Source organism: Microbacterium sp. Cr-K32 (assembly GCF_000708345.1).
In the GTDB taxonomy this organism is placed as follows: Bacteria; Actinomycetota; Actinomycetes; order Actinomycetales; family Microbacteriaceae; genus Microbacterium; species Microbacterium maritypicum_A.
In genome coordinates this window covers 57672-257463 of record NZ_JARD01000029.1, presented here as the reverse complement: position 1 = coordinate 257463, position 199792 = coordinate 57672, and the positions used below count along the sequence as shown (strand labels likewise).

206 protein-coding genes, 3 tRNA genes and 2 pseudogenes (1 of these 211 running past the window's edge) are annotated in these 199792 nt (G+C 68.1%); 115 read left to right on the top strand and 96 right to left on the bottom strand.

From position 1 onward, the window contains the following. Positions 1 to 188, bottom strand: a pseudogene (locus tag GZ64_RS0118540) (response regulator); the annotation flags it as partial. Between the two features lie 156 nt (positions 189 to 344). On the opposite strand from GZ64_RS0118540, the gene GZ64_RS0118535 reads away from it, so the two are divergent. After that, positions 345 to 1010, top strand: a complete 666-nt coding sequence (locus tag GZ64_RS0118535) for an HAD hydrolase-like protein (RefSeq protein ID WP_029259501.1) — start codon at positions 345 to 347, stop codon at positions 1008 to 1010. A 92-nt stretch (positions 1011 to 1102) separates the two neighbouring features. Here the strand turns inward: GZ64_RS0118535 and GZ64_RS0118530 are convergent, their stop codons facing one another. Beyond that, positions 1103 to 1309, bottom strand: coding sequence for a cold-shock protein (locus tag GZ64_RS0118530; protein ID WP_017203899.1), 207 nt, complete (start codon positions 1307 to 1309; stop codon positions 1103 to 1105). Positions 1310 to 1829: 520 nt separating this feature from the next. Here GZ64_RS0118530 and GZ64_RS0118525 point away from each other — a divergent pair. Continuing rightward, positions 1830 to 2654, top strand: a complete 825-nt coding sequence (locus GZ64_RS0118525) for a shikimate 5-dehydrogenase (protein WP_269320250.1) — start codon at positions 1830 to 1832, stop codon at positions 2652 to 2654. 236 nt (positions 2655 to 2890) lie between these two features. Here the strand turns inward: GZ64_RS0118525 and GZ64_RS20295 are convergent, their stop codons facing one another. After that, positions 2891 to 3025, bottom strand: coding sequence for a hypothetical protein (locus tag GZ64_RS20295; RefSeq protein ID WP_017829963.1), 135 nt, complete (start codon positions 3023 to 3025; stop codon positions 2891 to 2893). 317 nt (positions 3026 to 3342) lie between these two features. On the opposite strand from GZ64_RS20295, the gene GZ64_RS0118515 reads away from it, so the two are divergent. From GZ64_RS0118515 to GZ64_RS0118495, 5 genes are all read left to right on the top strand, one after another. Then, positions 3343 to 3627, top strand: a complete 285-nt coding sequence (locus tag GZ64_RS0118515; protein WP_029259499.1) for a hypothetical protein — start codon at positions 3343 to 3345, stop codon at positions 3625 to 3627. 139 nt (positions 3628 to 3766) lie between these two features. Next, complete coding sequence (locus GZ64_RS0118510; protein ID WP_029268188.1) at positions 3767 to 4918, top strand: calcium:proton antiporter; 1152 nt, start codon at positions 3767 to 3769, stop codon at positions 4916 to 4918. Between the two features lie 115 nt (positions 4919 to 5033). Beyond that, positions 5034 to 6065, top strand: a complete 1032-nt coding sequence (gene gap / locus GZ64_RS0118505) for a type I glyceraldehyde-3-phosphate dehydrogenase (protein WP_029268186.1) — start codon at positions 5034 to 5036, stop codon at positions 6063 to 6065. Further along, positions 6058 to 6612: a peroxiredoxin family protein gene (locus GZ64_RS0118500; protein ID WP_197020549.1), complete on the top strand. Its 555-nt coding sequence runs from the start codon at positions 6058 to 6060 to the stop codon at positions 6610 to 6612. Before gap ends, GZ64_RS0118500 begins: the two co-directional genes overlap by 8 nt. A gap of 177 nt (positions 6613 to 6789) precedes the next feature. After that, positions 6790 to 8217 carry an MFS transporter gene (locus tag GZ64_RS0118495; RefSeq protein WP_029268182.1) on the top strand — a complete coding sequence of 476 codons (1428 nt, stop codon included), beginning with the start codon at positions 6790 to 6792 and terminating at the stop codon, positions 8215 to 8217. Positions 8218 to 8301: 84 nt separating this feature from the next. Here GZ64_RS0118495 and GZ64_RS0118490 read toward each other — a convergent pair whose 3' ends face one another. Continuing rightward, positions 8302 to 9255 (bottom strand): GlxA family transcriptional regulator, encoded by a 954-nt coding sequence (locus tag GZ64_RS0118490; protein WP_081859812.1) that lies wholly within the window; start codon positions 9253 to 9255, stop codon positions 8302 to 8304. A 114-nt stretch (positions 9256 to 9369) separates the two neighbouring features. On the opposite strand from GZ64_RS0118490, the gene GZ64_RS0118485 reads away from it, so the two are divergent. The 5 genes from GZ64_RS0118485 to GZ64_RS0118465 all read left to right on the top strand — a co-directional run bounded on the left by GZ64_RS0118485 (position 9370) and on the right by GZ64_RS0118465 (position 12187). Beyond that, complete coding sequence (locus GZ64_RS0118485) at positions 9370 to 9963, top strand: isochorismatase family protein (protein ID WP_029268178.1); 594 nt, start codon at positions 9370 to 9372, stop codon at positions 9961 to 9963. 55 nt (positions 9964 to 10018) lie between these two features. Beyond that, positions 10019 to 10519 (top strand): MarR family winged helix-turn-helix transcriptional regulator, encoded by a 501-nt coding sequence (locus GZ64_RS0118480; protein ID WP_021201335.1) that lies wholly within the window; start codon positions 10019 to 10021, stop codon positions 10517 to 10519. Continuing rightward, entirely contained in the window at positions 10516 to 11319 is an 804-nt protein-coding gene (locus tag GZ64_RS0118475) for an SDR family oxidoreductase (protein ID WP_029268176.1), read from the top strand. The genes GZ64_RS0118480 and GZ64_RS0118475 overlap by 4 nt, the downstream gene beginning before the upstream one ends. Positions 11320 to 11621: 302 nt before the next feature. Then, on the top strand, positions 11622 to 11888 hold the full coding sequence (locus tag GZ64_RS0118470; RefSeq protein ID WP_029268174.1) for a hypothetical protein: 267 nt from the start codon (positions 11622 to 11624) through the stop codon (positions 11886 to 11888). Then, on the top strand, positions 11885 to 12187 hold the full coding sequence (locus GZ64_RS0118465) for a hypothetical protein (RefSeq protein ID WP_029268172.1): 303 nt from the start codon (positions 11885 to 11887) through the stop codon (positions 12185 to 12187). Before GZ64_RS0118470 ends, GZ64_RS0118465 begins: the two co-directional genes overlap by 4 nt. A 55-nt stretch (positions 12188 to 12242) precedes the next feature. On the opposite strand, the gene GZ64_RS0118460 is transcribed toward GZ64_RS0118465, so the two are convergent. Further along, positions 12243 to 12881, bottom strand: a complete 639-nt coding sequence (locus GZ64_RS0118460) for a hypothetical protein (protein WP_136025426.1) — start codon at positions 12879 to 12881, stop codon at positions 12243 to 12245. A gap of 150 nt (positions 12882 to 13031) precedes the next feature. Here GZ64_RS0118460 and GZ64_RS0118455 point away from each other — a divergent pair, with 150 nt between their 5' ends. After that, entirely contained in the window at positions 13032 to 14000 is a 969-nt protein-coding gene (locus GZ64_RS0118455; protein WP_029268168.1) for a GNAT family N-acetyltransferase, read from the top strand. A 257-nt stretch (positions 14001 to 14257) separates the two neighbouring features. Here the strand turns inward: GZ64_RS0118455 and GZ64_RS19570 are convergent, their stop codons facing one another. From GZ64_RS19570 to uriT, 3 genes are all read right to left on the bottom strand, one after another. Then, a complete protein-coding gene (locus GZ64_RS19570) occupies positions 14258 to 14989 on the bottom strand; it encodes a GntR family transcriptional regulator (RefSeq protein WP_136025425.1) in 732 nt (243 codons plus the stop codon). Then, a complete protein-coding gene (locus tag GZ64_RS19565) occupies positions 14982 to 15686 on the bottom strand; it encodes a GntR family transcriptional regulator (RefSeq protein ID WP_051668240.1) in 705 nt (234 codons plus the stop codon). Before GZ64_RS19565 ends, GZ64_RS19570 begins: the two co-directional genes overlap by 8 nt. 360 nt (positions 15687 to 16046) lie before the next feature. Continuing rightward, the gene (uriT, locus tag GZ64_RS0118440) at positions 16047 to 17465 is read right to left on the bottom strand and encodes a uridine transporter UriT (RefSeq protein ID WP_029259486.1); all 1419 of its coding nucleotides are present in this window, start codon (positions 17463 to 17465) and stop codon (positions 16047 to 16049) included. Between the two features lie 112 nt (positions 17466 to 17577). Between uriT and GZ64_RS0118435 the strand changes: the two genes are divergently transcribed. Then, on the top strand, positions 17578 to 18594 hold the full coding sequence (locus GZ64_RS0118435; protein WP_029259485.1) for a LacI family DNA-binding transcriptional regulator: 1017 nt from the start codon (positions 17578 to 17580) through the stop codon (positions 18592 to 18594). Between the two features lie 3 nt (positions 18595 to 18597). Here the strand turns inward: GZ64_RS0118435 and GZ64_RS0118430 are convergent, their stop codons facing one another. Continuing rightward, positions 18598 to 19530 carry a nucleoside hydrolase gene (locus GZ64_RS0118430; protein ID WP_029268164.1) on the bottom strand — a complete coding sequence of 311 codons (933 nt, stop codon included), beginning with the start codon at positions 19528 to 19530 and terminating at the stop codon, positions 18598 to 18600. Between the two features lie 115 nt (positions 19531 to 19645). Between GZ64_RS0118430 and GZ64_RS0118425 the strand changes: the two genes are divergently transcribed. After that, a complete protein-coding gene (locus tag GZ64_RS0118425; protein WP_029268162.1) occupies positions 19646 to 20494 on the top strand; it encodes a ribokinase in 849 nt (282 codons plus the stop codon). 140 nt (positions 20495 to 20634) lie between these two features. On the opposite strand, the gene GZ64_RS0118420 is transcribed toward GZ64_RS0118425, so the two are convergent. Next, positions 20635 to 20717 (bottom strand) — tRNA-Leu (locus GZ64_RS0118420). A 144-nt stretch (positions 20718 to 20861) separates the two neighbouring features. On the opposite strand from GZ64_RS0118420, the gene GZ64_RS0118415 reads away from it, so the two are divergent. From GZ64_RS0118415 to pknB, 7 genes are read left to right on the top strand one after another with little or no spacing between them, the layout of a single operon-like run. Next, complete coding sequence (locus GZ64_RS0118415; RefSeq protein ID WP_029259482.1) at positions 20862 to 21587, top strand: FhaA domain-containing protein; 726 nt, start codon at positions 20862 to 20864, stop codon at positions 21585 to 21587. Further along, a complete protein-coding gene (locus GZ64_RS0118410; protein ID WP_029268160.1) occupies positions 21584 to 22105 on the top strand; it encodes an FHA domain-containing protein FhaB/FipA in 522 nt (173 codons plus the stop codon). Before GZ64_RS0118415 ends, GZ64_RS0118410 begins: the two co-directional genes overlap by 4 nt. 7 nt (positions 22106 to 22112) lie before the next feature. Continuing rightward, positions 22113 to 23414 (top strand): PP2C family protein-serine/threonine phosphatase, encoded by a 1302-nt coding sequence (locus GZ64_RS0118405; protein ID WP_021201357.1) that lies wholly within the window; start codon positions 22113 to 22115, stop codon positions 23412 to 23414. Continuing rightward, a complete protein-coding gene (locus tag GZ64_RS0118400; RefSeq protein ID WP_021201358.1) occupies positions 23411 to 24796 on the top strand; it encodes an FtsW/RodA/SpoVE family cell cycle protein in 1386 nt (461 codons plus the stop codon). Before GZ64_RS0118405 ends, GZ64_RS0118400 begins: the two co-directional genes overlap by 4 nt. Before the next feature lies 1 nt (position 24797). After that, positions 24798 to 26252, top strand: coding sequence for a peptidoglycan D,D-transpeptidase FtsI family protein (locus GZ64_RS0118395; RefSeq protein WP_029268158.1), 1455 nt, complete (start codon positions 24798 to 24800; stop codon positions 26250 to 26252). Further along, positions 26249 to 27985 (top strand): protein kinase domain-containing protein, encoded by a 1737-nt coding sequence (locus GZ64_RS0118390; protein WP_036331819.1) that lies wholly within the window; start codon positions 26249 to 26251, stop codon positions 27983 to 27985. The genes GZ64_RS0118395 and GZ64_RS0118390 overlap by 4 nt, the downstream gene beginning before the upstream one ends. 45 nt (positions 27986 to 28030) lie before the next feature. Next, positions 28031 to 29719 (top strand): Stk1 family PASTA domain-containing Ser/Thr kinase, encoded by a 1689-nt coding sequence (gene pknB / locus GZ64_RS0118385; RefSeq protein WP_029259479.1) that lies wholly within the window; start codon positions 28031 to 28033, stop codon positions 29717 to 29719. A 33-nt stretch (positions 29720 to 29752) separates the two neighbouring features. Here the strand turns inward: pknB and GZ64_RS0118380 are convergent, their stop codons facing one another. From GZ64_RS0118380 to GZ64_RS0118370, 3 genes are read right to left on the bottom strand one after another with little or no spacing between them, the layout of a single operon-like run. Then, positions 29753 to 30385, bottom strand: coding sequence for an anthranilate synthase component II (locus GZ64_RS0118380; protein ID WP_029259478.1), 633 nt, complete (start codon positions 30383 to 30385; stop codon positions 29753 to 29755). Beyond that, a complete protein-coding gene (locus tag GZ64_RS20110; RefSeq protein ID WP_021201363.1) occupies positions 30382 to 30537 on the bottom strand; it encodes a hypothetical protein in 156 nt (51 codons plus the stop codon). Before GZ64_RS20110 ends, GZ64_RS0118380 begins: the two co-directional genes overlap by 4 nt. Positions 30538 to 30565: 28 nt before the next feature. Next, positions 30566 to 31360 carry a class E sortase gene (locus GZ64_RS0118370; RefSeq protein ID WP_029268154.1) on the bottom strand — a complete coding sequence of 265 codons (795 nt, stop codon included), beginning with the start codon at positions 31358 to 31360 and terminating at the stop codon, positions 30566 to 30568. 113 nt (positions 31361 to 31473) lie between these two features. Between GZ64_RS0118370 and GZ64_RS0118365 the strand changes: the two genes are divergently transcribed. Beyond that, entirely contained in the window at positions 31474 to 31713 is a 240-nt protein-coding gene (locus tag GZ64_RS0118365; protein WP_021201365.1) for a cell division protein CrgA, read from the top strand. 210 nt (positions 31714 to 31923) lie between these two features. On the opposite strand, the gene GZ64_RS0118360 is transcribed toward GZ64_RS0118365, so the two are convergent. Beyond that, on the bottom strand, positions 31924 to 32823 hold the full coding sequence (locus tag GZ64_RS0118360) for a rhomboid family intramembrane serine protease (RefSeq protein ID WP_021201366.1): 900 nt from the start codon (positions 32821 to 32823) through the stop codon (positions 31924 to 31926). A gap of 21 nt (positions 32824 to 32844) precedes the next feature. Beyond that, positions 32845 to 33402 carry a peptidylprolyl isomerase gene (locus GZ64_RS0118355; RefSeq protein WP_021201367.1) on the bottom strand — a complete coding sequence of 186 codons (558 nt, stop codon included), beginning with the start codon at positions 33400 to 33402 and terminating at the stop codon, positions 32845 to 32847. Between the two features lie 147 nt (positions 33403 to 33549). On the opposite strand from GZ64_RS0118355, the gene GZ64_RS0118350 reads away from it, so the two are divergent. Continuing rightward, positions 33550 to 34050, top strand: coding sequence for a hypothetical protein (locus tag GZ64_RS0118350; protein WP_029259475.1), 501 nt, complete (start codon positions 33550 to 33552; stop codon positions 34048 to 34050). Positions 34051 to 34106: 56 nt separating this feature from the next. Next, a complete protein-coding gene (locus GZ64_RS0118345; protein WP_029268152.1) occupies positions 34107 to 34562 on the top strand; it encodes an aminoacyl-tRNA deacylase in 456 nt (151 codons plus the stop codon). A gap of 24 nt (positions 34563 to 34586) precedes the next feature. On the opposite strand, the gene GZ64_RS0118340 is transcribed toward GZ64_RS0118345, so the two are convergent. Beyond that, on the bottom strand, positions 34587 to 35009 hold the full coding sequence (locus tag GZ64_RS0118340) for an NUDIX hydrolase (protein ID WP_021201370.1): 423 nt from the start codon (positions 35007 to 35009) through the stop codon (positions 34587 to 34589). A gap of 137 nt (positions 35010 to 35146) precedes the next feature. Here GZ64_RS0118340 and GZ64_RS0118335 point away from each other — a divergent pair, with 137 nt between their 5' ends. The 4 genes from GZ64_RS0118335 to GZ64_RS0118320 all read left to right on the top strand — a co-directional run bounded on the left by GZ64_RS0118335 (position 35147) and on the right by GZ64_RS0118320 (position 37786). Further along, entirely contained in the window at positions 35147 to 35593 is a 447-nt protein-coding gene (locus tag GZ64_RS0118335) for a hypothetical protein (protein WP_021201371.1), read from the top strand. Positions 35594 to 35759: 166 nt separating this feature from the next. Then, positions 35760 to 36884, top strand: coding sequence for a M24 family metallopeptidase (locus GZ64_RS0118330; RefSeq protein WP_029268150.1), 1125 nt, complete (start codon positions 35760 to 35762; stop codon positions 36882 to 36884). 35 nt (positions 36885 to 36919) lie between these two features. Continuing rightward, positions 36920 to 37294: an HNH endonuclease gene (locus GZ64_RS0118325; protein WP_029268148.1), complete on the top strand. Its 375-nt coding sequence runs from the start codon at positions 36920 to 36922 to the stop codon at positions 37292 to 37294. Between the two features lie 30 nt (positions 37295 to 37324). After that, positions 37325 to 37786, top strand: coding sequence for a GNAT family N-acetyltransferase (locus GZ64_RS0118320; RefSeq protein ID WP_029268147.1), 462 nt, complete (start codon positions 37325 to 37327; stop codon positions 37784 to 37786). 6 nt (positions 37787 to 37792) lie between these two features. Here the strand turns inward: GZ64_RS0118320 and GZ64_RS19915 are convergent, their stop codons facing one another. The 6 genes from GZ64_RS19915 to GZ64_RS0118290 all read right to left on the bottom strand — a co-directional run bounded on the left by GZ64_RS19915 (position 37793) and on the right by GZ64_RS0118290 (position 42458). Further along, positions 37793 to 39046, bottom strand: a complete 1254-nt coding sequence (locus GZ64_RS19915) for a CDP-alcohol phosphatidyltransferase family protein (protein WP_168441074.1) — start codon at positions 39044 to 39046, stop codon at positions 37793 to 37795. Between the two features lie 255 nt (positions 39047 to 39301). Next, positions 39302 to 39374, bottom strand: a tRNA-Ala gene (locus tag GZ64_RS0118310). Positions 39375 to 39400: 26 nt separating this feature from the next. Beyond that, positions 39401 to 39474 (bottom strand) — tRNA-Ile (locus GZ64_RS0118305). 85 nt (positions 39475 to 39559) lie between these two features. Continuing rightward, positions 39560 to 40516, bottom strand: coding sequence for a hypothetical protein (locus GZ64_RS0118300; protein ID WP_029268144.1), 957 nt, complete (start codon positions 40514 to 40516; stop codon positions 39560 to 39562). Next, the gene (locus GZ64_RS0118295; protein WP_029268141.1) at positions 40513 to 41202 is read right to left on the bottom strand and encodes a LuxR C-terminal-related transcriptional regulator; all 690 of its coding nucleotides are present in this window, start codon (positions 41200 to 41202) and stop codon (positions 40513 to 40515) included. The genes GZ64_RS0118300 and GZ64_RS0118295 overlap by 4 nt, the downstream gene beginning before the upstream one ends. After that, on the bottom strand, positions 41190 to 42458 hold the full coding sequence (locus GZ64_RS0118290) for a sensor histidine kinase (protein WP_029268140.1): 1269 nt from the start codon (positions 42456 to 42458) through the stop codon (positions 41190 to 41192). The genes GZ64_RS0118295 and GZ64_RS0118290 overlap by 13 nt, the downstream gene beginning before the upstream one ends. 125 nt (positions 42459 to 42583) lie before the next feature. On the opposite strand from GZ64_RS0118290, the gene GZ64_RS0118285 reads away from it, so the two are divergent. Beyond that, entirely contained in the window at positions 42584 to 43294 is a 711-nt protein-coding gene (locus tag GZ64_RS0118285; protein WP_021201379.1) for a VIT1/CCC1 transporter family protein, read from the top strand. A 69-nt stretch (positions 43295 to 43363) separates the two neighbouring features. On the opposite strand, the gene GZ64_RS0118280 is transcribed toward GZ64_RS0118285, so the two are convergent. The 7 genes from GZ64_RS0118280 to dnaA all read right to left on the bottom strand — a co-directional run bounded on the left by GZ64_RS0118280 (position 43364) and on the right by dnaA (position 53270). Next, the gene (locus GZ64_RS0118280; RefSeq protein WP_017829919.1) at positions 43364 to 43768 is read right to left on the bottom strand and encodes a DUF3566 domain-containing protein; all 405 of its coding nucleotides are present in this window, start codon (positions 43766 to 43768) and stop codon (positions 43364 to 43366) included. Further along, positions 43765 to 46320, bottom strand: a complete 2556-nt coding sequence (gene gyrA, locus GZ64_RS0118275; protein WP_021201380.1) for a DNA gyrase subunit A — start codon at positions 46318 to 46320, stop codon at positions 43765 to 43767. Before gyrA ends, GZ64_RS0118280 begins: the two co-directional genes overlap by 4 nt. 43 nt (positions 46321 to 46363) lie before the next feature. Beyond that, on the bottom strand, positions 46364 to 48433 hold the full coding sequence (gene gyrB / locus GZ64_RS0118270) for a DNA topoisomerase (ATP-hydrolyzing) subunit B (RefSeq protein ID WP_021201381.1): 2070 nt from the start codon (positions 48431 to 48433) through the stop codon (positions 46364 to 46366). Positions 48434 to 48551: 118 nt separating this feature from the next. Further along, positions 48552 to 49100, bottom strand: a complete 549-nt coding sequence (locus tag GZ64_RS0118265) for a DUF721 domain-containing protein (RefSeq protein ID WP_197020548.1) — start codon at positions 49098 to 49100, stop codon at positions 48552 to 48554. Next, the gene (gene recF, locus GZ64_RS0118260; RefSeq protein WP_029268138.1) at positions 49093 to 50286 is read right to left on the bottom strand and encodes a DNA replication/repair protein RecF; all 1194 of its coding nucleotides are present in this window, start codon (positions 50284 to 50286) and stop codon (positions 49093 to 49095) included. Before recF ends, GZ64_RS0118265 begins: the two co-directional genes overlap by 8 nt. A 76-nt stretch (positions 50287 to 50362) precedes the next feature. Beyond that, positions 50363 to 51505, bottom strand: a complete 1143-nt coding sequence (dnaN, locus tag GZ64_RS0118255; protein WP_029268136.1) for a DNA polymerase III subunit beta — start codon at positions 51503 to 51505, stop codon at positions 50363 to 50365. A 496-nt stretch (positions 51506 to 52001) separates the two neighbouring features. Beyond that, positions 52002 to 53270 (bottom strand): chromosomal replication initiator protein DnaA, encoded by a 1269-nt coding sequence (gene dnaA, locus GZ64_RS0118250; RefSeq protein ID WP_372446043.1) that lies wholly within the window; start codon positions 53268 to 53270, stop codon positions 52002 to 52004. Positions 53271 to 53709: 439 nt separating this feature from the next. Here dnaA and rpmH point away from each other — a divergent pair, with 439 nt between their 5' ends. The 10 genes and pseudogenes from rpmH to GZ64_RS0118200 all read left to right on the top strand — a co-directional run bounded on the left by rpmH (position 53710) and on the right by GZ64_RS0118200 (position 62405). After that, positions 53710 to 53847: a 50S ribosomal protein L34 gene (rpmH, locus tag GZ64_RS0118245; protein WP_013584598.1), complete on the top strand. Its 138-nt coding sequence runs from the start codon at positions 53710 to 53712 to the stop codon at positions 53845 to 53847. 6 nt (positions 53848 to 53853) lie between these two features. Next, a complete protein-coding gene (rnpA, locus tag GZ64_RS0118240; protein WP_021201385.1) occupies positions 53854 to 54210 on the top strand; it encodes a ribonuclease P protein component in 357 nt (118 codons plus the stop codon). Continuing rightward, entirely contained in the window at positions 54207 to 54557 is a 351-nt protein-coding gene (yidD, locus tag GZ64_RS0118235; RefSeq protein WP_029268134.1) for a membrane protein insertion efficiency factor YidD, read from the top strand. Before rnpA ends, yidD begins: the two co-directional genes overlap by 4 nt. A gap of 3 nt (positions 54558 to 54560) precedes the next feature. Next, positions 54561 to 55631 (top strand): membrane protein insertase YidC, encoded by a 1071-nt coding sequence (yidC, locus tag GZ64_RS0118230; RefSeq protein WP_021201387.1) that lies wholly within the window; start codon positions 54561 to 54563, stop codon positions 55629 to 55631. Then, positions 55628 to 56119, top strand: a complete 492-nt coding sequence (locus GZ64_RS0118225) for a Jag family protein (protein WP_021201388.1) — start codon at positions 55628 to 55630, stop codon at positions 56117 to 56119. Before yidC ends, GZ64_RS0118225 begins: the two co-directional genes overlap by 4 nt. Further along, a pseudogene (gene rsmG / locus GZ64_RS0118220) lies at positions 56085 to 56776 on the top strand (16S rRNA (guanine(527)-N(7))-methyltransferase RsmG). The gene GZ64_RS0118225 and the pseudogene rsmG overlap by 35 nt, the downstream one beginning before the upstream one ends. Positions 56777 to 58653: 1877 nt before the next feature. Beyond that, the gene (locus tag GZ64_RS0118215; RefSeq protein ID WP_029268132.1) at positions 58654 to 59580 is read left to right on the top strand and encodes a ParA family protein; all 927 of its coding nucleotides are present in this window, start codon (positions 58654 to 58656) and stop codon (positions 59578 to 59580) included. Then, the gene (locus GZ64_RS0118210; protein WP_029268130.1) at positions 59580 to 60551 is read left to right on the top strand and encodes a ParB/RepB/Spo0J family partition protein; all 972 of its coding nucleotides are present in this window, start codon (positions 59580 to 59582) and stop codon (positions 60549 to 60551) included. The genes GZ64_RS0118215 and GZ64_RS0118210 overlap by 1 nt, the downstream gene beginning before the upstream one ends. Positions 60552 to 60611: 60 nt before the next feature. Beyond that, positions 60612 to 62060, top strand: coding sequence for a sugar porter family MFS transporter (locus tag GZ64_RS0118205; RefSeq protein ID WP_231479931.1), 1449 nt, complete (start codon positions 60612 to 60614; stop codon positions 62058 to 62060). A 9-nt stretch (positions 62061 to 62069) separates the two neighbouring features. Then, the gene (locus GZ64_RS0118200; protein ID WP_021201393.1) at positions 62070 to 62405 is read left to right on the top strand and encodes a hypothetical protein; all 336 of its coding nucleotides are present in this window, start codon (positions 62070 to 62072) and stop codon (positions 62403 to 62405) included. A gap of 166 nt (positions 62406 to 62571) precedes the next feature. Here GZ64_RS0118200 and trxA read toward each other — a convergent pair whose 3' ends face one another. The 4 genes from trxA to GZ64_RS0118180 all read right to left on the bottom strand — a co-directional run bounded on the left by trxA (position 62572) and on the right by GZ64_RS0118180 (position 67915). Beyond that, complete coding sequence (gene trxA, locus GZ64_RS0118195; protein ID WP_021201395.1) at positions 62572 to 62895, bottom strand: thioredoxin; 324 nt, start codon at positions 62893 to 62895, stop codon at positions 62572 to 62574. A 64-nt stretch (positions 62896 to 62959) separates the two neighbouring features. After that, the gene (trxB, locus tag GZ64_RS0118190; protein WP_021201396.1) at positions 62960 to 63940 is read right to left on the bottom strand and encodes a thioredoxin-disulfide reductase; all 981 of its coding nucleotides are present in this window, start codon (positions 63938 to 63940) and stop codon (positions 62960 to 62962) included. 119 nt (positions 63941 to 64059) lie between these two features. After that, positions 64060 to 65676, bottom strand: a complete 1617-nt coding sequence (gene murJ, locus GZ64_RS0118185) for a murein biosynthesis integral membrane protein MurJ (RefSeq protein WP_029268128.1) — start codon at positions 65674 to 65676, stop codon at positions 64060 to 64062. Next, positions 65669 to 67915: a DUF6049 family protein gene (locus GZ64_RS0118180; protein WP_081859808.1), complete on the bottom strand. Its 2247-nt coding sequence runs from the start codon at positions 67913 to 67915 to the stop codon at positions 65669 to 65671. The genes murJ and GZ64_RS0118180 overlap by 8 nt, the downstream gene beginning before the upstream one ends. Before the next feature lie 97 nt (positions 67916 to 68012). Between GZ64_RS0118180 and GZ64_RS0118175 the strand changes: the two genes are divergently transcribed. The 4 genes from GZ64_RS0118175 to GZ64_RS0118160 all read left to right on the top strand — a co-directional run bounded on the left by GZ64_RS0118175 (position 68013) and on the right by GZ64_RS0118160 (position 71814). Beyond that, positions 68013 to 69521 carry a DUF7059 domain-containing protein gene (locus tag GZ64_RS0118175; protein ID WP_197020547.1) on the top strand — a complete coding sequence of 503 codons (1509 nt, stop codon included), beginning with the start codon at positions 68013 to 68015 and terminating at the stop codon, positions 69519 to 69521. A gap of 28 nt (positions 69522 to 69549) precedes the next feature. After that, entirely contained in the window at positions 69550 to 70605 is a 1056-nt protein-coding gene (locus GZ64_RS0118170; protein WP_021201400.1) for an LLM class flavin-dependent oxidoreductase, read from the top strand. A gap of 99 nt (positions 70606 to 70704) precedes the next feature. Then, positions 70705 to 71355: a dihydrofolate reductase family protein gene (locus GZ64_RS0118165; RefSeq protein WP_021201401.1), complete on the top strand. Its 651-nt coding sequence runs from the start codon at positions 70705 to 70707 to the stop codon at positions 71353 to 71355. 36 nt (positions 71356 to 71391) lie between these two features. Next, positions 71392 to 71814 (top strand): GNAT family acetyltransferase, encoded by a 423-nt coding sequence (locus tag GZ64_RS0118160; protein WP_029259454.1) that lies wholly within the window; start codon positions 71392 to 71394, stop codon positions 71812 to 71814. A gap of 51 nt (positions 71815 to 71865) precedes the next feature. On the opposite strand, the gene GZ64_RS0118155 is transcribed toward GZ64_RS0118160, so the two are convergent. The 11 genes from GZ64_RS0118155 to GZ64_RS0118105 form a co-directional block, all read right to left on the bottom strand. Then, complete coding sequence (locus GZ64_RS0118155) at positions 71866 to 73632, bottom strand: alkaline phosphatase family protein (RefSeq protein ID WP_029268121.1); 1767 nt, start codon at positions 73630 to 73632, stop codon at positions 71866 to 71868. Between the two features lie 67 nt (positions 73633 to 73699). After that, positions 73700 to 74743 (bottom strand): ABC transporter ATP-binding protein, encoded by a 1044-nt coding sequence (locus GZ64_RS0118150; protein ID WP_029268119.1) that lies wholly within the window; start codon positions 74741 to 74743, stop codon positions 73700 to 73702. After that, on the bottom strand, positions 74743 to 75543 hold the full coding sequence (locus GZ64_RS0118145; protein ID WP_029268117.1) for an ABC transporter permease: 801 nt from the start codon (positions 75541 to 75543) through the stop codon (positions 74743 to 74745). The genes GZ64_RS0118150 and GZ64_RS0118145 overlap by 1 nt, the downstream gene beginning before the upstream one ends. A 2-nt stretch (positions 75544 to 75545) precedes the next feature. Next, positions 75546 to 76373 carry an ABC transporter permease gene (locus GZ64_RS0118140; RefSeq protein ID WP_021201407.1) on the bottom strand — a complete coding sequence of 276 codons (828 nt, stop codon included), beginning with the start codon at positions 76371 to 76373 and terminating at the stop codon, positions 75546 to 75548. Next, entirely contained in the window at positions 76370 to 77449 is a 1080-nt protein-coding gene (locus GZ64_RS0118135; protein ID WP_021201408.1) for an extracellular solute-binding protein, read from the bottom strand. Before GZ64_RS0118135 ends, GZ64_RS0118140 begins: the two co-directional genes overlap by 4 nt. A gap of 41 nt (positions 77450 to 77490) precedes the next feature. Beyond that, positions 77491 to 77961 carry a DUF3830 family protein gene (locus GZ64_RS0118130; protein ID WP_017829890.1) on the bottom strand — a complete coding sequence of 157 codons (471 nt, stop codon included), beginning with the start codon at positions 77959 to 77961 and terminating at the stop codon, positions 77491 to 77493. Continuing rightward, positions 77958 to 78716 carry a gamma-glutamyl-gamma-aminobutyrate hydrolase family protein gene (locus tag GZ64_RS19295; protein WP_051668235.1) on the bottom strand — a complete coding sequence of 253 codons (759 nt, stop codon included), beginning with the start codon at positions 78714 to 78716 and terminating at the stop codon, positions 77958 to 77960. Before GZ64_RS19295 ends, GZ64_RS0118130 begins: the two co-directional genes overlap by 4 nt. Then, positions 78713 to 80203, bottom strand: a complete 1491-nt coding sequence (locus GZ64_RS0118120) for an aldehyde dehydrogenase family protein (protein WP_029268116.1) — start codon at positions 80201 to 80203, stop codon at positions 78713 to 78715. Before GZ64_RS0118120 ends, GZ64_RS19295 begins: the two co-directional genes overlap by 4 nt. Before the next feature lie 115 nt (positions 80204 to 80318). Beyond that, a complete protein-coding gene (locus GZ64_RS0118115) occupies positions 80319 to 81344 on the bottom strand; it encodes an Lrp/AsnC family transcriptional regulator (RefSeq protein WP_021201411.1) in 1026 nt (341 codons plus the stop codon). Positions 81345 to 81442: 98 nt separating this feature from the next. Beyond that, positions 81443 to 82084 carry a hypothetical protein gene (locus tag GZ64_RS0118110; RefSeq protein WP_029268114.1) on the bottom strand — a complete coding sequence of 214 codons (642 nt, stop codon included), beginning with the start codon at positions 82082 to 82084 and terminating at the stop codon, positions 81443 to 81445. A gap of 137 nt (positions 82085 to 82221) precedes the next feature. Continuing rightward, positions 82222 to 84768 carry a purple acid phosphatase family protein gene (locus GZ64_RS0118105; RefSeq protein ID WP_029268113.1) on the bottom strand — a complete coding sequence of 849 codons (2547 nt, stop codon included), beginning with the start codon at positions 84766 to 84768 and terminating at the stop codon, positions 82222 to 82224. 285 nt (positions 84769 to 85053) lie between these two features. Here GZ64_RS0118105 and GZ64_RS0118100 point away from each other — a divergent pair, with 285 nt between their 5' ends. After that, complete coding sequence (locus GZ64_RS0118100; RefSeq protein WP_029268111.1) at positions 85054 to 86481, top strand: CCA tRNA nucleotidyltransferase; 1428 nt, start codon at positions 85054 to 85056, stop codon at positions 86479 to 86481. A 6-nt stretch (positions 86482 to 86487) separates the two neighbouring features. Here the strand turns inward: GZ64_RS0118100 and GZ64_RS20105 are convergent, their stop codons facing one another. The 3 genes from GZ64_RS20105 to GZ64_RS0118085 are packed head-to-tail and all read right to left on the bottom strand — an operon-like array spanning position 86488 to position 87831. Continuing rightward, positions 86488 to 86880, bottom strand: a complete 393-nt coding sequence (locus GZ64_RS20105) for a PIN domain-containing protein (RefSeq protein ID WP_046399039.1) — start codon at positions 86878 to 86880, stop codon at positions 86488 to 86490. After that, positions 86867 to 87214 (bottom strand): FitA-like ribbon-helix-helix domain-containing protein, encoded by a 348-nt coding sequence (locus GZ64_RS20100; RefSeq protein WP_036331813.1) that lies wholly within the window; start codon positions 87212 to 87214, stop codon positions 86867 to 86869. Before GZ64_RS20100 ends, GZ64_RS20105 begins: the two co-directional genes overlap by 14 nt. A 47-nt stretch (positions 87215 to 87261) precedes the next feature. Further along, positions 87262 to 87831, bottom strand: coding sequence for a dihydrofolate reductase family protein (locus tag GZ64_RS0118085; protein ID WP_029268106.1), 570 nt, complete (start codon positions 87829 to 87831; stop codon positions 87262 to 87264). A 70-nt stretch (positions 87832 to 87901) separates the two neighbouring features. Between GZ64_RS0118085 and GZ64_RS0118080 the strand changes: the two genes are divergently transcribed. From GZ64_RS0118080 to GZ64_RS0118060, 5 genes are all read left to right on the top strand, one after another. Further along, positions 87902 to 88468, top strand: coding sequence for a TetR/AcrR family transcriptional regulator (locus GZ64_RS0118080; protein WP_029268104.1), 567 nt, complete (start codon positions 87902 to 87904; stop codon positions 88466 to 88468). A 76-nt stretch (positions 88469 to 88544) separates the two neighbouring features. Then, a complete protein-coding gene (locus tag GZ64_RS0118075) occupies positions 88545 to 89873 on the top strand; it encodes a GAF domain-containing protein (RefSeq protein ID WP_021201419.1) in 1329 nt (442 codons plus the stop codon). Positions 89874 to 89982: 109 nt separating this feature from the next. Next, positions 89983 to 91533 carry an acetaldehyde dehydrogenase ExaC gene (exaC, locus tag GZ64_RS0118070; protein ID WP_021201420.1) on the top strand — a complete coding sequence of 517 codons (1551 nt, stop codon included), beginning with the start codon at positions 89983 to 89985 and terminating at the stop codon, positions 91531 to 91533. A 66-nt stretch (positions 91534 to 91599) separates the two neighbouring features. After that, positions 91600 to 92001, top strand: a complete 402-nt coding sequence (locus tag GZ64_RS0118065; protein ID WP_029268103.1) for a DUF779 domain-containing protein — start codon at positions 91600 to 91602, stop codon at positions 91999 to 92001. Next, positions 91998 to 92501 (top strand): HIT family protein, encoded by a 504-nt coding sequence (locus GZ64_RS0118060; protein WP_136025393.1) that lies wholly within the window; start codon positions 91998 to 92000, stop codon positions 92499 to 92501. Before GZ64_RS0118065 ends, GZ64_RS0118060 begins: the two co-directional genes overlap by 4 nt. Positions 92502 to 92514: 13 nt before the next feature. On the opposite strand, the gene GZ64_RS0118055 is transcribed toward GZ64_RS0118060, so the two are convergent. From GZ64_RS0118055 to GZ64_RS0118025, 7 genes are all read right to left on the bottom strand, one after another. Next, the gene (locus GZ64_RS0118055) at positions 92515 to 93270 is read right to left on the bottom strand and encodes an ABC transporter ATP-binding protein (protein ID WP_029268099.1); all 756 of its coding nucleotides are present in this window, start codon (positions 93268 to 93270) and stop codon (positions 92515 to 92517) included. Then, positions 93267 to 94064, bottom strand: coding sequence for an ABC transporter ATP-binding protein (locus tag GZ64_RS0118050; RefSeq protein WP_029268097.1), 798 nt, complete (start codon positions 94062 to 94064; stop codon positions 93267 to 93269). Before GZ64_RS0118050 ends, GZ64_RS0118055 begins: the two co-directional genes overlap by 4 nt. Continuing rightward, positions 94061 to 94921: an ABC transporter permease gene (locus GZ64_RS0118045; protein WP_021201425.1), complete on the bottom strand. Its 861-nt coding sequence runs from the start codon at positions 94919 to 94921 to the stop codon at positions 94061 to 94063. The genes GZ64_RS0118050 and GZ64_RS0118045 overlap by 4 nt, the downstream gene beginning before the upstream one ends. Beyond that, a complete protein-coding gene (locus tag GZ64_RS0118040; protein ID WP_029268095.1) occupies positions 94918 to 95880 on the bottom strand; it encodes an ABC transporter permease in 963 nt (320 codons plus the stop codon). Before GZ64_RS0118040 ends, GZ64_RS0118045 begins: the two co-directional genes overlap by 4 nt. Before the next feature lie 52 nt (positions 95881 to 95932). Beyond that, a complete protein-coding gene (locus GZ64_RS0118035; RefSeq protein ID WP_029260794.1) occupies positions 95933 to 97429 on the bottom strand; it encodes an ABC transporter substrate-binding protein in 1497 nt (498 codons plus the stop codon). A 28-nt stretch (positions 97430 to 97457) separates the two neighbouring features. After that, positions 97458 to 98153, bottom strand: a complete 696-nt coding sequence (locus GZ64_RS0118030; RefSeq protein ID WP_051668233.1) for a DUF1684 domain-containing protein — start codon at positions 98151 to 98153, stop codon at positions 97458 to 97460. Between the two features lie 70 nt (positions 98154 to 98223). Then, positions 98224 to 99135, bottom strand: a complete 912-nt coding sequence (locus tag GZ64_RS0118025; RefSeq protein ID WP_029260792.1) for a LysR family transcriptional regulator — start codon at positions 99133 to 99135, stop codon at positions 98224 to 98226. 106 nt (positions 99136 to 99241) lie between these two features. Between GZ64_RS0118025 and GZ64_RS0118015 the strand changes: the two genes are divergently transcribed. Both GZ64_RS0118015 and GZ64_RS0118010 read left to right on the top strand, forming a co-directional pair. Then, positions 99242 to 100603: an MFS transporter gene (locus GZ64_RS0118015; RefSeq protein WP_036271975.1), complete on the top strand. Its 1362-nt coding sequence runs from the start codon at positions 99242 to 99244 to the stop codon at positions 100601 to 100603. An 18-nt stretch (positions 100604 to 100621) separates the two neighbouring features. Beyond that, a complete protein-coding gene (locus tag GZ64_RS0118010; protein WP_029268091.1) occupies positions 100622 to 101368 on the top strand; it encodes a 3-hydroxybutyrate dehydrogenase in 747 nt (248 codons plus the stop codon). A 9-nt stretch (positions 101369 to 101377) separates the two neighbouring features. On the opposite strand, the gene GZ64_RS0118005 is transcribed toward GZ64_RS0118010, so the two are convergent. Both GZ64_RS0118005 and GZ64_RS0118000 read right to left on the bottom strand, forming a co-directional pair. Next, entirely contained in the window at positions 101378 to 101659 is a 282-nt protein-coding gene (locus GZ64_RS0118005; protein ID WP_021201433.1) for a DUF1905 domain-containing protein, read from the bottom strand. 16 nt (positions 101660 to 101675) lie between these two features. Beyond that, entirely contained in the window at positions 101676 to 102056 is a 381-nt protein-coding gene (locus GZ64_RS0118000; protein WP_029268089.1) for a DUF1761 domain-containing protein, read from the bottom strand. 76 nt (positions 102057 to 102132) lie between these two features. Between GZ64_RS0118000 and GZ64_RS0117995 the strand changes: the two genes are divergently transcribed. After that, the gene (locus tag GZ64_RS0117995) at positions 102133 to 102762 is read left to right on the top strand and encodes a TetR/AcrR family transcriptional regulator (protein ID WP_021201435.1); all 630 of its coding nucleotides are present in this window, start codon (positions 102133 to 102135) and stop codon (positions 102760 to 102762) included. 307 nt (positions 102763 to 103069) lie between these two features. Here GZ64_RS0117995 and GZ64_RS0117990 read toward each other — a convergent pair whose 3' ends face one another. Together GZ64_RS0117990 and GZ64_RS0117985 are read right to left on the bottom strand one after the other, a co-directional pair. After that, entirely contained in the window at positions 103070 to 104170 is a 1101-nt protein-coding gene (locus tag GZ64_RS0117990; RefSeq protein ID WP_029268087.1) for a hypothetical protein, read from the bottom strand. Further along, positions 104167 to 105135, bottom strand: coding sequence for a hypothetical protein (locus GZ64_RS0117985; protein ID WP_029268085.1), 969 nt, complete (start codon positions 105133 to 105135; stop codon positions 104167 to 104169). Before GZ64_RS0117985 ends, GZ64_RS0117990 begins: the two co-directional genes overlap by 4 nt. Positions 105136 to 105214: 79 nt before the next feature. Between GZ64_RS0117985 and GZ64_RS0117980 the strand changes: the two genes are divergently transcribed. From GZ64_RS0117980 to GZ64_RS0117970, 3 genes are all read left to right on the top strand, one after another. Then, positions 105215 to 105892 carry a Pr6Pr family membrane protein gene (locus GZ64_RS0117980; protein ID WP_036331811.1) on the top strand — a complete coding sequence of 226 codons (678 nt, stop codon included), beginning with the start codon at positions 105215 to 105217 and terminating at the stop codon, positions 105890 to 105892. Between the two features lie 86 nt (positions 105893 to 105978). Further along, entirely contained in the window at positions 105979 to 106992 is a 1014-nt protein-coding gene (locus GZ64_RS0117975; RefSeq protein ID WP_021201439.1) for a hypothetical protein, read from the top strand. Then, positions 106989 to 107621: a GNAT family N-acetyltransferase gene (locus tag GZ64_RS0117970; RefSeq protein ID WP_231479930.1), complete on the top strand. Its 633-nt coding sequence runs from the start codon at positions 106989 to 106991 to the stop codon at positions 107619 to 107621. Before GZ64_RS0117975 ends, GZ64_RS0117970 begins: the two co-directional genes overlap by 4 nt. Before the next feature lie 75 nt (positions 107622 to 107696). On the opposite strand, the gene GZ64_RS0117965 is transcribed toward GZ64_RS0117970, so the two are convergent. After that, on the bottom strand, positions 107697 to 110048 hold the full coding sequence (locus GZ64_RS0117965) for an arylsulfatase (protein ID WP_021201441.1): 2352 nt from the start codon (positions 110046 to 110048) through the stop codon (positions 107697 to 107699). Between the two features lie 128 nt (positions 110049 to 110176). Between GZ64_RS0117965 and GZ64_RS0117960 the strand changes: the two genes are divergently transcribed. After that, positions 110177 to 110533, top strand: coding sequence for a hypothetical protein (locus GZ64_RS0117960; protein ID WP_231479929.1), 357 nt, complete (start codon positions 110177 to 110179; stop codon positions 110531 to 110533). A gap of 24 nt (positions 110534 to 110557) precedes the next feature. Here GZ64_RS0117960 and GZ64_RS0117955 read toward each other — a convergent pair whose 3' ends face one another. Then, positions 110558 to 111091 carry an Lrp/AsnC family transcriptional regulator gene (locus GZ64_RS0117955; protein WP_021201443.1) on the bottom strand — a complete coding sequence of 178 codons (534 nt, stop codon included), beginning with the start codon at positions 111089 to 111091 and terminating at the stop codon, positions 110558 to 110560. Positions 111092 to 111295: 204 nt separating this feature from the next. On the opposite strand from GZ64_RS0117955, the gene GZ64_RS0117950 reads away from it, so the two are divergent. Genes GZ64_RS0117950 through GZ64_RS0117930 form a run of 5 tightly spaced genes read left to right on the top strand, consistent with a single transcriptional unit; the run spans position 111296 to position 116522 of the window. After that, the gene (locus GZ64_RS0117950) at positions 111296 to 112879 is read left to right on the top strand and encodes an ABC transporter substrate-binding protein (RefSeq protein ID WP_021201444.1); all 1584 of its coding nucleotides are present in this window, start codon (positions 111296 to 111298) and stop codon (positions 112877 to 112879) included. A gap of 11 nt (positions 112880 to 112890) precedes the next feature. Then, positions 112891 to 113952, top strand: a complete 1062-nt coding sequence (locus tag GZ64_RS0117945; protein WP_029260780.1) for an ABC transporter permease — start codon at positions 112891 to 112893, stop codon at positions 113950 to 113952. Continuing rightward, on the top strand, positions 113949 to 114860 hold the full coding sequence (locus GZ64_RS0117940) for an ABC transporter permease (RefSeq protein ID WP_021201446.1): 912 nt from the start codon (positions 113949 to 113951) through the stop codon (positions 114858 to 114860). The genes GZ64_RS0117945 and GZ64_RS0117940 overlap by 4 nt, the downstream gene beginning before the upstream one ends. Then, positions 114857 to 115690 (top strand): ABC transporter ATP-binding protein, encoded by an 834-nt coding sequence (locus GZ64_RS0117935; RefSeq protein WP_029268079.1) that lies wholly within the window; start codon positions 114857 to 114859, stop codon positions 115688 to 115690. Before GZ64_RS0117940 ends, GZ64_RS0117935 begins: the two co-directional genes overlap by 4 nt. Beyond that, the gene (locus GZ64_RS0117930) at positions 115683 to 116522 is read left to right on the top strand and encodes an ABC transporter ATP-binding protein (protein ID WP_029268077.1); all 840 of its coding nucleotides are present in this window, start codon (positions 115683 to 115685) and stop codon (positions 116520 to 116522) included. The genes GZ64_RS0117935 and GZ64_RS0117930 overlap by 8 nt, the downstream gene beginning before the upstream one ends. A gap of 113 nt (positions 116523 to 116635) precedes the next feature. Here the strand turns inward: GZ64_RS0117930 and GZ64_RS0117925 are convergent, their stop codons facing one another. Further along, a complete protein-coding gene (locus GZ64_RS0117925) occupies positions 116636 to 117379 on the bottom strand; it encodes a hypothetical protein (RefSeq protein ID WP_029268075.1) in 744 nt (247 codons plus the stop codon). 216 nt (positions 117380 to 117595) lie between these two features. Between GZ64_RS0117925 and rpsF the strand changes: the two genes are divergently transcribed. The 4 genes from rpsF to rplI are packed head-to-tail and all read left to right on the top strand — an operon-like array spanning position 117596 to position 119260. After that, on the top strand, positions 117596 to 117964 hold the full coding sequence (gene rpsF, locus GZ64_RS0117920; RefSeq protein WP_021201450.1) for a 30S ribosomal protein S6: 369 nt from the start codon (positions 117596 to 117598) through the stop codon (positions 117962 to 117964). 5 nt (positions 117965 to 117969) lie between these two features. Then, positions 117970 to 118485, top strand: a complete 516-nt coding sequence (locus GZ64_RS0117915; RefSeq protein WP_021201451.1) for a single-stranded DNA-binding protein — start codon at positions 117970 to 117972, stop codon at positions 118483 to 118485. 56 nt (positions 118486 to 118541) lie between these two features. After that, positions 118542 to 118796: a 30S ribosomal protein S18 gene (gene rpsR / locus GZ64_RS0117910; protein WP_017829850.1), complete on the top strand. Its 255-nt coding sequence runs from the start codon at positions 118542 to 118544 to the stop codon at positions 118794 to 118796. 11 nt (positions 118797 to 118807) lie between these two features. Next, on the top strand, positions 118808 to 119260 hold the full coding sequence (gene rplI, locus GZ64_RS0117905; protein ID WP_021201452.1) for a 50S ribosomal protein L9: 453 nt from the start codon (positions 118808 to 118810) through the stop codon (positions 119258 to 119260). A 71-nt stretch (positions 119261 to 119331) separates the two neighbouring features. On the opposite strand, the gene GZ64_RS0117900 is transcribed toward rplI, so the two are convergent. After that, positions 119332 to 120030, bottom strand: a complete 699-nt coding sequence (locus GZ64_RS0117900) for a helix-turn-helix transcriptional regulator (RefSeq protein ID WP_029268073.1) — start codon at positions 120028 to 120030, stop codon at positions 119332 to 119334. 73 nt (positions 120031 to 120103) lie between these two features. Here GZ64_RS0117900 and GZ64_RS0117895 point away from each other — a divergent pair, with 73 nt between their 5' ends. Then, a complete protein-coding gene (locus GZ64_RS0117895; protein ID WP_029268071.1) occupies positions 120104 to 120844 on the top strand; it encodes an alpha/beta fold hydrolase in 741 nt (246 codons plus the stop codon). A 141-nt stretch (positions 120845 to 120985) separates the two neighbouring features. On the opposite strand, the gene GZ64_RS0117890 is transcribed toward GZ64_RS0117895, so the two are convergent. After that, positions 120986 to 124672 (bottom strand): efflux RND transporter permease subunit, encoded by a 3687-nt coding sequence (locus tag GZ64_RS0117890; RefSeq protein ID WP_029268069.1) that lies wholly within the window; start codon positions 124670 to 124672, stop codon positions 120986 to 120988. A 372-nt stretch (positions 124673 to 125044) separates the two neighbouring features. On the opposite strand from GZ64_RS0117890, the gene GZ64_RS19560 reads away from it, so the two are divergent. Continuing rightward, positions 125045 to 125776 (top strand): GntR family transcriptional regulator, encoded by a 732-nt coding sequence (locus GZ64_RS19560; RefSeq protein ID WP_051668230.1) that lies wholly within the window; start codon positions 125045 to 125047, stop codon positions 125774 to 125776. Positions 125777 to 125931: 155 nt separating this feature from the next. Here the strand turns inward: GZ64_RS19560 and kynU are convergent, their stop codons facing one another. Genes kynU through GZ64_RS0117835 form a run of 9 tightly spaced genes read right to left on the bottom strand, consistent with a single transcriptional unit; the run spans position 125932 to position 134368 of the window. After that, a complete protein-coding gene (gene kynU, locus GZ64_RS0117875; RefSeq protein WP_029268066.1) occupies positions 125932 to 127206 on the bottom strand; it encodes a kynureninase in 1275 nt (424 codons plus the stop codon). A gap of 28 nt (positions 127207 to 127234) precedes the next feature. Further along, positions 127235 to 128227 (bottom strand): amidohydrolase family protein, encoded by a 993-nt coding sequence (locus tag GZ64_RS0117870; RefSeq protein WP_029268064.1) that lies wholly within the window; start codon positions 128225 to 128227, stop codon positions 127235 to 127237. Between the two features lie 6 nt (positions 128228 to 128233). After that, entirely contained in the window at positions 128234 to 128770 is a 537-nt protein-coding gene (locus GZ64_RS0117865) for a 3-hydroxyanthranilate 3,4-dioxygenase (RefSeq protein WP_029268062.1), read from the bottom strand. Continuing rightward, on the bottom strand, positions 128767 to 129261 hold the full coding sequence (locus GZ64_RS0117860) for a RidA family protein (protein WP_081859807.1): 495 nt from the start codon (positions 129259 to 129261) through the stop codon (positions 128767 to 128769). Before GZ64_RS0117860 ends, GZ64_RS0117865 begins: the two co-directional genes overlap by 4 nt. After that, positions 129258 to 130061, bottom strand: a complete 804-nt coding sequence (locus GZ64_RS0117855; protein ID WP_036331809.1) for a 2-keto-4-pentenoate hydratase — start codon at positions 130059 to 130061, stop codon at positions 129258 to 129260. Before GZ64_RS0117855 ends, GZ64_RS0117860 begins: the two co-directional genes overlap by 4 nt. Next, entirely contained in the window at positions 130058 to 131089 is a 1032-nt protein-coding gene (gene dmpG / locus GZ64_RS0117850; RefSeq protein ID WP_029268056.1) for a 4-hydroxy-2-oxovalerate aldolase, read from the bottom strand. Before dmpG ends, GZ64_RS0117855 begins: the two co-directional genes overlap by 4 nt. After that, complete coding sequence (locus tag GZ64_RS0117845; RefSeq protein WP_029260767.1) at positions 131086 to 132024, bottom strand: acetaldehyde dehydrogenase (acetylating); 939 nt, start codon at positions 132022 to 132024, stop codon at positions 131086 to 131088. Before GZ64_RS0117845 ends, dmpG begins: the two co-directional genes overlap by 4 nt. Further along, complete coding sequence (locus tag GZ64_RS0117840; protein ID WP_197020546.1) at positions 132021 to 132863, bottom strand: 2-keto-4-pentenoate hydratase; 843 nt, start codon at positions 132861 to 132863, stop codon at positions 132021 to 132023. The genes GZ64_RS0117845 and GZ64_RS0117840 overlap by 4 nt, the downstream gene beginning before the upstream one ends. Then, positions 132860 to 134368, bottom strand: a complete 1509-nt coding sequence (locus GZ64_RS0117835; RefSeq protein WP_231479928.1) for a 2-hydroxymuconic semialdehyde dehydrogenase — start codon at positions 134366 to 134368, stop codon at positions 132860 to 132862. Before GZ64_RS0117835 ends, GZ64_RS0117840 begins: the two co-directional genes overlap by 4 nt. 83 nt (positions 134369 to 134451) lie before the next feature. Here GZ64_RS0117835 and GZ64_RS0117830 point away from each other — a divergent pair, with 83 nt between their 5' ends. The 13 genes from GZ64_RS0117830 to GZ64_RS0117770 all read left to right on the top strand — a co-directional run bounded on the left by GZ64_RS0117830 (position 134452) and on the right by GZ64_RS0117770 (position 148952). Further along, entirely contained in the window at positions 134452 to 135420 is a 969-nt protein-coding gene (locus GZ64_RS0117830) for a LysR substrate-binding domain-containing protein (protein WP_029260764.1), read from the top strand. 124 nt (positions 135421 to 135544) lie between these two features. Beyond that, complete coding sequence (locus GZ64_RS0117825; protein ID WP_051668226.1) at positions 135545 to 137158, top strand: LVIVD repeat-containing protein; 1614 nt, start codon at positions 135545 to 135547, stop codon at positions 137156 to 137158. A 97-nt stretch (positions 137159 to 137255) separates the two neighbouring features. Then, positions 137256 to 138746, top strand: a complete 1491-nt coding sequence (locus GZ64_RS0117820; protein ID WP_029268049.1) for a DHA2 family efflux MFS transporter permease subunit — start codon at positions 137256 to 137258, stop codon at positions 138744 to 138746. Positions 138747 to 138817: 71 nt separating this feature from the next. After that, entirely contained in the window at positions 138818 to 139942 is a 1125-nt protein-coding gene (locus GZ64_RS0117815; protein ID WP_051668225.1) for an ABC transporter ATP-binding protein, read from the top strand. A 57-nt stretch (positions 139943 to 139999) separates the two neighbouring features. Next, positions 140000 to 141160: an ABC transporter substrate-binding protein gene (locus tag GZ64_RS0117810; protein ID WP_029268045.1), complete on the top strand. Its 1161-nt coding sequence runs from the start codon at positions 140000 to 140002 to the stop codon at positions 141158 to 141160. A 47-nt stretch (positions 141161 to 141207) separates the two neighbouring features. Beyond that, positions 141208 to 143031 carry an ABC transporter permease gene (locus GZ64_RS0117805; RefSeq protein WP_167540723.1) on the top strand — a complete coding sequence of 608 codons (1824 nt, stop codon included), beginning with the start codon at positions 141208 to 141210 and terminating at the stop codon, positions 143029 to 143031. Between the two features lie 151 nt (positions 143032 to 143182). After that, positions 143183 to 143584, top strand: a complete 402-nt coding sequence (locus tag GZ64_RS0117800; protein ID WP_029268042.1) for a hypothetical protein — start codon at positions 143183 to 143185, stop codon at positions 143582 to 143584. 202 nt (positions 143585 to 143786) lie between these two features. Then, positions 143787 to 144779, top strand: coding sequence for a TIGR03557 family F420-dependent LLM class oxidoreductase (locus tag GZ64_RS0117795; RefSeq protein WP_029268040.1), 993 nt, complete (start codon positions 143787 to 143789; stop codon positions 144777 to 144779). Further along, on the top strand, positions 144776 to 145606 hold the full coding sequence (cofE, locus tag GZ64_RS0117790; RefSeq protein ID WP_051668223.1) for a coenzyme F420-0:L-glutamate ligase: 831 nt from the start codon (positions 144776 to 144778) through the stop codon (positions 145604 to 145606). The genes GZ64_RS0117795 and cofE overlap by 4 nt, the downstream gene beginning before the upstream one ends. Continuing rightward, positions 145603 to 146637, top strand: a complete 1035-nt coding sequence (gene fgd / locus GZ64_RS0117785; protein ID WP_029268036.1) for a glucose-6-phosphate dehydrogenase (coenzyme-F420) — start codon at positions 145603 to 145605, stop codon at positions 146635 to 146637. The genes cofE and fgd overlap by 4 nt, the downstream gene beginning before the upstream one ends. 10 nt (positions 146638 to 146647) lie before the next feature. Then, a complete protein-coding gene (gene cofC / locus GZ64_RS0117780; RefSeq protein ID WP_051668221.1) occupies positions 146648 to 147319 on the top strand; it encodes a 2-phospho-L-lactate guanylyltransferase in 672 nt (223 codons plus the stop codon). After that, on the top strand, positions 147316 to 148344 hold the full coding sequence (cofD, locus tag GZ64_RS0117775) for a 2-phospho-L-lactate transferase (protein WP_036331808.1): 1029 nt from the start codon (positions 147316 to 147318) through the stop codon (positions 148342 to 148344). Before cofC ends, cofD begins: the two co-directional genes overlap by 4 nt. Positions 148345 to 148538: 194 nt before the next feature. Continuing rightward, positions 148539 to 148952, top strand: a complete 414-nt coding sequence (locus tag GZ64_RS0117770; RefSeq protein ID WP_136025495.1) for a hypothetical protein — start codon at positions 148539 to 148541, stop codon at positions 148950 to 148952. 20 nt (positions 148953 to 148972) lie between these two features. Here the strand turns inward: GZ64_RS0117770 and GZ64_RS0117765 are convergent, their stop codons facing one another. From GZ64_RS0117765 to GZ64_RS0117755, 3 genes are read right to left on the bottom strand one after another with little or no spacing between them, the layout of a single operon-like run. Then, positions 148973 to 149782, bottom strand: a complete 810-nt coding sequence (locus tag GZ64_RS0117765) for an ABC transporter ATP-binding protein (protein ID WP_029268030.1) — start codon at positions 149780 to 149782, stop codon at positions 148973 to 148975. After that, positions 149779 to 150849 carry a putative F420-0 ABC transporter permease subunit gene (locus GZ64_RS0117760; protein WP_197020545.1) on the bottom strand — a complete coding sequence of 357 codons (1071 nt, stop codon included), beginning with the start codon at positions 150847 to 150849 and terminating at the stop codon, positions 149779 to 149781. The genes GZ64_RS0117765 and GZ64_RS0117760 overlap by 4 nt, the downstream gene beginning before the upstream one ends. Further along, complete coding sequence (locus GZ64_RS0117755) at positions 150846 to 151850, bottom strand: putative F420-0 ABC transporter substrate-binding protein (protein WP_029268027.1); 1005 nt, start codon at positions 151848 to 151850, stop codon at positions 150846 to 150848. The genes GZ64_RS0117760 and GZ64_RS0117755 overlap by 4 nt, the downstream gene beginning before the upstream one ends. A gap of 230 nt (positions 151851 to 152080) precedes the next feature. Here GZ64_RS0117755 and GZ64_RS0117750 point away from each other — a divergent pair, with 230 nt between their 5' ends. The 8 genes from GZ64_RS0117750 (at position 152081) to GZ64_RS0117715 (ending at position 158613) form a co-directional block, all read left to right on the top strand. After that, positions 152081 to 153061 carry an alpha/beta hydrolase gene (locus GZ64_RS0117750; RefSeq protein ID WP_081859805.1) on the top strand — a complete coding sequence of 327 codons (981 nt, stop codon included), beginning with the start codon at positions 152081 to 152083 and terminating at the stop codon, positions 153059 to 153061. Further along, positions 153058 to 154470 carry a dihydroorotase gene (locus GZ64_RS0117745; RefSeq protein ID WP_029268024.1) on the top strand — a complete coding sequence of 471 codons (1413 nt, stop codon included), beginning with the start codon at positions 153058 to 153060 and terminating at the stop codon, positions 154468 to 154470. The genes GZ64_RS0117750 and GZ64_RS0117745 overlap by 4 nt, the downstream gene beginning before the upstream one ends. Continuing rightward, positions 154467 to 155441 (top strand): LLM class flavin-dependent oxidoreductase, encoded by a 975-nt coding sequence (locus tag GZ64_RS0117740; protein ID WP_029268022.1) that lies wholly within the window; start codon positions 154467 to 154469, stop codon positions 155439 to 155441. Before GZ64_RS0117745 ends, GZ64_RS0117740 begins: the two co-directional genes overlap by 4 nt. 40 nt (positions 155442 to 155481) lie before the next feature. Further along, positions 155482 to 156309, top strand: a complete 828-nt coding sequence (locus tag GZ64_RS0117735; protein ID WP_021201485.1) for an ABC transporter ATP-binding protein — start codon at positions 155482 to 155484, stop codon at positions 156307 to 156309. Next, entirely contained in the window at positions 156306 to 157139 is an 834-nt protein-coding gene (locus tag GZ64_RS0117730; protein ID WP_036271970.1) for an ABC transporter permease, read from the top strand. Before GZ64_RS0117735 ends, GZ64_RS0117730 begins: the two co-directional genes overlap by 4 nt. Beyond that, on the top strand, positions 157136 to 157969 hold the full coding sequence (locus GZ64_RS0117725) for an ABC transporter permease (RefSeq protein ID WP_029260748.1): 834 nt from the start codon (positions 157136 to 157138) through the stop codon (positions 157967 to 157969). Before GZ64_RS0117730 ends, GZ64_RS0117725 begins: the two co-directional genes overlap by 4 nt. A gap of 135 nt (positions 157970 to 158104) precedes the next feature. Continuing rightward, a complete protein-coding gene (locus GZ64_RS0117720) occupies positions 158105 to 158356 on the top strand; it encodes a type II toxin-antitoxin system Phd/YefM family antitoxin (RefSeq protein ID WP_021201488.1) in 252 nt (83 codons plus the stop codon). Positions 158357 to 158364: 8 nt separating this feature from the next. Continuing rightward, on the top strand, positions 158365 to 158613 hold the full coding sequence (locus GZ64_RS0117715) for a Txe/YoeB family addiction module toxin (protein WP_021201489.1): 249 nt from the start codon (positions 158365 to 158367) through the stop codon (positions 158611 to 158613). A 164-nt stretch (positions 158614 to 158777) separates the two neighbouring features. Here the strand turns inward: GZ64_RS0117715 and GZ64_RS0117710 are convergent, their stop codons facing one another. After that, positions 158778 to 159854, bottom strand: a complete 1077-nt coding sequence (locus tag GZ64_RS0117710; RefSeq protein WP_051668219.1) for an ABC transporter substrate-binding protein — start codon at positions 159852 to 159854, stop codon at positions 158778 to 158780. A gap of 193 nt (positions 159855 to 160047) precedes the next feature. Between GZ64_RS0117710 and GZ64_RS19555 the strand changes: the two genes are divergently transcribed. The 5 genes from GZ64_RS19555 to GZ64_RS0117685 are packed head-to-tail and all read left to right on the top strand — an operon-like array spanning position 160048 to position 164344. Then, complete coding sequence (locus GZ64_RS19555; protein WP_136025496.1) at positions 160048 to 161052, top strand: alcohol dehydrogenase catalytic domain-containing protein; 1005 nt, start codon at positions 160048 to 160050, stop codon at positions 161050 to 161052. A gap of 30 nt (positions 161053 to 161082) precedes the next feature. Further along, positions 161083 to 162273, top strand: coding sequence for a CaiB/BaiF CoA transferase family protein (locus GZ64_RS0117700; RefSeq protein ID WP_029268015.1), 1191 nt, complete (start codon positions 161083 to 161085; stop codon positions 162271 to 162273). Further along, the gene (locus GZ64_RS0117695; RefSeq protein ID WP_029260743.1) at positions 162273 to 163136 is read left to right on the top strand and encodes an amidohydrolase family protein; all 864 of its coding nucleotides are present in this window, start codon (positions 162273 to 162275) and stop codon (positions 163134 to 163136) included. The genes GZ64_RS0117700 and GZ64_RS0117695 overlap by 1 nt, the downstream gene beginning before the upstream one ends. A gap of 21 nt (positions 163137 to 163157) precedes the next feature. Continuing rightward, a complete protein-coding gene (locus GZ64_RS0117690) occupies positions 163158 to 164000 on the top strand; it encodes a hypothetical protein (RefSeq protein ID WP_051668215.1) in 843 nt (280 codons plus the stop codon). Continuing rightward, positions 163997 to 164344, top strand: a complete 348-nt coding sequence (locus GZ64_RS0117685) for a hypothetical protein (RefSeq protein ID WP_021199426.1) — start codon at positions 163997 to 163999, stop codon at positions 164342 to 164344. The genes GZ64_RS0117690 and GZ64_RS0117685 overlap by 4 nt, the downstream gene beginning before the upstream one ends. 199 nt (positions 164345 to 164543) lie before the next feature. On the opposite strand, the gene GZ64_RS0117680 is transcribed toward GZ64_RS0117685, so the two are convergent. Beyond that, positions 164544 to 166079, bottom strand: coding sequence for a hypothetical protein (locus tag GZ64_RS0117680; protein WP_029268009.1), 1536 nt, complete (start codon positions 166077 to 166079; stop codon positions 164544 to 164546). Between the two features lie 101 nt (positions 166080 to 166180). Then, positions 166181 to 167167: a hypothetical protein gene (locus GZ64_RS0117675; RefSeq protein WP_029268007.1), complete on the bottom strand. Its 987-nt coding sequence runs from the start codon at positions 167165 to 167167 to the stop codon at positions 166181 to 166183. Positions 167168 to 167698: 531 nt separating this feature from the next. On the opposite strand from GZ64_RS0117675, the gene dnaB reads away from it, so the two are divergent. Beyond that, positions 167699 to 169072 carry a replicative DNA helicase gene (dnaB, locus tag GZ64_RS0117670; RefSeq protein ID WP_017829839.1) on the top strand — a complete coding sequence of 458 codons (1374 nt, stop codon included), beginning with the start codon at positions 167699 to 167701 and terminating at the stop codon, positions 169070 to 169072. Positions 169073 to 169088: 16 nt separating this feature from the next. On the opposite strand, the gene GZ64_RS19550 is transcribed toward dnaB, so the two are convergent. Next, positions 169089 to 169289 (bottom strand): hypothetical protein, encoded by a 201-nt coding sequence (locus tag GZ64_RS19550; RefSeq protein WP_051668214.1) that lies wholly within the window; start codon positions 169287 to 169289, stop codon positions 169089 to 169091. 276 nt (positions 169290 to 169565) lie between these two features. Here GZ64_RS19550 and GZ64_RS0117660 point away from each other — a divergent pair, with 276 nt between their 5' ends. Then, a complete protein-coding gene (locus tag GZ64_RS0117660) occupies positions 169566 to 170009 on the top strand; it encodes a VanZ family protein (protein ID WP_029268006.1) in 444 nt (147 codons plus the stop codon). A gap of 21 nt (positions 170010 to 170030) precedes the next feature. On the opposite strand, the gene GZ64_RS0117655 is transcribed toward GZ64_RS0117660, so the two are convergent. From GZ64_RS0117655 to GZ64_RS0117645, 3 genes are read right to left on the bottom strand one after another with little or no spacing between them, the layout of a single operon-like run. Beyond that, positions 170031 to 170621 carry a DUF2165 domain-containing protein gene (locus tag GZ64_RS0117655; protein ID WP_029268005.1) on the bottom strand — a complete coding sequence of 197 codons (591 nt, stop codon included), beginning with the start codon at positions 170619 to 170621 and terminating at the stop codon, positions 170031 to 170033. A gap of 43 nt (positions 170622 to 170664) precedes the next feature. Continuing rightward, on the bottom strand, positions 170665 to 171861 hold the full coding sequence (locus GZ64_RS0117650) for an MFS transporter (protein WP_029268004.1): 1197 nt from the start codon (positions 171859 to 171861) through the stop codon (positions 170665 to 170667). Continuing rightward, positions 171858 to 172394 carry a Chromate resistance protein ChrB gene (locus GZ64_RS0117645; protein ID WP_021199433.1) on the bottom strand — a complete coding sequence of 179 codons (537 nt, stop codon included), beginning with the start codon at positions 172392 to 172394 and terminating at the stop codon, positions 171858 to 171860. Before GZ64_RS0117645 ends, GZ64_RS0117650 begins: the two co-directional genes overlap by 4 nt. 93 nt (positions 172395 to 172487) lie before the next feature. Here GZ64_RS0117645 and GZ64_RS0117640 point away from each other — a divergent pair, with 93 nt between their 5' ends. Further along, the gene (locus tag GZ64_RS0117640; RefSeq protein WP_029268003.1) at positions 172488 to 173102 is read left to right on the top strand and encodes a class I SAM-dependent methyltransferase; all 615 of its coding nucleotides are present in this window, start codon (positions 172488 to 172490) and stop codon (positions 173100 to 173102) included. A gap of 27 nt (positions 173103 to 173129) precedes the next feature. Here GZ64_RS0117640 and GZ64_RS0117635 read toward each other — a convergent pair whose 3' ends face one another. Then, positions 173130 to 174266 carry an epoxide hydrolase family protein gene (locus GZ64_RS0117635; protein ID WP_029268001.1) on the bottom strand — a complete coding sequence of 379 codons (1137 nt, stop codon included), beginning with the start codon at positions 174264 to 174266 and terminating at the stop codon, positions 173130 to 173132. Positions 174267 to 174327: 61 nt separating this feature from the next. Here GZ64_RS0117635 and GZ64_RS19275 point away from each other — a divergent pair, with 61 nt between their 5' ends. After that, positions 174328 to 175038 (top strand): helix-turn-helix transcriptional regulator, encoded by a 711-nt coding sequence (locus GZ64_RS19275; protein WP_197020544.1) that lies wholly within the window; start codon positions 174328 to 174330, stop codon positions 175036 to 175038. Positions 175039 to 175041: 3 nt separating this feature from the next. On the opposite strand, the gene uxaC is transcribed toward GZ64_RS19275, so the two are convergent. Both uxaC and GZ64_RS0117620 read right to left on the bottom strand, forming a co-directional pair. Next, positions 175042 to 176460: a glucuronate isomerase gene (gene uxaC / locus GZ64_RS0117625; protein ID WP_029267999.1), complete on the bottom strand. Its 1419-nt coding sequence runs from the start codon at positions 176458 to 176460 to the stop codon at positions 175042 to 175044. Next, on the bottom strand, positions 176457 to 177503 hold the full coding sequence (locus GZ64_RS0117620; protein WP_021199438.1) for a LacI family DNA-binding transcriptional regulator: 1047 nt from the start codon (positions 177501 to 177503) through the stop codon (positions 176457 to 176459). Before GZ64_RS0117620 ends, uxaC begins: the two co-directional genes overlap by 4 nt. Before the next feature lie 116 nt (positions 177504 to 177619). Between GZ64_RS0117620 and GZ64_RS0117615 the strand changes: the two genes are divergently transcribed. From GZ64_RS0117615 to GZ64_RS0117575, 9 genes are read left to right on the top strand one after another with little or no spacing between them, the layout of a single operon-like run. After that, positions 177620 to 178978: an ABC transporter substrate-binding protein gene (locus GZ64_RS0117615; protein ID WP_029267997.1), complete on the top strand. Its 1359-nt coding sequence runs from the start codon at positions 177620 to 177622 to the stop codon at positions 178976 to 178978. Between the two features lie 18 nt (positions 178979 to 178996). After that, positions 178997 to 179926 carry a carbohydrate ABC transporter permease gene (locus tag GZ64_RS0117610; RefSeq protein ID WP_231479927.1) on the top strand — a complete coding sequence of 310 codons (930 nt, stop codon included), beginning with the start codon at positions 178997 to 178999 and terminating at the stop codon, positions 179924 to 179926. Next, the gene (locus GZ64_RS0117605) at positions 179923 to 180834 is read left to right on the top strand and encodes a carbohydrate ABC transporter permease (RefSeq protein ID WP_029260728.1); all 912 of its coding nucleotides are present in this window, start codon (positions 179923 to 179925) and stop codon (positions 180832 to 180834) included. The genes GZ64_RS0117610 and GZ64_RS0117605 overlap by 4 nt, the downstream gene beginning before the upstream one ends. Further along, positions 180831 to 181664, top strand: a complete 834-nt coding sequence (locus GZ64_RS0117600; protein ID WP_021199442.1) for a sugar phosphate isomerase/epimerase family protein — start codon at positions 180831 to 180833, stop codon at positions 181662 to 181664. Before GZ64_RS0117605 ends, GZ64_RS0117600 begins: the two co-directional genes overlap by 4 nt. Continuing rightward, entirely contained in the window at positions 181661 to 182779 is a 1119-nt protein-coding gene (locus GZ64_RS0117595) for a Gfo/Idh/MocA family protein (protein WP_021199443.1), read from the top strand. Before GZ64_RS0117600 ends, GZ64_RS0117595 begins: the two co-directional genes overlap by 4 nt. Beyond that, positions 182776 to 183636 carry a sugar phosphate isomerase/epimerase family protein gene (locus tag GZ64_RS0117590; RefSeq protein ID WP_029267994.1) on the top strand — a complete coding sequence of 287 codons (861 nt, stop codon included), beginning with the start codon at positions 182776 to 182778 and terminating at the stop codon, positions 183634 to 183636. Before GZ64_RS0117595 ends, GZ64_RS0117590 begins: the two co-directional genes overlap by 4 nt. Then, positions 183606 to 184859 carry a mannitol dehydrogenase family protein gene (locus GZ64_RS0117585; protein ID WP_322955648.1) on the top strand — a complete coding sequence of 418 codons (1254 nt, stop codon included), beginning with the start codon at positions 183606 to 183608 and terminating at the stop codon, positions 184857 to 184859. The genes GZ64_RS0117590 and GZ64_RS0117585 overlap by 31 nt, the downstream gene beginning before the upstream one ends. Then, positions 184856 to 186094, top strand: coding sequence for a D-mannonate dehydratase ManD (manD, locus tag GZ64_RS0117580; RefSeq protein ID WP_029267990.1), 1239 nt, complete (start codon positions 184856 to 184858; stop codon positions 186092 to 186094). Before GZ64_RS0117585 ends, manD begins: the two co-directional genes overlap by 4 nt. Continuing rightward, positions 186091 to 186585 (top strand): gluconokinase, encoded by a 495-nt coding sequence (locus tag GZ64_RS0117575; RefSeq protein WP_231479926.1) that lies wholly within the window; start codon positions 186091 to 186093, stop codon positions 186583 to 186585. Before manD ends, GZ64_RS0117575 begins: the two co-directional genes overlap by 4 nt. A gap of 11 nt (positions 186586 to 186596) precedes the next feature. On the opposite strand, the gene GZ64_RS0117570 is transcribed toward GZ64_RS0117575, so the two are convergent. Beyond that, positions 186597 to 187052, bottom strand: a complete 456-nt coding sequence (locus GZ64_RS0117570) for an Lrp/AsnC family transcriptional regulator (RefSeq protein WP_021199448.1) — start codon at positions 187050 to 187052, stop codon at positions 186597 to 186599. Positions 187053 to 187150: 98 nt separating this feature from the next. Between GZ64_RS0117570 and GZ64_RS0117565 the strand changes: the two genes are divergently transcribed. From GZ64_RS0117565 to GZ64_RS0117555, 3 genes are all read left to right on the top strand, one after another. Then, positions 187151 to 187774, top strand: a complete 624-nt coding sequence (locus GZ64_RS0117565) for a LysE family translocator (protein WP_029267986.1) — start codon at positions 187151 to 187153, stop codon at positions 187772 to 187774. 118 nt (positions 187775 to 187892) lie between these two features. Further along, positions 187893 to 188354 carry a hypothetical protein gene (locus GZ64_RS0117560; RefSeq protein ID WP_029267984.1) on the top strand — a complete coding sequence of 154 codons (462 nt, stop codon included), beginning with the start codon at positions 187893 to 187895 and terminating at the stop codon, positions 188352 to 188354. A 145-nt stretch (positions 188355 to 188499) separates the two neighbouring features. Next, positions 188500 to 189093 carry a hypothetical protein gene (locus tag GZ64_RS0117555; RefSeq protein ID WP_029260721.1) on the top strand — a complete coding sequence of 198 codons (594 nt, stop codon included), beginning with the start codon at positions 188500 to 188502 and terminating at the stop codon, positions 189091 to 189093. A 57-nt stretch (positions 189094 to 189150) separates the two neighbouring features. Here GZ64_RS0117555 and GZ64_RS0117550 read toward each other — a convergent pair whose 3' ends face one another. The 6 genes from GZ64_RS0117550 to GZ64_RS0117525 form a co-directional block, all read right to left on the bottom strand. After that, a complete protein-coding gene (locus GZ64_RS0117550; protein WP_021199452.1) occupies positions 189151 to 189378 on the bottom strand; it encodes an RNA-binding S4 domain-containing protein in 228 nt (75 codons plus the stop codon). A 151-nt stretch (positions 189379 to 189529) separates the two neighbouring features. Continuing rightward, entirely contained in the window at positions 189530 to 190366 is an 837-nt protein-coding gene (locus tag GZ64_RS0117545) for a hypothetical protein (protein ID WP_029267981.1), read from the bottom strand. A gap of 79 nt (positions 190367 to 190445) precedes the next feature. Beyond that, on the bottom strand, positions 190446 to 191762 hold the full coding sequence (locus tag GZ64_RS0117540) for a sensor histidine kinase (RefSeq protein ID WP_029267979.1): 1317 nt from the start codon (positions 191760 to 191762) through the stop codon (positions 190446 to 190448). Next, the gene (locus tag GZ64_RS0117535) at positions 191755 to 192432 is read right to left on the bottom strand and encodes a response regulator transcription factor (RefSeq protein WP_029267978.1); all 678 of its coding nucleotides are present in this window, start codon (positions 192430 to 192432) and stop codon (positions 191755 to 191757) included. Before GZ64_RS0117535 ends, GZ64_RS0117540 begins: the two co-directional genes overlap by 8 nt. A 72-nt stretch (positions 192433 to 192504) precedes the next feature. Further along, entirely contained in the window at positions 192505 to 193038 is a 534-nt protein-coding gene (locus GZ64_RS0117530) for a putative immunity protein (RefSeq protein ID WP_029267976.1), read from the bottom strand. 2 nt (positions 193039 to 193040) lie between these two features. Beyond that, a complete protein-coding gene (locus tag GZ64_RS0117525; RefSeq protein ID WP_231479925.1) occupies positions 193041 to 193475 on the bottom strand; it encodes a DUF6194 family protein in 435 nt (144 codons plus the stop codon). 67 nt (positions 193476 to 193542) lie between these two features. Between GZ64_RS0117525 and GZ64_RS0117520 the strand changes: the two genes are divergently transcribed. Next, complete coding sequence (locus GZ64_RS0117520) at positions 193543 to 194289, top strand: MerR family transcriptional regulator (RefSeq protein ID WP_081859800.1); 747 nt, start codon at positions 193543 to 193545, stop codon at positions 194287 to 194289. Here GZ64_RS0117520 and GZ64_RS0117515 read toward each other — a convergent pair. Beyond that, a complete protein-coding gene (locus GZ64_RS0117515; RefSeq protein ID WP_029267972.1) occupies positions 194273 to 195022 on the bottom strand; it encodes a DeoR/GlpR family DNA-binding transcription regulator in 750 nt (249 codons plus the stop codon). The genes GZ64_RS0117520 and GZ64_RS0117515 overlap by 17 nt on opposite strands. A 54-nt stretch (positions 195023 to 195076) precedes the next feature. On the opposite strand from GZ64_RS0117515, the gene GZ64_RS0117510 reads away from it, so the two are divergent. Further along, entirely contained in the window at positions 195077 to 195445 is a 369-nt protein-coding gene (locus tag GZ64_RS0117510; RefSeq protein WP_029267969.1) for a hypothetical protein, read from the top strand. A gap of 17 nt (positions 195446 to 195462) precedes the next feature. Beyond that, positions 195463 to 195639 carry a hypothetical protein gene (locus GZ64_RS20095; protein ID WP_021199471.1) on the top strand — a complete coding sequence of 59 codons (177 nt, stop codon included), beginning with the start codon at positions 195463 to 195465 and terminating at the stop codon, positions 195637 to 195639. A gap of 73 nt (positions 195640 to 195712) precedes the next feature. Here the strand turns inward: GZ64_RS20095 and GZ64_RS0117500 are convergent, their stop codons facing one another. From GZ64_RS0117500 to GZ64_RS0117490, 3 genes are all read right to left on the bottom strand, one after another. Next, on the bottom strand, positions 195713 to 197095 hold the full coding sequence (locus GZ64_RS0117500) for an LLM class flavin-dependent oxidoreductase (RefSeq protein WP_029267967.1): 1383 nt from the start codon (positions 197093 to 197095) through the stop codon (positions 195713 to 195715). 71 nt (positions 197096 to 197166) lie between these two features. Further along, complete coding sequence (locus GZ64_RS0117495; RefSeq protein WP_029267965.1) at positions 197167 to 197424, bottom strand: type II toxin-antitoxin system RelE family toxin; 258 nt, start codon at positions 197422 to 197424, stop codon at positions 197167 to 197169. Then, positions 197421 to 197669, bottom strand: coding sequence for a type II toxin-antitoxin system Phd/YefM family antitoxin (locus GZ64_RS0117490; RefSeq protein ID WP_029267963.1), 249 nt, complete (start codon positions 197667 to 197669; stop codon positions 197421 to 197423). The genes GZ64_RS0117495 and GZ64_RS0117490 overlap by 4 nt, the downstream gene beginning before the upstream one ends. A 78-nt stretch (positions 197670 to 197747) precedes the next feature. Between GZ64_RS0117490 and GZ64_RS0117480 the strand changes: the two genes are divergently transcribed. Together GZ64_RS0117480 and GZ64_RS0117475 are read left to right on the top strand one after the other, a co-directional pair. Beyond that, the gene (locus GZ64_RS0117480; protein WP_051668209.1) at positions 197748 to 199190 is read left to right on the top strand and encodes an adenosylhomocysteinase; all 1443 of its coding nucleotides are present in this window, start codon (positions 197748 to 197750) and stop codon (positions 199188 to 199190) included. Next, on the top strand, positions 199187 to 199792 hold the 5' portion of the coding sequence (locus GZ64_RS0117475) for an amidohydrolase family protein (protein ID WP_029267958.1). Its footprint extends 690 nt past the window's final position; the window shows 606 of its 1296 coding nt (coding positions 1-606); it begins with the start codon at positions 199187 to 199189; the stop codon falls past the right edge of the window. Before GZ64_RS0117480 ends, GZ64_RS0117475 begins: the two co-directional genes overlap by 4 nt.

The window sequence follows — 199792 nt, the reverse complement described above, 5'->3', positions numbered from 1 at the left end:
GCATCGATTTTCGCGTCCAGGGCATCGCACCGGGAATCGAACTTCGTCTCCATCGCATCGCACCGCGCATCGAACCTTGCATCCTGCGCCGCGAATCGCGCGTCCATCCGGTTGATCATCCAGCCGAAACCGCTGATGATCGCCACCAGGAGCGTCACTGCTGTCGCCAGCATCGTGATGACTTCCACCGACACGTACATGCCCCCATTCTCGCCCGCGTATCCGTCGATGTCACGACCTTATATGGGGACACACGGTGCCCACATGAGGTGTGCACAAGCTTTTGCGTTGCACACCTGTGCAGGAAGAGCGGACACCCTCCGTTCGGCCCATAGGCTGGAGAGATGCCTCACTCCCCCTACTCCTGCGTGCTGTGGGACGTCGACGGCACCATCGTCGACGCGTCCGTCGGCATCCTCCGCCGGCTCAATGTCGCGCTGACCCACTTCGGCCGACCGGCGCCGACCCGCGAAGAGCTGGTGCACTGGATCGGTCCCCCCATGTTCCAGTCCTTCCAGGATCAGGCCGGCATGACGCCGGAGCAGTCCGCCGAGGCGGTCGCCTTCTACCGCACCCTCGGCAAGGCCGACGGCTATACCACCGACGTCGCGACCTACCCGGGAGTGGTCGACCTCATCCACGAGCTGCACGCCGCCGGAGTGCCCCAGGCGACGGCCAGCTCGAAGCCCGAGAACCAGGTCGACGCACTGGTCGACCACTTCGGTCTGCGCCCTGCATTCCTGACGACCGTCGGGGCGACCCCGGACGAGTCGACCCTCGCCTCGAAGACCGACATCGTGGCAGAGGCTCTTCGTCGGCTGCGCGAGCTCGGCGCCGACACCTCGCGTCCCGTCCTGGTCGGAGACCGGCACCACGACGTCGAGGGTGGCAACGCCAACGGCGTTCCCGTGATCTTCGTCGAGTGGGGGTTCAGTGATTCGCACGAGGGCGACGAGGCCGCGTTCCGTGTCTCCTCGGTCGAAGAGCTGCGTGCGCTGCTGATCTCCTGATCGCCCTCATCATCGCTCAGAAAGCACAGAACTCCCCTCCGGATGACGCATCGGGGACGCGATCCGGTGGGGAGTTCGGTGTCTCGCCCGTCTCAGACGGGGCGAATGTTCTCTGCCTGCAGGCCCTTCGGACCCTGCGCCACATCGAACTCGACTCGCTGGTTCTCTTCGAGAGACCGGTAGCCGGATGACTGGATGGCGGAGTAGTGCGCGAAGACGTCAGCGCCTCCGTCGTCGGGGGAGATGAAGCCGAAGCCCTTCTCCGAGTTGAACCACTTAACCGTGCCCTGGGTGCTCATGTACTGCCTGTTCTGCTGGTGAAGAAGCCGACGCAGGGATGCCCCGACATCGCTAACGCTAGTGGAGGAGGCCCTGAGCGGAATAGCCGCCGCAAGAAGGTAATCCAAATGTTGCACGAGCGGCATCCGGCCGTCATCGGCGCGAGCGCGGGAGCGGACGCACGAGAACGCCCAGAAAATGGTGTGGCCCTCACCGCGGGGGGAGCGATGAGGGCCGAAGACGACCGGAGGGTGCGTCAGAGACAGCTTAGCCCCTTTTCGATGCTCTTGTCCCCCTTTTGGGGGACAAGTCTGAACTTCTCTGCGAGACGAACGACAGCGGCCCCCTCGAGTAGCCCATTGGGGACTGAACTACTCGAGAGGGCCCAATCGCATGCACGGATCGTCTGCCCCTGGGGTGGGCCACCGTCTCCTGGGGAGAGACGTAGACGATCGATCCCCATGTGCACGCACCTTCACCATAGGGGAGGATCCACGTTCTCGCCACGGACCTTCATCGGCGCGCGAGTAGCCTGATCCGGTGACTCTGCTCAACAAAGACATGACGCTCTGCATCTCGCTGTCCGCGCGCCCGAGCAACAACGGAACACGCTTCCACAATCATCTCTACGAGGCGCTCGGCCTGAACTGGATCTACAAGGCGTTCGCGCCGACCGACCTCGCGCAGGCCATCGCAGGTGTCCGGGGTCTCGGCATCCGTGGGTGCGCGATCTCCATGCCGTACAAGGAAGAGGTCATCGCGCTCGTCGACCGGGTGGATCCCTCGGCGAGCGCCATCGACTCCGTCAACACGATCGTCAACGACGACGGCGTGCTCACGGCCTACAACACCGACTACTCCGCGATCGCGCAGCTCATCGCACGCGGAGGTCTCGATCGCACGGCCTCGGTGCTGCTGCGCGGATCGGGAGGCATGGCGAAGGCCACGGCCGCCGCGTTCCGCGACGCCGGCTTCACGCGGGTGACGATCGTCGCCAGGAATGAGGCGAACGGGCGCCCCCTTGCCGACTTGTACGACTTCGCCTGGACCGCTGGGCTCGACGATGCCAGGGCGGACATCCTGGTCAATGTCACGCCGATCGGCATGGCCGGGGGCGCGGAAGAGCACACGCTGTCGTTTTCGGAAGAGGCGATCGGGGCCGCATCCGTCGTCTTCGACGTGGTGGCCCTCCCCGCGGAGACACCTCTCATCGCTGCGGCGCGCAGGGCTGGCAAGACGGTGATCACGGGGGCGGAGGTGGCGACCCTGCAGGCACTGGAGCAGTTCGTGCTCTACACGGGCATCCGTCCGTCGGCGGAGCAGGTGCGCGCGGCGGAGGAATTCATGCGAGCCGGAAACGCCTGACGACTGCCCTCCCGCACGCAACCGGAAGCGACGAGCTGTCGGGCGCACGCTCCATCTTCGTTCCGGCGCCGATCAGCGATGTGTGGGAGCTTGTCACATCGGCAGGCCGCATTCCCGAGTGGGGGCCGAGCCGTGGGCACGACCGATGCCACGCTCGAACGCTCGGCAGATCGCGTTCGGCCGGTGGGCGGGCATCTCGCGCAGCGCGGATGTGCCCACCCACGGGTCGAACCGACTCAGCCCTTCGCGCCCTTACGGGGCTTGATGAACTCGGCCGGTGCGTTCTTCTCCCGCTTGGCAGCTCGCTTCTCCTTGAGCGAGAGCTGCGGCGCCTTCTTGCTGTCGCGACCCTGGATGGACTTTCCGGACATGGTTACTCGCTTCCCCTTCGGTGGCTGGCGTAACCTCCGACCATAGCCCGGAACCAGGGGAAGTCAAATTTCCCGCTGAACGGGAAAAATCTTCGTCGCCAGGCTCATGCCGTTTTCGGAATATTCATTGAAATATCTCATGCGCGACACATTGCGACGGTGCCCGCGACAAGCCCTGGCGACCCCCGGGAATCCGCCGAGGAGGAACCCGAGCAGGCGGCGAGGCGAACGGGTTTGCTACCCTGGGAGCGGAACAACGACGGAGGACGACCTCCGACGGAGAGACTGACCGGGGACGACCCCGACAGGAGTCTCCCGTGAATCACTCGTCCACCTGGCCCCTCTGGGTCGTATCCCGCGAACCTCGGGCCGCACGCGCCACGCTCGTGCTGTGCTTCGTCTCGTTCTCCATGGTCAGCGCGGCAGCACTGTCCGTCGGCGTGCGCGGGATCTGGCTGGAACTCCTCCTCTCGGCGGGATTCCTCGTCTGGGCCACTGCGCAGTGGGTCTGCGTCGAGCGTCGTCGACATCGAGAATCGGCGTTCCGCCGCGACGTCGAGCGGTACATCCACGCGCTCTCCCGCTCCTCCGCTCCGGAGTGACGCCACCGCCGTCGATCGCCGGCCATCCGCCGCGTACGCCGCGTACCATCAGATGCAGTGCGCTGAGACAGCGCTGCGGCCGGGACGACCCGGTCGTGGTCACCACTCGGGGACGGCCCCAGCTCGAAGGAGTCCGGCGATGTCACGCACGGAACGTAAGCAGTTGATCAGCGTCACGGACATCGTCCGCGTCATCCTGGGATGGGGGGCCTTCGCAGCTCTCCTCCTCCTCCACCCGGTGCTGGAACCCCCCGTGCCCACCCCGGTACTCATCATCGCGCTCGGGGCGATCATCGCAGTGATCCTCGTCTGCGCGTTCGGTGTCGTGAAGCAGGCCGAGGCCCTCGCGCACCGGCTCGGCGATCCCTACGGCTCGCTCGTCCTGACCCTGTCGATCGTGCTGATCGAGGTCATCCTGATCTCCGCGGTCATGCTCGGTCCGGGAGAGCACGCGACCATCGCCCGCGACTCGGTCATGGCCGTCTCGATGATCATCCTGAACCTCGTCATCGGACTCGCGCTCCTGCTCGGTGGTCTCCGCCACCGCGGAATGGCCCACAATCGCACCGGCACCTCGGCGTACCTGTCGATGCTGGTCGTGCTCGTCGCGCTCGCGTTCGGCCTCCCCGCCCTCATCGGCACGGACGGCTCGTACACGACCGCGCAGGAGATCCCGATCATCGTGCTCACCCTCGTGCTCTACGCCTTCTTCCTCTACCGGCAGATGGGTGCCCAGGCGAGTGACTTCACCGAAGTCGACCCGCGCATGCTGGAGACCACTCCGCACCGGGCGAAGGCGGAGGCGGGTGGCGGGATCCGCGAGGTTCTCGCGGAGCATCGCACCGAGGTGCTCGTGCGTCTCGCGCTCCTGGTGGTGACCGTGATCCCCATCGTGCTCCTGTCGCATGACATGGCGGCGCTCCTGGACGACGGCCTGGGACGTCTCGGGGCCCCTGTCGCCCTCGCCGGCGTGCTCATCGCGGGCATCGTCTTCCTGCCGGAGTCGATCACCGCGGTGCGTGCCGCGCTCGGGGGAGAAGCCCAGCGCGTCAGCAACCTGTGCCACGGCGCCCTCGTGTCGACCGTGGGGCTGACCATTCCTGCGGTGCTGATCATCGGCATGTCCACCGGTCAGACCGTCGTTCTGGCGGAGTCGCCGGCGAACCTGCTGATGCTGGGCGTGACACTGCTGCTGTCGGTGACGACGTTCGCCGCGAAGCGGGTGACCGCCATGCACGGCGCCGCGCACCTGGTGACGTTCGCGGCCTACCTGGTGGTGCTCTTCAGCTGATCCTGGGTCGGTGGGGCGATGAACCCCCCACCGACCCCACCCCTCTTCTCGCGTGATATTTTTGGCATAGGCCAAAAGTCAATCACCGCCGGAATCCGGCACAGGAGGGAGCATCATGTCCACGAAGATCGCCATCAACGGCTTCGGGCGCATCGGGCGCAACTACTTCCGAGCCCTGCTCGCGAAGCACTCGGATCTCGAGGTGGTCGCGGTCAACGACCTCACCGACACGCGCACGCTCGCCCATCTGCTCAAGTACGACGCGGCGAACGGCACCCTGCCGGGGCCCGTGAAGCACGACGACGCGCACCTGTTCGTCAACGGTCAGGCGATCCGCGTGTTCTCGGAGCGCGATCCGCTCCGCCTTCCCTGGACAGACCTCGACGTCGACATCGTGATCGAGTCGACCGGGCTGTTCACCAAGGCGGAGCTCGCCGCGAAGCACGTCGAGGCCGGGGCGCGGAAGGTGATCATCTCGGCGCCCGCGACCGGAGACGACGGAACGTTCGTGCTCGGCGTGAACGAGCACACCTACGACCCCGATCGACACCACATCATCTCGAACGCCTCCTGCACGACGAACTGCCTCGCCCCGGTGGCCAAGGTGTTCCACGAGGCCTTCGGGATCGAGGCCGGCCTGATGACCACCGTGCACGCGTACACGGCCGACCAGAACCTGCAGGACGGCCCGCATTCGGACCTCCGGCGCGCTCGGGCGGCTGGGGTCAACATCGTCCCGACCAGCACGGGCGCGGCGAAGGCGATCGGGCGCGTCATCCCCGAACTCGACGGGAAGCTCGACGGGTTCGCGCTGCGCGTGCCGGTGCTCACCGGATCCATCACCGACCTCACCGTCACCGCATCGCGCCCCGGGACCGTGGAAGAGGTGAAGGCCGCCTACCGCGCCGCGGCGGAAGGGCCGCTCAAGGGGATCCTCCGCTACACCGAGGACGAGATCGTCTCCGCCGACATCGTCGCCGATCCGCACTCCTCGATCCTCGACGCGGGATTGATCCGTGTGATCGGCGACCAGGTGAAGGTCTCGGCCTGGTACGACAACGAGTGGGGCTACTCGAACCGCCTGGCAGACCTCACCGAGTACGTCGCCGCGCGGCTGCCCGAGCGTGAGGAGGAAGCCCGTGCCTGAGCCGCTGCTCGGGGCCGACGCCTTCGCGCTCGACGTCTCGGAGTGGGTGAACAGTGCCCCGATCAGCCCGGAATCGCTCCGCGGACGCGTCGTGGTCGTCGAAGCGTTCCAGATGCTGTGCCCCGGATGCGTGAGCCACGGCCTCCCCCTTGCCCAGCGTCTCCACGGCATGTTCGACTCCCGCGAGCTCGTCGTGCTCGGGTTGCACACGGTGTTCGAGCATCACGCCGTGATGGGCCGCGAGGCGCTTGAGGCCTTCCTGTCGGAATACCGGATCGAGTTCCCGGTGGCGATCGATCGGCCGCTCGACGGTCAGGCGATTCCGGCGACCATGCACAGATACGGACTCCGGGGAACGCCGTCGACGATCATCGTCGACCGGGAGGGGCGCGTACGTCAGATCGCATTCGGCGCGGTCGATGAACTGGCCCTCGGCACCTACCTCGGGCGTCTTCTCGCCGAACCGACCACACCGTCGATGACGTCGGTCTCCGCCTCGATGTCGGAGGCCGGCGAGGCGTGCAGCATCGACGGCGTGTGCACCTGAGCGTCGACGGACGACCGGCACGCAGGACTCTGTGAAGGCCCGGCCCCTGGAGGCCGGGCCTTTCGTCAGGTCTCGACGCGAACTGACCTCTTTTCGAGATTTTGAATACCCCTACCCCCTATCGGTATATGGTGATCTCTGACCGGACCCACCGGCACGCACCCTCAGGAGGAACCCATGTCCCGCCCGCCCATCTCCCGAGCCCAGCGCTGGCTCGGGCTCGTCCTCATCGCCACGGCGCAGTTCGTCGTCATCATGGACACCTCGATCATCGGAGTGGCTCTGCCCGATATCCAGCGCGACCTGGGCTTCACTCCGGAATCACTGTCGTGGGTGTTCAACGCCTACGTCGTGGCGTTCGGCGGTCTGCTGCTGCTCGGCGGACGACTGGCCGACGCGTTCGGCGCGAGGAAGATCTTCGTGAGCGGGTGGATCGTCCTCATCATCGGCTCGCTCCTCGCCGGCGCCGCCACCGACGTCGGGCTTGAGATCGCCGGTCGTGCCATTCAGGGTGCCGGGTCCGCTCTGATCGCTCCCGCCGCGCTCACCCTGCTCATGATGCTGTTCGGCGGCACCTCCGACCTTCCCAAGGCGTTCGCGGTGTACGGCGCCGCCGCCCCCATCGGCGGCACGGCTGGTGTCTTCCTCGGCGGAGTGCTGACCGAGTACGCGAGCTGGCCGTGGGTGTTCTACGTGACGGTGCCGATCGCGCTGTTCGTGCTCGCCTTCACGGCATCCACCCTCCCTCGCACCGTCCGCACGGCCGCCGGATCGATCGACGTGGCCGGTGCTCTCACCGTCACCCTCGGTCTCGCTGCCGTCGTCTACGGCGTCGTCAATGCCCCCGAGGTCGGATGGCTCACCTGGTCGACCCTGACCTTCGTGGGCGCCGGAATCGTCCTGCTCGCGATCTTCTTCGTGATCCAGGCACGCAGCCGGAACCCCCTGCTGCGCCTCGGGCTGCTGCGTGCACCGCTGTTGGCCGCGGCCAACAGCGCCCAGCTGCTCCTCGGAGCGGCTTGGGTGTCGATGTGGTTCTTCCTGAACCTCTACCTGCAGCAGGTCCTCGGGGCGAGCGCATTCGCCGCGGGTGCCGCACTGCTGCCGATGACGGGCCTGGTCGTCCTGGTGATGGTCGCCCTCGCCCCTCGCCTCCTTGCGCGGTTCGGAGCCAGGTCGATGATCGTCAGCGGCCTGCTGATCCTCGCCGGCGGCCTCCTCTGGCTGTCGTTCGTCCGCCCGGACGGTAACTACGCCGCGGACGTGCTGCCGGCGTCGCTCCTCGCCGCGCTCGGGATGTCGCTCGCCTTCGTCCCGTCGCTGGGCACCGCGATCAACGCCGCACCTCCGATGGAGACGGGCGTCGCCTCCGGACTCGTGAGCACGAGCTACCAGATCGGATCGGCCCTCGGGCTCGCCGTCCTCACCGCGATCGTCTACGGCATCTCGGGCACCGCTCCGACGGCGGTCGACCTGACGCGCGGGTACTCCGCCGCCTTCCTGGGCGCGGCGATCCTCGCCCTTGTCGGCGCGATCGTCACCGCGATCTGGATGACGAAGCCGCGGGCACGGAGCGAGGCGTCCGAGGAGTCCGTCTCCGTGTGACGTCGGCCCCGACACCGACAGCGCCCCGCGGGCGCAGGGGGAGGATGATCCGCCCCCTGCCTCCGCGGGCACGCGTGCATCCACTCAGGTGGTTCGGAACGCCGACCGATACTGGCTCGGAGTCGCACCGAATGCACGACCGAAGTGCTGGCGGAAGAGCGCAGCCCCACCGAACCCGGTCGTCGACGCGACCGTGTCGACCGGGAGCGACGTGGCCTCGAGCAGCTCCCGAGCTGCCGCGAGCCGCTGCGCGAGCACCCACTTCGCCACCGTCGACCCCGTCTGCGCCCGAAAGGCCCGGGTGAACGAACTCCGGCTGAGATGGGCTCGAGCGGCGAGGACGTCGATGGACAGATCGGCATCGAGGTTCGCGGCGCTCCATCGCATCGCCTCGGCGATCGGGTCTCCCCCCGCGTCCGGAACCGGCCGCTCGATGAACTGCGCCTGTCCACCGGAGCGATGGGGCGGTGCGACGATCCTCCGGGCGACCCGGTTCGCGACGAGCTGACCCTCTCTCCGGGCGAGGAGGTGCAAGCAGGCGTCGATCCCGGCCGTGGCGCCCGCTCCCGTGACGATCTGCCCCTGGTCGATGTACAGCTCGTCCGGTTCGAGCGCGACCCGGGGGAACCTGTGCCGGAACACGTCGGCCCACTTCCAGTGCGTGGTCGCGGTGCGCCCCTCCAACACGCCGCTGTCGGCGAGGGGAAAAGCGCCGAGGCAGAGTCCGACCAGTTCGGCTCCCTCGGCATGCGCGTCCCGCAGCGCGCTCGACAGCTCATCCGGCGCCGCCCGGTCGGGCTCGCCCCACCACGGCACCACGACGACGTCGGCACCGCGAACCGCTTCGAGCCCGTGTCGCACGTCGATGTCGAAGTCGGCGGAGGTGCGGAGCGTGCCCGCGCGCAGCGCCGCGACGCGGATGGGCCATGGATCGATCTCGCCGACGGGCGTCTCGCCTCCCCACACGAGTGACGGGACGGACAGGTGGAAGGGGCTGATGCCGTCCATGGCGATCACGGTCACACGCGGTGCGCTCATTGCGCGTCCCTCCATCCCTGGGGCGAGCCGATAACGGCGACGGCTGACCCGAATCCGGCTGTTCAGAGTCGTTCGGGTCAACAAGACTACAGACGACCCGAGAGAGGACACCTCATGACCACGTCATCCACACTCCGCGCCCTGAGCGGCATCGTCGACGCCCCTGCCGCCCTCGCGGCCTCGACCGTCGTCCTCGTCGACTTCCAGAACACCTACACCCGCGGAGAGATGGAGCTCGACGGGTGGGACGCCGCCCTCGACGCCGCGGCCGACCTCCTCATGCGGGCCCGCAGCGCCGGTGCGACGGTGATCCACGTGCAGCACGACGGCGGGGTCGGCTCGGCATACGACATCCGCGAGGACATCGGCGCGATCCACGAACGTGTCGCCCCGGCCGACGGGGAGGCGGTCGTCGTGAAGACCGCTCCGAACTCCTTCGTCGGCACCGAGCTCGGAGACCTCATCGACGCCGCGGGCCACGACGATGTCGTGATCGCCGGGTTCATGACGCACATGTGCGTCACCTACACGACCGAGGGCGCCTTCCTCCGCGGAAACCGTCCGACGGTGGTCGCTGCCGCCACTGCGACGCGAAGCCTCCCCTCGGTCGTCGGCGACGTGTCGGCCGCGCAGCTGCACCGCGCAGCCCTCGCCGGCATCGCCGATCTGTACGCCACGGTCGTCGCGACAGCGGCCGACCTCTCTTGACGGACAGCCCTCCCTTCACAGTTGCCTCACGCAACTGAGCTGATATGATGAACCTGTGGCGATCGAAGGCAGGATCGAAGACATCCGTGAGGCGCTGGTCGGCGTCGTCGCGGAGTGGACGCAGAGCGAGCTGCAGGTAGAGGTCGCCGAAAGCGTCGACAGATCCCTCGATGCCGCAGAGGTGCGCAGCCTGTACCTGGTCGGCATGAGCGGCGGCTCCCTGGGGTTCAGTCAGCTGGCAGATCGAGCCGCGTTGTCGCGCCCGACGACGTCGAAGCTGGTCTCGCGAATGTCGGCGCAGGGCTTCTTCGACCGGGTCCGCTCCGGCCGCACGGTCGATGTGCGCCTGACGGACGCGGGCCGCGAAGCCTACGGACGACTCGTCGCCGCCGGGCAGCAGATGGTCGGCGGCGCCCTCGCCGGCTGGTCGACACAGGAGATCGCCCAGTTCCAGGCTCACCTCAGCCGTTTCGTCGCCGCCCTGCCAGGGGCGACGCAGGCGACCGTATCGCGGTCGCCGTCCGATGCCGTCTCATCACCCCAGGAGGAATCATGACCCGCACCTATGTCGTCACCGGCGCCGCATCCGGCATCGGCGCCGCGACCGCCGAGCTGCTTCGCACACACGGACACACCGTGATCGGTGTCGACCTCGCCGGCGTGGAGGTCACAGGCGACCTCTCGACTCCCGAAGGCCGCGCTGCCGCCGCGGACGCCGTGCTCGCCACCGCCGACGGAGGCATCGACGCGATCATCGCGTGCGCGGGGATCGCGGCGCCGATCGCCAAGACCATGGCGATCAACTACTTCGGTGTGACCGAGTTCCTCACCGCGCTGCTGCCGAACCTGAGCCTGGCGGACCAGCCGCGCGCCGCCGTGGTGTCGTCGATGGCATCGCTGCAGCCCGTCTCGGCCGAGCTCGTCGACGCGGCACTGAGCGGCGACGAGCCCCTCGCCCTCGAGATCGGCGACCAGCTCGCCGCCACGGCTGAGGGAGGGTTCCTCAACTACTCCTCGAGCAAGCGCGCCCTCTCGCGCTGGGTGCGACGCGCGTCGGTCTCCGACGCCTGGGCCGGAGCGGGGATCCCCCTCAACGCCGTCGCGCCCGGCACGGTCACCACGGCCATGACCGCCGGATTGCTGTCGAGCCCTGAGGGCCTGGCGCAGGTCGACGCCGCCGTGCCGATGCCCCTCAACTACCACCAGCCCGCATCGTCGATCGCCGCGCTGCTGGTGTGGCTGACCAGCCCGGCCAACACCCATATGGCAGGTCAGACCATCTACTGCGACGGCGGCGCCGACGCCGTGCTGCGCGGCGACGACATCTGGTCCTGGAACGACGCTCCGCGCGCCTGACACCCACCCCGCGAGAAGGTCCGGTCCCCCGTGGATCGGGCCTTCTCGGCGCTTCCGGCCCATTCGGACCACCTCCTTATTTTGAATGACTAAAAATAAGTGTTACTGTCGTAGGGAACCGGACGGCCAGATCGTCCTTCCCTCCGTCGGCATCCGACAGCTCTGCGGGAAGGCTCCTGGCCGCAGGACAGCGCGCCGTCCGTCGGGGGTCTCTGGCCCCAGGGGGTGTTCGGCGCGCCCACGCGCAAGAACGGATGCACCCGCGTTCGACGGCGCCAGGAGACACAGGAGAGGAATCACTGATGGAGGAGACCCGAACCGGTTGGAAACCGAACCCGGTGTTCAGTTCGATGCCGCATTCGATGGGCCGCGGCTCCCGCGAGGACATCGTCTGGGAGGCGCTCGACCGCGTGAACGGCAAGCCGGCACCCACGATGGGGACGATGCAGGCCGCCATGGGGAACGAGGCGCAGATCCGCATCGTCCACGACACCATCCGCGCCTACCTCGACACGCACGGTCTCCGCGACACCAGCGAGCTGGGCGTCCGAGCCGGTGAACTCGCATGAGACGGCGAGCCGCGCAGGCCGCGCAGACCATGCACATCCGCTCGACCGAGCTCTGCCGTACACCGCCCGCCTCCCTCGACGACGATCAGTTCGTCGCCCAGCTCGGATCCGTCGGCCTCGGTAGCACGTCATACGTGGTCGGACGGCGCGATCCGCACGCTCCCGAATGGATCGTGCTCGACTACGCCGCCGGTGGACACGAGCGAGTGTGGCGGCGGACACGACCGCAGACGGACGGCCTGCTCGCGTACGTCCTCGTCGAGGACGACTCGTCGAACGGATACGTGTCGGCCGCCTGACGGGAGCGTCGGTCGCCCGGCGGGAGTGGGGCGACCGACATGCGCAGAACGAGGGTCAATCCCCGAACACGACCACCGATCGCCTCCGCGAGCGCGCGGCCTGGATGGCCACGGCTCCCATCGCTCCGGTGGCGAGGATTCGTGTCAGCGTCAGCACGTGGGAGACGAGGATCATCGTATTCTGATCGGTCACGCTGCCGGACATCACGGCGACCTCGGTCAACGACCCCAGGATCACCGTGGCGAGCGCGCCCGCGGGGACCACGTTCCAGGGCTTCGCGAGCGGACTGCGGAGGACACCTGCCACGATCGTTCCGCTGAGCCCCAACTCCACGAGGGCGTTCACGTAGATCGGTGCAGCCGACGTGATGTCGAACGATGCCGCCAGCGACGGGGCACCGACCGGCAGCCAGACCGCCAGGAGAAAGAGGGAGATGACCGCGGACCTCGGCAGCCGCAGGGTGCCGTCACGACGTGCAGCTCCGACCCCGGCGGCGGCGAGCGCGAGGCTGAAGGCGACGGTCGCCGCCGTCGAGATGCCGACGAGAGCATTCCCCTCGAGCGACCCGGGGAGACTGCGGAACGCGGTCAGCAGCGCCGAGACGATGAAGAGCACTCCGGAGGCCAGCCACCATGGTGACCACCGCGTCGATGCGCCCTCGACCGCGACCATCGGGGATTCAGGTCCACTCATCGCTCACCGCTCGTCATCGTTCAGGGCAGGTCCTGTCTCCACCCTCTCAGAGGCTCCGCGACAGCGCGAAAAGGGATGAACGGCTCCCTGGCATGGCACCCTGGTCATGCACCCGCCCGTCGTCGAACCCCCGAAAGCGTCGTGACCGCGATGAGCATCCGCGTCGAACCCGTCGATCCGCAGAACGTCACCCTCTTGCTGCGGTGGAACGGCATCCTCCGCGACGGGTGCGCCTTCGGCCGTCAGAAGGCGTGGTCCCGCAGCGACGAGGCCACGCGCCTGCAGTTCCAGAACCCCCATCCCATCCGCCGCTCGGTGCTGCTGCTCGCGGAGATCGACGGAGTGCCGGTCGGCGCGGCCGAGGCGCACGCGCACCCTGGCGAGCCGGCAGACGTCGAGATCGCCGTTCTCGATGCGTTCCGTCGACGCGGAGTCGCCCGTGCGCTGCTCCACGCCGTGCGGGACACCCTGCGCGGCACCGCCACGGTGATGCGCACCGAGACGTACTCCGATGCCGGTGTCTCGTTCGCACGTTCCGAGGGCATGCGGATCGGCGTCCGCGAGAGCCGGCAGGTGGTCGATCTCCCGCTGCCGCAGGGCATCCTCGACAGCCTCCCCGGCCCGCCGTCGAACGTCGAGGTCATCTCGTGGGTGGACGCCTGTCCGGAGGAGCTTCTCGACGACTGGGCTCGGCTGCGCGCGCACATGTCGGACGACGTGCCGATGGGCGACCTCACACGCACTGCCGCGCCCGTCGATGTCGCGGCCGTCCGCCGGAACGAGGAGCGCATGTCCGAACAGGGGTATGCCCTGGTGCGGAGCGTCGCTCGCATCGACGGGCACTCCGTCGGCTACACCGAGATCCTGCTCTCTCGGCCCGATCCGACGATCGCCCTTCAGGACGACACCTTCGTCGAGGAGCGGGTTCGAGGTCGCGGCATCGGGCGTGCGCTGAAGGTCGTCAACCTCCGCCGACTCCTGAGCGTTCCGGAGAGTGCCGGCTCGCGTTTCCTGCAGACGTACACGGCGCTGACGAACGAGCCGATGCTCGCCCTCAACAGGTCGGTCGGGTTCGAGGAGGTTGACGTGCTCACCGTTCTCGAGGGGCCGCTGGGCTGACGGCTGTCCCGGTCGCCGGCCGCGCTCTCCTCACGATCCGGCAGCGGTCGGCTCACACTCTTCATCACCGGATGGACGTCCGCCGGCCGCCGTGGGGAACGGCGGCCAACGAACGAGGCGCAGCACCCCTCGATGGTGATCTTGGGGACGATCACCGTGACGGCGGGGAAGCCAGGGATGCTGTGCGGTCGCCCTCAGAAGGCGACTTCTGAACGGTATCCACTCTCCGACCGGCCCAGTGAAATATCGGTGCGCGGTCAGTTCAGGATGAGGTCATCGAGCACGTAGACGTAGAGGTCGCCGACGATCTCCGCCCCTTCGTGCGCGGCCCCGTCGTCGACCGCTTCGAGAAGATCCGCGACCGCGCCCGTCACCATCGCGGCGTTGCGCTCGCGCCCGAGGTGCGTGAACCCGAGCACGAGGGCGGGACGCTTGGCGGCGTGCATCGCTTCGAGGTACTGATTTCGCGAGTAGGACGCCAGCATCTGGAAGAGGTTCCAGGTCAAGCCGGACGCGACCCGGTGATCGACGGATTGCGCCCGCCATGCCGTGATCGCCTGCTCGGCGGCCACCCGGAACGCCCGGCGCTCGCTCGGGGTCGCGCGCGCGATGCCCAGGGTCGCGGCCAGAGTCGACAGCCCGGAGCATTCCGCGACGACGGCCGCGAGCCACGCGCGTGTGGGGGTCGCCACCACCGACGACTTGTGCGCACGAGCCTCGACCAGATGCTGCACCGTCAGGATCGATATCGCCTCGCGCACGGTGTTCGTGGCGACGTCGAGCTCCTTCGCGAGCGTCGAGACCGTCAACGCGGCTCCCGGGGGCAGCTCGCCGGTCTCCATCTTGCGGGTCAGTGCCTCGACGACCGACTCCAGCCGTGTGGCCACAGGTCTCGGCGCGTCCAGATCCTTCCGATCGACGAGGTCGAGGATCTCGACCGACAGGAACGAGGGAGCACCCGCGCGCCTTTCCGACTCCGGGCTACTCACCGGGATGCCGCCATTCGCCGGTCAGCGCCGCCCGCAGTGGCTCGACCGTGGTGACGCGGAAGAGCTCGAAGACGGCACCCCGTGCGGCCGCGCCGTCTCGCGCTCGAAACGCCACCCGCAGCGGCTCCACGAGTACGCGCTGCTGCTGTCCGAGCCATTCGGGGAGAGGGCGATCCTGTACCGAGCGGCTCAGGTGCAGCACGAGGTTGCGATCGAGGATCTCGGTCACGATCGCGTTGTCGGCGAGTTCGATCACCTCGACCCACAGGGCGAACCAGAGCCGCAGCCCGTCCGGCATCCCTCCGCGAGTGAGGTCGGAGTCCAGGATCGCCTGCACGCGGGCATCGAGGGAGTCGAGCTGGGCGTCGGTGAGGGCGGGCACCACCTTCGCGGCTGCGTAGGCGATCAGCGCGCCAGCGGCCTCGGCGCGATCCGCCTGTGCCCGCAGATCGATGGGGGCCACCCGCGTGAAGCGGTTCGAGCTCATCTCGACCAGGCCCACGTCGGCGAGCCGGATGAGGGCCTCCCTGATCGGTGTGCGGGAGACGCCGTATTCGGCCTGCAGGTCCTGATCGCGGATCTCCTCGAGCGGAGCCAGGCGTCCGGTCACGATCTCCTGAGCCAACCGCGCGTACACCTGATCTCGGATCAGAGTACGAGGACGGGCCTTCGTCGAGGGCTTCGGCTCGTCCGTCATACCGGCCAGACTAACCAGCAGCCTTCGATTTGTCTCCGCCGTGGTGGGCTGGCGCATCTTCTCCCGTGGCGGGGGCGGTGGAGGGGGACGCGGAGGAGGCAGCCGAAGCGCACGCGGCGAGCGCGAGCGCCGAGGTGCTGAGCCCGACGGCGGCCAAAGCGAGAGCGAAACGGGGGTCTGGGGTGCGTGCGGTCACAGAACGTCTTCTCTGGGGAGGGTGGACTTCCATCGTCGCCGGGACGGCACGGGGAAGCATCGGCCGAAGGTAGCGGCGGCGTCGTACTACGGACGGATGTTTCCCGAGTGTTCGATGACGAGGACCCCCGCCCGGGGCGGGCGAGGGGCCCTTTGTGACGAGGACTAGCGCGACAGCTCGGCGGTCACGGGCTTGGGGATGAACATCGAGAAGACGAGGGCGCCGACGAGCACCACCGCCCCGGTGATCAGTGCCGCGACGTATCCCGCCGTCGCATCGCCTGCTCCGGAGGCGAACGAGGTCTGCGCCGCGTAGATGACGACGAAGCTCAGTCCCGCCCCGAGGTTGATGGCGCCCGTGTTCAGGCCGGGAAGCGAGCCAGGGCGGTCCTTCGGCGACAGCACGACGCCCAGGCCGTTGAGCATGATGTTGCCGATCCCCGCATAGGTGACGCCGACCGCGATGGAGAGGAGGAGCAGGACGAACCGGGATGAGGTCTCGACATTGGCGACCATGAGCGCGAGCACCGCGACGGTGCCGCCCAGCCCGATGCGCAGCATCGTGCGGTACCCGACGGTGGCGGCGAGCCTGCCGCTGAGCGGTCCCATCAGGAGGCCGGCGAGCGCGTAGGGCATCAGGATCCACAATGAGACCTCCTCGGCACTCATCGCGAGGTTCATCGCCGTGTCCTGCGCGAGGGCGGGGACCACTCCGTTCATGATCGCGAAGATCCCCGACAGGGTGAGCAGCGAGGTGGCGCTGAGCGCCCAGGTGGCTCGTTGCCTGAGCTGGGCCGTCGAGACGAGCGGATCGTCGATCCTGCCCTCGAGCTTCCAGAAAGAGGTGAACGCCACGACGGCGACGACCGCGAGAACGATCACGAGCACCAGGTTCGCCTCGGCGAGCGCGCCCAGTTCGTTGAGAGCGACGAGCATCGACCCCACCGAGATGACCAGCAGCAGTGATCCCCACCAGTCCATACGCGGGCGGTCGTCGGCCATCGTCTCCGGGGCGAGGAATCGCACGGTGAGCGCAGCGATGATCGCCACACCCGCCATCGTCCAGAAGATGGAGGCGAAGCCGTGGTTCGTCGCCAGGTATCCGCCGAGCAGAGCGTCTCCACCGGCGATCCCTCCGTTGACCGCAGTGACGACACCGAGGAGGGTCCCGTACGCCTTCGGATCCTTGACGGCCGCCCGCAGCATGATGAGGCAGAGCGGCACGACCGGCCCCGACACGCCTTGGATGAGGCGACCGATGAAGAGCATCGGGACGTTGGTGGCCAGCGCCGCGACGACGCAGCCGATCGCCATCACCACGAGCATTCCGACCAGGACGCGTCGGCGCCCGATCAGGTCACCCAGGCGGGGGAGGAACAGGGTGAACAGCGCGGCGGCCGTGAAGAAGACGGTCTGCGTCGCGGCGATCTCGGTCGACGTCGCATCGAGCTCGCGCTCCATCGTCACCAGCGCGGGGCTCAGCATGCTGGCGTTGAGCTGGAAGGCCAGGCACGCGGCGAGGAGGGCGATCATCAGCGACACCACGCTGGTCCGGGTGCGAACCGCATCTACTTGATTGGTCATTGCTCACTTCTTCGTGTCGAATCGTTGGCTGTTCGCGTGCGTAATCCTTTACGCACGCCCTATCTTGGACTGATGGTGTCGACGGCGGCACCGGTCAGGGTGGGAAGTCGTGGTGAAGAAGGCGTCCGTCACGCTGCACGAGGTGGCAGCCGCCGCCGGTGTGTCCATCGCGACCGTCTCGCGAGCCCTCAACGGCAAGGACCGGGTGTCCGGTCGCACCGCGGAGCATGTGGCCGAGGTGGCCGAGCGACTCGGCTATCGGGTGAACCTCATCGGCCGCGGCCTGCGCGCCGGCACCGGCGCCACCATCGGGGTCGTGGTCCCGGTCATCAGCAACCCCTTCTACGGTGAACTCATCCACCGCCTCGAGGACCATCTGCAGCGCCGCGGCTTCGACCTCGTGATCGCGGACTCCCATGGCGAGGTCGACCGCGAACGCGACCGCCTCCGCATGTTGGTCGAGCGTCGCGTCGAGGGCATCTTCGTGGTCCCCTCCGACGCCGAGCTCTCGTTCGACGCCGTCGCTGACACCGCGCGAAGGGTTCCGCTCGTGCAGCTCGACCGTCGCGTGCTCGATCTTCCTGCCGACTTCGTGGGTGTCGACAACGACGCCGGCATCGATCTCGCCGTCGAGCACGTCACCGCCCGGGGCGCACACCGTGTGGTGCTCGTCTCGGGCAACGACGTCACCTCCGTAGGCCGTGAACGACGAGCGGCGTTCGAGGCCACGGTGCGCAGCCGATCGATGCCCCGCGAACAGAACATCTTCGGCGAGTACCTGCTCGCCTTCGGCGAGAGGGCTGCGGAGGAGCTGCTGGCGCGCGGCCCGCTTCCCGATGCGATCATCGCCGGCGACGACCTCGTCGCAGCCGGGGCCATCGCGGCGCTGAAACGCGCCGGAAAGAGCGTGCCCTCCGATGTGCAGGTCACCGGCTTCGACGGCACGATGCTCGCCGACGTATGCGAACCGCGGTTGACGACCGTGGTGCAGCCGTTCGACGAGCTCGCCCGGGAGGCGACCGAGGCGCTGGTGCGTCGAATGGACGATCCCGAGGCCCCGTACGTGCTCAGCCGCCTCGCGCCGAGTCTGCGTGTGGCCGAGTCGACGACGCTCGTCGCGCCGCGCTGAACGTCAGGCCAGTGCCGCGACAGCATCCGTCACCAGGTTCCAGAACTTCGGCACGTCGAGGGTGATCGCGACGTCGGTGTTCGGCTCCTTGCCCAGCATGTCGTGCAGATCGACGCAGGTCGCGCCCGCCGTGAACTCACCCGAGGTCTCGATGTCGACGTGGCAGCGCTGGATCGATGCGACGGCGCGGTCGATCGCGATCGCCACGGTGATGGGATCGTGCAGAGGGCCTTCGGGCATTCCCTCCGCCTTCTCGTAGGTGCTGCAGAAGAAGCGCAGCAGCTCCACGCCGAAGGCCGCTGTCTCGTTGCCGACCGCACCGATCCGCCGGATCACCTCTTCGGTGATCAGCGCCTGATGGGAGATGTTGAGCCCGACCATCGTCAGCGGCAGCCCGGAGGCGAACACGACCGCTGCGGCTTCCGGGTCGGCCCAGGCGTTGAACTCCGGGTACGCGCCGACGTTGCCGCGGCCGGTCGAGCCGCCCATCCAGATGATCTCCTTGATCTGGGGCGCGACCTCCGGGTGCTGCTGCAGCAGGAGCGCGATGTTGGTGAGGGGGCCGGTCGGGATCAGCGTGATCGGCTCCGGTGAGGCGGCGAGAGTGTCGGCGAGGAACTCGACCGCGTGACGGGGGTCCAGCGGCACCGTGGGCTCCGGGAGGGCGGGCCCACCCAGGGCGTTCTCCCCATGGATCCATGCCCCGGGCGTCAACTCACGGGTGAGCGGCTTGTCGGCACCTGCGGCGACCGGCACGTTCTCGACACCGGCAACGGTGAGGGCGATCCGCGCGTTCCGGGTCGTGTGCTCGAGGTAGCCGTTGCCGCCGACAGTGGTCACCCCACGCAGGTCGATGGCGTCGTTTCCGGCTGCGAGCCAGATCGCGAAGACGTCGTCGTGACCCGGATCGCAGTCGAGAAGGACGGGAATGGTCATGGTGCTCCTTTGCAGATGTGCGTGCGTAAACGTTTACACTTTCTCACGGGAACGTCAAGTCGACCACGATGCCGACGTTCCCCGATACCGCCTCCTCGATCCGAAAGCTGCCGCCATGGTCACTCCCGCTCTTCCGTCTCTCGTCGTCGTCGGCAGTGCGAACGTCGACGTCACCGCGTTCGTCGATCGCCTCCCCACCGCAGGTGAGACCGTGGCGGGAGGACGACTCTCCCGCGATCTGGGCGGGAAGGGCGCGAATCAGGCCGTCGCCGCCGCGAAGCTCGGGGGACGGGTGCGCATGATCGGCGCCGTCGGCGATGACGCCGACGGGACCTGGACGCGAGAGGAGATGATCCGGGCCAGAGTGGACGTCGCCGATCTGCGGACCGTGGACGCACCCACCGGAACGGCCCTGATCGTGGTGGATTCCGACGCCGAGAACCAGATCGCGGTCTGCCCGGGAGCAAACGACCACGTGGCCCTCGACGGGGTGACCTTCCGAGAAGACGAGGCGGTGCTCATGCAGTTGGAGATCGCACTCGCCGTCGTCGAGGAGGTGGCCGCCATCGCCACCGGTTTCGTCGCGGTCAACGCCGCCCCCGCCCAGCCGTTGCCCGAGGCCCTGCTGCGTCGCGTTGACCTGTTCATCGTGAACGAGACCGAACGCGAGCTCATGCCCGAGCTCGCCGAAGCCGAGCTCGTCGCCGTCACTTACGGAGCAGCCGGCGCGGCACTGTATCGCCGGGGCAAGGAGATCGCACGGGCCGACGGCGTCCCCACGGAGGCCGTGAACACCGTCGGCGCGGGAGATGCGTTCTGCGCGGCGCTCGTGCTCGCGCTTCGCGCCGGACATTCACCGGCCGACGCGCTCGCAGCCGCCTGTGCGGTCGGATCCGCGGCGGTGTCGCACCTCTCGTCCCAGCCGCCGTTCGCGCACCTGAACCGGTATCTGCCGGTGCCGTGAGGAGGCTGACCGCACCTCCGGCGCCGGCCCCGTGGGCGCGGCGTCCACGGACCTGATCCAAAAGAAGAAGGCCCGGCTCCTCAACGGAACCGGGCCATTCTCACACTCGGATCGGATCAACTTCCGATACGCACCTACTGTGCGCGAGGGGGGACTTGAACCCCCACGTCCTTACGGACACTGGCACCTGAAGCCAGCGCGTCTACCATTCCGCCACTCGCGCGTGTGTCTCGTTCCGAAGAACTCAACTTCCCAAAGATATCATGCGTTTTCGGCCTCGTTGCACATGCCTGGAGGGTCATCGGCGGCGTTCCCCCAGGACACCTGGCTACGATGTGTCTACCAGTCGGCATGCCAGAGGAGCCCAGTGGGACTACTTGACAGCTTTGAGAAGGGTCTCGAACGCGCAGTTAACAGCGCGTTCGCCAAGACCTTCCGCAGCGGCATCCAGCCAGTGGAGATCGCTTCGGCGCTGCGGCGCGAAGCCGACACGAAGGCTGCGGTCGTCAGCCGCGACCGCATCATCGCCCCCAACAGCTTCGTCGTGCGCCTCAGCGCCGACGACGCCGAACGGATGCGCGGGCTCGGTGGCGCCCTCACGGACGAGCTGCACGCTCTTCTCACCGCGCACGCCAAGTCCCAGGGATACAGCTTCTCCGGACCGCTCTCCATCACTCTCGAGGCCGATGAGAAGGTCGCCACCGGCACGGTGCGTGTGAGCTCGGGAACGGTCGAAGGTCGTGTGTCCTGGCAGGCCGTGGTCGACGTCGACGGTCGTCGTCACTCGATCTCCCGCGCCCGCACGGTGATCGGCCGCGGCTCGGATGCCGACATCACGATCGCCGACGCCGGTTCGAGTCGGAAGCACGCCGAGATCCTGTGGGATGGCGAGCGCGCCATGATGCGCGACCTCGGCTCCACCAACGGCACGAAGGTCAACGGCCAGAAGCTGCGCGAAGCCGCGCTCCCGAGCGACACCACCATCACGATCGGACGCACCGATCTGGTGTTCCGCATCGTGCCGGTCGCGTCACCCTCACGTCCTGCACCCCGCGGCGACGACGCCACCCGAGCGTTCGGAGCCCTCGGGTGAGTGAACTGATCCTCCTTCTGCTCCGCATCGGGTTCCTCATCCTGATGTGGTTCTTCGTGTTCGGGGTCGTGTATTCGTTGCGTGCCGACCTGTTCGGCGTGCGAGTGCGCAAGCTCCCCGCAGAGGCGGCGGCAGGGTCGGCCGCCGCGCCGGTCGCAACCCCCGCAGCACCGGTGGCGAAACCGGCATCCGCTCGCCCTTCCACCGGTCCGGCCACGGTCGCGACCGCCAAGCGGCTCGTGATCACCTCCGGCCCCAAAGCGGGCCTCGAGCTGCCGCTCAGCGCCGACTCCCTCACGATCGGCCGCTCCAGCGAGTCCGCTCTCGTGATCCGCGACGACTACACGTCCAGTCACCACGCGCGCCTGATGCTGCGCGGCGACAGCTGGGCGATCCAGGATCTCGACTCCACCAACGGCACCTTCGTCGCGGGCCAGCGCGTCTCCGGCTCGCCCGTCGCCCTCTCGCTCGGCACCCCGATCAAGGTGGGCGCCACGACCTTCGAGCTGCGAGCCTGACGCCGGCATGGTCTTCGAAGGCTCGAGCGTCGCGATCTCCCACACCGGGAAGGTCCGCTCCAACAACCAGGATTCCGGATACTCCGGGGCGAATCTCTTCGTCGTCGCCGACGGCATGGGCGGGCACGCCGGCGGAGACGTCGCCTCCAGCATCGCGATCCAGCGTCTGGAGCCCCTCGACCAGCCCTATGCGTCGACCGAAGACGCGCAGGCCTCGCTGCAGGCCGCCGCGACCACCGCAGCGGGCGACCTGATCCGCGCCGCGAAGGACCGCCCCGAACTCGCCGGCCTCGGCACCACGGTCAGCGCGATCATCATGGTCGATGAATACGCGGTCATCGGCCACATCGGCGACTCGCGCATCTACCTGTACCGCGACGACGCACTGACGCAGATCACCGCCGACCACACCTTCGTGCAGCGTCTGGTCGATTCGGGCCGCATCACGCCGGAGGAGGCGCGCTACCACCCCCGCCGTTCCGTGCTCATGCGCGTGCTCAGCGACATGGACTCCGATCCCGAGCTCGACATGTTCGTGATGCACACGCAACCAGGCGACCGGTGGCTGCTCTGCTCCGACGGCCTCTCGGGCGTGGTCGACGAACCGCACATCCTCAAGGCCATGCAGCTCGGCCTCGCGCCCGGCCGCACTGCCGACAACCTCCTCAAGCAGGCTCTCGACGGCGGCGCGCCCGACAACGTCACGATCGTCCTCGTCGACGTTGGCGGGCAGCATCCGATCCACTCGGGCACGCCCACGATCGTCGGCTCGGCATCGAACCCCGACGGCGTCTACGTGCCTCCGGTCCGACCTCCGCGCGGCAACTGGCTGCACCCGGTGCGCCAGGCCGCGAACGAGCCGAGCCACTTCGAGCCGGCTCCCGAGTACCTCGAGGAGCTGATCGAGGAGGATCGCCGTCGCGCCAAGCGCCGTCGTCTCGGCTGGATCGCCGGTGCCCTCGTGGTGATCGTGATGCTCGGCGTCGCCGCCTTCGCCGCCTACAGCTGGACCCAGACGCGCTACTTCATCGGCGCCGACGAGGACAGCGTCGTGATCTTCCAAGGCGTGCAGCAGAACATCGGTCCGATCACGTTGTCGACTCCGGTCGAAGACACCGACATCCTCCTCGCGAATCTGCCGCCGTATCAGCGCGCCTCGGTCGAGCGCACGATCACCGCACGATCTCTGTCCGATGCGATGGCGATCGTCGACCGGCTCCGCGCCGGGGCCGACGCGAACACGATCGAGACCCCGCTGCCCACCCCCATGCCGACACCTGTCGACACGCCGGCCGGGGGTGAGGGATGAGCACCGACGTCGCCGCCGACACCAGCGTCATCAAGGCGCTCAAGCGCATCCGGATGCCGCAGAACCAGCGCAATCGCGAATTCTGGCTGCTGCTGTTCGCCTGCGCGATCAGCGGAGCCGCCCTCACGCTCGTGCAGCTGGGCGCACTGGGCGTGATCGACCCGATGATCCTGGCGATCGGCGGCGGTCTCGCCGCCCTCGCATTCGCCCTGCATATCGTGCTCCGCTTCGTCGCGTCCGACGCCGACCCGTTCGTCGTGCCCATCGCGACCCTCCTCACCGGCCTCGGCATCGCGATGATCTATCGGATCGACATCGCCTTCGAGAACACCGGCTGGAACGCCTACTCGACCAAGCAGCTCGCGTGGACCGCGATCTCGCTCGCAGGTGCGATCGCGGTCGTCATCCTGTTGCGCAACTACCGCGTGCTGTTCCGCTACACCTACATCTTCGGCCTCGCCGGAATCCTGCTCCTGCTGCTGCCGTTCGTCCCCGGGCTGCGCATCCCCGATGCGAATGCGGCGGTCTGGGTGTCGCTCGGCGGTGCCTTCGCCTTCCAGCCGGGCGAGCTCGCCAAGATCTGCCTGGCGATCTTCTTCGCCGGCTATCTGGTGCGCACCCGCGAGAGTCTGACGTCGGTCGGCAAGCGGGTGCTGGGCATCACCTGGCCCCGTATGCGCGAGCTCGGACCTGTGCTCGTCGTCTGGCTCATCTCGCTGGGGATCATCGTGTTCCAGCGCGACCTCGGAACCGGAACCCTGATCTTCGGGATGTTCGTCGCGATGCTCTACGTCGCGACGGGGAAGACCAGCTGGGTGCTCATCGGCCTGGCCCTCGTGGTCGCCGGCGTGGCACTCGCGACGCAGATCCTCAGTTATGTGCAGGGACGCTTCATCAACTGGCTCTTCCTCTTCGACGCCGACCAGGTCGATCCCGACGGCGCCGGCTACCAGCCCATGCAGGGACTCTTCGGCCTCGCACGCGGCGGACTCATGGGCACCGGGTGGGGTCAGGGCCGTCCCGAGGTCACCCCGCTGGCCCACAGCGACTACATCATCACCAGCCTCGGCGAAGAGCTCGGCCTGATCGGGCTGTTCGCGATCCTCTGCCTCTACATGGTGTTCGTCAGCCGCGGCATGCGCATCGGCCTCGCGGGTCAGGACGATTTCGGAAAGCTGCTCGCCACCGGACTCTCGTTCACGATCGCTCTGCAGGTGTTCATCATGGTCGGCGGCGTGACCCGCCTCATCCCGCTGACGGGTCTGACCACTCCTTTCCTCGCCGCGGGTGGCTCCTCCCTCGTGGCCAACTGGCTCATCGTGGCGCTGTTGCTGCGCATCTCCGACGGTGTGCGCCGTCAGCCCCGGGTGGTGATCGGCTGACATGACCAAGGAACTCCGTCGCCTCAGCATCATCATGCTGTTCATGTTCATCGCACTGTTCGCCGCGACCAGCTGGATCCAGGTCGTCGAGGCGGATGCGCTGGCCCAGAACAGCAACAACAAGCGCACGCGCCTCGACAGCTACGAGATCCAACGCGGATCGATCATCGTCGACGGGGTCGCGATCGCCAACTCGGTGCCGAGCGACGACCGGTACCAGTTCCAGCGCGTCTACACGGATGCGGCGCTGTGGGAACCGGTCACCGGTTACTTCAACCCCGCCTTGGGCTCGAGCACCGGCATCGAGAAGGCCATGAACGCCGAGCTCTCCGGCACGGGGTCGAACGCGTTCCTCGGCGAGGTCGAGCGCATCCTCTCCGGCCAGCCGCAGCGCGGATACAGCGTCGAGCTCTCTCTGAACACCGCGGCGCAGCGGGCTGCCTACGAAGCCCTCGGCGACCTCAAGGGCGCGGTCGTGGCCATGGACCCGAAAACCGGACGCATCCTCGCGATGGTCTCGACTCCCGGCTTCGACACCAACCTGATGGCGACGCATGATGCGAACGCTGCGAACGCGACCTACGATCAGCTGGTCGCCGACGCGAACAAGCCGTTGTCCAACCGGGCGATCGCCGGTGACCTGAACCCTCCCGGCTCGACGTTCAAGGTCGTGGTCGCGGCTGCCGCCTATGCGACCGGCAAATGGACTCCGGATTCCACGCTGCCCAACCCGATCGCGTATACCCTTCCCGGTTCGAGCAACCGCGTCTCCAACGCCTGGGGGGGCACGTGCGGTCCGGGTGAGACCGTCACGATCGCCGAGGCGATCCGTCTGAGCTGCAACATCCCGATGGCCGAGCTGGCCGTCGAGCTCGGTGACGACACCATCCGCGAGATGGCGGACAAGCTGGGCTTCAACCAGTCGTTCGACACGCCGCTCACGTCGACGCCGTCGAGCTACCCGCGCGGCCTCGACGACGCCCAGACCGCGCTGACCGGATTCGGTCAGGGAAAGGTCACGGCGACCCCGCTGCAGATGGCCATGGTCTCGTCCGGATTGGCGAACGACGGCATCGTGATGAACCCGCGGATGGTCGACGCCGTCATCGGCAACGACCTCTCGGTCATCAAGGCTTTCCAGGACAGTGAGTTCGGACGTGCGATGGAGGCCGATGTGGCGAACAACGTGACCGCGGCGATGGTCGCGAGCGTCGCAACGGGCGCGGCCCAGGGTGCAAGAATAGACGGGATCGACGTGGCCGGTAAGACGGGCACCGCAGAGAACGGAAACAGGCCGCACACGTTGTGGTTCACCGGCTTCGCGCCGGCGAACGACCCCGCGGTCGCAGTAGCGGTCGTCGTCGAAGACGGCGGCGGACAGGGACAATCAGGGAGCGGCGACACCATCGCGGCTCCGATTGCGAAGAAGGTCATAGAGGCGGTGCTGGGCAGATGAGGCCGACGCAGGGTGTGTCGTTCGGTGGTCGTTACGAGCTGCAGTCGCGTATCGCGATCGGTGGCATGGGCGAGGTATGGGAGGCGACGGATCACGTCATCGGACGTACCGTCGCCATCAAGATCCTCAAGGACGAGTACATGGGGGACCCCGGGTTCCTCGAGCGTTTCCGTGCCGAGGCGCGGCACGCTGCTCTCGTCAACCATGAGGGCATCGCCAGCGTGTTCGACTACGGCGAGGAGAACGGCAGCGCCTACCTCGTCATGGAACTGGTGCCGGGCGAGGCACTCTCGACCGTGCTCGAGCGCGATGGTGCGCTGAGCGCCGACAAGACTCTCGACATCGTCGCCCAGACGGCTTCCGCGCTGCAGGCAGCCCACGCGGCCGGTCTCGTGCACCGCGACATCAAGCCGGGAAACCTGCTGATCACGCCCGACGGCCGGGTCAAGATCACCGACTTCGGCATCGCCCGCATCGCCGACCAGGTGCCTCTCACCGCGACCGGCCAGGTCATGGGCACGGTGCAGTACCTCTCGCCCGAGCAGGCGTCAGGTCACCCGGCATCGCCAGCGACCGACACCTACTCGCTCGGCATCGTCGCGTACGAGTGCCTGGCGGGCAAGCGTCCTTTCACGGGCGAGTCGCAGGTGGCCATCGCGATGGCGCAGATCAACGAGCAGCCGCCGCCCCTGCCTCCGACCGTCCCGATCCCGGTGCAGAACCTGGTCATGGCGATGATCGCCAAGAAGCCCAGCGATCGTCCCTCGTCGTCGGCGACGGTGGCACGAGCGGCCCAGGCCCTTCGCCGGGGCGATCTGAACTCCGCGGCCATCGCTGTGCCGGCGATCGCGACCGGTGGTATCGCCGGCGGCGACGACGCGACCCGACTCCTGAATGCCTCCGGCGACGACGGCACCACGCGCATCCTTCCCACCACCGCTCAGCTTCCCACGGAGGAAGCCGTGGAAGAGGAGAAGAAGAAGAAGCGCAGCCCCTGGACCTGGCCGCTGATCGCTCTGATCGCGCTGCTGGTGATCGTGCTCGGCGGCACGGTGTGGGCGATGCTCGCGAACCAGGGCGGCGACGCCGACCCCACGGGGTCGCCGAGCAGCAAGCCGACCCAGACGCAGACGACTCCACCGCCGAACACCCCGACGCCGGAGGTGACGCGAGTGGATGTGACCGCCCTGAACCTGAACGGCATGGACTGCGGCGCGGCCACCTCCACGCTCAAGGGCGCCGGCTTCAACAGCGAGATCACCTGTGTCGACGGAGACCCGGCACCCAGCGATGAAGAGGTCGGAAAGGTCTACCGCGTGGCTCCCACCGGCAACGTGGAGACCACCCAGGCGATGACCCTCACGGTCTACACCGCTCGTGCCGGTCTGCCGACCCCGACCGACGCCCCGACCATCACGGGCAACCCTGTCGCCGGCTCGACGGTGACCATCTCCTGGGGCACCGGATTCACCTGCCCCAGCGGAACCACTCTCTCCGGCTACGTCGTGTCGGTCCAGAACGGCACCTTCGTCTCGGGCGGCCCGAACTTCCAGCCGACGCAGCGCAACACGCAGGTGAAGATCGCCGACGCCGCAGGACAGCAGCTCATCGTCAGCTACCAGGGCATGTGCTCCGGCGGCGACCAGCGCACCTCCGCCGCGTCTCCGCCGCTCTCGGTGACGATCACGGCGGCCACCGACCCCGGCGATGGGAACAGCGGCACCGACGGGTAATCTGTAGTTCCAGTTCAGCAAGCGTAGTTTCCAGGGGGGTCTTCCGTGTCCACAGAGCCACAAGTCATCGCGGGTCGGTACCGCGTCGACGAGCTCATCGGGCATGGCGGAATGGCGAAGGTGTACCGCGGGTACGACCTGACGCTCGGACGCGAGGTCGCGATCAAGATCCTCGATGCCGACCTTGCGCGCGACACCACCTTCCGTAACCGGTTCCGCCTCGAGGCCCAGGCGGCGTCGCGCATGTCGCATCCGTCGATCGTCCGCGTGTTCGACGCCGGCGACCCTTCGACGAGCGAGATCGGCTCCACGGAGCCGCCGTACATCGTGATGGAGCTCGTCAAGGGCACCCTCCTCAAGGACATCATCGCCGCCGGCCCGGTGCCGGCCACCGATGCGGTCCGCTACGTCGACGGAATCCTCGAGGCGCTCGACTACTCGCACCGCGCCGGTGTCGTGCATCGCGACATCAAGCCCGGCAACGTGATGGTCACCGACAAGGGTCAGGTCAAGGTGATGGACTTCGGCATCGCCCGAGCCGTCTCCGACTCGTCGTCGACCGTCGCCGAGACCACCCAGATCATCGGGACCGCCGCCTACTTCTCACCGGAGCAGGCGAAGGGCGAACCCGTCGATGCTCGTGCCGACCTCTACTCCACCGGTGTCGTGCTGTACGAGCTGCTCACGGGGCGGCAGCCGTTCCGTGGCGAGTCGCCGGTAGCGGTCGCCTATCAGCACGTCAGCGAGACTCCCGTTCCTCCCACCGAGGTCAACGAGGACGCCCCGCGGAATCTCGACCCGATCGTGCTCCGCGCGCTCGCCAAGGACCCGTACCAGCGCTATCCGGATGCCGCGCACTTCCGCGCGGCGCTCGATTCCGCGATGACGGGAAACGCTCCGACCCGCAAGGAGCTCGGTGCGCTGACCAGCGAGCTGTACGGGGCGAGCCCGCGGCAGGCGCAGGAGACCGCGCGATCGCTTCGCCAGTTGAGCACGGACACGACCATGACCAGAACCCAGTCCGGTCCTCCGGTCGCCTGGATCTGGGCGGGCGTGGCGCTGCTCGCCGTGTTGTTGGCCTCCGTGCTGTTCTGGGTCGTCACGATCAGCATGCGGCCCACTGAGGTGTCGAGCACGTCGCGCACCATCCCCAACCTCGTCAACGTGTCTTCGGAACGGGCACAGGACGACCTCGCCGCACTCGACCTCTCATCGAAGATCGTGATCGAGACGAGCTCCGAGGTGACGGAGGGGAACGTGATCCGCACCGACCCCGAAGCGGGAGTGTCGGTGGAAGAGGGTTCCACGATCACCCTGTACGTCTCCAAGGGCGAGGAGACCGTGGTGATGCCGAAGATCGAGGGGATGGCCCTCGACGATGCCACGAAGGCCCTCACGGCGGCCGGCCTCGAACTCGGGACCGTCATCCAGCGCAACGACAAGGCCCTGGCGACGAACACGGTCATCTCCGCCAGCGAGAAGGCCGATGCGGAGTTGGATCCGGGAACCGTCGTCAATCTCGTCGTGGCCAGCGGCAAGGTCACGCTGACCGACCTCGTCGGCTGGACCGTCGATGCCGCCACGACAAACCTCACGGACCTCGGTCTGGTCGCTGTGCCGACGGAGACCGCGGAGTGCCCCGCGACGGAGCCGACCACGGTCCACTCGATGTCGGTGGCACCGGGTGACGTTCCGGTGGGCTCCTCGGTCCAGATCTTCTTCTGCACCGGATAGCACCGTCGGGCGTATGCCCCCGCCCGACGCTGTTCAGCGAGCCAGCGGGTGAAGTTCCTCAGCGCGCCCGACGGCGTTCTCGTCGCCGCACAGCTCCAGCCAGTTCGCCAGGAGCCGGTAGCCTCCCTCGGTCAGCACGCTCTCCGGATGGAACTGCACGCCCCAGAGGGGCTGATCGCGGTGAGCCAGAGCCATCACGGTTCCGTTCTCGGTCCAGGCGGTCACGACGACTTCGGAGGGCAGATCGGAGGCCGCCAGCGCGAGGGAGTGGTAGCGCCCGGCGTCGAACGGCGAAGGGATCCCGGTGAACAACGCGGAGCCGTCGTGCGTCACCGCCGAGACCATGCCGTGCATGAGCTCGGGCGCTGCGGCGACCGGAGCCCCGAACGCCTCGCCGATCGTCTGATGCCCGAGGCACACCCCGAGCGTCGGCACCCGCAGGCGGGCGGCGATGCGCACCGCGTCGAGCGACGCCCCCGCGTCGACGGGTGCACCGGGGCCCGGAGAGAGCATCAACGCGTCGTACTCGGGAAGGATCCGCTCCAGCTGAGCCGCATCCGTGGCATCGGATTCGATCATCACCGTGTGCGCGCCGAGCTCGCTCAGGTATCCGACCAGTGTGTGCACGAAGCTGTCGTGGTTGTCGACCACGAGAACTCGCGTCATTCGACGTCGACCTCACCGGGGGCGATGATCGGGCTCACCCAGGGGAACACGTACCAGAACAGGCCATAGAGCACGGCGGCGATGACGACCACGAGGATGAGCACACGCAGCCACCACGGTCCGGGCAGCAGGCGCCAGAGTGCGGCGTACATCAGTCTTCTCCCTTATGACGGTCCACGATCACACGGATGGTGCGGCCGGCGGGGGCGGCGGGTCGGTCAGCGCGGTCGGCGGTCCCTCGGCCCGCGGCTGGAAGCTCTCGAACACCCCGTAGGCGACGATGCGCTCCGCCAGCGAGTACAGAGGCGAGCAGGCGGTGAGGGTGATGTACTGCTCGCCGGTCTGCTGCTCCGGCATCTGCGGCACATCGGCGAGCACATCGGTCTGCGAGGGCTTCACGTACTCGAGCGTGCGGAAGCGGTAGGTGTACCAGCCGTCGGGCGTCTCGACGACGATCGCGTCGTTCAGCTGCAGCTTGTCGAGTTGGTTGAACGGCTTGCCCCACGTCGTGCGGTGCCCGGCCAGGGAGAAGTTTCCGACCTCGCCGGGCATCTTGGAGTTCGTATAGATTCCGATGCCCTGTTGATCGAGGGTGCGCGCACGGCTCGTGCCCCCGAAGATCCCGAAGTTGTACTCGGCTCCGAAACGGGGGATGTGCATCTGGCCGAACCACTGCGCGTCGGCCGGGGCTGCGGGCACGGGTGGGATGTAGGTGGAGGTGCCGTCTTCGTCCTCGACGACCGGGGGGAGCGCGGGTGCCTCCGCCTGCGCGAGGGCTTGGGAGACGGCGGCACCCTCGTCGTTCTTCTGTGCACTGATGATGATGTCGCCGATCCACATCTGCCAGGCCACGAAGAGGAGAACGACCACGCCTGCCGTCAGAAGGAGCTCGCCGAGTACGCTCGCGAACGTCGCACGGGAGCGTGGTCGCTGCCGGCGCGGACGTCGCCCCCCAGGCGCGACGGATGCAGTCATGCGGTGATCATATCCGGGAACGCTGGGCGGATGCCGTGGCGTCACCGTCTCGCCCTCTGTCCCAGGGCCTGCTCGACCTCGTCCGAGACAGGTCTCATGGGTACAATGACGGAATGGCACGTGACCGCAAGACTGAAGAACCCGCCGTCGAGCGCGCTGAAGGCGACGCCGCTCCCAACGCCGTGTGGTTCAAGCCGGTGATGATCGGGTTCATGCTCCTGGGTCTCGCCTGGATCCTGGTGTTCTACATCTCCGGCATGCAGTACCCGATCCCGGGTCTCTCCAATTGGAACCTGGCGATCGGACTCGGTATCGCGCTGATCGGATTCCTGATGACCACCCGCTGGCGCTGACGCCTCACTCCTTCTTCCAGAAAGGCCCTCTCGCCATGCGAGAGGGCCTTTCTCATGTCAGCAGCGAAGTACGACTCACGTAAGGGAACGGCCCCGTTCCCGCCCCACAAGCCACCCAGAGCGAAAGTTATCCACAGCCCTCTCCACAGCCTGGGGAGAATTACACCGTTGTTATTCACAGGGGTTAACAACCCTGTTAACAACTCTGGATCAGGACAAAAGGATGAGCGGCGGCACGAACGCCACCACGACGATCAACAGGACGACCAGAGCGGAGAGCAGCACGATCTGCAGGGTGCGCTGGTCTCGTCGCTTCGTCTTGACGTAGATGAACGCCACCAGGGCTCCGATGAGCAGGCCGCCGAGATGTGCCTGCCAGGAGATCCGTCCGCCGCCGAATACCAGGCCGTAGACGAAGTTGATGCCGAGGATCACGAGAAGACCCGTGACGTTGGCACCGAGGTGTCGACCGACGATGAGTAGAGCGGCCATCATGCCGAAGATCGCGCCGGAGGCACCGACGGTCGAGGTCAGCGGCGCGAGCACCGCCACCATGACCGAGCCGCCGAGACCACTGATGAGGTAGAGAGCGAGGAAGCGAACGCGACCGAGCATGGGCTCGAGGCTCTGTCCGAGCATCCACAGGGCCAGCATGTTGAGCGCGAGGTGGATGAAGCCGCCATGGGCGAAGATCGCGGTCAGCAATCGCCAGGGCTCGAAGGGCAGCGGCGACAGGTTCGGATACAGATACGGCGCCGCGAAGAGCAGTTGGCCGGTGATCTGCTCGCCGATACCAGGGATCAGCTGCAGCAGTCCGATGAACGACGTGACCGCGAGCAGCGCGTAGGTCACCACCGGCTTGCCGCTGCGAGCCATCGCCATGCTCGCTCCACCGCTGCCGCCCCAACGACGGGCCGCCTTCTTCTGGGCTGGGGTGCGGTTCTTGCGGTCGGCGTTCATGCACTCCGGGCAGATGACGCCGACGGGCGCCTGCGTCTGGCACTCGGGGCAGATGGTGCGCATGCACCGTTGGCAGAGCACGAAGCTCTGCCGATCCGGATGCCGGTAGCAGAAGTTGTCGCGATTGCTCGTGAACTCAGGCGTGGTCATCCGGATCGGCCGCAGCTGTCGTCAGGCCGCGACGATGTCGATCGACTGCAGCACGACCGGCTCGACGGGACGGTCGCCCGCACCGGTCTGCACGGCGCCGATCGCGTCGACGACGGCCTTGGAAGCGTCATCGGCGACCTCGCCGAAGATCGTGTGCTTGCCCTGCAGCCACGGCGTCGGGTCGGTGGTGATGAAGAACTGCGAACCGTTGGTGCCCTCGGGCTTGCCGGTGATGGCGTTGCGGCGGAGACCGGCGTTGGCCATGGCGAGGATGTAGGGCTCGTTGAAGTTGAGCTCCATGTTGATCTCGTCGTCGAAGTTGTAGCCGGGGCCCCCGACACCCTGTCCGAGCGGGTCGCCGCCCTGGATCATGAAGTTCGGGATGATGCGGTGGAAGATGACGTCCTTGTAGAGGGGTCCCTCGCCGGGCTTGCCGGTGGCGGGATCGGTCCACTCCTGGGTGCCGTCGGCGAGGCCGACGAAGTTCTTGACCGTCTTCGGGGCGTGGTCACCGAAGAGGTTGATGACGATGTCACCGTGGTTGGTGTGCAGGGTTGCGACATGAGAAGCGTGAGCCATGTCCTCATTCTCGCAGAGCTTCCGGTGAGTTGGCCGTGGTATCTACCCCTCATGAGGCGAAGAAGCAAGGGCCGGGCGATTCCCGCCCGGCTTCCAGCCTCTCGTGGCAAGATGGGGAACCCGTACTCCAATGGACAGGAGAGCATCGTGAGCCTCAGCCGCAAGCGGAAGAAGGAACTGCGTCGTCTTCAGAACGACGCGAACCAGCTCTGGGAGAACCAGCAGGTGCTCGTCGGTCACGCCGCCGATGTCGCCCGTGAGGCCGGCCGTCAGCTCGGCAACCTCAATCGTGAGCAGGTCGTGCCGGTCATCCAGGACACGTACAACCGCCGTGTCGCCCCGGTCGTCGATCGTGGCGTGAAGATCGGCAAGCACGTCGTCGACGACAAGTTCGTCCCGATCGTGGGCGGAGTTGTCGGTTCGGCACTCAGCGCGTGGGACGTCGCCAACGCCAAGCGCCACGGCGTCGCCGTGCAGGTGCGCAAGGCGACCAAGCCGCAGAAGTCGGGACCGGGCCTCGGCTCCGTCATCGCGATCATCCTCGGCGCTGCTGCGGCCGTCGGTGTGCTCTACGCCGCGTGGCAGACTCTGCGCGCCGACGATGAGCTCTGGGTCGCGGACGACCCGCTCGCCGCACCCGACGCGTGACCCCGTCTGATCCCGCCTCCGTCGCCTCCGGTGACGGAGGCGATCAGCATGCACGGGTGCGGGACGCGGCGGCCGCTCGAGGGCTCGACATCGAGATCCGTGAACGTCCCGCCGCCGGCAGCCTGTTCGAGGCGGCCGAGCTCCTCGGCATCCCTCCGTCGGGCATCGTGAAGACCCTCGTGGTGAAGCGGTCCGATGACACCTTCCTGTTCGCCCTGGTACCCGGCGGCCGCTCGATCTCCTGGCCGAAGCTGCGCGCGCTGGTCGGGGTGAACAAGTTGCGATTGCCGGAGCCCGCATTGGCGCTCGCGGCCACCGGTTACGAACGCGGAACCATCGTGCCGATCGGCAGCACCACGGACTGGCCGATCTACGCCGACGAGTCGATCGTCGGTCAGCGCATCGCCATGGGCGCAGGAGCCCACGGATACAGCCTGTTCGTCGACGCCGACGACCTGCTCGCGGCCTACGGCGCCACCGTCGCCGACATCTCCGTCCCCGAAGAGCGCTGATCCCGGGCGGCGGCGCAGCTCCTGTCAGAGGATGCCGGCCATCCGCAAGGCGATGTCGACCAGCTTGACGCGCTGCAGCTCGGCAACCGCCTTCAGGGGGAACCACTCCGCCATGTCGGTCGAGCCGCCGGTCTCGAAGCGCAGTTTGCCGCCCGTGACCTCGGCCCGATACAGGATCCGCAGGGTATGCAGCGGATCTGCAGCCTTCTGCACGCGTCGACCGGCGGGGATCACCCGCGAGTGGATGCCGAGGAGTTCACCGACCTTGACCGTGTAACCGGTCTCCTCGCGCAGCTCACGACGCACGGCATCCTCCGGAGACTCTCCCGCTTCGAGTCCGCCGCCCGGCATCGTCCATGCCACCCGGCGACCCTCGGTCCAGCGCGCCAGCAGCAACCGCCCGTCGTCATCGGTGACGACCGCGTACGCCGCCACACGCAGGTCCATGGATCACACACTATCCGTCGGCGACGACAGTCGATGACCGTGCGTCCTGCCGAGATCGATCATGAATCGAGAAGCGCATCGCCACCCGGCGTCCGTAGTGTGATCTGCACACCGGACGCACGTCGAGAGGACCGATCATGGCCGAGAAAGAGAAGAACTTCAGCGCTGAGGAACGCGAGGCCATGCAGGCCGCCGCGAAGGAGGCCCGCACCCGGCGCTCCCGCGCGAAGAAGTCCCCGGAAGAGCTTCGAGCGGCGGGAGAGGCCGACATCAAGGAGGCGATCGAGAAGCTCACTCCCGAAGACCAGGCGCTGTCGAAGAAGCTGCACGCCCTGGTCTCGGAGGTCGCCCCGGAGCTCGTACCGCGCACCTACTACGGAATGCCGGCATGGGGCCGCGACGGCAAGGTGCTCTGCTTCTTCCAGCCGGCCAGTAAATTCAAGGTGCGCTACGGCACGTTCGGGTTCGAGCCCATCTCGAACCTCGACGACGGCACCGTCTGGCCTACTGCCTACGCGGTGACCGACCTCACGAAGGCCGATCTGGAGTTCCTCGCCGAGCGCATCCGCGTCGCCATCAGCTGACCACCGCGGAGGGGGAGCGGCTGAACGACCGCGCCCCCTCCGTTCAGCCGTCGATGATCTGCGGCATTGCGACCGGGGCGAGTCGCTCAGCCCCGACCGTGCGCGCGGAGCGGATCGAACCGCGAATCGGATGCCCTGCGAGCACGCGCGCAGTAGCGTGGAGCCCGTGAGCACATTGCCCTTCCCCGCTTCCGTGTACGCCGCCCGCCTCAGCCGTGCCGCATCCCTCGCTGCCGAGGCCGGGCTCGACGCCATCATCGTGGGCCCGGGTCCCGATCTGCAGTATCTGGTGGGCGTCGAAGGCGACACCATCGAACGACTCACTGCGCTGGTCATCGGCCCCGACGTCGCGCCGACGATCGTGGTCCCGCGGATGGAACTCGCGAAGGTGCGCACCACGGCGGTCGGAGAGCTCGCACTCGCCGTCGCCGACTGGGTCGACGGCGAAGACCCGTACGCACTGATCACCGCATCCGTCGGCACCGTGTCGCGCGTCGGCGTCTCCGATGCCCTCCCCGCCCTGCACGTGATCCCGATCGGTGAGCGACTGGGTGTGCGTCTCGAACTCGCGACGCCCGTGCTCCGCGAGGGCCGCATGGTCAAGGACGCCGAGGAGATCACCGAGCTTCGCCGCGCCGGAGAGGCGATCGATGCGGTGCACCGCCGCGTGCACGAGTGGCTTCGGGCCGGACGCACCGAGCGCGCGGTCGCCGCCGACATCGCCGATGCCATCGTCGCCGAAGGACACCGCACGGTGGAGTTCGTCATCGTAGGATCCGGCCCGAACGGCGCCGATCCGCACCACGAGGTCTCGGACCGCGTGATCGAGGACGGCGACATCGTGGTGGTCGACATCGGAGGGGCAGTGCCGAGCGGTTACAACTCCGACAGCACCAGGACCTACGTCGTCGGCACTCCCGACCCCGCTGCCGCCGAGCGCATCGCGGTGCTCGTACGCGCTCAGCAGGCAGCAGTGGACGCCGTGCGTCCTGGCGCCACCGCGGCGGAGGTGGATGCTGCGGCGCGAAACGTTCTCGCCGACGCCGGGCTGGGTGAGGCGTTCCTGCACCGCACCGGCCATGGCATCGGCGTCTCGGTGCACGAGGAGCCGTACATCGCTCCGGGCAACGACCTGGTGCTTCGCGAGGGCATGGCATTCAGCATCGAGCCGGGTATCTATTTCGCCGGCTCCTGGGGTGCCCGCATCGAGGACATCGTGGTCGTGACCGCGGTCGGAGGCGAGCGGTTGAATCTCGCGCCACATGAGCTGACCTCGGTAGGCCAGGGCTGAGGCGCGTCGAGCGCTCACCGCGATAGCATCGGCCCATGCGCCGCCGCCGCAAGGTCTCTTCCGCCACCGCGTCGCCGGCGACCCGTGCCCGCTATGCCAAGCGCCGACAGAACCGGCTCGCCCGCGTCGACAACGACCTCACCGACGAGCAGTGGTACGACTTGATGGATGCCTGGGGCGGGTGCGCGTACTGCGGTGGGGACGGTGCCGCCCTGCAACGCGACTGCATCCAACCCGTGTCGCGCGGCGGCCGCTACACGCTCGAGAACGTCGTCCCGGCGTGCGCCTCGTGCAACGCGAGCAAGCACAACGACGAGGTCACCGGCTGGCTGCGGCGCAAGAAGCTCGACGAACGCACGTTCCTGGTTCGTCACTCCACGATCCTGCGGAGCCTTCGACCCGTCGAGTGAACCTCCGCACCACTTCGTTACTCTCGAGTCATGACGACGATCGCACCGATCACGACCGAGGACCGTGCCGAGTGGGACGACCTGTGGAGCGGCTATCTGTCCTTCTATGAGGAAGCCCTCGACCCCGCGACCACGGATGCCACCTTCGAACGCCTCATCGACGCCGATTCCGGCGTCCATGGCGCGCTCGCCCGCGACGAGAGCGGCACCGCAGTGGGGATCGTCCACTGGTTGACGCACCCCTCGACGTGGGCGACGACGGACTACTGCTACCTCGAAGACCTGTTCGTCGCACCCGGCGTGCGCGGTGGCGGGGTCGGCCGGGCTCTGATCGCGCACGTCCGCGCATGGGCTGAGCAGCAGGGCGCGGCGAAGGTCTACTGGCTCACGGCCGAGACGAACACCACCGCGCGCGGACTCTACGACCGCCTCGCCACCCGCTCGGGGATGATCCACTACGAGATCGACCTCGAGACGGGCACCGAGGCCTGACGAGCTTCAGCCTTCGCGCACACTCAGCTTCTGCGTGATCATGGCACGGGCGTACTGGGACGCCGCGATGTAGTGACCGACGATCCCGATCAGGAACAGCAGGAACGACATCCCGACGATCCAGCTCAGCGATTCCAGACCCGACTCACTCAGCGCACTGCCGAGGAGGACGCCGAGGAGTCCGACGAAGATCAGAGCCGTCCGGACCTTCCCGACCATCGTGACCGGGACTGCCGGGTTTCCTCGGAAGAAGAGCAGGGCGGCCGATCCGAGCAGGACGTCGGGGATGAGCAGCAGCACGAGCGTCTCCCACGGGATGAGATGCCCGAGCGTGAAGGCGACGGCCGTGACGACCACCGTGATCCGGTCGGCGACCGGATCGAGCCAGGTGCCGAGGGCGGAGACGCTGTTCGTCCGCCGCGCGAGCCAACCGTCGAGCCAATCCGTCAGGAAGACCAGGCCGATGACGACCAGCGCGGCCCACAGCATCCTGGCGGTGATCACCCAGAGGAACACCGGCAGCAGGAGCAGGCGGATCCCGGTGATGAGGTTGGGCCACGTGCGCCATTCGTCTTCACGGAAGAGACGGTCGACGACGGAGGGCTGGATGGGCGCAGCATCATCGGTCGCATCGACGGCGCGTGCGAGCGACCGGGTGCGGATGAATCGCACCACGAAGAAGACGATGACGCCGGCGACCACGACGAGGAGCAGCACGTTGCTGATCGGTCCCAACGCCTTGGTGACGGCGTCGAGGGATGCCCTCAACAGGAACCCGACGCTGACGTAGATCGCAGCCCAGGTCGCTGCACCGGCGAGCGAGGCGAGCAGGAACGACGGGTACCTCACCTTCGCAACGCCCGCAGCAGCCGGGGTCAACGTGCGAACGACAGGGACGAGTCGTGTGAGGAAGACGGCGATCGCACCGCGCCGGTGGAGGATCTCGACGGCCCGATCCCATCGATCCACCCCGAGTCGCTTGACCAGTCTGAGATCACGCATGCCGACGCCGAAGTGTCGCCCGAGGAGATATCCGACGTGGTCTCCCGCGCTTCCCGCGACGATGACCACGAGGAACATCACCACCACCGCCCAGATATCGGAGAGCGAAGCGGAGAGGAAGACGACGATCGTCTCACCGGGCAGGAAGAAGCCGAGGCCCAAGCCGTTCTCGAGGAAGGCGAACAAGCCGCCGAGGGCCCAGACCAGAGGGTCGGGAAGGGCTGATGCGGCCGTCCTCACCCATTCGAGGATGTCCATGTGTGTCTCCTGAGTCTTGCGAGCTGGAGCCGGCCCTGCCATGTGCGGGGGCGACATTGATCTGAAGCAGCTCAGCACGAGGCAAGCTCTACATGGGTAACACGCTACGTGAAGTATTCACTCCCTCGCGTCGTCCACCGGGACGATTCGCGTCCCCCCGTGGGTGGAGATGCGCAACCAGGCGGACGCGATGGGTCGACACCCGCCTCAACAGAAGAAGCCCCGGGCCGGGGGGCCTGGGGCTTCTCGATCCTGTGGAGCCTAGGAGATTCGAACTCCTGACATCCTGCTTGCAAAGCAGGCGCTCTACCAACTGAGCTAAGGCCCCGTGAGGGATTTTCTTGAGTTAAGGGGTGGGGCTACCAGGACTTGAACCTGGGACCTCTTCATTATCAGTGAAGCGCTCTAACCGCCTGAGCTATAGCCCCGTCAACCTCCAAGACTTTACCGGAGAAATACGGAAAATCCGAATCGAGGGGGAGCACCCGGGAGTGTCCTCCCCCTCGAGCGTGTTCAGCGGCCCGGTCGGATGGTCGCGGTGCCGGCCGACAGCGAGACCTCGATCGTCCTCCGCGCGCTCGAAGCCTCGTCGACCTCGGCATTCAGCGTGCCCGCGCTGATCTCCTGAGAGATCGCGTACTCCACGTCGGGAACGGTCAGATCGAGGGTGCCGGCGCTCACGTCGATCGCCGTCCGGGTCGGGGGAGCACCCGTGAGCTCGACCGTGAGATCGCCGGCGGAGACGCCGAGGTCCGCCTGGGAGACGCCGTCGAGGAGGATGTCGGCGCGGCCGGCGCTCATCTGCACATCGAGTTCCTTCGCGGCCCCTTCGACGTCGAGCGCTCCGGCGTTGACGCTGACGTCGAGCACACCGAAGTCGCCGTTCACGTCGAGGCTGCCCGCATCGAGGTTCAGGTCGGCGTCGAGTCCTGCGTCGCGAAGACTTTCCGGGAGCGTGAGCACGGCGATCTCCTCATCACCGAACCAGCCGCCGAGCCACCACCCGAAGACTCCTTGTGGACTCCGGACGACCAGCTCGTCGCCATCGCGCTCGAACGTCCACGGTGTACCGCGCCCGTTCGTGATGGCGAGTGTGGCCTCGTCGACGTCGCCGAACTCGACCCGCATGCTGCTGGCATCGGCGGCGAGGTCGATGCTGTCCAGCCCCTCGACGTCCACGCTCTGCACGGAGTCCGGACGACTCGACGACACGATGGTCCCGGCCGCCGCGGCAGCAGCCGTGCCGCCGGCCCCGAGAAGCGCGATCCCCCCGACCACCGCCGTCACCACCATGACCGCGGTCGCCCCTGGGGTGCGCCCGTTGGTCGGCGCGAAAGGAGTGGACGCGCCTGTAGAAGGCGCGGCAGGAGAGGACGGACCCGCCTGCGGGGCCGTTCCTTGGGGCGGGGAGGGCGGCGGCGGGGTGAGTGGGGCGTGCTCGCCCGGGGTGCCGTTGTTGTCGGTGGTCATCGTGCCACTCCTGTCTGGCCGGTCGGCGGCGTCGGGCCGCCGGTGTTCTCGATGTGTGCGAGGGCGGCGAGCACGCGACGGTTTCCCGCCTCGTCCTGCTCGAAGCCCAACTTCTGGAAGATGGAGGTGATGTGCTTCTCGACACTCGCCTCTGAGAGGAACAGCAGCCCCGCGATCGCCTGGTTCGACTTGCCCTCGGCGATCAGTGCGAGCACGGTGCGCTCGCGTTCCGTGAGCCGCAGCATTCGATCGTCGCGGTTGCGGCGGGTCAGCAGCTGGGCGACGACCTCGGGGTCGAGCACGGTGGCGCCCTCGGAGATCCGCTGCACCGAGGCGAGGAACTCGGAGACGTCGGCGACTCGATCCTTGAGCAGGTAGCCGAGGGGACCACCCTGCGCCGCGATCAGATCCGACGCATACCGCTCTTCGACGTACTGCGAGAGCACCAGGATCGCGAGAGACGGATGCGTCGAGCGCAGACCGAGAGCGGCCCGGATGCCTTCATCGGTGAACGTCGGGGGGAGACGCACGTCCAGGATGCACAGGTCAGGCGTCGTGGTGGCGACGGCCCGGTCGAGACCCTCGATGTCGGGGAGGGCGGCGACCACCTCATGGCCGGCGTCTTCGAGCAGACGGACCAGGCCCTCACGCAGGAGGACCGAGTCCTCGCAGATCAGGATGCGCACGGTACGTTCACCTCCAGGCTGGTCGGTCCGCCCTGCGGACTCTCGAGGCGGAAGGTTCCCCCTGCGGCCAGGATGCGATTCGCGATGCCGTCGAGCCCGCCGCCGGGCTGCACCTGAGCGCCGCCGATGCCGTTGTCCTCGACGCGTGCCCAGAGCGTGTTGCCCTCTCGAAGCCGCACGATCACGCGGGCTTCGCTCGCTCTCGAGTGCTTCGCCGCGTTGGTCAGCGACTCGGCGATCGAGAAGTACACGGCAGCCTCGGCCTCGCGACTGCATCGCCCGTCCATGCGCACATCCAGGTGCACGGGAATGTGCGAGCGTCCAGCGAGTGCCGACAGTGCAGCGTCGAGGCCTCTGTCATCGAGCACCGAGGCGTGGATGCCCCGAGCCAGCTGACGCAGCTCGGTGATGGCCGCCTTGGTCGAGGTGTGCGCCTCGTTGATGAGCTCCTTCGCGGCCTCGGGATCGTTGTCGATCTTCTGCTGCGCGAGGCCGAGCGTCATGCCGACCGACACGAGTCGGGGCTGGACACCGTCGTGCAGGTCGCGCTCGATGCGGGTGCGCTCCACGTCGGCTGCGCGCACGGCGCCCTCCCGCTGCGCGGTCGAGGTGCGCACGCGCTCGGTGAGCTCGGTCTCCTTGCTGCGGATCACGATCGCGAGCGAGAGCGTGCGGTGCAGCAGCGCCAAGCCGATGGTCCCGACGACGCAGGCCGCGATTCCCAAGATGCCGATCAGCGGCGCCCATGCGACAGGGATGCCTCCCCCACCGAACGGTCCCATGACCGAATCCGCCGCGGTGAGGGGAGCGAACGAGATGATGATGGACCACACCAGACCCCAGAACAGGCGGAGCACCAGCCAGCCGAGAAGCGCCGAGATGGCGAAGTTCGCGACCGCGCGCCACATGCGCCCGTCGATGGCCTGGCGGCCGAGAGCTCGCAACCAACCGACGAAGCCGGGACGGTCGCGCGGCTGCAGACGCAGCGGTGCGATCGGCGTGCGGTACAGCGCACCGACACGAGCGACTTCGAACCAGCCCACACCGTAGAGCGCGTAGACCAGTCCCACCAGCATGATGAGCCCGATACCGGCGGCGAAGAGAAGTCCGAGGCCCGTGCCGAGGAGCCCGCCGAGCATGCCGAAGATGGCACCACCGAGGATGCCGACACCTGCCAGATGCAGGATCGTGAGGAAGATGCGCAACGGCGGCTTCACCGCCGTTGCGGGAGTCGGAGTCGCAGTCTGAGTGGTCATGGTTCCAAGGTACGGCGGGCCGGATGGGCTCGATACCGAGTCAACCGGACACTCGACTTCGGGTTTTCCGTAATGCCCGTCGCGGACTTCCTCCTTCTCCGGCCACCGTCTGCTTCACTGGGGGCATGACAGCGCATGAAGGTGAACCGCACGGTGCCGGTCTCGGTCAGCGACTGAACTGGCTGCGTGCGGGAGTTCTCGGAGCGAACGACGGCATCGTCTCGGTCGCCTCCCTCGTGGTCGGGGTCGCCGGTGCCACGACCGACAACGCGGCGCTCCTCACGGCGGGTATCGCCGGCCTGGTCGGCGGAGCGATCTCCATGGCCCTCGGGGAGTACGTCTCGGTGAGCAGTCAGCGAGACAGCGAACGCGCCCTCATCGCGAAAGAGCGCGAGGAACTGCGCACGATGCCCGCTGTGGAGCTCGACGAACTCACGCAGCTCTATCGCGAGAGGGGGCTCTCGGACGAGACGGCGCGACAGGTGGCCGAAGAGCTCACCGCGCACGATGCCCTCGCCGCGCATCTGGAGGTCGAACTCGGCATCGACCAGGACGACCTCGTCAATCCCTGGCATGCGGCGATGTCGTCGGCGATCGCTTTCACCCTCGGCGCGCTGCTGCCCTTGCTCGCCATCCTCCTTCCGCCGCCGGAGTGGCGGGTTCCGGTGACCTTCGTCGCCGTCCTCCTCGCCCTGGCCGTCACGGGAACACTGTCCGCGAAGATCGGAGGTTCGGCGCCCGTGCGGGCATCGGTCCGACTGGTGATCGGTGGCGGGCTCGCCCTGGCGGCGACCTGGCTCATCGGCACGCTTCTCGGCACGACGGGCGTCGTCTAGAGAAAGCGCGAAGAGAAACAGCGAAGGGCGGATGCCGAAGCACCCGCCCTTCGTGAAACGTTCCGAGGATCAGTTCGACATGAAGCCGACGAGCAGTCCGCCCGTGACCTTCACTGCGAGGTTGTAGATTCCCGCGACGACGGCGCCGAGCACCGTGAAGACGATGAGGTTCAGGATCGCGACAACCGCCGCGAACGCCATCACCTGCGGAAGTCCGACGACCTCGGAGAGCACGAACGTGTTGTCGGTGATGCCGAGCAGGAAGCTCTCCGCCGTGGTCATGATCCCCGTCGCCTGGAACACCAGGAAGATGAGGAAGAACGAGACCATCGTGACGACCGCGAGGGCCACCGCTCCGAGGAACGAGAGCTTCACGGCCGACCAGAAGTCCACGTAGACCAGTCGGAGGCGTACCTGCTTGCCGCTGGTCTTGCGGGTCGACTTCTTCGCCAGCTTGTCGGCCACTGTGCTCATGCGTCTGTATCCTCGGGGGTCGGTGTCGTCTCGGGGGCCTGGGTCTCGGCATCCTCCGCATCCGCCTCGTCTTCGGCGAGGCCACGCTCACCGTTACGGGCGATGGCGAGGATGCGATCGGCCTCCGTCGTCCGGGCGAACACCACTCCCATGGTGTCTCGACCCTTGGCGGGGACCTCGGCCACGGCAGAGCGTACCACCTTGCCGCTGGAGAGAACCACCAAGACCTCGTCGTCCTCGGAGACGATCAGACCACCCGCGAGAGTGCCCCGATCGTCGTTGAGCTTGGCGACCTTGATGCCTGTTCCGCCGCGTCCCTGCACCCGATACTCCTCCACCGCGGTGCGCTTCGCGTAGCCTCCGTCGGTCACGACGAAGACGAACTTGCCCGGCGCTGCGACGGATGCCGAGAGCAGGCAGTCCTCGTCGATCTTGAACTTCATGCCGCGGACACCGGCCGTCGCCCGACCCATCGGCCGCAGGGCCTCATCGGTCGCCTCGAAGCGCACCGACATGCCGCGGCGGCTGATGAGGAGGATGTCGTCCTCGGCGTTCACGAGCAATGCGCTGACGAGCTCGTCCTCGTCGTTCAGACGGATCGCGATGACGCCGCCCTGGCGGTTGGTGTCGTACGCCTCGAGTCGCGTCTTCTTGACGAGGCCCTCACGGGTCGCCAGCACCAGGTAGTCGGCCACCTGGTAGTCGCGGATGTCGAGCACCTGGGCGATGTTCTCGTCCGGCTGCAGGGCGAGCAGGTTCGCGACGTGCATGCCCTTCGCGTCGCGTCCGGCCTCGGGCACCTCGTAGGTCTTCGCGCGGTAGACGCGCCCCTTGTCGGTGAAGAACAGCAGCCAGTGGTGCGTGGTCGTCACGAAGAAGTGCTCGACGATGTCGTTCGCGCGCAGCTGCGCACCCTTGACGCCCTTGCCGCCACGGTGCTGAGAACGGTAGTTGTCGCTGCGCGTGCGCTTGATGTACCCCTCGCGCGTGACGGTGACGACCATCTCCTCTTCGGCGATGAGGTCTTCCATCGAGACATCGCCGTCGAAGCCGTGCAGGATGTGCGTGCGACGCTCGTCGCCGAAGCGGTCGACGATGCCCGTCAGTTCTTCGCGGATGATCGTGCGCTGACGACCCTCGTCGGCCAGGATCGCCTTGTAATCGGTGATCTGCGCTTCGAGCTCGTTCGCCTGATCGATGATCTTCTGACGCTCGAGAGCCGCAAGACGGCGCAGCTGCATCTGCAGGATCGCGTCGGCCTGGATCTCGTCGATGTCGAGGAGCTTCTGGAGTCCCTCGTTCGCATCCGCCGTGGTCTGCGAGCGGCGGATGAGCGCGATGACCTCGTCGAGGGCGTCGAGCGCCTTCAGATATCCGCGCAGGATGTGCATGCGCTTCTCGGCCTCGCGCAGACGGAACTCGGTGCGGCGGACGATCACGTCGATCTGGTGGGAGATCCAGTGCGTGATGAAACCGTCGATCGCGAGGGTGCGCGGCACGCCGTCGACGATCGCGAGCATGTTCGCGCCGAAGTTCTCCTGCAGCTGCGTGTGCTTGTAGAGGTTGTTCAGCACGACCTTCGCGACCGCGTCGCGCTTGAGCACGACGACCAGACGCTGACCCGTGCGGTCCGAGGACTCATCGCGGATGTCGGCGATGCCGGTGATCTTGCCGTCACGGGCGAGGTCGCCGATCTTCACCGCCACGTTGTCGGGGTTCACCTGGTACGGCAGCTCGGTGATGACGAGGCAGGTGCGACCCTGGATCTCCTCGACGTTGACGACCGCGCGCATCGTGATCGACCCGCGACCCGTGCGGTACGCCTCGTGGATGCCCTTGGTGCCGAGGATCTGCGCACCGGTCGGGAAGTCGGGACCGGGGACGCGCTGGATGAGACCTTCGAGCAGCTCCTCACGGGAGATGCCGGGGTTGTCGAGTGCCCAGAGCGCCGCATCGGACACCTCGCGCAGGTTGTGCGGCGGGATGTTGGTGGCCATTCCGACCGCGATGCCGACCGAGCCGTTGACGAGCAGGTTCGGGAAACGGGCGGGCAGGACCGTCGGCTCCTGCGTCTGTCCGTCGTAGTTGTCGGTGAAGTCGACGGTGTCTTCTTCGATGTCGCGCACCATCTCGAGCGCGAGCGGAGCCATCTTGGTCTCGGTGTATCGCGGAGCCGCAGCACCCATGTTGCCGGGGGAGCCGAAGTTGCCCTGCCCGAGGGCCAGCGGATACCGCAGCGACCACGGCTGCACCAGTCGCACGAGGGCGTCGTAGATCGCCGAGTCACCGTGCGGGTGGTACTGACCCATGACCTCGCCGACCACACGGGCGCACTTCGAGAACGACTTGTCAGGACGGAATCCGCCGTCGTACATTCCGTAGATGACACGGCGGTGCACGGGCTTGAGCCCGTCGCGCACGTCGGGGAGCGCGCGCCCCACGATGACGGCCATCGCGTAGTCGAGGTAGCTGCGCTGCATCTCCGACTGCAGGTCGACCTGATCGATCTTGCCGTGATCGTGTTCCGGCTCGGTGCGTTCTTCGTCAGTCATGAATCAATCTCTCTGTCACACATCTGGTCTGAGCCCGCGGGCATCAGATGTCGAGGAAGCGGACGTCTTTGGCGTTGCGCTGGATGAAGCTGCGTCGGGACTCGACGTCCTCGCCCATCAGCACGCTGAAGATCTCGTCGGCCGCGGCGGCATCCTCGATGGTGATCTGCTGCAGGGTGCGCGTGGTGTGATCCATCGTCGTCTCCCACAGCTCCTTCGGGTTCATCTCACCGAGACCCTTGTACCGCTGGATGCCGGCGTCCTTCGGGATCCGCTTGCCGTTGTCGATGCCGTGCTTGAGCAAGGCATCGCGCTCGGCGTCGCTGAACACGTACTCGTGCGCGGAGTTGGACCACTTCAGGCGGTACAGCGGCGGCATGGCGAGGTACACGAAGCCGGCCTCGATCAGACCGCGCATGTAGCGGAAGAGCAACGTCAGCAGCAGCGTCGTGATGTGCTGGCCATCGACGTCGGCATCGGCCATCAGCACGATCTTGTGATAGCGCGCCTTCTCGATGTCGAACTCTTCGCCGATGCCCGTGCCGAAGGCCTGGATCATCGCCTGGACTTCCTTGTTGCCCAGGGCCTTGTCGAGACGCGCGCGCTCGACGTTGAGGATCTTCCCTCGCAGCGCCAGGATCGCCTGCGTGTGCGGGTCGCGACCCTGCACCGCGGAGCCACCGGCCGAGTCACCCTCCACCAGGAAGATCTCGCTGATGGACGGGTCCTTGCTCGTGCAGTCCTTGAGCTTGTCCGGCATGGCGGCCGACTCGAAGACGCTCTTGCGGCGGGCGGTCTCGCGCGCCTTGCGGGCGGCGAGGCGAGCGGTCGCGGCGTCGATCGCCTTGCGGATGACGTTCTTCGCCTGGTTCGGGTTGCGCTCGAACCAGTCCCCGAGCTGATCGCCGACGACCTTCTGCACGAACGCCTTCGCCTCGGTGTTGCCGAGCTTGGTCTTCGTCTGGCCCTCGAACTGCGGTTCGCCGAGCTTGATCGAGATGACCGCCGTCAGGCCCTCGCGCACGTCGTCGCCGGAGAGGTTGTCGTCCTTCTCCTTGAGCAGGTTGTTCGCGCGGGCGTACTTGTTGACCAGGGTGGTCAGCGCCGCGCGGAAGCCCTCCTCATGCGTTCCACCCTCGTGGGTGTTGATCGTGTTCGCATAGGTGAACACGTTCTCGGTGTACGACGTGGTCCACTGCATCGCGACTTCGAGCGAGATCTTGCGCTCGGTGTCCTCCGATTCGAACGCGATGATCTCGTCGTTGACGACTTCGGCGTGACGCACCTTGTTGAGGTACTCGACGTAGTCGACGAGACCCCGTTCGTAGAAGAACACGTCGCCGGGCTGCTTGGTGACGGTGGCCCCGTCTTCCTCCACCTCGTAGGCGGAGGACTCCCGCTCGTCGCGCAGCTCGATGCGAAGGCCCTTGTTGAGGAATGCCATCTGCTGGAACCGCGTGCGGAGGGTGTCGTACTCGAACTCGATCGTCTCGGTGAAGATCGAGGCGTCCGGCCAGAACGTGATGCTCGTTCCGGTCTCTTCGGTCGCTTCGCCCTTCTCGAGCTTCTGCTGGGGGATACCGCCGTCGGCGAAGCTGTGCCGCCAGACGAAGCCCTTCTGCTTGACCTCGACGTCGAAGCGCGTCGACAGCGCGTTCACGACGGAGGAGCCGACACCGTGCAGGCCACCGGAGACGGCGTAGGCGCCACCGCCGAACTTTCCACCGGCGTGCAGGATGGTGAGCACGACCTCGACCGTCGACTTGTTGGGGTCGGACGAGTGCGGGTCGACCGGGATGCCGCGACCGTTGTCGACGACTCGCACACCGCCGTCGGCGAGCATCGTCACGAAGATCGTGTCGGCGTAACCGGCCAGTGCCTCATCGACGGAGTTGTCGACGATCTCGTAGACCAGGTGGTGGAGTCCTCGAGGCCCGGTGGACCCGATGTACATACCGGGGCGCTTGCGCACGGCTTCGAGGCCTTCGAGGATCTGGATCGAATCCGCACCGTACTCACCAGGCTGCTTCGCCTTGGGTGCGATGGTGCCCTCGGTTGCGGGGGTTCCCCCGGTGTTCGATTCCGTCTCGTCAGCAGGGGATTCAGGCGTCATCAGAGGGCATTCTCCACATCGATATCACGAACTCCCATTCTAGCGGAGTTTCATCGGGAAATGCCGCTCAACGGCCGTGTGTGGGCCTCTGAGCCTTTCGACCCCCTCGCGTGGTGCCCTACCCGTAGGTATCGCGCGGGCCCCGTCCTGGAACGGCTCTGGGACCCCATTTCCACGAGGGAACGTCCGGTCCGATGAAGCGGAGGTTCTCGACGCCCGCATCGGGATACCGTCGGCCGATCTCGGTGAGAATCGTCGCCCGCATGAACTGCAGGTTCTTCGCCCACGCGGTCGAGTCGCACTTCACGGTGAGCAGGCCGCGCTCCAGGGAGACGGGTTCGGAGTGCTTCGCGGTGTCTGCGCCGGCGAGATCAGCCCATTGGCGCACGAGATCTTCTCGCGCGAGGGTGATCTGCCAGCCCGAGTCACGACTCAGCTTGTCGAGCACCGCACCGAGCGCGCCGGGGTCTCGCCCGGGCGTGAAGGGCGCGTTGTCGTCGTCGGTCGCGATGCGTCGCTTGCGTTTCCAGCTCTTGGAACTCGGCTGCAGCCCGCGCAGCCGCAGATAGGTGCCGATCGTCTCGGGAACATCGGCCACCGGAGGGGGAGTGTCCGGAGTCGATGCCGAGGGGCTCGAAGCGGACGGATGGCGTGCCGCGTCAGTCATCTGCCGCCTCCCGCTCGTCGCTGATGGTTCCGGCGCTGATCCGCACCACGTGGGCGTGCAGCACCTCGGGGATATCCTCCTCCACCGCTGCCGTGACCACCACTTGCTCATAGCCCGCCGTCAAGGCCGCCAGCCGCTGACGCCGATCGGCGTCGAGTTCTGCGAAGACGTCGTCGAGGATGAGCACCGGATCGCCGGCGGGAGATTCGCTGCGGAGCAGCTCGGCCGACGCGAGCCGCAGGGCGAGAGCCACCGACCACGACTCCCCGTGGGATGCGTATCCCTTGACCGGGAGGTCGCGGACCCGCAGCACCAGGTCGTCTCGGTGCGGCCCGGTGAGGGTCAGTCCGCGATCGAGCTCTTTCGATCGCTTCGCCGCGAGGGATGCGCGGAACACCTCGGCGATACGAATCGGATCGGTGAGTCTGTCTGCGGACGGACCTGTCTCGGCACCTTCCGCTCCCTCTTCCCCCTCTTCGGGGTCACCGCCGCCCACCGAGAGCGCCCATTCCAGCTGGGGACGATGATCTGCACCGGCAATCGCCTCGTAGGCATCGGCCACGGGCTGCTGCAGATCCGCCGCCAGGCGCTGGCGGGCGGTGATGATCTCCGATCCGAGGGAGACCAGCTTGTCGTCCCAGACGTCCAGAGTGCTCAGACCTTCGCCGCGAACGCCGCGGGCACGCGCCGACTTCAGCAGCGCATTGCGCTGCTTCAGGACGCGGTCGTAGTCGGCGAGCACTGCGGCGAGCCTCGGCGTGCGCTGGATGAGGAGCTGATCGGTGAAGCGGCGCCGAGCGGAGGGGTCCCCCCTCACGATCTGCAGGTCTTCCGGAGCGAACAGCACGACGTGCGCGTAGCGGGGGAGTTCGTTCGGCTTCGACGGCGATCCGTTGATGCGAGCCTTGTTGGATCCCTGCCTGTTCACCTGGATCTCGGCGAGCACACGACGCTCTCCGTGCGACAGTCGTGCGCGGATCACCGCGAACTCCTGGCCATCGCGGACCATCGGCGCATCAGATGACACCCGGTGCGAACCGAGCGTGGCGAGGAACACCACGGCTTCGGCCAGATTCGTCTTTCCCTGACCGTTGCGCCCGACGAGCACGTTCGGTCCGCGGTGGAGGGTGAGTTCAGCGGTCGCGTAATTGCGGAAATCGACCAGACTCAGGTGCTCCACAATCACGGAGTCAGCCTACCTTCGGGGTCTGACAGTCCGTACTTCCCGGGGAACGTTCCGGGTATGGAGGAAGTGGAGAAGATCAGCGCAGGAGGAGGTTCGGCTGGAGCAGGTACTTGAACGAGTCGAGACCCGCCTGGTCGACCGAGGTCTGGCTCGTGATGAGCACGGGGCTCAGCTTGTTGGCGTTGTCGCTCGACGTGAACGTGACGCGCACGAACTCGCTCTTGACGGCGCCGAGAGCCTCGATCAGGTACTGCGGGTTCAGGCCCAGCGTGACCTCATCGCCACCGGAGAGGATCGCGTCGACCGACTCGGATGCCCGTGCGTGATCTCCGCCGGAGGCGTCCATCGTCACACTGTCGTTCGAGAACGTGAAACGCAGGGGAGCAGCACGATCGAGCACGAGTGAGACTCGGCGAACGGCCTCGACGAGGTCTGCGGTGTTCACGACCGCGTAATGGTCGGTCTGCTCGGGGAACAGTCGGCGTACAGGCGGGAAGTTGCCCTTGATCAGGAGAGAAGTGACGGTCTTGTTGCCCGCGGTGAAAGCGATGATCTCTCGGTCGCCCGCTCCGGAGAACGCCACCTGGATCGTGCCGGCGTGTCCGAAGGTCTTGCCGACCTCGAGCAGAGTGCGGGCAGGGACCAGGGCGGTGGCTTCGACGGCCTCGCCGTCCCACGGCACATCCCGCAGCGAGACGCGGTAGCGGTCTGTCGCGACGAGGCTCAGGGTGTGTCCCGAGACCTCGAGCTGCACACCCGTGAGCACAGGAGTCACGTCGTCACGCGACGCGGCGAATCCGACCTGGGCGATCGCCGTGCCGAAGTCGTCGGCCGGGACCACACCGGACGAACCGGTCACCTCGGGGATCGAGGGGTATTCCTCGACGGGCATGGCTGCGAGGGTGAATCGTGCGGAGCCGCAGGTGACCGCGATGCCCCCGTCTTCCTCGACGGCGATCTCGATCGGAGCGTTCGGAAGTCGGCTGGCGATGTCCGAGAGAAGCCGGCCGTGCACCAGGATCGTCCCCGCGGTCTCGACCGTCGCCTCGATGGTGGTGCGGGCGGAAGCCTCGTAGTCGAATGCCGAGAGCGTCAGACCGGAACCATCGGCTTCGATCAGGACGCCGGCGAGGATCGGCTGAGGATTGCGCTGCGGCAGAAGCTTGACGACGAACGAGACAGCCTCGCTGAAGACATCGCGGTTGACCTGAAACCTCACGGGTGCTCCCTTGTCGTCGAACTGTGACGCGTTGTCGTCGGCCCTGCCGGTGCAGGGCTTCCCATGCTAGCCCCACAGTCCGGCGTATCCCTACGCCGAGGTTCCTGTCATTCGGTCGACCGGTTGTCCCCACCGTCTGGTGATCGGATCGCGCCTTGAATGACTTAACTCCTTAACGGTGTTAACAGCTGTGGATACTGTGGATAACTCGGTGGATAGCAGTGGCGAGTAGGGAACTACACAGTTGTCAGTTGTGGAAACCCTGAGGAATCCGCGGGTTCCGGGCTTTCCGGTCGGTGATGGCCCTCCCCGAGTTATCCACAGGTTTGGGTGATCAGCCCACATTCGTCCCGATGGAATCCACGGTCATCCACAAGTTATCCACATGTGCATAGAGGCATCTATCCGACGATCAGAATCCCTGTCGGGCTCACAAAAAAGGGAGGACGGCACCGGTTCAGGTGCTGTCCTCCCCTTTTCTCGGAGACGCGGCGTGTCAGCGTCGTCCGAGCTGCGTGGTGATCTCGGTGACCTGGTTGTAGATGGAGCGGCGCTCCTTCATGAGCTCGCTGATCTTCTTGTACGCGTACATGACCGTGGTGTGGTCGCGGTTGCCGAACAGCTGTCCGATCTTCGGCAGGGAGAGACTGGTCCGCTCGCGACACAGGTACATCGCGATCTGGCGGGCGGTCGCGATCTGCTGCGACCGGCTGGAGCCGTAGAGGTCGTCGACCGTGAGCTTGAAGTACTGTGCAGTCGCCGTGATGATGTCGGTCGGCGAGATGATGTTGTCCTCAGCCGTGTCGATGATGTCGCGGAGCACGGTCTGCGCCAGGGAGATGTCGAGAGCGGAGCGGTTCAGGCTCGCGAAGGCCGACACCCGGATGAGTGCGCCCTCCAGTTCGCGGATGTTCGATGACACCACGGTCGCGATGTACTCGAGTACCTCGTCGGGAATATGGAGGGCCTCGCTCTGCGCCTTCTTCCGGAGGATCGCGATACGCGTCTCGAGGTCGGGCGCCTGCACGTCGGTGATCAGACCCCACTCGAAGCGGCTGCGCATCCGGTCTTCGAACCCGGTCAGGTGCTTCGGGGCCACGTCACTGGTGATCACGACCTGCTTGTTGTGATCGTGCAGTGTGTTGAAGGTGTGGAAGAAGGCTTCCTGCGTCTCGGCGCGTCCCTGCAGGAACTGGATGTCGTCGATCAGGAGGATGTCGACGTCGCGGTAGCGCGCCTGGAACGCGGCGCCGCGGTTGTTCGCGATCGAGTTGATGAAGTCGTTCGTGAACTCCTCGCTCGAGACGTAGCGGACCTTGACCCCTGCGTAGAGGGATTGCGCGTAGTCGCCGATGGCGTGAAGGAGGTGGGTCTTCCCGAGACCGGAGTCTCCGTAGATGAAGAGGGGGTTGTAGGCCTTGGCCGGCGCTTCGGCGACCGCGACGGCCGCGGCGTGCGCGAAGCGGTTGGACTGTCCGATCACGAAGTTGTCGAAGGTGTACTTCGGATTCAGCCGCGATTCGTGGCGCAGCTGGGTCGGCTGTTCCATGGGGGATTCGACACGCACCTGCTCGTGGCGCCCGAAGTCGCCGACCGCGATCGGCGCCGTCTGCTGCTCTGCCAGCTCGTGGTTGACGACGACGCGGTAGGACGTGACCTCTTCGCCGATGTGCGAGAGGGCCTCCATGATCGGCAGGCGCAGGCGCTTGTTGATCTGCGCCGCGGTGAGGTCGTTCGGCACTTCCAGATACAGCGTCGCTGACATCACCCCTGCCGGGACGGCGAGACTGAGGAAGCCCTGCAGCTGAGGTGTGACCCGATCGTCGTCGACCAGAAGCTCCTGCACCGTGGTCCAGATGGGGACGTCGGGCTGGGCAGGTGATGACATGACGCTCCGGACGAGTGATCGAGGCGGGGTCGACGTGCCGTGTCCCCTGTGGATAACTTAGGATGCCACGGTAGTCATCCCGGCTGTGAACGGCAACCTGCCCTTGAAAACACGCGTGCGTGTTGCAGCTGCCGGCCGACCCGGGGTTGTGGATAATGGCTGTGCGGTTCGTACCGGAAGACCACCAGAGGAGCGCGCAGATTTGCTCTGCGCGCCGGTAAGACGTACCCTTACTTGGTTGACTTATGCCATTTTTGGCAGTACCCCATGTCTCCGGTCGAAGTGAACCCGGTGGCAGCATTCCCGGAGTGATTCCATGAGCAAGCGCACCTTCCAGCCCAACAACCGTCGTCGCGCCAAGAAGCACGGCTTCCGTGCCCGCATGCGTACGCGTGCAGGCCGCGGCATCCTCGCTGCACGCCGCGCGAAGGGCCGCACCGAGCTCTCTGCGTAGTCCGCTGTGCTCGCCCGCCCGTATCGGCTGACCCGCGGGAGCGACTATCGTCTGGTCGTTCGTCGCGGTTCCCGTTGTGGCGGGGCGCGCGTCATCACCTCGATGCTGACGACGGGCGAGAGCAGAGCCGCAAGGTTCGGATTCATCATCAGCAAGCAGGTAGGCACCGCTGTGGTGCGCAACACCGTGCGTCGTCGGCTCAAAGCCGTGTGCGCGGAGGCGCTCCCGGGTGTTCCCGAGGGCACGGATGTCGTCATCCGTGCCCTCCCTGCGTCTGCCACGGCCTCCTTCGCGGAGCTTCGAGCCGATGTCGAACGCTGCTTGGGCAGACTGACGCCGGCTCCTGCCGCGGTGTCGGCATGACCGCGCTTCCAGCCTCGTCTGTCGGGACCGCGCAGTTGCACGCGCGGGACCTGATCCGCAGCATCCCGGTGATCCCGCGCAATCTCGTGCTGGGATTCCTCACCGCGTATCGCAAGGTCATCTCCCCGATGTACGGAGATGTCTGTGCGTACTATCCCAGCTGTTCCGCCTACGCTGTAGGTGCGGTGCAGCAGCACGGTGCAGTGAAGGGAGCGGCGCTCTCGGCATGGCGCATCCTCCGCTGCAACCCCTGGACTACCGGCGGCGTCGATGATGTCCGTCCGCACGACCACTTCCGTTACGACCTGACTGCACACGGTTTCGTCGTCCCTTCCCGAAAGGACTGATCGGTGGGTCTTGACCTTCTGCTCGCCAGTGCGACTCCCAGCCCCGAACCCGCGGCAGGTGGGTTCGATCTGATCGGCACCATCCTGTGGCCGCTCAAGTGGGTCGTCGAGCTCATCCTCGTCGCCTGGCACTGGCTGTTCACCGCCGTCGGGCTTCCTGCGGCATCCGGCATCACCTGGGTGCTGTCGATCGTCGGACTCGTCGTCGTGGTCCGTGCCGCTCTGATCCCGCTTTTCGTGAAGCAGATCAAGAGTCAGCGAAAGATGATGGAAATTGCTCCTGAACTGCGAAAAGTTCAGGAGAAGTACCGCGGCAAGAAGGATCAGCTCTCTCGCGAGGCCATGAGCCGCGAGACCATGGCGCTGTACAAGAAGCACGGCACGACACCGATGTCGAGCTGCCTGCCTCTGCTGGTGCAGATGCCGATCTTCTTCTCGCTGTACAGCGTGCTGAGCGATGTGAGCAAGCATGCGAAGGCAGGTGGTGGTGGCGTCGGGCTCCTGAGCCCGGAGCTGACGAAGGAGTTCTACGACGCCAAGCTGTTCGGCGTCGCCTCGCTGCACGAGAACCTCGGCAATGCGATCGATGCGAAGAACACCACGGCGATCGTCATCCTGGTCACGCTCGTCGTCCTCATGATCGCTTCGCAGTTCTTCACACAGCTGCAGATCATCTCGAAGAACCTGTCGCCCGAGGCCAAGACCGGCCAGGCGTACCAGATGCAGAAGATCATGCTCTACGTGCTGCCGCTGGGCTTCATCTTCTCCGGTGTCTTCTTCCCGCTGGGCGTCGTCGTGTACTGGTTCATCTCGAACCTCTGGACCATGGGCCAGCAGTTCCTCGTCATCCGCGAGATGCCGACACCCGGTTCAGAAGCCGCCAAAGCTCGCGAGGAGCGTCTCGCCCGCAAGGGCAAGGCCATCGATTCCTCGGGCAAGGTCGTCCCGATGGCCGCTTATGAGGCGGAGCAGCAGCGTCTGCTCGAAGAGGCCGAGAAGGCCAAGGCGGAAGCACCGAAGCGTCAGCAGCCGGTCGGCAAGAAGCGCGCGAAGAAGAAGGGGAGCGGTTCATGAGCGAGACCATGACCGACAGCACCGAGCCCACCGTGGCTCAGCTCGAGAACGAAGGCGACGTCGCCGCGGACTATCTCGAGGAACTTCTCGACATCGCGGACATCGATGGCGACTTGAACCTCGACGTTCGTCAGGGCCGCGCTTATGTCTCGGTCGAGGCCGAGGGAGATGCATTGGCGTTGCTCTCCGCCCCGGATACGGTGCAGGCGCTGCAGGAACTGACGCGTCTCGCGGTGCAGAGCAAGACCGGGTCGTTCTCTCGACTGATCCTCGACATCGCCGGCTCCCGCGACACCCGTCGCCGTCAGTTGGAGACGTTGGTCGATGCCGCCGCCGCGAAGCTCGACGAGGGCTCATCCCAGGCGTCTCTGCCTTCGATGTCGAGTTACGAGCGCAAGCTGGTGCACGACATCGCTGCCGAACGGGGTCTGGTCTCCGAGTCCTACGGTGAGGGTGCCGACCGCCACACGGTTCTTCGCCGTCGTTGATGTTTCACGTGAAACATCGTTTCGGGGGCAGGTATGAGTGAGCTGGAGCAGGAACCCTCGGTCGCTTCCGATCTCTTCGGAGACCGCATCGATGTGGCACGTTCGTTCACCTCAGCTCTCGCTCGCGAGGGGGAAGAGCGGGGCCTCATCGGTCCACTCGAGCTCCCACGGCTATGGACGCGTCACATCCTCAACAGCGTGATCGCTGCTCCCCTCTTTCACGGTTCCGTCGCTGATATCGGCTCTGGTGCCGGACTTCCTGGCCTGGTGCTCGCGATAGCCCGCCCGGACGTGCAATGGACTCTTGTTGAACCGATGGAGCGACGCGTCACCTGGCTCAACGAGCAGGTCGATGGACTGGAGCTCTCGAACGTGACCGTTCTTCGATCGCGTGCGGAGGATGTACGTCCTGCGGAAGGCTTTGATGTCGTGACTGCTCGCGCCGTCAGCGCACTGCGCACCCTGGTTCCGTTGACTGCTCCGCTGGTTCGAGATGGCGGCGAACTCGCTCTCCTCAAGGGAATGAACGCACCGAATGAGATCGAGGCGGCCCAGAAGCAGATCAAGAAGTTCCGTCTGACGGATGTGAGGGTCGAGGTCTTGGGGGAGGGTATCCTCCCCGAGACCACCCGGGTGGTTCGCGCGCGCGTTCGCTAGGGCCGTCCAGTTCCACAGATAGGCGGGGTGTTTNAAACACCCCGCCTATCTGTGTAGTGCTGTCGGGGCCAGTTTGCCTCGCGCCGGAGTGATGTCGGCTTTGGACGTGATGAATTGTCGGGCGCCTGTCTTCTGTAGAGGCCAGACGACCCGGGGATGCGGTTGGGCTCCCGACGGAAGATCCTGGTGGGAGCGGGCCAAGCATGCCGGTGCTCCGTCCTCGCTATGTCTGTCTGGGGGAAAGCGGGGCTTGGGCGCCGCTCGACGCGGAGATCGCTGAAGTGCCGTCGATTACGCGGCCCACCTCTTCGTCGCGCAGACTAGAGGAGATGTTTCACGTGAAACACGGTGGATAGACGTATCTCGTGGCGCAGCCTCTCGTAATGGTCCTGTGTCTCTGGGTGCTCGAATGGGCGCAATGACGACGTTGTGGGGAATAGCCATCTCGGATTGTCGTCGGTGGAGTTGTCGCGGGCGGCCAGCGTGATGGCTTGTGGGTGTGGGCGTGGGAGTGGCAGATGCGCACCAAGGAATGTGGTGCGCAGGCTTGCTGCCGGCGCGGACCCGGTGATGCCGATCACGCTTGCTGCCTGGTTTCACGTGAAACGCTGACTTTGCGTACAGGCGCGAGATCGACGGCTCAAGCTCCACCGAGTCCCCCTTGACGGAGCGAGCACTATGTCGACCCCACCTTCGTGGATGCCCATCTGCCACGCTCACGGTTCTCGATGGCTTTGGAAGGGTGTTTCACGTGAAACGTTCCCGCCCGTTCGTCGGCTATCGCGCGTGAAAACGGTTCTGCCGTGGAGAACCGCACGAGCGACATTGATCTGGAGAGGCGCGGATAGTGGGGTGGGGGAGGGAGGTGGCCACTGTCTTTTGCTTGCGAGACGTATCCCCCCAAGGGTCGACGTCTTCCATGTGCGCCTCATCTCTCTGCGTTTCGCCTATGTGTGCCTGACCTTTTGGGCACCGATCGCCGGTGTTGCGGATTGCGGTCTCTCTTGTGAAGGGGGACTCCCTGTAGATCTGCAACTCGCCGCAAGACTGGGACTACCTGTGGAGAGTGGCCTTCGCGGCGGAGCGCGATCTGGTCGCCGCTTCGCACTCCGGGGCGCGGGGATTCGCGTGGTTGTCCTCCCAGCGCATGGTCACATGTGGATGCACTTCCTCCAGGAATCACTGCGCTGGTATTGGTGTCCGATCTCGTCCGTGCAGCCCTTCTTCACTCATGTTTCACGTGAAACGGCTCGAGGTACCGTGGTTGCGCCGCGGGCGGTCATCTCGAGGTAGGTCCTTACGAGGCTGATCGGCAGCAGCGGGGCTCGCGCGGTGTGCGTGAGTCCCGCGCTCCGGCGCAAGCGGCTTTCTCCGTGAGCGCAGTACGGACGAGTTGATGTGAGGAAGAACGCCGCTCTGCGCACGGCCTTGTAAACCTTCGGTTCAGGCGCGTAGCTCGGTCAGCGCGGCTAGGAGAGTGCGGCTCAGGTAGTGCGGCCAGGGGATGCGGCTAGGGGGTGCGGTCAAGGGAATGTAGTTCAGGGAGTGCGCTTCGGTTGGGGTGCACGGGCTAGGGAGCACATTTCAGGAGACGCGGCTCGGCACGAAAGTCCATGGCGCCCCAAAACTGACATACCCAGGCTATGCCCCGCCGTCGTTCTGCCGGGGAGGAAGCGGCTCCCAGGGTGCACGCGCCTCGCGAACGCCCCCGTTTCACGTGAAACAACGGCCTCGACCGCCAAAAGGGGCCCTCAGACCTCCTGAGATCTCGGATCCCTTTCCGCCCGCAACGTACCCTCGAAGGGCCCACGGCGTACGCTCCGTCATCGAAGGTCAGTCCCAGCGATTAGAGTGGAACGCGGCCCCGAAAGGAGTGGATGTTTCACGTGAAACAGTCCGAGAAGACGTCATCGAACGGATCGTTCGGGATGGATACGCCGCTCGCGCGGGAACTCGCTGACCTCTCCGCGCGTCGGCGCGCACTCGAGGCCACCACCGTGGAGTTCACCGGGGACACCCGTGTACTGACGGTGTCGAATCAGAAGGGCGGTGTGGGTAAGACCACTACCGCCGTGAACATCGCCTCCGCCCTGGCGGGAATGGGGGCGAAGGTTCTGGTCATCGACCTCGACCCCCAAGGCAATGCGTCCACGGCCTTGGGTGTGCCGCACAGCGCTGAGATTCCCAGCGTCTACGACGTACTGATCGATGAGCTCCCACTGGCGGACATCGTGCAGGAGAGCCCCGAGGATTCGAACCTCTTCTGTGCGCCGAGCACCATCCATCTCGCGGGTGCAGAGATCGAACTCGTTGCACAGGTCGCCCGAGAGCATCGCCTGCGTCGCGCGCTCGAGGCGTACCTGGCCGACCACCCCATGGATTTCGTCATCATCGACTGCCCCCCTTCGCTGGGGCTGCTCACGATCAACGCCTTCACGGCCGCCACCGAGGTCTTCATCCCGATCCAGTGCGAGTACTACGCCCTCGAGGGATTGAGTCAACTGCTCGGGAGCATTCAGATGATCCAGAAGCACCTGAATCCGGTCCTTCACCTCTCCACGATCCTGCTCACGATGTTCGATGGTCGTACGCGCCTGGCGCAGCAGGTCGCCGAAGAGGTGCGTACGCACTTCCCGGAGCAGGTACTCGAGACGGTCATCCCGCGTTCCGTCCGGGTATCGGAGGCCCCCAGCTTCGGTCAGACCGTGATCGCATACGACGGTCAGTCCGCCGGCGCGATCGCGTACCGTGAGGCCGCTGTTGAAATCGCGTCGCGCACAGCGACGCAGAGCAAGGAGAAATGATGGCGAAGCGCACTGGGCTGGGTCGGGGTATCGGCGCCCTCATCCCCACAGCTGATCAGTCGGAACGTCCCGTCGACGTGTTCTTCCCTGGTGCGAGCCTGCGACAGGCGAACGCGGAGACCGCGCCGGAGGTGGAGGCCGACGCACCCGATCTCGAGATCGTCCCCGGCATCCACCTGATCCAGGTCGACCCGAACACGATCGTCGCCAACCCCCGCCAGCCTCGAACACACTTCAACCCCGAAGATCTGGCAGAACTGGTGCACAGCGTGCGTGAGTTCGGTGTGCTGCAGCCCGTCGTGGTTCGCAAGAACACCGAGGGACAGTACGAGCTCATCATGGGCGAGCGGCGCACTCGTGCCGCTCGCGAGGCAGGTCTCGACGTCATCCCCGCGATCGTCCGCGACACCGCCGACGAAGACCTCCTGCGGGACGCGCTGCTCGAGAACCTTCACCGCTCCGAGCTGAACCCGCTGGAAGAGGCCTCGGCCTATCAGCAGCTGCTCGAAGACTTTGGTATCACCCAGGAAGAGCTGGCCACTCGTATCGGACGCTCTCGTCCGCAGATCAGCAACACGATCCGTCTGCTGAAACTGCCGGTGCCGGTGCAGCAGCGGGTGGCGGCGGGAGTCCTGACCGCGGGCCACGCACGCGCGATCCTCAGCCTCGACAATCCCGAGTCCATGCAGCGCCTCGCGGACAAGGTCGTGAACGAAGACCTCTCGGTGCGCGCCACGGAGGAAGCGGCCAAGTCGCAGCCCAGCGCCGGCAAGACCGTGAAGCCGACTCCTGGTGCGCGACGTGCGTACCTCGATGAGGTCGCCGGCAAGCTCGGTGACCGGTTGAACACCCGGGTGAAGATCGCTCTAGGTGCACGAAAAGGCCAGGTCACGATCGACTTCGCTTCGATCCAGGATCTCAACCGCATTCTCGAAGAACTGGGAGAGGGCGGCTACGGCTCGTCGAAGTGATCTCCCGACAGGAGCAGCGCTAGCCTAGACTCGCGTCATCGTGACGACGAGGGGGATGTCATGTCGAGAACAGCCGGTCCAGCAGCCATCAAGCGCCGTGTGATCGCCGTCAGTATCGCGGCCGCGTTGGGTGGTTTCCTCTTCGGATTCGACACCGCCGTGATCAACGGTGCCGTCGACGCGCTGGCGGGCGACGTCTCGGGGTTCGATCTCGGGACTGCCCTGAAGGGCTTCGCCGTGTCTTCGGCCCTCATCGGCTGCGCCGTCGGTGCCTGGTTCGCGGGTCCGGTCTCCAACAAATACGGCCGCATCCCGGTCATGGTCGTCGCCGCCGCGATGTTCTTCATCTCCGCCATCGGTTCCGGTCTCGCCTTCAGCGTCGTCGATCTCATCATCTGGCGAGTCATCGGGGGCCTCGGCGTCGGTGCGGCCTCGGTGATCGCACCGGCCTACATCGCCGAGGTATCGCCGGCTGCCATCCGCGGGCGCCTCGGCTCCCTGCAGCAGCTCGCCATCGTCACCGGTATCTTCGCGGCACTGCTCTCCGACGCACTGCTCGCCGGTATCGCCGGTGCCGCGGACCAGCCGCTGTGGGGTCTCACCGCGTGGCGCTGGATGTTCATGGTGGCCGCGATCCCTGCCCTGGTCTACGGGCTCATGTCGCTACGGCTGCCGGAATCTCCGCGATATCTGGTGCGCAAGGGTGAGCTGAAGAGAGCTGCCGACGTTCTCGAGACCGTCACCGGGACCGTCGATGTGCAGGGGAAGATCGACGAGATCACCGGAACCATCGACACGGAGCGCTCGGAGTCGCTGCGTGACCTGCGCGGCAACCGTCTCGGCCTGAAGCCGATCGTCTGGATCGGCATCCTGCTGTCGGTGTTCCAGCAGTTCGTCGGCATCAACGTGATCTTCTACTACTCGACGACCCTCTGGCAGTCGGTGGGCTTCGACGAATCCAGCGCTCTGCTCACCTCCGTCATCACCTCGGTCACGAACATCGTCGTCACGATCGTGGCGATTCTGCTGGTGGACAAGATCGGTCGCCGGATCATGCTGCTGGTGGGGTCCGTCGGGATGACCGTGACGCTGGGCCTCATGGCGGTGGCATTCTCGTTCGGCACGCTGGACGCGCAGGGGACGGCGACGCTTCCCGACCCGTGGGCCACCATCGCCCTGATCTGCGCGAACGGTTTCGTCGTGTTCTTCGGCGCGAGCTGGGGTCCGTTGGTGTGGGTCCTGCTGGGCGAGATCTTCCCGAACTCGATCAGAGCCGGTGCTCTCGCCGTCGCGGCTGCAGCGCAGTGGGTCGCCAACTTCTTCATCTCCACGACGTTCCCGGCGTTCGCTGAGATCGGCCTCACGTTCGCCTACGGGTTCTACGCGTTCTTCGCGCTCCTGTCGTTCTTCTTCGTGTTCTTCAAGGTGCCGGAGACCAAGGGCAGGGAGCTCGAAGACATGACCGAGAACATGAAGGTGGAGCGCCGGAGGGGCCCGCAGCCGACGTAGGCTGGAAGTATGACCGAGTCCGTACAGCGTCGCGCCAGCCTGGAAGTGCTGCGTGCCGAAGCGGCGGACGAACTCGCGGTCCTCATCCAGGAGCGCCTTCTCGGGGGAGAGGACCCCTGGGAGTTCATGGAAGAGCTCCCCAGCGTCGATGAGCTCGTCGTCTACCTGCTGCGCGCGGACAACATCAATGCGAACGACGGCGTGCGTCCCAATGCGGCCCGACACTATCGCGTGCTCCGGCAGATCGCCCTGGAGTACCCGGAGCTGACATCGGCCGTCTGGGGCCTGCTGGACGAGAAGCAGCGGCACCGCCGCTGGGATCCGACCGTCGCCGACGCCTCCTGAGGTGGGCGTGGTTCTCGTTCCCCACGATCCGAGCTGGGCAGCGGTCTTCGAGGACGTCGCGATGCACGACAAGCACTGAGAAGGACGGCGTCGTCTCCGCGACGCGACGCGGAGACGACGAAGGGCCGTACCTCCCCGGGAGGTACGGCCCCTTCTTGTCAGAGGATCAGCCGATGAATGCGGCAAGGTCCTTCTCGAGCGCGAACTTGGGCTTGGCGCCGATGATGGTCGTCTTGACCTCACCACCGTGGAAGACCTTCATCGCCGGGATCGACGTGATCTGATACTTCATCGCCAGCTCGGGGTTCTCGTCGACGTTGAGCTTGAGGATGGTGATCTTGTCGGGGTTGTCGGCCTGGATCTCGTCCAGAACCGGCGCGACCATACGACACGGACCGCACCACTCAGCCCAGAAGTCCACCAGCACCGGACCGTCGGCCTGCAGAACGTCCTGCTCCCAGGTCGCCTGGCTCGTAGCCTTTGCACTCATCAGAGTTCTCCTTGATTCGAGGTTCGCCTGCTACAACAGCCGACGAGGGGAAAGTGTTCCCGGGCTATGCCGAGGCGGTGAGGATCTCAGCGGCCTCGGCCGCCGGGACCTCGACGGAGGCGTCTTCGAAGTCTGCGAGGAAGTGCTCCGCGTCGAGAGCGGCGACCGTCCCCGTGCCGGCAGCCGTGATGGCCTGACGATAGGTGGGGTCGATGACGTCGCCGGCAGCGAAGACTCCGGGAACCGAGGTCTTCGACGAACGGCCGTCGACCCAGATGGTGCCCTCCGACGTCAGCTCGAGCTTGTCGTGCACGAGGTGCGTGCGCGGGTCGTTGCCGATGGCGATGAAGAGTCCGTCGAGCGGGAGGTCGCTGAGGGTGCCGTCAACGGTCGAGCGCAGCTGCACGCCGGTCACGGAGTCACCACCGAGCACTTCGGCGACCTCACTGTTCCAGACGAACTCGATCTTCTCGTTCGCGAAGGCGCGCTCCTGCATGATCTTCGACGCTCGCAGGGTGTCCTTGCGGTGGATGACGTAGACCTTGTCGGCGAAACGGGTGAGGAACGTGGCCTCTTCCATCGCGGAATCGCCGCCTCCGACGACCGCGATCGTCTTCTCGCGGAAGAAGAACCCGTCGCACGTGGCACACCAGGAGACGCCGTAGCCCGAGAGGCGCTCTTCACCTTCGATGCCGAGCTTGCGGTAGGCGGAACCGGTCGCGTAGATCAGGGACTGCGTCTCGTGCTCCGCACCGCTGCCGAGGATGACCTTCTTGACGGGACCGTCGAGCTGCAGCTCGGTGACGTCGTCGTAGACGACCTCGGTGCCGAACTTCTCCGCCTGCTCCTGGAACTTGGCCATGAGTTCGGGGCCCTGGATGCCTTCGGGGAAGCCCGGGTAGTTCTCGACCTCGGTGGTGTTCATCAGCTCGCCGCCGACCTCGACGGAGCTCGCGATGAGCAGCGGCTTGAGGTTCGCCCTGGCCGCGTAGATGGCAGCCGTGAATCCGGCGGGGCCGGAGCCGATGATGATGACCTGACGCATGTGCTCTCCGTCTTAGAAACTGCAGTCGAATGACCTTCGAATGCTTCAACCCATGGTAACCGCGAGGCATTCCCCGCACAGTCTGCGCCGCTGCGCTGGGAGAAGCCTTTGGGGTGGGATCAGCGACCGGGCAGGAAGCGACGGATGAGGGCGCTGCCGGCCTTGAGCTCAGGGGCACGCAGGAGAGCGAGAATCGCGATGTAGACGATCACCACGACGAGCCCGATGATCGCAGTGCCGAGGGCGCCCTGGATCTTGTCATCCATCGTCCAGCCTGCGGTTCCTCCCAGCAGGGCGAACGCTCCCCAGCCAGCGAGACCCGCGGGGACGCCGGCGATCGCGAAGCGAACGATGGCGGACATCCAGGAACGGATCTGCAGGCCGCCGATCTTGCGATGCAGCAGCCACGTGGCGACGATCGTCTGCAGGACGCTCGCGATGGACTGACCGAGCGCGACCGCCGCGGCGAGGGACGTGAGGGGGATGATTCCCGCTTCGCGCATGCCCAGCGCGATGAGCGCCGTCACCACGATGAGCACGCACTGGAAGATCGTGAACCAGAACGGGGTGCGCGTGTCGTCGTACGCGTAGAACGTGCGCTGCACGATGAACAGGACCGTGAGCGGGATGAGCCCGACGAGATAGGCGAGCAGCACCAGGGCGGCTGCCTGGGCGTCGTCGGCGGAGGCGGTGAACACCCGAGAAGCAGGGATGGCTGCGGCCGCGACGGCTGCTGTTGCCGCGACGATGAAGAAGAGCAGTGTGCGGATGCTCTGCGCGATGTCGGCACGGACTTCATCGTCGCGGCCGGCGGCGGCGTGACCGCTGATCTGGGTGAAGTAGGGAGTGCCGATCGAGAGCACGATCACCGAGTACGGGAGCATGAAGATGAGCCAGGCATTCGCCGTCACGGTGGCGGAAGCACCGAAACCGGCGACCTCGCTGACGATGTAGCCCTGGAGGACTCCGGCCGAGAGACTCGCGAACGCCATGAGGAAGGTCCAGCCCGCCAGCCGTCCGACATTCCCGAGTCCGACACCCCGCCAGCGGAAGTCGGGTTTCAATGCGAGCCCCGTGCGGCGCCAGAAGAGAAGCAGGACGACGGCCTGGAGTGCGATGCCGAGAGTCGCCGTGCCACCCAGCAGCGTGATCATCTGCGGCGTCCAGTCGGCGGCCTTCGTGGACACCGGCCCGAACAGGGCACCGAGGGCGAGGAAACCGGCGATCGACACGATGTTGTTGACGACGGGCGCCCAGGTGAACGGACCGAAGATCTTCCGCGCGTTGAGAGCCTCGCCGAGCATCGCGTAGAGGCCGTAGAGGAGGATCTGGGGGAGACACCAGTACGCGAGTGCCGTCGCGAGCGCGAGAGTGGCCTCGTTCGCCTTGCCGGCGACCAGGTGGACGAGCCAGGGCGCCGCGGCGGTCGCGATCCCCGTCACCACCACGAGCACCACGGTACCGAGGGTGAAGAGCTTCGAGATGAACGCGTTGCCGCCGTCGGCATCCGCTGTCGCCTTCACGATCTGCGGAACGATGACGGCGGTGAGGATTCCGACCGAGATGAGGGAGAAGACGCTGTTCGGCAACTGGTTCGCATAGGTGAACGCGTCTGCTGCTTGGGATGCGACCGAGCCGAGGACGCCGACGAGCACGATGCTGCGGAGCAGGCCGGTCAGTCGAGAGACGAGGGTGCCGGCGCCGATGATGGCGCTCGCGCGGCCGAGACTACTCAATCTGTCTCCCGTCGACGGTCTTGTCTCCGGTCGTCGGTGCAGGAGCATCGGATTCGGCTTCCACGACCACCTCGTGTTCCGCGGCCACCTCCGCCTCCGCGGCCACCTCGTCGAGTTTCTCGAGCTCGGCCTCCGCCTCGGCCTCTTCAGCAGCCTCGTGGCGCTTGCGGCGGACCGTCCGGATCACACCGAGGGTGATCAGGAGGACGGCGAGACCTCCGAAGATGACCAGACCGATGGTCTCCCACTCGGCGCGAACGGCGACTCGGATCTCCTGCTGACCCTGGATCTGCACGCCGGTGGGGCTGTAGAGGCTGAGCCGCAGGTCGACCTCACCGCTGCCGACGCGTGCCGATACCGGGACCTTGACGCGCTTCGTCGAGTTCGCCTCGACGACGGTCTCGGTCATCGGGGTGACTTCGAGGCGCGGGTCGGTCGGTGAGACGAACAGCTGCACCGTCACCGGCCACGGAAGGTCGTTGCGCACGGCGATCGGCAGGTCGGCGTTGGCGGTGAGCAGCTGGATGGTGCTGGACGGCGGGATGCTCACGGCCGCGAGCGTCTCCGTGGTGCGCTTCCGGTGCTTCTCGACACCGTCGGCGAAGGACTTCGCCGACGATCCGACGGCCAGCGTGCGGAGGATCCTGATGCGCTCGGGGCTCAGCAGCACCTGGGGGTCGGTGAGGATCGAGGAGAAGGCGGTGAGAGTGCCCTCATCGGCGAGGAGCTCGTTGACCGCGGTGGCGCGAGCGGGATCGGCCTGGGAGGTGAGGGCGGCCGGAACCGGCGGTGTCGCGCGGAGCGCGGACAGCTCGAATCCGATCGAATCGGCGGCCGAGATCGCGTCGCGCAACGCGTCGGCGTCGCGGTTCTCGTCGCGGTCGAGTCCGACGAGCAGGGGGGCACCGGCGACGCGATCCTCGGCGAGCAGGAGCAGAGCAGCGGCCTCGGCGAGGAGGCGCTGGCGATCGAGCGGGTCCGCTTCGGCCGCGACCTCGGACAAGGACTCGGACAGGCCCGTGTCTGTGACCAGGAGGTCGTTTCCGCCGAGCGTGGCGTGCGCCGCACTCTGTCCGCCGAGCGCTGCCGAGGAGACGACCGTGGTCGTGCCCTCGCCGAGGTAGCGCGTGAACGAGGAGAGGTCGTCGGGTCCGAGGTCGTCGTCCGGCCACAGGATTCGAGGAAGGGCACCCTCGACGGCCGTGAGCTCCTGGTCGTCAGGAAGCTGCGGCGTGTTGGTCGGGCTGGGGGACGGGCCCGGCGTCGCGCTCGGTCCGTCCGTCGGGGAGACGCTGGCAGGTGCCTGCGGGAAGTTCGCGGGATCGAGGAACGGAGCCAGAGTCGTCGGCTGCAGGAGTGCGGGCAGCCCCGCCTGTGCCTGAGCGGTGGCATCCGCATCACCGAACTGCAGCGCGAACCGTGCGTTGGGCAGAGCTTCGAGACGGGTGAGCCAGTCCTGGGCCGACCGCGGCGCTGAGGAGCCGAGCACGCGGATGGCCGTGAGGATCGACGGGTCGATCGCGAGCACCGCGGTGGTTCCCGCGACACCGTCGAGCTGAGCGGTGAGAGCACCGTCCGGCGCGGTGAGCGCGGCGAGTTCGTCGGAACTGAGCAGCGCCCCACCCTCCGGCGTCGCGGTGACCGGGACCAGGACACCGACCTGCGTCGTCTGGGAGTCCGCCACGACCAGCACGCTCGTGGCGGTGGCCGCGACGGCTGTCGCGCGATCGTCGGTGGCGCTCGCCGTCTTCGCGCCGGTGAGCTCTGCGCGCAGCGGGTACACACCAGGGGTGAGATCGGAGAGGGTGTCGGCGGGCACGAAGACCGTCGCCGTGGCCGACGTGTCGGCCTCGAGTGGCGCCGTCGTCTCGGAACCGATCGTCGCGAAGTCGCCAGGAGCCTCACCCTCGTCGAGCCAGCTCGTGACCGAAGCCTCATCCGTCAGGGGAGTCTTGCTGAGCTCCACCTGTACCTGACCGCCGGAGAGCTTCGAATCCGTGTCGTTCTGCAGCGTAACCATCGCGGTGGTCGCGGAACCGGGGGCGACGAGCCCCCGCAGACCCGCGGAGACGTGGAACCCGATGCTCTGCTCGTCGTCTGAGGAGGATCCGCCGGCGGCGATGGCGGTGCTCGGGAGGGCGACCGTGTAGGCGCCCAAAGCGATCGCGAGTACAGCGGTCCCGCCTGCGAGCCTTCGCAGGCGCGCACGGAAGCCGTGCTCGGGGGTGATCGCGGTCATGAAGGTCTTCCTCGAACGCCCGGAAAAGGGCTGATCGTGAGTACTGACCCCCTGATTCTAGGAGGCCTGGGGAAGGAGAACCCTGAAGACGCGTAGAGTGACGGCCGTGTCCGACACCCCCGCACCCCACACCGACCCGCTTCTCGTCGCCGCACTCGCTTCTGATCTCGACGCCGCCGACCTGCGTTCCGCGCCCCTTCGCCGACTGTGGGGCGAGGAGGCCGACGATGCCCTCGCCCGCGGGATGAGAGAGCCTATCCTGCGCGCGATCGCCGGTGACGGGGGCGTGCTGGCGACCCTGGGACGCCTCCTGGTGCTCGGCATGCCGCAGCCGCGGGTGGCGGTCGCCACCGCATTGCCGCAGCTCGGCGTGGACGGGCTCGTGGCGCTCGCACTCGCGACAGCCGATGCCGATACCGTGACCCCGACCGTCCTGCTGCGTCCACAGTCGTTCGTAGACGCCGACGGCGTCGGGGAGTGGTGGATCGCCAGCGACCTCGATGAGGTCGCGCTCGACGGCCCTCTTCCTCTCGACCACGTGCTCGGGGTCGGCGGGGCGTCGCGCACTCTCGCCGAGACGATCGTTCCCATCCAGGTCGATCGCGCGCTCGATCTGGGGACCGGGTGCGGGATCCAGGCGCTCCTCGTCGCCCGTCGGGCCGGCACCGTGATCGCGACCGACATCTCGGAGCGCGCCCTGGCCTTCGCGGAACTCAACGCCCGCCTCAACGGCGTGGCCAACATCGAGTTCCGACACGGCAGCATGTTCGAGCCCGTCGCGGGCGAGGCCTTCGACCTGATCGTCTCCAACCCGCCGTTCGTCATCACCCCCCGGATGGACGGCGTCCCGGCGTACGAATACCGCGACGGCGGACTGGTGGGAGACGCGCTCGTCGAGCAGTTCGTGCGGAGCGCACCCGCGTATCTGACGCAGCACGGCATCGCCCAGCTGCTCGGCAATTGGGAGTCGCGGGCCGGGATCACGGGCCTCGCACGTCTCGACGCGTGGGTGCCGAGCGACATCGACCTCTGGGTGATCGAACGCGAGGAGCTGTCGCCGCTCGGCTACGCGGAGTTGTGGATCCGTGACGGCGGCACCACACCCCGCGACCCTGCATTCACCCCGCTGCTGACCGCCTGGCTCGACGACTTCGCCGCGCGAGGCGTGACGTCGGTCGGATTCGGGTACGTACTGATGCGGCGAGGCTCGACGCCTCCGCTTCGCCGTACGGAGCGCATCGCCCAGCCGGTCTCCAACGTCGGCGCCGCTCTCGGTACCGGGCTGGCCGCGCACGACGCCCTCGCCGACGGGCTTCCTGCAACGCTGGTGACGGCACCCGATGTCACCGAGGCCCGGCACCTGCTTCCGGGCAACGACGACCCGAGCGTCATCGAGCTGCGACAGGGCGGCGGCTTCGCCCGGACGGTGAACGTGGATCCCGCGCTCGCCGGGTTCGTGGGCGCGTGCGACGGCGAGCTCACCGTGGTGCAGATCGTCTCGGCGCTGGCCGACCTCTTCGAGGTTCCGCTCCCGGATCTGTGGGCCGAGATCGAGCCCCGCATCCGGTCACTCGTGCTCGACGGCATCCTGGTACCGGGGGAATAGACGGCGTTTCCATGCGTTGGAATAGATCATGAAGGCTTTCGGATTCCTCTCCTTCGGGCACTATGCGGATGTGCCCGGCTCAGCGACCCGCACCGCGGGGGACATGCTGAAGCAGACCATCGCGATCGCCGAGGGCGCAGACGAGATCGGTGTGAACGGCGCATACGTTCGTGTGCACCACTGGGCGCGTCAGGCGGCTTCGCCGATGCCCCTGTTGACGGCCATGGCCGCGCGCACGAAGCGCATCGAGGTCGGCACCGGGGTGATCGACATGCGCTACGAGAACCCGTTCCAGTTCGCGGAAGAAGCGGCTGCGCTGGATCTGATCTCCGACGGACGCATCGCGCTCGGGGTGAGCCGCGGTTCACCCGAGACGGCTCTGCGCGGCTATGAGACCTTCGGCTACGTCGATGAGGAGGACACCGAGCGCGGGAGCGTCATCGCCCGGGAGAAGTTCGACCTGTTCCTGCGCGCGATCGACGGCGAGGGAATCGCCCCCGGTGATCCCCGCATGGTGGGCGCCGGACGCTACCTCGCGATCGAGCCGCAGTCGCCGACGCTTCGCGATCACGTCTGGTGGGGATCGGGTTCGCGTCCCACCGCGATCGAGACGGGTCGCAAGGGCCTGAACATGATGAGCTCGACGCTCGTCACCGAGGCCACAGGGCAGCCGTTCCACGAGTTGCAGCGTGAGCAGATCGACCTCTTCCGCTCGGCGTACAAGGAGGCCGGTCACACCGGCACACCGCGCGTCTCGGTCAGTCGCAGCGTGTTCCCGCTGGTGTCCGATATGGACCGGGCCTACTTCGGCCTTCGCAGCGAGGAGAACGCCGACCAGATCGGCATCATCGACGGCTTCCGTTCCACGTTCGGCAAGACCTATGCGGCGGAGCCCGACGTGCTGATCGAACAGCTGAAGCAGGACGAGGCGGTGATGGCCGCTGACACCCTGATGCTGACGATCCCGAACCAGCTCGGGCCGGAGTACAACCTGCACGTGTTGGAGTCGTTCGCGAAGCATGTGGCACCTGCACTCGGATGGAAGCCGAACACGGAAGGGCCCGTTCAGGGCGACGCCGTCTGAACACTACCCTCGTCCTTGACAAGGCGTCGCTGAACGCTGACGCTGGGTGACGGCGCGTCGATGGACGCGTCGTCACCCCGTGCAGGTCCGGAGGCAGTCATGACCCGTGTTCGCGTCGATCTCAACATCTCGCTCGACGGCTTCGCCACGACGACGGATCAGACTCCCGAGAACCCGTTCGGCGAGGACTGGGGGCGGTTGACGGCGGCATATACGGCAACCCGCACTTTCCACGAACGCGTCTTCCATGACACCAGCGGGGCGGGCACCACCGGCGTGGACGAGAAGTACGCCTCGCACTACTTCGAGAACATCGGCGCCGAGATCATGGGGGCCGGGATGTTCGGGCTCCACGCGAACCCGGACGACCCCGACTGGCGCGGATGGTGGGGAGAGGAGCCGCCGTTCCAGGCTCCGGTGTTCGTGCTCACGCACACCCCGCGTCCGTCGATCGAGTTCGCCAACGGCACGAGCTTCCACTTCCTGTCTGCCGAGCCCGAGGAGGCGCTCCGGAAGGCGGTCGCCGCTGCGGATGGACGCGACGTGCGCGTCGGAGGCGGGGCGACGACCGTGCGCGAGTACCTTCGCGCCGGACTCGTCGACGACCTGCATGTGGGGATCACGCCGATCCTAATCGGCAGCGGGATCCGCCTGTGGGACGACCTGCGCGGGTTCGAGTCGGGCTACCGCGTGACCTCGGAGGTCGCCGAGTCCGGTGTCACGCACATCACGTTCTCCCGCGAGGGCTGACCCGGGCAGGCGGGGTCGATCTGGAAAGCTGGACCGGTGCGCATCCGACCGTTCCAGCCCGAAGACACCGATGCCGTCGTGGCCCTGTGGGAGACCGCAGGTCTCACGAGACCGTGGAACGACCCGCTTCAGGACATCGCCCGCAAGGCGACAGTGCAGCCGCATCTCTTCGTGGTGGCGGAGGACGAGACAGGGCGGATCCTCGGTTCGGTCATGGCCGGCTACGACGGACATCGCGGGTGGATGAACTATCTCGCCACGAATCTCGATGCACGAGGGCTCGGGGTGGGCAGGGCACTCGTCGCCCACGTCGAGGCCGGTCTGCGCGATCTGGGCTGCCCCAAGGTGAACCTGCAGGTGCGGACGGGGAACGCCCAGGTCGTCGAGTTCTACCGACGCCTCGGCTACGAGATCGACGACACGGTCGACCTGGGCAAGAGGCTCATCGCCGACGTGTAGTCGGGAGGAGGTTCTGCTCACTGAGCGCCGACCGTACGAGTAGAGCCACGATCAGTTCCCGCTCGGCGGACCGAACAGCTCCTCGCCGTGCTCGTGCAGCAGCTTGTAGGCGTCGGCGAAGGTCTCCGGCTCCTGCTCACCAGGCTTCCCGTAGCGCGCGAGGAGCAGGCCGAGCAGACCGCGTGCGGGCGGCGTGAGAGGCTTCAGCTGATCCTTCTCTCCGGGCTGTGGTGCCGTGTCCTCCGGGTTGGGCGGCGTGTAGGCCGGGGTGGTCACCGGCCAGTCGGACGGATGCCGCGGCTTGTCGAGGTTGACGACGTTCAGCAGCGTGTTCGCCGACTCATCCCGGTCGTTGAGGGGCGTCAGGCCGTGCAGGCGCGAGAGGGTCGCGGTCACGGATCCGTGATGCATCTCGTCATGGATGATGCTGCCGCGCTTGGTATAGGCCGAGACGGCGATGGCCGGCACCCGGCACCCGAGCCGATCGAAGGTGAAGCCCATCTCACCCGGACCGGTCTCGGGCGTCGGCTTCGTCACGGCGGGCGGCGGCACGTGGTCGTAGCACCCGCCGTGCTCGTCGAAGGTGATGAGCAGCAGGGTGTTGACGGCGTTGGAGCCCTTCGGGGAAGCGCTCGTGCGCACCGCCTCGTAGATGTCGTGGATGAGGCGGTCTCCGGCACGCACGTCAGAGATCGCACTGTCGAACACGGCCTCACCGTCGACCTCGCTCTCGCGGGGGGAACCGAAAGGAGGGTGGAAGTCGTTGTGGTCGTAAACCATCCGCGGCTCGATGAAGGCGTATGCGGGGAGCGTGCCGTCCTTCGCCTCGGCGTAGAAGTCCTCCATCGTTCCGAAATGATCGGTGCGCCAGTACTTCTCCAGCACCGCCGCATGCAGCATGCCGGTGAACGAGACGAGCTGGAGCTTGTCGATGTAGATCTTCCAGCTCACCTTCTTGTCTTCGAGCCGGTTGAACACCGTGGGCGCTGCCGGCGCATCCAACCACTTCCGGTAGCCGCCTCCGGCCTGGTTGGTCACGAAACCGTGAGACGTGGAGGCGTGGAAGAACGAACGGTTGCAGAAGGTCTGCGAGGGCACTCCGGCGTACCAGTGGTCGAACACCGCGAATTCCGAGGCGAGCGTCGACAGCACCGGCAGCATCTCGGGAGAGAACGAGCCCATGATGTGCGCGGCTTCGTCGGGCCGGGGATCCACACCCTTGCGCAGGCGTCGGAAGTTGATGATGTAGTCCTCGAGGAAACCCGACATCGTGGCCTTCTCGCCGCGCGTCGGGGCGTTGAAGGGCGCGGTCATCTCGTCGACGAAGAGGTCGGCGTTCGTCGGAGGATCGACCGTGCCGAAGATCTGCGTGTTGACGTGCGGGTACTCCTCGCCCGGGTCCGGGTCGGGAAGACTCATGATCCGGTCGGTGTCGCCCTCGTACACGTGCGCGTCGACGACCGTGCCGTCGGAGGCGGTGTTGCTGTAGGAGCCGAATTCCAGACCCTCGAACGTCTCGCCCGCCGGGAGGTTCTCCTTCGAGTACAGGTACCCGAGCAGGTTGTCGAAGGAGCGGTTCTCGCCCATCACGACGACGAGGTGATCGAAACCGGGTTCGCTGCGCGGCGTGAGGGCGGCGAACGGATCAGGATCCGCCGCGAAACCGTCGCGACCGTTACCGGCGATGGAGGCTCCGATGGCCGCGCCGCCGACACCGCCGACCACCGCGCCGGCGAGGGCGGCGCCGCCCACCTTGAAGAAGCCTCGGCGGGAGGCATCGCGGGGGGCGTCGGGGGAGGGGGAGTCTTCGTCGGCCATGCCGCGATCCTACGACGGTGCCGCTCCTCGTCGGAGGGCGCCCTCCGACGAGGAGCGGATCTGTCCGTCAGGCCGCGGCGATCCAGAGCACGGCACCCTCTCGCCAGCCGAGACCGGCCGCACCCTCGGGGATCGGCGCCTCGTGCCGCGGACGCACGACGCGCATCCGCTTTCCCGCGAGCTCGACGATGTAGACGACGTCGGCGCCTCGGTAGACATGGGTGACGACCTCGACACGTACCGGAGCGTCGCCTCCGATCGTCGGGGAGAGCCGCAGATCCTCCTGGCGGAGCACCACCTCGCCGGCGCCATCGGGGCCCGCGCCGGTCATCGGCACCTGGATCGCGGTGCCATCCAATGTCGCCACGGCGCCGGAACGGGTCGCAGGCAGCAGGTTCGCCGCACCGATGAAGTCGGCGGCGAAGGGAGTGCGCGGTGCTCCGTAGAGCTCGGCCGGTGCACCCTCCTGCTCGATCACACCTGCGTTCATGAGGACGATGCGGTCCGAGAGGCTCATCGCCTCCTCCTGGTCGTGGGTGACGAACACGGTGGTCAGGCCGAGCGTGCGGTGCAGTTCCTTCAGCTCGACCTGCATGTCCTCCCGTAGGCGGGCATCGAGGTTCGACAGCGGCTCGTCGAGCAGCAGTACGCGCGGCTCGAACGCGATGGCACGGGCCAGGGCGACGCGCTGCTGCTGTCCGCCCGACAGCTGTGCCGGCACCCGATCGGCCAGGTGGCCCATCTGCACGCGCTCGAGCGCACGGACGGCGAGTTCCTTCTGCTCGGCCTTGGTCTTCTCGCCCGACATGCGCAGACCGAAGCGCACGTTCTCGACGACGCTCATGTGCGGGAACAGCGCATAGCTCTGGAACATCATGCCGAGGTGGCGCTTCTCGGGCGGGAGCCCGGTCACATCCTGGCCGGCGATCTCGATCGTGCCGCCGCTGGGCGACTCGAGGCCCGCGATGCAGCGCAGGAGCGTGGTCTTGCCGCACCCCGAGGGCCCGAGCAAGGAGACGAACTCCCCCGAACGCATCGAGATGTCGATGCCCTTGAGCACCTTCGTCCCTTTGAAGTCCTTGGTGAGAGCAGTGATGGTGAGTGTTGTCATCAGACGAACAACCTTCCCAGGCCGATGATGCGTTCGAGCACGATCATGAGGACGACGGTGAGCAGGACCATGAGAGTCGAGACGGCGGCCACGGTGGGCGACGTGCTGAACTCCAGCTGGCCGTAGATGGCGATGGGCAGGGTCTCGAGCTGCGGAGTACGCAGGAAGAGGGCGATGACCGCATCGTCGAACGAGATGTTGAAGGCGAAGAACGCGCCGGCGGCGATGCCGGGGCGGGCGATGGGGAGCACCACCAGGCGGTAGCGGTTCCAGGTGCTGGCGCCCAGGGTGCGTGCCGCCTCTTCCGTGAAGTGGTCGGCCCTGGTCATGACACCTGTGACGGTGCGCATGACATAGGGGATCGCGATCACGACGTGGATCGCGATCAGGACACCCACATTCGGCGACCCGATCGTGAGTGAGGAGATGGACAGTGCGCCGATGGCGAGGATGATCGTGGGGATCGTCAGCGGCGACATCAGCAGCCCCTGGATGGCGGCACCGCCGGGGACCTTGAAGCGGGTGAGGGCGAGAGCGGCTGCGGTGCCGATGGCTGCGGCGACGATCGCGACCGTGATGCCGACCAGCAGACTCAGCCGAAACGGCTCCAGATACGTGTCGGAGGTGAGCGCCTCGACGTACCACTCGAACGTGAAGCCCTGACCGGGAAAGGTCAGGAAGCGGTTCTCGCCGATCGAGGCTCCGGCGACGACCATGAGCGGCACGAGCATGTAGAGCGTCACCACGACGCCGAGGACGATGGCGAGGACCCTGCCGAGGATCGGAACGGAACGGACCATGGTCACACCTTCTGCTTCCCGAGTCGGGACGTCGCTGCGAGCACGAGCATGACCCCGGCGAACAGCAGCACGGCCTGCGCGGCCGCGAACGACCAGTCGAGGTTGGTGGTCGCATCGATGTAGATCGTCTGCGCGAACACCGGGATCTGCGCGCCGCCGATGAAGCGCGGGGTGATGAACGAGCTCACCGACAGGACGAAGACGAGCGAGGCTCCGGCGACGATGCCGGGGATCGCGAGGGGGAGGACGACGTGCCACAGTGTGCGCCAGAATCCGGCGCCGAGGGTGCGTGCGGCCTCCTCCAGTTGCGGCCGGATGCCCGAGATCACGCCGAGGATGCTCAGCACCGCGAACGGGAGGAGAACCTGCACCATCGCGATCACGACACCGGTCTCGGTTCCGAGGAAGCCTTGGGTGCCGCTCACGAGGAACTCGGCACCGGGGATCTTCATGAGGAGCCCTGACGGTCCCATCAGGACCACCCACCCGAACGTGCGGACGACGACGCTCGTCATGAGCGGGAGGATCACGACGATCAGCAGGAACGAGCGCACCTTGGATCCGGCGCGCGCCATCACGTAGGACAGCGGGATGGCGATGAGCAGGGTGATCACCGTCTGGATCACCCCCAGGCGGAGCGAGCGCAGCGCCGCCTGGAGGTGATACTCACTCGTGAACAACCGGGTGAAGTTGTCGAGGGTGAACCCGCCTGCCGACGATTGCACGCTCATGAGGAGCATGCCAGCCACCGGGGTGATGAAGGCGAGCGCGAGCAGCACGATCGCCGGCAGGAGCAGGAGCCAGGGCTCCCTACGGGTTCGCACACTCATTTGGTGATCAGCGCATTCCACTCATCGGTCCAGGCCGGTCGCGAAGCCGCGACATCGCCCGGAGCGTAGACGACGACCGTCTCGAGCTCGTCACCCGTCAGCACCGCGTCCGCAGCCTCGTCGGAGAGCTCGGTCTTGGTGTTGACCGGCGAGTACCGCATGTTCTCCGCGAAGACGGCCTGTGCTTCGGGGCGCAGTTCGAAATCGATGAAGAGCTTCGCGAGGTCGGGGTTGTCCCGGCCCTCGACCACGTTCGCCGTGATGAGGGAGGCGGTGACGCCTTCTTCCGGGACGATGAACTCTACCGGAAGGCCGGCGTCCTGCAGCGTCCCGGCGTAGTCCATCGCGTACGGTGCGAGCCACGTGTCGCGCTGGGCGAAGGCGGTCTGCAGATCGGGCGAGGTCGGGACGACGATCGCGTCGCCCGAGGAAGCCAGGGCCCCGAGATCGCTGATCGCCTGCGACGGGTCGTCGATGCCACCACCGAGCGCGTCGGCGACCCGGAGCATCGAGAGCACGCCGTACGTGTTCGAGAAGTCCGTGAGGGCGACGTGCCCTGCGTAGGCCTCGTCGAACAGATCCAACCACGAGGTGGGTGCCGGCGCATCCGCCTCGGTGTTGTACACGAGCCCGATCGGCGCGAGCTGGATGACCGGGCCTTCGCCCCGTTCGAGTCCGGCCGTGGCCAGGTCGATCAGGTCGCCGGTCTCGGAGAGTTCGTCGGCGGCGATCGGCGCGATGAGACCGTCTGCGGCCGCGGTGAACTCCTGCCCTCCGGAGAAATGCACGACGTCGATCTGCGGGCTCGCCTTCTGGGCGGTGACCTGCGCGAGGGCGTCGGCGCTGTACAGCGTGATCAGCTCGACCTTCGCCCCGGTCTCCTCCTCGAAGGGATCGACGACGGCCTCGATGAAGGCCTTCTCCCAGTCGCCGCCGAATGACGTGACGACGATGGTCTCGCCGGCGAACTCCTTGTCGCCGGACGATGCGCTGTCGTCACCGGCAGCACAGCCGGCGAGGACGAGGGCTCCGGTGGCGACGAGCGCTCCGGTGGTGAGGATTCTTCGGGTATTCATGCACTGCTCCTTCGGGATGGGTCCAGCACTGAGTCGACGCCTTAGACCAGGCGTCCGATGGTGAGCTGCTTGGCTCCGTCGATGCGGATCGCCGCGCTCTCCTTGGCGAACTCCGCGAGTCCTTCGGTGATGCCGCCCCAGATGTTGACGGGTGTCCATCCGAGCGGGCCGAGAGTACGGGCACCACGATCGTAGAAGACGCCGATCTCGTACCACTCGAACGGCAGCCCACCCATCTGCATGGGTCGCTGCCAGTACCACTGCAGATCACCCGGTGCGGGCACGACCTGCTGGTTCTCGAACGGCACCTTCTCGGGGTCGAAGTTCTGAGCCTCTTCGGGGAGCCCGACCATGACCTCCGGTCCGGCATACATCGCGTGCATCGCCTGCATGGTGACCGGCTTCTCCAGCGCACCCCACATGGCCTCGCACGTGCGAGGGGCGAGGTCCTCGAACAGGGTGGCGACGGCGCGGACGCCGTTCTCGTACTCGAGGAAGACCTGCTTGGTCATCGTGTTCCTTTCTCCGCAGCGGGGTGTTCCGCTGCTCGTTCGCGGGCGGCCGAGACGAACGCCGTGAACAGCGGCATCTCCTCTGCGGCCTCATCGGGGTCGATCATCTTCTCGGGGTGCCACTGCACTGCCCAGAAGGGCCAGTCGTCGTCGGACTCGACGGCTTCGACGATCCCGTCCGGCGCCCAGGCGACGGAGTGGACACCGGGGGCGGGAACGTCGATCGACTGGTGATGGATGGTGTTCACGATCCGCTCCCGCGTGCCGTAGAGGGCGGCGAGCCGGCTCCCGTCCGCGAGGACGATCGGATGCCGGGCGGCGAGCTGCTGGTCGGCGGCGCGCACCGGCTGGTGGTGTTCCGTGGTCGGGATATCGATCACGAGGGACCCGCCGAAGGCGATGTTGCTCACCTGCAGTCCGCGACAGATCGCGAGTACGGGGATACCGCGCCGGCGTGCCCCGAGGGCGAGTTCGATCTCGAAGCCGTCGCGCGAGGGGTCGTAGTTCTTCCCCTCCTGCGGTTCGGCGCCGTAGCGCGAGGGGTGCACGTCTTCGCCGCCGGAGAGCACCAGCCCGTCGAGGCGGTCGAGCACCTCGTCCACGCTCGCCGTCGGAGGGAGGAGAACGACGGCACCGCCGGCCGCTTCGATGGGGGCGGCGTACTCCGTGCCCAGGGTGTGCGCCGCGCGGCCGGCCCCGAGATCGGTGTCGATGAACCGGCGCCAGGTGGTGATGCCGATGAACGGGCGCGTCATGAGAGCTCGATCCAGGTCGTCTTCAGATCGGTGAACTTCTCCAGGGCGTGCAGGCTCTTGTCGCGGCCGAAGCCGGAACCCTTCACCCCGCCGAAGGGGATCGTCATGTCGCCCTCCTCGAAGCAGTTGACCCAGACGATGCCCGCGCGCAGGCGCCGAGACAGGGTGTGCACGGCGTTGAGGTCGGTGCTCCAGAGCGCGGCGGCGAGTCCGAACTCGGTGCCGTTCGCGATCTCGAGGGCGTCTTCGACGTCGTCGTAGGCGATGACCGAGAGCACGGGGCCGAACACCTCGCGCTGCGCGACCTCGTGCTGGGAAGTGACGCCGAGCACGACCGGGGCGAAGTAGCTGCCACCATCGACGGCGTGGAACCGCTCGGGGCTGCCGGCCGCGAGTTCGCCGCCTTCCGTCTGGGCGCGCTCGACGAAGCCGGCGATGCCCGCGAGCTGCCTCTCGCTGACGATCGCGCCCATCGAGGTCGTGACCTCGAAGGGGTCGGCGGGAAGGGTCGTGCGTGCGACGTCGGCGGCGATCTCGAGGGCACGGTCCCGCTGGGCGCGGGGAACCAGCAGACGCGACGAGGCCGTGCACATCTGGCCCTGGTTGTAGAAGCAGCCGTCGGCGGTGGCCCGCACCGCGCGCTCGAGGTCGGCATCCGGCAGCACCAGGCTGGCGGTCTTGCCACCGAGCTCCGGCCAGACGCGCTTGCCGTTCGACGCCGCCGAATAGCCGAGGAACTTGCGGCCGACCTCGGGCGAGCCCGTGAAGGTGACGACGTCGACGTCATGGTGCTCGCCGAGAGCACGGCCGGCGACCTGGCCGGTGCCGGGTGTGACGTTGAGGACGCCGGAGGGGATCCCGGCCTCGTGTGCGAGCTCGGCCAGACGGAGCGCCGAGAAGGTGGTGTGCTCGGCGGGCTTGAGCACCACGCTGTTGCCGACCGCGAGAGCGGGGGCGAGCTTCCAGGCGGTCATGGTCAGGGGGAAGTTCCAGGGCACGACGGCCGCGACCACTCCCGCCGGTTCGCGGGTGACGAGCGCGAGGCTGCCCGGGGCGGTGACCGGCATCTCGTCGAGGACCTTGTCCGCAGCCTCGCCGTACCAGCGGAAGCAGTTCACGACGGCGCGGAGCTCGGTCTGCAGCGCCTCGCGCAGGGGCTTGCCCATCTCGAGCGAGATGGTGAGGGCGAGCTCTTCGGCGTTGTCGTGGATCCTCTGGGCGAACGCGATCAGCAGCTGTCCACGCTCGCGGGGAGCGATCCGCGACCAGATCCCGGAGTCGAATGCCGCGCGCGCCGAGCGCACAGCACGGTCCACATCGCCCACCGAGGCTGCGCTGATCGGCGGGAGCGTCCGTCCGTCGCGCGGGCTCACCGGCGTCAGTGGCTCGGCCGAGCCCTCCTCCCACGCACCGTCGATGAACAAGCGCGTGCGCAGGGGCAGCGTCGCCGCGCGATCCGCCCAGTTGTCTCCCGTTGCCGTGAACACGGTCGTCCTCTCCAGGGGTGATGGCCCTGGAGAGGATACTTGCCCTATTTCGCCACTAGGTCAAGCTTTGAAGAACGATCTCGCCATTTCGTTACATGTCAGTAACAGAATCAGACTATAGGCGGATGGCGCCGGTGGGCATGTCGTTCGCCAGTGCTTCGGGTGCCTCATCCACGATCAGCGACCCACGCAGCACCGGCGTGATGACGACCAGCGACTCCACGACCTCGAGGCCTTCGTGGCCCGCCACGGCCGGCCCGGTGAGGAACTCGTAGAACTCGTCGGCGTCTTTCACGAGCACGTTGGCGAGCAGTTGCGAGGTGCCGGTGGTCGCGGCGATGAACTTCACCTCGGGCGCTGCCGCCAGGGCGGTTCCCACTCTCTCGAGGCGCGCCATCGGCACCCGGAGCCAGACGAGCGCCTCCAGTCCCAACCCGAACAGACTCGGCACGACCTCGGTCCGCGGATGCATCAGACCGCGACGGCTCAGGGACTCCATCCGGCGCCGGGTGGTCGTGACGTTCAGTCCCAGCGATCGGGCAAGCTGAGCGACCGGCATCCGTCCGTCCTTCAGCAGCAGCCGGATGAGCGCCTCTTCGTCCGTGCTCAGAGAATCGGCGGGGTCGACCTCGGATCCGGACGACTCGTCGAGCATGCGCGCCTGCTCGTCGGTGAGCACTCCCGCGCGCCAGTCGTGCCCCGAGCGGAAGAACTTCAGCACTGTCGTGACATTGATCGAGTCAATGCCGTCGAGCTCGGGGAAGTCGGTGAAGAGCAGCTCGCGGATGGAGGCGTCATCGTGGGGGAGCAGCATTCCGGCGATGTCGCTGCTGCCCTCGAGCACCGAGACCGAGGACGCGTCCGCCCGCCGCGCGAGCGTGCGTGCCACGTGCCACAGCGCATGGGGCTCGGTCGTGATGCGGAACAGCACCGCGCGGGCGTGTAGGACGCGGGCCGGGTCGACGTAGGTGGAGACGCGGACCAGTCCTCGATCCAGCAGCCGTTGGCCTCGACGGGCGACCGTGCGCTCGGGCAGATCGACCACGCGAGCGATCTCGCCCCATGACGCGCGGCCGTTCACCTGCAGGGCCGCGGCGACGATCCGATCGGTCTCGTCGGCGATCACATCATTCGCGGACACTTGCTCTCCTTCACCGGGGACGGACTCGGGTGAAGGCTATCTCAGTCGGCGGTTCCGTCAGGCGATGGGGAGTCTTGTCGACAGCGTCCGGATTCGCGTCAGATGTCGCTGAAGTCGTTGCCTCCGCTGCTGAGGCGGGTCACGACATCGCCGGTGATCTTGAGGTCGATGTACTCCACGCCGACTTCTCCGGGATTCACGAGGGATGACGTGCCGGGAACCTCTCGCACGCCGATGCTCAGGTAGTCGGCGACGCCGTCGCCGTCTTCATCCCAGCCGTCCACCGCTCCTGCGGCCATCGCCTCGGCGCGCGTGGAACCGATGCCGATGCCCTCCGGGGTGCGGAATATCACACCGGGGGCATCCGCCGACACGACCAGGTCGATACGGGTCTCGCGGACCGTCGCCTTCGTGCCCTGCCAGTCGTATCCGGAGTACACGGCGCCGTAGGGGCCCTCGACGGTTCCTTCCGTCGGAGCCGATCCGAAGGCGTCGGTGAGGGCGGCGACAGCGCCGTCAGGGTCGTCGTACGCGATCACGGCGCCGTCGTCGACCGAGAGGCCGTCGACCGAGATCTCGACGACCCGGTCCGCAGGCGTGGGGGACGGAGAGGCGACCGGCGACGATGACGATGACGGCGTCACCGAGCCGTCTGTGCTCGCCGGGGCGCAGGCGGTGAGCGAGAGGCCCAGGAGTGCGGCTGTGGCCGAAGCGAGGATGAGGCGAGAGTGAGGGCGCATGTCCAGAGCGTAGGGGTGTGTGGAGGAGGGGATGGCTCCCCGTGAGCAGCGGATCCGCATCGTTATCGATGGGATATCTGTGCAGGGAAAGAGGGTGCCGGCCTGTCCGAAGACGGCACGGCACCCTCTCGTGCGGACTACTCCGCCTCGGTCGTCTCCACCGCGGCGTGACGGCGACGACGGCGCATCGCGAACAGGCCGAGGCCGGCGGCGAGGAGCACGACGGCTGCGACGATGTACGGCGCACTGTCGGCACCTGTGGTGGCGAGGTCGCCGCCTGTCGAGCCGCCGTTGCCCGGTGCCACCGCTCCGCCACCGGCTGCCGCTGCGACGGTGAGGGCCGCGGTGACTTCGGTGCCGTCGGGCAGGATCACCGCGAGCGTGTGCCCGCCGGCCGGGGTGTTCGCCGGGACCGTGACCGTGCGCTGGAAGGATCCGTCCGCACCGGCGGTGGCGGTGCCCAGCTGCACCGGGTCGGACCGCAGCTCGAGTCGCAGCTGCGCGCCCTCCGCGAAGCCGCTGCCCGATACCGTGACCGTGCCGCCGGCCTTCACGGATGCCGCGCCGAGCTCGACCTTGGCCGGAACTTCGGGCTCCGGCGTGACCGGAGGCGTGACGCCGGCCTCGGTGACCCACTTCTCCCCGGCATTCGACTTCGTCACGGTGAACGTGTCGTAGACGGCGCCGACGGGGAGGTCGGTGGTCGCGCCCGGCTGCTTCTCGGCGAGGTACGAACGGTAGACCAGCTGATTCTTCGACACGTCGATGACCTGGTACGTGGTGACACCCTGGCCACGCAGCACCTGGGTGGCGCCGTTGTTGGTCCAGACGTTCTTCTCGGGGGTCTCGAGGTCGTAGTGCTTCGCGCCCGAGTTCGACACGACGTAGACCGGGCCGGTGGTGAGGCCGGTGGTCTCGGTGGCATCGGTGTTCACGTAGCCGCGAGCGTAGGTGTGGTCGTGGCCCATGAGCACCAGGTCGATGTCGTTGCGCTGGAAGACCGGGAGCCACTCGGCGCGCAACACCGGCTCGTCGCGACCCTCGGATGCCGAGAACACCGGCTGGTGGAACGTGACGACGTTCCACTTCGACGGGCTGTTCTGCAGCAGCAGGTCGAGCCAGGCGCCCTGGAAGCGGGTCCACAGCGTGCCGATCTGGGACGACGGGCACTCCGTGCCCGTGCAGGACGGGAGTCCGGCCGGGGTGAGGAAGGTCGTGTCGCGGGTGGCGTTCAGCGTGATGAAACGCACGCCCTGGTAGTCGGTGTAGTACGCGGTCTCGGCGGCGAACGAGCTCCAGTGGTCGAAGAACGCGCGGTACTGCTGCGCCACGGCGGAGTCGCCCTTGGCGAGGTCGGCCAGCTCGCCGATCGAGCTCGTCGACGGGTTGTTGCGCGGGTATTCGAACGCGGCCTTCCACGCCGTGAGCAGCTTGTCGCCCGAGTATTCGTGGTTGCCGGGGGCGGCCATCACGTTGGTGCGGACGGCCGAGTCCTTCATGCCCTTGAACCAGTTGACCCACTCGTTCTCGTTGCTCGACGTGTTGATGAGGTCACCCGCGTGCACCGAGCCGATCGACCGGGGCGCAGCGGCTTCCGCCTGCTTCACGACGCTCGGCCACGTGGTGTCGAGGCCGATCTGCGCGTCGCCGTAGTAGATGAACTGGAAGTCGGTCGCGGACGGATCCGCGGTGCGGAAAGTGAACCAGTCGCTCCAGCTGCCCGGGAGGCCGACGCGATAGCGGTACTCGGTGGCGGCGGTGAGGCCGGTCACGGTGGCCGAGAAGTGCTTGTTCGGGTTGCCGTTCACGACACCCGCGTCATACGCGTCGACGGTGCGGGTCTCGCCGCCCGCCGAGGGCGCGATCTCGACCTGTCCGACCGTGTGCGAGGCGTCGCCGGCGAGCCAGGAGAACGACTGCGAGACGGCAGGCTGCTCGGTCGGGGTGAGGATGACGCGGGTCGGCGGTGCGACGATCGGGGTGCCGGGGGCGGATGCCTTGACCAGGGTCAGCGACGACATGTCGAAGAAGATGTCGGAGCTGGTCTCCCGGTCCTGGAACAGCGAGACGGCGATCGTGTTGGTGCCGTCGTGCAGCAGGTCGCCTTCGGCGCTGAACGTGCTGGTGAGCGGGTCGCCGTTGCCGTCTCCCGCGTACTCGACGTTGGTGGTGTCGGTGATGCGGCCGTCGACGTAGCGGGCGACCTCTTCGCCGTTGATCCAGACGATGATCGCGTCGTCGTACGTGATAGTGCTCTGGAGGGCCGCGACCTGCTCGGCGACGCCCGCTTCGAGCTCGAAGGTGGTGCGGAAGAAGTAGGTCGGGACGGTCGGGGCCGCCGTGCCGTCGAGGTAGTGGTTCAGAAGGGTCTTCGGCGTCTGCGGACCGACCGGTGCGAGCTTCCCGCCCTTCGCGCCGAACGAGCCGGCAGCGGTCTTCCATGCACTGTCGTCATAGGCGGGCAGCGTCCAGTCGCGGAGCGCCGCCGGTGCGGGAGACGGGTCGGAGCCGTCGTCGAGGTAGTGCCAGGAGGTGTCGCCGGTGATCAGCGATCCCGTCGGCACCTCGGGGTCGGGTGCGGCGAGAGCCGCGGGGGCGACGACGGCGCCGCCGAGCAGGGCGAGGAGCGCGACGGACGTCAGTCCGCGACGCCGCCACCGCACCGCAGGGGTGGGGGAGGTCATGTCAGTCCTTCGAGGTGGGGTTTCCGTGCTCAGCCGCACGAGGCCCCTCCACCCCATCGAAGATGGATGACCGGCGTCTGACCCCGAAGGGAAGGGCGGGTGAACTCCGCGACCGACGCTCCTTCGGCCGAAACGGAGACCGACGTCGCGGGGACCGGCGTGTCGAGGGGTGGCGCGCCGGCGCGCGGGCGGATGGTCTGGGTTTCGCAGAACGGCTCGGAGACGAGGAAGGAGGAGCAGCAGACGGCCCCGGCACGAACGGCTCACCCCGGTACGCTGGAACCCATGCTCAATATGGCTGACGGCCTCGCCCGTCTCGGTGCGCTCGCCGAGAATCCGGTCGTCCGCACCCTCGCGACGGCGTTCGAGGAGGCCGGCTTCGATCTGGCCGTCGTCGGTGGTCCGGTGCGCGACGCGCTGCTCGGACGCGCGACCCATGACCTCGACTTCACGACCAATGCCTCGCCCGACGAGATCCTGACCATCGTCACGCCGATCTCGACCGCCCAGTGGGACATCGGCCGGGCGTTCGGCACGATCGGCGCGCGCGTGCAGCGCGAACAGGTCGAGATCACGACCTATCGCGCCGACAGCTACGACGGTGTGACCCGCAAGCCCACGGTGGAGTTCGGCGACACGATCGACGGCGACCTCGTGCGCCGCGACTTCACCGTCAACTCCATGGCCCTGCAGGTGCCGTCGGTCAAGCTCATCGACCCGACCGGTGGCGTGGAAGATCTGATCGCGGGTGTTCTGCGCACCCCGGCGGACCCCCGGATCTCGTTCGGCGACGACCCCTTGCGCATGCTGCGCGCCGCGCGCTTCAGCGCCCAGCTCGGCTTCCGCGTCGAAGAGGCCACGGCCGAGGCGATCGCCGAGCTCCGCGAGACGCTGAAGATCGTGAGTCCGGAGCGCATCCAGTCCGAGCTCGTGCGCCTCATGCAGACCGACGACCCGGTGCGCGGGATCCGCGTGCTGGTCGACACCGGGCTGATCGACGAGTTCCTGCCCGAGGTCACCGAACTGCGCCTCGAGGTCGACGAGCACCACCACCACAAGGACGTCTACGAGCACTCGCTCACCGTGCTCGCCCAGGCGATCGAGCTCGAGCACTCCCGGCACCCCGGCGCCGCGCCCGACGTGCCCCTGCGCATCGCGGCACTCCTGCACGACATCGGCAAGCCGCGCACCCGCAAGCTCGAGGCCGGGGGAGTGGTCACGTTCCACCACCACGATGTCGTCGGGGCGCGCATGGCGCGCAAGCGGCTGCAGGCGCTGCGCTTCGACACCGAGACCACGAACGCCGTCGCCACGCTCATCGAGCTGCACCTGCGCTTCTTCGGCTACGCCGAGGGCGCCTGGACGGATGCGGCCGTGCGTCGCTACGTGCGCGATGCCGGCGATCTGCTGGAGCGCCTGCACATCCTCACCCGCGCCGACGTGACCACGCGGAACAAGCGCAAGGCCGGTCGTCTCGCGAGCGCCTACGACGACATCGAGTCGCGCATCGCCGCACTCCGCGAGCAGGAGGAGCTCGACGCGATCCGTCCGGAGCTCGACGGCAACCGCATCCAGCAGGTGCTCGGCATCAGCCCCGGACGCGAGGTCGGCGAGGCGTACCGGTTCCTCCTCGACCTGCGCCTGGACGAGGGCGTGCTCGGCCCCGATGTCGCCGAGCAGCGGCTTCGGGAGTGGTGGGCCGCCCGCGGCTGACCTGTCTCAGCGCAGTTCGGGGACGATGATCTCGACGTCGCCGGACACGAGCTCGAAGTCCTTCGGGTTGAAGGTGAGGAGGGCGGCGCCGAGTGCGTAGGCGTGCCCGGCCAGCATGAGGTCCTTGCTCCGGGCATGTGCGGGACGGGTCAGGATCACCTCCGACGCAAGGCGGGCGTATCCCTCCGCGGCTGCCCGATCGAACGGGAGCCAGTCGGCTTCGAGGAGTGAGGAGAGGCGCATCAGTTCGTTGCGGCGGCTGCGGCGAAGAACCGGATCCGTCGCACGCTCGACTCCGAGCTGAAGTTCGGCGTAGACGATGGCGCTCAGAGCCACGTCGTCCGGGGGCAACTGCACGCTGTCGAGCTGGATCAGCACGTTCGTGTCAAGAAGAATCACGACTCTCCCACGGGTCCCGGAGCGGTTCGAGGAAGAAGGGATTCTGCCTGTCCGCCTCCAGCTCCGCCGCCCATTCCCGACGCATCCTGTCTTGTTCCGGGGTCGACGGGTTCGCTTCCACCCTCGCCGTGATCTCGCTTGATGGGACCGACCACCGGCGCGGACGGGCCATCCGCTGCGCCAGGTCGGCTTCGAGCCCGCTCGCGCTGTTCTTCGCCAATCGCGTGAGCACGTCGCGCACCTCGGCCTCCATCGAGCGGGAGTTCTGTCGGGCACGCTCCTTCAGCGCGTCGACGACATCGTCGCTGAGATTCCGGATGGTCACGGTCGCCATATTCCGCCTCCTGACAGCAGAATGCTAGCAGGAAGATCTCTCTCGCATCACCCCTCGCGCCGACGCTCCAGCTCGGTGAACACCACGCCGCTTTCGTAGGCGACCGTCTGCACGGCATCGAACCTCTCGGGGTGATACGGGCGCTCACCGAACAGGGGAATGCCCGAGCCGAACAGCAAGGGCTGTCGTTTGAGGACGAGTCGGTCGATCTCGTCGGCGAGTGTCGCCGCCAGGGCGCCTCCGCCGCAGAGCCAGATGGCGGCGCCGTCTTCCTGTTTCAGTCGCCGCGCGACGTCGATCGGATCCTCGGCCGTGACGACGAGGCTCTCGCCCTCGGCCGTCTTCGAACGACTGAAGACGATCTGTCGCAGGTGACGGTAGGGGCTGGAGACCCCGCCGACGGCGTAGGTGTTCCATCCCATCAGCACCGTGTCGAAGACGTCGCGGTTCTGTGCGATCCCGAGCGCTGCGGCCGCGGCGGTCGGGAGGGTGTCGGCGAAGCGCCGGTTGATGCCGTCCATGTGGTCGCCTTCGACGAGGAACGCGTCGAACTCGCCGTTCGGGCCGGCGATGTAGCCGTCGAGGGTGACGGCGGCGTAGTACACGAGTTCTCGCATGATGCTCCAATCACTACATTTGTCGCAGTTACAGTACAACAGGCGTAGTGATTGCGCTAGTCTTCTACCCATGGTCAAGAACGACTGCCGGCGGCGGGCGATCGCGGATGCGGGACTCACGGTGCTCGCACGGGAAGGGTCGAGAGGTCTCACGCACCGCGCGGTCGACGTCGCCGCGCGGGTTCCGACCGGCACCACATCGAACTACTTCCGCAGTCGGGACGCCCTGATCGAGGGACTCGTCGAGCGAATCGGAGAGCGACTCGCTCCTACGCCCGAGGATCTCGAGCGCCGCGCGAACGTGCCACCCGGCCCCGCGCTGTTCGCCGACTACATCCGCGACATCGTGCGAAGGCTGACCGAGGATCGAGACGTGACGCTCGCCCTGTTCGAGCTGCGACTCGAAGGCGGCCGACGCCCCGAGGTCGCCGCCGTGCTGGGCGCCTGGCAACGTGCCGGCTTCGACGGCGACATCGCCTTCAACACCGCGGCAGGGCTCCCGGGCGGACGGCGCGAGATCGCGCTTTTCCACTACGCGATCGACGGACTGCTGCTCGACCGGCTCACCACGCCGATCGATCCGGACACCTCGACGGACGAGGTGATCGACGACCTCGTCGCCGGCCTCCTCCGTTGACGCGGTGAGGTGTTCCCTCGGGGCCGCGCTGCTCGTACACTGAGGCAACGCACGCTCTCGACGATCGGAGACCGCTGTGTCTGCGCCGTGGCAGGTATCCCGCGAGTCCCTCCCCCCGACATCGCGACTGCTCATCGAGCGTGCGCACGAAGAGCTGCTCGCCGGCAATCTCGACGACCGGCGCCTGCAAGAGGTGCGCCCCCTCGTCCGCGAGTCGTGGGAGAGGTCGTGGCGCGGTCGGGTCGGACCCGAAGGCGCTCCTCCGCTCGAACTGGTCAGCGACGAGCTCGAGGCCTACCGCCTCGCCCACCCTCTCGCCTCGGTGATGGACATGATCCGTGCGCTGCTGCTGCCCGGCGAGGCGGAGGACACCGGAGTGATCATCGCCGTCGGCGACCAGGCCGGACGCCTGCTCTGGATCGAGGGGGATGATCAGCTGCGCTCGCTCACCGACGGCATGGGCTTCGTCGCCGGTGCGAACTGGTCGGAGGATGCCGTCGGCACGAGCGCCCCCGGAACCGCGCTCGCCCTCGGCCAGTCGGTGCAGATCCGCGGCGCGGAGCACTACAACCGCCTCGTGCATCCGTGGTCATGCACGGCTGCGCCCGTCCGCGACCCCGAGACGCAGCGTGTGCTCGGAGTCATCGACATCACCGGAGGCCCCGAGGTGGTCTCGCTGCAGGCGCGACTGCTGGTCGATGCGACGGCCCGCGCGGTCGAGTCGGAGTTGATGGTGGCTCGTCTGCGCCGACGGAGCGAGGAGTCCCGGCCGCGAACCAGCGTGACGAAGGGACGCATGCCGGCGACCGCGCGCGCGACGCTGCATGTGCTCGGCCGGGATCGGGCCCGCCTGGAGACCGAGTCCGCACACGACGAGTCCATGATCGAGCTCAGCGCACGCCACGCGGCGATCCTGCTGATGCTGGCCGTGCACCGCCAGGGTCTCTCGGCCGAGCGCCTCTGCGAGCTCGTCTACGGCCCGGGCGTCTCGCCCGACACGCTCCGCCCGGAGATGGTTCGCCTGCGCAAGGTGCTCGAGCGCACGGCCCCCGATCTGGTGCCCGAGTCGCGCCCGTACCGCCTTCCCGTCGCCCTCGATACCGACGCACATGACGTGCTGTCACTGCTCGATCGCGGCGCGCACCGGGTGGCGCTCACCGCCTATCGGGGTCCGGTGCTCCCCGAGTCGACCTCGCCCGGCGTCGAGGAGTTCCGGGAGTCGGTGAGGGGAGCGCTCCGCGAAGCGATGCTGTCCGAGGCGAGTCTCGACGTGCTGCTCTCCTACGCAGAGATCCCCGAGGGGCAGGGAGATGCCGAGGCACTCCGTCTCGCGCTGGAGATGCTCCCCGCCCGGTCGCCGAAGCGCGCAGGGCTCGTCGCGAGGATCGAGCGCCTCGAGGCCTGACCGCGGCCTGCAACCGGGCGCAACGTTGCGCATCGGGGCGCAACCCCGGGCGACCTACCTTCGGAGAAGAGCCGCTGCACCGACGCGCGGCCCCGTCGAAGGAGACCCCATGAGCATCGTCGAAGAAGACGTGTCCCTCGCCTACGCGGCCCCGGGCCAGCCGGGCGCGCTCGCGAACTACCGGCCGCGCTACGGCCACTACATCGGCGGCGAGTTCGTCGAGCCCGTGAAGGGCCAGTATTTCGAGAACGTCAGCCCCGTGAACGGCAAGGTCTTCACCGAGGTCGGTCGGGGCACGAGCGAAGACATCGACCGGGCCGTCGAGGTCGCGTGGCAGGCATTCGCGACCTGGGGAAAGACCAGTCCTGCCGAGCGATCCGTGATCCTCAACAAGATCGCCGACCGGATCGAACAGCACCTCGAGGAGATCGCGGTCGCCGAGACCTGGGAGAACGGCAAGCCGGTGCGCGAGACCCTCGCCGCCGACATCCCGCTCGCCGTCGACCACTTCCGCTACTTCGCCGGCGTCCTGCGGGCGCAGGAAGGCGGCATCAGCCAGCTCGACGAGAACACCGTCGCGTACCACTTCCATGAACCGCTGGGTGTGGTCGGTCAGATCATCCCCTGGAATTTCCCGATCCTGATGGCGGTCTGGAAGCTGGCGCCCGCGCTCGCCGCGGGCAACTGCGTCGTGATCAAGCCCGCCGAGCAGACACCGGCATCCCTGCTGTTCCTGTTCGAGATCATCGGCGACCTGCTGCCGGCCGGCGTCGTGAACATCGTGAACGGGTTCGGTATCGAGGCGGGCGCTCCGCTCGCGCAGCACAAGCGCATCCGCAAGGTCGCCTTCACGGGCGAGACCACGACCGGTCGCCTCATCATGCAGTACGCCTCGCAGAACCTGATCCCGGTCACGCTGGAACTCGGAGGCAAGAGCCCCAACGTGTTCTTCGAAGACGTCGCGCGTTCGACCAGCGATCCGTTCTACGACAAGGCGCTCGAGGGCTTCACGATGTTCGCGCTGAATCAGGGCGAGGTCTGCACCTGCCCCTCGCGCGCACTCATCCAGCGGTCGATCTACGACGGCTTCCTCGCCGACGGGCTGGAACGGGTCGCGAAGGTCGTGCAGGGCAATCCGTTGGATCCGGCGACGATGATCGGCGCGCAGTCGTCGAACGATCAGCTCGAGAAGATCCTCAGCTACATCGACATCGGCAAGCAGGGCGGTGCGCGACTGCTCACCGGTGGCGAGCGGGTCGATCTCGGCGGCGATCTGAGCGAGGGCTTCTACGTCGCACCGACCGTGTTCGAGGGCACCAATGACATGCGCATCTTCCAGGAGGAGATCTTCGGGCCGGTGCTGTCGGTCACCTCGTTCGACGGCTTCGACGACGCGATCTCGATCGCGAACGACACCCTCTACGGACTGGGTGCCGGCGTGTGGAGCCGCAGCGGGGACACGGCTTATCGTGCAGGACGAGCGATCGAGGCCGGACGCGTCTGGACGAATACGTATCACCAGTACCCGGCGCATGCGGCGTTCGGCGGGTACAAGCAGTCGGGCGTCGGGCGCGAGAACCACAAGATGATGCTCGACCACTACCAGCAGACGAAGAACCTCCTCGTCTCGTACGCGGAAGGGCCGATGGGCTTCTTCTGAGCTCGTTCCCCGGGCGGGCGCTGCTCCCTCAGCGTCCGCCCGGCTCCTCCCCGGAAGGCGGCAGTCATGGTCAGCATCGGCACCTATCAGCGCGTGGACGTGACGGAGGCGGCGGCCGCACTCGTGCGTGAGCTGACCGCACAGCACGGGCCGCTCATGTTCCACCAGTCCGGCGGCTGCTGCGACGGCTCTTCACCCATGTGCTATCCGATCGGGGTGTTCATCACGGGGCCGGGCGACGTGCTGCTCGGTGCCCTCGACGTCGGACTGCCGCAGACGGTGGAGGTGTTCATGTCGGAGTCGCAGTTCGAGTACTGGAAGTACACGCACCTGACCATCGACGTGGTGCCGGGGCGCGGTGCGGGTTTCTCGGTCGAAGGCCCGACCGGGATGCGATTCCTGATCCGGTCCCGGATGCTGAACGATGCGGAGCTGGCGTACTTCGGCTTGTCGACGCGGGCGGTGTGAACGGCGCGATGGAGGCTTCTGGTTACGATGAGCCGATGTGGTGGACGGACGAGCAGTGGTCGGAGCTCATCGATCCCGCGCGGTGTGGCATGTGCGCCGACGCTCACCTGGAGGAGAACGAACACAGCATCCTGGTGGGTTCCACCGAGGCCACATACTTTCGTCTCGTGCGAAATCAAGCTCACGCCGGTTATTCCGTGGTGATTCTTCGTGAACACGTCACCGACCTCGATCGGCTCGATGCGCTTCAGCTCGATGCTTTCTGGCACGACGTGCAGCGCGCGGGTAAGGCGGTCGGCGCGGCGTTCACGCCCCGAAAGATCGACTACCTCGTGATGGGGCATCGCGCACCGCACCTGCACTGCCATGTGTTCCCGCAGCATCGAGACGATGACCCGCTTCGGAATGTGGATATCGCGGAGGGGCCTGTGTACCTGTCGGCGTCCGAATTGGGTGGTTCCGTCGCCGCTCTTCGCGAGACGTGGCGGGACTTCGCCTGACCCCGCCCGGTGCTCAGCGCGGCAGCCGCGGCACGGCATCGACCAACGCCCGCGTGTACGGGTCCTGCGGTTCGTGCAGCACGGCCGGGGTGGCCCCCTGCTCGACCACGCGGCCGTTCTGCAGCACGAGCGTGCGATCACAGGCCGAGGCGATCGCGGTCAGGTCGTGCGACACCATCACGAGCGACAGGCCGTTCTCGCGGCGCAGCCGGTCGAGCAGCTCGAGCACCTGCACGCGCGTCGTCACGTCGAGGGCGCTGACAGGTTCGTCGGCGAGCAGCACCCGGGGGCGTGAGACCACGGCGCGCGCGATCGCGATGCGCTGGCGCTGCCCACCGGAGAACTCGTGCGGATAGCGGCGCGCGGTATCGGCGGGAAGTCCGACGGAGTCGAGCGCCTCGGCGATGCGGCGTTGTGCATCGGCGCCGGATGCCAGACCCAGCGAACGGAGCGGTTCGCCGATGATCCGGTCGATGCGTTGGCGCGGGTCGAGAGACGAGTACGGGTCCTGGAACACCGGCTGCACGCTCGCGCGGAAGCGACGCATCTGCGCCCGGTCGCGCAGTGCGAGCGGGGCATCCTCGAACAGCACCTGTCCATCGCGCGGGGCGGCGAGTCCGAGCAGCAGTCGCAGGATCGTCGACTTGCCCGCACCCGATTCGCCGACCAGGCCGAGGGAGTCGCCTTCGTCGATGCGCAGCGACACGTCGTCGAGCACGCGGCGGGACCCGTAGGCGAAGCCGGCACCACGCAGTTCGAGCAGGCTCATGCGCCGACCTCCCCGGCGTCGAGGAAGGCGTCGAGTGCACGGGCGCTGTCGACCAGCATCCTCGTGTACGGCTCGGCGGGCTCCTGCAGCACCTGCGCGACCGTGCCTGCTTCGACCACGAGTCCGTCGCGCAGCACGACGATGCGATCGACCATGCGCGAGACGACGGCCAGATCGTGGCTGATGAACAGCAGCGCCATGCCTCGTTCGTCGACCAGGCGTTCCATCAGCGCGAGCACCCCGTCCTGCACGGTCACGTCCAGTGCAGTCGTCGGCTCGTCGGCGATGAGCAGCTGCGGGCGTGCCGCCAAGGCGATGGCTATGGCCACCCGCTGACGCTGGCCACCCGAGAGCTCATGCGGGTAGGCGCGTGCGATGCGGGCGTCGGACAACGCGACCTCGTCGAGGGCAGCCGCTACCGCAGAACGCAGCTCTGCCCCGCGCAGCCCGAGATGGCGGCGCAGCGGTTCGGCGATCTGGCGGCCGACCTTCATCAGCGGGTCGAGCGCGGTGAGGGGCTCCTGGAACACGATCTGCGCGACGGGTCCGCGCAGCGGGCGGAGGTCGGCGTCGCGGGCGTCGATCACCTGGTGGCCGTCGAGCAGCACCGAGCCCGACGCGCTGAGGGCATCCGGCAGCAGCCCGGTCACGGCCAGGGAGGTCAGCGATTTGCCCGAGCCGGACTCACCGATCAGGCCCAGGCGCTCACCGGGCGCGAGGGAGAAGGAGACATCGCGCACGAGGGTGCCCGCGCCGGAGCGGACTGTGAGGCCGGAGACGTCGAGGATGCTCATCGGCTCCTCCTGCGGGTCGGGTCGGCCAGGTCACGCAGACCGTCGGCGAGGAAGTTCACGCCGAGCACGAGCGCGATGATCGCGACACCCGGAGCGATCGCGCCGACGGGGGCGGTGAGCACGGTGCCCTGCGCCTCCTGCAGCATCCGCCCCCACGATGCGTTGGGCGGCGGTGCTCCCAACCCGAGGTACGACAGGCTCGCCTCGGCCAGCACGGCTGCGCCGAACTGCAGCGCCAGGCTCACGGCGAGGGTAGGGGCGATGTTCGGAAGCACGTGCTGGAACACGATGCCGAGCACGCCGGTGCCGCTCGTGCGCGCGGCGGTGATGTACTGCTCCTGCAGCACGCGACGCGCGAGGATGCGCGTGAGACGGGCGACGACCGCCGACATCGCGAGTCCGATCGCGAGCACTGCCGACCACAGCGACGCTCCCTGTACGGCGACGACCAGCATCGCGAGCAGGAGGACGGGGAACGCGATCACGACATCCAGTCCGGCGGAGAGGGTGTCGTCGACCCAGGGGCGCGCGAATGCGGCGAGAAGCCCGACGACGGTGCCGAGGATCGCCGCGATCGCGACGGCGCAGGTGCCGACGATGAGGGCGATACGCGCGCCCCACATCAGCTGCGAGAACAGGTCGCGTCCGAGTCGGTCGGTGCCGAGCAGGTGCAGGGCGCTGGGCCCCTCGAGACGCCCCCCGCTGGTGTCGGCCAGCGGATAGGGGAGCCAGAACAGGGAGACCAGGGCGATCAGCACGATGATGCCGGTGAGGACGATCCCGATCAGCAGGGTCGCCTTCGGCCGCCGGCGCACGGGCACGGACGCGGTGATCAGCTGTTCGGCGACGCGGCTCATCGGTTCCCCGAGACGCTCGTGCGCAGGCGCGGGTCGATCAGGCGCTGCACGATGTCGGCGGCGAACCCGACCAGCAGCACGAACAGGGTGCTGACGACGAGGACGCCCTGGATGACCTGGAAGTCATGCTGCTCGATGGCCGACAGCAGCAGGCTGCCGAGTCCCGGAAGCGTGAAGACGCTCTCGACGACCACCGCGCCGAGAAGCGTCGTCGACAGTTCGATGCCGAGCACCGCGACGACGGGCACCGCGCCGTTGCGCACCCCATGCCGGAGCAGAGCCTCACCCATGCCGGAACCACCGGCGCGGGCGGTGCGCAGATAGTCGCTGCCGAGCACGTCGAGCGTCGCCGAGCGCACGTATCGGCTCAGGGAGGCGCTCATGACGATCACGATGGTGAGGATGGGCAGCGCGAGCGAGCGCAGTGCATCCGCCGGATCTTCCCAGTCCTTGCGGGGGAATCCGCCGGACGGCAGAGCACCGAGGCCGAGCGCGAACACCCAGACGAGCACCACGCCGACCCAGAACACGGGGACCGCGACACCGAGCTGCGCGAAGCCCGAGAGGGCGATGCCGTACCAGCGGTCGGATTTCACGGCGGCGGTGATGCCGATGACGAGGGAGACGAGCAGCGCGATCGTGAAGGCGATGAGGGTGAGCGGGAGCGTCACGGCGAGACGGTCGGCGATGTCGGGCCCGACGGGGCGCGAGCTCAGGAACGATTCACCCAGATCGAAGCGGAGCACCTGGCCCGCCCACGTCGTGAACTGCTGCAGCAGCGGCTGGTCGGAGCCGACCTGAGCGCGCGCGGCATCGATCTGCTCCGGGGTGGCGTTCACCGAGAGCAGGGCGTTGGCCGGGTCGCCGGGAAGCAGGCGCAGCAGAACGAAGATCGCGACCATCGCGACGACGAGCGAGACCGCGAGGAACGCGAGGCGGCGCAGGAGGTAGGCGAGCATGGCTTCTCAGGATGACGTGGGGGATGCCGACGCGCGGCATCCCCCACGCACGTCAGGACTTGACGATGTCGTAGGCGAAGAACTGCGAGTTCAGGCCGTTGACCGGGTACCCGCTGAGATCGCTGGAGGCGACCACGATCTGCGGGTACAGGTACAACCATACGCTCGCGGCATCCGCGGCGATCTTCTCGTTGACCTGCTTCAGCAGGGCCGTCTGCTCGTCGGTCGTTGCGGCCTGCTCGGCCTGGGCGACCCACTGCTGCACGTCGGCGTCGTTGTAGCCCCAGTAGAAGTCGGGGTTGCCGTACCAGACCACGTCGCGGTCGTTCACGTGCTCCTGCAGAGTGGCCTCGAAGTCCTGCTCCTTGAACACCTTCGTGTACCACTCGTCGGCGCTGATCGTGTTGATCTCGACCGTGATGCCCACCTCGGCGAGCTGCGACTGCAGGAACTCCGCCACGGCGGGGTGCGGGTCGTAGCTCGGGGTGTCGAGCGTGAACGTGAAGCCGTCGGCGTAGCCGGCCTGCGCGAGCAGATCCTTCGACAGCTCGACGTCGTAGGGGTTCACGGAGGTGAGGTCCTCGTACCAGGGGTCGGTCGGCGGCACCATCGACCCGATCAGCGTGCCGTAGTCGCCCCAGATCGACTCGAGGAGCTTCTTCGTGTCGATCGCGGAGTAGACCGCCTTGCGCACGAGCGTGTTATCGAAGGGGGCGACGCGGTCGTTGAAGGCGAGCAGCTCCTTCGTGGTCGAGGTGCCCTCGCTCACGACGTAGTCGTCGGAGTCGAACTGCGTGAGCGAGTCGGGGTTCTGCACACTGGTGATGACGTCGATCTCACCCGTGAGGAGTGCGTTGTTCTCCGCCGTCGCGTCGGTGAAGTACGTGTAGACGACCTCGCCGTTCTTGGCAGGCTCGCCCCAGTAGTCGTCCCAGCGCTGGAGGGTGAGGGTCGAGCCCTTCTTCCACTCGTCCAGCGTGTACGGGCCGGTGCCGTCTTCGGACGACGTGATGTCGCCGGCCTCGTCGTTCACGATCCAGACGTAGCTGAGGTTGTACAGGAACGAGATCGAGCGCTCCGACAGCGTGAACACGACCGTCTTGTCATCGGGGGTGGCGATGTCGGCGATGGTCGTGAAGCTCGACTTGCGGGCGGACACGGAGTCTTCGGCGGTGACGGCCTCGATGCTCGACTTCACGTCGGCGGAGGTGAGCGGGTCGCCCGAGTGGAAGGTCACGTCGTCGCGCAGCGTGATCGTGTAGGTCAGGCCGTCGTCGGACACCTGGGCGTCTTCGGCGAGGAGCGGTTCGACCTCGCCGTCGTCCGTGAGCCGGTACAGGCCCTCGTAGACGTTGCCGGTCAGCGCCTCGGTCACACCCTGGCCGCCGCCCTGCGTGTTGCTGAGGTTGGTGGGCTCGTACAGCGACCCGATGAGGATCGTGGCGTCTTCGCTCGCGGTGGCGTCGTTGCTCGTGCCCGACGCGCAGCCGGCCACGAGGGCGAGCGTGGCGACGGCGCCGAGCGCGCCGAGGATGCGGGTTCTTCTCATGAGTACTCCAGGGTGAGTGAGTGCGGCGTCACGCCGCGTAGATGTCGAAGCCGTCGCGGAACACGACGTTCTTCTCGCCTGCTCGGATAGGCAGGGGGAAGCGGTTGGATGCCGGCGGCAGCGGGCAGTTGTACTGGGCGCTGAATCCGCACGGCGGCACGAAGGCGCGGTTGAAGTCGAGGACGACGGAGCCCTCGTCGTCGCGCAGCTGCACGAACAGGAAGCGACCGGATCCGTAGGTCTCCGAGCCGTTCGTCTCGTCGCCGAACACGAGCAACAGCGTGCCGCCGTCGTCGAACGCGGCGAGGGTGTACTCCTGGCCGTCGAGCTCGAGGCGGATGTCGCCAGGGACGACCAGATCACGGGTGCCGCCGTTGTCGCGGATGTGCTCGAACGACACGCGTCGATCACCGGAGACCGGGGTGAAGTGTCCCTCGAGCACCCACGCCGGGTCGTAATCGTAGGTGTCGATGCGGTCGAAGGCGCGGATGGCGGGGGCGTCGGCATCCCAGACGCGCAGCCCGTGCTCCGCCTGACCCGTTTCGATGTTCGTGCGCTCGATCGGCGTCACGGTCACCGTGTCGGCCGCGGCGCGCTGTTCGGCCTCGACATCGGGGCGCTCACCGGTCCAGCGGGTCTCGATCAGGGCGAGGTTGCCGGTCGGCGACGTGACGGCGGCGCGGCGCTCGGCCTGCCAGTGGGTGTGTTCTTCGCGTTCAGACATCGCTTTCAATTCTCTTGCATGCAGAAGGGGGCGGGGTCGGGTTCGTCACCCGGGGTCACACAGGCGGTGCTCAGTCGCTCGCGCCGTCGAGCATCGCCCTCGACGCGCGCGTCTGCGCGCGCAGAGCTGCGGCCAGAGCGGAGACGGCGGGCAGGCGCAGCGACTCGGGACGAGCGACCAGGTAGTAGGGGAGCTTCTCGGCGAACACCGAGGGCAGCAGCCGCACGAGGTCGTGGTGGCGGTCTGCCGCGAAACAGGGGAGGAGGCCGATGCCGGCGCCTGCTCGCGTGGCCTCGACATGCACGAAGACGTTGGTGGAGGTCAGGCCGTCCTGCATGCGCGGCACGAGTCGGCGAGGCAGGTCGAGGGCATCGACCTGCAGCATCGAATCGACGAAGTACACCAGCTGGTGCTGCTCCAACTCGGCAGCGGTGCTCGGCGTTCCGACCCGATCGAGGTAGTCGCGGGACGCGTACATTCCCAGCGTGTAGGTGCCGAGCTTCACGGCGTGCGCACGACGCGTCTGCGGCACCCCCACCACGACCTCGAGATCGAGACCGGCGCGATGCTCGGCGGCGCGCCGGGTCGCCGCGACGATCTCGACCGTGAGTCGCGGATGGTCCCTGCGCAGCGCGGCGACCGCGGGGGCCGCGATGTAGGCGCTGAATCCGTCTGTCGCCGACATGCGGACGACGCCGGAGATCGGATCCGGCGGTTCGGTGCCGCCGTCGAGCTGCGACAGCGCCGCTTCGATCCGGCCTCCCGTCTCTGCGGCGGACCGGCCGAGGTCGGTCAACTCCCACCCCGTCGCCGACTGTGCGACCACGCGTCCGCCGAGCACGTCCTCGAGGGCGGCGATACGGCGGGCGACGGTCGTGTGATCGAGTCCCAGATGCGCGGCGGCACTCGTGTAGCGTCCGGTGCGCGCGACCGCGAGGAGCACGAGAAGGTCGTCGGCGCGAGGCCGCTTGACAGCATCCATTCTGCAATTATGCACAGTCGATGTGCAGCACTGGGCGTTGTTGCAGAGACCGCCGTGCTCGACACTGGGACGCGGGTGTCACCGGCGACACCCGAAGGAGACAGACATGACATCCTCAGTGAGCGCGGCCCCCACCGCCCCCTCCGCCCCGAACTCGAAGCTGAAGCGGGTCGTCGCGGCCTCCATGGCCGGCACGGTCGTGGAGTGGTACGAGTTCTTCCTCTACGCCACCGCGGCCAGCCTGGTGTTCGGCACCTACTTCTTCCCCGCAACCGGTTCTCCCCTCGACGGGATCATCGCGGCCTTCGTCACCTACGCGATCGGATTCATCGCGCGTCCGCTCGGCGGCATCGTCTTCGGGCAGATCGGCGACCGGTTCGGCCGCAAGCCCACCCTGCAGGCGACGATCATCATCGTCGGCGCAGCGACGTTCCTGATGGGGTGCCTCCCCGGGTTCCAGAGCATCGGCTACTGGGCGCCCGCCCTGCTGGTGGCGCTGCGCTTCCTCCAGGGCTTCGCCGTGGGCGGGGAGTGGGGCGGCGCCGTGCTGCTGGTCGCCGAGCAGAGCCCCGACCGCTCGCGTTCGTTCTGGTCGAGCTGGCCCCAGGCCGCCGTGCCCGTGGGGAACCTGCTCGCCACCCTCGTGCTGCTCGTGAGCTCATGGGTGATGAGCTCGGCCGCCTTCCTCGAATGGGGCTGGCGCATCGCCTTCTGGCTGTCGGCGGTGATCGTGCTGGTCGGCTTCTACATCCGCCGTCACGTCGAAGAGGCGCCGATCTTCCTCGAGGCCAAGGCGCAGGTCGAGGCGGAGAAGGCCACGTCGTACGGTGTCGTCGAGGTGCTGCGCCGCTATCCGAAGGGCATCCTGCAGGCGATGGGCATCCGCTTCGCCGAGAACATCGTCTACTACATCGTCGTCAGCTTCACGATCGTCTACCTGAAGACGGTGCATGAATACGACACGAGTCAGTTGCTGCTCGCGTTGCTCATCGCGCACGTCGTGCACTTCGCGATCATCCCGCAGCTGGGGCGTCTCGCCGACCGGTGGGGGCGCAAGCCCGTCTACCTCACCGGCGCGATCCTCAGCGCGACCTGGGCGTTCTTCGCCTTCCCGATGTTCGACACCCTCAACCCGGTCCTCATCGTGCTGGCCGTGACCATCGGGCTCTGCTTCCACGCCTTCATGTACGCCCCGCAGCCGGCGGTGATGGCGGAACTGTTCCCCACGCGGATGCGGTACTCGGGCGTCTCCCTCGGCTCCCAGGTCACCGCGATCCTCGCCGGCTCGCTCGCCCCGATCCTCGCGATCCAGTGGTTGCGCGACTTCGGATCCTGGTTGCCGATCGCGATCTACATCGTCATCGCCTGCGTCGTGACCGCCATCGCCGTGGTGTCGTTGCGCGAGACGAAGGGCATCTCGCTGCAGGCCATCGATGACGCCGATGCCGCCCGTGCGGCCGCGGCCTGATATGCGAAGGAGTACGACATGACCGATCTGCACGGACGCAGGGCGCTCGTCACGGGTGGGGCGAGCGGCATCGGGGCGGCCTGCGCCCGTGAGCTCGCTTCGGCGGGCGCCCGGGTCACGGTCGCCGATGTCGACCGTGCGGCCGCCGAGGCGCTCGCGGCGCAGATCGGCGGAGAGGCGTGGCACGTTGACCTCTCCGACCTCGGGGCGCTGGCCGATGCCCGCATCGACGTCGACATCCTCGTCAACAATGCGGGAGTGCAGCACGTGAGCCCGATCGAGGACTTCGCGCCGGAGCGGTTCTCCTTCATCCTGCGGCTCATGCTCGAGGCGCCGTTCCTGCTCATCCGGGCCGCCCTCCCCGGAATGTACGACCGGGGCTTCGGACGGGTGATCAACGTGTCGAGCGTGCACGGCTTGCGCGCCTCCGCCTACAAAGCGGCGTACGTCGCAGCGAAGCACGGCTTGGAGGGGCTGTCGAAGGTGACGGCGCTGGAGGGCGGGCCCCGAGGTGTGACGAGCAACTGCATCGACCCGGGTTACGTGCGCACGCCCCTCGTCGAGAAGCAGATCGCCGATCAGGCCCGCGTGCACGGGATCCCCGAGGAAGAGGTCCTCGCGACCGTGATGCTCACCGAGTCCGCCATCAAGAGGCTCGTCGAGCCGAGCGAGGTCGCCTCGCTCGCGCTGTGGCTCGCGGGTGACTCTGCGGGGATGGTCACCGGGGCGAGCTACACGATCGACGGCGGCTGGTCGGCCCGCTGAGGACCTGCTTCAGCCGTTGAGGCGCTCGGTGAGATGCACGGTCACCTCGTCGCCGTCGCCCTTTCCGATGCGCGTGCGGATGGGGGCGGCGACCGGGAGCTTGTGGGTGCCGTCGCCGAGCGCCATGAAGGCGCCGCGGAAGGGCTCGCCGTCGATGGTGCCCGCGACCTTGACGAGTCCTCGTGTGCCGAAGATGGTCGCGGAGTCATCCAGCTGCACGCAGGTCCAGGTGTCGCCTTCGCGAACCTTTCCGAGGGTGGCCGTGAATGTGATGTCGAGGGGGCTGCTCATGTGCCTCTCCTTTCGGTCAGACGAACGATCCGACGATCGCTCCGATGATGACGAGCTTGAGGATCCAGTCGAGCAGGTGCACGCCCGCTGCCGACAGCGCGGTGTTCTCGTGCACGACGCCGCCCATGAGCAGGACGAGAGGGAGTGTGCACAGCGCCAGTCCGAGGAGCGACCCGGAACCGGCGCCGTGCCAGCCGGCTGCGATCATCAGCCCGGCCACGAGGCAGGAGACGATGAGGCTGCGCAGGGCCACCGATGCCATCTGTGCGGCGACGGGGAGGCCGGGTCGGGGAGTGCTCGTCCGAGAGATGAGCGCCGAGACCGGGGGCACGGCGTAGAGCAGAGCGCTCGCGATGAACGATGCCACCGTGGCGAGGGCGATTGCCGGAACGATCATGTCGGCCTCCTTTAGTACTTGTTGGTACTCAAAGTATGCCCGACAGGGGAAACTGTCAAGTACTAAACTGAACGACATGACCGCGATGACTCGAACGCCTGGACGTCCGGCCGGTCGCACGGGCGAAGCGCTGCTCGATACCGCCCGTGATGTCTTCCTCGAGTTCGGATACGCGGGGGCATCGATGGACGAGGTCGCCAAGCGCGCCCGCATCTCGAAGGCGTCCCTCTATCGGGAGCATGCGTCGAAGTCGGCGCTGTATGCCGCCGTCGTCCGGCATTGGGCGCTCGCCGGCCGTGATGCCATGAGACCGGCTCTCGAAGCGGTGAGGGCGCATCCCGACCTGAGGGAGGGGCTCGTCGCACTCGGCGAGACGATGCGAGCCGGGATGCTGAGCGCGCCGGTGGTGGCGATGCGTCGACTGGTCATCGCCGAAGCGGCCGCGCATCCGGAGGTCGCGAGGGACTACCTGGCGCAGAGCTGGGACGCGAACATCCGCAATCTCGCAGACGCGATGATCGATCTCTCCGACGCGCACGGCCTGACCGTCGACGACGCCGACGCACTCGCGAGCGAGTTCACTTGGCTGGTCGTGGGCGCACCTTTGAACGCCGGCCTCTTGGGTGTGGAGACAGGTGAGCCACCGGTGGCCAGAGCCGTCGATCTGTTCTTGGCGGGCTACCTCCCTCGCGAGGACCGCGGGTAAGCGCATTCGCCCGAATGGATGCAACGGGTTGCAACCTCGCCCGGTATACCATTTGGCCATACGCCCAGCAGCGTCAGTCCCCAGCTGACCGTGGGCGGGGCGGCTCAGCCGTCATGCGGAGGGAGAGTGGATCTCTTTTCGATCCCGAGGGGGGATGGGGTGGGAGCTCGGTCCCCAGCCGGCACCCACCCCCACACTCGGCCCTCCGCCTCTCTCAGCCCGTCGGCGCAGCCCCGCTCGTTCCGTCGGCTCTGTTCCGTCGGCTCTGTTACGTCGGCCTCGATTCCGTCGGCTCCGTGGAATGGGTTCAGTACAGTCGGCTGACGATCCAGAAGCCGATGACCGCGATCACGATGACGACCGGCACCCAGGTGCCGCCGCGCTTGAGGCGTCGGCCCTGCGGCGCGACGCCGGGAGGCGGGGTGAGCAGCCCGGCCGGGGGAGCGAACGGCAATGAGGGAGTCGGCGCCGGAGCCGAGGCGAGCGATCCGGTCTCGGCCACGAGCCGCTCATCGCGCCACCGCGTCCATTGATCGAACTTCGTCAGCAGGGCTCCGACGGTGCCGAAGAGCCAGGCCCAGGTGGCGGGATCGAGGGTCGAGACCTTCCGTTGCGTGTAGAGGAACAGCCAGTCGTCGACGATCTCCACGTCGAGCTCGGCGGCGTTGTCGATGAACCTCGCCATGATGTCCGGCGTGAAGAGATAGAGGGCATCGCGTTCGTACCCCTCAGGGCAGTAGAGCGTGAAGTGCCGATCGAAGTCGCCCTCGAGGGACAGGCGCTGGCTTCGCTGGAACGATGCCGGCAGGTTCGAGCCGAAGCCGTTGTTGCCCGTGGCGTCGAGCACGATGTTCGGCAGCGGCACGTCGAGCTTCACGGCCACGTATCCCCACCGGTAGGTCGTGGAGTTCTTTCCCGACTGCACCGTGTACTGGTAGTTGCCGAACTCGACGAAGCGCGGGCGGGTGCCGCGGATCAGATCGGTGGACTGCCGTGCGCGGCCGAGATGGAAGATCATGCCGGGCAGGGGTGGGTCGGCGACCTTCGGTTCGTAGGTCATTCCGTTCGCCTGGGCGAAGCTGTGCAGTCGATATCGCCGGGCCTGCGCGTTGCGCACGCCCGACCAGATCATCACTCCCACCGCGGCGAGGAGGAGCACGATCAGCACGAGGGGGATCGCCGCGGCGGCGGGCGAGTCGCCGAAGGACGCCAGACTCAGGGTGACGCCGACGAGGAGCGGGAGCATCACGACCGCGAAGATCGCTGCCGCGACGATGCCGATGACCGTGGACGCCGTCACGCCGCCCGTCGGTCGCGAACGGAGTTCCGCGGCGAAGGCGCGCACCGCAGCGGGATCCACCGCATCGGTGAGCGGGCGCGCGTCGAAGGGCGGCTGCGGGGAGGTCACCGGTTCACCGCATCGGCGTCCCACGTGAGGGCGGCCCCCTCGGGAAGAGGGAGCGCCTCCAGCTGCTCGTCCGCGCAGAGCGCCTCGATCAGGGCAGACGAGCCGGCCACGATCGTCGAGTCGTAGTCGACCTCGCTCACCATCACCCAGGCACGATCCTCGGGCCAGAGGATGCTCGGGCTCTGGCCCGATGGCGGGAATCCGTGCTCCTCGGCGGGGAGATCGCGCCACGGCACGTGCAGCACCCACTCCGGGTCGGCGAATGCGCGCGGCGGAGCGGAGAACAGCACGTGGTCGCGCCCCGGCAGATCGAGCCGAGGCCCCTCCGAGATCTCCCGCGAGAGGATGCCCTCTTGCCAGGTGGGCCGACGGAAGACGTTGTTGAACGGGTCGTGCGCGCTGCGCTCGAGCATCGCCTGATGGTTCGGATCGTCGGTGAAGGTCAGGAAGGAGCGGGAAGGCGTGACACCGAAGAAGCCCAGCAGCCCCCCTCGCCCCTCCCAGAGTGCGGCGAAACCGGAATCCGGAGTCCGCGTGTGGTCCACGAGGTGAGCGGCGATGGTCGCCAGAAGGGTCGGATCGAGCTCACCCTCCATCGGGGCGGTGAACTCGCGACCGTCCGGGGCGATCCGCGTGCGCCAGTCGCCGTCGGGCGGGGTGCGCACGATCCGCTGCCATTGCGCGAGCGGATGCAGGACCGTGCCGAACGCCGCGGCGGTCTGCGCCCAGGAGACGGGCTCGTCGACGAACTCCGCCATGAGCGCGCGCTGCTCGGGCTCTGGCATGCGCACCAGCTCGTCAGCCGTCGGGATCGTCCGGCCGGGCAGCGACCGGGCGATCGCCGGATGGAAGATGCGCGCGTACGCAGGGAAACCACGGGGCACCACCCCGTGCATGGTCTCGTAGTCTGCGTCGAGCCGCTCGCGCAGCCACGCTCCCGCCGAGGGATCGGACATCCACTCCATGCCCCCACGCTACCCGGCACATCGCGGCGCGCAGGTCGGCGGACACCGGGCGTGCAGAGAGCGGCTCTAGGCTGACGGCGTGGAGACCGGGAGAAGGACCGTCGCGCCGCGATCCTCCGTCGCGCTGCGGCCCGCTCCCGCGTGGGAGCTCTCCCGCATTCTGATCGGCATCGCGGTCGTCGGGATCCTCGTATACGCCTATGCCCTGCGCATCGCCGTCGGAGACGTGAATCCGTTCGACTACTTCGGGTACTTCACGAATCTGACCGGTCTGATCGCGGCAGGCGTCCTGATCGGCACCGGATTCCTCGGTGTGAGCGGCCGACGGGCTCCGTCCTGGCTCACCCTGCTGCGCGGCCTCGTGACCGCGTACCTGATCGTCGTCGGCGTGATCTACAACGTGCTCGTCCCGGGCACCGGCTCGGCGCCGCCCTGGGTGAGCGTCGTCCTGCACGTCGTCTTCCCCGTGGTCGTCGTGCTCGACTGGCTGCTGGTCGGCGATCGCCCGCGCCTGCCGTGGCGCCTGCTGTGGTTGCTGTTGCCGTACCCCGTGATGTGGCTGATCGTCGTGCTCCTGCGTGGCGTGACGGACGGGTGGGTTCCGTACGGTTTCCTGCTCCCGGAGCGGGGCCCGCTGTCGCTGCTGCTCCACATCGTCGTCCTGCTCGCCGCCGTTCTGCTCGCCGGAGTCCTGGTCTGGTCCGCCAGCCGATTCCGCGGCGTGTGGAGCGCCGGTCGTCGCATCGACCGCACCTGATCCGACCCGGTGCTGTGCTGTCCCGGGCCGGGCACTACGGTAGGAACCGCGTCACGCGAGCCGATGGTGGTTGGGGGAGAGTCCGAATGCTGAATCAGGCCGAAGCGGTGTCCGGCGAGAGGGTCTTCCGCAGGCACCCGCTCCGCTCGGCCGTCGGGGCGATCATGCTCTCGGTGGTGCTCTCTGCGGCGACGCTCTTCCTTCTCCCGAGGTTCCTGCCCGCCACCATGAAGATCTCGACCCGCGGCGTCGTGGTGCTCGTGGTCGCGATCGCGCTGACCATCGCCGTGTTCACCGGCTTCTTCTGGTTCCGCAACATCCGGATCGTGGTGCGTCCCCATGAGGTCGAGATCGGCAAGGCGGGCAGTCGTGAGACGTTCGCACGGGCGACGACCGCCTTCCGCGCGAAGATCACCGAGCACCGCACGAACGGACTGCCCAGCGGCACCACGCGTGCGTTGATCGTTCACAGCGGCGACCGGGAGATCACGATCGAGCTCCCCGGCTATTCGAGGCCGATGTTCAACGAGCTGATGGCGACGCTCAATCCGATCGCGCAGCCGGTGTTCGACGATCCCGTCGCCGCCGCGCGCGCCGGGGCCCAGCTGCCGACGCAGTTCGCGATCGACGGCGGGGGCGAGCGGCGCCTGGCGACGCGGATCACCATCGCCGCTGTCGTGTTCCTCGTCGTCGCGATCGCTGTCGGGCTGCTCGTGGCAGTGCCCGGTTTCGTCGAGAGCGAGCTCTCGGCCCTCATCCTGCTCGCCCCGTTCGCGGCACTCGCCGCCATCGGGTTCGGGATCGGGGCGGTGCAGCGACGACGCCTGGTGCGGTCGATTCCCGCCCACGTCTCCGTCGACGGTCAGGGCATCCGCATCGACGGCGTCGACACCCCCTACTCGCAACTCACCCGCATCTGGCTGACTCCGCCCGCGTACCCGGTCAAGCGCCTCCGCCTCGAGCGCGCCGGCGGCAAGGCCACGACGCACCTGCTCGCTTCCTCGCGCGTGGGCATCACGCCGGACTACGGCGATCTCCTCCTGGCGGTACGTGCCAGGACGGCGCATCTGCCCGGCCTGCTCTCCCTGGATCTCGAGTGACGGCGCCGGAGCAGGGGTCGGTGCCGGTGCCGGTGCCGGTGCCGGTGCCGGTGCCGGCGAGGTTCGCCCCCGAGTACCCGATCCGCACGGAGCGGCTGCTCCTGCGCCCGATCGCCACCGCCGATGCCGTCGCGATGCACGTGTACAAGTCGGATCCGGATGCCGTGCGATACGTGCCGTATCCACCGCTGGAGCTGGCCGACGTCGAACGGCGCATCGCCACCACCTGGTCGAACACGCGGTTCACGAAGGAGGGCGACGCTGTCTCCCTCGCCGTCGAGGAGCGTGCGTCCGGAGCCCTGGTCGGCGACGTGGTGCTGTTCTGGCGCAGCGAGAACGACCGATCCGGCGAGGTCGGATACATCTTCGACCCGCGGGCTGGTGGTCGGGGCTATGCGACCGAGGCGGTCGACGCGCTCCTCGCCCTCGGTTTCGACGGCCTGGGTCTGCACCGCATCGTCGCGCGGCTCGATGAGCGCAACGCGTCATCCGCGCGGGTCGCCGAGAGGCTCGGCTTCCGACGCGAGGCGCGGTTCGTGGAGAGCGAGTGGTTCAAGGACGAGTGGACGACCCTGCTCGTCTACGCCCTCCTCGGCGACGAATGGCGCGGACGCCACGGGCGGAGATAGCGGTCGGAGATAGTGGGCGGAGATGACCGGGGCGGCGTGCGATCACTGATCGCACGCCGCCCCGAAGCCCTCCCGCTACTGCTTGAGCATCGCGACGGCGAGCTTGTGCGAGTCGTCGATCAGATGGGAGTGGTCGTCGTCTCCGAGATCGATGCGCACCCACTCGAGCGTGCCGGTGAAGCCGTTGCCTGCTGCCGGGTAGTCGGGCGAGACCGGCGAGGCCAGGTCGCAGCCGACATCCACGGTCTCGTCGAAAGTGAACTGGAACGGGATCGTCTTGTGCACGCGCCCTTCGCCGATCTTGTCGTCGCCCGCGTAGAGGGTGACGGTGCCGCCCTTGGCGAGTCCGCCGCCGTCATAGGCGAAGTGCGCCCGCAGCTCCTGCTCGCCGGCAGGGATCGGATCGTCGGAGCGGATGATGTCGACATCGATGCCGAGCAGGTTGTAGGCGAACGCGAGGCGGCCGTCCTTCGTGTAGAAAGACCATCCGCCGTAGGCGCCGCCCTGCGCGATGAGCACGCCGTCGACTCCGGATTCGGGCACCGCGACGCGGGCGGTCACGGTCCACGACTTGTTCTTGATGTTGATGGTGGTGTTCTCGCTGAGGCGCTTCATGCCCGGGTAGAACTTCTGGGTGTCGCTCATCGAGAGCACCGGCCGGCCGGCGAGGTCGGGGTTGAACCGCTCGGCAGTGCGGATGTCGAGGGGAAGCACGTTGAAGCGCGCTGCCTGGATGAGGAAGAGCTGCTGCAGGTGGGCGAGCCGCTCCGGTTCCTGGTCGGCGAGGTCGTGGGACTGGGTCCAGTCCTCGTCGACGTTGTAGAGCTCCCATCGGTCGTCATCGAGTCCGTGGTCCGATCCGAGCCACGGATCCTTGTGCTTCGCGACCGCCGTCCACCCCTTGTGATAGATCGCGCGGTTGCCGACCATCTCGAAGTACTGCGTGATGTGGCGCTCCTCGGCCTCCGCGTCCGCGAATGTGTAGTTCATCGGCGTCCCCTCGTAGGGGCGCTGCGTCACACCGTTCACGCTCGTCGGTTCGGGGATGCCCGCGGCTTCGAGCACCGTCGGGGCGACATCGATCACGTGCGAGAACTGGTTGCGGATGCCGCCCTTCTCCACGCCTCCGTTCGGCCAGCTGACGATCGTGCCGTTGCGGGTGCCGCCCCAGTGGCTGGCGACCTGCTTGGTCCACTGATACGGGGTGTCCATGGCGTGGGCCCAGCCCACCGCGTAGTGGTTGTACGAGCTCGGGGTGCCGATGTCGTCGATGTGGTCGGCCACATACTGCTCGGTCTCGACATCGTTCATGTGGTTGATCGTGAAGCCCTCGTTGGTCGTGCCGTGCATCGACCCCTCGGCGCTCGCGCCGTTGTCGCCGATGATCACGTAGACGAGGGTGTCGTCGAGGATGCCGAGCTCTTCATAGGCGTCGAGCAGGCGACCGACGTGATGGTCGGCGTAGGCGAGGAAGCCGGCGTACACCTCCATCTGTCGGGCCAGGGCGGGCTTGATCAGGTCGCTCATCTCGTCCCATGCGGGGATGCCGGGGCTGCGGTCGGTGAGCACGGCGTCGGCCGGGATGACACCGAGCTCGAGCTGGCGGGCGAAGGTCTCCTTGCGGATCTCGTCCCATCCCTGATCGAACTGCCCCTTGTACTTGTCGGCCCACTCGGCGGGCACATGGTGCGGGGCGTGCGTCGCGCCCGGGGCGAAGTAGGTGAACGACGGCACATCGGGGGCCAGCATCTTCTGCTCGCGTGTCCAGCCGATCGCCTTGTCGGTCATGTCGCCCATGAAGTGATAGCCCTGCTCGGGTGTGCCCCACGGCTCGACGGGCGTGGTGTTCTCGTAGATCGCCGGATACCACTGGTTGGTCTCGCCGCCGATGAAGCCGTAGAAGTACTCGAAGCCGTTGCCCGGGGTGGGCCAGCCGTCGAACGGTCCGATCGCGCTCGCCTGCCACACCGGCACCTCGTGGCACTTGCCGAACTGGGCGGTGTTGTAGCCGTTGAGCTTGAGGGTCTCGGCCAGCGGCGCGCAGCTGTTGGGGCGCAGGGAGTTGTAGCCGGGGGCCGATGTCGCGATCTCGGTGATGCCGCCCATGCCGACGGTGTGGTGATTGCGTCCGCTGAGCAGAGCGGCACGGGTCGGCGAGCACAGGGCCGTGGTGTGGAAGCGGGTGTACTTGAGCCCTGCGGCGGCCACACGCTCGAAGTTCGGGGTGTGGATCGGACCGCCGAAGGCACTGGACGCGCCGAAGCCGACGTCGTCGATGAGCACCACGAGGACGTTCGGGGCATCTTTCGGCGGGCGCACGGGCGTGATCGGCGGGAAGGACGTGTCCGGGTCGGTCGCGTCGTAGGTGACCGTGCCCGTGTAGGCCAGATCAGGGATCGGAAGACTGGAACGCTGGGGTTCGGACATACTGACTCCTACGGCTCTCGGCGAGCAGAGCAGCCCGCTTCGCGCTCAGCCTAAGCAGGCGGGTCCAGGGTGTCACCACCCGCGACGGGTGACTTTGCGGGTGAGTTTCGGCGGGCATAATCAAGGGTGTGACTGCGACTGCAACCCTTCCCTCCCTCGACGGCCGCCGATTCCGGATGGTGTCGTCCACGACCTCTGCGGTCGACCCGGAATCTCCGAGCATCTTCGAGTACTTCGAACGTGACGGCGCCATCTGGGGCGGGTACGAGGGCGACACGGTCACCTTCGGCAAGTTCGTCGGCACCCGCACGGGTGACACGATCTGGGTGTCGTTCGTGCACGTGCTCAAGGCCGACGGCACGGTCGTCACCGGCGATGGTGAGAGCGAGCTGGAGCTGACCGACGACGGCGGCATCCGTCTCGTGGAGCACTACGAGATGCACGGACTCCCGCAGCTCAGCGTGTGCGAGGAGATCTCCGCCTGAGGCCTGCGCCTGAGTGACGGCGCCTCAGCGCGGCGGGAGGGCGTCGCGACCGGGAGAGGCGGGCGTCCACCGCGTCATCCCGAGCGGGATCTCGGTGTCGCGCTTCGGCAGGTCCGCCGGCAGCAGGTAGGGGCGGCGGATCACCTCGTCGAGCACGACGACGCTCACGACCGTGCGCACCTCGGGCAGCTGGGCGATCACGCCGGTGGAGAACTCGTGCACGCCGCTGACGTCGACGGCGCGGATGAGCAGCATGGCGTCGTGCTCGCCGGTGGTGATGGCGCACCACTCGACGTCGGGCATCTCCAGCACGCGTTCGCGGAACGACGCCCAGGCCTGCGGCATCACCGTGACGAACACGAGCGCGCCGATGGAGAGCCCCGCCTTCGCCTGATCGACGCGGGCGCTGAAGCCCGTGATGACCCCGTCGTGCACGAGCGACTCGACCCGCGTGTACGCATTCGCGCGGGAGATCCCGACCTTGTCGGCGAGTGCCGCGATCGAGACACGACCGTTATCACGCAGGACTTCGAGGATTCTGTACGCCGTCTCGTCCAAAGGGGCAGCACTTCGTCCAGAATGCTTCGGATCTTCCGCATTCTTGCTGGACATATTGTTCCTCACATCCGAGGTTCTGGACAGAGCGTGTCGAGGTGACCCGCTCTTGCTGGACACATCGTCGCATATGATGCGAATCTGATCCACGGTCGTCCACATCGGTGGCGACTCACCCGAATGTACTCCTCGCCTCTGGAGGCCCTCATGTCGTCACGCCGTATCACGCCGGTCATCGCGCTCGGAGCCGTCGCGCTCCTCGCGCTCGCAGGTTGCTCGGGAGGGAACTCGGCGACGGGCGGCGGACAGTCCGGCTCCGACTCCCTCGTCATCGACACCGCGTTCTCGATCGAGACCACCGACCCGGGTCACACCTACGACCCGACCGGCAACATGATCGCGAAGGCCCTGTACGAGACCCTCGTCGACTTCGAGGGCTCCGACGTCTCGACCCCGGTGCCGGGCCTGGCATCCTGGGAGCAGAACGACGAGGCGACCGAGTTCACCTTCACGCTCGAGGGCGACCGCGTCTTCTCCGACGGATCGCCGATCGAGGCGAAGGACGTCGTGTTCTCGCTGCAGCGCATCCAGGGCATGGAAGACGCCAAGCCGAACTTCCTCCTCGGCGGCCTCACGATCACCGAGGTCGACGACAAGACGATCCAGTTCACGTCCGAGACCCCGCTGCTGCAGCTGCCCGCGATCCTCGCGAACCCGGCACTCGGCATCGTCAACTCCGACGTCGTGATCGAGAACGGCGGTGCGATCGACGGCACCGACTCGGCACAGAAGTTCCTCGACGGCGCATCCGCCGGCTCCGGTCCCTTCGTGCTCGACACCCTCGACCTCAGCTCGCAGGTCGTGCTGACCAAGAACGACGAGTACAACGGTGACGAGGCCTCCGACTACACGCGCGTGGTCGTCCGCAACGTCTCGGAGAGCGCCACCCAGCTCGCCAACCTCAAGGGCGGCGACTCGATGGTCGCGATGGACCTGAACGGCGACCAGGTCGCCGGCCTCGGCGACGACATCACGGTCGACTCCGTTCCGTCCGGCCAGACGATCTTCCTGCTGCTGAACCAGTCCTCGGCCGTCGCCGGTGACCTGGCGAACGTGAAGATCGCCGAGGCGATCCGCTACGCGCTCGACTACGACGCGCTGCTGGAGCTGGCCGGCGCCGGCTCCGTGCAGGCGACCGGCGTCATCCCTCCCGGATTCGAGGGTGCTCTCGATAGCGGGGTGGAGCAGGACCTCGACAAGGCGAAGGCCGCGCTCGCAGAGGCCGGCTACACGGGCCAGACCCTGAAGCTGCAGTTCCCGAACGACTACCCGGTCGGCGGCGTGGAGTTCACCCCGCTCGCCGAGCGCGTGCAGGCACAGCTCGAAGACGCCGGCATCACGGTCGACCTCGCCCCCGCGCCCTTCGCGACCGAGCTCGACGCCTACGTCAACGGCACCGAGGGCTTCGGTCTGTGGTTCTGGGGTCCGGACTACGCGGACTCCGCGAACTTCCTGCCTTTCGCCCCGGGCCTGAAGGTCGGCCTCCGCGCCGGCTGGGCCGCCGAGGCCAACCCGGAGATCGCCGGTATCGCGGCCGGTGCTGCCGCCGCGACCGACCCCGACCAGCGCACCGCCGCCTTCACCGACTTCGCCGAGGCGATGCAGGCCGAGGGTCCGTTCGTCCCGCTGATCGTGCCCGGTCGCAACATCTCCTCCGCGGACAGCGTGAAGGGTGCGGTGTACAACTCCGTCTGGGAGATGGACATCGCCGAGATCACGCCGGCCGGCTGAACGGACATCCCATGACGACAGTGGCGGTGCAGAGGCAGGCGCAACGGCGCCGGTCGCCTCTGATCGGATACCTGCTGCGGCGGGCCGGCACCTCCCTGCTCCTGTTGGTGGGCGTGACGATCGTCACGTTCGCGCTCACCAACCTGGTGCCGGGAGACCCGGTCTCGGCCGCGCTCGGTGAGGGTGCGTCGCAGAACCCCGCGACGCGTGATGCGTTCATCAAGGAGCATGGTCTCGACCAGCCGCTGTTCGTGCAGTACTTCATCTATATGGGGAACCTGCTGCGCGGGGACCTCGGCACGTCGCTGGTGACCGGACGCCCGGTCACCAGCGACCTCGCCACCGCGGTGCCGGCGACCATCGAGATCGCGATCGGGGCGATCATCGTCAGCCTGGCGGTCAGCATCGTGCTCGGCACGCTCGCCGCCTACCGCCGTGGACTCGTCACCGACCAGGTCATCCGGGTCGTGACGCTGGTGGGCCTCAGCGTGCCGACCTTCTGGCTGGCGCTCGTGAGCTTCTACGTCTTCTTCCTCGAGCTGCGCATCGCACCGGGCTCCGGTCGCATCTCGCCGTCGATCACCCCGCCGCCGCGCGTGACCGGGCTCTACACGGTCGACTATCTCCTGAACGGAGACGCCGTCGGCTTCTTCGACGCCCTCGCGCACCTGGCTCTTCCCGTCATGGTGCTCTCGCTCGTGACCATCGGCCTGCTGACCCGCTTCATCCGCACCTCGGTGCTCGAGGTGCTCGGCAGCGACTATGTGCGCGCCGCACGCGCCAAGGGCCTCCCGGCCATGCGCGTGATCCTCGACTACGTGCTGCGTGGCGCCTCGTTGCCGATCCTCACGGTGGTGGGCGTGGCGTTCGGGGCACTGCTGTCGGGCACGGTGCTCGTCGAGTCGGTGTTCGCCTGGCCGGGCCTCGGCACCTACGCCTACAACTCGGCCGCCAACCTCGACCTGCCCGGCATCATGGGCGTCGGCCTCGTGGTCGGCATCATCTACCTCCTCATCAACTTCATCGTCGACATCCTCTACGGCGTGCTCGACCCGAGAGTGAGGATCGCATGAGCCGCATCGCCGCCGCGTCCCCCGCCGGGCGCTTCCGATTCCGCTGGCCCCGTGCCTGGCGCACGCCGCTGGGCATCATCGGCACCGTCATCGCCGGAGCGTGGATCATCGTGGCCTTCACGGCGCAGTGGTGGGTCCCGTATCCGCCGAACGCGCAGGTGCTGCCGCGTCTGCAGCCGCCGGGCATCGACACGTTCCTGGGCACCGACGGCAACGGACGCGACATCTTCTCGCGTCTGATGACCGGAGCCACCGTGAGTCTCCCGCTGGCACTCATGCTCGTGATCGCCGCCATGATCATCGGCACGCTCATCGGTGCGCTCGCCGGATACTTCGGCGGCTGGGTCGACGAGACGCTGATGCGCATCACCGACCTGTTCATGGCCTTCCCGACCGTGATCCTCGCCATGGTGGTCGCCGCCTCGCTCGGACCGTCGCTGTTCAACGCGGTGATCGCCGCCATCGTGGTGTCGTGGCCGCAGTACTCCCGCGTCACGCGCAGCATCGTGTTGGGGCTCCGTGGTCAGAACTACGTGATCGCGGGCCGCCTGCTCGGGCACTCGCCGGCACGCACGCTGTTCGTCGACATCCTCCCGAACATCGCCGGCCCCGTCCTGGTGCTCGCGACGCTCGACATCGGTGCGGCGATCCTGCTCCTCTCCGGCCTCTCCTTCCTCGGTCTCGGCGCGCAGCCGCCGACCGCGGAGTGGGGTTCGATGATCTCGGGCGCGATGCAGAACTTCGACGCCTGGTGGCTCGGGGTCTTCCCCGGGCTCGCGATCCTGACCGTGGTGCTGGCGTTCAACTTCCTCGGAGACGCGATGCGCGACGTGCTCGACCCCACGGCCGAGATCACGCACGAGAAGGCAGCCGATCACAAGGCTTCCGCGACGGGGGTGGCCGCATGAGCGCGCAGAGCGCTGCCGTGCAGCAGACATCGACGCTCAGCATCCGCGACCTGACGATCGACATCGGACGCCCGCTCGTGAAGGGTGTCTCGCTCGAACTCGAGGCCGGTCGCATCCACGGCCTCGCCGGGGAATCGGGCTCGGGCAAGACGCTCACCTCGCTCGCCGTGCTGGGGCTGCTCCCGCGGCAGGCGCGGACCGGCGGGTCGATCCTGCTCGGCGGCGAAGAGCTGGTGGGACTGCGCCGTCTCGCCCTCAACCGGGTGCGCGGCAAGCGGATCGCCATGGTCTTCCAGGATCCGTCGGCCTCTCTGCACCCGCAGCTGCCGGTCGGACGCCAGCTCACCGACCACATGCGCGTGCACCTCGGACTCAAGGGCGCCGCCGCACGGGCGCGGGCGGTCGAGCTGCTCGAGACCGTGCAGGTGCCGAACCCCGCCGAGGCACTGAAGCGCTATCCGCACCAGTTCTCCGGCGGCCAGCGTCAGCGCATCGCGATCGCATGCGCCCTGGCCTGCGACCCCGAGGTGCTGCTGGCGGACGAGCCCACCACGGCTCTCGACGTCACGGTGCAGGCCGGCATCCTGAAGCTGCTGCGCGACCTGGCGGTCGAACGCAACCTGGCCGTGCTGCTCGTGACGCACGACCTGGGCGTGATGAGCGCGATCGCCGACCGGGTCGCCGTCATGAAGGACGGCCGGATCGTGGAGCTCGCCGATCGCGAGACGCTGTTCCGCGATCCCCAGCACGAGTACACGCGCATGCTGCTCGCGGCCCTGCCGGGGTCGCGCATCGACGAGGCACCGGAAGGGCAGGCCGCAGATGAGTGAGGTCTCCGTCCTCGATGCGCAGGACGTGGTCGTGCGCTACCCGGGCAATCCGCCGGTGATCGCCGTGAACGGCGTGTCGATCAGCGTCGCCGCCGGGGAGACCGTGGCCCTGGTGGGCGAGTCCGGCAGCGGCAAGTCCAGTCTCGCCCGTGCCGTCGTCGGCATCGAGAAGACCGCCGCAGGGACCGTGCTGTTCCGCGATGCTCCGGTGTCGCCGCTCGGCATCCGCCGTCGCTCGATCGCCCTCACCGGCATCCAGATGGTGTTCCAGGATCCGGCGACCTCGCTGAATCCGCGGCGCCGGGTCGGCGACCAGATCGCCGACGGCATCGCCACCGCCCGCGCCCGTGGCGCCGAAGGATCGACCGTGGACGAGTGGCTGGAGCGCGTCGGTCTGCCGACCACCGTGAGCAGCCGCTTCCCGCATCAGTTCTCGGGCGGGCAGAAGCAGCGCATCGCGATCGCCAGGGCCTTGGCCGCTCGCCCCTCGCTCCTGGTGGCGGATGAGCCGATCTCAGCGCTCGATGCGTCCACGCAGACGAGCGTCGCCGGCCTGATGCGCGACCTGGTGGCGGAGTCGGGAGCGGGCATGCTGTTCATCTCGCACGACCTCGCCGTGGTCCGCCGCATCGCCGACCGCACGTTCGTGATGTTCGGCGGACGCGTGCTCGAGTCGGGTCCGACCGATCAGCTCTGGGCCGCACCGCGGCATCCCTATACGCAGGCGCTGCTCGCGGCGATCCCCGAGCCCGACGGCGCGGGTCGCATCCCCGCCGCCCCGTCGGTCGACGACCGCACGGTGTGGGCGGAGATCCCGCCCGTCATGTACTGAGAACTCTCCGCGCTCACCCGTGCTCCGCTCGCGCGTGTGCTCCGAGCGCCCGCCGGCCGTGAGAGGACCGTGCGGGCCGAGGCTGCAGCCCCGGCCCGCACGGGTCACCGGCGTCAGAGCGGTGCGACGATGTCCTGCTTCACGTCCCACTCGGTGACTTCCTGAACGCTCTCGATCTTCTGGCCCTCGACCTCAGTGGACGCGTTGGCCGCGAGCACCACATAGTCGCTCGTGACCTCGAAGAGCATCGTGACGGTCGATCCCTGCGACTCGGTCGTGCCGCTGAGCAGGTACACGTCCTGGCCCAGGCGCGAGCCCGTGCCGGTGACCGCGTATTCGCCGGAGAGCGTGTCGGCCACGCCCATCGGGTCGGAGGCGTCGACGGCCTTCGCGGCGGTGCTGAGCGTGCTGATCTCCTGGTCGGTCGAGTTCTCGTCGGCGACCTGCCACTCGCCGGTGGTGGATTTCACCCAGGCGTCGTCGCCGATCACGATGACCGAGCCGAAGCTGGTGCTGGTCTCGACGGCCTTGTCGGCCGGGTTGTAGCGGGTGGTCGACTCCATGCCCAGAGTCGTCATCGTCGCCGAGAATCCGGCGGTGTCGGTCATCGCCGCCGTCACGCACTCCGCCAGCGTGGAGCCGTCGACGGTCGCGCCCTCCTTCAGCTCGGGGCAGTCCGTCTTCGGCGCTTCCGCCTCCTGCGATGCCCCGGAGTCGGGCTTCTTCTCGGCTGTCGTGTCCGATCCGCCCCCTGCACATCCCGTGAGCAGCACGGCGGCGGCGAGAATGACGCCGACCCCCCATTTGTTGACGCGCATCGCGTCCCCCCTCAGGTCGAGATGCCCGATGACCGTCATCGGGCACTCGTCCCAGCATGCCAAACGTCGCAGAGGTTCTCGCGAGCCGCAGTCGTGGTGTCGGGCGTCATTCGCGGCGGACGCGTGATTCCGCTAGACTGTCGAGGTTGTCTGCCTTGCGGCGTCCATTCGGGATTCCAGAGGCGGGCACGTGCACACACCCTCCTGCTCCCGGGAAAGTCCCGAGAGCCGTTCTAGTCCGAAGGAGGTGGGTAAGTGACGCACCAGTACGAACTCATGGTCATTCTGACCCCCGAGATCGACGAGCGCCAGGTCGCCCCGACGCTCGACAAGTTCCTGAAGGTCATCACCAACGATGGTGGCTCTATCGAGAACGTCGACATCTGGGGAAAGCGCCGTCTCGCATACGAGATCCAGAAGAAGACCGAGGGCATCTACGCCGTCGTCAACTTCACCGCGACCAGCGCCGCCACGCAGGAGCTCGACCGTCAGCTGAAGCTGAACGAGCAGATCATGCGCACCAAGGTGCTCCGCGCTGAAGAGGCTCAGGCGATGATCGCCTCCGAGGCCAAGCGCTCCGAAGAGAAGGCTGCCCGCAAGGCCGCCAAGGCTGCGAAGGCCTAAGTCTCATGGCCGGCGAAACCGTCATCACCGTGGTGGGAAACCTCACGGCCGACCCCGAGCTGCGCTACACGCAGAACGGGCTGCCGGTGGCGAACTTCACCATCGCATCGACGCCTCGGAACTTCGACCGTGCCGCGAATGAGTGGAAGGACGGCGATGCGCTGTTCCTCCGTGCATCCGTCTGGCGCGAGTTCGCCGAGCACGTGGCGGGTTCGTTGACGAAGGGCATGCGCGTCATCGCGCAGGGCCGTCTGCGTCAGCGCTCCTACCAGGACCGCGAGGGCAACCAGCGCACCGCGATCGAGCTGGAGGTCGACGAGATCGGCCCCTCGCTCCGGTACGCGACCGCGCAGGTCACCCGTGCGGCCTCGACCGGCGGTGCCGGCGGTGCCGGTGGCGGTGGACAGTCCCGTCCCGCGCAGCAGCAGGTGTCGGAGGAGCCGTGGTCCACGCCCGGTTCGTCGACCAGCGCGGATGCCTGGAGCACTCCCGGCAGCTTCGGCGACGACACCCCGTTCTGAACAACTTCTGGATCCGGCCTGCACGGCCGGCATCCGCTCATCACTAAGGAAAAACTATGGCTGGAAAGTCGAGCGGCGACCGCCGCAAGCCGCGGAAGGGTGGCAAGCCCACCGCTCCCGCGAAGTCCATCCGGGTCGGTGTCATCGATTACAAGGATGTCGCCACCCTTCGCAAGTTCGTCTCGGAGCGCGGCAAGATCCGTGCCCGTCGTATCACCGGTGTCTCGGTGCAGGAGCAGCGTCTGATCGCCACGGCGATCAAGAACGCGCGCGAAATGGCGCTCCTGCCCTACGCTGGCGCCGGCCGGTAAGGGGTATCGAGATGGCAAAGCTGATTCTCACGAACGAGGTCGCCGGGCTCGGTAGCGCCGGTGACGTGGTCGAGGTCAAGAACGGGTACGCCCGCAACTTCCTCATCCCGCAGGGCTTCGCTACGGCGTGGACCCGCGGTGGCGAAAAGCAGGTCGCATCGATCCAGGCCGCGCGTCAGGCACGCGCGATCCACGATCGTGACGACGCTGTCGCACTGAAGAACGCTCTCGAGGGCACGAAGGTGCGCCTCACGGTCAAGGCCGGCAAGGAGGGTCGTCTCTTCGGCTCCGTCAAGACCGACCACGTCGCGGATGCTGTCGCAGCCGCCGGCCTGGGCTCGATCGACAAGCGCAAGGTGCACATCCCGTCGCCCATCAAGGTGACCGGTGAGCACGAAGCGACCGTGCGTCTGCACGACGACGTCACCGCAGTGATCACGCTGCAGGTCGTCGCCGCCAAGTAAGGCACGTCGAGAACGCCCCCTGTCCTTCGGGACAGGGGGCGTTCTGCATTCCGAGGGTGATCGGCGCCGCCTCACCCGTTCCGACCGTGCACCGGTCGGGCGTTCGCCGGGGGTTCGCCGACCTCATCGACGGTGTGGCCGCTGCACGCCGTCGCGGTCACGCTGGCCCTCTCGACACGCGACACGGTGAACCACCGCATGGCGTCGCGCAGTCGGCACCATCCGACCAGATACCACTGGCCGTTCGTGGAGGCGAACAGCACGGGTTCGACATCACGGGTGGTGGTGCTCCCGTCTCCTGCGGTGTAACGGATGCGTACCACCCGCTGCTCCGCCATGCCCTCCTCCAGTGCCGATCTGATCGCACGTGAGGGGGTGGGTGACGCGTCGACCCAGACGCGGTGGGCGAGTTCGTCGGCTCGCGCACGGGTGCGGGGATCGAGCACGTCGAGGATCTTCCGCACGCCGGCCGCGGCCAGATCCGCATAGGGCGCATCGGGTGAGGCAGCCACGGCCGCCAGCAGTGCCACGGCCTGCGCAGGGGAGAGGGAGACGGGCGGCAGCGATGCCCCCACCGCCAGTCCATAGCCGCCACCCGGACCGGGGCGTGACCACAGCGGTGCTCCACCGCGCTCGAGGGCCGCCAGGTCGCGCTTGACCGTGCGCACGGACACCTCGAACTCGCGGGCCAGGCGTTCGGCCGACGTCCCCCGCGACCCGCTGCGGCGCAGCATCTCGGAGAGGGCATGCAGACGCTCTGCGCGCTTCATCGTTCGATCCGTGGGGAATTCATGACATGAATAGTGACACACACCTGTCCACAGTGCGGAGCAGCATGGGGGTATGACACACACGACGAGCACTCCGACCATCCTTCTCATCGCGGGCCATTGGCTGGGTGCCTGGGCGTGGGACGAGGTCCTCGAAAGCCTCGGCGCCGACAGGTCTCGCGCCGTCGCGATGACGCTGCCGGGTCTCGACGCGACCGACCCCGCGCGGGCGGCGAAGACGCTCGATGACCAGGCCGACGCGATTCTCGACGAGGTCGGCCGGCTCGGCGTCTCGGAGCAGCAGCCCGCGATCATCGTCGCGCACAGCGGGGCGAACGCCCCCGTGAGTCTCGTGCTCGACCGACACCCCGCCCTGATCGCACGCGTGGTGTGGATCGACTCCGGCCCGGTGGCCGCCGGGAGCGTGTTCGCGCCCGACCTTCCGGACGACGCGGAGGAGCTTCCGCTTCCGCCCTTCGAGGTGCTGGGACAGCAGGCGAGCCTCGAAGGCCTGAGTGCAGAGGTGCTCGAGCGCTTCCGCGAGCGGGCCGTTCCCGAGCCCGGGCCCGTGCTGCGTCAGCCCGTCGAGCTCACGAACGACGAGCGACGCGCGATCTCGACCACCCTCATCTGCTGCTCGATTCCGAGTGCACAGCTGCTCGAACTCGCGCGCGCCGGTCATCCCATGTTCGCCGAGGTCGCGATGCTCGACCACCTCGACGTCGTCGACCTGCCCACGGGGCACTGGCCGATGTGGAGCCGTCCCGGTGACCTCGCCGAGCTGATCCAGGCGGCCGCGTCGCGCGGCCGCTGAACCCACCCCTGAGCCAGCGCCCCGATCCCGTACCCCGGCACGGATGCCTGGAGAAAGCGCGGAAGTCGGGAGAATCGGGTGGGTCCGCAGGGGATCCGCCCGATTCTCCCGACATGTGCCGCACGTCGCCGTGCCTCGGGGCTACGGCTTCTCGGACGTGACCTCGAAGATGTCCGTCGACGTCTCGGCCGAAGCGGCACGACGCTCCTCGCGCCGGGCTCGTCGCGCGGCGCGCTTGGCGATCCGGCGTTCCCTACTGCGCTCCACGAGCGTGTAGAGAACCGGGACCAGAACCAGAGTCAGCAGCGTCGACGACACCAGGCCGCCGATCACGACGATCGCCAGCGGCTTCGAGATGAACACTCCGCCGCCGGTCAGCCCGAGAGACATCGGGACGAGCGCGAACACGGTCGCGGCCGCCGTCATCAGGATCGGGCGCAGGCGCAGGCGGGTTCCATGCTCCACCGCCTCGTCGAGACTCGCTCCCGCACCACGAAGGCGGTTCACGAGATCCATGAGCACGATGGCGTTCGTCACCACGATGCCGATGAGCATCAGGAGTCCGATCAGGGCGGGAAGACCCATCGGGGTTCCGGTGAGGAGCAGGCCGAGGATCGCGCCGGTCGCTGCGAACGGGATCGAGATGAGCAGCACGAGGGGTCCGCGGAAGTTGCGGAAGGTCGCCACCATCACCAGCAGCACGAGAACGATGGCGGCCAGCATCGCCAGTCCGAGCTGGCTGAAGGCCTCATCCTGTTGTGCGGACGCGCCGCCCTGCAGGAAGGTGACTCCCGCCGGCAGATCGGTGTCGGCGATCGCCTTGTCGATCGCCCGACCGGCAGCCGCGAGCCCGCCCTTCTCCGGGGTCACGGTCAGCGTGACCTGACGCTCGCCCTCGGCGCGCGTGATGGTCGGCGCCGTGAGCTCTTCCTCGACGGTCGCGATCGCGGCGAGCGGGATCGCCGTGCCGGTGACCTCGGCGGCCGCCTTCTGCTCGGCCTCGGCGGCATCGGCCTCGGCCTGCTGGGCCGCGGCGTCGCTGCGGCTCTGGCGCAGGGCCTTGATCTGCTCGTCCGCCGCCGCGACGCCGGACTGGGCCCCCTCGATCGCACCCTGCAGCGCCGCGAGCTGCTCGGCGCGTTCGGCCTGCGCTTTGAGCACGGCCTCCTCATCCGGGCTCAGCGGGTCTTCGGGCACGATCGGTGCCGCCGAAAGCTCGGCGAGCTGCCTGTTCAGGGCCCCGATCTGGCCGGCGAGCTCGGCGCGCTGCTTCGTGGCGGTGTTGATCTGCGAGTTCAGTTCGTTCTCGGCCTTGGTCTTCGCCTCTGCGGCCTTCGCCTCCGCCTTGGCCTGGAGCGCATCCGCTGCCGCCTTCTGCGCCTCGGCGGTCTGCTGGGGCGTGACCGGGAGCATGATCTCACCGATCTTGTCGGCGGTGCGCGCCGCACCAGGGGTGCGCACGACGATGTCGCGCTCGCGGCCCTCGTACATGAGCGTGCCGACCGTGGTGCCGGAGAGTGCCTCCTGCACGGCCTTCGCGATCGTGGCGCGGTCGAAGCCGAGGCGCGCGGCCAACGGTTCGTCGACCTTCACCCGCAGCACCGGCTGCTCGCCTGCGAGCTCGCTCTTCACGGAGCGCACGCCGTCGGCGTCGGCGAGCTGCTTCTCGAGCAGGTCGCTCGCCGCGCGCAATGCTGCCGGATCGTTGCCCTGGATCTGCAGGTCGATGCCGTCACCGGCACCTGCCAGCGAGGCGTCCTGCGACGCGAGGTCGATCTCACCGCTGTCGGGAAGCCCGTCGAGCGCCTTCTGCACCTCCGATTCGACCTCGGCGACGTCGGAGCCGTCCTTCAGACGGAGGTCGTACGTGATCGACGCCGGGGTGCCGGGAGTGGGGACCGGGATCGAGGTGGTGATGTCGGCGATGCCCGGAACCTTCCCGAGAGTCTTCTCCACCGGCTCGGCCGCGGCGACCATGTCGGCGGTGGCTTCCTTCGGGGGCGTCTGGACGACCTGCAGGGTGGCCTGGCCGGAGGAACCGAGGAAGTCGGTCTGGATGAACGGCGTCATCCCCAGCGTGGCGACGAGCAGCAGCGCGGAGGCGACGAGGGTGATCACGGGGTGACGACGGGTCGCGTTCAACGCCGGCATGAACGTGCGCTGCAGCCGGTCGGGGGCGGTGTGGATCTCGTCGAGCTCGGACGGGACGTCGCTCTCGGCAGACGGCGACGGCGAGACGGCCGCCGCGGCAGGAGCCGCGACCTCTGCCGCCACCGCGGTGGCTGCGGCGGCAGGAGCCGCGTCGGTCGTCATGCCCTCGGCCGCGGGCTGAGCCGTGTCTGCGTCGGCGGCGCGCTGCTTCGGAGCCTTGTTGAGGAACCAGGATGCGAGCACCGGCACGATCGTGAGCGAGACGACGAGCGAGGCGAGAAGCGCGATCGAGACGGTCACCGCGAACGGTCGGAACAGCTGGCCGGCGATGCCCGAGACGAATGCGATCGGCAGGAAGACCGCCACCGTGGTGAGTGTCGAGGCGGTGATGGCCCCGGCGACCTGACGCACAGAGGCGACGATGCCGTCGATCGTGAGCGGGCCGTCACCACGGCGTCTGGAGATGTTCTCGATCACCACGATGGAGTCGTCGACGACACGTCCGATGGCGATGGTGAGGGCGCCGAGGGTGAGGATGTTGAGGGTGTTGCCGCTCCACCACAGGCCCACCAGGGTGATCAGCAGCGACAGCGGGATCGACACGGCCGCGATGACCGTCGAGCGCCACGAGCGCAGGAACGCGAGGATCACGAGCACCGCGAAGAGCAGACCGAGCCCGCCCTCGACGGAGAGGTCGTGGATCGACTGCTCGATGTAGGGGGCCTGGTCGAAGATCGTGACGAACTCGGCGTCGAGGATCGGCGCGAGCCGGTCGAGCTCGGCGTTCACGCCGTGGGAGATGTCGACGACGTTGGCACCCTGTGCCGGCATCACCTGCAGCGTGAGCGACGGCTTGCCGTTGACGCGCGAGATGGTCTCCGCCGGCACGGTCTCGACCGTGACGTCGGCGAACTCCGCGACCGTGACGGCCCCCTCGCTCGTGGGCACCGGGAGCGCCTGGATGTCTTCCGGCGTCGCGAGACGCGACCCCACCGTGATCGAGAGGGGGCCTTCGGCGGAATCCGCCTGTCCAGCCGGGAGGGCGGCGCCATGCGCTTCGAGGATCGGTCCGAGCGTCGAGGGCTCGACCTTCAGGCGGGTGACGTCGGCAGGGCGGAGGTCGATCGTGATGCGCTGCGTCTCCTGGCCGGCGAGCGTGACGTCGCGCACACCCGGCACGCCCTTCAGCGCCGGGACGACGGTCTGCTGGAGCGCATCGCCGAACGCCTCCTGGTCGCCGCTGGTGCCGGCGCTCAGTGCCATGGCCGGCAGGTCGCCCGCACCGCCGGACGCGACGCTGACCTCCGTGTCCGAGGGGAAGCTCGGCTTCAGCGACTCGGCCGCGCTGCGGATGGTGCGCAGCGTCTCCTCGTCGTCTTCGCCGAAGGTCCACTCGACGAGCACCTGCGCGTTGCCGCTCGATGTCGTCGAGGTCACGCTCGTCACGCCGGGAACCGCTCGAACCGCCTGTTCGAGCGGCTCGGTCACGCTGCTCGCCATCTCCTCGGGTGCCAGGCCCTGCGACTGTGCGGAGATGAACGCCATCGGAGCCTGCAGCGAGGGCATCAGCTCCTGCTTGAGGGAACCCATCGATATCAGGCCGAGGACGACGACGGCGAGCGTCGCGAGAGAGAGGATCAGGCGGTTCTTGAGACTGCTGCGTGTGAGGAACGACATGGAGCGATGAGGTGCTTTCGGCTGGGTCGCTGCGGCAGGCCGAGAAGCACGCGCGCGACGCGGAAGCCGCCTGTGGTCACCCGACCCTCGTCACTCTGAACCGGATCCTGTGGCTCCGGCTCAGCGCGACGAGAGGCGACTGAGCTTCGGCGACACGATCGACAGTTCGAGCCTGCCGGGTCGAGGGTGCCGGGGCATCCTCCCGCGGGGTGATCCTCGTCCCCCCGCGGGTGGACTCGGCGTGCCCGGCCCGACATGCGTCCCGGGCGCCCCGGCGTGCGCACGCCGAGGCGCGGCAGTGGTCCCGCGACGCGAGGTGATTTTGGATCCAGAATGCAGAGTTGGCCGGGATGATCCGATACTCTCGCTCCCATGGTGCAATCAGGGAACGCCGCGTCGCCCAAGGAACGGGCCGAGGCTCTGCAGAAGCTCGCGCAGCGACATGGAGCCGGATACCGGTCCGTCGGAGCGATGGCCTACGACATCATCCGCGATGCGATCCTCGACGGCACCCTGCCTCCGGGGATGAAGCTGCGACAGGAGACCCTGGCCGAGTCCATCGGCATCTCGCGACTGCCGATCCGCTCCGCCCTGATCCAGTTGGAGGCCGACGGCCTCGTGGTCTTCCATGCCCGCCGCGGCGCGATGGTGCGGGCACTCTCGGTGCAGGAGGCGACCGAGGTCTACCACCTGCGCACGCTGCTCGAGAAGGACGCACTGCGCCTGGCGATGGAGGAGATCACCCTGGAACGGGTCAGCCGGCTGCGGGAGCTCGCGAAGACGGCGGACGACATCTCGGAGGGCGGCGAGTTCGTCGAGGCCCGCACCGAGTTCTACGCGACGCTCTACGACGCCGAGGCCCGGCCGGTGATGTGGGAGATGATCGAGCAGCTGCGGCTCAAGCTCGGACGCTACGTGCTCGGCTGGCGTCTGGTCTCTCCCGGCGCACATGACCACTCCCACGGTGAGCTGATCGACGTCGTGGCAGCTGGAGATGTGGACGAGGCTCTGCGCGTGCTCGAGTCGCACCTGAACCACGTGCGCGACGGGGTCATCGCACTGCTCGACGCGGCGGCGACCGAGGCTGCCGGCGACGGAGCCTGACGCCTGGGGCGAATGCATGACTCCTACACGGATGCATGACTCGGCACATCAGTCCGTTCATCCATCCGGGCAGCAGTCATGCAGGTGTGCGACTAGGTGACCGTGCTCTCAGGTGACCGTGCTCTCAGGTGACCGTGCTCTCAGGTGACGGTGTCTCAGGTGACGGTGCCGCGGCGAGCGAATCGAGGTTCACGCCAGATCTCGCTGTGCAGCACGTCTTCCAGCGCGTCGATCGCATCCCACACGTCGGTGTAGGAGGTGTAAAGCGGTGTGAACCCGAAGCGGATGAGGTCGGGGGCGCGGAAGTCGCCGATCACTCCGCGCTCGATCAGCGCCTGCATCACCGCATAGCCGTCTTCGTGTCGGAGGGAGACCTGGCTGCCACGGCGGGCGGACTCGCGAGGCGTGACCGGCTCGATGCCCCAGCGCGGTGTGAGGCGGGTGTCGACGAGTGACATGAAGAGCTCGGTCAGCCGCAGACTCTTCTCGCGGAGGAGCTCCAGGTCGACGTCGTCCCAGATGTCGAGGCTCGCCTCGAGTCCGGCCACCGACAGCAGCTGCGGGGTGCCGACGCGGAACCGCTCGATGCCCGGGGCCGGGGTGTAGTCCACGGTGAAGTCGAACGGCCGCGCGTGGCCGTGCCAGCCGGTGAGGGCGGGGTGGGCAGCATCGTGATGCCGAGCGGCCGCCCAGATGAACGAGGGCGAACCGGGGCCGCCGTTGAGGTACTTGTAGGTGCAGCCGACCGCGAAGTCGGCGTCGGCGGCGTTCAGGTCGATCGGCACGGCACCGACGCTGTGGCACAGATCCCAGACCACGAGGGCGCCGGCGGCGTGGACCTTGCGCGTGACCTCGGCGATGTCGTGCATGCGTCCCGTGCGGTAGTCGACCTGGGTGAGCACGACGACGGCGACGTGATCGTCGAGCACGTCGTCGAGCGTGGGGCCGTCGTCGGAGATCAGCCGGCGCTCCAGGGGCGTTCCGCTGCCGAGCAGCTCCTGCACCGCTTCGAGCATGTAGAGGTCGGTGGGGAAGTTGCCCCGCTCTGCGACGATCACGCGTCGTCCCGGTCGGAGTCTGACCGCAGCGACCACGGCTTGGAACAGGCTTGTCGAGGTGGAGTCGCCGAGCACGACCTCTCCGGCATCCGCTCCGACGAGCGGCGCGATGCGGTCGCCGATCGTGCGCGGCTTGGCGAACCACCCGGCATCGTTCCAGCTGCGGATGAGGCCGGTGCCCCACTCCTCGGTGATCACGCGCTGCAGGTGCGCCGCGGTGTGGCGGGGCAGCGCTCCGAGCGAGTTGCCGTCGAGGTAGATCACGCCGTCGGGCAGCACGAAGCGCTCGCGCATCGAGGCGAGCGGATCGGCATCGTCGAGGGCCGTGCAGGTCGCGCGGTCGATGGCGGGGCGGGTGGAGGTGGTGCTCATGCGGCGGGTCCGTTCGAGGTCATGCGGGTCAGCGCCCGAGGAATCGCAGGGCGTTGTCGCGGCGGATGGCGCTCTTCTGCGCCTCGTCGAGGAAGTCGGCGCGGTCGATGACGCCGCCGACGGGTCGCTCGCCCAGGGGGTAGGGGTAGTCGCTGCCCACCATCACCTGGGAGGCGCCGAGGGTCTCGACCAGCACGCGCAGGGCCACGGGGTCGAACACGACGCTGTCGACGCTGAAACGGTCGAGGTAGGCCGAGGGCGGCCGCTCGCTGACGCCGATGAGGTCGGGGCGTTGCCGCCAGGCGTTCTCGAACCGGCCCAGCCAGAACGCGAACGAACCACCGCCGTGCGCGAACGCCAGGCGGAGGGTGGGCGGGACGCGATCGAAGACCCCGCCCAGGATCATCGCGATGATCGACAGGTGCGTCTCTGCGGGCATGCCGGTGAGCCACCGGGCCATCCAGCGGTCGAGACGAGGGGAGCCCGGCATGTCCCACGGATGCACGAAGACCGGGATGCCGCTGTCGGCGCAGTGCTGCAGGAAGGTCACCGTGCCCTCGTCGTCGAGGTCGCGGTCGCCGACATGGTTGCCGATCTCGACACCGGCGTGGCCGGAGGCGATCGCGCGGTCGGCCTCCGCGCACGCGGCATCCGGATCCTGCAGGGGGACCTGTGCGAACGGGATCAGCCGGTCGGGGGCGGGGGCGCAGATCTCCAGGGCCAGGTCGTTGAAGATGCGCGCGACCTTCACGGCCTCGTCACCCGACTTGTCGTACGAGAAGAACAGCGGCGTGGGAGAGACGACCTGCATCTCGACGCCGTCGGCATCCATGTCGGCCACGCGCACGGACGCGTCCCAGCAGTCGTCGCCGACGCGCCGGAACTCGGTCTCGCCGAGCATGATCATCGCCTCGCGCTCGGAATCCACCCGCAGGGTCGGCCAGAGACCCGGCCCGACCTGTGTCGACAGGTCGGGCCAGGAACTCGGCACGAAGTGCGTGTGGACGTCGATCGTGCCCAAGGGGCTTCAGCCCTTGCCGGGGTGGACGGCGCCGCACTCGGGGCAGGTGCGCCCCTCTTCGCTCTCGTAGAAGTCGCGGAACACCGGCGGCAGGTCCTCGACGATGTCGCGCACCTGCAGCTCGACCTCGTGCACCTTGGCGTTGCAGTTCGGGCAGAACCAGGCGAACTTCTCGAGCGTGCCCTCTTCGCGGATGCGCTCGATCACGATGCCGATGGAGCCCTCTTCGGGGCGCTGCGGGGAGTGGAAGACGTTACCGGGGAGCAGCCACATCTCGCCCTCGCGGATGTCGATGCGCTGCAGGCCGTCGGGGGTCTGGATGTTCACGTGCATGTTGCCGCGGTACTGGTAGAACCACTCCTCGTACGGGTCGAAGTGGAAGTCGGTGCGCTGGTTCGGGCCGCCGACGACCTGCACGATGAAGTCGCCCATGGGCGTCCAGGCGGCCTTGTTGTTGACCGGCGGCTTCAGGAGATGCTCGTTCTCCTTGATCCATGCGGGGAAATCGATCACGGGTGGGATGACGGGTGTGGTGGTGCTCATTTCTCCTCCTCGAGAGTGGCAGCGGTGTTGTGGTCGGCGGTGGTGTGGTCAGCGGTGTTGCGATCGGTGGTGGTTTCGGGGCGGCGGGCGACCGCCTGGATCTCGATGCGCAGATGCGGATGCGGCAGGGCGTGCACGGCGACCGTCGTGCGGGCGGGTCCCTGCTCGTCGAAGTACTCGGCCCAGACCGCGTTGTAGGGAGCGAAGTCGTTCATGTCGACCAGGAAGCTCGTCGCCTGCACCAGGTCGTCGAGTGCGCAGCCGGCGGCGGCCAGCACCTCGCGGATGTTCTCGATGACCGCGCGGGTCTGCACCGCGACATCGAGCCGGGTCGCGCCGAACTCGTCGACCTCCGCTCCGGCGATGGAGTTGTCGGGGCGTCGGCTGGACGTGCCCGAGACGAAGACCAGGTCGCCGGAGACCTTGGCATGCGGGAAGCGACCTCGGGGCGTCGCCTTGCCCTCGACGAGGATGCCGCGTGATGTTGTCATCGTGATCCCTTCTCGAGGCTGTCGGATCCGTCGTGGGTGTGGATGGAGACGCGTCCGAGGCCGGTGATCGTCGCCTCGACCGTGCCCTGGTCGGGCAGCGGGACGGCGGCGGTCGCGGCACCGTCGAGGAGGACCATGCCGGCGCGGAGCGTGAAGCCGTGACGGGAGGCGAGGCGTGCGGCTGCGGCGATGGCACGGGCGGGGTCGCCCAGGATGGCCGCCGTCGAGCCCGTCGCGCTGACCCTGCCGTCGACCTCGAGCCGCACGGCCCGGTTGTCGAGAGCGCCGGCTCGGTTGAACGGGGTCCAGGGGCCGATCACGTACGCGGCGGCTGACGTGTTGTCGGCCACGACGTCGGAGAGGCGGAAGCGGAAGTCCCGGTACCGCGAGTCGATGATCTCCAGCGCGGGGGCGACCGCGGCGATGACCTCCGACAGCGGACGCCCGGGCCCGGACCCGTCGATGTCGGCCGACAGAAGGTACGCGACCTCCGGCTCGATGCGCGGGTGGATGGCGGACCGCCGGTCGAACAGCGCGCCGTCGTCGAGGCGCATCGCATCGGTGAGACTGCCGATGATGACGTCATGCACGCCCATCTGCTGCGCCTTGGCCTGGCTCGTGAACCCGAGCTTGAGGCCGGTGAGGCGCTCGCCGCGGGCGAGCCGACGGGCGATCAGCGCATGCTGCGTGGCGTAGGCGGTGTCGAGATCGACCTCTGCGGATGCGGAGAGCTGGCTGATCGCGGTCGCGGTGCGCTGCGCGGTGTCGAGCGCGGCGGCGAACACCGCGTCCGCGGTCATGCGGTCACCCCCGAACGGTCGGCGACCAGGTCGAGCGCGACGTCGACGATCATGTCCTCCTGGCCGCCCACCATGCGACGGCGCCCCAGCTCCACGAGGATGTCGCGGGCGTCGAGGCCATGCTTCTCGGCCGCGCGCTCGGCGTGCAGCAGGAAGCTCGAGTACACACCCGCGTAGCCGAGAGTAAGGGTCTCGCGGTCGACGCGGACGGGGCGGCGCTGCAGCGGACGCACCAGTTCCTCCGCCGCATCCTGCAGTGCGAACAGATCGCAGTCGTGCTCCCAGCCGAGCAGGTCGGCAACCGCGATGAACGCCTCGATCGGACAGTTGCCCGCTCCGGCACCCTGCCCTGCGAGCGAGGCGTCGACCCGGTACACACCGTGTTCGACGGCCGTGACGCTGTTGGCCACGCTCAGCGAGAGGTTCTCGTGTGCGTGGATGCCGATCTGCGTGCCGGGGTCGAGCACCTCGCGGTAGGCGTCGACGCGGTCGGCGACGTCGCGCATCGTGAGGCGCCCGCCCGAGTCGGTGACGTACACGCAGTGCGCGCCGGCCGCTTCCATGATCTGTGCCTGCTCCGCGAGACCGCGCGGGTCGTTGAGGTGGCTCATCATCAGGAAGCCCGAGACGTCCATGTCGTGCTCGCGCGCCCAGGTGATGTGCTGGATGGCGACGTCGGCCTCGGTGCAGTGCGTCGCGACCCGCACGCTCGCGACGCCGAGGTCCCGGGCCCGGGCGAGGTCGTCGATCGTGCCGATGCCGGGAAGGATCAGGGTGGTCAGGACCGCACGGTCGAGCACCTCGGCCGCCGCCTCGATCCACTGCCAGTCGGTGTGCGCTCCCTGCCCGTAGGCCACACTCGAACCGCCGAGGCCGTCGCCGTGCGCGACCTCGATGGCATCAACGCCTGCCGCCTCGAGAGCACGGGCGATATCGCGCACCTGGTCGGTCGTGTAGCCGTGGCCGATCGCGTGCATGCCGTCGCGGAGGGTGACGTCCTGCACGTAGACGCGGGGAGTGGTGGTCATGCGGGAACCCCTGTCCGTTCGGCGACGAGTCGTTCGGCCGTGCGCAGGGCGGCCGAGGTCATGATGTCGAGATTGCCCGCGTACTCCGGAAGATAGTGGCCGGCGCCGGCGACTTCCAGCAGCACGGTCACGCGCGTGCCCCGGAACGGTCGGTCGAGTGCGGGCACGTAGGCCTCGTCGACGGCGTCGAACTGCACCTGCTGCTTGAGCCGGTAGCCCCCGACGTAGGCCTGCACCGCGGCGACCATGTCGGCGACCGAGGCGCTGACGGCATCCCGATCCAAGGCTTCAGGGTCGCCCTCGACCAGGCAGAACACCGTGTCCCTCATGATGAGCGGCGGGTCGGCGGGGTTGAGCACGATGATGGCCTTGCCGTGATCGGCGCCGCCGATCACCTCCAGCGCACGGGCCGTGGTCTCGGTGAACTCGTCGATGTTCGCTCTGGTGCCGGGACCGGCCGACTTCGAGGCGATCGAGGCGACGATCTCGGCGTAGGCCACCGGGGCGACGCGCGACACGGCGGCCACCATCGGCACCGTGGCCTGGCCGCCGCACGTGACCATGTTGACGTTGGTCGCACCGAGGTGCGCGTCGAGGTTCACGACCGGCACGACGTACGGCCCGATCGCGGCGGGGGTCAGATCGACCATGACCCGTCCGGCGTTGCGCACGAGGGCGTCGTTGCGGGCGTGGGCGCCGGCCGATGTCGCGTCGAACACGAGCTCGACGTCGGCGAACTCGGGCATCGCGATCAGGCCGTCCACGCCCTCGTGGGTGGTGGCGACTCCGAGCCGGCGCGCACGGGCGAGGCCGTCGGAGTGCTCGTCGATGCCGGCCATCGCGACCACATGCAGCGTGGTCGAGAGCCGCTTCACCTTGATGAGCAGGTCGGTGCCGATGTTGCCCGATCCGATGATGGCGATGCCGACGGTCATGCCGCTGCCCCTTCCGATGACGTGCGCGATGCTGTTCCGGATGCGGCGCCGAAGAAGTCGGCACGCACCTCGCCGAGATCGTCGAGTCGGGCGCGGTACACCCCGGCGGTCGCGTCGACCATGGGGCCGAGGGCTCCGGAGAGGATCACCTCGCCGGCGCGCAGCGGCTGCCCGCGGCGGGCGACCTCGCGAGCCAGCCAGGCGACCGCGATCACGGGGCTGCCGAGGCATGCGGCACCCGACCCGGTCGAGACCGGGCGGCCCTCACGGTCGAGCGTCATGCCGAGCGCGGTCAGGTCGAACCTGTCCAGGCGCCGAGGCGTGGTGCCGAGCACGACCGCCCCGCTGGAGGCGTTGTCGGCGATCGTGTCGGTGATGCGGATGTCCCACCCGGCCACGCGGGAGTCGACGACCTCGATCGCGGGCAGCACGAACTCCGTGGCACGGATCACGTCGGCGACATGGGTGGTGGGGGAGTCGAGGTCGCTGCCGAGCACGAAGGCGACCTCGGCTTCGGCCCGCGGCTGCAGGAAGCGGGCGAGGTCGATCGGCTCGCGGTCGGCGAACATCATGTCGTCGAGCAGCACCCCGTAGTCGGGGCTGTCGACGCCGAGCTGCGTCTGCACGGCGGGGGAGGTGAGGCCGATCTTGCGGCCGACGACCCGTCGACCCTCGTCGAGGCGGCGGGCGATGCCGAGAGACTGCACGGCGTACGCGGCATCCTGATCCGTCTCGCCGAGCAGGTCGCGCACCGGGGCGCACGGGTGCCCAGATTCGGCCGCGCGTCGCAGCCGTTCGTCGGCCGCGCGCACACCGTCGGACTCGGGGAGGCCGGTCACAGCTGCACGCACACGTTCGTCGGCTCGGTGTAGAACTCGAGCGAGTGGTGCCCGCCCTCGCGGCCGATGCCCGAGAGCCCGACGCCGCCGAAGGGGCTGCGCAGGTCGCGCAGATACCAGGTGTTGACCCACGACATGCCCGTGCGCATCTGCTGCGCCACACGGTGTCCGCGGGTCAGGTCGGTGGTCCAGGTGACCGCGGCGAGGCCGTAGTCGGTGTCGTTCGCCAATCGGATCGCCTCCTCTTCGGTGTCGAAGGGGATGAGGGCGGCGACGGGACCGAACACCTCTTCGCGCACGGTGCGGTGGCTGTTGTCGAGGCCCGTCCACAGGGTCGGCTCGATCCACGATCCGCCGTCGAGTCCGTCGCCGAGGGTGGGGATGCCACCGCCCGCGAGCACCGTCGCCCCCTCCGCGACGGCGAGGTCGAAGTACGAGCGCACCTTCTCGCGATGCGCCTGCGAGATGAGAGGACCGGTGGTCGTGGCCGGGTCCTCCGGGCGGCCCAGACGCAGACGGGCGGCGTGCTCGGCGAGGCCGGCGGCCACCTCATCGAAGACCGCGCGCTGCACGTAGATGCGCTCGGTGCACAGGCACACCTGGCCGGTGTTGAGGTACGTGGAGCGGGCGAGCCCGGCGACGGCGGCATCCAGGTCGGCGTCGGCGAACACGAGCGCGGCGTTCTTGCCGCCGAGCTCGAACGAGACCGGGCGCACGCGCGGCGCGACCGCCCGCATGATCGCGGATCCGGTGGACGACTCGCCGGTGAACGTGACCCCGTCGATACCCGGATGCGTGGTGAGGGCCTCGCCCGCGGAATCGGCGCCGAAACCGTGCACGACGTTCACGACCCCGGCGGGCACCCCCGCCTCGGCGAGGATCTCGGCCAGCAGCGTCGCCGACGACGGCGTCTCCTCCGAGGGCTTGATCACCACGGTGTTGCCGGTGGCGAGGGCCGGAGCGAGCTTCCACGTGAGCAGCAGCAGCGGCAGGTTCCACGGCACGATCACGGCGACGACCCCGAGCGGCTTGCGCACGGCGTAGTTCAGGGCGCGCCGGCCGTCGGGCAGCTCGGTGAGGAACGAGTCGAGGCCTGCCGTCGAGACCGTGTCGGCGAAGGAGCGGAAGTTCGCGGCGGCACGGGCCACGTCGAGGTCGCGGGCGAGTGCCTCGGGCTTGCCGGTGTCGCCGACCTCGGCCGCGACGAGCTCATCGGCGCGGCGGTCGATCGCGTCGGCCACACCGCGCAGCAGACGGGCGCGCTCCGCGACCGTCATCCGTCCCCAGGGTCCGTCGAACGCGGCGCGCGCGGCGGCCACGGCGCGGTCGACCTGCTCGGTGCCGGCTTCGTGCACCTCGGCGATGACCGAGCCGTCGACCGGGCTGACCTTCGCGAAGGTGGCGATGCCCTCCACGCGCTCGCCGGCGATCATGTTGTGGATCGCACGGGGCGCTCGCTCCTGCTCGGAGGCACGGAGGGGAGGCGTCATCGTCTCGGAAGGCATGGGCTCAGGCTAGGAACGTTCGAGGGATGCCGACAAATACTCTCTTGATGCACTGCCATGCCCGTACGGCTATAGTCCGGATCATGGTCACCGATCGACTGCTCGACGGGCGGGTCAAGATCCGCCACCTCGTTCTCGTCACCGCCATCGCCGACGAAGGCACCCTGGTGCGCGCCGCCGAGTCGCTGCACATCACCCAGCCGGTCGTCACCCGCGGCCTCCGCGAGGTCGAAGAGGTGCTGGGTGTGCCGCTGTTCGAACGGCTGCCGCGCGGCGTGCGGCCGACGCAATACGGGCACTCGTTCATCGAGCGCGCCCGCTCGGTGCTCGCCGAGCTGCGCGCCGCGGGGGAGGAGGTGCGGCTGCTGCAGTCGGGGCAGCTCGGCACGGTGACCGTCGGCACGCACCTCGCAGGTTCCAACCTGCTGCTGCCGCGGGCCATCGCGGCGCTGAAGGCCGAGCATCCACGGCTGACCGTGGTGGTGCGCGAGGGCACCCCGGACACCCTGCAGCAGCTGCTGCTCGCGGGCGACCTCGACCTGACCGTCGGGCGGCTCTCGCCGACGGTGCCGGTGCGGCTCGAGCAGGAGCGACTGCACCTGGAGCCGATCCGTCTGGTCGCGCGGGCCGGGCATCCGGTGCTCGGCGGTGTCAAGGCGAACTCCCTCGCCGAGCTGATCGCGTATCCCTGGATCTTCCCCGTGGCCCAGACGGCGCTCCGGGCCGAGCTCGAAGCGGTCTTCTTCCACGAGGGGCTGCCGTTGCCGCCCGACCGCGTCGAGTGCACCTCCATGCTGACACTGCGCACCCTGCTGATCTCGACCGACGTGATCGCGGCGCTGCCGATGTTCATCGCCGTCGACGACCGTGAGCTGCGGATCCTGCCCACGCCGTTGAGCTCCATCCGCCGCTCGGTCGGCGTGACGGTGCCGAAGGATCGGGCGCCGTCGCCGGCGGCATCCGCGCTGCTGGCCCATCTGCGCGAAGAGGGCGCCCGCTTGGCGGAGCTCGAGCGGGACTACGCGGAGACGGAGCCGCGCTTCGCCGGCTGATATGCCCGAACGGTCATAGCTCTGACCCGTATGGATATTGGACAGCATCGCTTCACCAGGACGAACCTGATGAGAACGACACCACGTCGTGACGATCTCACCCGATTCAGCCAATGGAGGCGACATGGCCGGCTCTCCCTACGTGCCCGATGCGAAGAAGTACCGCCCGGAGGATTTCCAGCGCGTCGAGGGTGAACCGGCCGATCCCGATCCCTCCAGCTGGGGCATGCAGCCCGACGGTACCTTCCTGCCGCCGGCGCACACGCCGTCCGTCCCGCGCGACGTCTTCATCGACTGGCCGGGCCAGCTCGACTACCGCGACCCCGAGACGTATGCGCTCAACGCCAAGGCTGAGGCGTTCTACCCGATCGTGGTGAACACCAGTCACTCGTGGCAGTGCATCTACGACTGGGACGGCCGTCGCCTCATGCTCCACTACGGCGGCGGCAACCACTGGAAGCTCTACGACATCACCGACCCTCGCGACCTGACGATCGTCGACGAGGAGCAGTGGGGCTGGGACGACCCCCGCCCGCAGTTCGGCGCCACCACGGTGCAGTGGAACCAGAAGCTCGGAAAGCACATCGCGATCCAGGCGAGCGAGACTCCGCGGTACTTCCTCAAGGGGCGCGTCGCCAACAAGTGGATCGACGACACCGTCGAGGGCCAGCTGAAGGAGTGGGAGGGCCTGCGCGGCTTCCGCACGTGGGAGATGAACGGCCCGAGCCCCCGCGACTGGACCCTCCTCACCGAGGTCTCGACCGATCCGAACCACGGGCCGGACGAGATCCAGGAGGGCAACGGCGTGCTCGACCTTCCGGTCTACTACGGCGACAAGTACCTGTTCGTGGCGACCGCGCCCGACAACACCTTCACCAACCAGCCGTACAAGACCACGCTGTGGACCGCCGGACACGCGGCCTACGACGTGTCGGACCCGGCGAAGCCCGAACTGCTCTCGAACTGGTGGGTGCCCGGGTCGCGTGCCGGGGAGGAGGCGGATTCCGAGTACCTCGCGGACAACGAGCGCTGGAACAACAAGACCTCGTGGTTCGGCTCGCGCATGGGCATCTTCCTGCCGCGCTCGGTCGAGTCCGGATGGAAGTACGGCTACGCCGCCCAGGGCGGTCAGGGCTTCTTCGTGCTCGACGTGTCCGATCCCGCGAACATCCACCACGTCGGCTGGTGCCACCTGCCGGTCAGCGTCGCCGGCACCGAGGGCGACAACGTCGACACCACCCAGGTGGAGGAGACGGGCTACGTCTACGTCTCGGGCTACCCGATGAACACCGACTGCTACGAGCCGGCCAAGGAGATCTATCAGATCGACGTGAGCGACCCGACGAACCCGCGGGTCGTGCGCACGCTGCCCCGCCCGACGCCGCCGGCAGACGCCGCGTTCACCGACTGGGCGCAGCGCCGCGGGTCGTTCGGACCCAAGCGCTCGGGCTACTTCACCAACACGGGCACGCCGCACGGCGGCGTCATCCCCTACGCGTTCTACGCCGCGGGGTTGCAGATCTTCGACGTGCGCGACCCGGAGAACCCCCAGGTCGGCGCGTACTTCGTCCCTCCGATCGGCCTCAAGGACGACGATGACCTCGCCGCACCCGTGCACGGCATCTTCGTGGAGTGGGATCGCAACGTGATCTGGCTCTTCGCCAACCACGGCATCTACGCGGTGTCGACCCCGCTGCTGGGTGAACCCGTGGTCGGTCTCCCCGCCACCGAAGGCTGAACTCTTCCCGGAAACTCCGGTGTCCGTCCTCCACATAAGGGGCTGAGTGGACGGACACCGGCTCCCGCCCCCTGACGATCCCTCCCGAAAGTGATCCATGACTCAGACAGTTAGGCCGTGGCCGGCCCTGTGGGCGCTGTGCATCGGCTTCTTCATGATCCTCGTCGACACGACGATCGTGGCGATCGCCAACCCGGTCATCCTCGCGGCGTTCGACGCCGACCTGACCACGGTCATCTGGGTCACCAGTGCCTACCTGCTCGCCTACGCCGTCCCCCTGCTGGTGACCGGTCGCCTCGGGGATCGCTTCGGTCCCAAACGGGTCTATCTCGTGGGGCTCGTGCTGTTCACCCTCGCCTCGCTCGCGTGCGGTCTGGCGGGCAGCATCGAGATGCTCATCGCGGCTCGCGCCGTGCAGGGCTTCGGTGCCGCGCTGATGACGCCGCAGACCATGGCGATCATCGCGCGGGTGTTCCCGCCGCGCGGTCGGGGTCAGGCGATGGGGGCGTGGGGCGCTGTCGGAGGGCTCGCGACGCTCGTCGGCCCGATCCTCGGCGGCGTGCTCACCGACACCGTCGGCTGGGAGTGGATCTTCTTCGTCAACGTGCCTGTCGGGATCGTCGCCTTCGTCGTCGCCTGGCGCCTGGTGCCCGATCTCGAAGGACACCCGCACCGCTTCGATGTGGTCGGCGTCGTGCTGTCCGGGCTCGGTCTGTTCCTGCTGGTGTTCGGCATCCAGGAGGGCGAGGTCTACGACTGGGGGGTGATGTTCGGTCCGGTCACCGTGTGGGGCGTCATCGTCACAGGCGTCGTGCTCCTGGTGCTCTTCGTCGTGTGGCAGCGCGTCAATCGCGCAGAGCCCCTCATGCCCCTCAGCCTCTTCCGTGACCGCAACTTCTCGGTCGCGAACGCCACGATCTTCCTCGTCGGTGTCGGCATCACGGCCATGCCCGTCCCCCTCGCCTTCTACTTCCAGGTCGCCCGCGGGCTCGACCCGACGCTCGCAGCGCTCATGCTCGCACCGATGGCGGTCGTCTCGGGGGTGCTCGGGCCGTTCGTCGGCAAGCTGAGCGACCGGATCGGTCCGCGGTGGGTCACCTTCGCCGCCTTCGTCATCTCGGCGGTGGCCATGGCCTGGTATGCGGCGACGATGACGATCGACGCCCCGTTCTGGCTCCTGCTTCTGCCCTCGGCGCTGCTGGGCGTCGGCGTATCGGGGATGTTCGGTCCGCTCGCGTCGACGGCCACCCGCAATCTCCCGCACACGCAAGCAGGAGCGGGATCCGGCGTCTACTCCACCACCAGGCAGATGGGGTCCGTGATCGGATCGGCGCTGCTGGCGGTGCTGATGAACGTGACGCTCGCCGCGCACATCACCGGTTTCGTGCCAGGGGCGATCCACCCGGGGAGCGAGCTGTCGACGAAGGACGGGAGCGGACTGGCCGCGGCCATGTCGCAGTCGCTGTTGCTCTCGGCCATCGCCTTCGCGGTGTGCGCGGTCGTCGTGGTGTTCTTCGAGAAGCCGCGAGCCTGGGGAGCCCCGGTCACCCCGCAGACGGCGGGTTCTGTCGTGAGAGAGGGACGATGATGGCGGCGATCGCAGTGGATCCAACATCCAGAACGAATCCGACCACGAGCACCAAGGACGAGAGGACTCCGATGACGGTCAGCTCCGGAGGCGGTCGACTGGTCGTCGACGCCCTGAAGAAGGACTATGAGCTCGACGGCGCCGCCGTCCCCGTGGTCAAGGACGTCACGTTCACGATCGAGCCCGGGACGTTCTACTCGCTCCTCGGCCCGTCGGGATGCGGCAAGACCACCACCCTGCGCTGTGTCGCCGGCCTCGAACGGAGCAACGGCGGCATCATCTCGCTCGACGGCAACGTGCTGTCGACCGGCACCGCGCACGTGTCGCCCGACAAGCGCGACATCGGCATGGTGTTCCAGAACTACGCGATCTGGCCGCACATGACGGTGTTCGCCAACGCGATCTTCCCGCTGCAGGTCGCGGGTTCGAAGCTTCCGAAGCAGGAGGCGCGCAAGCGGGCGATGGAGGCGCTGGAGCTCGTGCAGCTCGATCATCTCGCGCAGCGCCCGGCCACCGCGCTCTCAGGCGGTCAGCAGCAGCGCCTGGCCCTCGCTCGTGCGTTGGCCCACCGACCGCGTCTGCTGCTGCTCGACGAGCCGCTGTCGAACCTCGACGCCAAGCTGCGCGACACCATGCGCAACGAGCTGCGGAGCCTGCAGCGCACCCTCGGCATCAGTGCCCTCTACGTCACGCACGATCAATCCGAGGCGCTGTCGATGTCGGATCGGGTGGCCGTGATGAACGGCGGACGCATCGTGCAGGAGGCGTCACCCCGCGAGCTCTACGACCAGCCGGCCGACCGATTCGTGGCGAACTTCGTCGGTCGCGCGAACATGATCCCCGCCGTGGTGATCGATCGTGACGGCGCCGGCGACGCGGTGGTCGAGGCGCTCGGCACCCGGCTGCAGACGCCGGTGCCCGACGGGGTCTCGATCGGCGACGAGGTCACGCTGACGTTCCGTCCCGAGACTGTGCGCTGGCATGAGACCGACATCGATCGCCCGAACGTCCTTCCCGTGCGCATCGTGCGGGTGGAGTTCCTCGGCGAGATCGTCGAGTACGAGGCCGAGGTGCTCACCGATGGCGAGCCCGTCGCCACGATCGTCGGACGCGGAGCGCCACTCGCGACACCCCCCGAGGGCGGCAGGGTCTTCCTCGAACTGGTCTCGCACGCCTGCCGCGTGCTGGGCGCCTGATCCACCCCGCACCACACCCGCAATCACACACCTGATGTCAGAGAGGACATTCAGATCATGAAGAGAACACTGGGAGCTGTCGCCATCACGGCGGTCTTCGCGCTCGCCTTGACCGGATGCAACACGTCGACCGATGCCGGCGGCGGTGACAGCGCGCTCGAGGGCGACGCCGCGTCGGCCACCTGCGACGCCGTGGAAGTCGGAGCGATCACCCGCTGCGAGAACTTCTACGACGACTACTGGCCCGAGATCGACAAGCAGCTCGACGCCCTCTACGAAGAGGCGAAGAAGGCCGACGGCGGCACGCTGGTCATCTGGGACTGGTACGAGCTGTCGCCTGACGTGATCGAGCAGTTCAACAAGCGCTTCCCCGACATCAAGGTCGAGACCAGGGGGCTGACGTACAACCTGTCGTCGGCGATCATCTCGGCGAAGGCGACCGGTTCGCGCAACACCGATGTGGTGTCCGGCTCGATCACCTCGATGGCCGCGATGTACGACGAGGGCTTCTGGGAGAAGGTCGACTGGGAGAGCTTCGGCGTTCCGAAGGAGTTCCTGACCATCGGCGCCCCCGAGCTCATGCCCGACAGCATCAACGGCACGCTCATCCAGTACAACACCGACAAGGTGACCGCGGTGCCCGAGACGCTCGACGGGCTGCTCGCCCCCGAATACAAGGACAAGGTGTCGGTCGCCGGCTACAACGCGGTGGTCTTCGCCGGATACGGCATGGCCGAGGGCGAGGACAAGATGGTCTCGCTGATCGACGAGCTCCTGTCATCGGGCAACCTGAAGCTGCTGGAAGACCAGGGTGCTCCGCTGTCGAGTGGTGACGTGCCGATCGCGCTCAACCAGACGCTGTTCAACCCGAACCCGGCGCTGCAGGTCTCACCGTTCGAGCACGCGGGAGTCTGGGCGCAGTTCTCCGGCGTCAACTCCGACGCCAAGAACAAGCCGGGGGCCGCGCTGTGGACCCTGTGGAACGCATTCGACCCCGACTGGATCAGCCTCCGCATGACGGACGAGCGCTTCGCCAGCACACAGGTGCCGTTCGCCGGTCTGCCCGCCGCGACCTTCGCCGAGTCCACCGGACTCATGAAGACGAACTCCGACGCGCTGCTGCTCGGCCTCGAGAACGGCGCCGAGACCGAGACGCAGGCCACTCGTGACGACTGGCAGGCCATGATCAACGCCGCCGACAAGGCGCTGAACGGATAACGATGTTCAAGGCAGGACGGACCACGGGGCGAAAGCGTCCCACCACGATGACGATCGCGATGATCGTCTCGGGCGCGGTCATCTTCATCCTTCTCGCGGTACCGCTGATCGTCCAGGTGATCACCGCATTCCGTGGTCCGTTCCTGCCCTTCGGCGTCTCGTCGGCCCAGTGGGGTGTCGAGAACTTCGTCACCCTGTGGCAGCTGCGCGAAGACTTCTGGGGCGTGCTCGGCGCGACCGGCGCCTTCGTCGGCGGCTCCACGCTGCTCACGCTCCTGATGGCTTTCGGCCTCGCCTGGGTCACGGTGCGCACGGATGCCCCGTGGCGTCGCCTGATCTCGGTGCTGGTGATCGTGCCGTACATCATCCCGCCGATCGTGAAGGCCCAGGCCTACCTGCTGATGCTGTCGCCCGAGTCGGGTGTGCTCAACCAGCTGCTGCGGCTGCTGCCGTTCGCGAGCGACGTGCCGATCGATCCCTATGCGTTCCCGACGATGATCTTCATCCAGGCGCTCACGAACGTCACGTTCCCGTACCTGATGATCGTGCCGATCCTGACGAACATGGACGGCTCGCTGGAGGAGTCGGCGCGGGTCTCGGGGGCCTCCTGGCCGCAGACGCTTCGTCGAGTGACGCTGCCGATGCTGTGGCCGGGGCTCCTCGGGGTGACGGTGCTGACCTTCATCCTCGGCCTCGGCAGTCTCGAGGTGCCACTGCTGTTCGGCCAGGAGTCGGGACGCGACATCTTCGCCCTCAAGCTCTGGACGCTCATCAGCTCCAACGCGGGCGAACTGCCCCAGTACGGTCTGGCCGCCGCGTGGGGGCTGGTGTTCCTCGTGATCACGACCGTCGCGTTCGCGATCTATCTGCGGGCCACGCGCAACGCCGAGCGCAGAGCCTCGGTGTCGGGCAAGGGCTTCCGGCCGTCGACCATGCGGATGGGGCCGTGGAAGATCCCGGTCATGCTGCTGGTCGCCGTGTTCATCCTGCTCACCGGCATCCTCCCTCTGCTCGCTCTGCTGTGGGCGGCGATCACGCCCTATCCGGTGGCGTTCTCGATCGACGCGATGCTCGGCAGCACCGACTTCGGCGCCTTCGGCACGGTGCTCGCCGACCCCGAGTTCTGGGTGTCGCTCGGACGCACGGTCATCATCGCGGGCGGCAGCGCCACGATCGCGGTGGTCTTCGCAACGGTGCTCGCCTACGGCATCGCCCGCAGCAAGAAGACCGGGTGGGTGAAGGCCATGGACCTGTTCGCCTCCTCATCGGTCGCGATCCCCGCGACCATCGCCGGCTTCGCGATGTTCCTCACCTTCATGGTGATCAACCCGTACATCCCGATCGCGGGCACGCTGCTCGCGCTCGTGATCGCGTACTCCTACCGGGTGTCGATCGCCTACCGCTCGTCATACAGCGCGACGCTGCAGATCAGGCCGGAGCTGGAGGAGGCAGCGCTCACCAGCGGAGCGAGTCGGTTCGAGGGATTCCGCCGCATCATCGCGCCGCTGCTGATGCCGACCGTGATGGCCGTGTGGATCCAGATGTTCATCCTCGGCACCAATGAGTTCACGCTCCCGGCGTTCCTGGCGACCCCGTCGTCGCGGCCGCTGTCGATGTACATCTACGCGATGATCAACCCGCGGTCCGCACAGCTGTATGCGCCGGACCAGGGGGCCGCAATGGCGCTGATCTTCACGCTGATGGTGTTCGCGATCGGCTACGGCCTGCAGTGGGCGCTCTCTCGCCGAGCGATCGGTCGCACACGCAAGGCGGTCTCCGCGGGTCTCCCCGACCTCGCCGCCGCCTCTCCTGCTCCCGCTCCCGCCGATTCCGCGACGGTGACCCTGGCCGTGCAGCGTCACAAGCGCTGACCCCGTCCGCCGAGTGCATGGCTTCCTGTCGAGTGCACGGCTTCCTGGCGTGAAGAAGCCGTGCGCTCGACGAGATCCCGTGCTCTCGACGGATAACGTGCGTTCGACGGGTAACGTGCTCTTTGTCGTGTGGGGGAGAGGAGAGGGAGCGATGCGTGTACGTGCGCCATCGGCCAAGGCCGGGATCGTCGTCGGAGCCCTGCTCATCCTCCCGATGCTCGGGGTCGTCCTCGCCGTGATGGATCTGTTCGCCGGATATGTCTGGTCGCTGCTGGCGGTCATCGCGCTGGTGGTGTTCACCGCGCGGGTGTTCCGTGGTCCCGGAGAGAGCATGGCGCCGCGGCCGTGGTGGCAGATGACGACGACGGCTCTCTCCAGCGCGGTCCTCTCCGTGCTCTTCGCGGTTCAGGCCGTCGTCGGTCTCTTCCGAGCGGGGACCGCCCCGTTCCCGGCCGCTGTCGTTCTGGGCGCGCTACTGACGCTTGCGGTGGCCGGGGCATATGCGCTCTCCGCGACCCGCCTCGCCCGCGTCGAGCGGCCGCACAAGGGATAGCCCCGCCCCGCTCTCTCGCTCCCACCCTCTCGCTCCCGCCGAGTGCACGGCTTCCTGTCGAGTGCACGGCTTCTTGGCGTGAACACGCCGTGCGCTCGGCGAGATCCCGTGCATTCGACACCGCTCCGAACCTCTCCCTTGACTTTTGGATCCAGTATCCATTCAATAGGAACAGCAGGAGAAGAAAGGGTGAGGAGGCCGCATGCACATCGGGTACGCCGCGATGCTCGAGCAGATCGAGCCCACCGCCGTGATCGAGAACTGCGTCCTCGCCGAGGCGCACGGGTTCCGCGGGATCATGGCCACCGATCACTTCCAGCCCTGGCTTCCCCGCCACCGCAACGCCGCTCATGTGTGGACCATGCTCGGCGCGATCGGCGCGCACACCACCGGCGACCTCGGCCCCGGCGTCACGACCCCCGGCTTCCGCACGCATCCCGCCGTGGTCGCGCAGGCCGCAGCGACGCTGGCGACCCTCTACCCCGACCGGGCCTGGCTCGGCGTCGGATCGGGGGAGGCGCTGAACGAGCACATCGTCGGCGAATACTGGCCCGAACCCGCCGAGCGCATCGACCGCATGTTCGAGGCCGTCGACCTGATCCGCAAGCTCTTCACCGCCTCGATCGCCGGTCGCGACACCCGCCACCGTGGCGAGCACTTCCGCATGGAGTCGACCCGGCTCTGGACGATGCCGCCCACCGCCCCGCCCGTCTACGTCGCCACCGCGGGCCCCGCCACCGCACGTCGAGCCGGCCGGAACGCCGACGGCCTGATCACGACCTCGGCCGAAGTCGAGCGCCTCGCCCCGCTGCTCGCCCGATTCGCCGAGGGGGCACGGGAGGCGGGGCACGACCCCGAGGGCCTCCCGAAGGTGCTCCAGCTGCGGCTCTCGTGGGCGCCGACCGACGAGCAGGCCCTCGCGAACGCACTGACCGAGTGGCCGATCGGCGGACTCCGGATGCGTCGGGGCGACGTGCGCTCGCCGTACGACTTCGAGCAGCTCGTGCGCGGGGTGACGGCCGACGACATGCGGGCGTCGATGCCCATCTCCTCCGATCCCGACGTGCATCGCGCGCAGATCCAGCGCTACGTCGACCTCGGCTTCACGCGCATCTACCTGCACAACGTCGGGCCCGACCAGCGGGAGTTCGTCGAGGTCTTCGGCCGCGACGTGCTGCCGAAGGTGCACGCATGAGCGCCCCCGCGATCACCGTCTTCGCCCCCACCAGCATCGGCGAGGTGCACCCCGGTGATGACCTCGTGGCCCTGATCCTCGCCACCGGCGTCGAGCTCGCCCACGGCGACATCCTCGTCGTCACCTCGAAGATCGTCTCCAAGGCCGAAGGCCGCTACGTACAGGCCGCCGACCGCGAAGAGGCCATCACCGCCGAGACCGTGCGGCTCGTCGCCTCGCGCACCTTCGACGGGCACACCATGCGCATCGTCGAGAACCGGCTCGGCATGGTGGCCGCGGCCGCCGGCGTCGATGCCAGCAACACCCCGGACGGCTGGGTGCTGCTGCTCCCCGAAGATCCGGATCGGTCGGCGCGTGCGCTCGCCGCGGGATTGCGGGCGGCCACGGGCGCGGAGGTGGGCGTGATCCTCAGCGACACCCTCGGGCGCCCCTGGCGGGAAGGGCAGACGGATGTGGCGATCGGCGGTGGGGGTGTGCGTGTGATCGCCGACCTCCGCGGCACGACCGACCAGGCGGGCAAGGTGCTCAGCGTCACGACACCGTGTGTCGCGGACGAGCTCGCCGCGGCCGCAGATCTGGTCAAGGGCAAGGCGAGCGGCAACCCGGTCGCCGTGGTGCGCGGCCGCTCCGATCTCGTCGGACCCCTCACCCTGCCCGGGGCCGCGAGCATCGTGCGCGGCGCGGAGCGCGACCTCTTCTGGCTGGGCACCGCCGAAGCACTCGACCAGGGATACCGCGACGGTTACGCCGCTGCGCTCGCGGACCTCGGCACCCACGAACAGCACCTACACGCACAGCAGGAACCCGACACGAAGGATGCGACATGACACTGACCCTCGGATACAAGGCCAGCGCAGAGCAGTTCGACCCCCGGGAGCTCGTCGAGATCTCGGTCGCGGCCGAGGCGCACGGCATGCAGTCTGTGTTCGCGAGCGACCACTTCCAGCCCTGGCGCCACACCGGCGGCCACGCTCCGTTCTCGCTCACCTGGATGGCGGCGGTGGGTGAGCGCACATCGAGCATCCGCATCGGCACCTCGGTGCTGACCCCGACCTTCCGTTACAACCCTGCCGTGCTCGCGCAGGCGTTCGCGAGCCTGGGCTGCCTGTACCAGGACCGCATCATCCTCGGCGTCGGCTCTGGCGAGGCGCTGAACGAGATCGCGACCGGATTCCGCGGCGCCGGGGAGCAGGAGTGGCCTGAGTTCAAGGAACGCTATGCGCGGCTGCGCGAATCCGTGCGTCTGATGCGGGCGTTGTGGTCGGGCGACCGGGTGAACTTCGACGGCGAGTACTACTCCACGCACGACGCCTCGATCTACGACCGCCCCGAGGGTGGCATCCCGATCTACATCGCCGCGGGCGGACCGATGGTCGCGCGCTACGCCGGTCGCGCGGGTGACGGCTTCATCTGCACCTCGGGCAAGGGTCAGGAGCTCTACGTCGACCAGCTGCTCCCGGCCGTGAAGGAAGGGCTGGAGCAGTCCGAGCGCTCGTTCGACGACTGCGACCGGATGATCGAGATCAAGCTGTCGTACGAGGAGACCCGGGAGGCGGCGTTGGAGAACACCCGCTTCTGGTCGCCGCTGTCGCTCTCGAAGGAGCAGAAGCACGACATCACCGACCCCGTCGAGATGGAGAAGGCCGCCGATGCGCTGCCGCTCGAGACCATCGCCAAGCGCTGGATCGTCGGGAACGACCCGGATGCCGTGGCCGCCGAGATCCAGCAGTACATCGATTGGGGCTTCAACCACCTCGTCTTCCATGCGCCGGGCCACGACCAGCGCCGGTTCCTGCAGCTCTTCGAGCGCGACATCGCCCCCCGGTTGCGCGACACCGCTGCCGAACTGCGCGGGTGAGGCGACGGAGATGATCCGCGGTTCGGGAGTCGGGGTGCCGCTGCCGGGAGTGCCCGCTCGTGAGTGGATCGTGGTGATCCCGGTGAAGCGCGCCGAGATCGGCAAGTCGCGGTTGCGCATCCCCGGCGTCGATCGCGAGCCCCTCGCCCGCGCGATCGCCCTCGACACGGTCGAGGCGGCCACCGCATGCGAGCGCGTCGCCGAAGTCATCGTCGTCACGAGCGACGAGGTCACGGCGACCGCTCTGCGTGTGCTGCCGCGGGTGCGACTGGTGCGCGACCGCAGCGAAGGGCTGACCGCGGCGATCGGGCTCGGCGTGAGCGCGGCCCCCGACCTGCGCCCTCGTGCCGTGATGCTCGGCGACCTGCCGGCGCTGCGCCCCGACGAGCTGGCCAGGGCGCTCGCGTTCGCCTCTTCGCACTCCCGGGCGTTCGTGCCGGACGCCGAGGGTACCGGCACCGTGCTCGTCACCGCGCGGGCGGGTTTCGACCTCACTCCGTGTTTCGGGGCGGACTCGGCCTCCGCACATCGCGCGGCCGGTTTCGTCGAGGTCGGGTTTCCCGTCTTGAGTGGTCTGCGACGCGACCTCGATCATGCGGAGCACCTGCGGGCCGCCCGCCGTGCCGGACTGGGCCCGCGCACCGCGGCGCTGGTCGACCGACCGCTGGTGCTCGCCTCATGACCGGCGGCGTCGCCGACACTTCCGATGGCCCGCGCATCGTCGTCCTCGCCGGTGGCGTCGGCGGATCGAAGTTTGTGGTCGGTGTGCGGGAGGCCGCACGGCGACGGTGGCCGGATGCCGCGGGAGGAACCCGAGCCGAGATCACGGTGATCGTCAACACCGGCGACGACCTGTGGCTCAGCGGCCTGCGGCTGCAGCCCGATGTCGACTCGATGATCTACGCGCTCGCCGGTGTCAACGACACCGCACGCGGATGGGGGAGGGAGGGCGAGAGCGAGCGCGTCGCCACCGAGTTGCAGGCATGGGGAGCCGGCTGGCCGTGGTTCACGTTGGGTGACCTCGACCTCGGTGCGCACATCGCCCGCACGGGCTGGCTCCGCGACGGCGCCTCCGTGACCGAGGTCGTCGATCGCCTCGCCTCCCGATGGCCGCTCGGCATCCGACTGCTGCCCATGACCGATACCGAAGTCGACACCCACGTGTTCACCGCCCAGGGTCGGATGCACTTCCAGGAGTGGTGGACCCGGCATCGTGCGACCCTCCCGGCGCAGGGGTTCGATGCCCCGGGGATCGCGCAGTCCGCGCCCGCACCCGGAGCGGTCGACGCGCTGGCTGCGGCGGACGTCATCCTGTTCGCCCCGTCGAATCCCGTGGTCTCGCTCGGGCCGATCCTCTCGGTCCCCGGCATCGCCGACGCCGTACGTGCCGCCCCCGGAGCCGTGGTCGGGGTGTCGCCGATCATCGCCGGTGCGCCCGTGCGCGGTATGGCCGACGCCTGTCTCGCCGCCATCGGTCTCGCCGCCACCGCCGACGCGGTCGGACACCACTACGGGGCACGCGCAGCCGGCGGACTGTTGGATGCGTGGCTCATCGCCGAGGAGGATACTTCTCTCGCAGGCGGGCTCGAGGCGGCCGGGCTGCGCGCGCCGGTGCATCCGCTGTGGATGCGCGATCTCGACACTGCGACGGCTCTCGCCGCCGAGGCTCTCCACTCGGCTGAGCTCGACGCGCACCAAACGTCATAGTCACAGGTCTCGAAAGACTGGCCGAAAGTTCCCAGTCTTTCGGCGTAATGACCGGGCCCCCACCGCCGTCTCTCCACTGTGAGGGTTGTCCGGCCGAAAGGGGGTCGGGCTGTGCGAGGGGTGAGGGAATCGTGAGTGGTCGAAGTCGAGTGGACCGGCTCTTCGAAGAGTTGGAGGTCGAGTGCGGCGCGAGTATGCAGTGCATCACGGAACGGGCGTCCGCCCTGCTGGGGCTGGACATCGAGGTCGACGTTTTGAATGAGGAGGAGTGGCGGGCCGTTCCGCGGTTCCTGCTCGTCGACGGTGACCGTGCGAGGATTCCGGTCCGCCGCTCCGATCCGCAGTGGTACCGACTGCACGTGGTGATCCACGAGCTCTCGCACCTGCTGTGCGGGCACACGCGATGCGAGAGTCTGCCCATGACCTTCGACCAGCTGCGGAAGCCCGCGCAGGTATGCGCGCTCGTCGGGGTGGGAGGGGGTGCCGGCTCCGTGGCGCTCGACGACTGCCAGGAGCAGGTGGCGCTGGAGGCCGAGGCGGAAGCGCTCGCGCACCGCTTGGGCTCGTTCGTCCTCGCTCCGCAGTTCGCATCCGCCGAGCTCGTCTGAATCCCGATCGTCCGAACCGGTCAGCGCGTGAGGGCGGGAGCCGCATCGAACACGATCAGCGGACGATCGCTGCCCGGCCGGAGGATCACCTCGGCGTCGACCTGCCAGACGCGCGCGATGAGCTCCCGCGTCAGCACCTCCTGTGGGGAACCCGCCGCCTGCACGTGACCGTCGGCGATCACGACGACGCGATCGGCGAATGCCGCCGCGTGATTGAGATCGTGCAGAGCAGCCAGCACGGTCATGCCGTCGCGCGCGAGGGACGCGAGGAGGGCGAGTGCGTCCAGCTGCGCGCGGATGTCGAGGTGGTTCGTGGGCTCGTCGCACAGCAGCAGCGCCGGTCGCTGAGCGAGGGCCCTCGCGAGGTTCACCCGTTGGCGTTCGCCGCCGGACAGGGTCGCGGCATCGCGCTCCGCGAACTCGAGCGCCCCCGCGCGGCCGAGAGCCGCATCGGTGGCGACGGCATCCGTCTGCGCCCCCTCGAACGACAGCCATCCGCGGTGGGGAAGCAGTCCGAGCCCCACGATGTCGCGCCCGGTCATCCCCTCGGCGGTCGACCACTCCTGCTCGACCAGGGCGACGCGCTGTGCGCGCTCTCGCCGCCGCATCGAGGGCAGCGATGCGCCGTCGAGCGCGAGGGTCTCGACCTCGCCCCGCAGGGTTCCGGCGATCAGCCGCAGCAGCGTGCTCTTGCCCGAGCCGTTGGGGCCGAGGAGAGCGGTCACCGAACCTCCGGGGGCGGTGATGTGCATGTCGTCGCAGAGGATCCGACCCCCGTGCGCGAATCGGATGCGTCGGGCATCGAGGCCGTCCTCACGCACTCCGGTCATGCGCGGCTCTTCCTCATACGCAGCATCAGCAGCGCGAACACGGGGCCGCCGATCAAAGCGGTGACGATCCCGACCGGGAGCTCGCGTGGCTCGAACACGGTGCGGGCGATGGTGTCGGCCCAGATGAGGAACACGGCGCCCGCGAGGAACGAGACCGGCAGCAGCGCGCGATGCCGGGCGCCGACGACCGCCCGAACCGCGTGCGGCAGGATCAGTCCGACGAAGCCGATCGACCCGCTCACCGCCACGAGCGCTCCGGTCAGCAGCGCCGTGCACACGAAGAGCAGCACGCGCAGCCGGGTCACCGGGATGCCGAGTGCCTCGGCCGCGGTGTCTCCCAGTACGAGTGTGTCCAGTGGCCGGGCTGCAGCCAGCAGGGGGACGGCGCAGACCGCCACGGCGACCCCGGCGAGGGTGGCATCCGCCCAGTCGGCGCCTCCGAGCGAGCCGAGCAGCCAGCTGAGGATCTCACGGTAGCTGTCGTTCGTCGCGCTCCAGAAGATCACGAGGCTGGTCAGTGCCGCGAGCACGGCCGACACGGCGAGACCGGCGAGGACCACGGCGGTGGCTCCTGCGGAACCGGCCGCGCGCGCGAGGCCCAACGTGAGTGTCAGGGCGAGCAGCGCACCCGCGAACGCGGCGAACGGCAGTGCCACCGCCGCACCGAGCACGATGACGATCACCGCGCCGGTCGAGGCGCCGGAGGACAGACCGAGCAGGTAGGGATCGGCGAGCGGGTTGCGGGTGAGGGCCTGCATCACGGCACCGCACAGGGCCAGGCCGCCTCCGACCGCCGCGGCCGTGAGAATGCGGGGTACTCGCCCCTCCCAGATGATCGCGTCGCGGAGCGGGGTGAGGCCTGTGGCCGCGCCGGTCAGGTGCGACCACACGCTCGCCGCGAGCTCGGCCGGGGCGACGTCGGCCGGCCCGATCGCGACCGCGGCGACCACCGATCCCGCCAGGGCGAGCAGCAGCACCGTGATCGCCGAGACGGTACGTCCCCGGGGGTGGGGAGCGGCTGCCGCCGCGACAGGGGGCGCCGTGCGCAGCGGAACGGTGACGCTCACTGCTCTCCGAGCTGCGCCACGATCGACTCCACGGCCTTCACGTTGCGGATGCCGGCCTCGGTCGCCGGGAAGTCGACCAGCACGTACCGCTCGTTCCGCACCGCGTCGAGCTGTGCGGTGACCGGGTTCGAGGTGAGCAGCGCGATCTTCGACGCGGCGGTGTTCCAGGCGGCGTCCACCAGCACGATCACGTCGGGGTCGGCCTCGGCGATCAGCTCCCACGAGCTCGACGTCCAGGTGTCGTGCACGTCGGCGAAGACGTTCTCGAGCCCGGCGGCCGACATGATCATCTCCGGCGCGCCGATGCCGGCGCCCACGAAGGGCTGGTCGGTGCCGGACGAGTACCAGAGCGCCGTGAGGCCACGGTCGTCGGGGGTGATCGCGTCGAGCTCTGCGCGCTGCTCGGCGATCAGCGCGCTCGCCGCCTCCGTCTCGCCGAGCAGTTGGCCGGCCTCCGCGAAGCCATCGAAGACCGTGTCGAACGTGAGCGGGTCGGGCATGTAGCCCGGAGCCTTGCAGGCCGCGGGGGCGACGTAGGTGGTGATGCCGAGCTTCTGCAGGTCGGCTCGCTCACCGGCGCCGTCGACCGAGAAGTTCGACTCCCATCCGGCGAACACCAGGTCGGGCTCGAGGTCGAGCACGGCCTCCTTCGACGGCACCTTGTCGGAGACGACCGGGATGTCCTCGGCATCCGCCGCGAGATCGTCAGGCAGCGGGCCGTCGGAGAAGGCGGAGCCGATGATCCGATCCCCGGCGCCGAGGGCCAGCGCGAGTTCGAGAGTCGACGACTTCACGGTGAGGATGCGCTGCGGCGTGGCGCCGAGCGAGACCTCGGTGCCGCAGTTGTCGAGCACGATCGGCTCGGTGCTGGGGGTTTCGGCGTCGGGCGCTTCGGCCGATGACGCCGGCGCGCCGGCGCAGCCGCTGAGTCCGGCGGCGACGAGCAGGGCGAGGGCGGGGAGGGCGCCGAGGGCGCCGAGGGCGCGGGCGGTGGCAGGCATGGTTCTCCGGGAGACGAGGACGGGAAGGGCGCAAGACAGAGCACGTTCGCAGTCCAGGTCGGGACCACCGGCATCGGCCAATCGGGCCGACGCGATGCGGTCATGCTAGCGCGGATACTGGATCCAAATCAATACTGGATTCTGGATCCAAAATCGACGAGGATGGAGAACGCCCCACCGCAGCGGCGCACATCGCCGATCGCGACGCCGCGTTCAGCCGAGAGGAACCCATGCAGACCACACCCGTCTCGTACTTCAGCGAGGGTCAGCGCATCTCCGCCGTGTGGCGCACCCCCGACCACGCGGGGCCGTATCGCGCGATCGTTCAGGGCCCCGGTTGGCTCGGGCTGAAGGACGCCAAGCTCTACGTCCGCTACCACGAGGCCCTGGTCGAGGCCGGCTTCGCCGTGCTCGTGATCGACTACCGCGGCTTCGGCGACTCCGAAGGCGACCGCGGCTATCTCTCTCCGGCCTGGCAGCTGCAGGATCTGGTGAACGCCGTGACCTACCTGACCACGCGCGACGACGTGATCGCCGACGCGATCGGGGTCTTCGGCACCGGCGGCACCGGAGGCGGCAACGCCGTGCTCCTCGCCGACGCCGACCCGCGCATCAAGGCCGCGGTCAGCCAGGTGCCGGTCGCCGACGGCGAGGACTGGCTGCACCGCATGCGCAGCGAGTACGAGTGGCTCGACTTCCAGAAGTCCCTCGAAGAGGACCGCCGCCAGCGCGTCGCCACGGGGGAGGGGCGGATCGTGCACCCCCGTGAGGAGATCATGATCCCCACGGCCGAGCGTCGGGCGACGAAGATCAAGGCCGACGTCGACGACCGCATCCCGACAGCCGTGCCGCTCGCGTGTGCCGAGGGCATCATCGCGTACCGGCCGATCGACGCGGCCGGCCGCCTGACCACACCGCTGCTCGTGATCGGCGTCGAAGGCGACGCCACCACCCCGACCGACCACGCCGAGGCGCTGTACGAGGCGGCACGTGGACCGAAGCAGCTCATCATGCAGCGGCACACCACCCACTACGCCGCCTACGACGTGTACTGGGAGCAGACCACCCCGGTGATCGTGGGCTGGTTCGACCGGTACGTGCGCCCGGCGCACCTCATCCACCGGTCTTCGCCGTCGCCCGCGATCGGCGAATCCATCACCACCGAAACCGTGCAGACACAGTCCGACAGCAAAGAGGAGGTCGCGCGATGAGCGTGGATCTGAAGATCACCGGCGGCACCGTCGTCACCCCCGCAGGGCCGGTCCTGGCCGACCTGCTCGTCGCCGACGGCAAGGTCGCGGGCATGGTCGCGGCCGGTACCGACGTCGCGGCTGCGCGCACGATCGACGCCGCGGGCAAGCTCGTGCTTCCCGGCATGGTCGACGTGCACGTGCACACCCGCGAACCCGGCTACGAGCACAAGGACGACATCTACACGACGAGCCTGCAGGCCGCGGCCGGTGGCGTCACCACGATGTTCGGGATGCCCAACCTCAAGCCGCCGACCACCGACGTCGCCACGTTGACCGACGTGTTCCACCGGTATGAGGAGTCGTCGATCGTCGACTGGAACCACAACCCCGCGCCGACGAAGTTCGATGAGATCGCCGGCATGAGCGAGATGGGCATCCGGGCGTACAAGATCTACATGGTCGTCGACACGGGCCGCGACTACCCGCACCCCTCCGGCACCGGCATCCACAACCACGGCCACCTGCTCGAGATCATGGATCACATCGCCCAGACCGGCAAGCGCTTCATCGTGCACCCGCACGACCAGGCGCTCATGGATTACATCGAGGGCGCCTACCTCGCCCGCGGCGAGAACACCCCCGAGGGCTACGCCTCCGCCTACGCCGCGCGCGAGGGTGTGATCTGGGACACGGCCATCGACGTCGTGTTGCGTCTCGCCGAGGCCTCCGGCTGTCCCGTGCACATCGCGCACATCCAGACCCGACGCTCGATCGAGGCCGTTCGGCGCGCCAAGCAGAACGGCATCGACGTGACCTGCGAGGTCAACCACTGGGCGCCGTTCCTGTCGACCTGGAACGACGTCGAGACCCTCGGCCCGTACGCGCTCAGCTACTGGGTTCCCGACGACAACCGCGCGGCGGTCTGGGAGGGCATGCGCGACGGCACGATCGACATCGCCGCCAGCGACCATGCCCCGCACACGCGCGAGGAGAAGGAGGTCGGGTGGACGCAGATGTGGAGTTCGCACACCGGCACCCCCGGCATCCAGTACTACTACGAGCTCATGCTCGACGCGGTGAATAAGGGCGAGCTCGATCTGCAGCGCGCGATCGACATGGTCGCCCACATCCCCGCCGCGAAGTTCGGCCTGGAGGGTGTGAAGGGATCGCTCACGATCGGGGCGGATGCCGACATCGTCATCGCCGACCTCGCCGACGAGTGGACGATCACGAATGACGGCGTGCTCTCGAAGATCGGCTGGACCCCCTACGACGGGCGCACCATCAGCGCGCGCATCCAGCGCACGCTCGTGCGCGGTGTCGACGTCTATGTCGGCGACGAGGTCGTCGGCGACCGCACTTTCGGAAAGCTCGCCGCATCGGCGGAAGACAGGGCGGCATTCGCCGCTGGAGAGGAACTGACATGAAATTCGGACTGCTGCTGCCGCACTTCGGCGAGGAGGCGAGCAAGGAGAAGCTCCTGGAGGGATCGAAGCTCGCGGAGAGCTTCGGATTCGACTCCGTCTGGGTGCGCGACCACCTGGTGTTCGAGCCGCACGGCGAGATGGAGAAGCCGAACCGCACGTTCTACGACGCGCTGACGACTCTCACTGCCATCGGTGCCGTCACCGACACGATCGAGCTCGGCACCGGATCGCTCATCCCGTTCCGGCACCCGCTCGTCACCGCTCTCATGGCAGGCACGATGACCCAGCTGCTCGGCCCGCGCCTGATCCTCGGCTTCGGCGCCGGAACGTTCGATCACGAGTTCGACGCGATCGGCTGGGGCGACCTCGACCGCGTCGAGATGGTGCGCTCGAACGCCGAGATCCTGCGCCGTGTCTTCACCGAGAACGACGTCACCTACGACGACGGCATCTTCACATTCGAGAACGTCACGATCGAGCCCAAGCCCGTGGGGGGACGCATCCCGTTCTGGTACTGCGGCGCGACCCCGCGTTCGGCCCGTCTCGCGGCGGAGTTCGCCGACGGGTGGATGCCCGGACGCACGGGCCTGCTCACCATGGAGAAGCGCATCAAGACCATGCGCGAGATGACGGACGAGAACGGCCGCCCGATGCCGACCATCGCCGTCATCCCGCCCACGTCGATCGAGGACACCCGCGAAGAGGCGCTCAAGCACGTGAACATCCCGGGCCTTCTCGCCTGGGCGAACAAGGCCAAGTTCGCGGTGAAGCCGCCGTCCGGCAGCTTCGAGACCGTCGAAGACCTCGAAGGACAGCTCATCGTCGGCAGCCCCGACGAGGCGGTCGAGCAGATCAAGCGGTTCGAGGAGGTCGGCACCGAGCACCTGGTGTTCGACTTCCGCTTCAAGTTCGATCGGTTCTTCGAGCAGATCGAACTCCTCGGCACCGAGGTGCTTCCGAAGCTGCGATAAGCCGCGCACCGACGCGCGGCGATGAGACGAGAGGTCGACGATGACTGACGTGAATGACACCGCACGGGACTCGGCGGATCCGCTGATCTCGGTCACCGGGCTCTCGGTGAGCTACGACGTCGCGCGGACGGGAAAGAAGCTGATCGCGATCGAGGATGTCGACCTCGACGTGTTCGAGGGCGAGTTCATCACGGTGCTCGGCCCGTCGGGGTGCGGAAAGACGACGTTCATGAACGTCATCGCCGGCCTCGTCGCGCCGAGCACCGGGGCCGTCCTCGTCGATGGGAAGCAGGTCGACGGCCCTGGTCCCGACCGGGCCGTTGTCTTCCAGGACTACGCCCTGCTGCCCTGGCGCACCGTGTTCGACAACGTGAAGTTCGGACTCGAGATGCAGAAGGGCCTGCGCACCGCCGACTGGCGGGCGAAGGTGCAGGAGGCCATCGAGATGGTGGGGCTTGCGGGATTCGAGTCGTCGTACCCCCGTGAACTCTCCGGCGGCATGCAGCAGCGCGTCGGGCTCGCCCGCGCGTTCGTCGCGGAACCGCGCATCCTGTTGATGGACGAGCCGCTCGGTGCCGTCGACGCCCTCACCCGCGAGGTGATGCGCGACGAGATCGAGAAGCTCATCGAGGCGACGGGCAAGACCGTCCTCTTCATCACGCACTCGATCGAGGAGGCCATCCTCCTCGGTGACCGCATCGTCGTCTTCAAGAGCCACCCCGGTGCGATCAAGGAGATCATCACGACCGGCATCCCGCGCCCGCGCTCGGAACGGTCGGTGCAGCACGATCCGCGCTTCCTCGAACTCCGCGACCACCTCTGGGAGGCGCTGGAGGGTGAGGCCACGGCAGCGGCGGTGTCGAAATGACCGCGCTGCTCGCCACCGGGCCGAACCTCGGTCGGGGTGGCCTCGCCGCCTGGCTCGCGGGGCTGAGCGCCCGGGGCAAGGCGGCGGTCATCGCGATCGAGGTCGTCGTCCTCCTCGTGCTCTGGCAGCTGGTCGTCGGGGTGTTCGGCTGGATCAGTCCGGTCTTCCTGCCGCCGCCCCTGGCCATCGCGCAGGGCTTCGGCGAGATCGTGGCGAACGGATCGCTCGCCGCCAACGCCGGCATCTCGGTGCAGGCGTGGCTGACCGGTTTCGCGCTCGCGGTGGTCGTCGGCATCCCGGTCGGACTCCTGATGGGAACATCGCTTCCCGTCGACCGCGTGATCGGTCCGATCGCGTGGACGATCTACGCCACGCCGTCGATCGCCTATCAACCGCTCGCGAAGGCGTGGTTCGGCTTCGGCATCGGTCCGGTGATCTTCCTCGTGACGATCAGCGCGATCTTCCCGATCCTGCTCAACGTCGCCGCGGGCATGCGCACCACGAACCCGTCGATCATCCGCGCCGCCCGCGTGTACGGGGCAGGGCGGATGCGGCTGTATCGCTCGGTGTACCTGCCGTCGACGATCCCGTTCCTGTTCGCGGGGCTGCGGCAAGCGGTCGTCCTCGCCACGATCGGCATGGTCGTGGCCGAGCTCGCGGGCTCGTCGAGCGGCATGGGCGCGCTCATCATCCGCGCCTCGAACACGTATCAGACCGACCAGGCGTTCGCCGCGATCGCCGTCGTCGTGCTGTGGAGCGTGGGCATGACCCAGGTGGTCACGGCCATCGAACGCGGGGTCGCGCCGTGGACGAGGAAGGGCACGCGATGAGCGTCGTCTCGGCAACCGGAACCGTCCGCATCGTGCGGCCGCGGCGTGTGGTGCGCTCCGGCGAGGGAAAGTGGACCCTGCTCCTGATCGGGGTGATCGCCGCAGTGCTGCTCCTGTGGGAGGCAGCCGTCAGCTGGTTCCACTGGATACCGGCGGCCTTCCTGCCCGCACCGACCGCGGTGGCCGTGGCGTTCGGCCAGCTCATGGTCGACCCCGAGTTCTGGAGCGCCTTCGCGTTCAGCGTCACCAACCTGCTGATCGGCCTCGCGATCGCGATCGTCGTCGGTGTGGTCGTGGGGCTCGCGGTCGGCTGGTCGCCGGTGCTGCGCTTCATGGTCGCCCCGTTCCTGTGGGTGCTGTACTCCACGCCCAAGGTCGCGCTCGCCCCGCTGTTCATCCTCGGCCTGGGCCTCGGCAGCGAGTCGAAGATCGCCCTCGTGATCCTGCTGGCGGTGTTCCCGATTCTGCTGAACACGATGGAGGGCGCGGTCACCGTGAACCCTTCGCTCGTCAACGCGGCCAGGGTGTACGGCGCGAAGGGGATCGGCCTCGGCTGGAAGGTGATCTTCCCCGCCACGCTGCCCTACAGCCTCTCCGGCATCCAGCGCGGTGCGGCCCTCGGCTTCACGGGCGAGGTGCTCGGCGAGTTCCTCGGCGGCACCGGCGGCCTCGGTCACCTGCTCGAGTTCGCGGCGTACCAGTTCCGGATGGACGAGGCCATCGCGATGGTCGTGGTGATGGTCATCATCGCCAACCTCACGCTGCTGCTCATCTCGATCCTCCGGCGCCGGCTGGCGCCCTGGTACGACGAGCGCAAGATCGTCGGCTGACCGGCACCGACGCAGACTCCCGACGCCCCTCGACTCCCGACCCCCGTCTCATGCGCGACGGGGGTCGGGTCCGTTCGGCGGGCATTCACTCGCGATCGAGTGGTACGCTTTGTTGTACCACTAGGGAGGTGGAGGATGTCCGCGATCTCGGCTACCGAGGCCCGCAAGAGCCTGTTCGGCCTTATCCAGCAGGTGAACGATGACCATGCGCCCGTCGAGGTCGTCTCCCGACGTGGGAACGCCGTCATCATGTCGAAGGACGACTACGACGCCCTCACGGAGACGGCGTACCTGCTGCGAAACCCTGTGGGTGCAGAGCGACTTCTCTCGGCGATCGAGCGTGCGCGCCGCGGTGAGGCCGAGCAGCACGACCTGATCGACGAGTGACTCGGAGATTGGCCTTCGACCCCCATGGGTGGGAGGACTACACGTACTGGCAGGGCCAGGATCGCAAGACGCTGAGGCGGATCAACCAGCTCATCGCCGACGTTCTCCGTGATCCCTTCGAGGGCATCGGGAAGCCGGAGCCGCTGAAGCACGTGCTCTCCGGGGCGTGGTCCCGCCGCATCGACCAGGCCAATCGCCTCGTCTACTACGTGAGCGACGAGCAGATCGTCATTCTCCAGGCTCGCGACCACTACTAGGACGCGGGCCGAAGGGCCGTCTAGTCGACTGCCGGCTGGGTGTGAAGTGGCATCGCTCTGTATCCCGCGGGAGTTGCGGGGCCTAAGCGAACACGCCAGCCTGAACAGACGAAGAGGCCCCACCGCCATGCGCAACGGTGGGGCCTCTCGTGCGAGTCAGCGACTCACGGGTAGGTCAGCGTGGCCGGTCCCTCGTTGTCGAGGCCCAGCAGCTCTTGCGCCTTGCGGAGGTAGACGAGCTGCTCGTCATCGAACTCCAGCGGTTCGAGCTTCTGCGTCTCGATGGTGGTGTCCCACGCCTCGCCGTCGAAGTACAGGTTCGGGCAGGCGAGGTGTCCGTCGAGGATCCAGACGCTGTCCGAATCACGCAGTTCCGCGACGTCGAAGTCGTTGGCCTCGTAGATGTCCAGCGCCTCCTCCGCGTTCTCGGGGAACTCGCCGGGTGCGGGTGCCGTCATGAAGTCGGTGCCCTTGAGCGTGGCCCGCAGGAACCGGACGAGGGTGTTCGGATTCTCCTGCGCCCACTTCGTGCCGGCGATCTGCACGTCGTTCGCCCAGTTGCGCAGCGACTCGACGACGATGTTCGCGCCGTGCTCCTCGAGGGCTGCCCTGTCGTCGGCGTAGAACGGCTGCAGGCTGATCTTGTCGTTGACGAAGAACTCCGTCCACGACTCCGATCCGGGGCCCGGGTAGACGACCTCGGTGTTTACGGATGCGACGTCCCAGCCCTCCTCTTTCAGCACCTGGGCGCGCTGGAACTCGGCGGGGTCGCCGGGAGTGCCGGCCAGCACGATCGACGTGCCGTCGAGGTCGTCGACGCTCTTCACATCGGACTGCACCGCGAAATCGAAGTTCTGCCGGCAGTAATGGCCGGAGACCAGATCGATCTCGACACCGCCGCGGATGGCGTCGATCACGGTGCCGGTCGACTCGACGCCGATGTCGGCACTGCCGCTGGCGACGGCGGCCGTGACGTTGTCGGCGGTGATGACCTCGACGGTGAGGCCCTCGTCTTCGTAGTAGCCGAGGTCGGACGCCAGGACGAACATCGAGTACATCGTGATGTCGGGGAAGGGGATGGCCACCGTGATGCTGGTGTCCTCCGCGGCTCCGGGTTCGCCGTCGCCGAGGTCGACGGGTCCTTCCGGTGTCGGCGTCGGCGAGGCGCAGGCGGCGAGCAGCGTCAGTGCTGCTGCGCCCCCGACCGCGGCGATGCCGAGTCTGTTTCGTGTCGTGCGCATGACTCTCCATTCGGGCAAGTGCGTGCGACTCCTCCGTGGAGTGGGGCGCCTCACGCGGATTTTGGGATACGGTATCCAATTTGGAATCGGGTGTCCATGGTTTGCGGGATATCGTGCTCGAACAGGGTCTAGACGACTGTGATGAAAATTGGATACAGTATCCCAAACAGATTCCCGCGATGAAGAGGTGAAGATGCGTGCCGCCGTGCTGAGCCGTCATGACCTGGACGGGTTGACCGTCGCGGTCGCGGATGTCCCGGCACCCGGCGACGGCGAAGTGCTCGTGCGCGTCGAGACGGTCGGGGTGAATCAGCTCGACCTCAACGTCATCGCCGGTGTCGGCCCAGGAGCACGGGCGCAGCTGCCTCGCATCCTCGGGATTGACCCGGCCGGCGAGATCATCGCCATCGGAGCGGGTGTCGACCAGAAGCGGATCGGCCAGACCGTGGTGGTCAAACCCAACATCGCCTGCGGGCAGTGCGCTCATTGCCAGGCCGGAGACGAAGCCGATTGCCCGAACCAGACCGTCGTCGGCGTGCACCGCGACGGGGGAGCGGCCGAGTACGTCGTCGTCCCCTCCCGCAACGCGATCGACCGCCACGGCCTCGACGCGGCACAGGCGACCGCCGTGGTGCACAGTGCCTCCATCGTGATCAACGCCGTGCGCACGGTCGCGCTCGCCGCGGGCGACAGGGTGCTCGTCACCGGCGCGGGCGGCACCCTCGGCCGTGCGGCGGTGGCCATCGCACTCGCTCGCGGGGCCCAGGTCGTCGCCGCGTCGCGCCGTACTCTCGCACCGCTCGGAGACGAGCAGCTCATCCAGGCTTCGGGAGCTCCCGCGCTGGCGGCGGCCCTCGACGGGGGAGAGGGGTTCGACGTCGTGCTCGATGTCTCCGGCCACGCTCCGACCCTGAGCGCAGGGATCTCGGCGTTGCGGTGGGGAGGTCGGGCCGTGTTCTGCGCGGCATCCGTCGACAGCGACCTGCGCATCGACGCCCGCGACTTCTACCTGCGTCGCAAGCGGCTGTCGGGTGTGGCCAGCGCACGCTACGACGATGTGGCCGAGGCTCTCGCGCTCGCCGCCGCCGGGGCCCTGCCCTCGCTCGTCGGCCGCCGCTACGCGCTGGACGACATCGCCACGGCGTATCGCGATTTCCCCCGCAAGGGCGACGGGAAGGTCGTCGTCGATGTGCGCTGACCGCCCTCGGTATCGAAGAGGAGACCAGAAGTGACGAATTCCGCATCACCCGGCGCGGGTGCGCTGGCCGGGATCCGCGTGGTCGAGCTGGGCCAGTACATCTCGGGTCCGTTCGCGGCCAAGCTGCTCGCCGACCTCGGCGCCGACGTCGTCAAGGTCGAGTCGCCCGAGGGGGACCCGATGCGCCGATGGGAGGGGCGGGCGACCATGAGTCCCCAGTTCGCCGCCTACAACCGGGGCAAGCGCGGGGTCGTGCTCGACCTCAAGAGCGCCGAGGGGCTCGCTGCGCTGTTCGGCCTGGTCGACGATGCCGACATCGTGCTGGACAACTTCCGCCCCGGTGTCGCCGAGCGGCTCGGGTTCGGCCCCGATGTGCTGCACGAACGCAACCCGCGGGTGATCACGTGCTCGATCACCGGTTTCGGCCCCACCGGGCCGGCCGCGAAGCGCCCTGCCTACGACACCGTGATCTCGGCGACCGGGGGAATGTACAGCCAGGTGGTCCCGGCCTCCACGATCCGTCCGCTGGGGCCTGCGTTCTCCGATCTGCTGTCGGGGATGTCGGCCGTACAGGCCGTGCTCGCCGCCCTGCATGCCCGTGACGTCAGCGGGGTGGGTGAGCATGTCGAGGTCACGATGGTGGGTGCCCTGCTCGACTTCCTCACCGAGTCCGCTTCGGCGTTCCTCGAGACCGGACAGGTCTCATCGCCCGACTCGCGTCCGCGCCGCGCGCAGGCCTACGCCTGCCGGGGGTCCGACGACAAGGCCTTCGTGATCCATATGTCGGTGCCGGAGAAGTTCTGGACCGGACTGCTCGACGTGCTCGAGCGGCCCGATCTCGCCGACGACCCGCGCTTCTCGACCCGGGAAGCGCGCGTGCGCAACTATGACGAGCTCGACGTGGTGCTCAAGGAGATCGCCGCCACCCGACCCCGGCAGTACTGGCTCGACCGGCTCGCCGCGCACGACATCCCGCACGGTCCGCTGAACACGATGGGCGACCTGTTCGACGATCCGCAGATCGCGAGCATGGGCCTGGTCGAGGAGATCGAGGGGCCTGATGGCGTGCTGCGCGTCCCGGTGCCCAGCATCCGGTTCCAGCGGTCCGGTCGACCCGAGCTGCGATACGCGCCGGCGCTCGGCGCCGACACCGAGGAGATCACGGGACTGCGGACCGAATCTGAATCCGAACCCGCACGAGCGAAGGAAGGGGCAGCCTGATGTCCGGTATCGACGACATCGTCGCGATCGACGTGCACACCCACCCGCAGACCGAGGAGTTCATCGCGGCGATGGGCCAGCGGCACTCCCAGATGTCGGCGCACTTCGGGCGCGAGCGGCCGGTGGTGTCGTTCGCCGAGCAGGCCGATCAGTACCGCGACCGCAAGATGATGGCCGTGATCGTGAACTCCGACTCGGAGACCACGAGCGGAATCAAGGGTGCACCGAACGACCTCCTCGGCAAGGCGCAGCAGGACCACCCCGATGTGTTCCTCGCCTTCGCCGGCATCGACCCGTGGAAGGGCGAGGCCGCGGTCGCCGAGATCCGTCGGATGCACGCCGAGTACGGCATCAAGGGCGTCGGCGAACTCAACCCGTCGCGGCAGAAGTTCCTCGCCAACGACCGTCGCTTCTTCCCGATCTGGGAGACCTGCGCCGAACTCGGGCTCGTGGTGATGTTCCACTCCGGGTTCCCCGGCGCCGGTGCGGGTACTCCCGGTGGCGGCGGGTATCGGCTCGAGAACGCACGCCCCGTGCCGTACATCGACGACGTGGCCGCAGAGTTCCCCGAGCTGAACATCATCAGCGCGCACCCGGCATGGCCGTGGCACCTCGAGAACCTGGCGATGGTGTGGCACAAGTCGAACGTGTACCTCGACCTGTCGGGGTGGGCGCCGAAGTACCTGCCGCCCGAGGTGGTCCGCTACGCCGATTCGCTGATCTCCGACCGGGTGCTCTTCGGGTCGGACTGGCCCGTGATGACCGCCGACCGCTGGATGGCCGAGTTCGATGAGCTCGGGCTCAAGGAGGAGTCGCGTCGGAAGATCCTGCTCGACAACGCACGCACGCTGTTCCGACTGTGAGCGCGAAGGAAGGAGCCGAACGTGGCTGAACTGGTGATGGCCGCAGCGACCCCGCACAACCCGCTGCTGTGGCGGGCGATGCGCGAGCCGATGCCCGACGATCTCGTGACGGTCGAGGCGAACTTCCGTCGCATCCGTGAGGCGATCTCGGATGCCGGGGTCGACACTCTCATCGTGCTCGGCACCGACCACGTGCGGCAGTTCTTCTCCGACAACTCACCTGCCTTCATCGTCGGCAAAGCCGCCTCGTACCACGGCACCTACGAGAACGAGGTGCGCACCTTCGGGATGGAGTACGCCGAACTGACCGGCAACCCGGAGCTGGCGACCCAGATCACCGGCCGCGAGGTGCTGCCCGAGACCATCGACTTCTCGGTCTCGCACGAGTGGCGGCTCGACCACAGCTTCGTGCTGCCGCTGCAGTACGTGCGTCCGGAGCTCGACCTGCCGATCGTGCCGATCCACGCGAACTCGATCCTGCCTCCGCTGCCGACCGCCGCCCGCTTCGCCGCTCTCGGACACCACCTGCGCACCGCGGTCGAGTCCTGGGACAGCGACGTCAGAGTGGGCCTGCTCACCTCGGGGCACATGGCAACCGACGTGGGTGGCCCGCGCACGTTCAACGGCTCGCCCGATCCGGAGTTCGACGCCGAGGCGGTCGGGTGGATGCGTGACGGCGACCTCGACGGGGCGATCGCCGGATGCCGGTTCGACCGCATCATGGCCGCCGGCAACGTCACGTACCAGTACGTGAACATCGTCGCCGCGCTCGCCGCCATGCAGGGGCGCCCGGCCGAACTCGCGGAGGCCACGACCTCGCGCTTCGCCTCCAGTCCGTTCTTCCTCTGGAGGGCCGCATCGTGAGCCGGTACATGATGAACAAGTTCATCCGCGCCGTCGAGATGAGCACCGCGAACGTGAACGCCTACGTCGCCGACACCGAGGGGTTCGTCGACGGGTGGCTCGCCGGGGGAGCGGGGCCCGACGCGGTCGCCGACGACCGGGTGCTGACCCCCGAGGAGCGCACCGCCTTCGTCAACCGCGACTACGGCGCGCTCTACGGTCTCGGCGCGCATCCGTATCTGCTGTGGCACTTCACCGAAGCCGTCTACGAGCACGAGTACACCGAGGGCTTCGGATGGCGCGAACTCGTCGAGCGATACCGGGCCGCGATCATCCCGTACGGCGAGGTCGACGACATCCCCTGACCTCGTGGAACGCCTGTGCGCAGGCGCGACGGATGCCCCGTGGGTGGGGTTTCCACGGGGCATCCGCCCATTCTGCGCCGGCGTCGAACGACGGTGTGAGCTGGGGGCTACGAATCCGTCGACGTGTGGGGTGGACGCAGCGGCGCACCGGCGGTGCGGGTCTCCTCCCCCGAGGACGGCCGCACCACCGGCGTCCTCACTACGCCGTCACGAGACGACGTCGCAGGAGTCCGGCGCTTCCGAGGAGGAGCAGGACGGCGGCGAGTGCGAGCAGTCCGACCGGCGACGGAGCGCCGGTCATCGCGAGCCCTGACGCCTGACCGGTCGTCGCCGCGCCCGAGGCGAAGGCGGCTCCGGCCGTCGAGACCGGAGTCGTTCCGGGCGTCGTTCCCGGGTTGGTTCCGGGGTTGGTTCCGGGATCCGTTCCGGGGTCGGTGCCGGGATCGGTGCCGGGGTCGGTTCCCGTGCCGGGGTCGGTCACCGTCGCCTCGCCGATCACGGAGATGGCGTTTCCGCCCAGCGTGATGGGAAGGCTGATCGGCAGCGCCAGTTGGGTGCCGCCGAGGATGCCGTCGGTTCCGGTGGTGGTGTTGCCTCCGGTGGTGGGGGCGGTTCCTCCGGTGCTGCTGCCGGTGCCGGTGCGGGTGACGGTGGCGTCGTCGAGGACGGAGATCGCGTTGCCGGTCACGCCGATGGGGGCGGTGACGGGTGCCGTGATCTGGGTGCCGCCGAGGACGCTGTCGGTTCCGGTGGTGGTGTTGCCTCCGGTGGCGGGGGCTGCCGGTGCGGTGGTGTTTCCACCGGTGCCGGTGCCGGTGCGGGTGACGGTGGCGTCGTCGAGGACGGAGATCGCGTTCCCCGACACCGTGACCGGTGCCGTGACGGGCGCCGTCGCCTGCGTGCCGCCGAGGATCGCGTCTTCGCCCGACGTTCCCGCCGACGTGGCGGGAGCGGGGGGAGCGGTCGAGCCGGCGGTGCCGGTTCCCGTGGAGCTCGTGTCACCGAGCAACGAGATCGCGTTCCCCGACACCGTCACCGGTGCCGTGATGGGCGCGATGACCTGTGTGCCGCTGCCGATGCCGTCGTCACCGGATGTGGTCGCACCCACGGGAGCGGAGGAGGCCGGTGCTGCGGCCCCCTGCGCGTTCGGAGTGGTGCTCTCGGTGTCGCCGACCAGCGACACGGCGTTGCCCGTGACGGTGACCGGTGCGTTGACCGCGAGCAGCGCCTGCGTGCCCGAGAGCACACCGTCCAGACCGTTCGTGGTCACGAGAGGCGCTTCGGCCTGGGGAGCCGGGCTCGGGGAAGTGGCGGCCGGGGCGCTGGTCGTCGATGTGTCGAGCACGCTCACCGCGTTGTTCGACACGGTGACGGGAAGGTTCACGGTCACCGCGGCCTGAGTGCCGGATGCCGTGCCCGAGTCACCGCTCGTCTGTGCGGGTGCGGGTGCGGGTGCGGGTGCGGGTGCCGGGGCAGGCGCGGGCGCGGGTGCGGGTGCCGGGGCAGGCCCGGGCGCCGGAGCCGGAGCAGGCGCGGTGGACACGGCGTCGCTCAGCACCGAGATCGCGTTGTTCACGACCGAGATCGGTGCGGTGATCGCTGTCTCCACCTGTGTGCCGGAGAGCAATCCGTCGTCTCCGGTCGTCTCAGCCGCGTTCGCGGCCGTCGCGCCGAGGAGCGTGATGCCCCCGGCGATGAGCGTGCCCCAGAGGGCCCGCTTGATGAAAGTACGCATGATCGTTCTCCTGACTGGATGGATCGTCTGATGGGTGCGCGCGATCACATGCGCGCGCAGCACGGCATCTGTCGTTCCCGGGGGAACGACGTGACGATCCGTCAGTCAGGAGAGACGTCGGTGTCGGCGACCGTCGACGAGGGAAGCTCGTCGTCGGAGGCGCCGGATGTCCGCTCGCCAGCACGGAGCGGAGAAGAGTTCGCGTCGCTGAGGCGCGCGGGGGATGCGCCGCTCCCGCCGCCGGAACCGGCGGAGGAGGACGCGGGGACTGTGGTGCCTGGCGGGCTCCCCGACGGGGGAGCAGTGGGCACAGAAGTAGCGTGTTCGGTGGTGGCGCTGATCGCGGTGGAGAGCGCGCCAGACGGCGGGGACACGGTCGACCGTACAGCTGTCGGCGAAACCGCCGGGGTCGCTGCGGAGCTCTCCGTCGCGGGGGCGGCCGTCGGAGTGACCGGGGCTTCGGCGACGTCCGTGGGGCCTTCGCCGGGTTCGGGCGGCGTCGTCGGGTTGAGCGCTTCGAGCACGGGCGGAACCGTCTCGTTCGTGACGTTCCCGAGAAGAGCGGTGGTGTCATCGACGACGCCGACGACGTCACCCACCGCGGAGATCAGCCCGAGGTCGGAGACGAGTCCGCCGACCACGGGGACGCGGGAGACCGCGTCGAGAATCGGATCGGTGATCTGAGAGACCGGTGCGTCGGTCAGGGCATCGGTGACGGGTGTGACGACCGCGGTCGCGGTCTCGGTCACGGTGTTCACAACGGGTGCGACGGCCGGACCGACGACGGGTGCGTTCACGATCGGCTCGGTCACGGTGGCGACCACGGCGGGGACGGCCTGCTGCACGGGCGCGACCACCTGTGTCACCACGGGGGCGACCACCTGCGTGACGACCGGGGTCACGGGGGCCGTGACGGCCGACACCGTGTCGCTGACGAGCGAGGTGAGTCCGTCGAGCGGGCCGTCCTGTTCGTCCGCGTGCGCGGATCCGCCCGCGAGGAGAACCGTGAGCGTCGCCCAGGCGAGCACGCCGATGCCACCCCAGAAGACGGCGGCAGGTATGCCGCGTCGGGTGGCCCGAACGTCCACGTCGACCTCCCCCTCCGAAGGCAACGTACGTCGACGCCGTTGCGTCGATTGGGGCTGACGATACTCGCGCACGGACGTCGTGTCTAGAGGGTTCTCCGCGCGTTTCCGGGGATGTCCGGGTGTGACGCGCCCGGAGAAATCTCGGCTTGACTTTCCCCAAGTTCTACACATCCCATCCCCGCGGAGGGCAACCTTCAATGCCCGATTTAAACTGATTTCCATCCACAGGCTGGGGAAACGATAAAAGCCAGTTCAAGTGGAATTAAAAAGTTTCGTATCCCGGTCCTCCACGGGGTTATCCACACCCGTTGTGCACAGACACTCCGAGTTTGTTCGCACGCTCTCCACAGAGTTATCCACAGGCCGTCTTGCATGTGGAAACAGTCGCTCGTAGCGTGGGCGGGCGACCGAATGTCGGAGGCAGCTGTTTTGCTGTTCAGAGCGGTGTGAGGGCCGAAGGCCGCACGGGCCCCGCCGTCGAAGCGTCTCATCAGAACATCGCATCGGAAACGTCGCATCGAAGGGAAGACTGTGTCGATCGCTGACATCTCAGAGGAGCGCATGGGCGCGAAGCGCGCGCCGGAACGCACGCCTCCCCACGACCTTCTCGCCGAGCAGAGCGCGCTGGGCGGAATGCTCCTGTCGAAGGATGCGGTCGCCGATGTGATCGAGACGCTCAAGGGTGCCGACTTCTACATCCCGAAGCACGAGCTCATCTTCGAGGCCATCCTCTCGCTGTACTCGCACGGTGAGCCCACCGATGTCGTCGCCGTCACCGACGAGCTCATCAAGACAGGCGAGCTCGGCCGCGCCGGCGGTGCCGACTACCTGCACACGCTGACGTCGATCGTCCCCACGGCGGCCAACGCCGGCTACTACGCGGGCATCGTCTCCGAGCGCGCGATCCTGCGCCGGCTCGTCGATGCGGGCACGCGCATCGTGCAGCTCGGGTACGCCGGTGAGGGCGATGCGACCGACATCGTCAACAACGCGCAGGCCGAGATCTACTCGATCACCGGATCCGAGACCGCCGAAGACTACGTCCCGCTGCAGATCGCCGTCGACGCCGCGCTCGAGGAGATCGAGGCCGCCAGCGGCCGCGACGGATCGATGACCGGAGTGCCGACCGGCTTCAAAGAGCTCGACGAACTGACGAACGGCCTCCACGGCGGGCAGATGATCGTCGTCGCCGCTCGACCCGCCATGGGTAAGTCCACGCTCGCGCTCGACTTCGCGCGCGCCGCATCCATCGGGCACAACCTCCCCTCCGTCTTCTTCTCCCTCGAGATGGGCAAGAGCGAGATCGCCATGCGTCTGCTCAGCGCCGAGGGTGCGATCCCGCTGCAGAACATGCGAAAGGGAAACCTCGACCCGCGCGACTGGACCACCGTCGCCGCCACCCGAGGGCGCATCAACGACGCCCCGCTCTACATCGACGACAGCCCGAACATGACCCTCGTCGAGATCCGGGCGAAGTGCCGTCGACTGAAGCAGCGCGAAGGACTGCGCATGGTCATCATCGACTACCTGCAGCTGATGACCTCGGGCAAGCGCGTCGAGTCGCGTCAGCAGGAGGTCTCGGAGTTCTCCCGAAGCCTCAAGCTCATCGCCAAGGAGTTGCAGGTTCCGGTCATCGCCCTCTCGCAACTGAACCGTGGTCCCGAGCAGCGCACCGACAAGAAGCCCGCGATCAGCGACCTGCGAGAGTCGGGCTCGATCGAGCAGGACGCCGACATGGTCATCCTGCTGCACCGCGACTCGGTGTACGACAAAGACGTGCGTCCGGGCGAGGCCGACCTCATCGTCGCCAAGCACCGTAACGGACCTACCGCGACGATCACCGTCGCGTTCCAGGGGCACTACTCGCGCTTCATGGACATGGCCCCCGGCGGCGACTTCAACTGAGCGTCGGCTCCGTCGCTCACAGCGGGGTGGGAGCGAGGGGAGTGAAGTCGAGGGGATCCGGTTCGCGGTCGCCTCGACGAAGCCATTCGATCGCTTCATAGAGGTCGTCACCTATGCGCGTCAGTGAGTTGAAGCGAGACGTGTGGAAGATCGGCAGTTCGCCGTCGTCGTCTCGGGCACCGGTGTCCCAGGCGAGGTAGTCGCCGTTCTCGCTCATCGCGAAGACGACGAGGCGCTCTGCGATGCTCCAGGAGCCGTCGGGTTCGATCTTCCAGTCGTACCCTTCGGCCCGCCCTTCCCGGAAGTCACGGTGCAGCGCCCCGGTCAGGTATCAGCCCCGACCCACCACGCCGTCGCCGAATCCGGAGGGGACCGGCGTGTAGATGAGCCAGAGCCCGACGGTCAGATTCCATCGCGGTTCGCTCTCCACCCCCGAATGCTACCGACCGAAACGCATACGCTCACGCAACATCGGATGCGGTGAGGTGGGCGTATGGCTCACTCCGCTCACTCTCGCCCGTCGTCCGGCCCGCGGTTCCTCGTCGCGGGCCTCGCGGCTCCGGCGGTCGTCGCCGTCACGCTGACGCCGCGCCGGTTCGCGAGCCCTGCTCGTGCGCTCTTCATGGACCTCGCCCATGTCTTCGCGGCGCCTCTGGTCGAGCCGATGACCTTCATCGAGGTGGAGAGCACCCTCAACGCACTGCTCTTCGTCCCTCTCGGAGCCGCGGTGGCGCTTGCGCTCAGCCGGCGGCTCTGGATGCTCGCGCCCGTGCTCGTCTTCTGTGCGTCGTTCGCGATCGAGAGTGTCCAGGCCGCGATCCCTGGGCGTGTCCCTGACGTGCAGGACATCGTGTGGAACACGATCGGCGGGATCATCGGCGCCGTCGCGGTGGGAATCGTGCGAGGGCTCTGGGCCCTGGGGCGACGGCGTTCGTGAGGACGCCGTGGGCCCACGCGCCTATCGGGCGGCGTCGCGCCGAGGCGGAGCGTCATCCCATCGGGGTGACGGGAGGTGCAGCAGCACCAGACCGATGCCGGCGATCACGGAGTTGCGGAAGGCGGGGTCGAGCCCGTTCCACGACGTGGAGCGCCACATCTGGAACCACTCGCCGCCGATGGAGATGAATCCGCCCACGAAGAGCAGGATGATCATCACGAGTCCGATCGACGACCACACGCGGGCGGCGTGGAAGCCGTGGCCGAGGAATCCGCGCACGAAGAACACGACCGCGACGATCAGGACGATCGCGCTCAGCGACTCCCAGATGATCACGCCGATGTACGCGATGTTCCACAGCACGGGATTGTCGATCGCCCGCCACATCACGTCAGGGTCGAGACCTTTTCCGGTCTCCTGGCCGAAGTTCGTGGTGTCCATCGCGAGCACGTGCTGCACGAAGTCGAAGTTCGTGCCGTAGTCGGTGATGTTGCCGAGGGCGACGAGGAAGATGTAGAGCCCGTTAACGAGGACGAGCGCGGCTGCGGCGAAGGGCAGCGAGCCGAGAAGGTGCCAACGAGGTGAGCGCAGCGGTGCGTCGGTCGTAGTCATGACCAGACAGTATCGGTCGGCTGTCCTCGCGTCGAGGATGGCCTCAGTCACGCGGTCGACGGGGATCCCGGGTCGTTTCCGGGAAGCGTGGGAGCATCCGCGTCGACACTCCGGCCGCCGCGACGACGAGTGCGAGCGCGGCGAGTCCGATCGGCAGTGTCGCAGCGACCGCGATGCCGCCGACGAGCACGGGCCCGCCGGCATCCCCGAGTTCGCGCCCGAGCTCCGCCGTGCCCATCGTGCGGCCCATACGCTCGTGCGGTGTCGTGTCGGCGAGGTGTGCGAACGCGAATGGTGTGGCGAAGCCGATCCCGATTCCGAGAAGTCCCGCGGCGACGTAGAGCCCGGGCAGTGCGGGGACGAGTGCGGCCGTCATGGTGCCGGTGGTGATGGTCGCAAGGCCCAGCGCCATCCCCGCTCGATCGCTCATATGGGCGCTGTCGCGCAGTCTTCCCGCCCAGGGTTGAGTGAGCGTCGAACTCAGTGCCAGGACGGACGCGAGCGCGATGCTCGCGAGCAATGGCGCGTCCTGGCCGCTCGCCATGGCGGGGAGGAAGCCGATCGATGCGCCGAGTGCCCCTGTGGAGGCTGCCAGGGCCAGGGTAGGCACGAGGAACCCCCGCTCGGTCGTCTGGCGGACGAGGTCTGCGACGGTGTAACGCGGGCGCGGGAGGGGATCGAGGCGGGGGAGGGTGACCGCCACCCAGAACGCGGTCAGGATCGCGACGGCGCTCAGAATGGTGAAGAGGAGCGCGAAGCCACCCGTGAAGATCAGTGCGGCGCCGATGAGTGGACCCAGCGTGTAGCCGAGTCCCTTCCAGGAACCGTATCTGCCGAAGTATCGCCCCTTCGCGCCCGGGGCTGCGAGCCGTGCGACCGTTGCAGAAGAGGCCGGCGAGAATGCCGACGCCGCCGCGCCCTGCCCGAGCCGCGCGACGGCGAGGGCGATGGTGTTCGACGACCACAGCCCCACGAGCGACACGATCCCGAAGGCGAGGAGCCCGAAGACGATCACGGGTTTGGCGCCGATGCGGTCGGCCAGCGAACCGAAAACCGGCTTGAGGAACACCTCGGCGAGGTCGTAGACAGCCAGGAGCGCGCCCATCCGCAGGAGGTCGAGACCAATGTCCTGCCCCGTCGCCCCGATGCCGGCCGCGATGCTGTGGGCGCCGAAAGCAGTGACGAACCCCGCGGCGTAGAGCGGGGCGATCGTCCGCGCGGCGACCGCCGGCTCGCTCACGCGTGAACGGCCTGGTAGACGAGGTCGGTGAACCGCGCGAGCTCGGCGACGCATGTGGCGAGTTCACGGTCGGCCTCCTTGGATGAAGGGGATCCGAACACGTCGCGGCTGCGAATGGTGCGATGCCACCGCTGCAGGCGATCGAGGCTCTGCTCCTCCTCTTCGAGCTCGGCAAGAGTGAACTTCTTCTTGTCGATCTCGCGCGCGATCTCGGCCTCGTACTTCCTGCAGTCGGCGATGAACTCCGTCCAGTCATCGGCCCGCGCAGCATCGAAGAGTTCTCGAAGCGCGGCGGTGTCGCCCCCGTCTGCCTGGGTGCGGAGTACGAGGATGGCGCCGTCGCCGCGCTGAGCGAGGGCGCGGGCGCGCTCGACTCCCGCGACACACGCCGGAACCTCCGGGACCACCCAGGTTCCCTGCCCCGCAGGGACCGCTCCGAACTGGCGCAGCTCTCGCCAGACCGCGACACGGTGCCTCGAGGGAGTTGCGGGCACCTGTACCAGGAGCACGAGCCAACGATCGAGATTCGTCACAGTGAGAATGTAACAGTCGTTACATCCCTTCGGCGAAGAGTTGCCGGATACCGTGGAGGGGAGCGATCGCGAGCAGACAGGGAGGGGCGAGCCTTGGCGAATGACTCCGGGAGCGACGTGCGCATCCGCGACGGATATGCCGCGCGTGCCACCGAGTACACGGAGCTGTTCGGTGACATCGGGCAGATGGATGACATCGACCGGGAGCGCATCGGACGCTGGGCGGATGGCATCGACGGGCGCATTCTCGATGTCGGCTGCGGGCCCGGGCACTGGACCGCCTTCCTCGTCGATCGAGGCGCTGACGCCGAGGGCATCGACCTCGTGCCGGAATTCGTCGACGATGCCTCCGCACGGTTCCCGCAGGTGCCGTATCGGGTGGCGTCGCTGACCGACGCCGACGTCCCGGCGGGCTCACTCGGTGGCATGCTCGCCTGGTACTCGCTGATCCATGCGGCTCCGGATGAGTTGCCGGCCCTGCTCGCGGCCGCTCGGCGCGCGATCCGCGAGGGCGGTCACCTGCTGATCGGGTTCTTCGACGGGACGGACGGCGAGCCGTTCCCGCACGCGGTCACCACGGCGCACTACTGGTCGGTGGACGGGATGTCGGCGCTGCTCGAATGCGCGGGATTCTCCGTGCTCGACAGCGATGCGCGGGTACAGGACGGACGGCGTCCGCACGCGTCGATCAGCGCCGTCGCGTTCTGATCGCAGCGTGCGGACGTGCGGTGTCGATCAGGCGAGACTGCGGAAGAACTTCCGGATGTCCTCGGCGAGAAGCTCCGGCTCCTCCATCGCCGGGAAGTGCCCGCCCTCGGTGAACTCGCTCCAATGGCTGATCGCACCGGTCGGATCCATCGTGCGCCGAATCAGCGGATGGGTGTCGAACACGGCCCAGCCGGCCGGTACCCCTGCCGGCACGGCGAAGTCGAGCTCGGCGTGCTCCGACTCGTAGAAGAACTGCGCGACGGAAGCGCCACTGCGAGTGAACCAGTACAGGCTCACGTTCGTCAGGAGCTGGTCGCGGTCTACCTCCGGTGCCAGGAACCCCTCATCGGTCCTGCGCTTGAACTTCTCGACGATCCACGCGAGCTGACCGACGGGCGAGTCCGTGAGCGCCGGTCCGATCGTGTCCGGTCGATGGTTGTGCATGCCGATGTAGCCGCGCTCTGCCGCACTCGCGACGTGTGCGGCCTCGAGCTGGGCGAGCTCTTCCTCTGACAGGCCCTCGGGGGCGGGGAACATGTTGCCGACCAGCCCGAGCCATACGCGGTCGCTGCCGAAGTGGGTGCCGATGACGCGGTCGGGGTGGATCCCTGCAAGTCGTCCGGTGATGCCCGTGCCGACGTCGGTGCCGTGGGTCGCGAACCGGTCGTAGCCGAAGCGTGTCATGATCTCGGCGTAGGCTTCCGCCGTCCGTGCGAGGTCCCACCCGGTACCGGACAGCGGGTTCGAGAAGCCCAGGCCGGGCAACGACGGGATGACCACGTGGAACTCGTCGGTCAGCAACGGGATCAGTCGTAGGTACTCGACGAACGACGCCGGCCAACTGTCGCTGAGGAGCAGCGGCGTGGCCTGCGGGTTCGCCGACCGCGCGTGGAGCACGTGGAACGTCTGGCCTTCGATGACCGTGGTGAACTGCTCGTGCATGTTGAGGGTCGCCTCCTGCGCCCGCCAGTCGAAGCCGTCGCGCCAGTACTCGGCGAGCTCCTTCAGATACGGAAGCGGGGTGCCCCGACGGAAGTCGGCGCGATCGTCTCGACCGGGCACGGCAAGCGGCCACTGTATACGGGTCAGGCGATCGTGAAGATCATCGACGGCGCTGTGCGGGATGTCGATGCGGAAAGGGGTGAGAGAGGTGTTCTGGGTCATGCTGTTCACGCTCTCAGGCAATGCGGAAGACCAGCTTCCGCATTTGCTGAGAGGATCAGACATGCTCGAGACCTCGGCCCGTCTGCTGGAACTGCTGTCGTTGCTTCAGCTCAGACGGGACTGGACGAGTTCCGCACTCGCCGACCGACTGGGTGTGAGCACGAGGACCGTGCGCGCCGACATCGGCAAGCTCCGCTCGCTCGGCTATCCCGTGGACGCGCGACCCGGTGTCGCCGGCGGGTACCGGCTGGCCGCGGGGGCGGCGATGCCTCCACTGTTGCTCGACGATGACGAAGCCGTCGCCGTCGCGGTCGGCCTGGGGGCGGCGGCGACCTGGCGGCTCGGCGTCGAAGAGACCTCGCTCACCGCCCTCGCCAAGCTGGAGCAGGTGATGCCCGCCCGCCTCCGCCGCCGTGTCGACGCGATCCGGAAGGCGACCAGCGTGGTTCCCGGGGCCGAACCCCCACTCGATCTCGCAGCACTCAGCACGGTCGCCGCGGCGATTCGCGGTCACGAACGGCTCCGCTTCGGCTACGCGAAGCCGGGTGGCAGCGAAGAGCCGCGGCATGCCGAACCGCAGCGGCTGGTGAGCTGGGGGCCGGTCTGGTACCTGCTCGCGTGGGACCTCGATCGAGACGACTGGCGCATCTTCCGCGTCGATCGCATGATTCCGCGGGTGCCGACCGGGGTGCGCTTCCGACCCCGCGCGATCCCGGAGGGCGATGTCGTCGAGTACGTCGTGCGTCGTGTCACGGAGACCTCCACTTCGTGAGGCTCAGGCGGGAGCACTGGGCAGTCGGAAGGTCGTCCGCGGGATGTCGTCGACGAAGCGGTGCGCCAGCGCGAAGGCCTGCTCCTCGGTGAGGCGGTGCTCTGCGACGAGAGTGGACAGGTAGCCCGCATCGAGTCGTCGGGACATGTCGTGGCGAGCGGGAATGGAGCAGAAGGCCCGGGTGTCGTCGACGAACCCGCTGGTCTTCGTGAAACCGGCGCTGTCCGTCACCGACCGGCGGTAGCGGGAGATGGCGTCGGGGGTGTCGAGGAACCACCACGGTGCACCGGCGTACACAGACGGGTAGAAGCCGGCGAGTGGACCGATCTCTCGACTGAACGCGGTCTCGTCGACCGTGAACAGCACCATCCGGAACGTCTCGTCGGTGCCGAAGTCGTTGAGGATCGGGGTGAGCGGACGCGTGAAGGCGGCGACATCCGGCAGGTCGTGTCCGCTGTCCGGGCCGAAGCGCGCGAGCGTGTCTCGGTGGTGGTTGCGGATCACGCCCGGGTGCAGCTGCATCACGAGTCCGTCCTCAGACGACATCTCGGCGAGTCGGTACAGCATGTTGCGGCGGTATGCCGTCGCGGCTTCCGTGGTGACGTCCCCCCGGAGCCCGGCGGCGTGGATGCGCTCTGCGTCGGCACTCGTCAGCGGCTGCGAGCCGGCGTCGAGCACACCGGTGTCGGTGGCCGTGCCGCCCGCCGCCCGGAATGCGGTCCGTCGGCGGCGCAGGGCGTCGAGCAGCCCGGCGTAGCTCGCGGCATCGGTGTCGGCAGCTTCCGACAGCTCCGAGAGTGCAGCCGACCATCCCTCGGCCGACGGATCCATGTAGCGGTCGGCGCGAAACGTCGGAAGCACGTGCCCGCGGAAGGACGGATCGTCGCGCAGTCGTGCATGCGCGGCGAGGTCGTCGGCGGGGTCGTCGGTCGTCGCGAGCACCTCGATGCGGAAGCGCTCGAACAGCGCCCGTGGGTGGAATGCGGGGATTCGCAGTTGCGCGTCGATGTGTGCGTACAGCTCATCGGCATTGCCCGCGCTCGGCTGCTCGGTCACCCCGAACACCTCGGACAGCGACGACTCGAACCAGTAGCGCACCGGCGTTCCGAGGAAGACGTCCCAGTTCGCGCAGAACGCCCGCCACACCTCCTGCGGATCGGCGGGTGCGGCTCCGCGACCCAGCGCGCCGAGGGGCACACCGACGGCGTGGAGCAGGCGCAGCACATAGTGGTCGGGAGTGATCAACAGCGTCGCAGGATCGGAGAACGGTTCGTCGTCGGCGAGCAGCGCGGCGTCGACATGCCCGTGCGGCGACAGGATCGGTGCCGCAGCGACCGCGTCGTACAGCCGGCGGGCGAGCTCGCGCACGCCGGGATCGGCGGGGAGGAGTCGGTCGGCGTGCGGGCTGAGCGCAGTGTTCATGAGTCTCCTCCAGGGGTGCGGCGGGGTGCGGAGCCGGTCGACTCCCGCACGGTCAGGTGGGTGGGCAGTGCGGCGATGTGCCGTCGGTTGAGCGCGCCCGCTCCGATGCGCTCGCTCTGCAGGCGGTCGAGCAGCATCGACACGGACAGGCGTGCGGCCTGCTCGATCGGAGCGGTGAGGGTCGTGAGTGGCGGGTTGCAGAAGTCGGCGCCGAAGATGTCGTCGCAGCCGACGATGCTCATGTCCTCCGGAACGCGCACGCCGCGTTCCTTGAGCCGGATCAGCATGCCGATCGCGAGGAGGTCGTTGAAAGCCACGCAGGCGGTCGCACCGGTGTTCAGTGCGGCATCCGCCGCCGCCGCTCCCGCCTTCGTGCGGGGCTGGTACGGCCCCACCTTCGTGTGCTCGATCCCGAGGCGCTCGCACGCGGCCGCCACGGCCCGCCAGCGGAGATTGCTCGCCCAGCTGGTCGGGGGACCGGCCACGTAGCAGATGCGTCGATGCCCCAGGGAGGCGAGGTGCTCGACGGCCTGGTCGAAGCCGAGCGGCGTGTCGATGAACACCGACGGCACTCCGGGCACGGCACGGTTCAGGGCCACGAGGGGGAGCTCGGTGCTGAGCTCGGCCAGCCGCTCGTCGGACAGGCGGGACGCGGTCAGGATCGCTCCGTCGTAGGAGCTGCGCAGTTCTTCGAGGGTGCTCTCCTCCATCTCGGGGGACTCCTCGGTGTGCACCAGGATCTGCGAGTAGCCCGCCACCCGCAGGGCCTGCTGGGTACCGCGGATGATCCCGAAGTAGAACGGGTTCGTGACGTCGGAGACCAGCACGGCGACCATGCGGGTCGACGGCGTCGATGCCGTGCCGGAGGCGGCGGTGGGCGTGTAGCCGAGGTCCTTCGCGACGCGGATGATGCGGTCGCGGGTGCCGGGGTTGCCACGGCCGGGGACGGCGAGGGCGCGCGACGCCGTGGAGATCGCGACGCCGGCGGCATCGGCCACATCGGCGAGCGTCGGCCGGTGCGAAGGCGGTGTGGGGGACGACATGGGGCAACAGAATCACAAGATGGCAATTACTGGCAATGAATTGCTAACAATTGCCACGCTTGCCTACCTTGGCGAAGACGCAGTCACGTCCACTCACTGTCTCGAAGGAGAGTTCAATGAAGTCTCGACCCCTGATCGCCCTCGGGGCGATGGCCGCAGCAGCGATCGCGTTGACCGCATGCTCGGGATCCACCGCCGGCACGGACGACGGCGACGCCGGTGGCACCGTCGACGGGACCGGCCAGACGCTCACGGTGATGATGGCCGCGAACGGTCTCTACCCCGAGCAGCAGAAGGAGTGGTTCGGGAAGGTCTCCGATGCCTTCGAGGAGAAGACCGGAGCGAAGGTCGAGTTCGAGACCTTCGCGAGTGCCAACGACGAGCTGACGAAGATCCAGACGTCCGTGCTCTCCGGTCAGGGCCCTGACGTGTACGGACTCGGCACCACCTTCACCCCGACCGCGTACGCGACCGGCGCCTTCGTGAAGCTCACCGACGCCGACTGGGACAAGGTGGGGGGACGCGACCGCTTCGTGCCGTCGACCCTGGGCATCTCCGGCCCGAGCGAGAAGGACGAGATCGCCGTCCCGTTCGTGAGTCGTCCGTTCGTGATGGCCTACAACACCGAGCTGCTCGCCGCCGCCGGCATCGACGAGCCGCCCACGACGTGGGACGAGTTGACCGCCGCTGCCGCGAAGATCGAATCCGGAGACGTGCACGGTCTCGCGATCGGATACGCCGACAGCTTCGACCCCTGGAAGTTCGTCTGGGGCATGAGCGTGCAGGCGGGCAATCCGCTGATCGATGTCGAGGCCAAGAAGGCGGAGATCGACGATCCCGCCGTGGCCGCCGCCTACGACACCTACTTCGGCTGGTACCAGGACGGACTCGTCGACCCGGCAGCCATCGGGTGGAAGAACGCCCAGGCCGTCGCCGCCTTCGCCGAGGGCAAGGCCGCCTTCCTTCCCATGACCTCGGCGAACTCGAAGCCCACGTTCGCGGGTTCCCCCGTCGCCGACTCCTACGCCTACGCCCTCCTCCCGACCATCCCGCCGGGGGAGACCGAGCTGCCCAAGGGCGGAGAGGAAGCGGCCAGCATCCTCTCGGGAGACAACCTCGTGGTCGCCCAGTACTCGCCGAACCAGGACCTCGCGTTCGCGTTCATCGAGATGCTCACCAGCACCGAGTCGCAGCTCGACTACTTCGACACGTTCGGCGAGCTGCCGACGGGGGTGGAGGCGGCCGCACAGGTCGAGAAGGACAACCCCGATCTGAGCGCCAACGTGCAGGCGGCCTCGCAGTCGGTCGCCACTCCGTTCACGGGCGCCTGGGGTGACACGCAGCTCGCGCTGACCAACGTCGTCGTGCAGTCGCTGCCCGCGTTGCAGGGGGGAACGCTCAGCCAGAGCGACATCGCCGCGGCGATCGCCGAGGCCCAGGCGAGTTCGCAGTCCGCGCTGGACAAGTCCAAGTAACGACGCGAGGACCCGCACATGGCGATCGCGACCGATACGCGTCGGAAACGCACCGACGACACGCCGCCGAGCGAGCGGCCCCGCCCGCTGTGGATGCTGCTCCCCGGCGGGGTGCTGATGACACTGCTGATCCTGGTGCCGCTGCTGCTGGCCTTCTGGATCTCGATGCTCGATCTCGACCAGTACACGATCAGGCAGTGGCTGCAGGCGCCGTTCGTCGGCCTGGGAAACTTCGTCGAGGCGTTCTCCACTTCTCCGCTGCTGCGGGGGATCTGGCTGAGCGTCAGCTACGCACTGATCGTGTCGGTCGCGGCGATCCCCCTCGGCGTCACGGCGGCGCTGGCCACGCAGAACGCCTTCCGCGGCCGTGGGCTGGTGCGCTCGGTGTACCTGATCCCGTACATCCTCCCCGCGTTCGTCGTGGCGACCGTCTTCCGGGCGATGTTCCAGCCCGAGGGCGTGGTGGACGAGGCCTTCGGCGTCTTCGGCGTCGATCCGGGGCTGTGGTTGAACGGACCGCAGAGCTACTGGACCCTGGTGATCACGCAGCTCTGGGTGAGCTGGCCGTTCGTGTATCTGCTGACCCTCGCCGGTCTCCAGGCGGTGGATGCGGAGGTGCACGAGGCGGCGGCGCTCGACGGCGCCGGCTGGGGGATCAAGCTGCGCAAGGTGATCCTGCCGTACCTGCGCGGATCGATCCTGCTGGCCTTCATCCTCACGTTCCTGCACAGCATCAACGCCTTCACGATGCCGTTCGTGCTCTTCGGGATCCCGGCCCCCGTCGATGTCGAGGTCCTGCCGGTCCTCACCTACGTCACGGCGTTCCAGAGCTTCCGGTTCGGGCTCTCCGCGGCGATGGCGGTCGCCTCTCTCGCGATCGTCGCGATCCCCCTGTTCGTCTACCTGCGCGCTGTGCGCCTCGACACCGGAGAGGACGCGAAGCGATGAGCGTCACCACCACGATCGCGCAGGTCAACCCGCGCCGGAGCCGCCCGGGCGGTCACAGCCAGGTCGACCGCCTGCTGCCGCGTCCGCTTCTCGTGGCCGCGAACGTCTTCCTGTGCCTGGTCGTCTTCGGGCCCGTCTCGTACATGCTGTTCGCCTCGATCAACGCCGATGTCGCGGTCGCCGGAGGCGCGTACTGGCCGACCGAGCTGCGTCTCGACAACTACATCAAGGTCTGGCGCAGTGTCGATCTCGCCGGAGGTCTGGCCAACAGCCTGCTGATCTGCGGGGCGGTCGCGGTCGTCTGCGCGGCCGTGGCCGTGTCGATGGCCTGGGTGCTGGTGCGATTCACCTTCATCGGACGCGTCACGATCCTTCGGGGTCTGCTCGGCCTGCAGTCGGTTCCGGGAACCCTCATGCTGCTGCCGGTGTTCGTGATGTTCTCGACGCTGTCGTCGGTGCTGCGCATCCCCACCATCGGCACGCACTGGTCGGTGTTCGTCACCTACCTCACCTTCGCGCTGCCGTTCTCGACCTGGGTGATGGTGACGTACATCCGCGGGCTGCCGCGCGAGCTCGAAGAAGCCGCCCGCATCGACGGTGCCTCCAATTTCCGCGTCCTCACCCGCATCGTGCTGCCGCTGAGCTGGCCGGGGATCGTGGTCTCCGCGATCTTCGCGTTCCTGCAGGGGTGGAACGACGTGCTGTTCGCCTCGGTCATGACCAACCGCGACAGCCGGACCGCCGCGGTGGCCCTGCAGATCTTCGGCGCGACGCAGGAGACGGGTGCGGTGCCGCTGTACGGACAGATGATGGCGGCCTCGCTCATCTGCGCCATCCCCGTCGTCGTGCTGTATCTCGTGTTCCAGCGTTATCTCGTAGGCGGTCTCACCGCAGGAGGAGTGAAATGACCCCGTGGAAGCTCTCAGGATTCGGTGACGAGATCGATCCCGATCCGGCCGTGCAGATCGCCGTGCTCCAGGCGCTCGGCGCGCGGCACATCGAGGTGCGCAGCGCGTGGGGGGTGAACATCGTCGATCTCGATGAGTCTCAGCTGACGCAGCTCGCGGCCGTCGTGCGCGAACGCGGCATGTCGGTCTCGGCGGTCGCCTCGCCGATCGGCAAGGTCGACGTGTCCCTACCGGTGGAGCACGAGGTCGGTCGACTGCAGCGGGCGATCCGTGCCGCCGACGTCCTGGAGACCCCGTATATCCGCATCTTCTCGTTCTTCCGCGACGAGAACCTTTCGGCCGAAGACATCCGCGACGACGTGCTCGTGCGCATGGCGGCGCTCGCGCGCACCGCCGAGGCGGCCGGGGTCACCCTCGTGCACGAGAACGAGAAGGACATCTACGGCGACATCCCCGCACGCGTGCTCGACGTGATCGAGTCGGTCGGTTCGGACCGGCTGCGCATCGCCTGGGACAACGCCAACTTCGTGCAGGTCGGCGTCCGTCCGTTCACCGACGGCTACGCGATGCTGCGACCGCACCTCGAGTATCTGCAGCTGAAGGATGCGCTCGCCGCGACCGGCGAGGTGGTCCCGGTGGGCGAGGGCGACGGCGAGCTGCGCGAGACCCTCACCGCCCTGCGCGACGACGGCTATGCGGGGTTCGCCTCGCTCGAACCGCACCTCGCCGACGTGAACGCCCTCGGCGGGTTCTCCGGCCCCGAGGCCTTCGGCCGCGCCGGTCGGGCCCTGCGCACCCTCACGGACGAGATCGGAGTGACCCTCTCATGACCGACGCAATCCTCGACGTCGCGATCGTCGGATGCGGCATCATCGGCGTCAATCATGCCCGAGCGATCGCGAGCACTCCCGGCCTGCGCATCGTCGCCGTCGTCGACGAGGTGCCGGCGGCGACCGCACGGCTGGCCGACCTCGTCGTCGACGAGCTGGGCGGCGCGCGACCGTCGGCCCACGCCGAGATCGAGTCGATCCCCGCCGATGTCGACATGGTCGTGATCTGCACCCCGAGCGGCTCCCATGTCGAGCTCGCCGAACGGGCGGTCGCCCGCGGGATGCACGTCGTGCTGGAGAAACCCCTCGACGTGTCGATGGAGCGCGGCCGCCGATTAGCGGAGATCGCCAGGGACGCGGAGACGCGCGGCATCCGGATCTCGGTGATCAGCCAGCACCGCTTCGACCCCGGTGCCGTGGCCGTCGCCGACGCCGCCCACTCCGGACGCCTGGGACGGATCACGAGCGCGGTGGCCTCGGTGCCCTGGTGGCGCTCTCAGGAGTACTACGACTCGGGCGCCTGGCGAGGCACCTGGGAGCTCGACGGCGGAGGCGCCGTCATGAACCAGGGCGTGCACACCGTCGATCTGCTGCTGTGGTTCCTCGGCATGCCGGTCGAGGTGTTCGCCCACACCGCGCTGCTCGCGCACGAGCGGGTCGAGGTCGAAGACGTCGCCGTGGTCACGGTGCGCTTCGAATCGGGGGCGCTCGCCGTGCTGCACGCCACGACCGCGGCCTTCCCCGAGCAGCCGGTGCGGCTGGCCGTGCACGGTGCGCAGGGGACCGGCATCATCGAGAACGACCAGCTCGCCCGGCTGTGGATCGACGGCGAGCCGACCGACCGCAGCGCCGACTGGGTGCCGGAGGGGCATCGACTCGGCGACGACCGCAACCCGCAGGCATTCGCCGAGGGCCACGCCCGTCAGTACGCCGACATCGTCGAGAGCATCCGCGACGGGCGGGCTTCCCGCGTCGGGGTGCCCGAGGCGCTGCGGGCGCTCGCCGTCGTGCGCGGCATCTACGTCTCAGCGACCACCGGCTCGCCGGTGCGCATCGCCGACCTGATCGACGGCACCGTCGACGACACGAACGTGCGGACAGGAGGCATCGCATGAAGTTCTCCGTGTTCACCGCGGCGACCCCCGACTGGGAGCCCGCGGAAGCGGCCCGCCGCATCGCCGCGATCGGCTACGACGGCATCGAGTGGCGCATCACCGACCAGGACGAGGCGGATCCGCCCGGGTTCTGGGCCGGGAACCGGGCGACCTGGCCGCTCACCGGGCTCGAGGGGTCGGTCGCCGAGATCGCCCGCATCACCCGCGAGGCCGGGCTGGAGTTCAGCGGCATCGGCGGCTACGCGCTCGCGCCCGACCGGGACGACGTGCTGCGGACGCTCTGGGCGACGGCGGACCTCGGTGCGCGTCAGGTGCGCGTGCGCATCCCCTTCAACGACGCCCAGGACTATCGCTCGGTGTTCGCGCAGACCAGGGACGACCTGGAGTGGGCCGCGGAACAGGCGGGGACACTCGGCGTGAAGGTGCTGGTCGAGCTGCACCACCAGACGATCTCGTCGTCGGCGTCGGCCGCCCTCCGGCTGGTCGACGGCATCGATCCGCGCACCATCGGCGTGATCCACGACCTCGGCAATCTCGTGATCGAAGGACAGGAGGACACTCGGGCCGGGCTCCAGCTTCTGGGCGAGTACCTCGCTCACGTGCACGTGAAGAACGCGGTCTGGCAGCGCACCGGGCAGACCGGGCTCGATGGAGATGTGCGCTGGGAGTCGGTGTGGGCGCCGCTGCGCGAGGGCATCGCCAGTGTGCCGGACTACTTCCGTGCTCTCGCCGAGGTCGGGTACGACGGCTGGGTGACGCTGGAGGACTTCTCGACGGATGCTCCGCTGGAAGAGCGACTGGTCGACGACCTCGCCTTCCTCCGCGCGTGCGCCGGTGCCGCGGGCATCGGATCGTGACCGGGCCGGCGCGCACGCAGCATCCCCCGGTCCGTGCCGCTCATCTGGGGATGGGCGCCTTTCACCGCGCCCATCAGGCCTGGTACACCCAGCAGGCGAACGACCGCGCAGGCGCGGACGACGGCTGGGGCATCGCCGCTTTCACCGGACGCACCCCCGAGGCCGCGGAACTGCTGTCACGGAACGACGGCGTCTACACCGTGCTGGAGCGTTCGGCCGACGGGGATCGGGCGACGACCGTGCAGTCGATCGTGCGCGCGGTCCCCGGATCGGATGAGGCGTCCTGGCTCGCCGTGCTCGCCGATCCGCAGGTCGCCGTGCTGACCGTCACCGTCACCGAGGCGGGGTACTCCGCCGGTTCCGCGGTGCCCGGACGTATCGCCGACGGCCTCGTCGCTCGGGCGGACACCGACGCAGGACCCATCGCGGTCGTGAGCTGCGACAACCTGCCGCGGAACGGACGGGTGCTGCGCGACGCGGTACTCAAGGCCGCCGGCACCGAGGCTGCGCGCATCTCGGACACCGCGTCGTTCGTCGACACCGTGGTCGACCGGATCACCCCGGCGGTCACGGCAGTCGACATCGATGCCGTGCGGAAGCTCACCGGTCTCGACGATCCGTCCACCGTCGTGACCGAGCCGTTCACGGAGTGGATCCTCGCCGGAGAGTTCCCCGGCGGCGCACCGGACTGGGCGCAGGGCGGTGCACGATTCGTGGCCGACGTGGGTCCGTACGAATCGCGAAAGCTCTACCTGCTCAACGCCGGCCACAGCTTCCTCGCGGCCGCCGGTCGTCTGCGGGGATACGAGACGATCGCCGAGGCGTTCGACGACCGCGACCTCCGTGGCGACACCGAAGCGCTCTGGGCCGCCCAGCGGACCGCGGTCGATCTGCCTGCCGCAGAACTCGACGGATGGCTCGACGACCTGCGCGTCCGCTTCGCGAACCCGCGCATCGCCCATCGACTCGACCAGATCCGCCGCGACAGCCCGATCAAGGTGGCGCTACGGCTCGTGGCTCCCGTGCGCCGACGGCGTGAGGACGGCCTCGCCGTCGACGACGCACAGGTGCACGCCCTGGAGACCTGGATCCGCTCGCTCCTCGAACTCGACCCGACCGACACCGCGACGGCCGCCGTCGCGCGCACCATCGGCGCCGTGCCCGAGAGCGACCGCACGCGCACCGTCATCGACCACCTCACTCCCGAAGGGACCCTCGCATGAGCATCGACAAGGCTGAGGTCATCGTCACCAGCCCGGACCGGAACTTCGTCACCCTCAAGCTCACGACCGCCGACGGCGTCTCGGGCCTCGGCGACGCGACCCTCAACGGGCGTGAGCTCGCCGTCGTCGCGTACCTCACTGAACACGTCGTCCCGCTGCTGATCGGCGCCGACGAAGACCGCATCGAGGACACCTGGCAGTTCCTCTATCGGAGCGCGTACTGGCGGCGAGGCCCCGTCACGATGGCCGCCGTCGCCGCGGTCGACATGGCACTCTGGGACATCAAGGGCAAGAAGGCGGGGATGCCGGTCTACCAGTTGCTGGGCGGGGCATCGCGTTCCGGCCTGCTCGCCTACGGTCATGCCTCGGGAAAAGAGCTGCCCGAACTCTTCGACTCCGTGCGCGCGCACCTCGACCAGGGGTATCGGGCGATCCGCATCCAGACGGGTGTTCCCGGGCTCAAGGCCATCTACGGCATCGCCTCGCAGGCCGCAGACGCCGGGGGCGGCGAAGCCCGGTACGACCACGAGCCGGCCCGGCGGGGTGCGAAGCCGGTCGAGGAGGATTGGGACACCCGCGCCTATCTGAACCACCTGCCGGGCGTCTTCGAGGCGGTGCGCAACGAGTTCGGCCCCGACATCCCCCTGCTGCACGACGGTCACCACCGGATGACGCCCATCCAGGCGGCGAAGCTCGGCAAGGCACTCGAACCGTACGACCTCTTCTGGCTCGAGGACTGCACCCCCGCCGAGAACCAGGAGGCGCTGCGGCTCGTGCGTCAGCACACGACGACACCCCTCGCGATCGGCGAGATCTTCAACACCGTCTGGGACTTCAAGGACATCATCCGCGATCAGCTCATCGACTACGTGCGCGGCGCCGTGACGCACATGGGCGGCATCAGCCCGCTGAAGAAGACGCTCGACTACGCGGCGATGTATCAGATCAAGTCCGGCATGCACGGGCCCACCGACATCTCGCCGGTCGGCATGGCGGCGGCGATGCACCTCGGCCTCGCCATCCACAACTTCGGCATCCAGGAGTACATGCAGCACGGCTCGCGCACCGACAGGGTGTTCCAGCAGTCCTTCACCTGGCGCGAAGGCCTGCTGCACCCGGGCGACAAGCCGGGCCTGGGCGTCGAGCTCGACGTCGACGAGGCGGGAAAGTACCCGTATGAGCGGGCCTATCTGCCGTACAACCGTCTGGCGGATGGAACGGTGCACGACTGGTGACCAGCGAGTTTCGGCCGATCGTCGTCATGGGGGTGTCCGGGGTGGGCAAGACCACGGTGGGGCGGGAACTCGCGCGCCGGATGGGTGTCGCGTTCATCGATGCGGATGATCTGCACGGGCCGGAGAACATCGCGAAGATGGCGGCCGGTGCTCCGCTCGACGACGACGACCGATGGCCGTGGCTCGACCGGGTGGGGGCGGCGCTCGCCGCAGATCCGGCGGTCGTCGTCGCCTGCTCGGCCCTGAAGCGCAGCTACCGTGACCGGCTGCGCGCCTCGGCCCCGACCGTCTTCTTCGTGCACCTCGACGCGCCCCGAGAACGGGTGGTCGCGCAGACCACCGCGCGCCGGGACCACTTCATGCCGCCGGCGCTGCTGGCGTCGCAGCTGCAGACGCTGGAGCCCCTCGGGCCGGACGAGCAGGGGATCGCGGTGACCGTGGATGCTGCGCCCGAAGAGCTCGTGGCACGCATCTGCCAGGCCCCCGTCTGACCGCACCCGCCTCAGGGGATCGGCACCGCCCGGTCCGCTCCGAGGCGCTTCATGACCATGGTCGAAGTGAGCCGCTGCACGCCCGGCAGCGCGCCGAGCGTGTTGTCGTAGAGCTCCTGGTAGGCGCTCATGTCGCGGGTGAGGATGCGCAGCATGTAGTCGGGGTCGCCGAACAGGCGCTGGGCCTCGACCACCGCGGGGATCGCCACGACGGCCTCCTCGAACGCCACGATCGTGTCCTTGTCGGTGCGTCCGATCGTCACGAACACGATGGCCTCGAACGTGAGGCCGACGGCTGCGGGCGCGACGACCGCGCGGTATCGCTCGATCGCTCCGGACTGCTCCAGTTCCTTGAGTCGGCGATGGCACGCGGACAGGCTCAACCCGACCTGGGAGGCGAGGTGCGTCGCACTCATCCGTCCGTCATCCTGCAGCAGGGAGAGGATCTCCCGGTCAAGTGCGTCCATGGTGACAATTCTTGCAGGTGAAGGGCGCGATCACCCGAAGAATCGGAGCACCTTTCGCGTGATTCTTCGTAGTCTCTTCCTCGGATTGAGGAGGACCGATGGATATCGCTCTGGTCATGCAGTTCTGGGTGGTCGCCGTGATGCTGGCGCTGACCCCCGGAGCGGACTGGGCGTATGCGATCTCCGCCGGCCTGCGCGCCCGCTCGATCGCGCCGTCCATCCTCGGGATGATCGCCGGGTACACCGTCGTGATCGTCGCCGTCGCGCTCGGTCTCGGAGCGCTGGTCACCGCGTATCCGGTAACCCTCACGACCCTGACCGTGATCGGCGCGCTCTATCTGATCTTCCTCGGTGCGACGACGCTGGCCACGCGCCCTGCGCCGATCGCGGAGAGCGGCGATCCGGTCGCCACCGGGGGGTGGGGGCAGTTCCTGCGGGGATCCGGTGTGAGCGGGATCAACCCGAAGGGGCTCCTGCTGCTGCTCGCCCTGTTGCCGCAGTTCACGAGCCCGCACGGCTGGCCGTCGACGACGCAGATGCTCGCCCTCGGCGGCTTGCACCTGTTCAACATCGCGATCGTCTACACGACAGTGGGGCTGCTCGCCCGTCGTCTCCTGCGCACCCGGCCGCGTGCGAGCTCTGTGGTCACCCGGATCGCGGGCATCGCCATGACCGTCATCGGCGTCGGCATCCTCGCGGAGCAGGTGATCGAGTGGCTGTGAGCGCCTACGTCTCTCTCCCGTCGATGCCGTCTTTTCTCCGGTCGATACCGTCTGCGATCTCGACCTGCCGCAGTAGCGTCGGAGGGAGGGCGGCGATCGGCGGGAGAAGAGGGGCTTCATGACTTCCAATGGACGGACGAACGCGGCTCTGCAATTGCTGCTGCCGGCGTTCCTGCTCGGGGCGATCATCGCGATCTCCTTCCTCGAAGCCCCGTTGAAGTTCCTCGCGCCCGGCGTCACGATCCCGATCGGTCTCGGCATCGGTCGACTCGTCTTCACCGCGCTGAACGTGCTCGCGGGTGTCGTCCTGGTCGTGCTCACAGCCGTGAGTGCCCGGGCGAAGGCCGGACGCACGACCCTGGTGATCCTCGGTGTGATCTGGCTGGTGTTCCTTCTCGAGATCGCCGTCATCCGCCCGGTGCTCAACCGGCGCAGCGATCTGGTGATCGCCGGGGCCGAGGCGCCGGGCACGAATTGGGCGCACTATGCGTACATCGCCGCCGACGTGGCGATCATCGGGCTCCTCATCGCATTGGTCGTCGTCACCGTGCGGCGGGTCCTGCCGGCGGAAGCGCGATAGTCGACCGCTCCGCACCTCTTCCGAAAGCCCACGCATTCCGATCTATCGGCATACAGATTCCCTGAACGCGGCCACCTCCATCACGGCAGTGAAATGTTGAATGTTGCCGGCCGGATCCTGGCCGGACATCAACCGGAGGAACACCATGAAACTGAAGAACCGAATCGCCGCTACCGGCATCACCATCGCCCTGGCCGCGGGTGTCGCGCTCATCGGCGCACCGGCCGCCAACGCTGCCGAAGCCCAGGTCGACAACTACGGAGCCGTGAACTACCCCTTCGCGCCGAGCGATGACACGAGCGTCGGCCAGGCGGGAATCGGCTGGGTGCGACTTGCCGACGGCACGCTGGGCCAGGAGTCCGAGCAGACCTTCGGATCGGCCGCGAAGGTCACTCTCGACGACAACGTCGATGTGGTCCAGGCCGGAGAGAAGGTGCGCATCACGGTCACCGCGACCAACCGCTCCAGCTTCACTCGCCTGATCTCCACGGCGATCCCGACGGCCTACGGTCTGACCGTGACCGGTGCCGAATCGTCCCTCGGCGAGCCGATCGTCAGCAGCAGCCATGTCTTCGCCTCCTTTGGCGAGCTGGAGCCGGGCGAGACCGGCACGGCGGTCATCACGGCCGAGGTCGGTGACGTCGCCCCCGGAACCACTCTGCAGACCCGCGCCTACGTCTATCAGGACCTCTCGGGTCCGATGTCGCAGATCAGCGACACGAACACCGTCATCGGCTGAATCGGCCGCTGACACGTGCGGTGGGTTCTTCGGAATCCACCGCATTTCGCTGTTCGGTCAGGGGCGGACGCGGACCGTGCGTCCCTCGAAGGTCACCAGGTCGCCGTCGCGCAGCTGACGCCCGCGTCGGCGATCGACCTCGCCGTTCACGGTGACGTATCCGTCGATGATCACCTCTTTGGCGTCGCCGCCCGAATCGAGGAGGCCGGCGAATTTGAGGAACTGCCCGAGGCGGATCACCTCACCGCCGATGGAGATGTCGTCGATCGGTGCGGAGTTCGTCATCCTTGAATGCTAATCGGCTTCGACCAAGTCCGGATGCGACGATGCCGCCGCTCGGGCGGGGCGGCGGCATCATCTCGAGTCGGGCGCATCGGGTTCGCCCGACAGGCCGCAGGGGGCTGCTCCTCGAACGACTCGGTTCTCCTCGAACAGCTCAGTCGGTGTCGGTTCCGACGACCGCGAAGTCGACGCCGAAGTCGATGTCGATCGAACGGTTGTCCGACGTGAGGACGGAGGCGTCGTAGGGGCTCACGTCGTCGCCGTCGACATCGAGGTCGGTGATCATGCCTTCGGCCTCGGCGAGTGCCGCCGAGACGAGGGCGCGGATCGTCTCGTCGTCGAGCATGAGCGCGGGGCCGGTGTCATCGCCGTCGGCCACATCGGTCGAGATGACGGATGCGGCGAGGTCCTTATCGACACGGACCTCGGTCTCATCGCCCGCGGTCGTCGTGAGCTGCACCTCCCACGTGCCGTCGCGCTTCGCATCGATCGAGGTGACCTCGCCGTCGGCGGCTCCGCGTGCGGCATCCGCGATCGTGATGAGTTCGTCGGCGGATGCCGTGCCGATGCCTGTCACCGGGCCGCGGCCGTTCGAGGGGGCGTCGCCGCGGTCGTCGCCGCGGTTGCCCTCACGCGGGGCATGCTCATCCGCGTCGTCGTGGCGGGGACCGTCGGCCATGGAGGAGCGGTCGTCGTCGCCGAACTCGTCGCCGATCGCGGCACCGACCGCGATGCCGCCGCCCGCCAGGACCACGGCTGCCGCGATGCCCCCGCCGATGAGCAGTGCGCGCTTGCGCCCGGGCTTCGGTGCGGATGTCGTGGGGACGGCGACCGGCTCCGCCGCGGGGAACGTCGGGTGCTGCCCGGAACCTGCTGCCGGGGCTGCCGCATCCGGGGCCGGGGTCACCGGTACGGTCTGCGCATCCGGGGTGCCCTGTGCGGTCTGGTCGGAAGCTGGCGTCTGGTCGGGAGTGGGTGTCTTGTCGTCCATGTCTCGATGGTGCCGCGCAGGCGCTGAAGCCATCCTGAAGCGTCCTGAAGACCTCTTCAGGAACCGGACTTCCGGCCGGTCAGGTGCTGAGGGGGAGGGTGAGGACGAAGCGTGCGCCGCCCCAGCGGGAGTCGTCGACCGTGAGGGTTCCCCGACTGCGGGTGGCGATGCCGCGGGCGATCGCGAGCCCCAGTCCGCTGCCTCCGGCGTCGCGGCTGCGGGCTTCGTCGAGGCGCACGAAGCGCTCGAAGATGCGCTCGCGTTCCTCGGCCGGCACCCCGGTGCCGTCGTCCTCGACCGTGACGAACACGTGGCCGTCGGACGGGATCACCCCGATCGCGATGCGTCCTCGGCTGTGGCGCACGGCATTGTCTGCAAGGTTGCGCATCAGTTGGCCGAGCAGGCGCGGGTCTGCGTGCACCCTTGCGGCTTGGACGCCGGAACCGTCGACGTCGAGCCCGGCCGCACGCAGCCGGCGCACCTCGCTGAGCGCGATGTCGTCGAGGTCGACCGCTTCGTCCAGCGTGCTCGCGCCTTCGTCGAGACGGGCGAGCAGCAGCAGCGATTCGACGATCCCCTGCAGACGCAGCCCTTCCTCCGACACGACCTCGGCGAGTTCGCCGATGCTCGTCACGTCGGGGTGGGCCTGGGCGAGCTCGGCGTGTTGACGGATGGTCGCGAGCGGCGATCGCAGTTCGTGCGAGGCATCCGAGACGAAGCGCCGTTGCGCGGTGGCCGCGGCGTCGAGTCGGTCGAGCATGCCGTTCATGGTGGTCGCGAGTGCGGCGATCTCATCCGCGGTCTCCGGCACCGGCACCCGCTGGTGCAGGCGCTCGGCGGTGATGCCGTCGACCTCTTCGCGGATGCGCTCGACAGGGCGGAGCGCGCGACCGACCACGAGCCAGGTGGTCACGGCCACGAGGAGCAGCAGCAGGGGGACCGCGACGGCGAGCAGCGTCGCGACCGTCGCCAGGGTCTCGGCATCGTCATCCATCGAGACGGCGAGCACGAGCGTCTGATCGCCGTCGATGTCTTCCGAGACCACCACGACGGTGTCGCCGTCGACGGTGGTCGTCTGCGGGTCGTCATCGGCGGGGAGCGGCGTCGAACCCAGCTTGTCGCGAGCCTCCTCGCTCGCCGCGCGTACCGACCCGTCCGGACCGAGGATCTGCAGGATCTCGTCGTCGAGCGCGTCCACGCCCTTGCCACCCGGCCCACCGGCACGTTCGGCGAGCTCGCTGAGCCGCTGCTCCGCGGCGCGTTCGGTGCTGTCGTGGATGCTGGCGCTGAGGACGCCGTAGAACGAGAAGGCGCCGATGAGCAGTGCGACGGCCACGACGACGGTCGCTCCGAGCGTGGTCCTGCCGCGCACCGAGCGCCAGCCGCGGCTAGCCACCGTTCGCCGCCAGCCGGTAGCCCGCACCGCGGATGGTCTCGATGGCCTCGCGTCCGAAGGGCTTGTCGAGCTTGCGGCGCAGGTGTCCGACGTAGACCTCGACGATGTTGGGGTCGCCGTCGAAGTCGTCGTCCCAGACGCCGTCGATGAGAGCCCGCTTCGACAGCACCTGGCCGCGATGACGCATGAGGTACTCGAGCACCGAGAACTCCCGTGCGGTCAGGGGCACGGGCGTCTCCCCGCGCCAGACGCGGTGCGCGGCGGGGTCGAGTCGGAGATCGCCGGCTTCCAGAACGGCCGGACGGGCGACGGCACCGCGGCGCACGAGGGCCCGCAGGCGTGCGACGAGGATCGCGAACGAGAACGGCTTGGTGACGTAGTCGTCGGCGCCGGTCTCGAGCGCCTCCACCTGATCCCACTCGCCGTCCTTCGCCGTGAGCATCAGCACGGGCGTCCAGTTCTCCTCGGCCCGAAGCGCCTCGCACACCTTCCAGCCGCTCATGCCGGGCATCATGAGGTCGAGCACGATCGCGTCGTACCGCGTCTCGCGTGCGCGCCAGAGTCCGTCGACGCCGTTGTGCGCCACGTCGACGGCGAAGCCCTCGGCCTCGAGGCCGCGGCGTACGCCCTCGGCGAGACGCACCTCGTCGTCCACCACCAGGATCCGCATCCCTCCAGTGTGGTGGCTCCACGCTGAATCCGGGCTGAAGCGGTCGCCTCGCCATACTCCGATTCGAAGAAGTCAGTCGGCGAGGTCAGCCTGGATCTCACGGATCACTTCGCCGAGGGTGCCGGAGTCGAGCAGCCCGGGGCCGAGGGGGCCGGCGGAGTCGGTGCCGAGGGGCGGCAGGCGTCGGAGTGCGCAGGCGGCCTCGACGGAGAGCATGCGGAGCTGCCATCGCACCTCTTCGACACGTGCTCCGCGAGCATTCGGGTGGGCCAGCTCGACGGCCTTCGCGGCGTAGGCGGCTGCTCCGAGCGCGTGCGCGCCCATGTGTGCGACTCCTGCGGCCTGGGCTGCCGAGCGGGCCGCGGCGACTCCGGCGGGCGATGTGGCGCTGTGGGCAGCCCGGCCGGCGACGAAACGTCGACGGATCTCGCCCGCAGCCGTGAGCTCGCCCCGCGCGAACTCCCGTGCCCTGGCGATGGCGTCCCGGGCCCGAGCGTCGTCGGGCGCCTCGGCCTCGAACAAGGGCAGCACCCGCTCTGCGCAGTCAGCGGCCCACACCGCGACGGTGCGGCGGTCCGCGTCGGTCATGCCCTGTGGGGTCGTCATGCTCACCTCGCTCGGCGTTCGATGCGTGATCGTGCGGCCTCGTGCGCCTCGCGAAGAAGGGTGAGCACCGCATCCGCCGTCCGTTCCGCAGGGTTGATCACGCACACCCAACCGGACATGCCGTAGAGCGGATGCCGGTGGAACACGTCGGCCTCGGTCGGATCGGCGTCAGCATCCACGATCGACTCGGTCTGTGCGCGCCCGACGTGGATGTTCACCCGGAAGCGTCCCGGAGCGTCCAAGGCGGACGAGGTGTCGTCCGGGTAGTCCTTCGTGATGATCGTCCCGTAAGGCTGGGTGCGCTCCGGCATCCGCCCATCGGGTGCGTAGTAGAGGTAGGCGTCTCCCCATGACAGCTCCGGAAAGTCGCTGCCTGCTTCGGGCTCGACGATCAGGACACCGTCGAGCCCGCGGACCGTCTCGATGATCTTCTGCATTTCCATCCTTCAATGGTGAGGTGGAAGTGCTTATGTGGACTTCTGTCCGTAAGCGAAGGGGGAAAAGGTGCAGAACCCTCAAGAGGCGACATTCACGACGGTGCAGCTCGGACGGCTGGTCGGCTACTCGACCCAGCAGGTGCGCGATCTCGAGCGCCTCGGCGTCATCCCCGCGGCAGAGCGCGGTGCGAACGGGTATCGCCGGTATCGGATGCCGCATGTCACGGCCCTGCAGGCGTACCGCGCGATGGCAGCCGCGCTCGGCCCGGTGCCCGCCCGCCGGCTCATGCCGGACCTGATCGAGGGGACGCTCGAGCGAGCCGCCGAGCGGATCGACGATCTGCACGCGAACCTCTCCCGTGAGCGTTCTCGGGTGCGGGAGGCGCTGAGCGGACTCGATGTCGCCGTGGCCGAGGCCGACGACGTGTTCGCCGAGGAGGACGCGATGACGATCGGCGAACTCGCCCAGGCGCTGGGCATCCGTCCGTCGGCCCTGCGTCACTGGGAGCGCGAGGGGCTCGTGCATCCGCTTCGTGGCACCGCGTCGACGCGTTCGTACGGCTCCGCCGCGATCACCGAGGCGCGAGTCGCAGCCGCCCTTCGCTCCGGCGGCTACGGCATCCCGGCGATCGCCCGCATCCTCGACGAGGTGCGCACGCACGGTCGCACCTCCGAAGTCCAGCGGATCCTCACGGAGAGGCTGGCCGACCTCACGCGCCGTAGCGTCGCCCTGCTCGGTACCGCGGGGCACCTGCACGACCTGCTCGCCGGCCGTCTCCCCGGGGCGGGATCGTCGGTCACTCCCGAGCGCTGATCAGTGCGGCGAGCCGCTCGACGATCGGACTCGCGTCGAGCGGATCGGTGATGATCGCGGTGATCGCCTCGAACGGGAGGACAGGAAAGCGGGCGGCGGCACCGACCTTCTCCTCGCTGGCCAGCACCACGGTCTCCGTGCACCGCGAAGCGAGTGCCCGCTTCGTCACCGCGTCGTCGAGCTCACCCGTCGTGAGACCGTGCACGGGATCGACGCCGGTCACGCCGAGGAAGAACACATCGGCGGCGAGGTGCTGGATGGCCTCCATCGCGAGTCCTCCGCCGGTGACCAGGGAGTGCCGGGTGAGCTCCCCGCCGATCATGACCACACGGGCGTCGGAGTGTTCGGCCACGGAGAGCGCGACGACGGGACTCGGGGTGATGACCGTGATGCCGGCGCCGGAGGGGAGCAGCCGAGCCATCGCGAGGGTCGTGGTCCCGGCGTCCAGCACGATCGTCGCTCCGGGACGGATGCGCGCGACGGCCGCACGTGCCACCCGCTCCTTGCTCTCGGTCGCGAGGCCGTGCCGGTCGCGCACCGGTCGTTCGGGCTCGGGGATCGGCAGGGCGCCGCCGTACACCCGCTGGAGCTTCCCCTCCTCGGCGAGTTCGCGGAGATCTCGGCGGATGGCGTCTTCCGACACTCCGAGCTCGTCGGCCACCGCTTTCGCGACGACGCGTCCGTCGCGGGCGAGAAGGTCGAGCAGGTGGTCCTTGCGTTGCGCAGCGAGCATTTGTTTCCTCACGAAGTTGCACGATTATGCATGATTTAGACTACAGTCATCTCCATGACGAAGCCACTCCTGATCCTCATCGCCGGCCCCTATCGCTCCGGGACGAACGGCGACCCCGACCTCATCGCCCGGAACCTCGCGCGCCTGGAGGAGGTCTCGGGCCCGATCTTCCGCCTCGGCCACGTGCCGATGATCGGGGAGTGGGTCGCGTTGCCGATCCTGCGCACGCTCGAGCCGGCCGACTCCGATGCCGATGCCGATGTCGGTGACGTCATGTACGAGACCGCGCACCGCCTGCTGCAGCACTGCGACGCCGTGCTGCGCCTGCCGGGGGAGTCGTCCGGTGCCGACAAGGACGTCGAGATCGCGCAGCAGCGCGGGCTGCCGGTCTACCGCTCCCTCGAGGAGATCCCCCGGCGGTGATTCCGTAGGCTGGAGGCATGACCAAGAACCTCTGGACCATCCTCGGCGTCATCCTCGCCGTCGTGATCGCGTGGTGGATCGTGAGCGCCCTGTTCTCGGTCCTCGCGTTCATCTTCAAGCTCGCGATCGTCGCGGTCGTGGCCGTGGTGGTCTTCCTCGTCCTGCGTGGGATCTTCGCCCGCAGCGACGACTGACCCACGGCCGTCGAATCGCGCACCTGGTCGCCGATTCGCCGCGGAAGCGACCACGTGCGCGATTCGAGAGCGGCTACGCCTTGGCGAACGCGCCGACCCGGTACTTCGCGGCGCGGTGCGTGTCCTGCACGCGGTCGCCACGGCCGTGGAGCTTGTTGCGGAGCGTCCCGGGTGCGTATTCCTCGGGGTAGGCGCCGCGCTCGCGCAGCACCGGGATCACGTGCTCGATGATGTCCTGCCAGGTGCCGGGGGTGACCGCGTAGGCGAGATTGAAGCCGTCGATGTCGGTCTCGTCGACCCAGGACTGCAGCTCGTCGGCGATCTCAGTGCCGGATCCGACGATCGTGGGCCCGAGGCCGCCGATCGCGTTGTGGCGTCCGAAGTCGCCGACCGTCCACTCGCGGCCGAGGTCGGCCTCCTCCTTCAGATGCTGCAGCACGGACTGGATCGCGTTCGACTCGACGTTGCCGACCGGCTCGTCCTCCGCGTACTGCGACAGGTCGACGCCCATCCACCCCGACATGAACGTGAGCGCGCCCTCGGGGCTCGCGTAGGAGAGGTACTCGGCGTGCTTCGCCATCGCCTCCTCGCTCGTCGCGGCGGTGATCACGGTGAGAAGCGTGTAGATGCGGGCGTCGTACCGGTCGCGGCCCGCCGCTTCGAGGGCATCGCGGATGCGCTTCACGGTGCCGGCGAGCACCTCCTTCGAGGGCGCGGCGACGAAGATGGCCTCGGCGTTCTCGGCCGCGAACTTCACGCCCCGCGGGCTCGCGCCGGCCTGGTAGATCACCGGCGTGCGCTGCGGCGACGGCTCGGAGATGTGGATGCCGGGAACGCTGAAGTGCTTGCCCTCATGCCCGATCGGGTGCACCTTGCCCGGGTCGGTGAAGATGCCGCGCTCGCGGTCCTCGACCACGGCATCGTCTTCCCACGAGCCCTCCCAGAGCTTATAGAGCACCTCGACGTACTCGTCCGCGTGGTCGTAGCGGTCGTCGTGGGCGAGTTGGTCTTCCTGACCCATGTTGCGCGCGGCGCTGGGCAGATAGCCGGTCACGACGTTCCAGCCGACGCGGCCCTGCGTGAGGTGGTCGAGCGTGCTCAGCCGGCGCGCGAACGGATAGGGGTGCTCGAACGCGGTGCCGGCCGTGATGCCGAAGCCCAGGTTCTCGGTGACGGCCGCCATCGCGCTCACCAGCAGGATCGGGTCGTTCACCGGCACCTGCGCGCCGTTGCGGATCGCGGCCTCGTTCGTGCCGCCGTACACGTCGTAGGTGCCGAGCACGTCGGCGATGAAGATGCCGTCGAAGGTCGCGCTCTCCAGCAGCTGCGCCAGATCGGTCCAGTACGAGATGGTGTTGTACTGCCGCGACCGGTCGTCGGGGTGCCGCCACAGGCCGGACGACTGGTGGGCGACGCAGTTCATGTCGAAGGCGTTGAAGCGGATCTGACGGGTCATGGGCTCCATGAAAGGCGAAGGGCGCCGGCGAAGCCAGGGTCTCCGACATGCACGGACACATTCCGGATGGGTCAGCGCTCGTAGACGTCCCGCCGATGCCCCAGCGTAACGACCGCGACGACGAGCACGTCGTCGTCGATCGTGTAGATGATGCGGTAGTTCCCGACGCGGACGCGGAGTCCGTTGCGTCCCTGCAGTGCTTTCGCTCCCGGCGGGCGGGGATTCTCACCGAGCAGAGCGATGGCCCCGCGGATCCGGTCGCGATCCTGATGGTCGACCTTCTTCAGTGCTCGAACCGCAGCTGGGCGCAGTTCGATCCGATAGCTCACGTCCAGCCCAGGTCGGCCTTCACCTGATCCCAGGGGATATTGGGCCCCTCGTCTGCCATCGCCATGTCGAACGCGGCTGCGTCTTCGGCGTCTTCGAGCGCGTCCAGCATCCGCTCGTACTGTTCCGGGCTGACCACCACTGCTGCCCGCTGGCCGCGCCGCTCGATGAAGACCGCCTCTTCCTGGGAGCGGGCGATGACCGTGGAGAGGTTGTTGCGCGCGTCGGCGACGCTGATGGTGGACATGAATCAATTGTACATCTGGGTGTTGGAGATGTACATGTTTCGTCCGGCGTCCTCCTCCCGTGGCTCTACCCTTGACTGGTGACCGACGAGACCGCGACAGCCCAGCGTCTGGTGCGCCGCTTCGCCCGCGAAACCAACCTGCTCGTCTCCGGTCGGGACTTCTCTGTCGTCGGGACGGATGCCGTGGCCGACGAGCTGCGCCGGCTGCTGCCGGCGCTCGGGGCTCATCTCGGCGATGCGGGTGTCGTGTTCGCGCCGGGGGAGGCCCCCGAGATCCTGCTCGACGGCCACGCGCTCCCGATGCGCGAGACGGCGGAGGATCGCGTCGACGCCGCAGGACGGCACATGCCCGTCGCGACCGCTCTCGCGACGCGACTGCGCGAGGCCGGAACGGTGCGCGGTCTGCGGATCGGCATCGCGATGGTGCTCGAGCCCAAGACCGCCCAGCTCGCCCTGCTGCTGCGGGATGCCGGCGCCACGGTCGCCGTCTACGCCCACCCCGATGAGATCGACGTCGAGGTCGCCCAGGTGCTGCGCTCCCGCGGCATCCCCGTCGACGGTGATCCTTCGCTCTCCGGTGCTGCGGAGCGCGCTGCCGCGGTGTCGTTCCTGCGCCGCAGCTTCGACCTGCTGCTCGACGACGGCTCGCACCTGATCCGCCTCGCTCATGAAGAGGGTCTCGCACGGCAGCTGCGGGGTGCGGCGGAGGAGACGACGAGCGGACTCACGCCGCTGCGGCTCATGGAGCGCGAGGGGCTGCTCGAGATCCCCGTGATCGCGGTGAACGACGCCCTGACCAAGACCTCCTTCGACAACCGCTACGGCACCGGCCAGTCGTGCGTGTTCGCGATCGCCGATGCGCTGGACGCCGCAGGCATCGACCTCCGCGACCAGCCTGCCGTCGTCGTCGGCTACGGCCCGGTGGGTGAGGGTGTCGCCGCGCACCTGCGGGCCCTCGGCGTGCAGGTCGGCGTCGCTGAGACCGATCCGGTGCGTGCTCTCCGAGCCGCGCACGACGGCTATCGGATCGGACGACTGCACGACCTCGCCCCGGGAGCGCTCGTCGTCTCGGCCACCGGGGCGCCGCACACGGTCGACGCCGTGGTGCTGCGAGCGGCGGCGATCGTCGCGGTCGCGGGCGGGGTTCCACACGAGGTCGACCTCGACCCTGCGACGCTGCGACCGTTCGCGGGTGCGAGCGGCGCAGCCTCTCCGTTCGTCGATCGCGCCGGCGAAGGTGCGCTCGTGATCGCCCGAGGCGGGTGCGTGAACCTGTCTGCCGGCGAAGGCAACCCGATCGAGATCATGGACCTCTCGTTCTCGGTGCAGCTCTTCGCCGTCGAGCACCTCCTCACGCACGATCTGCCCGCCGGCGTGCATGCGCTGCCGCACGAGACCGACACCGTCATCGGCGCGGCCGCTCTCGCCCTGCGCGGCGCGCCCATCGACCAGTGCAGCCCGGCGCAGGTCGAAGCGCAGCGCGAGTGGCGCTCGCCGCGATTCCGAGGAGGGTCCGCATGACCGCCCTGACCGTCTATTCCGCGGGACTCGTCGTGCCGATCACCGCGCCGCCGATCGTCGACGGCGCGGTCGCGGTGCGCGACGGCCGCATCATGCACGTCGGAGAGCGCGAGTGGGTGCTGCGGTCGCTGTCCGAACGAGGCATCGCCGCCGACGAGGTGCACTGGCCCGGCGTCCTGACCCCCGGGCTCGTGAACGCGCACACGCACCTGCAGTACACCGGCATGGCCTCGGTCGGGCGCGGGCAGTACGACGGCTTCGACGACTGGGTGCGCGCTTTCGACCCGGTGTACGAAGGCGGTCGCGACTGGGCGGCGGATGCGGCCGACGGTGCGATGCAGGCGCTGCGTTCCGGCACGACGGCCGTGGCCGATGTCGTGACCGATCGTGCGGCGGCGACCGCGCTGCACGATGCCCGACTGCACGGCATCACCTACTGGGAGGTGATGAGCTGGACCAATGCCGACTGGGCCCGTACCGGGCGTGCGCAGGTGGAGCAGGCGCTCGACGCCCTGCCGACCCCGCCGGGGACGGGCCTTTCACCCCACGCCCCCTACTCGCTCGACATCGAGCCGCTGCTGGAGATCCCCGACATCGTGCGC

Coding starts and splice junctions, on each gene's coding strand:
- GZ64_RS0118085 (WP_029268106.1), bottom strand. CDS start 87,831: ATGCGAGAACTCGTGTACTACGCCGCCGTCACCCTCGACGGCTACATC.
- GZ64_RS0118025 (WP_029260792.1), bottom strand. CDS start 99,135: ATGGATGCTGTCAAGCGGCCTCGCGCCGACGACCTTCTCGTGCTCCTC.
- rpmH (WP_013584598.1), top strand. CDS start 53,710: ATGAGCAAGCGCACCTTCCAGCCCAACAACCGTCGTCGCGCCAAGAAG.
- GZ64_RS0117695 (WP_029260743.1), top strand. CDS start 162,273: ATGTCCGGTATCGACGACATCGTCGCGATCGACGTGCACACCCACCCG.
- GZ64_RS0117620 (WP_021199438.1), bottom strand. CDS start 177,503: ATGTCGTCCCCCACACCGCCTTCGCACCGGCCGACGCTCGCCGATGTG.
- manD (WP_029267990.1), top strand. CDS start 184,856: ATGAGCATCGACAAGGCTGAGGTCATCGTCACCAGCCCGGACCGGAAC.
- GZ64_RS0118460 (WP_136025426.1), bottom strand. CDS start 12,881: ATGAGTGGACCTGAATCCCCGATGGTCGCGGTCGAGGGCGCATCGACG.
- GZ64_RS0118110 (WP_029268114.1), bottom strand. CDS start 82,084: ATGCGCCCTCACTCTCGCCTCATCCTCGCTTCGGCCACAGCCGCACTC.
- GZ64_RS0118030 (WP_051668233.1), bottom strand. CDS start 98,153: ATGTCTGAACGCGAAGAACACACCCACTGGCAGGCCGAGCGCCGCGCC.
- GZ64_RS0117770 (WP_136025495.1), top strand. CDS start 148,539: ATGCAGTGCATCACGGAACGGGCGTCCGCCCTGCTGGGGCTGGACATC.
- GZ64_RS0117825 (WP_051668226.1), top strand. CDS start 135,545: ATGGCCGGCTCTCCCTACGTGCCCGATGCGAAGAAGTACCGCCCGGAG.
- GZ64_RS0117490 (WP_029267963.1), bottom strand. CDS start 197,669: ATGTCCACCATCAGCGTCGCCGACGCGCGCAACAACCTCTCCACGGTC.
- GZ64_RS0117545 (WP_029267981.1), bottom strand. CDS start 190,366: ATGGACGACAAGACACCCACTCCCGACCAGACGCCAGCTTCCGACCAG.
- GZ64_RS0118335 (WP_021201371.1), top strand. CDS start 35,147: ATGGCCGAGAAAGAGAAGAACTTCAGCGCTGAGGAACGCGAGGCCATG.
- GZ64_RS0117660 (WP_029268006.1), top strand. CDS start 169,566: ATGGCTCACTCCGCTCACTCTCGCCCGTCGTCCGGCCCGCGGTTCCTC.
- GZ64_RS20295 (WP_017829963.1), bottom strand. CDS start 3,025: ATGTCCGGAAAGTCCATCCAGGGTCGCGACAGCAAGAAGGCGCCGCAG.
- GZ64_RS0117720 (WP_021201488.1), top strand. CDS start 158,105: ATGTCCGCGATCTCGGCTACCGAGGCCCGCAAGAGCCTGTTCGGCCTT.
- cofD (WP_036331808.1), top strand. CDS start 147,316: ATGACCGGCGGCGTCGCCGACACTTCCGATGGCCCGCGCATCGTCGTC.
- GZ64_RS0117500 (WP_029267967.1), bottom strand. CDS start 197,095: ATGACCCGTCAGATCCGCTTCAACGCCTTCGACATGAACTGCGTCGCC.
- GZ64_RS0117565 (WP_029267986.1), top strand. CDS start 187,151: ATGGATATCGCTCTGGTCATGCAGTTCTGGGTGGTCGCCGTGATGCTG.
- GZ64_RS0117590 (WP_029267994.1), top strand. CDS start 182,776: ATGAAGTTCTCCGTGTTCACCGCGGCGACCCCCGACTGGGAGCCCGCG.
- GZ64_RS0117605 (WP_029260728.1), top strand. CDS start 179,923: ATGAGCGTCACCACCACGATCGCGCAGGTCAACCCGCGCCGGAGCCGC.
- GZ64_RS0117835 (WP_231479928.1), bottom strand. CDS start 134,368: ATGCCTTCCGAGACGATGACGCCTCCCCTCCGTGCCTCCGAGCAGGAG.
- GZ64_RS0117635 (WP_029268001.1), bottom strand. CDS start 174,266: ATGACCCAGAACACCTCTCTCACCCCTTTCCGCATCGACATCCCGCAC.
- GZ64_RS0118165 (WP_021201401.1), top strand. CDS start 70,705: ATGACCCGTGTTCGCGTCGATCTCAACATCTCGCTCGACGGCTTCGCC.
- GZ64_RS20110 (WP_021201363.1), bottom strand. CDS start 30,537: ATGTACGCCGCACTCTGGCGCCTGCTGCCCGGACCGTGGTGGCTGCGT.
- trxA (WP_021201395.1), bottom strand. CDS start 62,895: ATGAGTGCAAAGGCTACGAGCCAGGCGACCTGGGAGCAGGACGTTCTG.
- GZ64_RS0118535 (WP_029259501.1), top strand. CDS start 345: ATGCCTCACTCCCCCTACTCCTGCGTGCTGTGGGACGTCGACGGCACC.
- GZ64_RS0117950 (WP_021201444.1), top strand. CDS start 111,296: ATGTCGTCACGCCGTATCACGCCGGTCATCGCGCTCGGAGCCGTCGCG.
- gyrB (WP_021201381.1), bottom strand. CDS start 48,433: ATGACGCCTGAATCCCCTGCTGACGAGACGGAATCGAACACCGGGGGA.
- GZ64_RS0118005 (WP_021201433.1), bottom strand. CDS start 101,659: ATGAGCAGCCCCCTCGACATCACATTCACGGCCACCCTCGGAAAGGTT.
- GZ64_RS0118080 (WP_029268104.1), top strand. CDS start 87,902: ATGGTCAAGAACGACTGCCGGCGGCGGGCGATCGCGGATGCGGGACTC.
- rplI (WP_021201452.1), top strand. CDS start 118,808: ATGGCAAAGCTGATTCTCACGAACGAGGTCGCCGGGCTCGGTAGCGCC.
- GZ64_RS0118280 (WP_017829919.1), bottom strand. CDS start 43,768: ATGAGCACAGTGGCCGACAAGCTGGCGAAGAAGTCGACCCGCAAGACC.
- GZ64_RS0117915 (WP_021201451.1), top strand. CDS start 117,970: ATGGCCGGCGAAACCGTCATCACCGTGGTGGGAAACCTCACGGCCGAC.
- GZ64_RS0118205 (WP_231479931.1), top strand. CDS start 60,612: ATGTCGAGAACAGCCGGTCCAGCAGCCATCAAGCGCCGTGTGATCGCC.
- GZ64_RS0117845 (WP_029260767.1), bottom strand. CDS start 132,024: ATGACCGTCGGCATCGCCATCATCGGATCGGGCAACATCGGCACCGAC.
- GZ64_RS0118530 (WP_017203899.1), bottom strand. CDS start 1,309: ATGAGCACCCAGGGCACGGTTAAGTGGTTCAACTCGGAGAAGGGCTTC.
- GZ64_RS19915 (WP_168441074.1), bottom strand. CDS start 39,046: ATGGACATCCTCGAATGGGTGAGGACGGCCGCATCAGCCCTTCCCGAC.
- GZ64_RS0118475 (WP_029268176.1), top strand. CDS start 10,516: ATGACCCGCACCTATGTCGTCACCGGCGCCGCATCCGGCATCGGCGCC.
- GZ64_RS0117890 (WP_029268069.1), bottom strand. CDS start 124,672: ATGTCGTTCCTCACACGCAGCAGTCTCAAGAACCGCCTGATCCTCTCT.
- GZ64_RS0117965 (WP_021201441.1), bottom strand. CDS start 110,048: ATGTCCGAACCCCAGCGTTCCAGTCTTCCGATCCCTGATCTGGCCTAC.
- uriT (WP_029259486.1), bottom strand. CDS start 17,465: ATGACCAATCAAGTAGATGCGGTTCGCACCCGGACCAGCGTGGTGTCG.
- GZ64_RS0117610 (WP_231479927.1), top strand. CDS start 178,997: ATGGCGATCGCGACCGATACGCGTCGGAAACGCACCGACGACACGCCG.
- fgd (WP_029268036.1), top strand. CDS start 145,603: ATGACACTGACCCTCGGATACAAGGCCAGCGCAGAGCAGTTCGACCCC.
- GZ64_RS0117900 (WP_029268073.1), bottom strand. CDS start 120,030: ATGAAGCGCGCAGAGCGTCTGCATGCCCTCTCCGAGATGCTGCGCCGC.
- cofE (WP_051668223.1), top strand. CDS start 144,776: ATGAGCGCCCCCGCGATCACCGTCTTCGCCCCCACCAGCATCGGCGAG.
- GZ64_RS0117795 (WP_029268040.1), top strand. CDS start 143,787: ATGCACATCGGGTACGCCGCGATGCTCGAGCAGATCGAGCCCACCGCC.
- GZ64_RS0118380 (WP_029259478.1), bottom strand. CDS start 30,385: ATGACGCGAGTTCTCGTGGTCGACAACCACGACAGCTTCGTGCACACA.
- GZ64_RS0117550 (WP_021199452.1), bottom strand. CDS start 189,378: ATGACGAACTCCGCACCGATCGACGACATCTCCATCGGCGGTGAGGTG.
- yidD (WP_029268134.1), top strand. CDS start 54,207: ATGACCGCGCTTCCAGCCTCGTCTGTCGGGACCGCGCAGTTGCACGCG.
- GZ64_RS0117810 (WP_029268045.1), top strand. CDS start 140,000: ATGAAGAGAACACTGGGAGCTGTCGCCATCACGGCGGTCTTCGCGCTC.
- GZ64_RS19565 (WP_051668240.1), bottom strand. CDS start 15,686: ATGACGGACGAGCCGAAGCCCTCGACGAAGGCCCGTCCTCGTACTCTG.
- GZ64_RS0118455 (WP_029268168.1), top strand. CDS start 13,032: ATGAGCATCCGCGTCGAACCCGTCGATCCGCAGAACGTCACCCTCTTG.
- GZ64_RS0118135 (WP_021201408.1), bottom strand. CDS start 77,449: ATGAATACCCGAAGAATCCTCACCACCGGAGCGCTCGTCGCCACCGGA.
- GZ64_RS0117735 (WP_021201485.1), top strand. CDS start 155,482: ATGACTGACGTGAATGACACCGCACGGGACTCGGCGGATCCGCTGATC.
- GZ64_RS0118325 (WP_029268148.1), top strand. CDS start 36,920: ATGCGCCGCCGCCGCAAGGTCTCTTCCGCCACCGCGTCGCCGGCGACC.
- GZ64_RS0118170 (WP_021201400.1), top strand. CDS start 69,550: ATGAAGGCTTTCGGATTCCTCTCCTTCGGGCACTATGCGGATGTGCCC.
- GZ64_RS0118485 (WP_029268178.1), top strand. CDS start 9,370: ATGACCACGTCATCCACACTCCGCGCCCTGAGCGGCATCGTCGACGCC.
- GZ64_RS0117815 (WP_051668225.1), top strand. CDS start 138,818: ATGACGGTCAGCTCCGGAGGCGGTCGACTGGTCGTCGACGCCCTGAAG.
- GZ64_RS0117925 (WP_029268075.1), bottom strand. CDS start 117,379: ATGACGGTCATCGGGCATCTCGACCTGAGGGGGGACGCGATGCGCGTC.
- GZ64_RS0118355 (WP_021201367.1), bottom strand. CDS start 33,402: ATGGCTCACGCTTCTCATGTCGCAACCCTGCACACCAACCACGGTGAC.
- GZ64_RS19295 (WP_051668235.1), bottom strand. CDS start 78,716: ATGACGCGCCCGTTCATCGGCATCACCACCTGGCGCCGGTTCATCGAC.
- GZ64_RS0117600 (WP_021199442.1), top strand. CDS start 180,831: ATGACCCCGTGGAAGCTCTCAGGATTCGGTGACGAGATCGATCCCGAT.
- GZ64_RS0118225 (WP_021201388.1), top strand. CDS start 55,628: ATGAGCGAGACCATGACCGACAGCACCGAGCCCACCGTGGCTCAGCTC.
- GZ64_RS0118040 (WP_029268095.1), bottom strand. CDS start 95,880: ATGCTCGCCTACCTCCTGCGCCGCCTCGCGTTCCTCGCGGTCTCGCTC.
- GZ64_RS19550 (WP_051668214.1), bottom strand. CDS start 169,289: ATGAGCGAGAACGGCGACTACCTCGCCTGGGACACCGGTGCCCGAGAC.
- gyrA (WP_021201380.1), bottom strand. CDS start 46,320: ATGACTGACGAAGAACGCACCGAGCCGGAACACGATCACGGCAAGATC.
- GZ64_RS0117755 (WP_029268027.1), bottom strand. CDS start 151,850: ATGCCTGCCACCGCCCGCGCCCTCGGCGCCCTCGGCGCCCTCCCCGCC.
- GZ64_RS0117510 (WP_029267969.1), top strand. CDS start 195,077: ATGACGAAGCCACTCCTGATCCTCATCGCCGGCCCCTATCGCTCCGGG.
- GZ64_RS0117985 (WP_029268085.1), bottom strand. CDS start 105,135: ATGGAGTGGATGTCCGATCCCTCGGCGGGAGCGTGGCTGCGCGAGCGG.
- GZ64_RS0118320 (WP_029268147.1), top strand. CDS start 37,325: ATGACGACGATCGCACCGATCACGACCGAGGACCGTGCCGAGTGGGAC.
- GZ64_RS0118015 (WP_036271975.1), top strand. CDS start 99,242: ATGACATCCTCAGTGAGCGCGGCCCCCACCGCCCCCTCCGCCCCGAAC.
- GZ64_RS0118405 (WP_021201357.1), top strand. CDS start 22,113: ATGGTCTTCGAAGGCTCGAGCGTCGCGATCTCCCACACCGGGAAGGTC.
- GZ64_RS0117740 (WP_029268022.1), top strand. CDS start 154,467: ATGAAATTCGGACTGCTGCTGCCGCACTTCGGCGAGGAGGCGAGCAAG.
- GZ64_RS0117805 (WP_167540723.1), top strand. CDS start 141,208: ATGACGATCGCGATGATCGTCTCGGGCGCGGTCATCTTCATCCTTCTC.
- GZ64_RS0118180 (WP_081859808.1), bottom strand. CDS start 67,915: ATGACCGCGATCACCCCCGAGCACGGCTTCCGTGCGCGCCTGCGAAGG.
- GZ64_RS0117820 (WP_029268049.1), top strand. CDS start 137,256: ATGACTCAGACAGTTAGGCCGTGGCCGGCCCTGTGGGCGCTGTGCATC.
- GZ64_RS0118430 (WP_029268164.1), bottom strand. CDS start 19,530: ATGACCATTCCCGTCCTTCTCGACTGCGATCCGGGTCACGACGACGTC.
- GZ64_RS0117830 (WP_029260764.1), top strand. CDS start 134,452: ATGGTCACCGATCGACTGCTCGACGGGCGGGTCAAGATCCGCCACCTC.
- GZ64_RS0118395 (WP_029268158.1), top strand. CDS start 24,798: ATGACCAAGGAACTCCGTCGCCTCAGCATCATCATGCTGTTCATGTTC.
- GZ64_RS0118140 (WP_021201407.1), bottom strand. CDS start 76,373: ATGAGTGTGCGAACCCGTAGGGAGCCCTGGCTCCTGCTCCTGCCGGCG.
- GZ64_RS0118400 (WP_021201358.1), top strand. CDS start 23,411: ATGAGCACCGACGTCGCCGCCGACACCAGCGTCATCAAGGCGCTCAAG.
- GZ64_RS0117745 (WP_029268024.1), top strand. CDS start 153,058: ATGAGCGTGGATCTGAAGATCACCGGCGGCACCGTCGTCACCCCCGCA.
- GZ64_RS20095 (WP_021199471.1), top strand. CDS start 195,463: ATGACCAAGAACCTCTGGACCATCCTCGGCGTCATCCTCGCCGTCGTG.
- GZ64_RS19560 (WP_051668230.1), top strand. CDS start 125,045: ATGGTGCAATCAGGGAACGCCGCGTCGCCCAAGGAACGGGCCGAGGCT.
- GZ64_RS0118045 (WP_021201425.1), bottom strand. CDS start 94,921: ATGAGCCGCGTCGCCGAACAGCTGATCACCGCGTCCGTGCCCGTGCGC.
- GZ64_RS0118145 (WP_029268117.1), bottom strand. CDS start 75,543: ATGGTCCGTTCCGTTCCGATCCTCGGCAGGGTCCTCGCCATCGTCCTC.
- GZ64_RS0118365 (WP_021201365.1), top strand. CDS start 31,474: ATGGCACGTGACCGCAAGACTGAAGAACCCGCCGTCGAGCGCGCTGAA.
- GZ64_RS0118100 (WP_029268111.1), top strand. CDS start 85,054: ATGCTCAATATGGCTGACGGCCTCGCCCGTCTCGGTGCGCTCGCCGAG.
- GZ64_RS0118200 (WP_021201393.1), top strand. CDS start 62,070: ATGACCGAGTCCGTACAGCGTCGCGCCAGCCTGGAAGTGCTGCGTGCC.
- GZ64_RS0117560 (WP_029267984.1), top strand. CDS start 187,893: ATGACTTCCAATGGACGGACGAACGCGGCTCTGCAATTGCTGCTGCCG.
- GZ64_RS0117945 (WP_029260780.1), top strand. CDS start 112,891: ATGACGACAGTGGCGGTGCAGAGGCAGGCGCAACGGCGCCGGTCGCCT.
- GZ64_RS0117530 (WP_029267976.1), bottom strand. CDS start 193,038: ATGACGACCCCACAGGGCATGACCGACGCGGACCGCCGCACCGTCGCG.
- GZ64_RS0118495 (WP_029268182.1), top strand. CDS start 6,790: ATGTCCCGCCCGCCCATCTCCCGAGCCCAGCGCTGGCTCGGGCTCGTC.
- dmpG (WP_029268056.1), bottom strand. CDS start 131,089: ATGACCACCACTCCCCGCGTCTACGTGCAGGACGTCACCCTCCGCGAC.
- GZ64_RS0117555 (WP_029260721.1), top strand. CDS start 188,500: ATGAAACTGAAGAACCGAATCGCCGCTACCGGCATCACCATCGCCCTG.
- dnaA (WP_372446043.1), bottom strand. CDS start 53,270: ATGTCAGCGACGCTGTATCTGGAAGTGCCGAACGACCTCACCGCGGCG.
- GZ64_RS0118470 (WP_029268174.1), top strand. CDS start 11,622: ATGGAGGAGACCCGAACCGGTTGGAAACCGAACCCGGTGTTCAGTTCG.
- GZ64_RS0118360 (WP_021201366.1), bottom strand. CDS start 32,823: ATGACCACGCCTGAGTTCACGAGCAATCGCGACAACTTCTGCTACCGG.
- GZ64_RS0118510 (WP_029268188.1), top strand. CDS start 3,767: ATGTCACGCACGGAACGTAAGCAGTTGATCAGCGTCACGGACATCGTC.
- GZ64_RS0117725 (WP_029260748.1), top strand. CDS start 157,136: ATGAGCGTCGTCTCGGCAACCGGAACCGTCCGCATCGTGCGGCCGCGG.
- GZ64_RS0117800 (WP_029268042.1), top strand. CDS start 143,183: ATGCGTGTACGTGCGCCATCGGCCAAGGCCGGGATCGTCGTCGGAGCC.
- GZ64_RS0118000 (WP_029268089.1), bottom strand. CDS start 102,056: ATGATCGTTCCGGCAATCGCCCTCGCCACGGTGGCATCGTTCATCGCG.
- GZ64_RS0117975 (WP_021201439.1), top strand. CDS start 105,979: ATGCTGAATCAGGCCGAAGCGGTGTCCGGCGAGAGGGTCTTCCGCAGG.
- GZ64_RS0118465 (WP_029268172.1), top strand. CDS start 11,885: ATGAGACGGCGAGCCGCGCAGGCCGCGCAGACCATGCACATCCGCTCG.
- GZ64_RS0117895 (WP_029268071.1), top strand. CDS start 120,104: ATGACACACACGACGAGCACTCCGACCATCCTTCTCATCGCGGGCCAT.
- GZ64_RS0117860 (WP_081859807.1), bottom strand. CDS start 129,261: ATGACAACATCACGCGGCATCCTCGTCGAGGGCAAGGCGACGCCCCGA.
- GZ64_RS0118105 (WP_029268113.1), bottom strand. CDS start 84,768: ATGACCTCCCCCACCCCTGCGGTGCGGTGGCGGCGTCGCGGACTGACG.
- GZ64_RS0118425 (WP_029268162.1), top strand. CDS start 19,646: ATGGTCACTCCCGCTCTTCCGTCTCTCGTCGTCGTCGGCAGTGCGAAC.
- GZ64_RS0117595 (WP_021199443.1), top strand. CDS start 181,661: ATGACCGACGCAATCCTCGACGTCGCGATCGTCGGATGCGGCATCATC.
- kynU (WP_029268066.1), bottom strand. CDS start 127,206: ATGAGCACCACCTCCACCCGCCCCGCCATCGACCGCGCGACCTGCACG.
- GZ64_RS0117570 (WP_021199448.1), bottom strand. CDS start 187,052: ATGGACGCACTTGACCGGGAGATCCTCTCCCTGCTGCAGGATGACGGA.
- gap (WP_029268186.1), top strand. CDS start 5,034: ATGTCCACGAAGATCGCCATCAACGGCTTCGGGCGCATCGGGCGCAAC.
- GZ64_RS0117940 (WP_021201446.1), top strand. CDS start 113,949: ATGAGCCGCATCGCCGCCGCGTCCCCCGCCGGGCGCTTCCGATTCCGC.
- exaC (WP_021201420.1), top strand. CDS start 89,983: ATGAGCATCGTCGAAGAAGACGTGTCCCTCGCCTACGCGGCCCCGGGC.
- GZ64_RS0117615 (WP_029267997.1), top strand. CDS start 177,620: ATGAAGTCTCGACCCCTGATCGCCCTCGGGGCGATGGCCGCAGCAGCG.
- rpsR (WP_017829850.1), top strand. CDS start 118,542: ATGGCTGGAAAGTCGAGCGGCGACCGCCGCAAGCCGCGGAAGGGTGGC.
- GZ64_RS0118370 (WP_029268154.1), bottom strand. CDS start 31,360: ATGACTGCATCCGTCGCGCCTGGGGGGCGACGTCCGCGCCGGCAGCGA.
- GZ64_RS0117535 (WP_029267978.1), bottom strand. CDS start 192,432: ATGCGGATCCTGGTGGTGGACGACGAGGTGCGTCTCGCCGAGGGCGTA.
- GZ64_RS19275 (WP_197020544.1), top strand. CDS start 174,328: ATGCTCGAGACCTCGGCCCGTCTGCTGGAACTGCTGTCGTTGCTTCAG.
- GZ64_RS0118265 (WP_197020548.1), bottom strand. CDS start 49,100: ATGACTGACGCGGCACGCCATCCGTCCGCTTCGAGCCCCTCGGCATCG.
- cofC (WP_051668221.1), top strand. CDS start 146,648: ATGATCCGCGGTTCGGGAGTCGGGGTGCCGCTGCCGGGAGTGCCCGCT.
- GZ64_RS19555 (WP_136025496.1), top strand. CDS start 160,048: ATGCGTGCCGCCGTGCTGAGCCGTCATGACCTGGACGGGTTGACCGTC.
- GZ64_RS0118130 (WP_017829890.1), bottom strand. CDS start 77,961: ATGACCAAGCAGGTCTTCCTCGAGTACGAGAACGGCGTCCGCGCCGTC.
- GZ64_RS0118035 (WP_029260794.1), bottom strand. CDS start 97,429: ATGAGAAGAACCCGCATCCTCGGCGCGCTCGGCGCCGTCGCCACGCTC.
- GZ64_RS0118215 (WP_029268132.1), top strand. CDS start 58,654: ATGTTTCACGTGAAACAGTCCGAGAAGACGTCATCGAACGGATCGTTC.
- uxaC (WP_029267999.1), bottom strand. CDS start 176,460: ATGAACACTGCGCTCAGCCCGCACGCCGACCGACTCCTCCCCGCCGAT.
- GZ64_RS0118285 (WP_021201379.1), top strand. CDS start 42,584: ATGACAGCGCATGAAGGTGAACCGCACGGTGCCGGTCTCGGTCAGCGA.
- GZ64_RS0118055 (WP_029268099.1), bottom strand. CDS start 93,270: ATGAGCCTGCTCGAACTGCGTGGTGCCGGCTTCGCCTACGGGTCCCGC.
- GZ64_RS0117995 (WP_021201435.1), top strand. CDS start 102,133: ATGACCGCGATGACTCGAACGCCTGGACGTCCGGCCGGTCGCACGGGC.
- GZ64_RS0118210 (WP_029268130.1), top strand. CDS start 59,580: ATGGCGAAGCGCACTGGGCTGGGTCGGGGTATCGGCGCCCTCATCCCC.
- GZ64_RS0117680 (WP_029268009.1), bottom strand. CDS start 166,079: ATGCGTACTTTCATCAAGCGGGCCCTCTGGGGCACGCTCATCGCCGGG.
- GZ64_RS0117525 (WP_231479925.1), bottom strand. CDS start 193,475: ATGCAGAAGATCATCGAGACGGTCCGCGGGCTCGACGGTGTCCTGATC.
- GZ64_RS0118065 (WP_029268103.1), top strand. CDS start 91,600: ATGGTCAGCATCGGCACCTATCAGCGCGTGGACGTGACGGAGGCGGCG.
- GZ64_RS0117855 (WP_036331809.1), bottom strand. CDS start 130,061: ATGACCGCGGACGCGGTGTTCGCCGCCGCGCTCGACACCGCGCAGCGC.
- GZ64_RS20100 (WP_036331813.1), bottom strand. CDS start 87,214: ATGGCGACCGTGACCATCCGGAATCTCAGCGACGATGTCGTCGACGCG.
- GZ64_RS0118050 (WP_029268097.1), bottom strand. CDS start 94,064: ATGAGCATCCTCGACGTCTCCGGCCTCACAGTCCGCTCCGGCGCGGGC.
- GZ64_RS0117935 (WP_029268079.1), top strand. CDS start 114,857: ATGAGCGCGCAGAGCGCTGCCGTGCAGCAGACATCGACGCTCAGCATC.
- GZ64_RS0117655 (WP_029268005.1), bottom strand. CDS start 170,621: ATGACTACGACCGACGCACCGCTGCGCTCACCTCGTTGGCACCTTCTC.
- GZ64_RS0118150 (WP_029268119.1), bottom strand. CDS start 74,743: ATGACAACACTCACCATCACTGCTCTCACCAAGGACTTCAAAGGGACG.
- GZ64_RS0117765 (WP_029268030.1), bottom strand. CDS start 149,782: ATGACCGGAGTGCGTGAGGACGGCCTCGATGCCCGACGCATCCGATTC.
- GZ64_RS0118340 (WP_021201370.1), bottom strand. CDS start 35,009: ATGGACCTGCGTGTGGCGGCGTACGCGGTCGTCACCGATGACGACGGG.
- GZ64_RS0117750 (WP_081859805.1), top strand. CDS start 152,081: ATGCAGACCACACCCGTCTCGTACTTCAGCGAGGGTCAGCGCATCTCC.
- GZ64_RS0117515 (WP_029267972.1), bottom strand. CDS start 195,022: ATGCTCGCTGCGCAACGCAAGGACCACCTGCTCGACCTTCTCGCCCGC.
- GZ64_RS0118290 (WP_029268140.1), bottom strand. CDS start 42,458: ATGACCACTCAGACTGCGACTCCGACTCCCGCAACGGCGGTGAAGCCG.
- GZ64_RS0117930 (WP_029268077.1), top strand. CDS start 115,683: ATGAGTGAGGTCTCCGTCCTCGATGCGCAGGACGTGGTCGTGCGCTAC.
- GZ64_RS0117865 (WP_029268062.1), bottom strand. CDS start 128,770: ATGAGCACCACCACACCCGTCATCCCACCCGTGATCGATTTCCCCGCA.
- GZ64_RS0118300 (WP_029268144.1), bottom strand. CDS start 40,516: ATGACCACCGACAACAACGGCACCCCGGGCGAGCACGCCCCACTCACC.
- trxB (WP_021201396.1), bottom strand. CDS start 63,940: ATGCGTCAGGTCATCATCATCGGCTCCGGCCCCGCCGGATTCACGGCT.
- GZ64_RS0118010 (WP_029268091.1), top strand. CDS start 100,622: ATGACCGATCTGCACGGACGCAGGGCGCTCGTCACGGGTGGGGCGAGC.
- GZ64_RS0117710 (WP_051668219.1), bottom strand. CDS start 159,854: ATGCGCACGACACGAAACAGACTCGGCATCGCCGCGGTCGGGGGCGCA.
- GZ64_RS0118390 (WP_036331819.1), top strand. CDS start 26,249: ATGAGGCCGACGCAGGGTGTGTCGTTCGGTGGTCGTTACGAGCTGCAG.
- GZ64_RS0118155 (WP_029268121.1), bottom strand. CDS start 73,632: ATGGCCGACGAAGACTCCCCCTCCCCCGACGCCCCCCGCGATGCCTCC.
- GZ64_RS0118490 (WP_081859812.1), bottom strand. CDS start 9,255: ATGAGCGCACCGCGTGTGACCGTGATCGCCATGGACGGCATCAGCCCC.
- GZ64_RS0117730 (WP_036271970.1), top strand. CDS start 156,306: ATGACCGCGCTGCTCGCCACCGGGCCGAACCTCGGTCGGGGTGGCCTC.